This is a genomic window from Bacillus kwashiorkori (assembly GCF_001375515.1).
Taxonomy (GTDB): domain Bacteria; phylum Bacillota; class Bacilli; order Bacillales; family Caldibacillaceae; genus Bacillus_BK; species Bacillus_BK kwashiorkori.
In genome coordinates this window covers 57672-288357 of record NZ_CTDX01000015.1, presented here as the reverse complement: position 1 = coordinate 288357, position 230686 = coordinate 57672, and the positions used below count along the sequence as shown (strand labels likewise).

The following is a 230686-nucleotide window of genomic DNA, read 5'->3' as shown; positions in this document are numbered from 1 at the left end:
AGTACAAATGTTTGAAGCATTCCTATAATGGTAGTTTATTTCCTTATCGTTAACACTTGATTGCCGAAGTACTTTGACTGCGATTAAGCATTGTGGGGAATATAGCTACCAGTTACTGTTAGTTTATAGACTCCTTGCTACAACCGTTCACCTTGCTTTACATTCATCAAATCCATGCTTTTTAAGGAGTGGCTTATATGTTGTACAAAAAAAATATCAAATGGTTAACAGTTGGTGACATTATTGCCGAAGATATTTATGACGGGGAAACTTTGATATTAAAAGCTGGAACAATCTTAACAATGGGTTCAATTATCGATATCCAAACGACAGGAATGGAATATGTATTAGTAAAGCAAGTGCCTACAACAAATAAAGGCAATAAAATTATTGACAACTCTATTAAACAAGCATTTACTGTGGAATATTTAAATGAAGTATTTTATGAATTTTTATTAAAGGCCGGAAAAAGTGGGCGATATCATAGTATTTTATCGTCTGATGATAACTATCATTTTATTAACGATTTATTTACATCTATTATGGCAAAGGAAACTGTTGAAAATATTATGTCTGCCCTAAAAATTTGGGATATGTATAGTTATGAACATTCACTAGACGTATTTATTATCGGCTCCCTTTGGGGAAAGCAGTTAGAACTTTCCAACATACAAGAAATTGCTACTGGTTTTTTACTACACGATATTGGTAAAATTAAAATTCCACGGGATATATTACAGAAGAAAGGGAAATTAACCTTCGCAGAGTTTGAAAAAGTAAAAAAACATCCTATTTACGGTGCGCAATTACTCTGTAAGTTAGGATTTTCGGAGCAAATTTGTCACTTAGCTAAATTCCATCATTTAAGAGTGGATGGAACTGGTTATCCGAACAATCAACCAGAAAGGCTATCCAAAGAAGTTAAAATGTTAATGATTACCGATGTTTTTTCTGCATTAACTTTAGACCGACCGTATCGTAAAGCATTTAGTACGCAAGACGCATTGGAAATATTAATAAGTGATAAAATACTATTTGATAAAGAATTATTAACTAGCTTTACCGAGTTTGTTTATCCTGACTATAGTTATATCTTATAAAAAATGTTTTTGAGGTAAATAAGCTAATATCATAATAGCACCTTTAATATTTGATATAAGTAATTCTTTTGGGGCAAACGAGCCCTTTTTTTCGTGGATTAACATATACAATCTAGCAAAATTATATTATCTCGTGTATTATTTTATGTAAAGTTCATTGCAAATTAAATTACTAACTCGATATGACATTGTGAGGGAAGAATCATGAGAAGTGAAAAGAAAAAGATGAAAAAGTGGTTGAAAATTACTTTCATTATTTTTGGCGTGATTGTAATAGGTATTGGAGCCTATGTTTTTTCTATTTGGAATTCGTTAACAAATGCGGTCGAAACAATGCATCAACCAATTAGGCAAACATCGGAAAAACGACTCGAGGACGTTTCACTTGGAGAAAAACATCCATTTTCCGTCTTGTTACTCGGTGTAGATCAGCGTGCCGGTGACCGAGGGCGTTCCGACTCAATGATATTACTTACTGTCAATCCAAATGAGGAATCCATTCATATGGTTAGTATTCCTCGTGATACGAGGACGACCATTATTGGCAAAGGCATTGAAGATAAAATAAACCATGCCTATGCATTTGGCGGAGTAGAAATGTCCATCGATACTGTGGAACATTTCTTTGATATTCCTGTCGATTACTTCGTTCAAATTAATATGGAAGGTTTTAAAGACATTGTTGATGCAGTCGGCGGTATTACCGTTAACAATGATTTAGATTTCACTGTCGGTTCCCATCATTTTCCTACCGGTAATATTCGACTAAATGGAGAACAAGCGTTAAGTTTTGCACGAATGCGGTATGAGGATCCTCGAGGTGACTTCGGGCGTCAACTCCGACAAAGACAAATAATTGAACAAGTTGTCCGCGAAGGTGCTAGTTTAAGTACTTTAACAAACTATGACGATATATTTAAAGCGCTCGGAGCAAATGTACGAACAAATTTAACCTTTGATGAAATGTTAAAGATTCAAAAACATTATAAATCTGCTGCCAAAAAGATTGAGCAACATCAAATTAAAGGTCAAGGAACAAGAATAAATAATATCTACTATTATATTGTTTCCGATCAAGAAAAAGCTTCACTACAGCAAATGTTGAAAGAGCATTTGGAACTTTGACCAATCGGTTGCCACGTGTATCTTTTCTCTAATACTCATTTATACTTAGATGAAACAAATAAACCTGGGGCGAGTATTGGCCTCAGGTTTATTCAATATGTCACGGTTATTTTAGTTAGTTAAGATTGCTTCTATTCTCTCCAACTCTTCCCCACTAAGCTCAAGGTTTTCCACTGCTTTTACATTATCTTCAATTTGGCTTACGCGGCTTGCCCCTACTAATGCGGAAGTAACTCTCTCGCCACGCAATACCCACGCTAATGCCATTTGTGCTAAACTTTGACCACGTTCTTTCGCAATCTCGTTAAGTGCTTGTACTTTAGCAATAGCTGCGTCATTGACATCTTTCTCTTGTAAAAATCCATGTGGTTTTGCCGCCCTTGAATCACGAGGAACACCGTTCAAATATTTATTTGTTAACAAACCTTGTGCAAGCGGTGAAAAGACAATGGAGCCAACACCATTTTCCTCCAACACATCTTGTAAGCCGTCTTCTATCCAGCGATTAAACATGGAATAACTCGGCTGATGAATAAGTAATGGGGTTCCGAGTTCAGTTAAAATGCGAATTGCTGCGGCTGTTTGTTCCGCACTATAATTAGAGATGCCGACATATAAAGCTTTTCCTTGCCGAACAATCTGATCAAGAGCCAACATTGTTTCTTCTAAAGGTGTATTTGGGTCTGGACGATGATGGTAAAATATATCGACATAATCTATGCCGAGCCGTTTTAAACTTTGGTCTAGACTAGAGATTAAGTATTTCCTCGAACCCCAGTCACCATATGGGCCTGGCCACATATAATATCCAGCCTTCGTAGAAATAATCATTTCATCACGATATGGGGCAAAATCGGTCTTTAACATACGACCAAACATTTCTTCCGCAGAACCTGGAGGAGGTCCGTAATTGTTAGCTAAGTCAAAATGAGTAATTCCTAAATCGAAAGCTTTTCGCAATATTTCACGGCCATTTTCATATGAATCGACACTACCGAAATTATGCCAAAGACCTAACGAAATAGCGGATAATTTTAACCCTGACTTACCAACACGGTGATATTTCATTTTTTCATAACGATTTTCTGCTGCTAAATAAACCATCTATTATCTCCTGCTTTCTATCTATAATCCGTTAAAACACTTACATTTTCGAGAACATTGCAACTATATATTTCTCCATTCGGTAGGTGTAACCCCAACACTTTTCTTAAATTGTTTATAAAAGTACGTTGTGTCAGAATAGCCAACTTGTCTGCCAATTTCACCAGCACGGTAGTTTGTTGTTTTTAATAGTTCTTTTGCCCTTTCAAGCCGGTAGCGGTTAATATATTCAGAAAAAACGATGCCTACCTCTTTTTGGAAAAGCTGTCCTAAATATATTGCATTAATATGGAAGCGCTGTCCTAAAGTTTTTAACGATAACTCTTGGTGGTAGTGTGTATGAATATAGTCGAGAACGTTTTGAACGATAGGACTTCTTTGTTTGCTTTGATTTTGGATAGATAGTATTAAATCATTACAATAATCATCAAGAATTCCCTTCATTTCCTCCACACTCGATGCATAAACAATTTTTTCAATCGCGATTGCATGATTCGTAAATTCATCTGGTTGTAACGAGTGATGAATATAGGCAATTAGTTCAATCGTATAATTTTTTGCTATAGATGGTGATAAAAATTCTCTCCCATTCTTTGTTAAGATGTAATAAAAATCATTGATTAATGTTGGTATGTGATTCGTTAAATTAGCTAGCTGTTTAATCATTTTTTCCTTAAAATTTTGTTGTACTTTTAATAAATTTTGCTTATCAAAATTCACTGTTTCATAGATTAATGTGTTTTCATTAACATATACTTGGAGTAAATTTTTCTCCTTTGCATTTAAATAGCTTTCTTCCAATTCATCTGCTGATTCCACTGGCATACCCATTGCTACATAAAAGGCACCGTTACTAAAATTATTTGATATCATGGCCTCTTCTAGTTTACGATTCCATTTCAATAAAGACTGCTTATCGTCTTCATAAAACAAAATAATTAATTCCTTATCAGGACTATATAAACAAATAGCTGGATAATTTTGCTCGATGTAGCCTCTAATATGATTGCTAATTTCTTTATCAACCATGTTTTCATAAGTTAATATAGATACGTTGTAAAAAGGATGAACTAGTTCAATATCATATAAAGATAATCTTTCCGACCATTCACTTTTTTCAATTTCACCGTTTAGTAAGCGCCAAAGTGTATTGTCCTTCATTGTTGATGATTCAGTTACCAAATTTGTGTCCCGAAGCGCTGATAGTTTTTCACCAATTGTCTGAATTGTTTTTAATAGTTCTTCTTCGTCTACCGGTTTTACTAAATAGTTCTCTATACCTAGCATTAAACCTTGTTTTATATAGTCAAACTCTTGATAACCTGATAGAATGACACATTTCAGTTGCGGAAGAATTATTTTAACTTCTTTAATCAGTTCTAATCCGGTCATATTCGGCATTATAATATCGGTAATTAACAAGTCAACCGGATTAGTTTTTAAATAATTCAATGCTTCAAGACCGTCTTGAGCAATATAATTAATTTCAAAACCATAATCCTCCCAATCGATTAACGCTTTTAATCCTTGAGTAATTATCGGTTGATCATCGACTAATACTACTTTAAACATGATTAATCCCACCTTTTGGTAATAAAATAGAGACAATGGTACCTTCATTTTCTTTACTTTCAATTGTCAGTCCGTATGATTCTCCATGTTTTAGTTTCAACCGATGATGAATATTTTTTAATCCTATTGATTTTAGTTCTGATTCATCCGATGAGTTTAAATGAACAGAAATTTCCTTTAACCGATTAGCACTAATTCCTTTTCCGTTATCCTGTATTTTAATTATGACATTATCATTATTGTCTATCACATCAATGGAGAGACAGTTATTACTTATATCCACTTTAAAACCATGGACAATATAATTTTCAATGATAGGTTGAAGTGTCAGTTTTTGAATTTGTAATTGTTCTAACTGTTTTGGAGTATGGATTTCCACATGCAATTTATTTGGATAGTGTAATTGGATTAACTCTAAATACTGCTTAGCATTTTCTATTTCTAGATAAAGGGGAACCATTTCTTTCGATTCCAATGTGTATCTAAATAATTTGGAAAGAAGAAAAATCATTTTGCTCGATTGTTTGGAACCGTCTATTAGTGCCTGCATTCGAATCACTTCTAACGTGTTAAAGAGAAAATGTGGATTAATTTGTGCTTGCAGAGCCTTTAATTCTGCCTGTTGTTGTTTCATCGTTAATACATAAAAATGCTGAATATAATAATTGACTTGATCCAACATGCTATTAAAACTGTTAGCAATTGTTGTTAGTTCATCATCCCTTTTAGAAGTAGGAATGCGCACATCTAAATTTCCTGTTTCCACTTCTTTAATGGTAGTATCGATTAGTTGAATTCTTGCAGAATAGTTCTTCATCGTATAATACGTAATTATTAATGAGATAATGGTTAGAACACTTACTAGAACCCACATCGTTCCTCTGAAAAAGGATAATTTCATTAGTTCACTTTCTGGAATAACCGTCAATAGTTGATAGTTGTTATTTTTGAATTTATTTATAAAATATTTTTTACCATCTAATTCTAATTTGTCCTGATTGTTAGTAAGAGCTGTTATTACAACATTTTCTGGAAGATTGCCATAATATGAGTATATGAGCTGATCATTTTCAAAGATAAAATATGAAGAATGAACATCTGTATTTTTACTCTCAATCGTTTTATTTAATGTTTCCGTTGAATAATATACAGATAATTTACCGATTTTTTCTAAAGAAGATGGGTTGTTAATCTGAATAGTTTTCGTTATCGTATCTCTTAATTCCCGAATAATTGGTCTTAGCATTTCATTTCGGGGAAAAGGATTATCGCCTCGGACAGGATTAGTAATGACATTAACGATACTACTATTCCAACGCATATAGTTATAAATAAATAAGTACTCGATGGACGAATATTTTTCCGAGGATAATAAGACAGCATTAATATCTTGATCTTGTGAAAAATGACCATAAAAATACCGGTCAATATTTTTCGGCATAAAGGAAGGACTGTTAGTAAATTTATCAAGACGATATTCATTATACTCCTCATATCCATTATGAAGAGCAAACGAAATGTCTTCCATCATTTCTCCACTCGTATATAAATTTAGCGTAATTTCTTTTAGACTTTCATCTTTATGAACAAGATAATCACTCAATTGTTCCATTGTTCGCACATTTAAATTCAACTCTTTTTGAACAATGACATCGGAATAATAGTTCGTTAATAATACGAATAGAAAGATAACGGTTACAATTATTGTTAACGATGATGTTAGCAATATTTTATGAAAAATCTTGGATTTAAATCTTTTTATATATTTATTTATCAACATTGATCCCTCTTTCACCACAACATTGCGAGGAATTTCACACACTTTTTATTAAAACATAAAAAGAGCAAAAAGGAAATGGAAAAATCAAGCTGGTAAACTACGTCCAGCTTGATTCAATCGTCATTAATTTTGTTGGCTTTTCCATTCATCATATTGTTTTTGGATTTCCGCCAATACTTTATCTATACCTGCATCTTTTAATTTTTTATTAAACTTTGGAAGGTATTCTTCCGGATCCACTGAACCTACTGCGATAGCATCATAAAATTCATCGGATACGTTTTGAATACTTGCAACTTCTGAACGAACTGGGTCTGCGTTGAAATGGAAACCAAGTGTTGGTGCTTTTCTTGCAGATGCATTAAATTCTTCAAATGCTTCCCATTTATCAGCAGGATCATCTCCATATAGATATAAGATGAAGTGATTACCGAGAGAATAAGTTGGTAAATTGTATCTTTCAACACGAGCTGGTAAATCTGTAATTGTACCATCAGCATTCTTCTCATAGTGAACGCCTTCAATTCCTTTGTCTATTAGGTTACGTAAATAAGGATCTGAATTTAATAAGTTTAAGAACTCCATAGCTTTTCCAGGATTTTTCGATGTAACGGAAATGGCTTGGATTGCGCCTGTTACAGAAGTATTAAAGGTAGTTGGAACTTCTGCAGGAACGGAAACAACTTCATATTTAGCAGAGCGTGTCCATAAATTATCGGCATATGGTTGGGAATCGCCCATCCGTACAAACCAGTTTTCTACGTCCATTGGCCAGCTATCTTTACTTGTGGCCGCATCCGCTTTAATATAGCCTGCTTTGAAATATTGATGCATTGTTTTATATGTTTGCATTGCTATATCTGTTGCAAATGGATTAATTACTTTACTTTGATCACCCTCTAGCGGGAAAGCAAAAGGCATGTCTTGTTCAAAAACATAGTCAAATGGTAAATAAGCTTTGAAAGTAGCAATTGGTGTAATTTCTTGTTCATTTTCTTTGATTACTTTTAACATCGGTTCTAAATCTTCTAATGTTTTTACTTTAGAAAGATCAAAGTTGTATTTTTCTACTAATCGTTTATTAAAAGTATAAACTGATTGTCTTGCCGCTTCTTTATTAGATGGAATACCATATAATTTTCCATTTACTTTGGCACCTTCAAGGAGTACCGGATTTAATGCTTCTTTTAAGTCTTTTCCTTCTTTATTAAGCATATCATCAAGTGCGACGAATGCACCTTTTTGAGCATATTGAATATAGTTACTGCCGTTTGTAAAGGCGATATCAAAAGGTTCTCCAGAAGAGATTTTCACTTGCATTTTTTGATCGTAATCGCCCCAGTCAATTTGGGTCATTTTTACTGTTGCATTAATTTTGTCTTTAATATACTTATTTACTTCTTCAAAAACCTTTTCCGTATCTTTTTGTGGAGTTCCGATAGTATACCATTTAATTTCATACGGTTTGTCACCTTTACTACCACTTGATTCATTTTTAGAACCGCCACAGGCAGTTAATCCAAGAATGAGGCCAATTACTATAGTTACTAATAATAACTTTCTTTTCATTTCTTTTCCCTCTTTTCACTTTTTTATTTATTATTCTTTAACGCCACCGATTGTTAGTCCACTAATAAAATATTTTTGGAAGAACGGATAGGAGATTGCAATCGGTAAAGTGGCGATAACGACCATTGCCATTTTTGCTGCATCTTGTGGAATTGTCTTAAACAAGCTGAGCTGTTGTGCACTTATTTCCATATTATTTCTCATAAACTCAAGGTTAGCTTCAATTTTCATTAGTAGCGACTGTAACGGTACTAACCCTGGATCATCAATATATAGTAATGCATTGAACCAGTCATTCCAATACCCTAAAGTTGCAAACAAGGCAATTGTTGCAACCCCTGGTAATGATAATGGGAAGACAATTTGAAAGAAAATCCTCCACTCACTAGCACCATCAATTCTAGCAGATTCTAAAATTGCCTCTGGCACCGATTTCATAAAGAATGTCCTCATAATAATGATATAAAACGCATTCATTGCAAGTGGTAAAATCAGCGCCCAAATCGAATCTTTTAAATGTAAAAGTTGTGTTGCAACAATGTATGTTGGGACCATTCCGCCACCAAATAACATCGTAAAGAATGCTAGAAATGTGAAAAATCTCCGATGTTGGAATTGTTGCCTTGAGATTGCATAGGAATAAAAGGAAATCATTAGCACACTAATTAATGTTCCAACAATGGTGATAAAAATGGTGATTCCATAAGAGTGAAACAACTGTTCACGCATTGACCATAAATACTTGTATGCGTCCAAACTCCAAGCTTCTGGGATGATTTGGAAGCCATTTTTTACAATCGTCGTCTCATCTGTAAAAGAAATGATGACTACATAGATGAAGGGAAATAAACACATGATAGTAAAAATCCCAAGTATAATAGTGAAGATGGTGTTCGGTACTGGACCAAAATTATAATAGTTTCGCGCTTTCTTCTTCGTATTAAAGACACTCTTTCGTTCCATTTCTTTTATTTTAACAACAGCTGTATCAGCAGTTTGGGATGTAGCAGTGTTATTTGTTTTCATTTGGTTCTCCTCCTTTCAATTGAAGTAACCATTAGAATAATGCGCTTTCTTCATCAACTTTTCTAACTATATAGTTCGTAATCAACACTAGAACTAGACCTACAGTAGCTTGATAAAGACCTGCAGCAGTACTCATTCCGATATCACCTAGCGTCATCAATCCGCGATAAACGAATGTATCAATTACATTTGTCACTGGATATAACGCTCCAGAATCACGTGGAACTTGGAAGAATAGACCGAAGTCAGAGTTGAATATTCTACCAACGTTCATTATCGTTAAAATAATCATTAACGTTTTTAATTGAGGAAGTGTTACGTGACGAATCTGTTGCCATTTTGATGCACCATCTATCATTGCAGCCTCATAATACGTTCTATCGATTCCAGCAATCGCTGCCAAATAAACGATACTTCCATACCCAATGCCTTTCCATTGACTCATAAATACGATAATATATGGCCAAAACTTCGACTCGCTATACCAAGATATCGGATCTACTCCAAACATTTCTAATATATTATTGAATAATCCTCTGTCAGGACTTAGGAATGTAAATACGAAGTAACTAACGATAACCCAAGAAAGAAAATGTGGAAAAAGCATTCCTGTTTGATAGAATTTTGAAAGTTTTTTACTCGCTAATTCACTAAGTAAAATTGCAGTACCTACGGATAAAGCTAATCCTAAAAAGATAAAAACGAGGTTGTAAAGAATTGTGTTCTTAGTAATTAAAAATGCATCATTTGTACTGAATAAATATTTGAAGTTATCCCAACCAACCCATTCACTGTTTTTAATACTAGCAAAAAAGCCATCAGGATCTATGCGAAACTTTTTAAAAGCGATAATATTACCAAACATTGGTAAGTAGGAAAATAGCAAAAACCAAATTGTTCCTGGTAACACCATTAGAAACCATATATAATTTTTTTTAATATACTTGACTGTTTTTTGCATTTGTTGTACCTCCTTTCACAAACGGTGTAAGCACTTCCATGACTTTATTTTAATAGTATTGAAGCACCTTTTATAGTTAACTAATTTGAGATTAACTGTAAAAATTAAATATGCTTTTGCTGTTTAGGAATAATTTGTCCATCAAATGGGTATAAACTACGTTTACTAAGGAAGAATTTCCTTTCTATTTGGTAAAAAAAAGCTTCCAATGTTCGAACGGAAACATTTGGAAGCCTGCTATGGTGATTATTTATTTAGCCAAACACGCACTGTTTTTATTTCATATGGTTTCACCGATAAATTGATAGGTGAAGTCATTTTTTCACTTATTGCATCTTCCATTAAATCTGTTTCTTCCCATGCAACTACATCTTCATGGAAAGTGAAAGAGACATTACCCCTTCTGCCTTCATATTCATGGAAACGAACTACGATACCATCTTTATCGTATGCAGGCTTAATTGCATCTATCCACACATGATCAGAGTCAAACTCCACAAATGTATTTGCATGTTTCCATTCTCCTTGTAATGTAAGAACAGGATTATTTAACTCCCAAGCTCTTTCTTCTGTTTTTGCTTCTCTCCAATCGCCTTTATGTGGGTAAAGAGAATATACGAAAGAGTGTGAACCTTGGTCTGCCTGTGGATCTGGATGAATTGCAGATTTTAATAGAGTTAAGCGCATATTATTTTCTTTAATATCGTAGCCATATTTACAGTCATTCATTAAGCTAACCCCATAATTTGGTTCGGAAAGATCTGCCCATTTATGGCCCACTGATTCAAATCTTGCCATATCCCAACTAGTGTTCCAATGAGTTGGGCGTTTTACATTACCATATTGAATATCATATGTTGCCTCAGTAGCCCGGATATCTACTGGAAAAGCAACTTTTAATAGCCTGCGTTTTTCATGCCAGTCTACATCTGTTTGGAAATCAATTCGACGATTATTTGCATAAAAGACCACTTGTTGCGAGATTTCCGAATGATGATAGTTCCATTTTAATTTAACTACAAATGTTAGCGGTCCATTTTCTGTTACTTCAAATGCTGTAATATCGCGAATTTCTTCCATTTTCTCTTGATAGAAAATATCAATATCCCATGCATCATGTGCTAATGGTTTATCCTCAAAAATTTGTAAGACATTTCCTACACCGTTTTCAGCTAAGACATTACGATTATTTTCCTTATCAAAAACCCTCGTCATTTGACCGAATTCATTCCACTCTATTTCGTAAAATGGTGTTTCAAGTTGACGATGAGAATATTGGAAATGACCATTCGTGTTTATGCCGCTGTTACTTTCATCAAAATAAATAGTCGTTGCACCGAAAGATGGCAAACTGTCTACTTCAACAATCCAACGGTTACTTACTTTTTGGGCGTTAAGTACGCGACCTTCCGCTGTTTTCCACGTACCTGTTTCATGTTCTGTGAAATATGGAATTACTACATTTTGTTGTCCTTTTATATGAGAAGAATTAATTAACACGATAGCATTTTCCTGTTTATTTATTACCGTGCCGACTGCTTCCTTCTCAACTTCTGTAACAAGCTGGAATGCCTCACCGTATTCTTTTTTCGCATCTTCATACACTTCATGAATAGAAGAACCTAGAAGGATATCATGGAACTGATTTCTTAAAATGATTTTCCAGCCGTCTTTCAATGTTTGTTCACCAATCCAATTATCTTGATTAGATAACCACGCAGATAAATACTCTGCTCGGCGATAAAGAATTTCAAGTTTTCGATTCATCTTTTTCATAAACGCTTGGCTAGTATATGTTCCTCGGTGATACTCTAAATATAATTCGCCATCCCATTTATGCATATAACTATTCGAACTAGCAACATTTTCGTGAAGCTTATCAAAAAATTCACCTGCTGTAGAGGTTTTTACATTTGGCATTCCTGGCAGCTTGTCAAATCTTCTCCGCATCTCAAGCATATGCCGATTAACTCCACCGCCACCGTCACCATAGCCGTACGAAACGAGTAAATCTTTTGACAGCTCTTTATCACGGTAGCCATTCCATGCCCCTTTTACTGTTTTTGCAGTAATAAAACCGTTATAAGTATAGAACCAAGAATCAGGAGAGTTCCAAGGTTCTGGAGTAGTAATAAAATGAGTCAATATTTCTGATCCGTCAATACCTTTCCAATAAAATGTATCATGCGGCATCCGATTATATTGATTCCAACTAATTTTCGTCGTCATCATCGTTTTAATTCCTGATTTTCGTAAAATTTGTGGTAACGCCCAACTGTAACCAAATACATCGGGCAACCATAAATACGTATTGTCTACATTAAATTCTTCTTTAAAAAATTTCTTCCCGTGTAAAATTTGTCTAACTAACGACTCACCACTAGGAATATTACAATCCGACTCTAACCACATCGCGCCAGCTGCTTCCCATTTTCCTTCCGCAATCCGTTCTTTCATTTGATCATATATTTCAGGATAATCGGATTTTATATAATCATATAGTTGTGGTTGCGTTTGTAAAAATAAGTAATCTGGAAACCGTTTCATCAAATGTAATACCGTCGAAAATGAACGCGCTGCTTTTTCACGTGTATTTTTCAGTCTCCATAACCAAGCGACATCTATATGCGTATGACCTACCGCATGAATGGTAATATCTGAGGAGTGTTCTGCATTCTCTATCGCATCCATTAATACTTTTTCTGCTTCGTAACAAGACTCATAAAAGGAATCACTACCTGGTTCTGTCCAGTCAATATTAACGAGGCAATCGGAAATAATTTTTTTCAACGTAACGTAGGTTGAATCGGTTTCATTTGTTTCCATTAGCACCTCATAAGCGGCTAATAGCGTATAATATAGGTTGTCTACTTTCGCATCGAGCCAACCTACTTTTGCTACTTCTAATTTAAACTCATTTTCAACAGGAACTCCGCCACCTTCATATCCTGACCAAAGTCGAAAATCTAACCGAAGTGGTTCTTTTGCTACATCCTCATCGAATAGCACTTCTTCATGGTTAGAGTCTACTCCTTGATAAGGTTTCCCATTAACAAATAATAGCGATTCAAAACCCGAATTATTTCCTCCACCAGTCTTTCCGAAAGAGAATAACCCAACAATTTGTTTGTTTTGCAACTGTAAATGACTATCGACATTTGCATGTAACCATATATAACGGTCCCGACCCCGCCAATAGTCACCAATTCTCATTTTGCTATTTTGCTTATATTCCACTGGGGGATGGGCACCAATTTCACCATCATCTTCATTCATAAAAAATTCATTAATAGTCACACAGTCACGGTAGCGATAACTTTCTAGTTCCCTAATCCGGGCTTCAAATTTTCTTTCTGCTAAAAACAAAACTAGTCACTTCCTTTAAATGTATTGTTACTCTTTTATCGATTTTCTTCCTCTAACTTTTTAAATCTTGTTTTGCAAATAAATGAAATCCATAAACTTGGTATAACTCCACCCATAAATAAGAGTAAGCCAGGCCATTGCTTAAATATATAGGCAATGAATAATAAACCAAGAATAATTACTAGTGTATCTTTTATACTTACAATCGAATGAAAAAAGGATTGTTTAATATATTCCTTCATGGAAAAGGTGTATTGTACATAAAGAGGAAAAAAGAAAATTACGGTCATAAATAAAACGAAAAATAAAAACACGAAAAATATATAAAGAAAAACAGAAAATAGGCCTTGCATATAATTAGCAATTCTTAAATCAATAAATAAAAAAGTCGCAATTAAAGCAAATATTAACCCTGCCTTATTACTGTTCATCCATTCCTTTTTATACGTTTCTTTAAATACTTGCCAAACGGAAAATTCAGTATCTCCTTTTATCCATCGTCTAGTTACAGTAAATAAGGAAACTGTGGCAGGCATAAATCCAAAAACACCGATGCCAATTAATGTATAACCAATCCAAAGGAAATTTGTCAGCATTAAACGCCATATCCACTCACTTGCGATTTGAAAAGCCTTCATTACTTATCTCTCCTACAAATGACTTTAACTTTATTGTTAGCGTTTTATTTTTATTTCACTCTCCCTTTCATTTTCTATAGTTTTACAATAGTAACCGCTATATTAAATGTCAATAAAACTTCAAAACATCTATGATTATTTCAGTTTTTATAATAAAAATTCATAAAAATGGAGGAACCCCCTTTTCTATTTGTAATTTTGACATATGTGAATATTGCAGGGATTCCTCGACTAATTAATTTTTATGATAAGGAGCTAAGGTAAATTGAAATTGGAATGGGTCTAGCAATAACTCGTATTGTGGCAATACATCCGGGCCACAACTAGCGGTACCGAGACCATGTTGTTGATAATCTAAATGTAAATAAATCTCGTCCCGTTTAATTAGTTCATACGTATGCTGCGCCTTATCAAAATCGGCAACAGAATGATAGTGTGCACTAAAATTAAAATCCGTATTACTAGAAACAAGAAAGCCAATTCCTTGATTATTCGTAAGTGCTACCCACTTCACATCTGTTCGATTCCCATTTTCTTGAGGATAGACATAGTTTGTTTGTAATTCTTTTACTTGCTTTTCATATACACTAAAGCGATTGGCTTGTTTACTATCGGCATATGATTCTCCAGGTCCTCTTCCATACCATTTCACATGCTTCAAGCTTGTTGGTAATTGGAGTTGTATGCCAAGCCGTGGCACTGTCCTTGGAATCTGTCCTTCTGGGTTTCCTGTAACTGTTACTTCAATCTGACCTGTTCCATATACTACATAATGAAAGTGAATTTTTATTCCCCAGCCTAATATTGGTGGGGCAATTCGTTTATGAACGTCTATCTCCATGCTCGTATAATCGTCACTTACTTGCCAATCTACTTTCTCTATTCTTTCTTGTAACCAATGCAAACCATATTCCTTCCACACTTGGGCAGAACGATGGTCATTATCTATTAATGCACGCCAAAGTTGAAGTTGCAGGCTAGATTGAATGAATGGCATCCCATCAACTATCCATTTATCCATTTCCCCCGTTACTGTATGAAATTTCACTTCGAAATTATTTCCAGTAATGATTAATTGATGATTTTGACTAACAACATTGACGAGACGTTTATACTGTATAGCATTTTGTTTCACTTCTTTAAAAGGTAGCTGGAATTGTGCCCAACTAACTTCATACCCGACTGAAGCCCAATTAGTTTTTTTTATCAAAACAAATTGGATATTTAACCAATAGTCCGTATTTAACTGTAATTTTTCTGGAATTTCATAAGGAATAAATCGTTCTTTTGTTTCTCCTGCCCTAATATCGTTAGTAGATAATGCTCCTGATTGAATAACTTTTCCTGCTGCCTCGATACTCCAAATTAGTTGCAAATGATCTAATGGTATAAAGTCATAGCGATTGGTGATGTTGATTTTTCCACAACGTAAGTCAATTGCTTCCACGTGAACTGGTTCTAATACTTTTTTTAACTCATAATAGCCAGGAGATGGCGTTCGATCGGGCATTACTAAACCATCAATGACAAAATTATAATCATTCGGTTGGTCTCCAAAATCACCACCGTAAGCAAAGAATTCTTTTCCATCCTTTACTTGTCGTATTCCATGGTCTGCCCACTCCCAGACAAAACCACCTTGAAATCGATCATGTTGATAAAAAAACTGCCAATATTCTAGTAATCCACCTGGTCCATTGCCCATTGCGTGAGCATATTCACATAAAATATGTGGTTTACTATGTTGTTCTTTTGCAAAATCATCCAACTCCGTCATCGATGAGTACATAGTGGAATAAACATCTGAAGACTGCAATATAGGACTTAAGGAATTCCCCTTTCTCCTCTCCTTTGTTTCCCCTTCATTATGAATTAATCTTGTATTATCTCTAAGTTTTGTCCAACGATACATTTCATCGTGATTCACTCCATAGCCAGATTCATTTCCTAACGACCACATAATAACCGATGGGTGATTTTTATCACGTTCTACCATGCGCTCCATTCGATCTAAGTAAGCATGTTGCCATGCAGAATCCTCCGTTAATTGGCTAGCATTACGGTTACCGACATATTCAAATCCATGTGTCTCTATATCTGCTTCATCTATAACATACATCCCATATTCATCGCACAATTCATAAAAGCGAGGATCATTTGGATAATGGGCCGTTCTTACTGCATTAATATTTCCTTGTTTCATTAAAATAATATCTTTTTTCATGTCTAGAAGCGTAACAGCTCTCCCTAAGTCAGGATGCGTATCGTGCCGATTAACTCCTTTAAATTTGACTGGCTTTCCATTTATTTGAATCAGTCCATCTTTTAATTCAACGGTTCGAAATCCGACCTTTTGACCAATAGCTTCTATTACCTTACCTGCTTCATTTTGTAAACTAATAATTAAGTGGTAAAGATTAGGTGACTCTGCTGACCATTTTTTCGGATTTTCTACTAATACTTCCTCTTTAAGTAATTTACTGTTTATCGCCTTATTACCAAACGCAATTAGTTTCCAATTTTCATCAAATAATTTATACTGTAGCGAATAGTTTTGTCCGTCTCTTTTTAGGTTTTCAACTTCAACATCCATTTGCAATAATCCATCTTGATAGTGATTGATTAAGTTTCCGCGAACAAAAAAATCACGCAAAAATGTTTCTGGTCGTTCTAGCAAATATACGTCACGAAAAATTCCACTTAACCACCACATATCTTGATCTTCTAAATAAGTTGATTTCGACCATTTATAAACTTGAACGACAATCGTATTTTTCCCATTTTCAACAATTTCCGTAATATTAAATTCGGCAGGCAGCCTACTACCTTCACTATATCCGATTAATTGTCCATTCACCCATAGATGAAAGCTATTGTCTACGCCTTCGAATCGGAGAAAATACTCGTGATTATCGACTTTATTTATATAAAAGTTGCGTCTATAAGTGCCTGTAGGATTTTCTGAAGGAATGTTTGGCGGATCTACGGAAAAAGGATAGCAAACATTCGTATAATGGGGCCTATCAAAACCATTTAATTGAAAATGATGTGGAACAGGCATGTCACTCCACTCTGAATCATCCAATTCTTTTTTAAAAAACTCCTCTCGTACCTCAAGTGGACTAGTGGAATAGTTAAATTTCCACATTCCATTTAAAAGCTGTATTCGATTAGAATTTTTTTGTTGAAAAGTTTGGGCCGCTTCCTCACTATGATAAGGAATATAGTAGGCTCTACTTTTCAAGCGATTACGGGAAAAACAGTTCATATCCGTTAAATCATTCAAGTACATCGTAAAAACAACTCCTTTTCGCTAATACCAAAGTATATTTAGTTCAGGAACATTTTCTATTTGAATATTGTTTCGCGAACGTACAGTAAGCTTCAGCGATTACCACCATTTTATTTGTAAATAATATAGCCTCGAAATTTAGTTAACGTTTCCAATCATTTCCGCAAAACGAATACACTTCAATTTCCCTGGCAGTCTTCGTGTATTCGTTCTGCTCTGCAAATCTATCCACATTTCTCAAGGATTATAATGAAAAGTTTCCTGCTGTGACTATTCGGTGATATACGTTTCCGCCAACAATGCCCTCAAGAATTTCCCATGGCCCATCATGACGGAGTCGTTCTTCCTCTAACTCTTCCAATCTCTCTATTTCTCCATTTAACCATTTGTTAATCCTATAAATAACCGAATCAATTCTCGTAATAACTCCTCCGTAGCGAATATCTATCACTTCCCAACCAAATGGTTTACAAGTTGCAAACCAAAGATCCCGATGTTTTTTTCTTAAAATATCCACATTCACCCGAATACTTTCAATCGTTTTCAACATTTCTCTCATTGTTTCTCGATCATCTTTTTCATATACTGCTTGTAATTTCAAGCCGATTTCCGCCTTTTCTATTAAGACCATGGCTAATTGTTCATAAAATCCGAATAGTGCTTCCCACTCAGGATTATCGCGCTTTGCCTTCTCAATCTTTAGTACCAGGCTTTCATAGTGCTCCCCTAATCGAAGCCCCCGGGCGTTTTCATCATATAGACCAATTAATATATCTTGATATAATAACACTTTCGATGTCATTGAGGTGTTCATATTGTCTTCCATTACACCTGGTGTTTCATCGAGATATTTTAATGTCATAAAGTCGGCAAACCGACCATTACAAGAATAAGCAAAACGCTCTGCTACTTGCTCTAGGGTAACGTTCTCATGATACGTATGTTCTGCAAATAGCTGTAAGATAGGATAAGCAGTGGATAACGGTGTTTCTGCACCATTGTCTCCCCACATTGTTACGAAAATCTCCTTCACTCCTTCTTTTTTACAGGCAGCAATCGCCGCTTCGGTTGTGACAACCGCTTTTCCGTAGTTAGGGACAATCCCGTTCCACGTCCATGCCCCACCTGCAAAAATTGGATGAGAACCTAATAATTTATGATCTTGGATTACTTTTTCATAATGCTTTTGATCCTTACTGTAGTAATTCCAATATACTAGTTGGACATCAGGAATCGCATCTACTACTTCTTGACGAATTTTACCATCCTCATCCTTATAACCTTGTGACTCATCAAATAGTGGGTAATACATATCACTCCAAATCATTGGTTGTAAACCATGCTTTTCTGTTATTGATGTAACCGCTTGTAAATGTTTATTCATTAATTGAATATGATCTTCGTAACCATTTTTTTGCAAATATTGTCCAAGACCAAGTTGGAAAGCTTCATCCATTCCAATATGAATTCGCTTCGTTTTAAACGGTTTCGAAGCAGCAACAATGCAACTTTCAATAAATTCGTAAGTCTTTTCTTCTCCAACTAGTAAAATATCATCCGTATCACGGAAGTCACGAGCATAATTCCATTTAATCGCCTCACGTAAATGAGCTAGCGTTTGAATACATGGAATCATTTCGATACCGAGACTAGCTGCATATTCATCACAATTACGAAGCTCTTCTTCCGTATATTTCCCACGCATATAACCGAAATATGGATAATCCTTCACTTCATACGTATCTTCTGTATAAAGGAGCATCGTGTTTAAACCCATGATTGCCATTTTTCGTAAAAACTTTTTCACTTCAGCTACTGTTGGAACAGCATTTCTTGAGCAATCAATCATTACACCACTCATCGTGAATTGAGGTGTTTCCGTAACGTCAAACTCACTGTTTTGCCCAAAGTACTCTAGCCATAGACCAAGTGCACGGAAAAAGTGAATCGTTTCAGCGTAATATATTTCCCCTTTTCCAGCTATATTTCTTACTTGTATCGGTCCATCGTACTTTGTTACATGGATAGGAAATCCAGTCTCACACAATTCCACTTGAATTTCTGGGGCAATTTGATGTATCCCTGCAAGTAAATTTGCCACATCTCCTGTTAAATGAACTTTCATCTTGTTTTCCTCCAATTTATCAATATCATAATATCTATCAAGAAGTTTTATCGTTTTAATTTTGGACAAGTATCGCACAGATTGCTTTATAGCATCTGTTAACCTTAAAATAAACATCTTTTTCCGACATGAATAAAAAAAGGAAACTACAATTAAATATTTTTATATATTACTTAATTGTAGTTTCTTAACTTTTCTTGAAAAATTCTATTTTGCTAATGGGCTACCTTTCACAAGTAGGTTCATTTGACTTAGTAAAAATTCACTAAACATCGAGTTTGCCCAAGAAAACCACGGTCTTGTAAATTGATGTGGATCATCGACATGGAATCCTTCATGCATTAAATTCGTATCTGCATCCGTTTCTTTAAATAATTCTTGAATTCTCGCTTTTTCTGCATCCGTATTTGCTGTCATCCCTTGAATAGCTAATGAAATATGCCAAATATACTGATCTGGTGTATGTGGGGAACCAATACCTTTAGCAACAGCACCTTCATAATAATAAGGGTTTTCATTACTTAAAATAAAGTTTCTCGTATTTAAGTAGATTGGGTCATTAATATCACAATATCCTAAATAAGGAAGTGATAAAAGACTAGGTACGTTAGCATCATCCATTAAATTGTAATTTCCTAAACCATCTGTTTCGTAAGCATAAATCGTTCCATAAACTGGATGTTCAACTTTTCCATATTTTTGAATACCATTATCGATTTCAGTTGCTAATTGCAGAGCGGTTTCTTTTAAATCTTCATCGTTTAACACTGTTTCTGCAATTTCTACTAAATATTTGAGCACAACGACAGCGAACATATTGGCTGGAATTAAATATCCGTATTGACAAGCATCATCACTTGGTCGGAATCCAGACCAAGTCATGCCTGTATAACTAACGAGACTACCTTTTCCATCTCTTGTTAACGTATCGGATGGTGCGCAATTGTCCCGTTCAAAGTAATAATCAGAATCCGTTTCATGGTTTTGTTCCGTTTTCCAAACTTCAATAATTTTGTCTACTGCTCGTTTAAACGTATCGTTAAAATGACTTGTTTTTCCAGTAGCTTTCCACAATAAATAGGAAAGTTGGATTGGATAACATAAGGAGTCAATTTCATATTTTCTTTCCCACAGTAATGGCGTCATTTTCGTTCTATCTTGATGGTAACAATTACCATTAGGTTCTTCATTAAATGCATTAGCATATGGGTCATGTAAAATAAAATTCAATTGTGTTTTAATAACTCCTTCAATTAAACTGGCCATTTTTTCGTCGCTTTCTGCTAACAGTAAATATGGTCTTACTTGAGCAGCGGAGTCTCTTAACCACATCGCTGGGATATCACCGGTAATTACAAAAGTTGTCCCGTCTTCCTTTTCTTTTATCGTTGTTTCATACGTATTAGTAAAGCAATTTTCAAACATTTTTTGTAGTTTTATATCATCAGCAAAGTGAGCCTTGACTTTTTCAATTAACGTTACCATTGATTGCGGTATTTTCTTTTGTGACATGTTACAGCACTCCTTTTTCATCATTATTTCTCTGTCTTTTCCATTCCAATAGTAATGATTTCATGTTTTTGAACCGGAACTTCGACAATCGCTGATTCATTTGTTGATAAGTTTGTTACCTTTTCTTCGACCACATTACTTTTATAAAATTGGTTGTCGAAAGGAGATTGAACAACTAATAGCGCTTCTTCATTCGTCATATTAAATAGGCGCATCATAATATCCCCACTTGTTTCAGCAACCTTTAAGGAGGTGAAAGCAAGTTTGTCGCTCTCCCAGTTAATGAAAGGTTCGTTTTCGGACAGCTGACCGCTTTGTAAAGCCACTTGTTTTGTCATCCATGGTACTTGGAATTGATAGGCATCTTTGTATGCTCCAGATGTAATACCATTACCGTTACTTGGGTAAATCCGGAACTCAACTGTATGCTCACCTAAGCATTGGGCTTCTGGTGTTGGGAAATAGCCCCAATCTCCAAGTTCACCAACTGCTCGCAATAACGTTAAAGCAATGGTGTTGCGACCATCTCGTAAAATTTCATATTCATTTAAACCGAAGTTTGCAATCGTTAAGCCAACATGATTATCACTAACATGAACGAATGTTTGCTGATGTTGACAGTTACTTGGGTTTTCCCACTCTTTCGCTGGCACATTGTTTCGCTTCGCAATTTCAAAAATAGAATCGGCATAATGAACATTTGTTTTAATGTCTGTTGGGAAAAGAGCTCTTAAACGATGATCTTTCGCTTGGTTATTAAAAGTTGTTTTTACAGAAATCCCTTTACTATTCTTCTCCAAACTAACCAATGTTTTTATTACAAATGGAACTGTTTCCTTTACCCGTTGCGCTTTGCGCGTATGATAAACGGTCACTTCTTTTTGTTCTTGTTCTAATAAGGAATCAGCACCTTTTGGTAATTCCCATTCATGGGTTATTTCGAAAGTTGCTTTAAATGAAGTATTTTCCACAATAGCAACTTTTGCTTTTAGATTTTCCGTTGTTAATGTTGTTTCATCATCTGGTTGTTTGTACATATATTCGTTGCCGATATCACCAGTATCTTCAAAAATTAATAAATCATTAAAAGTTTTTCCAGTCGTTTTATCGACAACAGTTAAGGAACCGTTATCAGCAATTTTTACCGATACAAAGTCATTTTCCATCTCATGATCATTAACAATTATTTTCGGATGAACAACATTCAGTTTAGGAGAAGAAACAAATGCAAAAGTTCTAAATCCGAATGCCGGTACTTTTTCTGCCTCGAAAGTGATTCGAACACGTCTTGCCATATAGGCTTGACGGAAGCGGTCTTCTGGTAAGTCATAATCAAAGGCAAGTCCAAGATCTTCTAACGTATAATCAAGCATATTTCCTTGGCTGTCTACTAGAGCTCTGTCATCAAGTGGAATTGCTTTTAATGCTTCTTTATTCACCCCTTCTGAATAGTACTCCCGTTTCACATCCACCGTTACAGTAACGACACCCGTTCTTTCCCAACCTGTTGTATTTATTACAGTAAATGGAACTTGATCTTTCCCAAATTTTTCAAAAGTGGAAGTATCTATTTTTCCAGCAATCATTTTTAAACTTTCATCGATAATCATTTCGGCTACATGTTTGCTCTTTTCAAAGCGGGTTACCATTTCACGGTGAACTTCATCTACACTACATCCGCAAATACTATCATGAGGGTGGTTTTGCATTAATGTCTTCCAAGCATACGTAAATAAATGATGTGGGTACTGTTCTCCAGTCATATAGGCAAATGTTGCTAGCGGCTCTGCTACTTTTTCCAGTAACACTTGGCCTAGTTGGTTCATTTGTTTAAGATATATTCGCGCCGAAGCTGTGTTAACAAGTGTTCCCCACCCATCTGTTTTTTGACTGCGCAGTTCCCCGTCAATCGTTTTTAAACCTTTTGGTAGTTCAGCCATAATCGTCTGAACGTAATCGTTAAAGTTGGAATGAACGAAATCTAGTTCAGGATATAGTTTTTTCGCTTGTTCAATTGCTTTCGACAAATCAACTTGGATTGGTTGGTGATCACAGCCATTCATCATCAAGTAATGGTTTGTTGAGGCGTATTTTTCTAGTGAGGGGATTTTTTGCCCCCAATACGTTTTTGCCTCTCTCTCATCTACTGGAATTTCAATCCCGTTACAATACCAATTGGCAAATAATATCCCTAAAATGGAGCTTCCATCTGGTGATTGCCATAGCATTTCGGAATATGGGGACTCATAAATATCAGAATCACTTACTTCATTGTTGAATCCTGTTGGTTTTACACCGCGGCCAAACGCTGCTGCTTGAATACCAGCTTGCTTTAAAATTTGTGGTGCTTGTCCCATATTTCCGAATGAATCTGGGAAGTAACCAATTTTCGAGACGCCACCCCACTCTTTTGCATCTTTTAATCCGTATTGAAGATTGCGGATATTAGCCTCACTACTTGTCAAAAATTCATCTTGTAAAATATACCAAGGGCCAATATAAATGCGACCTTGTTCGACATATTTTTTTACTTTTTCTCTCATCTCTGGACGTACTTGTAAGTAATCTTCTAAAATAATTGTTTGTCCATCTAAGTGATAACTTTTAAACTCTGGATCATTATCTAATGTGTCTATCAATCTATCCATTAATTTCACTAAAAGTACATGATGTTTCTCATAAGGCAAATACCATTCACGGTCCCAATGGGTATGTGAAATGATATGAATTGTTTTCTTTTCAGTCATTAGAAAAACCTCCTACTTTTCTAAGTTGGCATTTATTTTTAAATTTTCCATTACGTATAAACTAATTCATTGCCACACCTATCTTGCACATTTCCACTAAACGGAATGCATCAAACAACGATTGTGTTACCCCTAAAAAAGTTAGCGCTACCATTTTCTAAAATAGTAGTTTGTGCATTTAATTACTTAGTTCATCTTAAAAATGTAAGCGGTGTTTGTCAATATAAATAAAGGTGTTTTACTATATTCCTATAATTATTCAACTAACCATTTAATTTTTCCATTGATATTCCTTGTGATAACCTTTACATTTATGGTGGAAAAGTATTTTTCAAGTTTTTTTAGGAGGTTAATACGATGCAATCGATTGTTGTTTTTTATGATCCACAATTTCCAATGGATAATGAACAGCCAAATACCATTTTTATAGATAGGCTTTTTTCTTCCGCCAAAATTGTAAACGCTAACGAATTAGCAAGTGTTCTCGAAGATGATAGTATCAACTGTTTAGTCAATTTACATGGAAGTTATTTTCCAAAAGCTGCTTGGGACTCGATTTATCAATTTTTATCACAAGGAAAGGGGCTTGTTCACGTTGGTGGAATACCCTTTCGCATTCCCTGTTATTTGGAAAATGGCAAATGGTTAAATGAACGGGAGCAAACTGCTTACCATATGCAATTAAATATTCATGAAGCCCTCCCAGTGAAATCTGCCCCTATCCAATATTATCAACACAATGAGGATATTCCAGTTTTTTCAAACAAGGAAGACTTATTTACGATTCAAGATACTTGTAACTTTATTTTACATGTTACAAAGAAAAGCACCATTCCCGCTGAAATGGGATCTGTAGGACCAATGGATGCGAAAATTTATCCGTTACTAAAAGGAGTAGCAAAATCAGGACGGGAAGTTGCAGCACCAGCTGTATTAATCGAAAACGCAAACGGGAAGTTCAAAGGTGGTCGCTGGTTATTTATTAATCAATTAGTAGACGCTCATTTTTGGACAAATAAGGGACTTAGTGCATTGATTGAGTTTAGTAACTTTGTTAGTAACGGTGTAACAGATATGACATTAAAAACTAATTACGCCACATTTGAAGAAGGCGAACGAGCTCGAATTAGTTTTCAACTTCAATCCACTAACGAACAAGTTTCTCATTGGGATTTACACTTTACTATTATGAAGAATGAGAAACTAATTTTTTCTAAGTCGATGAATGTATTAGCAAATAACCAACTTAACATTCACTCATTTGTAGTGCCAATTGATATTACGCCTGGTTTTTATCAAGTTACTTGTAAAGCAACTTCAGATTGCAATGAAACGAGAGTGCTACATCAAGGATTCTGGGGATTAGATAAAGAATTACTCCAATCGGGAGAGCCGATGACGTGTGATCGAGATTATTTTCAAAAAGACGGACAGCCTTTGCCAATCGTTGGAATGACCTATATGACTTCCGATGTCTCTAGATATTTTCTATTTTTACCGAATCCAGCTATTTGGGATAAAGATATGGAACAAATGAAAAAAGCTGGGATTAATTATTTACGTACCGGCATTTGGACAGCATGGCGCAATATGATGTTTGCTGATGGTCATGTAGAGGAAAATATTTTACGGGCGATTGACGCATTTATTTTATGTGCGAAAAAACATCATCTTGAAGTTACCTTTAATTTTTTCTCCTTTACTCCAGAGTTATGGGATGGAGAAAATCCTTATTTGGATCCGCGCAGTATCGAAGCACAAAAAAGATTTATCGCTTCTGTTGTTTCAAGACATAAAGAGACGTCTAATATTAATTGGGATTTAATTAATGAACCTTCCCTCTTTGACCCGGAACGTACTTTTAGCGGACCACGTTCTTTACATGATTCATTTGAAAGAAAGGCATTCCAAAAATGGTTGAAAAATAAATACTCCTCTATCCGCGAACTGCAAGAAAAGTGGAATATGACTGAACATGAGATTCTTGATTTTAATCGTATTGAACCACCAGAACAAGAGGACATTAATTTTAGCATTCGCGATATGCGTTCAGGTAAAAAAGGATTGCAATGGCTTGACTACACATTATTTACAATTGATATGTTCAATCAGTGGGCAAGAGAATTAACAGATACAATTAAACAAATTGCCCCAAATCAATTAGTAACTGTTGGTCAAGATGAGGCACTTGGCGATCAGCGCCCTACCCCATTTTTCTATGAAGAAGCGGTGGATTATACAACAAACCATTCATGGTGGTTGCTGGATCAATTAGTATGGGATGGTATTTTTACAAAAACGCCAAATAAGCCGAATCTCATTCAAGAAACAGGGATTATGTACGTAGAAAACCCAAATAATATCGCTAGAAGAAGTGAAGAAGAACTGCGCAACATTTTAGAGAGAAAATATGCTTATGCGTTTTCTACTGGTGGTGCCGGTGCGGTTCATTGGTTATGGAATACGAATTACTTTATGGATAATGCGAACGAATCAAGTATTGGTGCATTGCGTGCGGACGGGACAGAGAAACCAGAAACAGATGTTTCTTACAATTTCGGGGAATTTATCAAAAAAACGCGAAAATTATTTACAGGCCGTGAACTGGAAGAAGTCGTTGTCGTATTCCCATATTCAAATGATTTTTCCAACCGAAAAATGGCGTTTGATGCGACAACCAAACTTACCCGTGTACTTGCATACGAGATGAATGTACCTTTTAGAGCGGTTGGCGAATATCAACTAACCTCTTTAAAAACGAATCAACCGAAGTTAATTATCGTACCAAGTGCGCACAATTTTACAAAAACAGCGTTAGATGAGCTAATGCATTTTGTAGAAGAAAATGGGGCAACTTTATTATTTACGGGACCAATTAGTTTAGATGAATTTTGGGGTAAAACGGATAGAGTAGCACATTTTATCGGTGAAACGAAAATAGAAAATGTTCTCCGCGAAGAAATGCTTACAGTTGGTGACGGTTGTTATCCAGTATCGTTTGGTGGTGAAAGAGTCGCAGATGCAATGAAAGAATTCCCAGTGGATTCTTGTGCCTCTAGTTTGCATGAATACCGTCTTGGCAAAGGGAGATTGCTCTGGAGTTCCCTTCCTGTGGAATTAAATGAAAGAAATGAACCAATAATTGCTCTCTATCGTTATGCGTTAGAACAGGCTCGTATTTCAGATGAATTACATTGGCAATCTGGAAATGTACCTGGTATATATGGTCGCAAGCTTACATTTGCAAACGGGGACTTATTTGTCTTTGTGTCAGAATACGGACAAGATCTCGATGTGAAAGTAACAAATCCAGTTACTAGGAAAACTTATACATTTACATTGGAAAAAGAACGTTCAGTTCTCTTTTTTACAGACAAAAACGGGAAAATAACTGGTGTCTATAGACCAGATGAAGTTACAGTAGAAGTTGAGTGAGACTAGATTCTTTTAAAATCAAATAATTACTACATGGTGTTATCCTTCGTTCTTTTCTTGTAACAAAGGAAAAGGGCAGCTTGTTGGATAACACCATCTTATTGGAAAGGATGAACAAATTGCATCTTAAAGTGATGACCTTTAATGTTAGAGCCTATTTTCAAGAGGATAAAACGAACGCTTGGCCTAATCGTGTGGATCAAGTTGCTAAATTAATTTCAGAAGAGAAGCCCTTCATTATAGGGATGCAAGAAATTCGTTTAGAAATGATTCACGAGCTAGCCGCAAAAATTCCTTCCTATAAATGGATTGGGGAAGAACGTCTTGCAGGGGACGAAACAAATGCAATTTTTTATAACACTAATTTATTACACTTAAAGATATCTAATACTTTTTGGCTTTCTGAGACTCCGTATATAAAAGAAAGTATTTCCTGGAATTCTGCTTGCCACCGCATTTGTACATGGGGGGAATTCGTACATAAAGACAATCATGATACTAAGTTTCGATTCTTTAATACCCATCTGGATCATGAAAGTGAACTTGCTCGCAAAAATGGTATCCAAGTAATAGGGAATATCATGCAGGAATTGAATAAGCAAAATCTATTACCTAACGTATTGACGGGGGATTTTAATTGTTATCCAAGTAGTGATCCCGTCCAATATTGTGAGAAAGTTTTGGGGTTACAAAATGCTTATCATTTCTTAACAAATGAGGAACATAAACGAAAATCATTTCATGAATTTAACGGTGGAATAGACGGAGAACCAATCGATTATATTTTCACTTCATCGAAATGGAAAATAGTTAGAGCACAAATTTTACAAAGAAAAATTGGTGATGTTTACCCATCGGATCATTATCCTGTCGTTGCTCATATAGTACTTAATTAAAGGACTCATTTCTGGTTATCAACCTCACTCTCAAGAGAGAAACTGGCAAACCATATTGTACGAAGAAAAAGGTCATTCGCTTAAATCTGCTCGAGATATTAGCAAATGACCTATATTACACATTTAATTCCTACTATAAACTAACTTTAATCTTTTTTTGCTATTGTTCTTGCTGCTAACACAAATCCCCCAATAATTCCCGCATCACCATCTAGACCAACTGGAACAATATAATCATCGATTTGCTCGTTGAACTGTGGTTGTGTAAAGTACCCATTTAAAAGTTCTTTCACTTTTTGGCGAATTAACGGGAAAAGGTGAGCTTGTTTCGCAACTCCGCCACCAATAATGATTTTTTCTGGCATTATAATTGTAATGTATTGCACAAGTGCTTGGGCGATATAATATGCTTCCATTTCCCAAACCTTTTTGTCATCCGCTAACTCGAAACCCTTTTTCCCCCACCGCTTTTCGATTGCTGGGCCTGCTGCTAATCCTTCTAAACAATCATGATGAAATGGGCAAAATCCGTCAAAATGATCTTCTGGATGACGACGAACGATAATATGTCCCATTTCCGGATGGGAAATTCCTTGTAGCAATTGGCCATTCACAATCGCGCCTGCGCCAATTCCCGTTCCAATGGTAATATAAAGACAACTATTCAATCCTTTTGCAGCACCATAGGTGGACTCTGCAAGAGCAGCCGTATTAACATCGGTTGTAAAGCCTACAGGTATTTTTAATTCTTCCTCAATCACTTGTAAAAATGGATAGTTTTGCCATGCTAATTTAGGCGTGTTTAAAATCCGCCCATATGTTGGACTAGTTTGATTTACATCAATAGGGCCAAACGAGCCTATTCCAAGGGCATCAATTTTCTCTTTTTTAAAAAACTCAATTACTTCCGGAATTGTTTCCGCTGGTGTTCTTGTCGGCATTGTAATACTTTCAGTAATTTTTCCCGTTTCATCACCGATAGCACAAACAAATTTCGTTCCTCCAGCTTCGATTGAGCCAAACTTCACAAGCCTCACTCCTTTTATTCAAAATCAATGATATTTTCCTAAAATCATCTAAAATAGCTAAAATTTTCATTAAGATCCTCATAACCAAAATCTTATTGAAATGGATTACCACATACCAAATCTATCAAACCTACTATGGCTGGGAAACAATGAGTTCTAATTCCCCTTTGATAGAGTATTCCTCCACAGTGGCAGGAACAATAAAATGATCCCCTTTATTCAAAGGAAAGCTTTTTCCATCAACAACAAATGTTCCTTCTCCCTCGATTACACTTGCTAAAAGAAATCGTTTCGTATCGTTAAACACAGTTTCTCCATTTATATTCCATTTATAAACGGAAAAATAGTCAGATTCCACATATGTCGTAATTTCTGCATTTTCACGATGTTCTACTATAATATTTAACTGCGGATCTTTATGGGGAACGACCGTGACGTCAATGGACTTTTCAATATGTAATTCCCTTTTATTACCACTGCTGTCTACCCGGTCATAATCATACACTCTGTATGTTGTATCGGAACTTTGCTGCGTTTCTAAAACTAATGTCCCTTCACATAATGCGTGAATGGTCCCACTCGGAACGAAAAAAAAGTCACCAGGTTTTATTTTAACACGACGCAATAGTTCGTTCCAATTGCCTTCTTTAATTTGCTGTCTTAATTCCATCTTCGTTTGGGCGGTATGACCAAAAACTAACTCGGCATCTTCTTTACAATCAATTATATACCAACATTCTGTCTTTCCTAGTTCGCCATTTTCGTTTTTACTCGCATAGTCATCATTCGGATGAACTTGAACAGAAAGGTCTGCATTCGCATCTAATATTTTCGTTAACAGTGGAAATACATCGCTTTCATTATTACCGAAAAGTTCTTGATTTGTCTTCCAAACTTCACCTAATGTCTTTCCTGCCAATTCCCCGTTCAATACAACACTTTGTCCATTTGGATGAGCGGAGATTGCCCAGCATTCGCCTGTTTTATCAGAAGGGATTTCATAATGAAACTGCTCTCTTAAAGCGGTTCCCCCCCAAATTCGTTCTTGAAAAATTGGTTTTAAAAAAATTGGTTCTTTCATCCTAAACCCTCCAGTCCAACCTTATCCTACTGTAAATATATAGGAAAGGCAAGATTTTTTCTAATGGAATAATATTAGGATTGGTTTATTTATTTAAGAAAAATATGTATTTCTAGCTACTGTAAGTCATTTCAAAAAAATTAATGCATTTAGACCAAAAGAACGATTTTTATATTTCGTTTTCCTAAATAAAAAGTATTTCTTTAAAAGTCCGACAAATTTCCTTGAAATATAGTATGAAAGTACGGAATGTGATAAAAGTTGCAAAAAGTAAAGTCATACTTTACTATCATTTTTGAAAAATCGGACAAATTCACGACAATTTCCGACAGACAGGCATTTGAATGTTCTGATATCTTAAAAGAGCACCACGAACTACATAAAATTTTATGGGAAGGAGGACTAGTTTCATATTTAACTTTTAAACATTCGGGAGGGAGAAATTTGCGAAAAAGAAGTAAAAGAATATTATCCATCTTTCTAACTGGTTTATTGATTATTTCCATGCTTATTCCACCAGTCGGAACAACAAATGCAGCAACAAAAGGTGTGAACGTCTCAGCAAAATCAGCGAAAGCGAAAATTTCTAGCAAACTTACAAATGAATTTAAAAAAGATGATCAAGTTACATTCCTAGTTAAATTAAAAGACCAAGTAAATACAATGCAAGTGGCGAAGGAAACAGAAAAGAATGCAAATAAACAAAAATTATCTGCATACCAAACAAAACTTGCGAAAAGATCTGCCATTGTGACGGAATTAAAAGCAACTGCTCAAGAAACACAAGCTGAATTAATTGAATTTTTGGAAAAGGAACAACAAAAAGGGAATGTAAAAGATTTTCACTCTTATTATATTGTTAATGCATTAGCAATTACAGGAACAAAAGAAGTTGCAGAAAAAGTGGCCTCTTTTGCGGAAGTAGAAAAGGTTCTTCCAAATGAAACACGTCAATTGCATGCAGTAACAAAAACGAAGGAAAATACACCCAATTCCACACTACAAAATATTGAGTGGAACGTTGAACGTGTTAATGCACCACAAGCATGGGCGATGGGAATTGATGGAACGGGCACAGTTGTAGCAAGCCTTGACACAGGTGTCCAATGGGATCACCCAGCCTTAAAAGAAAAATACCGTGGTTATAACCCAGTGACGCAAGAAGTAGATCACCAATACAGCTTCTATGATGCTACGAATCCATCACAGCAAGTGCCGAGTGATGACCATGGACACGGAACCCATGTAACAGGAACAATGGTCGGCAGTGAACCAGATGGATCAAACCAAATTGGTGTTGCTCCTGGAGCAAAATGGATTGCCGTAAAAGTATTTAATGCGTCTGGCAGTACTACGGATGCAATTTTATTAGATGGTGCCGAGTGGATTCTAGCCCCTGGTGGACGGGTAGATTTAGCTCCAGATGTTGTCAACAACTCTTGGGGTGGCGGACCTGGCTTAGATGAGTGGTATCGTGATGCCGTTAGAAACTGGAGAGCCGCAAATATTTTTCCGGAGTTTTCAGCCGGAAATACCGACCTCTTTAACCCAGGCGGACCTGGTTCTATTGCAGTACCTGCAAACTATCCGGAATCTTTTGCAACAGGTGCTACCGATATAAATAATCGGGTTGCCAGTTTCTCGTTAAGAGGACCATCACCATACGGTGAAATTAAACCAGATATTTCAGCTCCAGGTGTTAATATTCGTTCATCTGTTCCAGGTGGCAGTTATGAAGGTGGCTGGAATGGCACATCGATGTCAGGCCCAGCAGTTTCCGGTGTTGCTGCTCTTTTACGACAAGTAAACCCTGATTTATCAGTCGATGATATGGAACAAATTTTACTAAACACAGCTACTCCGTTAACAGATTCCCAATATCCGGAATCACCAAATAACGGCTACGGCCACGGGCTAGTAAATGCATTCGATGCTGTCAGCTCCATATTAGATGGCTTAGGGAAAATTAAAGGTCAAGTGACAATTGAAGGAGATGATTCAGAAGCACCTACGTTTGAACACGTTGGGCCTTCGGAAGCCTTTGCCGGATTGGAACTTCCACTAACAGTAGACGTTAGGGACAATATTAGTATTACAGCTGTTCAATTACAATATAAAAATAATGATGGTAACTGGGTGACAGAAGAAGCAAAACGTAAATCCGGAAACCATCAACAAGGACAATATGAAGTCGTTATTTCTGGTGACGATATCGAAGTCGGCACCCTCACATATAAGTGGATTATTAGAGACTTTGCTAATAATGAAACGGTAAGTGAAGAGTATGTAGTACAAATAAATGCTGGTATTTCAGTCGGTTATTTCCAAGATTTTGAAGCTTTCCCTTCAGGATGGACTTCCTATGGTGATAACAACTCTTGGGATTGGGGCGCACCAACTTCTGGTCCTAATAACGCTGCATCCGGAGAAAAGGTTTATGCAACAAACTTATCTGGAACGTATGATTCTCGAATGGCTGCTTATTTAGAAATGCCGCCAATCGATTTGCCAGAAGGAAATACCTTTTTACAATTTAAACAATGGCATAACTTTGAACAGTCATCTTCAGGAACTGCTTGGGATTATGGCCATGTATATGTATCCACTGATAAAACTAATTGGACTTCTTTACTAAAAGTAGTAGGAGTTTCAAATGAATGGATTACAACAGAAGTTGATTTATCCGAGTATAGTGGTCAACGAGTTTATATTGCATTTTATGCTTATTCTGACAGTAGTGTCGTAAGGGATGGCTGGTATATTGATGACGTAGCCTTATCCGCGACATCGCTCGCCAAATCGAAAAACGCTTTAGGATTGCAGAAAACAAAAAGCCATGCTGTTTCCATAAGTAAGGAACAGTCAATTCAAAAAGATGCATTAACTTTATTACCGTTACATGCAGTCGTTAGTGTATTAGAATCTGGACGCTCTGTTACAACAAATCCTGCTGACGGAAGCTATTCCATGACTCATAGTGCTGGTGACTTTACAGTTGTTGCCGAAAGTTATGGTTTCCGTTCCCAAACGCAAACAGTGAACATTCCCGTTGATGGAGAAGCTACTGCGAATTTCACGTTAGAAGAACTGCCAAAAGGAACAATTTCTGGAACGGTTACGAACAAAGCTACTGGTAACCCAATTGAAGGTGCAACGGTGTATTTGGTAGAAGATGCAAATATTCAGCCGGTACAAACGGATGCAAATGGAGAGTACTCCATAACTGGGTACGAAGGAACCTATACATTAAAAGTTGTTGCCCCGCTATTTAATGGGCAAGAAGTCACTGTTGATTTACAAGGGAATATAGAACAAAACTTTGAATTAAAACCGTTTATCGGGTTTCCTGGAGAAATTGGCTATGATGACGGTACTGCAGAAAATGCTAGAGCATTTTACGATGCTGGAAACGGTTGGGCAGTAAAAATGTCACTAGCTGAAGGTCAAGACACTGCCATGGTAACTGGTGGCATCTTCCGCTTCTGGGATACAGAATGGCCAGTCCCTGGTGGAACAGAATTCCAAGTAGCGGTTTATGACGCTTCTGGTATAGATGGAGCACCTGGAAAATTACTTGCTGGACCATTTAACGCAACTGCAAAAAGAGATGGTACATGGACAAATGTTGACTTAAGCGGTGAAGGGATTATGGTAGAAGGTGACTTCTACATGGTCTATATTCAATCACAACCTAACCCATATGCTCCTGGTTTAGCAACCGACGAAGATGGACCAAATGCAGGAAGAAGTTGGCAATTAGTTGGTGGCGCCTGGTCACAAGCACCTACCGATGAAGGAAACTACATGATTCGCGCTACCGTCAACTATGAAGTGAAAGAACCAGTTATCACCTCTCCAGCAGACGGTTCATTTACAAATAATGATACTGTTACAGTAACAGGAACAACAGCACCAGGTGTTAATGTCCATATTTTTAACAATGGGGAAGAAATAGCAATTGTGGAGTCTAATGAAGATAAAACATTCACTGCTGAAGTTTCCTTAACGGAGGGTGAAAACATCTTAACAGCAAAAGCAGGTACTGATTTAGGTATGACAGATGAATCAAACGCTGTGAAAGTCGTACTAGATCAAACAAGTCCAACGTTAACCATTGATTCACCGAAAAATGGTAGTAAGCATAATAAAGAAGTTGTAACGGTAAACGGAAAAGTAACGGATGCTAATCTAGAGTCTGTAACAGTTAATGGAAAAAAAGCTACTGTAACAAATGGTTCATACTCTACACGAATTTTACTCGATGAAGGATTGAATGAGATCGAAGTAGTTGCACTAGATAAAGCAGGTAATGAAACAGTGAAGACTACTACCATTGATGTAGATTTCACCGCTCCTGAAATCGTGAATTTAAAACCTGATACAGATAAACATTTGAATGCTGGTCAGTCCGTGAAAATTGAGTTTGAAAGTGAACCAGGCTTACGCGCAACTTTCAGTATTAAAATGCCGTTAACAAACTTAGCTAGTACTAAACTTGCCAATGTAACAGAATTGCCGATGATGGAGGTCTCTCCAGGTAAATATGTTGGATACTATACAGCAACCTCTAACGTAGTTGCCCAAGGTGCTGAAATTGAAGTAAAAGTAGTTGACTCTCACAAAAATGAAACGAGAGCTACCGCTACTGGTAAACTGTATATTAATGCAAACGGCACTAGTACATCCAAAGGGATTGGCTTAGGGAAAAACTAATACTAAAAAACATGCCTAACTATACAAAAATAGTTAGGCATGTTTTATATTAACTTTATAAGCTATAGCTATAGTTACTTGTCATTCAACTGATTATTTACTGCACCAAAATAAAAAACCACTAACAAGATAAGCCTTATCAGTGGTTAAAGAATTGCATTATTTCCTTTTGCTCCCGGTCATTCCATCTCTTAAATAATTTATAGCCTCTCTAGTTTGATCTAAATGTTCGATAGATTCCTCATAAAGACTGGAGGCAACGCACATAAATAAAATATCAATCACATGTAACTGGGCAATACGTGAGGATGTTGCACCGCTTCGAAATGTTGCTTCTCTTGTGGCAGATGTAAAAAGTGCAATTTGGGCTAAATTGGAAACTAAAGAATTGCCATACTTCGTAATACTGATCGTTGTCACGCCACGTTGGTTAGCTAGTTCGATAATTTTTGCCACTTCTACTGTTTCGCCAGAAAAAGAAATGCCAACGACAACATCATCCTTTTGGGCATTTGCTACTAATGTGGCAGCCATATGAATATCCGAGAAAGCACTCGCATTTTTACTTATTCTTAAAAACTTTTGCTGTGCATCACTAGCTACAATACTCGAACCACCGACACCAAAAAAGTGAATCGTCCTCGCGTTAATTAATGCATCCGTTGCTTTTGACAGTTCTTCTAAACGGATTAATTCCGCTGTTTCACGAATAGTTCTTATACTATTCGTCGTCATTTTTTCAATTATCGAGTGTTTTGTCTCATTCGGTTCAATATCACGAAATTCTTCACTATTCCTTTTCAGTAAATCACCAGTAATTCGCATTTTCAATTCTTGTAATCCCGATAGCCCTAAAGACTTACATAGCCGAATAACAGCTGCTCCACTCGTGGAACTATTTTTTCCCAGTTCGTTTGCCGTTAAAGAAATTGATTCTTCCGGATGCTCAAGGATGTATTTTGCAATTTTTGCTTCTGAAGGAGGAAGTTGTGATGCCATCTCTTGTAACATTACTAATCCTCCTGTATGGAACGCCATAGATCCCATCCTTTCTTTATATAGCTTATAAAACCGTTACTTAAGAATCCATTAGATTCCAAATATAAGCTCCTATCCTAACTATAATTCCTACTTTTTATTTTATCAATGAATGTTTGACTCAAATTTTATAAAAAATGGTTAATAAATGTTCTTATCAAACATTTTTTCAAGTATCTTCAGGAAACTGGCCGTAGCAAATAATTCAGCAAGCGCTTTTTGATAAATTTCTCTTATAACGAGAATACTTACATGTCAAGTTGATTGGTAACAATAGCTATTTATACAAATAATAAGGACTACAAAACTTTTCAAACTTAGCAATATCGGTGGCACATTTTTGGAAATAGCCATCTAAATTACCAGTTAGTATGTCTTCCCGTAATTGTTTCGTTCCTGCGAGTAAATCAAAGAAATAACGTTTTTGGTCAGTCGAGATAAATTCAAAATCATCTGGATAAAGTTCTGCAATATTGGCTAACAGTGTAACCCCTACTTTTACTGGTTCAATTTTTTCTCGGTCGGAAACATGAAGCTGAACACCTTCACAGCGAACCCCATTGTGTTTTTGGTAAGTTGGTTGGAAGGATATCGGTCGAGCAATGACACCCGCTAACCGATTTTCATTAAATCTTTTTGCTAACGTAAATCCATCAACATAAGGAGCACCAATATATTCAAACGGTCTTGTCGTACCACGCCCCTCTGATAAATTCGTTCCTTCGACAAGACAAGTACCTGGATATAAAATGCACATGTCCATTCCCGTTGTATTAGGAGATGGCGGAACCCAAAATAAACTTGTTTCATCATAATACATCGAGCGCGACCAACCTTCCATTTGTACCACTGTTAACTCACAATTGATGTGAAATTCATGTTTATAAATATGTGCAAGTTCCCCTACTGTTAGTCCATGGCGATTGGGGATTGGATACAGACCGACAAATGAGCGAATGCCATCATCTAATAAGTTTCCTTCCTTTTTCTCACCAGATACAGGATTCGGCCTGTCCAACACGACAAACTCTTTCTGGTGTTCTTTGCAAGCTTCCATAACATATGCCATCGTATAAATAAAGGTATAGTAGCGAGCACCGATATCTTGTAAATCAAACACTAGCACATCGACAGGCTCTAACATTTCTGCCGTCGGTTTCCTCGTTTCACCATACAAACTATATACTGGTAATCCTGTACGTTCATCGACGGAAAAACCAACTTTTTCTCCTTCTTTTGCATCGCCGCGAATACCATGTTCTGGTGCATAGAGGGCAGTTAAATGAATTTCTGGATGTTCATAAAAAATATCAATGATAGGAACAAGTTTCTGATTGACACCAGTTAAATTAGTGATTAACCCTATTCTTTTTCCTTTGTACTTTTCTATATATTTTTCTAAAAAAATATCAAAACCAAGTTTCATAATATCCCTACTTTCATCCATCATTTGATAAAATTTTTGTCTGACAACGTTTAACCCAAATACAATTTTCAAGGGGTTACCTTTTTTCACTACAAATTAGTAAGCAAACGATAATTAGCACTGCCGTCTGCGACCTTGATTGTTCCAAAACCTATCAATCTACTCGCATACAACCACAATTATTCCCCTCATTACCAAGCAATCTTCCCCATCACAACTGGATTTTTAGCGCCTGTAGTAACTGGCAAATTATTTGTCTTTCGATTCATGCATTGATAGCCTAGTAATGCAAATATGATTGCTTCCTTCGCATCACTATTTAAACCTGCTTCATCAGTGGAATGTACTTTTACAAAATTGGGCAAATAGTTTTGAATAGTTTTTAGTAAATAGAGGTTTCTTACACCCCCTCCACTAATCAAAACTTCTTTAATATCATGGGACTGTATAAATCTATTTATTTCATTCGCTATCGTAATTGCCGTTAAATGAGTAATAGTGCAAATCCGATCATAAAAAGCGATTCCTCGTTCTTCCGCTTCCTCCCACCACTGTTTAGCAAGTTCTTTCCCGAATTCTTCTCGACCGGTACTTTTCGGGTATTTTTTTGCAAAATAGCGATGATTTAGGAGAGATAGGAACCAATCTTTGTTCAAGTTTCCTTGGGAAGCTAATTGACCGTCTTTATCATAAGTTGAATGACCGTTTGTTATCCAATTGGCAAACAAGTCCATTAGCATATTACCTGGACCAGTATCATACGCAATTACTTGAGCCTCATGACAATTAGGAGCTAGTACGGTAATATTAGCAATTCCTCCAATATTGACAGCAACCCGACCTATCTCTTCATCTCGTAACAAAAAGTAATCTGCATATGGCACTAGTGGAGCACCTTGTCCACCCGCAGCCATATCACGGGTTCGAAAATCACCTACAACTGGAACCCCAGTTCTTTCAGCGATAACGGCAATATCACCTATTTGTAACGTAGATTTAATAGGACGCTTGCCAATGTATATTTCTTCTGGCTGATGGAAAACGGTTTGCCCATGGGAACTAATTAAGTCAATTTCCTTTAACGGTATTCTTGCTGCTTTCGTTGCGTCTATTACTGCTTCTGCAAATATTTCACCAAGTAACATATTCATAACGGACAAGTCTCTTGTCATCGATACATTTGGATCACTTATTTCCATTAACCTATTTCGAATATCCGTGGAATATGGATAAGAGAAAAAATCTATTAGCTCCACTATATTTTCTCTTTCTTCATTAATGGAAACAATTGCTACATCGACACCGTCCAAAGAAGTACCTGACATAAGTCCGATTACTTTCCATTCGCGTTTTTCCATTTCATTTTTCCTCCAAGTAACATACAACTTAGGAAATTTTACTTATTTATTCATAAGCAAATTTGCTTTCATAATTCACAAAAGTTTTCTGGGCACCCCACATTAATATATAGGCATTCCCACTTCCGCCAAAAAAGAATAAAAGTCCTGGAATATACATGTACGTTACAGAATTTAACAAACCTAATACAATAAATAAAAATATCGTTAAAATCGGGTGAACAATCCCGATAACAAATGGCCATTTAATATAATCTGTATTCTTTAACGCAAAGTGGACATAAATTGGAAAAAAATACATTAAAATGATGAGATACAAAATAAAAAGCGCAATGATACTATAACTTGCCAATACGTATTGGAGACTTGCTTGTCCACGTAAAATCATAAACTGGATCGATAGTAGATAGCCGATAATTGCTAATACAAAACCGATTAAGTTAATCTGAATAAACTCTTTTTTATACGTCTGCCAAAAAACTTGAAAAATATTAATGTCATCGTGTTTTAAGACCCATTTTCTAACGACCGCAAACATTGCAGCCGTTGCTGGAAAAATTCCAAACAAAATCAAACCTAGTAAAGTAAACGCTACCCATAAAAAGTTCAAATAAGCGAACCGTAACAGCCACACAGAAAATTGATAATACCCATTAATAAACCCTTTCATTATTCACACTCCCAACGGCGTGTTTCTTCTTGCTATATCAGTATTACTAAATTGTCTATTTTTAAAGCAAGAATTACTCTTTTACCGAACCGATTAACACACCTTTAACAAAGAACCGTTGTAAAAATGGATAGACGATTAATAATGGTAAGGCAGAAACAATAATAACTGCATATTTAATCAATGAAGCAGTTTTAATTTGATCAACGAAAGATTGGGCTGTCGCTGCTCCGCCTCCAAAGCCTTCTATCCCAGTTTCATTTAAAACGAGAATCTGTCTTAATATCAGTTGTAGTGGGTATTTGTTTTGATCCGATAAATAAATTAATGCATTAAAATATTGATTCCATAAACCGACTGCTTGGAACAATGCCATAACTGCGATAATTGGCATCGATAGCGGTAAAACAATTTTCCAAAAAATATAGAAATCCGATGCTCCGTCTATTTCTGCTGCTTCTACTAATTGGTCGGGTATATTTTGTTCAAAAAAGGAGCGCGCTACTAGAATTGACCAAGCACCAACAACTCCAGGAATGACAATTGCCCACATCGTATCTAACATATTTAATGATTTTACTACTAAATAAGTCGGAATTAAGCCACCGCTAAACATCATCGTAAAAAGAATAATCCATAGAAAAAATTTCCTTGCTAGCAATTCTTTTCTCGATAGTGCATAAGCACAAGGTAAAAGTACAACAAGATGCAACAGTGTTCCAACTAATGTATAAATAATTGTATTTTTATAACCAATCCAAATCGCATCATTTTGAAAAACTCGCCTAAAACCATCTAATGATACATCAACAGGCCATAACCACATTTGTCCTGTGTTCACTGCGTCAGGGTCACTAATGGACGCACTAATGACGAAGATTAATGGATACACAATGATAATGGTTACGATCGTTACAAGTATTTTATTTGCTATGTCAAAAGATTTATCAGAAACAGTTTTTTTTGCCAATTGAACTCCCCCCTTACCACAAACTATTATCCGTTACTTTTCTTGCAATATAATTCGCAGTAATAAGTAATGTAATATTTATGATTGAATCAAATAGACCAACGGCAGCTGCAAAACTATATTGCCCTTCTAAAATACCTGTTTCATAAACAAAAGTTTGGATAATATCAGATGTTTCCGAGTTTAAATCATTTTGTAGTAGTAGTACTTTTTCAAAACCAACAGACATAAAGCTACCAATGTTTAAAATAAATAAAACAACGATTGTTGGAAATATTGCCGGTAAATTAACGTGAATAATTCTTTGAAACCGGCTAGCCCCGTCTACTTTCGCCGCTTCATGCAACTCCGGATTAACACCAGCTAAGGCAGCTAAATAAATAATCGTCCCCCAACCTAATGATTGCCATTGCCCAGACCAAACGTAAATGTGTCGAAACCAATTAGGACTTGTTAAGAAGTTAATCGTTTCCCCACCTAAAGCAGAGATGACATGATTGACTAAACCAGTAATTGGATCTAAAAATGCTACTAACATACCAACGACAACAACTACAGAGATAAAATGAGGCGCATAGGTTAATGTTTGCGTCCATTTTTTAAAGGCGCCATTTTTTAATTCGTTTAGTGAAAGAGCAAAAATGATTGGCAATGGGAATAAAGCTAAATTATAAGCACTTAATATTAAGGTGTTTTTTAATAATCTCCAAAAGTAATAGGAATTAAAAAACCGCTCGAAATGTTCCAAACCTACCCACGGGCTTCCCCAAATACCTAAGTTCGCATAAAATTCTTTAAAGGCAATTTGTACCCCGTACATCGGAATATAATGGAAGATAATAAAATAGGATAAAGCAGGGATTAAAAATACGTATAATTGCCAATGCTTAATAAAACGTTTTTTTGTATGATGGAATTTTTTCGGTTTCGCAATGTCTATTCGTATTGCATGATTATTATCACTCATGGAATAACCTCCAATCGAGAGAGTATATTATTGGGGATAATTTCCCTTTTTAAGTAAAGTTAAAAAGGGAATAAATTTGTTAAGACGATAGTATAATTATATAGGGGAGAAAGACTCTCCCCCGGCATTTTAATTTTTACGATAGCGATCATATGCGGCTTGTTGAATTTTTACATATTCATCTAAGCCCATTTTTTCTACTGTACTTACATATTTATCCCATTCGGAAAAGGATGTTTCACCAGAAATAAATTTCGCTGTCATTTCTGATACATATTTCGAAATATCTGCACCTGTAGAAGAAAGAAACTTATTTTCTTCTTCCGTATAAGTGAATCCAGGCCAAATTTCCTCTGAAACAAATGGTTCTATTTTTTTCGCAGCTTCTAGTGATGCTGGTGCACTTTCTGAACCTTGGAAGTACTCTTCTTTAATAATTCCTTGAATACCGCCTAACCATGTTAAATATTTCGCAATTTCTTGCTCCATCGTTAAGCCTTCTTTACTATTCATAATTTTATCTGTATAAACGTATTTTCCATCTTCTGTCTTTTCGTAAGTGTCACCTTCTATACCCATGTAGTAAAGTCTTGCACCTTCATCACTAAAGAAGTAATCCATCCATCTTACAGTTGCTGCTGGATTAGGGTTATTTTTCGTAATGATAAAGTTACCAATACTACTTACAGCAGGTGATACTTTAGAAAATTCTTGATACCCTTTCGGACCTTTTAATGCAGATAGGCTATCATATTTCTCACCAATATCTTTACCGAATAATTGAACAGGATCATAAAATACGGTACTTGCATATTTTCCTTGGGAAGCATTTGCAAGATATTGTCCCCAGTCAATCGAGAAGATGTTTTGCTCAATTAAACCTTCACTATATAGTTTATGAGTGTATTCAAGCATTTCTTTGTAATCGTCAGAAATTGTATAAAACCTAATCTTTTCTGGGTTTTCTGGATCGACATCGATATTCGCATTACGCACACCACGGTTAGCTACACCAAAGGCACCTTGAATCCAACCTGTAAATTCTCCAATGCTTGTCCCACCGTATGGAACGACATCTTTTCCACCTTTTTCTTTTACCGCTTTTAAAAACTGATAAAATTCTTCTGTCGTTTCAGGTGCTTTCATATTTAATCTATCAAGCCATGTTTGATCAATCCACGGTCTAGACGCTAACCGTACTGATAAGAAATCTGGTGATACAATCGATGGCAAAGAATAAATATTTCCATCTGGGAATGTTACCGCTTTTCTTATTTCTGGATTTTCATCCATTAACTTTTTCAAGTTCGGTGCATATTTATCAATTAAATCATTTAATTTGATAAACGTACCTTGTTTTCCGTATTTATATATATCTAGAGGTGGGAAGGCAGCTAAGAAGAATACATCTGGAAGGCTGCCACCTGCTAGGGCAAGATTTCGTTTTTCAGCTAATGAATCAGTTTGGACTTGTTCCCATTCCACATTCACATTTGTCATTTCTTTATACTTATTCCAAATTAAAATATCATTCCAGTCAGAGTTAATATTTTGGGCAGATTTACCTGTGAAAAATTTCAATGTTATCGGTTCTTTTACTATTGGGAAAGCTTCCTCATTTAAATTTTCTAATGCTTTCTTATCGACTTTTCCTTCATTTTCCTTTGAAGCATCGTTTCCTCCACATGCAGTTAACAATAATGTAAATGAAAGGACTAGTGCTAAAATTATTTTTTGTGGTTTCATGTTTAACCCTCCTCATTTTGAATACTTAACCGTAACAGTTCATATTGTTTTCTTTCTAATTTTGTGTATAGTCACCTCCCTTTTGGGAATACTCTTTTTCGATAGGAAAATATGAAAAGGATTACATTTTATAATATATTCAACCTAAAATATTTTTTTAGGGAATATAAATACGTTTGTTTATTTTATACAATTAAATTATATAACAATTTCCATTTAGATAAAATAAAAAATTAACAATTTATTGTTTAATTTGTAAAAAAATTTTACCTATACTACAGCCATTTTTGCACCATCATTCGAAACATGTTCCTTTTTTATGATTATTTTTTTCTATAATCCGTTTATCATTCAGTCAAATCGATATTAATTGCTTTTCGAACATTACCGTTTGCTTTTTTTACTAATAACTGTGCCTTTTCGTGAGAGACATTCGCCATTATCATGACAATTGCTAGTTTTACTTTTTGTTCCGTAATTTTTAATGTTTCGGTAGCAATATCATACGAACAACCGGTAATTTCCATAACAATCCGCTTCGCCCGTTCCATTAGCTTGCTATTGCTCGGATGTAAATCAACCATTAAATTTTTATAAACTTTACCGAGTTTTACCATGACGCCGGTAGAAATCATATTTAATACCATCTTTTGTGCAGTGGCAGCCTTTAATCGGGTTGAGCCTGTTAATATTTCAGGACCTACCACAACTTCAATGCTTTGATCAGCTAGTTTGCTTATTTCAGAATCTTTGTTGCACGAAATGGAAATCGTCTTTGCCCCCATACATTTTGCAAAGTCTAAAGCCCCCATGACATATGGTGTTCTGCCACTTGCAGTAATTCCGACAACCACATCATTTGCTTGAAGGTTTCTTTGCTGCAGATCTACTTTACCACCCTCATAATCATCCTCAGCACCTTCAATCGCTCTAAACATCGCACGCTCCCCACCAGCCATAATACCTTGCACTAACTCTGGGTCAGTAAAAAAAGTTGGCGGACATTCAGCAGCATCTAATACACCTAACCGACCACTTGTCCCTGCACCGATATAAATTAGTCTTCCCCCATTTTTTAAGTTGTTATAAGCAATTTCAATAGCATTTGCGATTTCTGGTAAAACTTTATTCACTGCAGCTGGAACAGAGTAATCTTCTTGATTCATATTTTTCACTAATTCAAGTGTTGTCATTTGATCAAGATTTTCGTACTGCGGATTCATTTTTTCGGTTGTTAGTTTGGAAAGATTCACTTCCATCTCCGTCACCTAACTTTCTTTTTCTCTATTTATTTTTAACCTTCCCCATATTTATGATTATTAAATTTTTTCATTCATTACATTAGCGGGAATTCAATATTTTATTATAAAAGGAATTTCAAACATGTTTCTCTATAAGTAGTATAAAATATTAATAACTATATTTCAATCTGTTTATTTACAAAATGAAATTTTATTTTATACATTCATTTAAAAAGATCTCCGTAAAGTTGTTTATTATTTGAAATTTTATTTCAGAGTAATTATTATTAGAGTGAAACACATAATTTTTTTCATTTGGATGTGATGACTGATGCTGAGTAACGAGATTAAACAAAAACTAATCACGATTGTCGGGAAAGAAAATGTCGAAGATTCACAAGCTGTTAGATTAGTATACTCCTATGATGCAACACCTCAATTTCAAGCAATGCCAGACTGTGTCATTTCACCAAGAAATACTAAGGAAGTTTCGGAAATTTTAAAATTATGTAATGAGAATCGCATTCCTATTGTGCCCCGTGGTTCTGGTACAAACCTTTCTGGCGGCACTTGTCCAACGAACGGAGGAATCGTACTACTTTTTAAGCATATGAATCAAATAGTACAATTAGACGAAGAAAATTTAACAATTACTGTTCAGCCGGGTGTTATTACAGGACAGCTAATTCAATTTGTCGAAGAAAAAGGGTTATTTTATCCTCCTGATCCTAGCTCTATGAAAATATCAACGATTGGTGGTAATATAAACGAAAATTCTGGAGGCTTAAGGGGCTTAAAATATGGAGTGACGAAAGATTATGTGATTGGATTAGAAATAGTGCTCGCTAATGGGGATATTCTTCACACTGGAGGCAAACTAGCGAAGGATGTTGCGGGGTATGATTTGACTAAATTAATTGTAGGCTCTGAAGGAACTTTAGCGGTTGTAACAGAAGCAACATTAAAATTAATTCCCAAACCGAAAACGAAGAAAACATTACTTGCTTTATATCAAAATATCGATGCAGCTGCCCGCTCCGTTTCGAAAATTATTGCCAAAAAGATTATTCCTGCTACGTTGGAATTTATTGATCAGCCAACATTAAAAGCAGTCGAGGACTTTGCGAAAATTGGCTTGCCAACCAATGTGGAAGCCGTTTTATTCATCGAACAGGATGGCGAAGAAAGCCAAGTCGACAAAGATATGCAATCAATTGAGGAAATTTGTCTATTAGAAGGGGCGGTATCAGTCCAAAAGGCAAAATCAGTAGAAGAAGCAGAAAATTTGAGTTCCGCTAGACGGGCGGCATTATCGGCACTTGCCAGATTACGTCCAACAACCATTTTAGAAGATGCAACAGTACCCCGTTCTGAAGTGGCCAATATGGTTAAAGCAATTAATGAAATAGCGAAAAAGTACGATGTAACAATTTGCACTTTTGGCCATGCAGGTGATGGGAATTTGCATCCAACTTGTACGACCGATATTCGAAATCAAGAGGAAATGGAACGAGTAGAACGGGCATTTGCCGAAATATTCGAGGCAGCAATTCAATTAGGTGGGACAATCACTGGTGAACATGGAGTAGGACAAATGAAAGCCCCTTATTTAGAGTGGCAATTAGGGGCTGAAGGTGTTGCTATAATGCGGTCCATTAAGCAAGCCTTTGACCCACACAATATATTAAACCCAGGAAAAATATTTGCAAAAAACACGAGAAAACGGCTCGTCGTTTCCCGTTAATCTTTCATTTAAAAGAAAGCGGTGACAAAAGTGGCTATCGAGATAACTTCAGCAATTCAAGCGGATTTTAAAGAAAAATTAAGTGAGGATGAATTATTAAATTGTATGCGATGTGGTTTTTGTTTGCCTTCCTGTCCAACATATATTGAAACTGGAATGGAACTATATTCTCCCCGAGGACGAATTGCTTTAATGAAGGCTGTGTCGGACGGAATGATAGATGCGTATGACGAAGTAGAAGATTCCTTAAACGTTTGTCTTGGTTGCCGTGCTTGTGAACCAGTTTGCCCTGCTGGAGTCAATTACGGGCATTTACTTGAAGACGCACGAGAAATCTTTCAAACACATAAACAACAATCTTTTAAAGAAAAAGCCATTCGTAAACTAATATTAGATGGTCTTTTTCCAAATCAAGAACGAATGCAGACGGTTGCTAGTCTAGCGCATTATTATCAAAAATCTGGATTACAAAAAGCGTTACGGAAGATTGGATTTTTAAAGCTATTTCCAGAAACAATGGCAGAAATGGAAAATATTTTACCAAAAGTACCTGCAAAAAAAAGGATGAAATCGAGAGAAAGGCACTTTGCAGCTACTGGTCAGAAAAAGGCTACTGTCGCATTTTTCACAGGCTGTTTAATGGATACACTGTTTCTAGAAACGAACGAAAAAACGATTCAACTTTTGCAATTAGCTGGCTGTGATGTCGTCCTTCCTGAAGAACAAGGATGTTGCGGTGCCTTGCATGCCCATAGTGGTGAAAAAGAAAAATCGAAACGGTTGGCGATACGAAATATTGAGACATTTGAAGCGTTTGATGTTGATTATATTATCGTTAATGCGGGTGGTTGTGGCGGATTTTTAATAGATTACGATAATTTGTTTAAAGATAATCTGATAATGTATGAACGTGCTAAAAAATTCGTTGCTAAACTAAAGGATGTTACGGAAGTTTTAGTAACGTTACAATTTCATAAAACACAAAAACTTCGATTGAAGGAGCAAATCGTCACTTATCAAGACTCATGTCATTTGCGAAATGTTATGGGGGTTTGGCGTGAACCACGAGAGCTATTAATGGCAATAGAAGGGGCAACATATATAGAACTACCTAACGCTGACAGCTGCTGTGGTTCTGCTGGCATTTATAATATTCTTCAACCAGAAATGGCTAATTCCATTTTAGAAAGAAAAATGAAAAAGGTAAAGCAAACAAATCCCCATACAATTGTGACAACAAACCCCGGCTGTTTAATGCAAATGAAGTTGGGAGTAGATAAGGAACAGTTAAGTGATCAAGTTAGAGTTGTGCATATAGTGGATTTATTGGCTGAGGCGGTCGTGTAATAATTTCATAGCGGTTTCCTAAGGACAACTATTAGATCCTCTGTTAATTGTCCTTATGTAGTTTTTTTCGTAAAGACCTTCCATTATTGTAGTAAAAAGGGCGACGAAGTCAAATTAGACTTGCCGCCCTTTTCATTTTACTTATTCTAACGGAAAGCCAGGAATAATATTTCCCCTTCTTACATTGCCTCCGACAGGATATTTTAATGTTTGTGCATATTTCACACGACTAACACAGCCACGAACGGTGCCTAAAGCTTTATAATAGTCGAAATAACGGAATGAGCTCGAATTCATAATGAACCAATATTGAGATAACGCCTCTAAATAGGTATCAAACTCTTCGGAAACATCTACAAAAATATCAGGAACATAACCTTCCATATCTTCCCAATTTTCACTGTGCAAAATTCCAAAATAATGTGGGGCAAGTCCATCTAAATCAAACCCTGGCAAGCCAGCTTTCATTTGTACCGCTTCCATAATTCTTGGACAAAGAGCGTGATCTGGGTGCATACTGTTAATCCAATGCGTAATTACTAAATTTGGTTTTAATTGACGAACAAGTTTCGCTACCCTTGTAACAATTTCATCATTCAATGTTAATTCCGCATCATTATAATCTAATGTAATACTCTCTGCCCCTAAAATTTTAGCCGCCTTTTCAGCTTCTGCCATTTTTTGCTTTCGGTAATCTTCAATTGAAATATGTGGTGGATTCCCTTTTTCACCTGCTGTTAAATGTAAAAAGGTCACTTTATGTCCCGCTTTTGCATATTTGTACGCAATGGCCCCTGCTTGAATTTCACCATCACCACAATGAGCACCAACAATCATAATATGTTTTTTATTTGTCATCGAAAATCACTCCTGTCATTATTAGTAGATTTCATCACAACTATTTTTTCATTTAGTTCCTTATAATAAGCTAGCTCGAATCAAATTATGGAGTTTCGGTCTAATACTTAATATTTCCTGTTTATTTTCTATATGAACACGGTTAGTCAAGAAGATAACGTGTAAGTTAATTTCTGGATCGAACCATATACTTGTACCAGTATATCCTGTATGACCGAATGCTTTTGGTGAGAATAGGTCTCCACATGGTGCATATTGTGGCCCTTTTAATTGCCAGCCAAGTCCACGATATTCGTTTGTATCAAAATACGTAAAATTATTTTTTGCCAATTGTAATACAGATTTGGACAAGATTCGTTTTCCAAAATATACACCATCATTTTCAATCATGGCAGCAAATTTTTCCAAATCTGCTAACGTAGCGAAGAGACCAGCATGACCACTAACTCCCCCCATCGCTTCTGCATTATCATCATGAACGGTTCCCGCTTTAAATTTATTGGTGAAGCGACTTTTCTCTGTTACAGCAAAGCGCTCTTTAGCAAAAGGTAAATTAAATCCTGTTTCCAACATTTCAAGTGGTTGGAAAATGTTATTTTGAACAAATTTTTCAAATTTCATGCCTGAAATGACTTCTATCACTTTAGAAAGTAAAATAAAACCTAAATCACTATAGATTACTTTTTCTCCTATTTTTTCGACAGGAGTTTCTTCATATATTTTTGCTAGTACTTCTTCTCGCGATTGACAGTCTAAATAGTATGGACGATGTGCTGTTAAACCGCTCGTATGGGTTAGGAGATGACGAATTTTAATTTCTTCCTTCCCATTTTTCGCAAACTCTGATAGATAGCGACTAACAGGGTCATGTAGCATTAATTCTCCTTCATCAATAAGCTTTAAGACGGCTGGATTTGTTGCTACTACTTTCGTTAATGATGCTAGATCAAATACAGTATCTATTGTCATTGGCTGTATTTTCGGTTCCAGCGACCGATAACCGATAGCTGCATGTAACAATGTTTCACCTTGATAAGAGATATGAATAGCAGCACCAGGCAGATTTTTTTGCTCCACTTGCCTTTTAATGTACTCGACTACCTTTTCCATATATTCACTTCCTTATAACTAGCATACAATAATAGACAAAGTTGTTTACGCTTACTTTAATGTCTAATATTGAAATTTATTCATCGATTGAAAAATAATGAATGGACTTTTTACACTTCCTATTATACTACTAGCCATTACATTTTAAAACATAAAATCATATATTGGATTATAATTTTGATTGTTTATTTTAAAAACAATGGACATTTAGCTACCCTATAAAGATAAGTGAATATAGGGTAGCCACTTAGTGTCCAATTCTTTTATAATTTTAAATTTGCCATGTTACGACAAGTTCCCTGCTGTGACAATACGATGATACACATTTCTTCCAATCGTACCGTCTGGCATTGGATACGGGCCTTCAAAGGGTAGTCTTTCTTCTGCTAATTCCTCTATTTGGCTAATTTCACCATTAACCCATTGGTTTAGTCGATCTGCTGTTGTTATTAGCCTAGTTAACACCCCTCCATAGCGAATATCCAAAATTTCCCACCCAAAAGGTTTATTATAACTGAACCAAATATTTTGATGACTTTTACGTAAAGACTCCACTTCACGTTTTAATTGTTCCACAGTCTCAACTAACTCGGACATTTTGTTTTTATCATTGTCATCATAAGCTGCTTTTATTTGTAAGCCTAGCTCGGCTTTCAAGCTTAACACATGAGCTAATTGTTCATAAAAACTAAATAATGGTTTCCATTCATTGTTTTTATGTTTCGCTTGTTGCAATTTTTCAGCGACAGCCTGGTAATGTTTGTTTAATGACAAACCACGAATATTTTCATCATAAAGGCCAATTAAGACGTCTTGCCATAGTAATAGTTTTGAAGGATTTGACTCATGTAAATTATTTTGTGAGACTCCAGGTGTTTCATCCAGCTTATTTAGTTCCATAAAGTCTGCCATGTCACTTTGATGACAAAAGGCGAAGCGCTCCACAATTTGCTCGTCACTAACCGTTTTATGATAAGTATGCTCAGCAAATTGTTGCAATACTGGTAGTGCGGTAAATAAAGGCGTTTCTGCCCCGTTATCTCCCCACATCGTTGCAAACACTTCTTGAACGCCTGTTTTTTTACAAGCAGTAAGGGCAGCTTCTGTCGTAGCCATTGCTTTGCCATAGTTAGGTGAAATACCGTTCCAAGTCCAAACACCACCAGCAAACACTGGTTTAGGGCCGATTTGTTTATGTTTTTCGATAAACGTTTCATAAAACTGTTCATCGGTATGGTAATAATCCCAGTATACGAGCTGTACATTTGGAATTTCTTGAATGACATTCTCAGGAATATGGGCATTTAAATCATAATATGCACCTGTTTTGGAGCCAAGTCGGAAGTACATATCACTCCAAATCATCGGTTTTAAACGATGTTTTTCGGTAATTTTTAAAACCGCTTGTAAATGCTTATTCATAATTTGGAAACGCTCTTCGAACCCATTTTTACGTAAATAATTTCCTAGGCCAAGGTTAAAAGCCTCATCCATCCCAATATGAATTCGCTTTGTTTTAAACGGTTTAGAAGCTGCTACAATCATATTCTCAATAAACTCATACGTCTTCGGTTCGCCAACTAATAAAATATCATCTGTATCGCGAATATTCATTGCGTAATTCCATTTCAGCGCTTCTTTTAAATGCGCCAATGTTTGAATACATGGAATCATTTCTATTCCAAGTTTATCTGCATAAAGATCAAGCTCTCTTAATTCCTTTTCCGTATAACGGCCACGCATATAGCCGAAATATGGATATTCTTTCACTTCATACGTATCTTCAGTATAAAGCATCAATACGTTGAGTCCCATTATCGCCATTTTCCGAAGCAATGTTTTCACACTATTCGTATGAAGTACAGCGTTGCGTGAAGCATCCAACATTACCCCACTCATCGTAAATTGGGGTGTTTCTGTTATATCAAATTCTCTCTTTATTTGATAGTTTTCTAGCCAAAGGCCTAAAGCACGAAAAAAATGGATTGGCTCTTCGAAATGAATTTCTCCCTTTTCACCGTTGTTACGAACAACAATCGGTCCAGCGTTTTTCGTCACTTCGATAGGATAGCCTTCTAAACAAACTTCTATTTGTAAATCATCCATGAGTAGTTCTATTCCATCAAAAATCGCTTCATCTTTTGTAATAATGTTTAACTTCAACATTAATCCTCCTCAGTAGGGAAATTTTTAACCCCACGCATATATTGTTTCCACGGTTTAAAACCTAGTTTTCCATAAAAATCAACAAGGCCTGTCCAATCTATTACCATATGTTTAATCCCGCGCTCCCGCAAGAAATAGATTCCTGCTTTCACTATCGCTAATCCGTACCCATTTTTTCGCTCTGATCGAGCTATTCCTAAAGGACCAACACCACCTAGTTCTTCTGAAAATAACGGGGACCAATAAACATTTTGAGCAATAAACGGTGATTTTGCGTCATTAATTCGACAAAACCCAATAATTCTTCCCTGTTTCTTTGCAATAACAAATTCTCTACCAACACCATTCCGCTTGAAATATTGAATTGCTTCATATTCCCATCTTCCTGGAAAATTTTCATGGAGAAAATCGATGAACAAATTTTGATCTCTTTCTGCTAAAATAGTATATTGAATGTCTGGAATACTAGGAAGATGGATATCTTCCCCATCAGAAAAAATCTTATAAAGATCTGTCTCCACAGTATTAAATTCATAACCGCGATTTTGCAACCAAGTGATAGTTGCTTTATATTCAAGCGGCACTCCAGGGAAGTAATGCCATGGGTCACTTCCAATTAAAATTTTCGTGACAGCGCTTTCCTTTAAGGCATTTTCTGCCCTTGTTAACAGCTCTGTACCAATTCCGCAATTTCGGTAATCTGAATCAACTAATAGCACTTGAATCCAACCTGTATGTGGGTGGAAGTTGTCAAAATTCTGTTCCTGCCAAAATTTACTAATGATAAAACCTACGAGCTTACCATTCTCATTTACCGCCAAAAATGAACCATTCTGAAGCACATTGACATCAGAAAAACTATTTTGATAGAACAATTCTTGACGCAGTGGAAAGTCATTGCCTATCTCTTTATTCCAAAGAGAAATCATTTCAATAAGCCAATTTTGATCTAATGGGAAAAATTCCAAACTGTTCACCTCATATGTTTGACTTATTAATAGTATAACGGATATTCTTATTAATTGAAACATAAAATCAGCATAATAATTATTAAATTACAATATTGTTTCATTTATTTTTATCAAAACACAATACTCCTTTTATTGATTGTATCAAACCTCACATAATAAATTAGAGAGCATGAACTTGTTTTGATTATTTTTACAATAGTGGAATAAAATTGGGTTGTCAGAAGTGGAGATTAGATGTACTAGTACGTCGAATTGTTTGAGCTATTGGAATGTAAAATCAGCTCGATTTTGTTTTTACACCGGTAAAAGGAACAGGTGAGCGGAGAAATCGAGCTGATTCAAATAGGAGTGCATGTTGCAGGAATACAACAATAAAAATCGTACTTCCTAATGGAAAAAGAAAATTTCATCCCGTTTTCAAGGTAGCCTACGGATGAAAAACTCTCTCCACTACACGTTTCGTAGCATTTCCATCTTCTAATGAACAAAACTTTTGATAAAACTTAGTAACTTTTTCAGAGGTAGTTCGGTCAAAACCTTCCTCCTCTTGTTTTTTAATTGTTTGAATTACCTCTATTGTCGTTTTTACTAGTGGACCTGGTGCTTCATTTGCAAAGTCAAAATAAAAGCCACGTAAACTATCACGATATTCCTCTAAATCATATACAAAAAAGATCATTGGTCGTTTCAAGTTGGCATAATCAAAAAATACCGATGAATAATCTGTAATTAATAAATCTGCTAATAAATATAGATCACGAATATCATCGTAGTTAGAAAAGTCATAGGCAAATCCTTTATACGGCGTCAAATTTAAATTTTCTGCGACTAAATAATGCATGCGTAATAAAATGATGTAATCGTTTCCTAATTCGCGTCGCATCTGTTGTAAATCTAACTCTAAGTCGAATCTATATGCACCTTTTTTATAAAAATGATTATCTCGCCACGTAGGTGCGTATAAAATAATTTTTTTATTCGTTGGAAGCCCTAGTTTTTCTTTTAACTGTTCCATTAAAACCCGTTTATCCGGGCTATATAAAATATCATTCCGTGGATACCCCGTTTCCAACATTTCTTTTTGAAAATGAAAGGCCCTTCTAAATATTTCACTAGAATATCGATTAGGTGAAATTAAGTAATCCCATTTACTCGCTTCCTTCACAAAATTTTGTTTATACTTAATAGTATTCGTTCCAGGCATGTGAACTTCTTCAATATCAATTCCTAATCGTTTTAACGGAGTACCGTGCCATGTTTGCAAATAAATCGTTTCTGATGATTTTGGTAACCATAGTGGCAAGCGTGCATTAATAACCCAATACTTAGCACGAGCCATGTAATATAACCAACGAATCGAACTTCGTTTAGCAATTTTTACATTTTTATCTTTAAACTTTTGAAGGAATTCTTTATCAACACTCCAAATCATTTGATACTTTTTATTTTCCGCTACCATATATTCATAAATCGCCCGCGGATTATCACTATATTGCCTGCCGTGAAAACTTTCAAAAACAATTAAGTTTTCCTTTTTCGGCAATTTTGATACGTATGCAAAAGTTTTCCGGTAAGCCTTTCGGGAAAATCGTCTCATTCGTGCTTTCACAGAACGTACTTTTCTTCCAATTTTCCCTTTTAACTCTTTAAATAAGGAGTACTCATATACTTTAACAGATAGATACTTATATCTTTTCGTTGGCTTTACAATCACACGGTATTTTTTATGTTCATGACGTAAAAAAACATCTTCCATTTCTATTTCTTTAGAAGTGTATTTCATTCTCTTGCTTCGGATTGTTTGTTGCTCTTTATCAACCATAAAATCCACATCAACAAAAAATCGATAATATATTAGATTTTTATAATCCACTTCATTACCTATTACCAATTCCGTTGAAAAACTACCTTTCGCAAATCGATTACTTCCATTATACAGCTCTAATATTTCTTCTTTAAAATTTTTTAAAGGAAGGATAATTTCTTCGTTATTTAGCTGATTAGTAATAACGAGGCGTGAAGCGGTTATTTCAATTTTACTGTCATCATAATTTGGATAAAGAAAAAACCCGGAGATTTTAATATTCCCATCGATAGAAACTTGAAGATCATGAACATAACTTCTTAACTGAATTTCATTGACTCGAAAGGATAAATTGCCTTTATTTGTTGTGTATGGTTCAAAAATCATGGAACTATTAGGTATAGCTAATTGAAAAAACTCCAACCTTACTTGGGGATTGCTTTTTATCCGGAACTGTTCCATAGAGTCATTATTTTCCACTCTTATAAATAAATCATAAATAATCTTTTCAGTTGATAGTTGCTCCAAATTATCTAAATCAATAGTAACTTCTATTACGGAATTAGAGGCATTACCCTTTAATTCACTCGGCAATTCATATTGTGCTTTTGTAATTCGTTCTTGTAATACAATTTCCCACCGCTTATATTCGGTTAACCATTCTATGTCTGTAGAAATGAAAAGTTTGTATTTAGTATGTAATGCTGTGATGTTCACTAATTCTCCAGTAATGAGATTCACCATTCAACTACCTCTCTTTATACATATAGCAACTTCAGTTTAGTCAATAGCTTTCAATTTATCATTTTTGTTTCCATCTATATTTCATAATGTAGTAAAAAAACGTAAAATTCCCGATAAATGTACGTTTCCATAATCGCTTTGGTTCACGCAATAAACGATACACCCATTCTAGCCTAACTTTTCTAATAAACTCTGGTGCTCTTGGTATTCGATTAGAAGCAAAGTCTAAAAAAGCACCCACTCCTGTCATTACTGTTGCATTTAACCTTTCAAAATTTTCCGTAACCCATTTTTCCTGAAGCGGAACACCTAATGCTACAATTAATAAATCAGGTTTTACAGCATTTATTTCGTCAATAACTTCATCCGTATTTTGAAAATAACCGTCTCTTACGCCGACAATTTGCAATTTCGGCATCACCTTTAAAAAGTTATTCGCTGCTGTTTCTGCAACTCCTGGATATCCCCCTAATAAAAAGACACGCTGATTGTTCTCTTCCGCCAACTTTAACAATAGTGGGGTGAAATCAGTGCCATTCAAATTTTCATCAAAGGATACGTTTAAAATCTTCCCTCCTAAATCAATACCTAAACCATCATTTAAAACATATTCTGCCTCATTTAAATACTTTTTATATGTTTTATCCTTTTGAGCAACATTATAACAATGGGCATTTATATAGAAAACCCTCGTTTTTTCTTTATTTATAAACTTAGACTGTAATTCTTGTAATACTTTTTCGGATGTTGATTTCGTTGTATAGATACCTCCATAATTCACTTTAACCATTGTTGTCTCCCTTTTCATAAAAGTATCTCTCGGTGTCTGTCAATTTCTAAAGCTTACTATTATATTACATATTGTTTGCATGTAAGTAAATATTCATTGCACCTCGTTGTTATGAAGCATATTTAGCAGGTATAATAGTAACGAGTGGTAAAGCTAGTTTAAGTAATGTAATCCTGCTAAAATATTCAATTGAATCAAAGTACAGTTAGTCTTATAATATCTCTGTTATCCTTGATCGAGAAAATAATGAAAAGCTTGTATTAGTTTGTTATAATGTAATGTATTGCCATGCAGAAAATCGATATAGAAAAAGTGAAGAAAGGATATTACGATGAAATCCTTAATTACTGTGTTAAAAGAACAATTCAGCAGTTTTTATTTAATTAATCGGCTAGCACTTTTTGAAATAAGAATTAAAAATAGCGATAATTATTTAGGTATGCTTTGGGAGATCATTAACCCTCTCATTCAAATCAGTGTATATTGGTTCGTATTTGGCTTCGGTATTCGCAGTAACCGTGGTATGGAAGTAGGAGATATAACTGTTCCTTTCATATTTTGGATGCTTGCTGGTATTACGATGTGGTTTTTTGTTAACCAAGCCACTATGGATGCGACAAAATCAATTTATCAACGAATTAATATTATCGCAAAGATGAATTTTCCAATGAGTGCCATTCCTAGTTATATTATTTTATCTAAGTTTTATCCAAATTTACTATTATTTATGATTATCGGGGTTATCTTTCAATTTGGAGGGTTTCCGATTTCTATTTATTACTTACAAATTCCTTACTATATGATTTGTGGGATTGCTTTAGTATTTAGTTTTACATTAATCACTTCCACATTAGCTACCATCGTTCGTGATGTAGTTATGATGGTCCAATCGTTAATGCGAATTTTATTTTATATATCTGGAATTTTATGGGCAATTGATGGTCTTCCTGAACCAATACAATCGATTATTAAACTAAATCCATTACTATATATTGCAGAAGGATACCGTTCAGCATTTTTATCAACTGGTTGGTATTTAGTTGACCATTTCACTTACACACTTTATTTTTGGGGACTAATTTTCGTATTTCTGTTAATCGGATCTATTCTCCATGTGAAATTCAGATCTCGCTTTGTTGATTTTCTATAAATTACGTGAAATGAAGGAGTATGAAAATGACTTATTCCGTTCGTGTCGAAAATGTATCGAAGAAATATAAAATGTATCGGAAAACTTCTGATAAACTATTAGACATTTTAATACCAAATGGTTATGGTGATGATTTTTATGCTTTAAAAAATATCTCCTTTGAAGCAAAACAAGGGGACGTTATCGGTTTTCTCGGTATTAACGGATCTGGTAAGTCTACATTATCCAATATAATTACTGGTGTTATCCCTCCAACTAGTGGCACTGTGGATGTGAAAGGGGAAGCATCTTTAATCTCCATTTCATCTGGTTTGAACAACCAATTAACTGGTCTAGAAAATATTGAGCTAAAAGGTTTATTGCTCGGCTTTTCTAGAAAGGAAATAAAAGAACTAACACCACAAATTATCGAATTTGCTGATATTGGTGATTTCATCTATCAGCCTGTAAAAAAATATTCGAGCGGGATGAAATCAAGGCTCGGTTTTGCCATTTCAGTTAATGTAGATCCGGATATATTAGTAATAGATGAAGCTTTATCAGTCGGGGACCAAACATTTGCTGATAAATGTTTAGATAAAATGAACGAGTTTAAAGAACGAGGTAAAACGATTTTCTTCATCAGTCACTCCCTCGGTCAAGTGAAGAAGTTTTGTGATAAGGCTGCCTGGTTAGAAGCAGGAGAGATTAAAGCTTTCGGATCAATTAAAGAAGTAATGCCACAATATGAAGCCTTTATTAAAAAATATAAAGCATTATCGAAGGAAGAACAGAAAAAATTTAAAGATGAAATGAATACGCGTAGGAAATCATTATCACCTGCTATAAATTAATTTGTTCAAAAGAAAAGGGGTCTAAGCTCTCTGATTGGTTGTAAAACCGTTCAATTAGGAGCTTGACCCCTTTTTAAAAATGCACTTTTTTTACAAATTAACCTCGACTTATTAAGGAAGAGTAACTACTTGACGTTGCAAAAATTCACCATGCCTCCAAAAAAATTGTGTTTTGTTAAATAAAAGGGCTACGAAAATATAACCTTAAATAAATAAAAGTACTACAAAATAAACTGCAAGTATCATTATTCCTAAAGGAATACCATATCTAGCCCATTCTCTACTAGTTATATACAATTTACCTGCTGAAATAATATTCGGGATATTCCCAGGAATCAACATACCACCACTTACTAGTAAACCTAGTAATATTGCTTTTATTGTTTCTGTCGGCATTGCTGGACTAATTTCGGCAGCTGCTAATGTCGCATTATCAAGAACAGCCGATAACATATTAATCCAGTATAATACATATTCATTCAAACCGATAATATATTTATTAATTAACGGTTCAAAACCAGCACCTAACATTGTTAAACCCATCACAAATAAATAGATTTTAATAGCACGAACGAGAATATCCTCGTAGGACTCTGCTTCATCTTTGTTAGACAATCCTCTTTTAGCAGTAACTGGTTTTATTTGAATTGCCGCCAAAATACCGAGTACAATAACTCCAGGGATAATATATGGACCAACTAATTTTAATAAATAGAAGAAGTCCCCATTTAATTTGCTTACTACGATGGTTGATAACGGTTCCCCAATCGGCGTTAATGCCGCACCTAAGCCGATAGAAAAGCACGATATGACAACAAACCGTATTTCTGAATGACGGTCTAATGGCAACACACTTACAATTAATACGAGTACGAGAGCTGCAATAATTGCCGTGATGACACTAGATAATAAACCTAAAACTATAACAACTAGTGCTAAAAATACCGAAAAAGGCATTCTTTGACTTATATTACGAATGCCATTCTCTAAAGGGGTTTTAAACCACTTAAATAGCAGTCCTGCTACTAGTACAGCTAAAGTAATATTTATCGGGTCTTCTAACGATTTTATTAGTAATTCTTTATTAAAAACTCCTCCAGCAAATGCAGCAGCTATTCCCATAATAAATAAAAATACTTCTAAATTATGTTCTACTTTTTTTACCGTAAATGGTAAAAAAAGCACTAATAATAAGATAATAAATAATCCTATCATTGATTAATCCTTCTCTCTAAGTTATTTCATTTTCATTGATTGTGATAAATAATAGTTTTCTAGTTTATTCATTGATTACTTTGTTTCGGAGGCACCAACATTATAGAAGGCAAGCATTTTGGATAATGAATAAACTAATCTATAGTTTAACATACATACTTCAATTTATGCTCGTCAATCAAAAATATAACAATTTAGACAAAACCTCTTTGCTTGTGCATATTTCAGACATACAGCCTTACAATGTAATCGTAGTTTGAATACAACCTATTTTAAATTCAAAGTCACAAATCTATTGTCCTTTTTTAATGTGTAGGTTAATTCCATATAAAAAAGGCAGTCCCATTCGTTATAAGTCTAATTAAACGGATAGAACCAATAGAGACAATCGTTCCTATTTATTCTCCCTAAATTAGACTTGTCCCGATAGGACAACCTCTTCTTTAAAAACTGCTTTTTCTTATTAATAATTCTGTTGCGAGATAGACTTTCTTTGCAATTTTCCTGCCATTTAGTCTTTCAAGTAAGGTATCAACAGCCGTTTCACCCATCAATTCAGTATGAACCTTTAATGTGGATAGAGCCGGATATACGTACTTTGATACACTAATATCATTTAACCCGATAATATTTACCCGTTCTGGAACAGCAAAATTTTCTTCATGTAAAGCCCTTAAACAGCCGATAGCAATTAAATCATTTCCGGCAAAAAATGCGGTTGGAAGTTCATCACCATGTTCTTGAATAGCCTTTTTCATCAATGAATAACCATCATTTACTGTGAAATTGCCAATATAAATGAAATCTTCATTAAATATTCCTTTATCTTTTGAATACCAACGAAAAGTTCTTTCTCTTAAATCGGTAATTGGCTCTGAATTATCCTTAAACATTTCTTTACCGCCGATAAAACCAATTTGTTTATGGCCTTTTTTTAACAAATAGTTAATGATTGTAATCGTTGCTTCTTCAAAATCAACAACAACAGAATCAAACCTTTTACTATTAGGATTACTATCGACAAAAATGAGATTTTCTGTAATTTGTGATAACGAGTGAATTTGAATTTTGCTAAATTTACCGATAGCGATAATTCCATCGATTTTTTCCAAATTAAATTGGTCTAATGTATTATAAAAATATTTTTCTACGTGTATATCTAACTGCTGACAACGCTTTTCAATTCCGAGTCGAATTGACATGTAATACAAATCATCTAGCTCTTCTTTTTCTGTGTACCAGCTAATTATCGCAATTTTTGTCGAGTTCGTTTTTTTAGCAGAACGCTTTTTGTAAGATAATTGTTCAGCAACTTCAAATATCTTTTTCCGTGTTTCATCTGTAACGGAAAGAGTAGCATCATAATTTAACACACGGGATACAGTTGCTATTGATACACCTGCTTTTTCAGCAATATCTTTAATTGTAGCCATCTATGCCACCCTTTCTTTTCCACTAATTTATTGAAAACTTATATTTCGTTTCAGAAACATATTCCTCTTCCGGCTTCAGTATAATAGACGGAAAGTGCGGATGGTGGATGGCATCTGGAAATTGTTGTGTTTCTAAACAAATACCTAAATACTGTTCCACTTGCCGATTTCTTATCAAAAAATGATTGGTTAATTGGTTGCCAGTATAAACGACAACGCATGGTTGATTTGTTTCGATCACAAGTTTTCTGCCACTAACTGGTTCATATAATTGAATCTCTTCATTAAAATTATCTGTCAATGCAAAAGGATGATCATAGCCGTTTCCGACGATGTTTATTTGTTTATCAGTTGTTTTTATCCCGTCTTTTAAGACCTTGCCGTTTCGAAAGTCAAAGACAGTGTTAGTTACATCAATCATTTCACCAGTAGGAATAAAATCTTCACGTAAAGGTAAATATTTCTCGCTTTTTAATGTTAATTGGTGATTTAAAATGGTCTCTTTTAGATTTCCAGTTAAGTTAAAATAAGAATGATTCGTCATATTTAATAAAGTTTCTTTATTTGTTTTCGCTTTACAAATTTGAACCCACTCATCATCATTTGTTAAATAATAACGTACCGTTATCTGTACTTCACCTGGATAGCCTTCTTCCCCATCTGTACTTGTATAAGTAAAGTCTACACCGACTTTATCTTCTGTCTTCCATGTCTTTGCATGCCAAATTTTTTTATCAAAGCCAGATTTTCCTCCATGTAAATGATTGTTTCCTTCATTTACATCTAAACGATATGTTTCTCCGTTCAATTCAAAGTGGCCATCGGCGATGCGACCAGCTACTCGGCCTATGATTGCCCCAAAGTATGGGCTTTTGTGTAAATAATCTTCTATATTATCAAAACCTAACAAAACATTCTCGAACTTACCATACCGATCCTTCGCGAAAATATCAGTAATAATACAACCGTAATTTAGGCAGGCTAACCGCATCCCATTATCATTTTCTAATACATACTGATATATTACATTATCTTCTAGTATTCCAAATTCTCTTTCAGTAATTTTCACCGTTGAATCCCCCTACTCATTAAGATGATTGAGAAATCTTTTAAAAGCTGCACTTCCAGTATCATCCCGTTTAAACACACTCGCATCATGCAATACACGCAAAAATTTCTTACCGACCTCTTCCCTAAGTATTTCTTGACAATTATCGTCACTTATTTGCGGATACTTTTGTTTTATTTCGTTCGCCCAAGGCAGATGATAATCAGCAATTTGGCTATCCCTTCCTAATAAATAGCTCTCAACTTCACTTAATTCATCCTTTAATCTCGCAGGTAAAACAGCTAACCCCATCACTTCAATTAAACCAATATTTTCTTTTTTGATATGGTGAACATCCTCATGTGGATGAAAAATACCTAATGGATGATCTTCATTTGTTCGATTATTTCGTAACACTAAATCTATCTCATAAAACTCATTCCGCTTCCGTGCAATTGGTGTAATTGTGTTATGTGGTGTAGTTTCTGTATAAGCATATATTTCAACTGAAGGATCACTATACTCCTTCCATTTGGTTAATATTTGTGTTGCAGCATTTACTAACTCTTGTTTCGATTGTGATTGAAGCCGAATTACCGACATCGGCCATTTTACAATAGAAGCACGAATTTGCGAATGTTGCTTTAATGTAAAATGATAATCAGCTGGCGCCTTTGCCATAGCGAATTCATAATTTCCTCCTTGATAATGGTCATGTGAGAGGATAGAGCCACCAACGATTGGTAAATCTGCATTGGAGCCGATGAAATAATGTGGAATTTTTTCGACAAAAGTTAACAATCTCTCGAAAGTTTCCCGGGAAATCAACATATTTCGATGCTTTTCCGACAATAAAATACAATGTTCATTATAATAAACGTATGGGGAATATTGTAAAAACCAATTCTCTCCTAACATTTCCATTCGAATCATTCGGTGATTAGCTCTTGCAGCATAGCCGAGCCGACCAGCATAGCCTTCATTTTCCACACAAAGGACACATTGCGGATAACCAGAAGATTTTTTATTTCTTTCTAAAGCGATTTGTTTCGGATCTTTTTCCGGTTTGGACAAATTGATTGTTATATCAATTTCTCCATATTCTGTTGCTACTTTATATTGAATGTTTTTTTCAATTCGTTTCATTTGTATATAATTACTGTTTTTACTTAATGTATAAAAATAGTTGGTCGCGTCTATTGGGTTTTGTGCGTATCTTTTGTAAAATTCCCAATTAATTTCAGAAGGCCGAGAAATAAAACAGTCCATCACCTGTGCCGAAAGTATTTCTTTAGCATCAAAGTAATCCTCGATTATTCCTTTTTTCACTGCATACTCCACTAATTCTTCTACTAAGTCTGCATTGGATTTTTCTTCGGAAACTTCTGTCTCTGAGAAATCATCGAGATTTAGCAACGCTAACATTCGGTTTCGTACATATATTTCATCCGTTTTCTCGAATAACCCTTGGCTCATTGCGTTATTTAATAATTGTTGTATTGTCTCATAAATAGTCAAACTTCATCACCTACGATCCTTATATCCATCTGGATAATTGGAATGCCATTGCCAAGCATCTTTAATAATTTGCTCAATGTTCGTTCTTGTTGGATTCCATCCTAAAATATTTCTTGCCTTTTCAGAAGAAGCGATTAATACACTTGGGTCTCCAGCTCTTCTTTCACCAATTTTCGCAGGAATTTCTTTTCCTGTAACAACCCTTGCCATTTCGATAATTTCTTGTACAGAAAAGCCTTGACTGCTACCAAGGTTAAAAATATTACTTTCATTTCCTGCTTGTAAATATTTTAAAGCGAGAATGTGAGCATCGATTAAATCCTCGACATGGATATAGTCACGGATGCAAGTTCCATCTTTTGTCGGATAATCGTTGCCGAAAATAGTTATATATTCCCTTTTTCCTAAAGCCGTTTGTAAAACTAATGGTATTAAATGCGTTTCTGGATGGTGATCTTCCCCAATTTCTCCACGAGCACCAGCTACGTTGAAATAGCGTAAGGAAACAAATTTAATTCCAAACGCTTTTTCACACCATTTCATCATTTTTTCCATTGCTAATTTTGTTTCACCATACGTATTTGTTGGCATCGTAGGCATGTCTTCAGTAATCGGAACAGCTTCAGGCTCACCGTATGTTGCAGCTGTAGAAGAAAAGACGATATATTTCACGTTAGCTTCCCGCATCGCTTCAAGTAAAACTTGAGTCCCATATACATTATTATCATAATACTTTAGCGGTTCAACCATTGATTCGCCAACTAAGGAATTGGCAGCAAAATGAATAACACCTTCTATATGTTCTTGTTCAAAGACATTTTTCAAAAAGTTACGGTCACGAATATCCCCTTCATAAAATTTTGCCCTCGGATGAATGGCATCTTTATGACCGGTTTGTAAATTATCAACCACTACTACATCATAACCGCTATCCATTAATTGATACACAGCATGTGATCCGATATAACCAGCTCCGCCTAATACTAAAACACTCATTTCTCTCACCTTTCCATTCCGAAATTTTAGTTAAATTTTACCTTCGCGATGTGGTTGTTACACTTTTTGTCAATCCGTACTATTTCTTTATAATTCTTTCGCACCATCTCCAATTGTAACACTATAAAAGTCCGCTTTATAGCCTATTTTTTCCTCATACATTTTTCCGACATTTTTAATAAAATCATTCACTTTATCCGTTTCTACAATCGCAATGGCACAGCCACCAAATCCTGCCCCAGTCATCCGTGCTCCAACTGTTCCTTCCTGTTGCCATGCTGCCTCTACAATCGTATCCAGCTCTTTTCCTGTCACTTCATAATCATCTCGTAAAGAAATATGAGATTCGTTCATTAATTTTCCGAATGTAGCTAAGTCATGATGTTCGAGCGCTGTTTTTGCCAGTTTTGTTCGTTCATTTTCATAAACGGCATGTTTTGCGCGCCTTCTGATCACTTCATTTGGAATTTGTCCTTGTAACTTTTCAAATTGAGCAACAGTTAGCTCGCCTAAGCTATTGATTTTCTTGAAGTTTTTTAGTTCTTTAACTGCTAGCTCGCATTCCGTTCTTCTTTCATTATATTTTGAATCAGCTAGTTCCCGGCGTTTATTTGTGTTCATAATAATGATTCGGTGATTTTCTAATTCAATTGGAGCGTACTCATATTCAAGCGTATTACAATCAAGTAAAATTGCCTTTCCTTCTTTCCCCATCCCAATGGCAAACTGATCCATAATTCCGCTATTAACACCGATAAATTCGTTTTCCACTTTTTGTCCGATTCTCACCATTTCTACTCGCTGAATTGTTAAGCCAAAGAGACCTTCTAACATAACACCCGTTACTAATTCAATAGACGCCGAAGAGGAAAGTCCTGCACCATTTGGAATATTTCCGTAAAACAATACATCCATTCCATTGTCAATCGGGTAACCCGCTTCTATCAAATAGCGAATCATGCCTTTCGGGTAATTAACCCAATCATCTTCCACTTTATAGTTCAAGTCATCCAAGCTAAAGGTAATAACCCCTTTATCTGGAAAATTCTCAGAATACATGTTAATTTGTTTATCTTCCCGTTTTGCTGCTAAAGCATAAGTTCCAAATGTAATTGCACATGGAAACACATAGCCCCCATTATAATCCGTGTGTTCACCAATTAGATTTATCCTTCCAGGAGCAAAAAACATTCGTACATTTGACTGATGAAATTTTTTAGTAAATATGCTTTTTAATTGTTCCATTTTAGTTACCTTCCTTTATCATTGTGTATATTCTCGTTTATGTCACAAAGGCACTTTCAACCAAGTTAAAATTTATAATTTATTTTACTAAAATTTTATCACACGCCACAACAAATGTAAATGTTTTCTTTTTGAACTAGTATGTGTTAAATCAAATAAAATAATAAAAAAAAGCACAACCCTTTTTGAGCAGTTGTGCTTTTATCAATGATTTTATTTTTATATAAGAACCTTATGCGATATAGAAATATGTTTCATCTCATCGACATCGAATAGTCCTTGGTCAGTTAACTTTAATGACGGAATTACTGGTAAGCTTAAAAAGGAAAGTGTAATAAACGTGTGAGCATTTTTCTGCATAGTAATTTGATCTAGTCCTCTATGCAACGAATCCAACTCGGCAATAATTTCCTCATACGGTTTTTCCGATAATAGCCCGGAAATCGGTAATTCTAATTTACTGATTACTTCCCCTCCTAACACGACAACAAGACCACCGTTCATCGTTGCAATAGTTTTTATTGCTGTCAGCATGTCATCGTCATTTGTACCTGCAACTACTAAATTATGAGAGTCATGGGCAACGGTTGAGGCAATTGCACCAGATAATAATTGCAGACCATGGACAATTCCTAACCCAACATTTCCTGTACTCTTATGTCTCTCAATCACCGCAAGTTTTACTAAATCCCGCTCAACAGAAGGAATAAATTCACCATTATTAACAGGCACTTGCATTAATTGTTTTTTAGTTACGACTTGATTCTTTATTAACCCTATTACATGGGCAGTTTGATCTTCTCCAATCATTATTTTTAAATCGGCTTTAGAAATATCCGCGATATGAACTGATTGGATTAAGTTCGATTTTAACTTTGATGTTACTGTACCTTGTTCTCTGCCAACATACTTACCCGATTGTGCAACAGTACGTCCTGCTTTCACGACTCTATTAATTACTAGCTTTGATAAATCCGATATAAAGACTAAATCTGCTTCAAAGCCAGGGGCAATTGCTCCTTTTGTTGTTAGCCCAAAACATTCTGCTGCATTCAAAGTCGCAATTTGGATTGCTTGAAGTGGATTCATCCCACTATTTATTGCCAAACGAATATTATGATCGATACTTCCCTCATCACGCAATTCATTTATATGTTTATCGTCCGTGCAAAACAAAAATCTCCTCGCATTGTATGGAGTAACCATCGGTAGTAATTCTTTTAAGTTTTTCGTAGTAGAACCTTCTCGTATCATGACATACATTCCACGCTGAATACGCATTTGTACTTCTTTCCTCGATACACATTCATGATCTGTTTTTATTTGTGCAGACCGATATATATTAATTCCATCTTCATCAAACCCTGAGCAATGCCCATCAATATGATGGCGATAATTTAACGCACATACCATTTTTTCAATCATGTTCGGCTCACTATTTTTTACACTTGGAAAATCCATTACTTCCGCCAAACCTAATACTCTTGAATGGTGATAAAAAGGTTTTAACTCATTGTTATTTAAAACTGCACCAGCATTTTCAAAAGTTGTAGCAGGAACGCATGACGGTAACATTATACGAACATCTAAATCTAATCCTTCCGATTCATCAATCATAAATTGAATTCCATCGGTGCCAGACACGTTGGCAATCTCATGGGGATCCGCGACGACTGTTGTAACCCCGTGTGGCAATACTACTTTAGAAAATTCTTTCGGTGTAGCCATCGTGGATTCAATATGCACATGTCCATCAATAAAGCCAGGAGCAATATATTGGCCAGCCGCATCTATCACATGCTTTCCTTGAAAATCCCCAATTCCGACAATCATCCCATCAGCAATCGCGATATCCCCAGTAATAACTTCCAAGTTAAATACATCGACAATTTTTCCACCTTTAATTACTACATCGGCCAATTCCCGTTTCGCCGCAACATTAATTACCCTTTTCATACTTCCTTCTGTCACTATACCCATACTCTTCTCCTCCATATTTAAAGATAGACCAACATAAAAATTTGATGGCAAAATAAAAAAACTCTAGATACCTAGAGTTCGACTAATTGGAGGAACAAAATGAACCGATATAATTCATTCAATACGCATAATACGCTATACCGCCACCGATATAAATGGACAGCACTACATGAATAAATGCTAACTTGATTCATTTTCGTTCTCCGTAGTCAAACTATTTACGGTAGTTTGGTAGAAACATTTGGACCATATTTCCAAACATATACGGAATTGATTAAATTGTTTAATACATTATTTTATAGATTAATAAATGATATTTCAAGTGAAAAGTTTCATTCCATTCGTAACAAAAAAATATTTTAACAGCAAGTTTATAACTCGTTCAAAAGAATCGTTACATTAAAACATAAGTCCTAATTAAATTGCAAAAAATATTAAATTTTAGGCAAAAAGACTTAATAATTATGGTATAATGCCGATAAAGACTAATGAATACTGACTTTTTTACTATTTTATTTTAAAGAGGTGATAGAACAATGAAAAAACTAGGAAAAATAGCACTCGTCTCTTCTAGTATTCTATTAACACCATATGTAACGACCCATTTACCAATGAGTACAGAACAAGTGCTGGCAGCGAGTACTGTATCTTATGAAACGACTGCCAACTTAAATTTACGTACTGGCGCCGGAACAAAACATTCCATTATCACCACGATTCCTAAAGGGAAAACTGTCTATTCATATGAAACTAAAGGAAACTGGCATAAAGTAACCTATTCATATACATCAAAAGGGAAAAAGCAGACAAAAACAGGTTGGGTCAGCAGCAGTTATTTAAAGAAAACAACCGCTAAGAAAACAACTAACTCTAGTTCATCAAGTGTTAAAAGTATTTCTGGGAACTATAAAACGACCGCAAACTTAAATATGCGATCTGGTGCAGGGACAAAGCATTCGATTTTATTAACAATTCCAAAAGGGAAAACTGTTACAGCACAACAATCAAACGGAAATTGGTATAAAGTATCTTATACCTATACATCTAAAGGAAAAAAATATACGAAATCTGGCTGGGTAAGTAATGCTTTTTTAAACAAAGTGACTTCCAGCTCCTCATCTTCCGATAATAAGAAGGAAGAGCAAGCAAAAGTTACTGGTTCCTATAAGACAACCGCAAACTTAAATATGAGAACTGGTAGTAGTACAAATAGTTCTATTATCTTAACAATTCCTAAAGGGAAAACCGTTTCCGCTACAGAAGCAAAAGGAACATGGTATAAAGTTTCCTATTCCTATACAAAAAACGGAAAAAAATACACGAAATCTGGTTGGGTTAGCAGTAGTTATTTAAGTAAAGTAAAAACATCCTCAAATTCAAATACAAATAAAGAACAAGAGAAACCGAAAACAGAAAATTATCCTTCTTCCTATAAAACTACTGCGAATTTAAATATGAGAACCGGTGCAGGAACGAACCATTCAATTATGTTAACTATTGGTAATGGAAAAACTGTTCAATTTATCGAAGCGAATGGAACATGGTATAAAATTAGCTATACTTATACTTCGAAAGGGAAATCCTACACGAAGACTGGCTGGGTTAGCAGTAAGTATTTAGAAGCAGTTCCAGACAAAAATAATGATAAAGAGGATAAAGACAACAATAGTTCAAACAATAACACGAACAACACAGGAAATAATTCCAACCAAGATAATTCGAATACAGAAAATAATTCCAGTGGAAATAATTCTAATTCGGAAGAGAACGCCAATAAAGAGAACAATTCAAATGAAGATAATTCTTCTAATGAAGAAAATAATACACAAGAAGAAAATCAAGCACCTAGTTTTTCAGAAACAAAATATCAAACTACTGAAAATTTAAATTTACGTACAGGTGCGGGAACGAATTACTCTATCATTGTAACGATACCAAAAAACACGATAATTACCGCCATTGATAAAAACAATAATTGGTACAAAGTCAATTATACAACAGGTAGTACTACGAAAACTGGCTGGGTAAGCGGTGATTATATTATAGAGGTAAAAGAAGAAAATAATGAACCAAGTGAGACACCACAAGTCGGGGAAAGTATTAATGGAGACTTATTTGTTACGACTGCGAACTTGCGCTTAAGAGAAAAAGCGGACATTTCCTCTAAAATATTGGCTACTTTACCGAATGGAGAAGTTATCGAACCAATAGAGAAATTAGCAAACGGATGGTATAAAGTTTCTATTAACAATACAACTGGTTATGTATCCGGTGAAGGTCTCGAGCAAGTTGTTAAACGTACAGACATTGTTAGTCGGGATTCCTATTTATTTATCGATTTAAGGTCACAATCTTCTGTTACAGCTGATCAAATAAATCAATATATTAATAGCTATGCAACTAGACATAATAAAGTGAGTGTCTTACAAAATAAAGGAGAAGTGTTTATTAACTCCGCCAAAAAATATGGCATCAACGCTTTATTTTTAGCTGCACATGCAATTCATGAAAGTGCCTATGGAACATCTAATTTAGCGTTAGGCAAATATAATTTTTTCGGTTTCGGTGCTTATGACGCCACTCCTTTCGTTGCAGCATATCGCTTCGATACTATTGATGGAGCTATCGATTATATCGCACAAAAACTTAAGGCAACATACTTAAACCCACAAGATTGGCGATATCGCGGAGCATATCTCGGATTCACTACAAAAACAGTGAAAGGCAGTCGAGTAGACAAATTAAGTGAGGGCATGAATTTCTATTATGCCAGTGATGAAAATTGGGGCAAGAAAATAGCAGCACATATGGAAAATATTCTTCCATTTAGCAAGGATCATTATATAAATCAAAAACCTAATTTAACTAATCATGTCGACCCAGGGGTACCAACTGGTTCAGATATTTTCCCAGAGGGCATAACCGCGGTTGCTAACAATAATTTAACTTTGTATAACAAACTTGGTGGGTCCGCAGTTAGCACATTGCCTAAAGGGGAAACATTTTCGATTATAGAAAAAACTAATAGTTATTGGGTAAAATTATCCTATAATGGCAATGAATATTGGACGAACTCTATTAAATTTACAAACTATAAGTCATACATTACTGTAAAAAATTTAGCGAGAATTACTGTTTCGACATTAAATGTTCGTAAAGAGCCTTCGACACATACTGCCGGTATTGGAACAGTCTCTTTAAATCAATATATCCATCTTGTTTTAGATAAAAACGGCAATCCTACAAAAGATAATACTGGGTACTGGTATCAAATTAAACTTCCTGATGGACAAATAGGCTGGATTAGTAACGGCAAACAGTATAACTCGACATACTTTCTTCAAGAACTCAATTAAAAAATATAACTTTCCATTTATGGGGTCAGACTTTTGTTACGGCAAAGTCTGATCCCTTCTTTATGTTATACAATTTCTATTAAACGTAGAGAATTACTAGTAGTTCTTTCTTCCTAGTTCCATATTTCACCCACCTATCCCTAATAGGTCTATTTACTTATTTTTCACAAAAAACCGCAAAATCTATGAAAATCCTACATTTTTCACTATCAATTTTTTAAATTCTTAAATATAATAAATTCAAATACATTCACTTAAAGTTATACACATCTCAGAAATATACGGGGGCATTATTATGCACTTTAAAGAACATGGTGTCATTTTAAAGAAAGCTGGGGAAGCAATCGAGAAAGTGTCCTATCGTGGTATGGATATTGAATTACTAGCCTCCTATGACGGAACGGAAATTATTAAACATTATTTACATAAAGGGGCGAGATGGTCTGTTGGGCCAACTCCTAATTGGGATGCATTAGAATTTATTTATATTTTGTCAGGAGAGCTACATTTGCTTATCGATGAGAATCAATATCAATTAAACTCTGGCGACTATGTTAAAATGCTTCCAATTAAAAGTACTTGTATTTTCCAAGCAGACGAAAATACAGAGTTCATTTACGCAACATCCAAGCCAGTATTTCATAGCTATAGTCAAACTATTGAACAATTGAAAGATCTAGGAATTGCGGTAGAGGAAAAAGACGGCTATACTGCGGACCATTGTTCAAGGATTATGCGAATCTCTATGTTGATTGGTGAGCGGTTAAAATTAAGGGCAACAGAATTATTATATTTAAATCTTGGTGCTTTTCTACATGATATTGGAAAAATACACATACCCGATTCTATTCTACAAAAGCCTGAAAAACTAACTAAAGAAGAATGGGATGAAATCAAAAAGCATCCGATTTACGGTCACGATATATTGACACAGACTAATTTACCATCCCTCATACAAGCAGCAAAAATTGTTGAGCAACATCACGAAAGATATGATGGCAAAGGCTATCCATATGGTTTAAAAGAAAACGAGATAACTATTGGAGCAAGTATCGTTTCTGTAGCTGATTCCTATGATGCAATGACGACAGACCGAGTTTATCGTAAAGCATTAACTGAAGAAGAGGCGTTAGCGCAATTAATTGAGGGTAGTGGAAGCATGTATAACCCTGAAGTTGTACAAGCTTTTCTATCAATATATGAAAACTTTAAAAAAAGGGGAGAAAAATTATGAAAAAATTAGTAGTTACTGCTTTTCTAGTTGTCATGCTTACTTTTGCATTTCCATTTGGAAATAATGATGCAAAAGCAGCTTACAATCCAGAGCACGACATTTATTTAGAGTTTACTTTACCATTTGACATTCCATTTTTAACAGAAGAATTAGCTTATAAGATGTTTAATATTCAAGAAGCGATTCACGCGTATTTAAGAGAACATCATAATATTGATTTAGAGTATAGCTATATTTGGATTGTCATTAATGGGAAAGTTGTGTTAGCTATTGACCCTCCACACCCAATGGTAAACTAAGTAACATAGTGAAAAAAGAGAGTACAAAACAAACCTTTTGTACTCTCTTTTCGTTTATTCCTCTATTAAAGCAGTGAATTAACTTTTTCCATTACGGCAGACTGTAATTGAGATAATAACTGCTCGCTATTTTGCAATGAAGTACCACGAACGGCAAAATAAAATTTACATTTCGGTTCTGTACCAGATGGGCGTACAGCAAACCACGACCCATCAGAAAGGAAGTATTTTAAAACATTCGATTTAGGTAAATTAATTTTTTCTGTAGCATTTGTTGCTAGTTTCATTCTGATACTAGCTTTATAATCCTCTACCGCAACAATTTCTACACCAGCCATCTCTTTCGGTGGATCGTTACGGAACTGTTCTAAAATATTGGCAATCTTTTCCGCACCATCTTTTCCTTTTAATGTAATCGATTGAAGGGATTCCCGGTAGTAACCGTATTTTTCAAAAAGTTGGAGCAAGCCATCGTATAAACTTTTTCCTTTAGATTTATAATAGGCGGCCACTTCTGCTGCAAAAACAGCGGCTTGTACCGCATCTTTGTCGCGAACAAATTCACCAATTAAATAGCCGTAGCTTTCTTCATAGCCAAACTGGAACGAATATTCCCCTGTTTGTTCATACTCTTTAATTTTTTCACCAATAAATTTAAATCCAGTTAATACGTCCATTGTTTTTAAGCCGAAGCCTTCAGCAATGGCTCTACCAATTTCAGAGGTAACGATTGTTTTTAATACTATCCCATTGTCTGGTAAAATACCTTTCGCTTGTTTTTGTTCTAGTAAATAATGTAATAATAGGGCTCCTGTTTGGTTACCTGTGAGAACAACATATTCACCTTCAGTATTTTTCACTGCCACTCCAAGGCGGTCGGAATCAGGATCTGTACCTAGCAAAATATCTGCATCTATTTCTTTTCCATAACGTATGGCTATTTCAAAAGCCGCATGTTCTTCTGGATTTGGAGATTGAACGGTTGGAAAATCCCCATCTGGCTGTTCTTGTTCTTTTACAACAGTGACATTTTGGAAACCAAATGCTTTCAAACCAGCTTGTACTGGTTTATTGGCAGTACCATGCAGTGGCGTAAAGACTATTTTTAAATCTTTACCGACTTGCTCCACTATATCCTTGTTTAATTGAATTGTTTTTAGTTGTTCCAAATAATCTGCGTCTATCTCTTCTCCAATATATGTTAAGAGACCTTGTGCAAGTAATGTATCTTCATCAGACACATGAATGGATAATTCGTCTTCTACTCGATAAACATATTCAATAAGTTCATCAGCCGCTTTGGGAGGAAGCTGACCTCCGTCTTCACCATATACTTTGTACCCATTATATTCTGGTGGATTATGGCTCGCAGTAACCATTACACCGGCAGCTGCTCCTAAATGACGAACAGCGAAGGATAATTCTGGTGTTGGTCGTAACTCTTTAAATAAATAAGCTTTTATTCCATGTTTCCCAACAGTTTTTGCAACTTCTAAAGAAAATTCAGGAGACATATGTCTTGAGTCGTAAGCGATCACAACGCCACGTTTTGCAAAGTCTTCGCCATTACTTAACAAAAATTGTGCTAATCCTTCAGATGCCTTGCGAACAGTGTAAATATTCATCCGATTAGTACCAGGGCCAATCTCTCCACGCATACCACCAGTTCCAAACTCTAAGTTTTTATAAAATAATTCTTCTAATTTTTTTTCATCATCTTTTACTTTCCATAATTCATTACGTAACTCTTCATCTAAATTAGGATAATTTAACCATCTGTCAGCATGTTCTTTCCAACTCATTACAGTAAATTCCTCCATATACAATTCTTATTATTTTCTTTTTTATTATACCAAAATCTATATTGAAAAAATATCGTTTTCACAAGACTGTAATTGCTACCTCTAACCTTTTTGTTTATCATTATGATATAGAAAAAACTTACATATATAATTGGGGAGTGATATTGTGGTACGATTCGGTATTATCGGAACGAATTGGATAACAGATAGTTTCATACAAGCAGCTTCTAAGCTAGAAGATTTTCATTTAACTGCCGTTTATTCACGGACTGCAAAACGGGCAGATGAATTTGCCAGTAAACATGGGGTAATATTAACATTTACTAATTTAGAAGAGATGGCAAAAAGTGATGCTATTGATGCAGTCTATATCGCTAGCCCGAATTCACTACATGCGGAGCAGTCTATTTTATTTTTAAGCAATAGAAAACATGTGCTGTGTGAAAAACCGTTAGCTTCCAATTTTCATGAGGCAGAAAAAATGATTGCTACTGCGCAAAAAAATAACGTACTACTAATGGAAGCGATGAAGTCCACTTTCATCCCTAGTTTCCAAAGTATAAAAGAAAACCTACCGAGAATAGGGAGAGTGCGCAAGTTTATCGCAAACTATTGCCAATATTCTTCCCGCTATGACAAATACAAACAAGGGATCATATTAAATGCTTTCAAACCAGAGTTTTCCAACGGAGCTTTAATGGATCTTGGAGTATATTGTATTTATCCAGTAGTCGTTTTATTTGGTAAGCCAAATTCGTTACAAGCAAATGTTTATATGTTACAATCTGGCGTTGATGGAGCTGGCAGTATTTTATTCTCCTATGCTGATATGGATGCTACTATCATCTACTCCAAAATTACTAATTCTGTACTTCCATCAGAAATTCAAGGAGAAAACGGGAGTATTGTTATAGATAAGATTTCTGAACCATCTAAGGTTGAAATTCATTATAACGACGGAACGATTGAAAATATTAGCCAGAAGCAATTCACAGAAACAATGTATTATGAAGCGAAGGCATTTATTCAATTAATTAATGAAGGCAAAACGGAGTCTGACATTAATACGTTTGAACATTCATTAGTAACTGCAAAACTAATGGAAGAGGCCCGCAAACAAATTAGTCTTACATACATAGCTGATAATAATTAACAATATAGCGCTAATAATAAATAGGCAAAATTATTCCATTGATAAAAGCTAGGTCAAATTTACAACCTAGCTTTTAATTTTTTTATTTAGCTGCTAGAAATTTTTCCTTCACTTTTGCTAGCGTTAGTTCTCCTGTACTATTTACAATATAATCCGCTTTTGCCATCGCTTCTTTCGTCCCAACACCAACAGCAAACATTCCTGCACGCTTAATTGCTTCTACCCCTGCTTCAGCATCTTCTACACCAACGCAGTTTTCATAGGCGACATTTAATTGATCTGCCGCTTTCAAAAAAACTTCCGGATCTGGTTTACTATTTTTTACTGTGGCTGCATCGACAATAGTGTCGAAATAATTGCCAACTTGCAAGCTTTCAATAACAGAAAAGGCATTTTTACTCGCAGAAGCAAGACCAATTTTAATATTTGCTGCTTTAATTTCTTGTAAAAATGCTTCTATTCCTGGAAGTAAATCATTTGGAGTAATTCGTTTAATTAAAGTTTTATAATGTTCATTTTTTTGTGTCGCCAGCTTTTCCTTTTCTTCATATGTAAACTCGTTTTCTTTTCCGCCTTTTATTAAAATTTTCTCTAATGATTCCATTCTGCTTATCCCTTTTAATTGCTCATTAAATTCGCGGTCAAAAGAGATACCAAGTTCTTCGGCTAAAGCTTTCCACGCTAAATAATGGTATTCCGCTGTATCTGTAATTACACCGTCTAAATCAAAAATTACTGCATGCAACTCTTTCATGTAAGTACATCCTTTCAATTGTAGTATCATTCACATTTTACCGATTATTAATCGATAAGTCTAATTAAAGTTGAACAAGCTAGTCAACTTAACCAAATTAATAATAGGTACATTCAAAAATTGTTTACAATGATAACATTAGTATCTTATGTAACATTTATTTTCCTTATTAAATATGATATAAATAATACAGTGCCCAGTTTCCAGTCATTTCGTGGAATATTTTCGCCGAAACGATAATATGATTCGTAATGGCTGTTACTGAGCAAAATTATGAAGCGTACTAAAAATAAAAATAATAAAACCGATAAATATATTTTTATAAAGGAATGACTTGCTTAATGAATAAAGAGGTCTATGAACAATTATTACAAATAATTCAAGAAGATAACATCGCAATTGATGAATGGTTAAAAAACCATACTTATACTAGATTAGGTGGGAAAGCCGACTTCTTTATTACGCCTACTACCTATGAAGAAGTCCAAAATTTAGTGAAATTTTGTAACGAAAAAGCTGTTCCGTTAACATTAATTGGCAATGGATCCAACTTAATCGTACGCGATGGCGGAATTCGTGGTATCGTATTATCCTTAAAAAAACTAACCACCATTCATGTGGAAGGAACAAGTGTAATCGCGCAAAGTGGAGCAGCCATAATTGATACTTCAAAGGTCGCCTTAGAAGCCAAACTCACTGGCTTAGAGTTTGCCTGTGGTATTCCAGGGACGGTTGGCGGTGCTTTGTTCATGAATGCAGGAGCTTACGGTGGAGAAATTAAAGATGTTCTTGAATATGCTTTAGTCGTAACAAAAAATGGTGAAATTACTAAAAAAATGGCAGCAGATTTACAATTAGCTTATCGTTATAGCAATATTAGTGAAAATGGTGATATCGTATTAGAAGCAGTTTTTCAACTAAAAAAGGGAAATTATAATGAAATTAAAGCAATAATGGACGATTTAACGTACCGTCGAGAATCGAAACAGCCTCTAGAATATCCATCTTGTGGCAGCGTATTTAAACGACCACCAGGTTACTTTGCTGGTAAGTTAATCCAAGATAGTCATTTGCAAGGGGTACGCATCGGCGGAGCAGAAGTTTCAAAAAAACATGCAGGATTTATTGTTAATGTCGATAATGCAACTGCAACTGAATATATTTCTCTAATTGAACATGTTCAAAAAACGGTGAAAGAAAAGTTTAATGTGGAGCTGGAACGAGAAGTACGCATTATAGGAGAAGATGAGAACAACTAATTTATAGATCCAAAATAAAAGGCTGACCAGAACATAAATCTGGATCAGCCTTTCTTATATCACATAGCTTTCTCTAGCTTTCCAATAACGTTTTTCGTAGCAAAGCTAATAGTGACAAAAGTTACTAATGATAATAGTACTGGAAAGACAACAGTGTGCATCCCTAACGCATTAGGCGCATACGTATGGATTAAAATATAAGATAAAATACCGACAAACATGGAAGTAAGTGCCCCATATTTATTCCCAGTTTTCCAATATAGTCCAAAAACAACCGGCCAGATAAACACTGCTTCTAGCCCCCCGAAAGCAAATAAATTAAGCCAAATTAGAAAGTCTGGCGGACTCAATGCCATCAAAAATACACCAATTCCGATAACTGTTGTTACAGCAAAACTAATCGTTTTTATTCTATTATTGCTAGCATTCGGATCAATATAACTTACATAAATATCTTTTACAACCGCAGAACTGACAAGTAGTAGAAAAGAGTCAACCGTAGACATAATTGCCGCCATCGGTGCTGCGAGTACGAGACCAGCTAAAAATGCTGGTAAAACTTTCATTGCAATTTGCGGCATAACAGTATCACCGACTTCAATTCCTGGAATAATCGGTCTTGCAAATACTCCAATTAAATGCATACCAAGCATAATCACACCAACAAAAACAGTGCTAATAATAATTGCTCGATGCATAGATTTCGCATTTTTATACGACATTGCTCGAATGGTGACTTGTGGTAAACCAATAACCCCAACACCTACTAATATCCAAAAGGTTGAAACGTAAAGTGGAGTTAAACTGCGATCCGCTCCATAAGGCGTAACGAGATTAGGATTCTCTGCAACTAAGTCTTGCATAATATTTGAAACGCCGCCGCCTGCAATAATAGTCGCTATTAATAATATTAATGTTCCAAAAAACATAATGGTCCCTTGAATCGCATCAGTTACTGCAACCGCTCGAAACCCACCAATAATTACATAAACTAATATCGAAATAGAAAAAATAAATAATGCCGTTGTGTAGGAAACTCCTGCTATCGATTCAATTAGTCTACCTGCACCAACCCATTGTGCTGCCATAGCAGAGAATAAAAAGATAATAATACTAATTGCAGATATAATTCCTACAGCATCACTTTTGTACCGTGCTTTCAAAAAGTCTATAAGGGTAACAGCTTGATATTTTCTTGCCATGATTGCGAACTTTTTCCCTAACACCATTAATGCGAAATACCCTGCAGGTAGTTGCGCCATCGAAAGCAATACCCAGCCTAAGCCAGTGGAATATGCTACCCCAGGTCCACCAATGAAACTGCTAGCACTACCATATGTAGCCATCATCGTCATTGCTAATATAAATCCACCTAATTGCCGACTACCTAAAAAATACTCCTGCAAAAATGAATCAGATTTCTTTACATATCTACTCGCCCAAAAACCGATCGCAAACATTGCCACAAAAACTAAAATTAACGGTAATAATATTTCCCAGTTCATTTGAACTCCTCTCTCTTTAAACAAATTTGGAATAGGACATCTATTTAACTAGAAAATTATGACTGCTCTTCCTCTGACACCTCTTCAAATGGTACTTCTTTAAAAAACTTCTTTATAGCAAAAATAACGAGAATGGACATGACTCCAAGACCACCTATACAACTATAAAAAAACCAATCCGGAAAACCAAGAATATATCGATATTGTTCAGGTGACCTTGAACCAAGTCCATATGCAAATCCATACCACCATAAGAAGTTAAAAATTGCTAAACCGACACCAATTAATGCTTCCTTCTTGGCAATTTTAAAACGGGGATCTTTTGAAAACATTGGATCTTCTTTCATTGTTTACACTCTCCTCCCAAGTCATTGTATTATTAACATGATGTCTGAATTTATTATGTATTACTATCTTTCTAATAAATATCTAGCTTTCGCAATCATCATATCAATATTCACTCTGTTTGAAAAGTGTTGTTTCACCTTTTTATAAAAAACCTGTCGACATTTTATATAACGGAGAGACAACTACAAATTTTGCACTATTCTACCTTACTAACCCCACACATATATTGCTGTGCTATTCCAACCATTTACATGTATTATTACAGTAGGAATGTTTCTTTCATTTACTACCAAAAAGAGTTGTATATAAACAAAACTCCTAAATATCTTTTAGGAGTTTTGTTATAGATTTTAGAAAATAATTTTCGTGTCTGTTTATAAAAAGAGTGGCTTAATTACCATCTTCTCGTTCTTTACATTGGCACCTTTTATTTTCGTGTCTTTTTGGGATGAACTGATTTTTTTCTAATAAGTGATAGTTTTTTTCCATTTTTTGTTGAATCTTCTTTGCCTTTTCAGCTGAAATTAGGCCAACTTCCTCATATTTTTTTATTAATTGAAGTTTGGAATCCAATAAATTCTTATGTAATTGTTGTAATTCCTCCCTTTGGCTGTCCGTTAAATTAGGCAAATTTTGCTCACCGTCGTTTTTACCAATGATTACGTGATCACCGAGCTGTTCTTCTCTTTCAAGTGTTTTCCATTCAACATTCTCGTTCTTACTATCGGTAGGTTGAATAGGATTTGTCTTTGCATATGAAAAAGAATGAAACATCGGATGATTCATCATAAGAAAAAATAGGGCAACAGTTAATAACATGAACACTGTTTGTTTCACTTGCATACTTATCACCTTTCTCGTTCTTTTTCATGTTATTTTTTGCCTAATTTTTAAAAATATACATATTTAAGCTTCTTTCGTTATTTTTTTAATGGAAAGGTAATATTTACACATGTCCCTTTTCCAAAAACACTATTAATATGAACACCTCCATTCAAGGTTTTTATAATCCGAAAGACAACCATCATACCGAGACCCGTTCCTTTACCTTCCTTTAAAGAATAAAAAGGTTCACCTAGTCGATTTAATTGTTCTGGCAACATACCAATTCCATTATCTTTTATAATGATAGTTATTTCATCATCATTAGATTCGGTAGATATACTTAAAACGCCACCTTTACTCATTGCCTCAATGCCATTTTTACATATATTTATTATCACTTGCCGAAACTTACTTGAATCTCCTTTAATAATTCCTTGCTGGATATTGTCTGTTCTAATAATTATTCCCGCTTGATTTGCTAGTGGACTAATAATTTCAATACATTTTTTTAATTCCGTTTGGACATTTAATGGGACGGTCTTTATTGTTTCTGGTTTGGCAAATGTTAAATAATCTTCAATAATCGCTACCGCTCGGGACGATTCCTCTAAAGCTATCACTGCATATTTTTTTGTTATATGTTCTTTCGTATTTTCTGCAATTAATTGTAAAAACCCGTTAACAGTCGTTAATGGATTTTTTACTTCGTGACTAATACTAGCGGCTAGCTGACCAACGAGTTCCATTTTTTCATAACGAATAAGTTCTTCTTGAAACGTTTGGTATTTCGTTAACAGTTCTAATAAATAAACGACAAAAAAAGTAGAAAAGGTTAATATGAGACTATATATCAAATAGGTCCGAACATGAAAAAAATCAAAGAGAATTGAAGGTATCAAAAAACCAGGAATGGTATATAAAAACGAAATTCCCGAGATAGTAATGAATTTATGCCATTTTCTTAAATGATTTATTTTTTGGTGAAAGACGAAGATGATTAATGCCATTATAAGAGTGGAGATAATAGAAATATATATCCCTGTTCCACCTAGTGGTATACGCAGTAATATGATAATAGCAGTTAAGCTTAACGTCACCCACCTGCCGCCATAAATACTGCCAATTAAAAAAGGTATAAATCTTAAATCGTAATAAAAGCCTTGCGCCACTTTTACGGAGAAAAATAAACAAAAGAGGATTTGTACACTAGAAAAAAGTAATACATCCACACTGCGAAAATGGTTTTTTACCGATTTATTTTTGCTAAAGAAAACGATATGAGCTAATAGCATAATTACAAGGATAAATAGTAGGTTTAATAGGAAACCTTTAACAATCTCCATATCCATTCCCTTTCCAAACAAAGTTTGTATATAGTATTTCGACAAACCTGTAAATTTCCCTTCACAAAATACAAAATTTTAAAATATGATCGTCTACTCTTTAAAAAAATCCCTAGCGTGAGAAATATTGCTAGGGATCGTCACATTTATTCAGTTATCATCAATCAATTGGTATTTATCCTCTGCTACATTTGCAAGGAGATGGGTGTAGTCACCTACACTATATAAATGAAGCTCATGCATTGCTCTCGTACAAGCTGTATAAAATAATTTTCGTTCATCTTCGTCTTTATACACATCATTAGCACAATTGTAAATAATGACACCATCAAACTCAATCCCTTTTGATAAGTAACTTGGTAATATGGAAATACCTTTTTCATATGTATAAGTTTCTTTGCGGATTAATTGAACAGGTATATTATTTTTCAATTCATTATATACTTCTAACGATTCTGCCCCAGTCTTGCAAATAATTGCTATCGTTTCATGGCCACGTTGTTGCATGGAGTGAACTTCGGAAATAATATGTTTATTAAGACTATCTTTTTGACGGATAATCGATAACGTTGGTTTGTTGCCATTCCGATTAAACGGTTCAATCGAATGTCCATCAGTTAAAATTTGCTCCGTGAACTCTACAATTTGTCTCGTCGAACGATAGCTCTTCGTTAAAACAATTTGTTCCAACTCATCTTTAGGAAAAAGTTCACTTGTTTTCGCTAGGCCATTTTGATTGCGAACGGAATGAGTAAAAATCGACTGGTTCACATCGCCTAAAATAGTCATTTTACTAAACGGAAAGATTTCTTGTAAAAAAGCAAATTGAAAAGGTGAATAGTCCTGGGCTTCATCAATAAATAACTGTCTAATGGATGTATAAGTATGTTTTCCTTCCAGTTTATCCTTTAAGTAAAGAAACGGCGTAGCATCCTCATAATATAATTGATTTTTCTTTAAACGACGGACGGTTGCAAGTGTGACTTTTTCCCAATTCTCCGGTATCGTAAAACTTGTTCCACTTTGTTCCATTACCCAAAGGAAAAATTGCTGATAAATTTGATTTAAGTTTAAGAAGCTTAATTGTTCGACTTTTCTTTTCAACGGTTTAATTCTTCTTCCAACAATCCATTGAGCCAGCAGCTTTTCTTCCCGCTCCATATCATTAAATGTATCCTCTGTAAATCGTTGCTCTCTTTGCAATACTTTATATGCTTTTAAATAATCCTCCCGTTCTAATAAATCCCGTTCATGTTCTACCCATTCCCGATCTAACTCAGCCTTTTCTTTTTCATCGAGACGAGCAAGTAGCCAATCCTTCGTTATGTCTAAACGGTTCGGAATCGATATTGTCTTCGCGAGGGAATAAAAATACTCGCTAATTTCCTCACTAGAAATAAATACTTCTTTTCGAAATAAAATGTTTTTAAATATTAATCCACCTTCACTTAAATCCTTTACATATAAATCGAGGAGATGTTTATAATCCAAGCTTGTTTTAAAACTAATACTCGCCATCCGAATAAAGTATTTATCGTCTTTATCAGTACTTAGCATATACTCCATTTGTGAAAATGGATTTTCTAATAAAAATGTATCCCCTAATCGGTGTTGTAAGTACTCAAAAAAAGTACTTTGTTGCATATTATCTTCACCAAGTTCTGGAAGAACATTTCCTACATAACTATTAAACATCGGATTAGGAGAAAACAATAAAATATTATCCGCAGTTAGTCTTTCTCGATATCGATACAAAAGATAGGCAACTCGTTGTAAAGCTGCTGACGTTTTCCCACTTCCAGCAGCACCTTGAACAATTAAATATTTCTTTCGGTCATGACGAATGATTTCATTCTGTTCCTTTTGAATGGTTGCAACAATATTTTTCATATTCGTATCCGCTTGATCGCTTAATACTTGTTGTAATATCTCATCGCCGATCGTAATACCAGTATCGAACATTCCTTTAATCTTTCCATCACGAATAATATATTGTCTCTTTAACGTAATTTCGCCTTTTATCGGTCCATCCATTGTTTCGTACTTAGCAGGACCAGGTACATAATCGTAATACATGCTAGAAATCGGTGCCCGCCAGTCATATACTAAAAACTCTTCATTATTTTCATCCATTAACGAAAATAATCCAATATAGACCACTTCCGCTTCGTTCTCCCCACTTTCCAAAAAGTCCATTCTGCCGAAATAAGGGGAAGACTTTAATCGCTGTAAGTTTTTTAATTGCTTATGAAAATGTCGGTGGCTCCTTTCCCGCTCCGATAACAATTCTGCTTGTTGGCGCAAACTAGTATGGGTTTCAATGACATCGTCTGGCTCATCGAGATTAACCGTAACATCATCCCAAAAAGTTTGTCTTAACGATACGATTTGTTCCTTTAAAGATCCTGACTTTTGTTTTATTACCGATATTTTTCGATCAATCTCAACAATGGTCTCTTTAAGTCTCTTTTGCTCATCTATTCGTTGATGATTACTCTCTGACATGATAACACTCCTTACTAGTAAAACATGAATAGTCCATAACTTCATATGGAAGTGAGTGATGGAAATTTTTCAGAAAAATTATATTTTTCCTTCTTTATTCTATCATAAAATTAGTTTATGTTACAATTGTCCGTTTCATAAGGGAAAAAAATCATTCATTTAATTAAAAAAGAAGCGAAAAATTTATCGCTCCCTTTTATTTCAAGTTATTCGAAAAATGCCTGTTACAACACATAACTAACAAATAATTCAACTCATTTTTTTAATAACATTTCAAACAGAAATTTCCACGCTAGTTTCTTCGCATAAAAATTAATGTTGTCCTAAAATTCCTTTTTCCATCGCTACTTTTTCACAACGGAAAAAAACGATAATCCCAATTGCAAAATAAACAAGGGAGTTTAAGCTTAATGTTATATACTCAAAAATAGAAAAATCAGTTAAAGCAACATTATTAATCATTATTTCTCTAACCATATCAACCCCTTGAACTACTGGCGCAAACACTAGGTAAGGTGCTACCGATAATGGCACGAATGTTAACCCCATAAATAAAAATTGAGAAATCTGTAAGAATGAAGCAATCTGCTTAAAAATAACTGCCATTCCTGCAATCATAAAACTGATACCAAACATACCGATGATAGTAATCATTAATATTGGAGCAATGGATAAGAAATCTAAATTCAGCCATGTACCAGCAGTTAGCATTGATATAAATAGCATTGCCGTAATAGTAATTAGTTCAATAAACGTTGTAGATATAATTCTTGCTAATAATATCCGCCATGCTCCGAGTGGTGACATATATAATTGTTCAAACGTCCCGAGCGTCACTTCATTTGTTACCGTCCAACCAATTCCGCTCATCGTAGCCATTGCCAAATACCAGAATATATAATTAACAATGACATACTGAGTACTTACCTCCGTACTACTAGGATCGCCTACGACTTGAATCCCGAAAAACATTCCTAGAAAGATTAAATAAAAGGTTAAAATCATACTAATCGTATTTGGTAAATAACGTTTTAACAAAATGGCTTCTCTAATCAAGTTCGCTTTAAGAAGAGTGAGCGACTTCATGTTTTTGTCCTCCCTTCACAATATTTAAAAATACTTGTTCAAAATTCACAATTGTTCGGTCAATTTTTTCTATCGGTGTTTGTTCTCTTGCTAATATTTCCATGATTTTATACAATTCATCGCTTTGCTGGATATTCACTTCCAGTATCGTTTGATTTTGTTCATTACTCTCAATTGAAACGACATAGTTGGTTTCTAATATTGTTCTCTGTTGTTTTGATAATGGCTTATTTAACGTAAATGCATATGCTTTACTTTCAAATAGTTGTAGTAGCTCGTCTACCCGATTATCTGCTACTATTTCTCCATGGTTAACAATCACAACACGCTCACATAATTCTTGTACAACTGGCATATCATGGGTGCTAATAATAATAGTTTTATTCTCTTCTCGGACAATGTCTTTCAATATTTTGCGAATTTCATAGCTCGTTTCAATATCCAACCCGAGTGTTGGCTCGTCAAGAAAAATCACTTCTGTGTTTGCCAATAGTGCAATCGCAATTGCGACCTTTTGCTGCATCCCTCTCGATAATGATTTAACCATTTCATTTTCCTTATCTTTTAAACGAAATTTTTCAATTAGATAATCCAATTCTTCCATAATGGATTTCTTAGCTAAACCACGATTACCTGCGAAGTATTCTAAATTTTCCCGAACAGTTAGTCGCCAATAAATATTCCGATTACCTTCCAAAACAACACTAATATGTTCCATTGCCTTGTTACGTTTTTTTAGGACATTAATTCCATTAATAAAAACATCACCAGTATTCGGGATAAGTAAGCCGCACATCATCTTGATTAATGTCGTCTTTCCCGCACCATTCGGGCCTAGCAAACCAACGATTTCACCTTTTTTCACTTGCAAACTAATTCCCTTTACGGCATCAATCATATCCTTTGAACCCCGTTTCCGGTAACTTTTCTTCACATTTTGAATATCAACTACATATTCCATCTCCATCCCCCATTTCATAAACATCTTTATCGATGTTGACTAATTCTAATTTCATTATAAATATACATATAATTCAGGCCATCATCCTTAAGTCTGATTCCCATTCCCATTTGCGATTGATTTTGTACTATACCGATAATATAACTACTGTACGGTTTTCAATAAACGAATGTTTCAAGAGATAAGAAAAAGGACTGTTAAATGTCTAACAGCCCATACCTCTTTTACCTAGCCAACCGAGAACGTGAAATCAATGTCCCCAACCCTAGTAAGATTATTAAAATACTTATCCACAAGACAGTGTAACTACGCCCACCATCTATATTAGCACTCTTTGCACTATTTGAAGTCTTAATCGGTTCATCGACAGGTATTAACGAGAAATTTACCAATTCCTTTCCAGTGCTTGAAATGATAGATAATTTTCCATTAGCGTCAATCTCTTGTTGAATTTCCTCCCCGTTTTTTACGGTATAATAAAGCTCCTTTGGTACAGTAAACTTTTTGCTATTAAATTCTAATGTAGTATTTTCATCGATTGATTTTGTTGAAAAAAATTCAAATCCATAGTCTAGTAACTGAATAGTGTCTGTATAAGGCCTATTTTGATTACGACTATTCATTGTCACCACTATTAATTGCAAATCATTATTTGTCGCAGTTGTTACGAGTGTATGTCCAGATTCATGTACGTAACCAGTCTTTCCACCTGTAATGCCTTCGTAGGGAAATTCACCTTTCAATAATCGATGGTGTGTTAATAACGTCGTATCCCAAGACTTGCCATCCCATTTATACGTCTTCATTCCAAAATAATTTCGGAAGTTCGCATTCCCCATTGCGTATTGTGTGATTTTTGCCATATCTGCTGCTGTTGTATAATGATTTTTACCAAATAAGCCGTGGGGATTTTCAAAATGGGTACTCATCACACCAATTTTAGTTTGTAAAAAATAATTTACACTTTCCGCGAATCGACTCACACTACCATCTATATGTTCAGCAATCGCGACTGCAGCATCGTTTCCCGAATTCATTAACATCCCTATTAATAGTTTTTCCAACGTAACGACTTCGTTAGGTTCTAAATAGACACGTGTCCCTTCTGTTTGGAAGGCATTTTCAGTAACGGTCACTTCATCGGATAGATTTCCATTTTCCAAAGCGTAAATGGCTGTTGCAATTTTCGTTATACTTGCTGGGTACATTTGTTTACGTCCATTTTTCTCATATAAGATTTGACCAGACTTCGCATCCATTAATACCGCAGCCTCACTATCAATATTTAAATCTAATTCCGCTGCAAACCCTTTCCCTGGGAACAATAAAGTCATGAAAACCATCAAACTAATAATTATATTTTTTCTTGAAATCATATGGACACCTTTCTTACATACAAGTAATATTAGCTCGTAACAGCACTTACATTGTTTTCCATAAAGTATCATCTAATTTTTTCTTCAATAATTATTGTCCTTATAGAACGAAACAATTATTAGGAAAAAACCTTTTCTTCATTGTACATTCTTTTCGTCTTTTACAATTTTTCATTTTAATAACAATTTCATAACGTTTATTACGTAAGTAGCTAGAAAAACTATACAAATAATCCATTTTCATCTACTATTATAAGTAAGCATATATTCTTCGGAGGTGATCACGTGAGACTTGTAATGGCAAAACAACATGGTGCGTGGGCTATGCTGCTTTTACCATTTTTCATGGGAGTCTTTCTTGGACAACCTACTATTATTCATATTCCGCTTTTTATTGCTTGGTTATTTTTATATTTAGCTACATATCCGCTATTAATGTGTTTGAAAAAAAGAAAAGTACCATTTTATTTAAAATGGTTTTCCATCTACTTTTCCCCTGCATTCATCATCCTAATTTATTTGATCATTGTTGATTATAAACTACTTTATTTTGGACTAGCAATGGTTCCTTTTTTTATGATTAATGGATATTTTTCCAAGAATAAACAAGAGCGCGCCTTACTAAATGATATCGCGGCCATCATCAGTTTTTGTATCGGTGGTTTGGCAAGTTACTACATGGGAACAGGTCAACTAGATACGGTCGCTTTCCTCCTATTTCTTGTGAACTTCCTATACTTTCTAGGTAGTACCTTTTATGTAAAGACAATGATTCGGGAAAAGAAAAATGTAAAATATAAATACGTTTCATGGGGTTATCACATTGGTTTAGTTGCTATTTTAGTCATTATCGGCTATTGGCAATTTGCCATCAGTTTTCTTCCAAGTGTATTACGTGCCATTCTTTTTTATGGTAAAAAAATCACCATTAAAACGATTGGAATTTATGAAATTGGTAACGCAATATTCTTCTTTATTGTGATGTTTATTGTATTATCTAATTAGTTGGGGGAAGTAATTTACGGTTTTCATGACACAGCAATTGTGATCGCTATTCGTGTTTCCTCCAAAGCACTGAAACAAAGACATGTAATAATTATGGTGGAAATAATGAACTTTGTCGGTACCATGACCTCTACTGGTGTGGCGAAAGCAATTACAAAAAATTTCGTCTCCCCATTTGCTTTAACTAATGGGACAACGGTGAACTATAACAATCTAACCATATTACGCACGGAACAAATGATGGACAAAAAAACGATTTTAATTTTTTTCTTAAAAAAATCATAAGGCAGATTATCTCGGTTGGAGAATGCCTTATGATTTTTGAATTTTTTTATGCTACATTCAAATACATTGCCCATTTCAATATCGGAGGAAAAATGCTTTATATTTATGTCTCTGTTTATTCATTATGAATTTCTAGAAAGAAAGATCGATATTTTATAGTTGAACTTAGTTAAAAAGTCCACGGAAAAAGTTGCCGATTGCCTCAAAAATACCTTTTAAAAAATCTAGAATTCCTTGAAAGAAACCTTTGTCTACCCCAGCTTCCTTTAATTTTTCCTTCACATCGTTTGCAATATCCTCAAGCTGGTTTTTCACTTTACTAAAATCAATATCTAAGTTGCGAAATTTATCGAATAAATTTACTAACATTTGTTTATATTCATCCGATAGTTCAATTTTCAACTTCTTCATCTGTTCTTCAACAATTTTTTCTACTTCTTCCTTCGTTGCAGGCCTTTGTTCGCCAATCGCTTGTTTTATTTCCGTAATTAATTGACTTACTTGTTCTTCACTAATCCCAGCGCTTTTTGCTAATTTTGTAGCGACATTTAATTCTTCATTAGCTACTTCTAACCGAACGGTATCTAATTCTTCGCCGCTGACTTCGTATGCTTTGAAAATTCCTGTTAATGCAGAATGGCCAGTTACTTTTACCGCTGAAGCAACTTCTACTTTTGCATCTTCAATTCCTGCTGTTAATAGAGCATTAGCATACATTTCATCCGTTACTTCCGTTATATTTTCAGGGGTAACTTGGATGACTTGAATCCCTTCCCCTTCATCTAACCGGGTAATTTTAGCAGAAGAAAACATTCTTGCAGACGGATCACCGTTAATATATTTTTTCAAGTCGTCTCCAGTAACGGTAATTTCTGTAATCTCCACTTCTTCGTTTACTTTCAATAATTGCTTCGTCTTTTCCTTTTGGTCGTGTGAAAGCGATCCACCATAAACGACAATTGGAGCGCCATATTTTTCGTTAATTGCCTTTTCCGTATCCTTTCCATCCGCCAATACAGCATGTCCATTATTTATGCTCAAAAAAATTACTACAGCCATAATTACCTTCGTTATATGCTTCCACATAATTATTTGCTCCTCCTAAAAAAACATTGTCAGATTATTTTATTGCAACTATCATAGCAAATAGAACTATTAATTGCGAGAATCTTTTTTCTCAACTATTATTAAAGGATAAATCTGTGTAGAGAGCAACAAATTATCACTTTAATGTGGGATATGTAAAAAGGATGCTTGTAAGAAGGGAACTAAGAATAGTTGAATTTGAATGGTAGCGACACTGTTTTACGAAATACCAACTAGTTACTTTCGAAGGGGGAATTTCCACCATTTTTTTGGATATATTTTTCCATTGGACAAATAACTTTAAGGATATAGAATAAAAGGTTGTATAGAATGATATTATATACGTATCTTTTCGTTTTTTCATAATAATGACAATATGGACTGAAACCTTTTTTCTGTTCATCCGTCATTATATAATAACAAGTATGATATGATTAATATTGAAAAAGGGGCTTGGATTCAAATTAGTTTTTTAATAAGTTGATCTAGGGAGAAGGAGATCATGGAAAACAAAGAGAAAGTTATTTATATTCTTTTAACAGATACTGGAACATTACTAAATCGCATAATCAAATGGTTTACTGATGCACCATATAATCATGTTTCTCTTGCCTTCGATGACAAATTGGAGGAAGTTTATAGTTTTGGCCGAAAACAACCGAGAAATCCATTAATTGCCGGGTTTGTCAAAGAAGACGTGTATACAGGAACATATCGTTATTTTCAAAATACCCGTTGTCTATTATTGAAAATAAATGTGACAGAGGACGAGTTTTATAATATTCGAGAAATAATTCGCTATTTTGATAGTAACAAAGACAGATATTCTTATAATTTAATTGGATTATTAGGTGTTTTATTTCATCATCCTGTTGGCAGAAAAAATGCATATTTTTGTTCTCAGTTTGTTGCAGAAGTTTTTCAGCGAAGTGGGCTCGATTTATGGAACTTGCCTCCAGGATTAGTAACTCCAAACGACTTTTTTATGCATCATTCCTTTGAGATTATTTATGAAGGGAAATTGTATGAGTACCCTTTATTATTAACAGAGATGCTAATTAATGTACCGAAGAGACGATTAACGAACACCCGTCCAGTTGCTGCATTAAAAAAATTACTGCCTTTATAGTTGGTTTGTTTTTAAGGGGCTATCCGATCGCAAAGTGCCAAATGCAATCGGATAGCATTTTTACTTTGTGGAGATGCGTATTGTGGGAGTAGAGGCGGATCAGGGGCATATAGAGGCGGAAATCAAAAAATAGCGACTAATAGGAGTCACGCACTAATAACCGAATTATACACAGGTAGGCTCCTATAGATGGCACTAGAATCGTTTTTGCAATAAGAAAACTTAGACACGGTCGTTCAAATCATTTTTTATTGTGTCGCCAAAAGCAAACAAAGTACTTATCAACAAGTCATCAATCAAGAACCATATTCGTATAGCTTTTAACTAAATTATAATTCTAAAAACAGCTATCCCGACAACGCCGGCAATCATTGTCCATAACGGACTTTTTGTCACAAAAGCTACTAGTGTTGCAAGTCCTGTTGCTAACCACATTTGCCAATCCACGTACCCATCATTTTTCGGTTGTAAAAAGATAGTCGGTCCTACTAAAGCTGCAAAAACCCCGATCGGTACAAAATCTAAGCCTCTTTTTAGCCTCGGGGTTAATTTTATATACCTTCCTAAAACAAGACCAGGTAATCTTGTTAAATAAGTTGCCACTGATGCAAGCAAAATTATCGTTAAATATGCGCTTGAAGTCATAGTTGTGTTCATCCTCATTATGTTATGTTGTTTTTCCAACCAAAAACTTTACTTCGAAGTAGCGGTATTCGTGTCTTCTTTCACAAAAACTCCTACTAGAAAAGCAACTATTCCGCCAGTAAATACAGCTGCAGAAAGACCTAAAATATGGTAAGTAAGGGATGATAGGAGTAAAGCTAAAATCGCGGCAAGAAAATGCCAACGATGTTTTAATTGAGCAATGAGCATACCTAAAAATGCAGCGGTAAATGCAAAATCCAACCCTACTTGTTTCGGATCACCAACCCATTCTCCTACGTAAAAACCTACAATAGATGCTAATATCCATGAAAAAAACACGACAAGCCCTGCACCTAGCAAAAATAACACATCTAATTTACCCTTTTGACCTTCCAAAGAAGAAATGCTGTAAGACTCATCGGATATTAAATGGGCTGGTATGACTAACTGGGATATAGAAACATTTTTTAAATCTTTACCGATTGAAAGACCATATAATATATGCCGAGAATTAATTAAAAACATACTTAATAAAATTGTTGAAATAGAAGCGGATTGTTGAAGAAAAGCTAATAAAGAAAACTGACCCGCACCAGAAAAAACAAAAAATGACATGAATACCGTTTCAAATAACGTTAAATGGTTCGTGTTATTTGCTAATGCACCATAAGGAAGCCCATAGGCAAACACACTAATGGATAATGGCAGGATGGAGATGGCGCCTTTAACAAAACTTATAGGCAACTGCCATGATTGTGGGAAGCGACTTGCTGAATCATTTGTTAGTCTCAATGTTAGTCCCTCTTTAAAATGAATTATAATTGATATTATGCCATTATTTTGCCCATCTAAAAAGGGGATTATCTAAAATTGTAATAACAACATTTTTAACAAAAGATTGAAATGGTCAAGTTGTACAACAATTACCTTATTTGTAATGAATTTCTTTGTATTCAAAAAACTCGAAATAGACACTTTAGCGCTTTAACGTAGTGGGGGACTGTCCCCAACAATTAAAGGTCTGCCACAATGCAGACCTTTGTTAATGGTGGTTTTCAGGATTTATTTTTTGTATGGTATTTCAAATTCAACTTTTCTGCCCTTTTGTAGATCTTTTCCATCAGAATCACGTAGTGGTCCAATCTCTAAATCAAACTTTTCAAAAATGCTAAACTCATCTTTTCTAAACAAAAATACGAATAGTTTTTCGTTACTCTCTCCAGGCTTTAACTCTCTTTGCGTATCTGGTTCTAGCTGGGAAGTCGATAATACCCGGTAGCGGTTTTCATCTACTATTAACGTTCCATTAGTAAAGAAGTAACCGATTGTATCTTGGGACTTATTATCAATCGTTAATTTAACCGTGAGTGCAACTACACCTTTATCGCCAAAGTTTCTAAAACTCGGCTTATTTGCTTCTGTTGGTTCAATATCAGTAAATTGAACACCGTCTAGTTTAATCGTCACATCACCTATTTTTTTGGATGTTCCAATATTCTTTTCTTCATAAATCATTGTTTTCTCTGCAATATTTTCTAATGATATACTATCTTGGAAAAACGCTTGGGCTTCCGCTGCTTTCTTAATCCCTTCTTCACTTAGAGGAAATTCAAATGTTCCATTTTCGCCGACTTTACCTTTGAATTGTTCATTATCAGAACCTGCTTGAATGACAAACTTCGGACTAATTTTTAGAATTTCTTCAAATTCTGCTACAGTATATTTAAAAGTAATAAACCCTGTAACTTGTTCACCATTTGCATACTGACCAGGTCTTTCCCCTTTTGCTCTTAGTTCCTCTCCCTGTTTCACAAATGAAGTAGAACCATACTTGCTATCGTACGGGTTTGTTCCTTGTATCCCCATACTCATCGTGTTAAAGAAATAATCTCCGCCTGATTGATTATTGATAGAAACTTTTGCCGTAACAATGTATCCCTCTCGATCACCATCGAACGAGATCGTACTTCTTTCATGAATATCCGTTACTTTTACCACTTGATATGCATCAATAGTGAGTTGAAAACCACCCATATCATGTTGAATATTTGGTTGATTATTGCTAAAAATTATTTCTACATCTCCCTCTGTATCTTCGGCTATGTAAGGATTTAATTCCTCCCCATTTGCTGGAGAAGTTCCTTCGTTCTGTTTATCATCGTCTGATTGATTCTCGTCTTTATCTTTATCATCATCTTTAGCTGATTCGTCCGTTTGTTCTACTTTTTTCTCGTTTTCTTGATTATCTTTCTTTGCAGTTTCTTCTTTTTTTCCACAACCCGCTATGACAAGCATAACAGCCAGTAAGAAGGAAACTAACAGTAAACTTTTCCTTTTTGAATCCCATCTTTTCATTTATTCCATCTCCTTTGAACTTTCCGTACAATAACTCATCATAGCGGAATTAATTTATGTTGGAAATATCCAAAGGACCTATTTTATTTTTGGAAATTAAGGTATAAAGTTCCATATTTATAATAAAATATAACTATATAGTAGCTTTTTTCTAGATTATGATTAAATATAGTAGAAATTAAATAGGAGAAACGATGGACTATTTATCATTGTTGTCTCCAAAAAAAGAGGGACTGACCCCACCTAAGAAGATGAAATCAGATCCCTCAAAAAAAATCATTATTTTTTATGCATTTTAAATTCTAAATATAAATCGTTATAATACGAGAGCATTTTCTTTCCAAGGTTTTCATAAACTTCAAGCCGGTCTGTTAATTCGGAAGATGGATAAAATCTTTCATCCTCGATTGTTTCTTCGTCTAACAGTGCCATTGCTGCCTTGTTAGGTGTGGAATAACCAACATAGTCAGTATTTTGAGCATTAATCTCTGCATCTAACATAAAATTGATAAATTTATGAGCACCTTCTACGTTTCTTGCCGTTTTTGGAATAACGAAATTGTCAAACCAAAGATTGGATCCTTCTTCAGGAACAACATAATCGAGGTCGTCATTTTCCCACATCATATCAGCTGCATCACCAGACCAAACAACGCCAATTGGAGCTTCTTCATTTACAATTAACATTTTAATTTCATCACCGACAATAGCTTTTATATTGGGTTGCAGCTCTTGTAGCTTTGCTTTCGCTTCTTGTAAGTGATCAACGTTCGTATCATTTAATGAATAATTTAAGCTGTTCAACGCAAAACCCATCGCTTCACGGGCACCATCGATTAGTAAAATTTGATTTTTCAAATCGTCCGCCCATAAATCATTCCAACTATGAAATTCCCGTTCTCCTAACAATTTCGGATTAAAAACAATTCCTACCGTTCCCCAAAAATATGGTACTGAATACTCATTTCCTGGATCAAATGGTAAATCTAAAAATCGCTCATCTATATTTTTTAAATTCGGGATTTTCGACTGATCAATTTTTTGTAATAAATCGTCTTCCTTCATTTTTTCAATCGCATATTCAGAAGGAACTGCCACGTCATAGGACGTACCGCCTTGCTGAATTTTTGTCATCATTGCTTCATTGGAATCAAATGTTTCATAAATCACCTTAATTCCTGTTTCTTCCTCAAATTGTGTGATTAGATCTGGATCAATATAATCACCCCAGTTATACACAGTGAGAGTATTTCCACCAGTATAACCTTGAGAGGCATTCAGGTGATTAACAAATAAAATGAGCGCTAACGACACGATAAAAATAACTAAAAAGGCTTGAACTAATTTTCTCATTTTCTAGCCCCCAATCCTGTTGCTCGGCCATTCTTTTTCGTAATAATAAAATAGTAGCCGATTACTAATAAAATAGTGAATAGGAACAATAATGTGGAAAGGGCATTAATATTCAGAGAAATACCACGTCTTGCTAATGAATATATTTCTACAGATAAAGTTGAAAATCCATTACCTGTTACAAAAAAAGTAACCGCAAAGTCATCTAGTGAATACGTTAAAGCCATAAAGAATCCCGCAAATACTCCTGGAGTAATATATGGCAAAATCACCTTCGATAAAATATCGAAACGACTCGCACCTAAATCGAGGGCGGCATCAATTAAAGAAGAACTCATCTCCTGTAATTTTGGCAAGACCATAATAACAACAATTGGTACACTAAAAGCAATATGTGATAGTAAAACAGATGTAAAACCTAATTTAATTCCTAGAATGGTAAATAAAATTAGGAAGGAAGCACCTATTATGACATCTGGACTAACAATTAATACGTTGTTAAGCGATAGTAACATATTTTGTGTATATTTTTTTCGTACGTAATAAATCGAGATAGCACCAAGTACTCCGAGAATGGTAGATATTCCTGCAGATAATAAAGCAATGATAATCGTATTTAACACGATAATTAATAATCTCGTATCTTGGAAAAGTTCCCGGTACCAGTCTAACGTAAAGCCCTCAAAACCATACATTTTGCCACCACTATTAAATGAATAAAACATTAAATAGAAAATCGGAGCGTACAAAATGATAAAAACGACAAAAAGATAAATGGAAGATAATTTAAATTTTCGCATCTTCTACAACCCCCGCTTCCGATTTCCTGTTAAAAACATAATGACAACCATAATAATAATGAGGAAGACAGCAATCGTTGCACCCATTCCCCAGTCTTGTGTTACTAAGAAATGTTGTTCCACAGCTGTTCCTAATGTGATCACTCGGTTACCAGCAATTAATCTTGTTAACATAAATAGGCTTAATGCTGGAATAAACACAACTTGACAACCTGATTTAACCCCATCAATAGTAAGTGGGAAAATTACCCGGCGAAAAGTTGTCCAGCTAGATGCACCAAGGTCACGTGATGCATCCACTAGTGATGGATTTAATTTATCAATTGCATTAAAAATCGGTAAAATCATAAATGGAATAAAGATATATACCGACACAAAAACAAAACTGAAGTCAGTGAACAGTAGTTGTTTCGGACCAATTCCGAATACTTCCAACATAGCGTTTGCGAAACCGTACGTACCAAAAATACCGATGAACGCATAGGCCTTTAATAAAAGGTTAATCCATGACGGAAGAATAATTAAAAGCAGCCATAATTGTTTGTACTTCGTTTTCGTTAACAAATACGCAGTCGGATATGCGACTAAAAGCGAAAAAGCTGTAATTAAAAACGCATACCAAAATGAACTTAATGTCATTTTTAAATAAACTGGAGTGAAAAACTTTTGGTAATTCGAAAAGGTGAAATTCCCTTCGATATCAAAAAATGAATAATAGACAACGAGTAAAATTGGCGTAACAACGAAAAGGGCGATCCATAAAACATAAGGAATTAAATATAAATTTCGACTTCTAGTTTCCATGGCTGACCTCGTCGTAGCTTTCTAACCGTTTGTCAAACTCCTCTTCAGTTTCCCCAATTCTCATAACGTGAATAGCTTCTGGATCGAAATATAATCCAATTTCTTCGCCAACTTTAACTTTTTTCGTTGTATGAACAATCCACTCATTTTCATTTTCATCGTAACAGCAAATTTCATAATGAACTCCTCTAAAGAGAACCGAGTCAACCCGAACTTTTAATTTTCCTTGATCTTCCACCGTTATTTCTAAGTCCTCTGGTCGAATAACAACCTCTACTGGTTCATTGTCATTGAATCCTTGGTCTACACAATCAAATTGTTTTCCATCAAACTCAACAAGGAAGTCCTTGATCATTTTTCCTTGAATAATGTTGGATTCACCAATAAAGTTCGCGACAAACCGGTTAATCGGCTCATCATAAATATCCGTCGGTGTTCCTCTTTGCTGAATTTTCCCATTATTAATGACAAAAATTTCATCAGACATTGCTAACGCTTCTTCTTGGTCATGGGTAACAAAGATAAAAGTAATACCAAGGCGACGTTGTAACTCACGTAATTCATATTGCATTTCTGTGCGCAATTTTAAGTCAAGTGCTGATAAAGGCTCATCTAATAATAGTACTTCTGGCTCATTAACAATCGCTCGAGCAATAGCTACCCGTTGTCTCTGTCCGCCAGACATTTCTTTAATTTCCCGATTCTCATAACCTACTAAGTTAACGAAGCGAAGTGCTTCCGATACTTTTTTGCTAACTTCTTCATTTTTCATTTTTTTAATGCGTAATCCAAAGGCAACATTCTCAAAAACGTTCAAATGAGGAAACAGTGCGTAATCTTGAAACACCGTATTTACTTGACGTTTGTTGGCGGGAACTTCATTGACCAACTTATTATTAATGACAATTTTTCCTTCTGAAGGTGCGATTAGCCCTGCGATTAGCCGTAAAATAGTCGTCTTTCCACATCCAGATGGACCTAATAAAGTATAAAATTTTCCTCTTTCCATTTCAAAGCTAACATTATCTAGGACAGGTTGATCATCGTCGTATTGTTTTGTAACATTTTCAAAGCGAATTATCGTGCGTTCTGTCACGTCTGTTTCCTCCTTTTATTCATTTGTTTAGTATTATTTAGCTAGTGCATCTACAAATATGAGTCAGTAGCAACGAGGAGCAGTTCAGAAACTCCGTCGAAATCATTAACTATTTGGTGGTCCTCGGAAGCATGGAAGTAAATGGACTCCCCTGCTCTTGCCGTATAGGTTTTTCTACCTAGTTTCACGATGACGCGACCTTTCAAAATATAAGCAAAAGTTTCGGATAACGAAGGCTCAAATTGTTTAAACTCCCCGCTTTTTTCAAGGGTTAAAATGATTGGCTCCATCTCATTTTCATTTGATTCTGGAACTAACCATTGAATTTTATACCCTAGTTCCTCATCCAAATAATCTGTTTGATCTTCTTCTTTATAAACTACCTTTTGGTCACTTTCTATATCATCAAAAAATTCCCGTGGTGGACAACCTAAAACTTCTAAAATATCAAAAAAGGTTTCAATCGATGGAGAACTTAAATCTCTTTCAATTTGAGAGATATATCCTTTACTTAAATCCGTTCTCTCTCCTAATTCTTCTTGTGTTAGTCCTTTTTTCAAGCGTAAATTTTTAATTTTTTTACCGATTCTCATTTTTTTAACCCCACTTTTTGTTTACTAAATATAAACCTCAAGTGAATAAAGTTTGTTATATGTAAACAATAAGTTTACTTTTATTTACTACCAAATCTATTATACATATTTTTGTCTCATATGCAATGAAAAAATGAAAAAAAAAAGAAAAAATTTGCTAGAAAAAAGCACTCCATGTCGATGTGTTAAAACGACGAATGGAGTGCTTGATTTTTGAGTAGCATGTTCCAGATACTTAGTATTTAAATTGACTTACAATGTTTTTTAGCTTATTAGCTTCTTCATCCACTTCTAACGCATGTTCATGGACCGATTCCATGGAGGCACTAGCTTCTTGAACTGTTGCAGTCGTCTCTTCTATACTTGCAGCAGATTCTTCCGATATCGAAACAATCGTATCTATTGACTCACTAATTGATTGTGAATTATCAATCACTTGATAAAGTGAGTTTGATACCACATCAATTCGACTACCTACCTGCTCAATGGATTCTAGCAATGTTAAAAAGGTTTTTCCTGTACTATCCATTTGCTGTGAACCATCATTCACTAGAGCGTATCCAGAATCGAGAGCCGTTAATACATTTTTCGATTCATTTTGAATATCTTTTAAAATAGTAGCTATTTCTTTTACGGAGGCAGTAACTTCTTCGGCGAGCTTTCTTACTTCATCAGCAACAACTGCAAATCCTCGGCCATGTTCTCCAGCCCTAGCCGCTTCTATGGATGCATTTAGTGCGAGTAAATTAGTTTGGTCTGCGATATTTTTTATAACAACGACTAATTTATTTATATTGGTAATTTTTTCATCCAAGCCTTGAACCATTAATAATGATTCATAAATTTTCTCATTTATTTGCGACATATTTGATAGGGAAGTTTCCATTTTGTTTCTACCATCATTCGTTAACTCTAACATTGAATGGGAGAGATTTTTCGTTTCTTCCGATTCTAAGGCGACATTCGCAATAGTAGCAAGAAAATTTTGCATTTCCTTATGCATGTTTGTAATGGCCGCTGTTTCTTGCTCCGCACCTTGGGAAAGTTGTTCCATCGTTGCAGCTATTTGCTCTCCACCAGTTTGCAACTCATTTGCCACTTGTGCTAAGTTAGTACTTTTATTTAATAACCGACTCGATACATAGGAAATATGAGTAATCATTGTATTTAAATTAGCTTTCATTGCGTTCACTGCACTACTCAACTGACCAATTTCATCTTTGCCTTTATGAGTAAGTTCCGGTACTTGCAAATTTCCGTTTGCAATTTCATTAGCAACATGGATGACATTTTGTAAGTGCCTTCTTACCCAGCGGTTAACAATGAATAACAGAAGCATTCCAACGATAGTGGCTAATAAAATTGATATAATTAAAATTGCAAAAGTTTTTGTTTGAGATGTATTAGACAATTTATAAAAATTTTCCACTTCACTGTTCAAGTCACGACTAAGACGTTCAATCATATCGATCGTTTCTAAACTAGCAGCTTGTGCACTAGTTCTTGCATTATTAATTTTCGTTTGATCATTACTATCCATTGCGGGAATAACTTGGTTAGCAAAAACTTGATTATGTTTTTCATAACTTTCTATAATTGATTGCAACATCTCTTTCTGTTCTTTAGTTGTTAATAGCGTTTCAAGCTCAACTACTTTTTCTTCTAATAGCGTTGATAAAGTATCATATTCACTACGATATTGCATCCAATTCGTAATAATAAAATCAGCCATCACCGTATCTTTTTTATGGAAAGTATTGGAGATATCCGTCGTTAGTCGGATCGCCTGCTCCTTTACTTCAATCTGATTAAGTAGTGAGCGGTTTTTATAAAATTCATTTCCAATAAGAACTGAAGCGATTAAAAACATAAAAATAGTACCTAAAAGAGCTAAGCGATATTTCCAGCTAATGTTTAAATGACTAAACCTTTTTCGCACGTGCTTCCCCCCCATACTCTGCTGTTTAGCAATCCCTATTTTACTATAATTTTATTGTACTTTGTTTTACAAACTGGCACAATAGAGTCTATAGGTCAAAGGTATGATTTTTTACTCATTATAGCGCCTTTTTAAACTCCAATACTTCTTGAACTAAATCTTGAATTCGCGTTACCACTTCTTCATCCTCCAGTTCTTCATCCAACTGATTCGTATGAATAAAAACATTCTTCGTCACAACAAATCCTTTTAGGAAAGTTATAATTGGACGAAGTTGATGTTCCATCACTAAGTAATGTTTTTCAGTCCCAGCAGTCATTACTAAACCAACGATTTTTCCGTCAAGGGAATTCATCGGTAAGTGATCAAATAAATTTTTTAACACCCCGGATATGGAGGCTTGGTACACTGGTGATCCGATTAACAATATATCTGCAGCGAGTATTTTCGCAACTGTTTCTTGAGTATCCGTATTATATTGTTCTCTCGGTCTACCGTCGACAAATTGTATCTGATAATCTCTTAAATCAATCATTTCCGTTTTGAGATTTGGATTTTTTCTTTCCGCTTCTTTAATACAAAGCCCCATTACTTTCGGTAATTTTTCTCCGATCAACGATCCTGAAATACAAACTAATCTCATCATAATTCGCTCCTTCTGTATGCAAATAGCTATGTTGTTATTGTAAGTAACGCATTGCTTTCCATTAACTTTATTGTGCTAGTTTTTTTTCAAATTCTCAACTTAAGCGACCCATTTATTATTATCTTTTTTCTATCATTTCAAATTTAATTATAATATAATCAATAGAGAAAATGAGAGGAACTATCCATGAGTAGACTTTCTGCCATTTCTCATCGGTGGATTTCGCACATTTTAATCTTAACGGCAAAAGCTCTCCACTATTTATGTAATAGAAATGCTATCGCTGTTAAGAATGTAAAAAAAGGAGCATATGTGAGAGTGAAACATTTAATTAAATTTTCGGAGCAAACAAAACAAATTTTACCACAATATTATGATTATGCAGCTGTTATTCATCGCATTCAGCAAGAACTAACTTCCCGGAGTGGCTATCCTTATAGATTATATTCTTTTAATCAAATAGAGGATGAAGTTTGGGATGCGGTTAGGGAAATATTAGCCAACGATCAAGAAGAAGTTGAAATTATTGCTAATATATTTGACACCGTAAGTAGTGCATCCATTAAATACACCCTTGATAGCAATACGATAAAAAAGGACTATCAAATTTCGCCAACGACATCTAATACTTTATTTTATTTTAAACGATTTGATGTTGTGCTCGCAAAGTTCCCAGTATTTCAAGCCCATGAAGATTACGATGAAGAATTTATTTTTGCGAAAAACGACGAATCTCTATTAACTTTTATCAAATACTTAAATGCAAAACAACGGGAGTTAATGAAAAATACATTAACGATTTTTACAGATACGGTTGACGGGTTTGAGAGAAGTAAAGAGAAAATAACGACACAAATTACTCGGGATGATGTTTTACTACCAGAACAATTTAAAAAGGAAATTTTCCGTTCTGTCGATGAATTTTTTGAAAATGATGGTGCGTTTTACAAAAAATATGCAATACCATTTCGCCGTGGTATTTTGCTTTACGGATCCCCTGGTAATGGGAAAACAACTTTAGTTAAATCTATTGCCGGAACCATTTCCGCACCAGTTGTTTATTGGCAAATAACAGAACATACTTCTAGTTATTCTGTGGATAGCATTTTTTCAACAGTATTAAAACTTGCACCAATTGTTTTAGTCATTGAAGACATCGATTCGATGCCAGAGGAAGCGCGTTCGGTCTTTTTAAATACGTTGGATGGCGCCATAGCGAAAGAAGGAATATTTTTAATAGGAACAACGAATTACCCTGAAAAAATTGATCCTGCATTAATTAACCGTGCAGGCCGATTTGATCGTGCTTATGAAATAAAAAACCCAACGTTTGAGTTACGGAAAAAATACCTAGTCAAAAAAGGGTTTCATCAATTTTTTGATGAAACACAAATTGACTATATTGCAAGAGAGACGGAAGGATTGTCTGTCTCTCAATTAAATGAATTATTTATTTCCTCTGCTCTTGAATGGCATTATGAAAATCGTATTGATGTTAAAAAAATCATTAAAGATTTACAAAAAAATAATAAACGAACAGTAAGTCAAAACTGGAATTCTGATATGGACCAGAAAGTTGGTTTTGGGTTTTAATAGAGTTGATATGCAAAAAGGGGCTAATTCGTGTTATGCCGAAATGCCCCTAATCAACTTATTTTCTTGGAATTTCACAACCGTCTGTCGAACAAGTAGTACCACTATTATCTGGTGTTAATGTTTGCAGTGGTGATTTCTTGTTTTCTTCTTCCCAAATTTTATTCAATGTATCTAAAAACACTTTAGGATGTTGTGCTCCAGATACAGCATATTTTCGATTAATAACGAAAAACGGTACCCCTTGAACTCCTAAGCTACTAGCTTCTCTTTCCTCTCCACGAACAATTTCGCTATATTGGTTACTACCCAATACATCCACCACTTCTTCTTTATCAAGACCTACCTCACTGGCAAGTTCTGCTAACGTATCGTGATCGCTTATTATCTTCCCTTCAATAAAATACGCTTGGAGCAATCTTTCTGTCATCTCTGCAAGTAAACCTTTTGTTTCCGCAAATTTAGCTAGCCGATGAGCTGAAAATGTATTCGTCGGTTTTAAATTCTCAAAATCATAATTTAAACCTACTTCTTTTGCTTGATCAATAATATTTTGATTAGCTTGTTGCGCTTCCTCTACACTCATCCCATACTTACCTGCAATAATTTCATGAATATTTTTATCAGTTGAAAGTGACGTATTTGGATCCAGTTCAAAACTTTTATAAATTATCTTAACGTTGTCCTTATGTGGAAAATTATTTAGAGCAATTTCTAAGCGACGCTTGCCAATATAACAAAAAGGACAAGCAAAATCTGACCATATTTCAATTTTCATACAAACACCTCATTTGAAGAAGATATATCTGTATTTAATCATACTGATGTTTGAAAAACAAATAATCAATCTACATCAGCAAAAGTAATGTGTGCTTTAGATTTCGTTACTTATTCGATCATATGAATCGAGAGTTTTTGCTACCAGTCTATCTACACATATTATATCAAGAACCTCTTCCTCGTCTTTCCAAAAGCCGTGCCATTTAACTTTCATTTACGTACTTTTTCGTATAACTACATTCATTCCATTTCCAGCTTGTTGTTAATTGGCAAGCGAATAATAAATGTCGTTCCTTTTCCTTTATTGCTCTCCACCTTTATTTGACCATGATGTAAAATAACTAATTGCTTCACAATAGAAAGACCAAGGCCAAATTCTCCGTATGGATTACTCCTGCGTGATATATCGGCTTTATAAAATCTGCGCCAAATATTTTCCACCTCACTAGGATCCATTCCAATTCCAGTATCACTAATTTCAATGATCGTTTCGTTTGCAGTCGTTTCTCCACGCAAGGTGATTATTCCATTTTCTGTAAATTGAATACTGTTTTTACATATATTTAATAAAATTTGTACAATCCGGTCATAATCCGCTGTAACAAACGGTTCACCAGCTAGCTCAATCATAATCTTATTATTTTTTTCTTCCGCTTGAACAATTAGTTGTTCCTTTACAATTTCAAATATATCTGCGAGTTCAATAACTTCTAATTGTAGCTTCACTTGATTGGAGCGAATTTTTTCATAATCTAAATTTTCATTTACTAGACGAATCAACCGTTTTGCCTCTTTACTAACTAAATCGAGGCCCTTTTCTTTCTCACTTTCCGGTATCATATCATTTTTCAAACCTTCAATAACCCCACTTATCGTCGTGAGTGGTGTCCTCATTTCATGGGAAACATCTGCTAAAAATTGTCTTCGCCTATTTTCCAGATTTTCAATTTCCTCTTTGGAACGTTGCAATTCATTCACCATCAAATTAAAGTCTCTTGCTAACTCTCCTATTTCATCAAAGTTTGATTCAGTCACTGTCACATGATAGTTTCCTTTTGCCACCATCGAGGTAGCTTTTTTTAACTGATTAATTCTACGAACATGAATAGTCGAAGATAACCAACTTAATAGAAAGGAAATAACGAAGGCGATTACAATGGTGTAAAATAAATAATGATTAAAATCGCTAAGCATTTCAGCAGTCCCGCTAATCGGCGAAGTTAACATAACTCCACCAATTAATGCATCACCCTTTATATATGGCAATATAACTAATGAAACCGCCTGGTCAAATCGCTTTAAATCTACTTTAACCGAGACAGTTTCTCCTCGCTTGATTTTTGAAAATTCCTCCTCTGTTAACTGTATTTTATATGTAAACTCTTCTAACGGATAACGAATTCGCCCTTCATAATCAAATACTCGAAAAATAATATTCCTCCCTGACAATACGGCACTATAATTATTAAGAAGCTGCTGATTAAATCCGAGCGATTGATCAATATCTTGCAAAATATTTTTCCCGTAACTAACTAATTCCTCTTCTTTATTTTTATAAACTAACGTTTCGACATATTGGGACACGATGAGACTTAATGTCAAAAAGGCAATTACAATAATTCCGATATGACTAAATAATTGTTGATACATGTATTTAATTTTCATATATGCCCACCGTTTCATCGAATTTATAGCCGACACCCCATACAGTGTGGAAAAACGGTTGGTTAACTTTGCCTATTTTTTTTCGTAGACGCTTTATATGGACATCGACAGTCCGCTCATCTCCATAAAACTGGTACCCCCAAACTCGATCTAACAACTGTTCCCGAGAAAAAACTTGACGTGGATGTTGTAGAAAAAAAGTAAGAAGATCGAATTCCTTCGGTGTTAAATTCGTAATGGGCCCCCCGTCTAGAAAAACCTCTCTCGTTTCTCGATTTAGTCGAAAATGCTTTGTTTCTATTACCTCGTTCGCTATCCCGCTTTTTTTGGAAAGCTTCGCACGTCTTGTAACCGCTTTTATCCGCGCCATTAATGCTAACGGGCTAAACGGCTTCGTGACGTAATCATCCGCACCCATTTCCAATCCAAGAACTTGATCGGATTCACTATCTTTCGCTGTTAACATAATAATCGGTATATCGTCTTTTTCTTCACGGATTTTGCGGCAAATTGTTACCCCGTCCATTCTTGGCAACATCCAATCAACAATGAGTAAATCCCACTCACCATTTTTATATCGCTCATACCCCTCCAACCCGTCGTGAACAAATTCTCCTTCCACACCTTCTTTTATAAAAAACATTTCAATCATTGAACAAACACTTTCATTATCTTCTATTACTAATACTTTCATTTCCGGTCACTCCTATATAAATTCCTGTAAATTTGTTTGTTCATTAAATAATACAAAATGGACATTTTCTTACTAATATTATACAGCATTCGTTTCGTTACGTTTGAATGCAAAAGCAATTAATCCTTAATCAAGAAATAGCAACCATAAGAAGTCGAGTCACAAATCGATATGAAACCTTTTTTCATGAATCATATTTCACGATGTTTAGCTTTTTCTATTCATAATCTCATGAATGAGTAAATCTATAATGAGAAAAAAGCCGATTCGAGATATACTATCATTCCTTTTTGTATCCGAAGTATTGGAATAACAATATAAATTATTTGTAACATAGTTAGTTAGTGCATTTGATTGAAAAGAGGTAATACTAATCATATTCGCATTTTTGATTTTTACCTTTTGAGCTGTTTCAACAATTTTTGCTGTGTTCCCTGATAGCGATATAAAAATGACTAAGTCGTTTTCAGTAACAAAATTAGTAAATAACTCCGATAAGTTATAGTCTTTAATAAAGATACATTGAACGCCAATCGACAAAAGTAAATGCTCTAAATAATACCCAACCGCTTTACTTGTCCCTCTTGCCATAATGAACACATTTTTTGCAGCTAAAATTTCCTCCGCACTTATTTTTAAATCATTTTCATTTATTAACGTGAACGTTTTATCGACCGTTTCCTTCAACATTTCTCGAAACGAAAAGTCTTCATTTTCTTTTGTTTTAATATCTTCTTTCACTAAGCTACTCATATAATATTTCAATTCCTTAAACCCGCTGAATCCAAGTTTCTGTGCCAAATTTATAATGACTGTTTTAGAAACAAAAGTCACATCTGCTAATTCATTAATTTTCAAATACGGAATAATTTTTGTATTTTCCATAATGTAACTTAGAACTTTTTTCTCGCTTGCAGTCATTTCATCATAATTTTCTAATAAATTCTTCATGTACATCTCCTCAATTTCTATAGTGAAAGCCATTTTATTACTTTATTTTACATGAAATTTAATAAACAACAAAAGGGTGGTTGTTAGTGATTGGATTCGATTGGTTCTATGCCCTTGAAAAGTAGAATTAACAAAAGCACGCCTTACAAACAAGATGGATCAAAGTGATGTTTTCCTTAATCTAAAAAACCCTGAGTTTGCTGTTATATCAACATTCTCAGGGTTTTATTCTTTGGAATCTATTCTATTAACTGCTTTAACTTTAGTTTTTATCAAATATCTTCCACTACTCATTACTTCCAATCGCTCGTTCCAGCGAACACTTGAATCCATCCAGGTATAGGAGGAAATTTCCTATCAATATTGTAGAAAGATTTTCTTTGCTATTTCTTTCGCGCGTTCAGCTTGTGTTTGTGCGATATTGACGGATAAGCCGATGTAGTTTCTCGGGTCAATCATTTCCCGTAATTCTTCATCCGTAAACTCACTAGCTATCCGTTCGTTTGCGCGGAGATTTGTGTAAAAATCCTCTCCTTCTGCGGCCGTTTTGATGGCAATTTCATACATTAATGAGTGAGCTTTATCTTTTCCAAGTTTTTTTGAAAGTTTCATCATTACATGTTCACTATTGTCCAGCCCTTTATTACGAAGAGCATTATGAAGCATTCTTTCTTTGTGAACAACAATGGTTCTCGTTAATTCCTCACAGCGCAACAAAATTTCCGTTGTTAACTCTAATGATTCTTCCAATATCCCGTCAAATAACATATAGGAACTACTATCACCTTCATAAGGGCGTACTGCAGAATACATTCCAACCCCAGGTAAAGAATATAGTTTTTGGGAATTAGCAATTATCCCTTTTGCCAATTTCGGATTAATTTTATGTGGCATCGTGCTACTGCCAACGGTACCTTTACTAAATCCTTCAGAGACTTCCGCAATTTCTTCTAATGTCGTACTATAAACTTCTTCGGCGATTTTATGGCAAATATTAGCAAGTAGAGCAAGATTCATCATGTACTCCAATTTATGAGTACTAATATTTCGAGACGGGACATCCATTGGGTACATACCTAATAATTCAGCCACTCTGTTTTGCACTTGTAATCCAACTTCTGGCATAGAACTAAATGTTCCGACTGCTCCACCCATCATAATTTGAAATACTCGTTTTTCTGCTTCCACCATTCTTTCATAAGCATTAATAAAATCACTAATCCATACCGACACTTTATAACCGTAAGTGATCGGAATAGCATGGCGGCCATGAGTTCGCCCTGGCATGACGGTATCTTTATGTTCTAGCGCTAATTTACTTAAATTGTTTAAAATTTGTCCAAGTAAATTCATAAATTTCTGGTGAACTTTTTTCACAATATAAAGTTGCGAACTTTGTTGTATATTTTGTGTGGTAATTCCATAATGCACATATTTTCCACTATCACCTGGGCAAGCTTTTACGAGTACTTTTAAAAACGGGACGAACCCGTGACCGATTTGTCGATAAATTCGGTCCATTTCTTCAAAATCGATATTTTCCACCTTTGCCGCTTCATTAATCTGCTTTGCTGCCTCCATTGGGATAAGTCCAGCTTTGGCTTGTGCTTGTGCCAATGCCGCTTCAAATAATAACCACGTTTTATATTTTTCTTCTTGCGTGAAGAGTCGTTTTATTCCTTGATCATCAATTGTTTTACTTTTTGAATCATAAAAAGCTCTCATCTTTATCCTCCTAAGTAGGTTCTGTTTCTTTCTTCACTTTGTAACGAACCTATCATTGTCTTAACTTGTCATCCACTGCATTCCGAACAAATTCCACTTGAGGTCCATATACGACGTAAATATGTTTTGCGGAAGGAAAGAAAAATCCAGAACAACCTGATTTTTTCAGTAACTCTTTATCGATGCTATTTACGTCGGCCAAGTCAATTCGTAGGCGAGTAATACAGTTGTCCACATTGACAATATTTTGACGACCGCCTAAAGCATCTACTACTATATCAGCAATTTCTCCGTAGCGTTTTTCTTTAATTAATGTGTTATCAAGGTTTTGTTCTTCTTCCCGTCCTGGCGTTTTAATATCGTATTTAACAATTGCCCACCGGAAGATGAAATATTTTACAACAGCTAAACTTGTCCCAATGAGAACGAAAAATATCCAATTAGTGTTCTCATATAACAATCCAAAAATCGCAAAGTCAAAAATTGTTCCACGAATATAACCAATTGCAACACCAGCAAATGATAATAACACGGCCCCTGCTATTTTTAGATTTTCCCCTTATTGTAGGGGTCTTACCGTGATTAAGAAGGTTATATGTTCTCCTTTTAAGAACAAAATATAGTAAAAATGCGGCAGATACTTTGTTCCTAATTATTCATAATCCTAATACATTTTCTTCTTCTCTTTGTCTTTCTAGATCAATTTGTTTAGTTAATCCTTCGATATGAGCATGAGCCCAAACCCTAACATTTTCTAATTTGTGATTTTTAAATGATTTAAATATGGAGAGTTGTTCCGTATAAAAGGGTATTAAGGATCCAGACCAACTAAAAGTACCAAGTCGCCTACTAATATTAGACAACACCCGATCACTGTAACCATGCTCAAATACTAAATACTTTGACAACGGATGTATGTTAACTCTTTGTTCGTCTCTATCCGCCATCACAGGTACAATTGCTGAAAGTATCTCTGGACCATTTTCATGTACTTTGCACCATTTTTCTAAGATTTCTTTTGGAATTTTTTCTAGTAACCAAGTTTCTTCGGTTATCATACTTGGTTCTAATATCTCAATTACATTATAAACAACAGTCTTATCGCTAGACAACAATGCTCCGCTTAACACCGGCCAACTATGCTCCCAACTAGAATCTAATAATATACTTACATAGCTCCTTAAGTCTCTAATCTGGTCCAGACTCAACCTACCATCAAATGAATTTGTTATCTCACTAGTTAAAGAGGTAACAAGGTGCTCTCTATCATCATTAAAATATATAAGCTTTTTTATAACTACTTGAATTTCATAGCAATCAATTTTACCGTTAGTTAATAAACCCGGTAAATGAAGTATTTTCCTGAAAGTACTTAGTAATGTTTTAAACTTTTCGTCATCATCATGAACGTACATAAAGAGAATCCGCCAACCAACCGAAATCCCTTCTTCATCACTCTCAATTATCTCTGAAGTAAAATCCAAAACCACATTTGGGGTTAGGTGGTCTAAAACACTACCATACGAAAAAGCGTGTAGAGTATTAACATTAACTTTCCCTTCCCTTAATAACCTCAGGATTCTCAATAAATCCTGGTTAGAAAGTAAGCCCGAAATAAGAAAATGCGCACCTTCAAGGGTACGCATGCCAAATAACCGTAAAATCCTGATTTTTCAATTCGGATTCACGGTTATTTCATTTTATATGCTACATTCTTTTCGGATCATCTTCGACCAAGGCAAGTACAAATTTATAACATCTGGATTTCTATGAATATCTAAATTTGGTAAATCCTTCAGTAATTTTACAAGATACCGATAAAAATCCACACCATTTGCTTTAGCTGTCTCTGCGATACTTAAACAAATTGCATTTGCTTTTGCTCCAGCTTCGCTAACAGAAAACAGCCAATTTTTGCGTCCAATAACATTAGGACGGATGGCGTTTTCAGCGGGATTATTATGCATTTCAATTCTGCCATCATTTAGAAATGCCTTTAGTTCCTTCGCTCGTTTGAGCGTGTACTCAGCTGCTTTAGCGATTGCATTTTTCCCAAAGAATGGTGAGTTTTCTACCCAGTTAAAGAACTTATCAACAATCGGTTTCGAATATTTTTTGCGTTTCTTTTTACGTTTGCCTGGAGACAAATGTTTAAATTCCCTTTCAAGTTGAAATAAATCATCGCAATATTTTACACCGATTCGTCCATTTTTACTTTCGGCCTTTAACCAATAACGGCGAACATGAGCCCAACAATTTGCGAAGTTGACCCCTTTAATATTGTCATAAGCGGAATAACCATCGCAGATAATCGTTCCAGAATAATCACCAATGAAGCCCTCAAGAACAGATCGAGCTCGTGATAAAGAGCTTTGAAAAAGTACGATGGTTGGACCTTGATTAGGCACACTTCGGTAAACCCAATTATAAGCATTAGACTGACCAGGTTTTCCATCTGACCGATTGATAATTTGCCCATAAGTCTCATCAACGTGTAATATTGATTTAGCCAACAATATACACTTCATTCGGTCATAAATAGGCAAGAGCCAATCATGTGATGCTCGAATAACCCAATTCGAGAGGTTTTTATCATTCGTAGTTAAACCGAAACGTTCCCATTCCTTTACCTGTCGGTAAAGAGGTAAGTATTGTGAAAATTTATCGTAAATTACTTTGGCGAGTACACTAGGACCTGCGATGCTCCGTTGAATGGGAGGCTGTGGTGCTTTGCCGCGCTTTATTTGCGATTTTTGATATAAGTCACTTTTGCATTTTTTACATTCATAGGCATGCTCAATATGCTGAACTTTCTCCATTCTTGCTGGAATAAATTTAGCTTCCTCACGTATGACTTTGCTACCTATTTCTGTCATTTGGCCTTGGCAACAGTCACAAATTGTATTCTCTGGATGATGATGAATAGCCTTCACTTCAACATTGTCATGTAATGAATCATTTCGTTTTTTATTTTGAGCTTTACGTACAACAGTATAAGATACCATCTGTTGGCTTTGTTCTTCTGTGTGCTCAGATTCATTAAAAGACGGATCATTATCAAATAATGATGTTTGTCCATTGGGCGCATTATATTTAGATTTCTCTGTTTTTGATCCATATAAAAGTTTCGTTAAATAGCGAACTTGCTCGGTTAATGATTCAATCTGTTTGGATAATGCTTCATTCTGTTGATTAGAATGAGCCAATTGTTCTTCGAGAAGCTGAATTAATTTCTTATATTGATTCTGATTATTAGTAGAAGCATTAGCCATTAGATTCACCACTTTTCGTTCAAATAAGATAGTTCAAGTATATCATTCGAACATCAGTGGGAAAATAGTAAAAGTTAAATTTTAATAGAAATCAAAAGATTCCTTTTGATGATTGCTGAATAGCTTTTGGCTGTTGAATTGATAACCCTTCAAGAAGCCAGCGAAGCTCTTGCTGCGTTAAGTTTTGCACTTCGTTTTCGTTTTTTGGCCATTGGAGCTTTCCTTTATCTAAACGCTTATAAAGCATGGCGAAGCCATCTCCGTCAAAATATAAACACTTATAGCGATCTTTGCTCCATCCGGAAAATAAGAAAATCGAATCTCCGTATGGATCAAGTTCGAAGGAATCTTGAATGAGAGTAGCTAACCCATCGATTCCTTTTCTCATATCTGTTTTACCACAGATAATGTAGATGTTTTTGACACTCGTATAATCGTGCCTCATAGATTTTTCATCTCCCTCATTACGGTTTGGATGATGTGCTCATCAACGCCGTTAGAGAGGAAAATTTCAACGTTGCCCGATTTGATCGTACAAGTTGAATTGAAAAAAGTTTTTGTTGGTATTGAAGATGTAACTTTTTCGGTTTCGGGATGCAATGTAACGGGGATGATAGTAAGTTTTTGTTCAGGCATATGAAAAGCACCTCCTTTAATCGATATCTAAATTTTATCAAGAGGTGCTGCTCAATTATATGCGTTGTTTGAATGGGGGCTTACGTTAGAAATGTTGATAAACCGGGTTAATTCAATAGTGAATTGATTAATGTTAGGATCTTCTGATACCCCTTCCAAAAAGTTAGTTACAAGTTCTCGATTATTACTCTGAATAGCTGCTAAAACACCACCGACAAAAGACAAGTTAACGTCTAACTTAGCTTTGATAGCCATTTCTTGTAAAGAACTAATTATCTTAGATAATAATGAATATGAATCTTTTACTAAACGTCCTATTTCATGGCCAAAAATATAACCTTTTCTTTGCTCTCCAGTTAAAACTAATTGTAAATTATCAAGTAACTTATCGTAGTTGTTTTCAATCGTGTGTAATGCGAACTCTTTTGCTTTTTCAGCCGAAATGTCAATATAGTGGCCGTCTTCTTCTTTTTCGTGATCCCATTTTGGAATGCTTACGTACAATTTAATTTGATCTACAAAATTATCTGGCTGTAACCATCCAGCCCATTTACGGAGACGTTCTAGTCCTTCCTCAGGTATTTTAGAGCCATCAAACTTAATAGTATCTTTTATACTTCCTAGTGCACTCGGCCAGAACGGGCCATTTTCATCAGTTATAGTCCTAAGGGATTTTTCAATTTCTTCTACTCTACCATAAGAAACTAATCCTCTTATATTTTGAGCTATTAACTCCAATGCCTTCTCAGACATTTCTTCACAATTCTCTACAGCTATTTGAGTTAACCTTTCAAGTGTGCATCTCCAGTACATGAACACCTCATCCCAAGTTTTTGGCCTCCATTCCTGTTGAATTGGTCTACTCCCTTGTCTTTCAACTCCAATCATACGATTAAAATGATGAGTCTGTAAGGCGTGTCCTAATGCTTCTACTCCTAATAGACGTAATTCTGGGAATTGTGATTCTAAGCAATAATCTAGTATCCTTATTCTTAATTCTGGAGGTGCTTGTGTACCCGATAATACAAAATGAAACAGTTGTAAGAATTGCCCAGTTGCATTATTACCCCAACTTTCATTCTCTGCTGCAGCAAATAATGCCAATGTTTTTGAAGCAGTTTCAAATGTTTCCTCCCAGAAACACAACTTTTCTAATGCCCATATTAAATTCCTTCTCCCTGGTCCAACTTGTAATAATTCTTCAATACTCATAGAACCAAAGACCCTATATAGAGCTCTAGCTGTTGCTCTAGGGTTCACCTCTACTAAAGAACGGAAGAGACGGGAACCCTTTTCAGAATTTAGAACTTCCGCTTGGCCAAAAGGGGCCTGTTCTCCACATAAGCTATTTGTTAATTCTTGTGCTTTAGGTAGAAAATGCAGTTTTGCCATTTGATCACAGAGTGCCTCCGACATCCCATTTCGCATATCAGATGTTACAATTTGATACGCCCTTTCAGGTGGGCAATTTTTCCACCATTCTGCAGTCAGGCGTATTGCTAAAGGTTGAGGTGTAACTCTGATGAACCTGCCTCTTACATCCAATATTCCCCTATCTATAAAGTACTGACAAGCTTCATAAAAATCTTCATTATTGATCTTACATATATTCTCAGTAACATACTGACGTTGTTCTGAGACCTCGCTATCAAAACCAAGATGTTCAAATAAAGCACATGCTGAAATAACTTTACGTTTGATTACATCTTGTTCATTTCTTCCCCACAAAAGTTTATCTATTAACACATCTGGATAGGTTACACTTAGTTGGACAGATTCGTTAAGGTCATATAAGCTTAATTCATAAAAGTCAGGAGCGAATTAATTATGACCAAAAGAGCAAGAAGAACATTCACAAAAGAATTTAAAGAACAAATCGTTCAGCTACACCTATCAGGTAAACCTAGAAGCGAAATTATCAAAGAATATGAACTAACGGCATCCTCCTTTGATAAATGGGTTCGCCAGCATAAAACAAGTGGTTCCTTTGAAGAAAAGGACAATAGAACACCAGAACAGGAAGAGTTAATTAGGCTCCGCAAAGAAAATCAAAGATTGATGATGGAGAATGATATTTTAAAGCAAGCCGCGCTGATAATGGGACGAAAGTAGATGTGATCCGGAATAACCGTCATAAATACTCGATATCAGCAGTTTTTCTGTGACGAAAGCAAAGCGTCAGTCACAATGTGCGCCGTCCTACAACTTCCGAGAAGCACGTACTATTATGAGGCGGAAATTCGAGATAATCAAGATGATGAATTAACAGATTTAATCGTAAAAATCTTTAAAGATAGTCGGAACATTTATGGTCAAAGAAAAATCAAAAAAGAGCTTCAAAAGCAAGGCTGGACAGTGTCACGCCGCCGTATTGGGCGAATAATGAAAGAACAAGGACTTGTCTCTAAATATACAGTCGCTCAATTTAAACCTAGAAAATCAACAGTAAATGAGTCTGAAATTGGAAACGTGCTAAATCGTGAATTTAATCAGGACCAAGAATTAAAAGTTATTGTGAGTGATTTAACATACGTTCGAGTCAAACAAAACTGGTATTATATTTGTGTTTTAGTAGATTTATATAATCGTGAAATTATTGGTTATAGTGCTGGTCCTAATAAAAATGCCGAGCTAGTTCAACGTGCTTTTTCAACAGTAAAATACAACTTGAATCGCCTAGAATTATTTCATACGGATCGAGGCAGTGAGTTTAAAAACAAACTCATAGACCAGGCATTAGAGACGTTTGGAATCGCAAGATCCTTAAGTGAAAAAGGAACACCTTATGACAATGCAGTTGCCGAAGCAACGTTCAAAACGATTAAAACAGAATTCGTTAGTGGTAGAGTTTTTGATAGTCAACAAGAGCTTGATCTTGAGCTATTTGATTATGTTAATTGGTTTAATAACATCCGAATTCATGGATCTCTAGATTACTTAACGCCAAAGGAATTCAAAGAAAAGCAGCTGGTTGGAACGAATACCACTGTTTAGGAAAGAACTTATCGGGCGAAAGAAAAAGAAAGGTGATCCTCAGAGCCACAGCGATAGCTGCTTGCCATTTACTGTAGCGCCCGATTCTTAGTAGGCGATGGAAGGGGGCGGGGCCCCACCAGCGAATACTTAGAATCGATTTGTCAGTGTTACAATTTATCTGCAGGTGAGCTCTAAGGGCTTTTCTTTTGCCGACCTGCGTTAATTCCACTACACTGACAAAAGCAAAGTCAATGGTGGCGGACGAGCAGATGTATGCCTTTTTAACTGTCATTATTTATCAATCATATAAAATAATAAGTTTAAGCTAAGTACCTTAAAAAATTGTCCAACTTAGTGTTGACATACCATTGTCTTTTTTCGAGAACCTCAGGTGTCCATTTGTCCTCTTGGATGACTTGCGTAGTTAATGCAAAGGTCGTAACTCCATTTTTAGGTTGAAAATATGATGTTTTCTTTTTATTAAAATCATAGTTTCTAGCTTGGGAATTCTTTGATCGTGTCAATAGAACCAAATTACCAAGTTTATGTACGTAATCAGATGGATCATGGAAATTTTGTAACCACTCACTACCTTCTTTTGGTGTTTGCGGTAGGACGTGCTCAACAGTAATAACAGAATGATCATAGAATGGTTGTCCCTTAGTTAGCAATGAATCTATACGAAGTAATACGTACCTTCTTACAGTATCTTTTAACTCTGTGTACACATCACCATTTAATTTTTCTAGAACCGCTCTTTTATCATCATCTGATACTCTTAATAAAGAATCTCTAGAAAACACGTCAACACCTTTTTCCATTTGCCTTAGTATCTGTGAATACTTAGACATTCGCCAATTAAAGTTTTTTCGTAACACCATGGCAATACTTGCGAACTGTTCAAGTAAACCTAAAAACTCTCCTAGTTTTTCATTATATTCTTGAATATAATACATTGCGACTGGAATCCAGTCATTATTATCAATGCGATTAAGTAAACTTAATATTTTTATTATCTTAGGTTGATCGCCATAATAGGATCTGTAATCAATGAGTTCCAAATAAATCTCACTATATGGAATCAATACATCATTAATAAACTGCTTTCCTGTTATTCTAGAAAAGATATCCTCGTACTCATCCTTATAATTTGCACTCCCCTTTCTTTTTTGGATTATCATTCGTATATGATCAAATAACTTATTAAATCTATCTCGTCCTAACGATACTTCAATTGAGGATATTGAAAATCAAGAGGACGAAGTAAAGTTCTTAGAAAAAGAGGAACTTGCACATTTTTTACAATTAGCTAAATCAGATGGATTAGAAATGGATTATTTACTTTTCACAACAATAGCCTATACTGGTTTACGTATTGGAGAACTACTTGCCCTTAAGTGGAGTGATTTTAATAAAGATATAAACTCTTTACGTGTTACGAAAACCTTATATAACCCACGCAACAATATAAAGGAATATGAACTTCTTACACCTAAAACAGTTGGATCGATTTGTACGATTCGAATTGATGCAATGCTTGTAAAAATGTTAAAGAGACATGAGATAAAACAAAAAGAATTAAAACTACAACAGGGAGATTTTTATCATGATAATCAGTTTATCTTTGCTAGAAATGATGGTCATCCACAATAAAGAAAAGTAGTAGAAATTAGACTAAAACGTCTGTTAAAATGGCGGGTATTAAAAAAAAATTACACCTCATTCATTCAGACATATCCATACATCACTTCTAATTGAAGCGGGGGTTGGAGTTAAGGAAATACAACAACGATTAGGACATACAAATATTAATACGACAATGAATATCTATGCTCATATAATCTCCAATAAGGAAGAAAAGGTCTCTCAACAGTTTAGTAAACCGATGAAAGACCTTCTTTAATCATTATAATATGAGCAACTTTTGCTTCCTACGAGCAAAATTATGAGCATTTAGCTTTTATCCACTTAAAAACCCCTATATATCAAGGTTTTCATGAACTTATTACACATCATGCCTCCCATTAGGTGAAGGGGTGTCATACCTTTCACCTAATGTCTTAAAAGTGCGGTAAATCAACGTTTTTCAATATTTTACATTTTTTTATATGTTTTTTCTTCATTGCGTTAGCAAATGTTAGCATTTGTTAGCTTTTGCCCCTATACTCCACAAATTCTTCACTAACCATTTTTAGTTCAAGTCAGATCTAAATAAATTTATTTATTATTCCCTGTCTGTTTACCCCTATCGATTATTAAATCTAATACCTAAAAATATATCAAAGATGGATTAATGGGATTTGCACATTAATTTACCGATGAATTAGGTTAATTGATTTATCCCAAACTATTTTTCTGATTTTATCCACCCCTAGTTTTACATTTAAACTAATTTGCCTCGTTTGATAACTTGCTATTGATAACATGAAATGACGGTAGTATTGAAATTCCATACAATTTTAAATAACATGATAGACTTAGCAGGGTCAAATTGTAACAGAGGTTTTCCAACTACACTCCTATTCCAAAACCCTAACTCTCACCTTTTTTTCAAATGCGTCTCCTTGTTTATCCTTGACAATTACATTCGTTACACCAGGTGAAATCGCCTGAATTAACACACTATAATTATCGATTGAGTTAAGACTCAAAATACCATCGTTCTCAGCTATCCAAGAAAATGTTCCATCCCCTATCCAATCAGGTTTTAAAATTGCCTTAATAGTTTTTGTGTCACCTGCTTTTAATGTAACATACTCTTCGTTTATCATTATTCTTTCAATCTCATCATCCAAAGGTCGTTCTCTCCAAGTCGAATAAAGGTGGTGAAATTCGAGATTAGTAATATTTATCATTCCACCCTTTGAATACAATTCAATTTCATTACTTGTTGGTTCTGAGTAAATTAAATTAGTAAAACTGTATTCACCATCATTAATAAATAGTTCAACAGAGGATTCGTCGACAAAGCCCCGTATTTTCATATGGCCATTTTTAGAATTGTAATCAGTATCATATTTTCTACCAAACTGAAATGAATCCCCACTTCGTGAGATAATACTATCTAATCCGTTATGGGAGCGATCCAGGAAAATTTTGTTCTCACTGGCACTATAACCAAAAACTGTTTCCTCTGTATCTGATTTTCGAAGGCGTATACCAAATTCCTCCAGGTCTTCCCATTCAACTGTTGCTTCAAACTCGTAATTGACTCCAGTGAATTCACTAATTTTCCATTCCCCTTCCATTTCAAAAGGTTCAATTGTTATATTGTCTACCCTTAATGTTTTTAGCTCCTCAATAGGCTCTTGAAACAAAATAATACTTCCGTCTTCAGTTGTTTTTAAAGATAATTGGCGTGGGATTGACATGGAACCCATCCAAGGTTCAGTTGGTGACTGATAAGGATAACGCCAATTTGCCATCCAACCTAACCAAATTCGTCGACCGCCTTTCTTTGGTATATCTGAAAATGTTTGTGCAGCATAAAAGTCCTGGCCAAAATCTGTTATTAGAACTGTTTCTGACGAGTTATCATTTATAAAAGTTTTCCCGTCAAATTCACCAATAAAGTATTGGGCAGTCGAACCATTAGTTATATTATTATCACCAACGCTAACATGTAGAACCCATTTTTGATTTTTCTTATCTCCATCTACAGGTAACTGAAATAAATCTGGACACTCCCAAACAGCAACATGGGATCCTTCATTATCACCAAATTGGCTTTGAAACTGCCAGTCAATGAGATTATTAGAATTATAAAAGGTGACACTCTGATTAGTCGAAACAGCCATAACCCATTTTTTTGATTCCTCATGCCAAAACACTTTAGGATCACGAAAGTCCTTTAAACCTGGGTTTGGTATCACTGGATTATTTTCATACCGTTCCCAAGTCCTTCCATTATCCTTACTATAGGCAATACTTTGGGCTTGTCCGCCTTCTGTACTTGTATAAATAGCAACAAGACCTGCTTTACCTCCAAAAAATCCTGTCATATCTTTTCTATCAACAACTACACTTCCTGATAAAGCCTGACCAAGTTTGTCATGTTCTAACGCAACAGGAAAATGCTGCCAATGAAGTAAGTCCTTACTGATAGCATGGGCCCAATTCCCATTTTTCTGATGGAATAAATGGTATTCACCTTCAAAATAAACAAGACCATTTGGATCAGCTAAATTACCTGAAGGAGTTGAAAAGTGATATTGGGGCCGATAAATCTCTGTGTAATAATCAGAAGTAGCAGGTTTCATATTTTCTGGTCTCGATTCTTTCAATTTTTTCTCTACCTCTCCCTCATAAAAAAGATTACATCCCATAAGTAAAAAGATAGCAGCAATAATAGCAATGAACAATTTCTTTTCCAAGTTTTTTTGTTCCTTCCTAATTAGAATCATTAACTAAACTCTCTCTATAGGCTTCCAATTCAGATAATGTTGGCATTGCTGGAATACCACCATTTTTTAAAGCTACATAGGAACCGATTATATTCCCAAACTCTAATAGTTGTTCCAAGTCTCGATTCTCTAGCTCTCTTTCTAATAAGTGGTTTGTTAATATATGAAAAAGAACTCCTGCAAAAAACGCATCCCCACATCCAGTCGTATCCACTGCTTTTACTTTAATACCAGCACTATTAAGCCATTTAGATTTGTAAAGTAAACAACTCCCCTTTTCTCCCATAGTAACAAAGAGAATAGTAAGGTTATATCGATTATACAACTCTAAGGCTCCTGCCTCTAAATCCTTATGGCCAGTCAAAAATTCTAGTTCTTCCTCAGATACCTTTACAATATCCGCATATTCCATAACGTTTAGAATTTGAGCTTTTGCTTCCTCTAAATCCTCCCATAGTGGTGGACGCAAATTGGGATCATAAGAAACCACTACATTATTTTTCTTTGCATATTTTAATGCCGCTAAAGTTGCTTCCCTGGATGGTTCATTTGTCATAGATATCGATCCTACATGAAAAACATTCGAGTTTTTAATAAGTTCTACATTCACATTTTCCTTTGTTAACATCATATCAGCACCCGGATTTCGATAAAAGCTAAAGCTGCGATCACCTTTGTCATCAACGTGAACAAACGCTAGGGTCGTGTTAATATCAGAATATACAATTCCCTCTACACCAACATTCTTTTCCTTTAAAGTTGAAACTAACTGATTACCAAATTGATCTCTACCCACACTGCCGATAAAATTAGTCTTAAAACCTAAATTAGAAAGAGCAACTAATACATTACCCGGCGCACCGCCAGGATTTGCGACTAGAATTGGATTTCCATGTTCATCTTTACCCTCTGGGGTAAAATCAATTAAAATTTCCCCCAGTGCTGTTACTTTCATCACATTCATTCACCTACCATTAAAAATTCACATTACCAAAAACAAAAATTATAATACTAAAATTGATTATAGAAACCTTTTTATTAAAGAAGCCAGAGATGTGTTAATCAACACTCTCTCTGGCCAATTTATCTAGTGCCTATTTTGATGGAACTGAAAACTTACCATTTTTTAATTGAACTTCTCCATCTGCGCTAAATAGAGAAATCCTCTCACATGCAAAATTCGGAAAAATTAAACTTGTTAAAGAATACTCACCCTCATTAACAAATAATTCTATCGATGCTGAATCAACTATTAAACGTAATTTCAGCTCTGAAGTATCCATTAATACTATACTTTGTGATAATGAGAAGTTATCGGAAAAATCTACTTCTCCACTGTTCTCACGAGTAACTGTTAAAGTATTATTATTTGTATCAATGTGTATACCAGTATAATGTGATTTTGTATGATGGACTGTTACCCCGTAAAGAGATGAATTACTATTTTTAAAGGATAAGTCCACATCTACAAACCGTTCACTAATATTAACACTTAATGGACTTGCATCATTAATCATAATGTCCGTTATTTCCTCTTTAACCTGGAAGTACGAATCCAATTCTTTTACAACTCGCTGTACAACATTGATATCTCCATCTACTTTTTTCAACGACAACTCCCTAGGCAGTGTCATTTGCCCTCTCCAGCCTTCAGTTGGTACTTGATTGGCATATCGCCAGTTGCTCATCCAGGCAAGATAAATTCTTCTTCCATCTTCTTCTGGAATATCTGAAAAGCTAACACCAGCATAGTTATCCTTACCATAATCAAGCCATTTGATTTCTTCATGTTCAGGTTTGAAAGTGTTACCATCAAATGAACCAATAAAGTATTGGCTTCTTGAACCTTCATCTAACTTAGAGTTATCCCCTACACTTACTATTAGCATCCATTTTTTTTCACCAGAATTTTCAACTGGAAGCTCGAACAAGTCGGGACATTCCCAAACTCCTTCATGAAAGCCAATATTCTCACCAAATTCACTTTCAAACTTCCAAACAATTAAATTACGGGAGGAATAAAATGATATAGTTTGACCTGTTGCAAGTGACATAATCCACTTATTCTCTTGTTCATACCAAAATACTTTTGGATCTCTAAAGTCAACTTTTGTCGGATGAGTAAGAACTGGATTTCCATTATACTTTATCCAACTTCTTCCATGATCATGACTATAGGCTATGCTTTGTACTTGCTTAGGTCCTGTTTCGTCACTAGAATCCAAATGTTGTGTATAAATAGCTACAATTCCAGGATCGTTTGGGAAGAATCCAGTTGTATTATTCCAGTCAATAACAGCACTTCCTGAAAATATTGTACCCAATTCATCAGGATATATTGCGATATCTAATTGCTCCCACTCTATTAAATCTTTACTAACGGCATGGCCCCAGTGCATCGGTCCCCAAACACTATCATTCGGATTATGCTGGTAGAATAAATGATATTCACCCTTAAAAAATACTAAACCATTTGGATCATTCAGCCATTTTTCCTTTGGTGAAAAATGTAATGATGGCCTGTATTTTTGGTTCTGATCAATTTTCAAATAATTGCCCTCCTAGTTAACTGTTCTCTCATATACTTCTTGTTTTAATTGTAACCAAGTATCAATTTTTAACTTATCTAGTTGCTGTAGATATTCATCCCATTCTTCATCAATCTTGCCATTCCGAATCCATTCAGCACGTTTTCTATTAACAAAATCGTATAAATCTGTTTCAATCCTTGTTAATTCCTCTATTTCTTCTAATGAATAATACACATGAGGATAATAGTTTTCATTCTTGATGTAAGGAACAATATATTCTTTTAATAAATCAAGTCTCCAAGCAGCATCATCGGGTTTTGTAGTAACAGTACCATAGTATTCTTCAAGTATTGCAAGCGGTCCGGCAACATTTGTTTTTTCTCTTAATTCTACTGGTGCAGTACCTTCTAATGGCATGTGCTTTAACATACCTTTTTCTTCATCTAGTTCAAAGATATTTTGTTGCGTTGTATCACCATAGGTACCCCAGTTATTTTGTACTGACTGAATTGGCTCATATAATTGGTCAATCCATTTTGCAGTTAGCTCCAAGTTTTTATTAGCACTTGTAATAACCATTCGACCTCTATCAAAACCAACGCCACCGTTTTGTTGAACAATGATTCTTTCTCCCGTTGGACCTTCTAAAGGAGGCAATACATCAAATTTATCATTCATTCCAGAAACGTTTGCCTTATCCCATGTAAAGTATAGGCCGTATCTGTCACCTTTAGAAATAAACGTATTCCAATCTTGTTCAAAGGCCTCTTCATCTATTAAACCAAGTTCATATAATTCATTAAGATACTTTATTTGTTCTTTATAACCCTCTTGCATTGCAGTAAATAACACTTTGCCTTCTTCTGTTACAATTGTATGATCACCATTGTCACCTAATCCAATTGAACCTAGAATAATTGCCGGGTCCTGGTCCCATCCATTAATAATTGTACCCATTGGAATTTCATCAGGTTGACCGTTACCATTAGGGTCTTGTGTTTTAAAAGCCATCAAAACTTCTTTTAATTCTTCGTAATCAGTAGGCATTTCCAATCCTAAATTATTCAACCATTCAACATTAATCCAAGGAAGTCCACCAATTACTTGAATACGTTCAATCCCATGACCTAATTCTTCAATCCAAGGGAAACTGTAAATATGTCCATCTGGAGCTGTAATATAGCTTCTGTACTCTGGTCTTTGTTCTAAGACTTTTTTGAAGTTTGGCATATAATTATCGATTAAATCCTCTACCGGAATAATTGAGCCATCCTTTGAGTATTTCAACAAATCATAGTTACTAAATCCCGCATCAAAAATTGCATCTGGTAGCTCTCCACTGGCAAGTGCTAAGTTTCTTTTTTCCCCAAATGCTTCACGAGTATAGTTTTGCCATTCGATGTGCACACCCGTTTGCTCTTCTAGTCGTTTGAAAATAAGTTTTTCGTTAGGATCACTTGGAGCTAAAGGAGAACTTTGTGTCATAAATTTAAGTGTCACTTTTTCTTCCAATGGAAAAGTAATATCTTTTAATTCATAATTCTCCGAAGAAGAACTTTCCTTCTTATTACTACAGCCAACTAATATAGTTCCAAATAGAACTAAAATAGCTAAAAACTTTAGTGATTTCTTCAAGTTAATGCCCCCTTAATTGTTTTTTGGTTATAGTAAGAATTAGATACACAGCCTTAACATTTTCATCTCTAGTTAAACCGATAATTATCTAGTATGACTGGTATACTCACCTCCTCAAAGTACTCAATAGCTGCTAAACTTCTTATTTTAATGAACCAACCATTACACCCTTTTCAAAATACTTCTGGAAGAATGGGTACATAATGATTAATGGTAAGCTTGAAATAACGATAGAAGCGTATTTAATTTTTTCTGCAATCTTACTTAATTCAGCTGCTGCTTGCATATCATTAATCATTCCTGGTTTCACTTCATTTTGAATAAGAATAGATCTTAATACGAGTTGCAGTGGATATAAATCTTGGTCCTCTAAATATATCATTGCGTCGAAGTATGAATTCCATTGCCCTACAAAAGCATATAAAGCAATAACGAAAATAACTGGTTTTGAAAGTGGGAATATGATTTTGAAAAATATTTGTAGTTCTGAAGCTCCATCAATCTTCGCTGCTTCCTTCAGTTCCTTTGGCAATCCTTTAAAAAAGGTACGAACAAGGATAATGTTCCAAACCCCAATAGAACCTGGTAAAATAATAGCCCATACTGTATTTAATAAATTCAAATCCTTAATTAATAAATAAGTGGGAATTAGTCCTCCATTAAAAAACATCGTAATTAAGAAGAATACCATAAATACTTTCTTTCCTCTAAATTCATCTATTGATAAAGGATAAGCGGCAAATACAGTTAATACTACAGTGATTATCGTAAAACTTCCTGCATAGATAATTGAATTTATAAATCCCTTAACAATCGATCCCTCTTGGAAAACTCTCCTATAGCCATCAAGTGTCCAATCAGACGGATTGAAGGATATGCCTTCGCTGACCAATACTTTTGGGTCTAAAAATGAACCTAACAAAACATAAACTAAAGGGAATAGTATAATTAAGACAATGAGACCCAATAAAATTTTATTGATAAAGAGGATGACTCTATCATTCTTTGATACATTATGCAATTAAGTTCCCTCCTTTTAATATAAACTTTCACCTTCTGATAACCTTTTCACAACACTATTTGCAAAAATTAGCAAGAGAACATTTATGACTGAATTGAATAACCCAACAGCTGTTGAATAAGCATAATCTCCCATCTGCAAACCTCTTTTATATACATATGTTGGAAGTATTTCTGAAGTTGGTAAGTTCAAATCAGTTTGTAATAAATAAGCTTTTTCGAACCCTATCGACATAATCCCGCCTACTGCTAAAATTAACAATACGGATATAACCGGTTTTAAAGTAGGTAAATCGATATGAATAATTCTCTGTAATAGAGAAGCCCCGTCAATTGTTGCTGCATCATGCAACTGAGGATCAACATTAGCTAGTGCAGCTACATAGATAATAGATGACCAGCCAGCTCCTTGCCATATTCCTGATGCAATATAGATACTTCTAAACATGTCCGGGTCTGTCATAAATGATATCGGTTTATCAGTAAAAATTTGTAGAATGGCATTAATTGGACCTGTTGGAGAAAGTAATATAAAAATCATACCCGTTACAATCACTACTGAAATAAAGTTAGGTGCATATAAGAATAATTGAATATTCTTCTTTATAGCCGCTCTTCGAATTTGATTTAGCATGAGTGCTAAAATGATTGGTACTGGAAAACCAATTAATAATTCGAAAAAGCTTAATTTAAGAGTATTTGAGAAGATACTTAAGAAATTTGGCGATGTTAGAAAATCCTGAAAATGTTTGAATCCCACCCATTCACTTCCTAATATCCCTCTCACTGGACTAAAATCTTTAAATGCAATTGTCGCCCCATACATTGGTATATATTTAAAAATAAATACAATGGCTAACGCGGGGACTAAAAATAGATATAAAATATAATTTTTTTTAAAATATTGTAAAAAACTCTCCTTTTTATTACTTACTCCTGTCTCAGAAGTTGGTGAAAACTTGCTATTTTTTATAGCAATTTCATTCCGGTTTGTTTTTTCCATCCTTACTAAACCTCCCAATCGCAAGACTAACAATGATAATAGTATGCCCCGATAATAATATGTCATCCGCTTGACACATTATTATTTTAAACGCTTTCATCCTGTGTGTCAACCGGTTGACTTAAAATTTTATAAAAAAAACTAATCTCTTTATTAGGAGATTAGACTAGGTTGTGCTATTAACTAATAGTTTCACAGGTAAAGTTATTTCTTCTTTTTTAACAGTACTTGGGTCATTAATTAAATCTATAAGTTTTAATACAGCCGCTTTTGCTATTTTTTCAATAGGCTGTCGGACAGTTGTTAGCTGCGGAAGTAAGACTTGTACTAATTGAGTTCCATCATAACCTACCACTTTTAACTGCTCAGGTACTTTGATTTTTAATTCGTTTGCTACCTTTAGACAAACAGAAGCTATTAAATCATCACTAGCAAAAATTCCATCTGTTTCTGGATGTTCTGATAATATCTTTTTAATTGTTGCTGCTGTAGCTTCATCATCAAATGTGTCTTCAAGTTCATAAGTAATAGGGTTTTCCACCAAGTCTTCATATGCCTTTCTTCTAAGCTGTGTTGGAGTTTCCAAATCAGCAGGACCGTTCATATGAATAATAGATTTGCAACCCCTTTCAATCAAGTGTTGGACAGCTAAACGACCTCCCTCATAGTTATCTGAGCCTATGACTGGTATATTAGGAGAAAGGTAATGATCGATTGCAACAAATGGTAACTGGGGATGATTGTATGCTTCAATGCCACGATTATAAGAACATACAATAATCCCATCTACTTGTTGTCTTATTAGCATTTCTGCATATGAACTTTCCTTTTCATAATGCCCGGAGCTATTGCAAAGAATTATCTTAAAACCCAGATCAGAAAACAAATTTTCAATATTTAGCGCTAATTCACTGAAAAAGGGATTGTTAATTGTTGGCAAGATTAAACCTATAAAATTAGTTCTTTTTTTAAACAATGAACGGGCAAGATCATTGGGATAATAGTTTAATTCTTTTATTGCATCCTCAACTTTCTGCCTAGTCTTTTCACTAATATAGCCACGGTTATTCAGAACCCGTGAAACTGTTGTAGGTGAAACACCAGCTGTTTTCGCTACGTCTTCTAATTTAACTTTCAATTGTATCACCCTAGTTATAATAATATAAAATGAAATTTATTCAAAATATGTCAACCGCCTTCATATAACTTAACATAAAATATTCTTAATTTCACCTTATAATGAATTAAAACTGATTAAGGTAACTAGCCATTAATTCGCTAGTGTAACCGATAAAATAAAGTTAACAGTTTCTGATCAATAATATTGAACACATTTAAACCAAAATAACCGTCAAATCGACTATGATAGTTTTTAATAATACTAGGTTGATTTGGAGGATAGAAAGGTGGAAAAGTGGTTATTGTATTCAGAAATTCATCGACTAAAACAAAAGGGATTTTCAATAAGCAACATATCCAAGAAAGTGGGGTTAAGCAGAAATACGATCTATAAGTATTTGGAAATGAATCCAATGGAGGTCGCAGATTGGATGGCAGCAACAAAAGTTAGGAATAAAAAGTTAGATCCTTATCAAGATATTATTCTAAATTGGTTGAGGGAATATCCAGATATGTCCTCGGCCCAGGTGGAGGATTGGCTAAAGGAACGATTTGGAAAAGAAAAAATACAAGTAGGTGAAGCGACTGTTCGTCGATTTGTTAGAGATCTTAGAGAAAAATATCATATACCTAAAGTGACGACTCCTCGTGTATATGAAGCTATTCCAGATCCACCAATGGGAAAACAATTACAAGTGGATTTTGGAGAATACAAAGCTAAGGATCAGAATAATCAAGAGAAGCATTTATGGTTTATATGCCTTGTCTTATCAAATTCGAGATATAAATATGTGGAATGGTTAGATCGGCCTTTCACTACTAGGGATGCTTTACGGTGCCACGAACATGCATTTCAGATGTTCGGAGGCATTACAGAAGAAATTGTTTATGATCAAGATCATCTGATCAGTAAAGATGAAAACGCTGGTGATTTAATCCTCACTGTAGAATTTCAAAGTTATGTAAAAGAGCGCAGCTTTCGGGTTCAGCTATGTAGGAAAAGCGATCCTGAAAGTAAAGGTCGAATAGAAAATGTAGTTGGTTATGTTAAAAAGAATTTCGCTAAAAATAGAGTGTTTACAAATTTAGAAAAATGGAATGAGCAGTGTTTACATTGGTTGGAACGAACCGGAAATTATAATGTTCATAACACAACAAAAAAGAGACCAGTTGAAGTGTTTGCCCTCGAAAAGCCACACTTACGACCAATCTCTTCAACGATCAACTTCTCTAATGTTGATACTGCTAGTATAACAAGGTCTGTCAGGAAGGACAATACTGTACGATATTTATCCAATCGGTACTCGGTACCACTAGGAACCTATAAGCAGCATAGAGATAATACAGTTTATTTAGAGATTAAAAATGATCGATTAATTATCAGATATAGTCCTGACGGACAAGTACTGGCAGAACATAAAATTGACTCTGGCAAAGGACAGCTTATTCAAGACAGACAACATACAAGAGATCGAACACAAGGTATTAATGCTTATATAGAAACGATTTCAAAGCGATTTAATCAACAAGAAATGGCCTTAGAATTCTTAGAGAAGATAAGAGAAAAATATCCACGATATATACGTGACCAGTTACAAGTTATATCTAAAGCGATCAATAAAAATGAACAAATTGCAAATCAAGCTCTTGAATATTGTGTATCTCAAAAACTATATAGCGCCAATGACTTTTTTGATATTGTGAGCTTTTTGATCCGTGAAAAGGATAATAAGGATGAATCAATGGATTCCATTCTCAAAATAAAGCTTACTAATCAAGTGGATGAGGCCGTTTTAAAAGCTAGGCCAGAGGAACGGAAAATGGATATTTACATGAATATTTTAAGAGGAGAAGTTATTAGATGAGTATAGCGATAGAATCATTGCAGGATCAATTGAAACATTTAAGGTTATCAGAAACCGCACAAGAGTTGCCTACTTTTTTAAGGGAAGCAGAAAGTACAGATATTTCCTACAAAGAGTTTCTTTATAAAATTCTAAGTTATGAACAAAAACGCAGAGAAGAAAAACAAGTTGAAAGGAGAATTAAATGGGCGCAGTTCCCTTTTCATAAAACGTTAGAAGATTTTAAATTGGACGAACAACAATCGTTAAGTAAAAAACAATTGAATCAATTAAGTCAATTAACATGGTTAGAGCAACAATATAATTTAATATTATTAGGGCCGCCAGGTGTGGGGAAAACACTCCTGGCGACTGGGTTAGGTATGACAGCTATTCAAAAAGGATTTAAAGTAGCATTTGTGACAATGGGGGAGTTAGTACATCTGTTAAAGACACGAGAAATGATCCGCAAATCTCAGGTTAGAATGAATAGAATAATTGATTCTGATTTAGTGATAATTGATGATTTAATGTTCATGGCAATGGATAAAAGAGAAGCAAACCTCTTCTTCCATTTGATCAACCAATTATACGATCGTTCGTCTATTATACTAACTTCTAATAAAGGTCCAGAAGAATGGGGAGATTTACTAGGAGATCCTGCCATTACAACAGCCATATTAGATCGTATTATTCATAAAGCTGAAGTCATTCATTTAAATGGGGACAGTTATCGTATGAGACATCGATCTACCATTTTTGAAGGGGAAACTGTTCAAAAATAATGATCGGAAATTGTTCAATTCTACTTGACGGTCACAGCTAGTCCCAACTCGACCTAATTAATGGTTAAAATGTATATGAATTGATATGGAATTGTATCATGAATTAAATTATTGTACTACAAAACTGAACGCGTTATTATGGTGATATGCACATGTTCTTTTAAATAGATTGTATATCAAGCAAAATTTTATAGCTTATAACTAACTTCCACCATCTCAATTTCTAATTGTTTTGGTTCTCTAAACTCCTTAGCCTCTGCCAACCTTGTGAATTCAATGACAGCATTATTAAAAGGCACAGAAGCTCCACCTACCCCTCTTACCATTATTTTTTATCATATTTACTTTCGTCCTAGTATCAGCGCAGCTTGCTTTAAAATATCATTCTCCATTAAAAGCCGCTGGTTTTCTTTTCGTAGTTTGAATAATTCATTTTCCTCAGGTGTACGATTATCCTTCTCTTCAAAAGAACCGGAGGTTTGGCTTTGTTTAACCCATTTGTCTAATGCTGAAGGAGTTAAATCATATTCACTAATGATATCTTTTCTAGGCTTACCACTTTCATATAACTTGACCATTTGGGCTTTAAACTCAGGCGTAAATGTTCGTCTTTCTTTTTTCATTTTATGCGTCACTCTCCTTAACTGAATAAGATGATAGTAGACCAGCTAAACAGTGGAAACATGCCGAAACTTGACACAGGGCCCCTACGGGCATGACTCTCCTGCCGAGAAGCCAGATGTCACAAACATCGGCATCGCCAACCAAGGCTATCATGCCCGCCACCCCGTATAAAGTTTCTTGATTCGATCCTTTATGCCTGTTTAGCATTATATCCAAGCTTGGCTCTTAGTCTACTTTCGCCTTAATTTTTCTGTCCAGTTAAGTGTAGCCTATCCAGAATAGTGCTTTTCAAGATATGTATAAGATAGTAACCCTTCTTCATGTATGTCACTCAGAACTTCTTTAATCTTATCTTTTGACCAGAACATAACATTCACCAAAATATAATCTTTTTTATTATATTGTGAATGGTAAGGTTAGTTCATTCATAAGTTTTATTAACTACTATAAATTATTATTTAAAATCTGGCATATGCTTATTAGTGAATATAATATTCCCATATCTTCCGTATTCCAAGTCTTTCACTGTGAGCTAAAAAGCTCAACATAGAAATGAATAAAGTTAATATATCAAAAAACATGAAAAAACTTATAAAACAAAAAGGGTAGATAATTGTATATCTGCCTTTTTCTCCAATATTAATTTATTTTGCTACTTATATCGCTACATTCTGTTTGCTAATTAATTCTTTTTCTATAACTTTTCTTCTATTTCTTCTTGGTATACATAGGTCTGTCCCATCATTTTTCTGCAGCAGTGGTTTTAACTTTTTAATCCATAACAACTCATTCTCTTTACGCAAGTTTTCTCGAGGAAGATCTTCCTTCAATATTTTTACCTGAATCTTGACTTTACTCGAATTAATTTCTTCTTCTTCAACACCAAAATAATCAAGCGGTTTCCTATATAGATTGTGGGCATGAACTTTTAATCTATCATATAATTTTAGCGCCTCACCTACATAAACTGGAACATCATTTAACAGGATGCAGTACACGCCTGAATGTAACTTACCATACCCCTTTTCTAATAATTCATGTAGCGTTGGTATATTTCTCTCAATCCATTCTCTAGAATTAGGTTTTTTATACCAATCTTGTGCTGGTTGATACTCTTCTATTAAGTATCGCCCATATTTTTTATTATTGTTCAACATAAAAGTTCCTCCTCCAAAATTTAGTTTTTCTTTGGCCACTCCAAAAGTGTAGACGAAAATTATATGATTTCAGCAAATCTTCTTACCTATTATTAAGGGTCTTTATGTTCCTTTTCAGGAAGTCGAACTCTAGAAAGGTCACTCTGTTGGCTATTATAACACCATTTTCTAGTCTTTCAGCTATACGAAAGAATGCTATAAATTCTCCAGGGACATAAATGTCAAATCCATCTCATCAATCTTTTCGAAAACAGTTGAATAACGTCCAGAATAATTATTCCAAACAAGTTCGGAAGATTGTTCATTTAACCACAAAATCGCTATATGTGGCTCTTTAGTAAATGCCTTTGTGGTTGTCATACGTGCTTTACTACTCATAAGGAACCTCCGTTTTTACCCGCTGTTTTCTATGTAAGATCACATAAAAATTATTTATTCTCGATTTTTATAAGATATAAAAGCTTTAAAAGTATCTTTACTGAATATGCCCTGTATAATCTCATATTCCAATTTTCTGAAAGATACTGAGTTACTTGATCAATCTTAATACTCGCGTCTTCACTTAACTTAAATTTTATTGTCCCTCCTTTTAATTTTTCTTCATTCTCTAATAAATACAACTTAATTTCCTTTGGGAAAACAATTTTACGCTCTACCAATTCTTTATAATCAACTTTTTCAATTTCACCAATAGCTTTGGTGGCTTCATTTAAAATATAACCGTACTCCACCCCTCTAGTCTCAAAACTTTCAAAACGCTTCTTGTTTTCTTCATCATAAAATTTTTTAAGAGCAAGTAAATATGTTTTTGCTTCATACCCTGTTCGAAATTGTTTTACTAACATTTTAACACTTCCTCCTAATTATTCTACTAGGCATATCATAGGGTATTTTGTCAGATATCCTTGTAGGCATTTTTGTAGGCTAACCTATAATTTATATTATACAAAGTCATTCTAAAAAGCAAGTTTTTTTGGACTATTACATCTTTTATTATTTCTATTAAAAATACCCCTTTAGACAATCAAATCCAAAGGGGTTAAACGGTCCAACTTTTATTATAAAACTACATAAACGAATCTTTTTCTTATAAGGTTGTTATCTTTAGATAGAGTAATAAAAAAGTTATCTCAACTCGTCACTCAAAGGTACAATAACCTCATCTAATGTTTTTCTCCACTGACGCTTCATTTCGGGCCCATACTTGAATGGTTTTGCATTTGGGTGCTTTGCTTTAAACTTATCAAATTGTTTACTATTTTGAATGCCTCCGATATTCGGTATGGGCTCTGCTCCGATAACATATTGGATAGCAGATGAATGCAGCTCTCCTGCATCGACAAACCATGTATTCGCAAATTCTTCTATTGCCTTATCATAAGATACCGTAAAATAACGTCGTTTCACTACAAAAATATCTTCCTCTGAATCAATTTCCTTGGTGTCAATTGCATTTAAAATGGTACGGTATACGTTTTTCACGATTTCCAGTTTTTTTTTATTTTTGGAGTGCCTTTTCAATCTCGTCACGGATATTCTGATTATTGGCTGAGTAGGTTCCTAATAGTCGGTCTATGTAGGTCGAGTCAATATCATACATTTTAATGGCATTTTCCCCATAAAACTCGATTTCTGATAAATCTGGTAAAGGCCCATCTTCCCCGCTGCTATCAACTAATGAACCCTTAATCGTATTGTACTGTTTATTGCAAAATAAAAGTACAGAGGTTTGCAGGGAATTTATGCAGAACTTAACTGCATAAAAAATAGGCTTGCCAGCCCCTAAAATATCTTCTACTGTATTGATTGAGAGGATCACAACAGTAGGAGGACATGAAAGGATGCTAGCAATGCCTAAAGTAGATTATATCAAACACTTAAGAGAAGAAGAAGACTTATCAATAAATGAAATCGCAAGAAAAACTGGTTGTAATTGGAGGACGGTCAAGAAATACGCTGATGGAGAAAGTTTTGAAGAAACACTAAAGTTCACTAAAAGAGGAATGATGTACGAGGAAGGGTTCGGGGAAATTGTTGATGATTGGCTTGAGGAGGACATGAAACTCAAGAGAAAAGAACGGAGAACTAACAAGAAAATCTTTGAAAATCTTAGAGATAATAGGAACATATTTCGAAGAAACAGATCAAACGTTTTGTGAATTCGCCAATGAGTGGCTTCCTATTTATAGTGAAGCAAAGGACGTTAAACCCCGGAACCATTCGAGTTCGTCGCCATGAAATCAATAAGCTCTTGATGTACTTTTCCCAACTCAAAATGAAAGACATTACTGGAAAGAAATATCAGGATGCATTAAATGATTTAAAAGATCGAGGTTTTTCTGATAGCACAAGGGAAGGCATTCACCGAACAGGAAGAATGATCTTCCGAAAAGCATTAGAAATGGAGCTTATCAAGAAAGATCCAACCGAATTTGCCAATGCTGTATTTACCGTTCTCTTTAAATAGTATAAAACAGAAGAAAAAAATTGTATGAGCAAATATATGAGCATTTTTAAGGTAAAAGAAATTTATCCCTTTTCAGCTTGAAAGTTTATGTTCTTTTATTTATCTATTAGAAGTAAAACGAATTACGAAAAGGGGGCTGTCCAATAAGTCCCTAAAATAAAGCAAGTGGAGAAAATTAGTTTTGTTTTCCTCCACTTGCTTTTTCTATTATCTGGATTATTTTCTGAAAGTAGCTGGCGGATGCCAGCCACTTTCAGTATGTTGTGGGCTAATGCCACGATTCCGAACTCGACATGAACTTTGTCGAGTCCCCGCAACGAAAACCTGCGGAACGACCGATTGCCCTTGATGTGACCGAACACACTTTCTACTTCAACTTTCCGTTGAGAATAGATAGCGGCCTTTTCTTCACATTCAAGGGCTGCTTTGGCCTTAGCTTTCATTTCTTCAAAAATGGTATTCCAATGAACTTGCCGATTGCCGATTGCCTTTGTACATTGTGGTTTTAGTGGGCAATCCGTACAATCCTCACATTCGTATATTTTGAAGCTCTGCTCATAGCCGGATTGATTCCTTTTATTTTGATATTTTTTAAATGTCACTTTCCGTTCGTTCGGACATATAAAATAATCATCTTCCTCCACGTATGTCCAATTTTTCGCATTTTTTATATCATTTCTATATTTTCGCGTTTGTTCCTTTAAGTACGAACCATAAGGAATAAGGAACTCGAATTGCTGCTCTTTTCATCGCCTACGGCATAGACATAATTTTCTTCACTCCCATAACCTGCGTCGGCAATAACTGTTTTCGGCATTGGTAAAGAAGTGGCTGCCAATTTCTCCATATGGGGGATGAAGCAACGTGTATCCGTCGGGCGTTGATGGATGGTGTAAAACAAAATAAATTGATTCTCAGTAGCCATTTGTACATTATATCCAGGTTTCAGCTGACCGTTCTTCATATGGTCTTCTTTCATGCGCATAAAGGTGGCGTCTTTATCTGTTTTCGAGTAGCTGTTACGATCACCAAAAATCTCGTTTTGTTCTTTGTATTTTGCCAATCGCGGAATAGAGTCTTCTTGTATTTGTTTTACACACTTCTTTATCTGACTACGCTCTTTCCGTTTCTCTTTGCGAACGGACGGATCCTTCTCTTTTTTAATTTCCTCCGTTAGTTGTTTTACTTTTTCTTCAAGCACAATGGCCGTTTCCGTTAAGTCCTGTTCGTCTATTTCTTTATTTTGATCCATTTCTTTTCGATTTTCTTCAGTCTCTAATTCGGTGATTTCATGGATGTGCTTTATGGTTTCATGGATTTTTTCTTTTAATTTAGCCTCAAACTTGGAAGTAGCCTTTTTCCAAACAAAGGAATACTTATTGGCATCAGCCTCGATCTTTGTCCCATCTAAAAAGTAGTTTTCAAATGTTATGTAATTTTCCTCAATCAATTTTTGAATCATGGTTTCAAATAATTCATCAATTAAATATTGCATCCGATTCCCACGGAATTCATTAATCGTTCGGAAATCTGGCTGTTGCATCGCAGCTAACCACATCGTAGGAATATTTTCTTTTGTTAATTTTGCAATTCCACGACAAGAATAAACTTTTTGAGTGTATCCGTACAATATAATTTTAAGCATCATTTTCGGATGGTAAGGAGCTCTGCCACCACCTTCATAATGAGAGAAAAGTTGTTCGTCAGGCACAGCTTCAACCATTTCATCTACTACCCGTGCCTCATGATCTATGGGTATGAGAGCTTCAAGATCAAAAATGGCTTGGATTTGACGATTGTTATAAGGTTTAAATGTAGGAGCCAGCTTTCTTTTTTGGGGAGTCTTTTCTTCCTGTACCTCTGGAAAAAGTGTCATTTGAATGGTATCATTATGAGTAGTAATCATTTGATTGCTCATAAAAAATCGCCCTTTCTTTAATGTTTGTTTGGTCACTTACATTTTACTAGAAAAGGCGATTTTTTTGTGCTCTTTTTTGAAAAAATAAAAAATTATGGGCCTCGAAAAAGTCAAAAGCTATGACTTTTTGGACAGCCCCATCTTTCTCATTTAGTAAATTTACTTAAATAAAACGAAACCTAAGATTTTCTTATAATGTTCCATCTTAGGCTTTTAACACTATTTTTAATTGACTGTTTCAATACTCCCAACGGCAATTAGCTCATTTTGGTTGACAATTGTACCAGCTTTATCCGCCTTTGCTTGTCCTGTTAGCCAAACTTCAATGTGGTATTTTCCATCAGGGAGTTTCTGACCTTGGTTATCGGTAAAATTCCAATCCGTTTGATAAGATAACCGATCTCCTTTATCTAAAGTAATCTCTTTAATCGCTTGAGTAAAATATCTTCCTTTTGACCAATGATAGACTAACTCATTATTTTCATTATAAATGTAATAATCAAATTGCTGTCCAGTATTAAAAACTACCGTAATACTGTCATCAGAAATATTCTCAAAGAAAAAATCTAAATGCAAAGAGGCATTTGGTTTTGATATAAGGAGATTTGCCTTCATAAATTTCGGTTCAATTGCTGATTCTTTTTTGCCAATTTTTTTTATGGGCTGGAGCTCCTTTAATTTTTGCTTTTTTAATTCACGTATTTTTTCTTCTAACATTTTTTCCTTATCCAATGTTACATCATTCCCCTCGTTTTGTTCCCGAGCACTTGCTTGACCGCCATTAGTAAGTTTCTCCCCCGTCGTACCACATGCAGTTAGCAAAAGACTACCTATAATAATGCATACCCCGATTTTTGCCTTATTCCACATCAACCATCACCTCGAAAATTAGACGGAATTACTTCAATTATTGTTACATCTTTACAGCATTCCATTCCTTTTCGAAAATCATACACTTAATAGAAAAAACTACCTCAAAAAATTCGGTAATACCTTCTAACGCCACGGGGCTTGGCTAGCTACGACTCCATGTCATTAATATTTTCCTCTTCGAAAAGGAAAGTCGTCATAACATACTATGATTGGTTTTTGTCATATTACAAATCAACACCAATCTTTAACAAGACAGCCATGAAACCAATTTTCACCATAGTGAATGAGAATAGCTGTGTTTTCCAGGGTTGCCTAAAGAAAAAGGTAAAAAGATAGATTCATAGCTAATAACTAGTGCCTGACAAAAAAAAGAACCTATCCTTTGATAGGCCTATCACAACATATTAAAAATAAATGATATAAACAAGAATTGCCAATAATATTCGATACACCGCAAACGGAACTAGTTTTACCTTATTCACTAATTTTAAGAAGAAACGAATGGAAATTAGGGCAAAAACAAATGCACTAATAAAGCCGACAATAAAAAACGGAATAACGTCGATCGTGAAATACTGCCAATTTTTTAATAAAGACAGAAAACTTGCTCCCGCCATAATCGGAACCGCCATAATAAAAGTAAAATCAGCAGCAGCCCGATGAGAGAGCCCCATAATTACCCCTCCTGAAATTGTTGCACCTGAACGAGAAAAACCAGGCCATAAAGATAGACATTGAAACAATCCGATATATATAGCTTGTTTATAAGTTATATCATCAACCGTTGCTGCTTTCGGTCTTTTACTACTATATTTATCAGCAAAAATCATTAAAATGGCACCTGCTACTAAAGCCAATAAAACGTATTGGGCAAAAAACAGTTTTTCATCAATAATATCTTCGAATAACACACCCAAAATTCCTGCCGGGATTAAACCAACAATAATATGGGTTAACTTTAAGCGATTTTTCGGAACTTCTCCTAATTTAAACGATTTTCTCCTTAAACCTAATAAATCTAAAAATCGATCTTTAAAAATAACGACGGTCGCTAAAATGCTACCAAGCTGTATAACAACTTTAAAGGTGTTTGCGACAAATTGACCATTTCCAACATACTGTTCTAATGCTTCAGGCGATTTTAACCACACATCGTCAACAATAATCATATGTCCTGTTGATGAAACTGGGATAAACTCTGTTAAACCTTCAACGATACCTAGTAGTAATGCTTTTAAATACAAAATAAATTCCATACTTACGAAAAACTCCTTCACAAAAATCTCTGTATGTAACTATTAACGTGTGACTAACTTTTAACTTGATTTCTTTTTCAACCGAATAATAAAGAAAGAAAAAATAACGATTAAAATAATTATAATACCAATATAAACAATACGAGAATAGATGTCCATAAATATTAAGATATCTTGCCAAGATTCACCTAAAAACGCTCCTGTTGCAACCAATAGCATATTCCAAATGACCGTACCAAGACTTGTTAAAAAAATAAACGTCGATAAGGGCATTTTCGCCATGCCAGCGGGAATAGATATAATACTTCTCAATAAAGGTACAAGGCGACAAATGAACACCGTCCAAAAACCGTATTTAGTAAACCATCGATTTGCCTTTTCGATATCTTTCTTCGTAAGACGGATAATATGACCCCACTGATCTACCACCTTTTCCAATTTCTCTAAACTCAACCATCGACCGAGCCAAAATAACATGATTGCACCTGAAATAGAACCGATTGTAGCTGCTGTAACAACTCCTATTACTGTTAAATTTGTCTTCGTCGTCATAAAACCGCCGAATGTTAAAATAATTTCAGATGGAATTGGCGGGAATATATTTTCTAAACAAATTAATAAAAAAACACCAATATAGCCGAATTGTTCCATAAAATCCGTAATCCATTCTTGCATTTAGCTTCCTCCATAAACATAATTCCTATCAATCTAAACTCGAGAAATGAGACTTGTCCTTTTAATCATATTTAGTAATTACGAAAAAAATGCAAAAGAATGAGGAGATTTGATTTTATTCAAAGGTAACTCCTACCCTTTAGATGAAAAAAGAAGCAAAAGGAATACTTTCCCCTCTGCTTCTTTATTAATTCCTACCAATGATGAGCCTTTGCATTACTACGAAGAATGATATTATTTTGTGACATCTTCGTATGACCATTCACTTGTGACTTTTGTCGTTTTGGCCTAGTCCAGTTATGGGCAAATAAGGCAGCTGTGGGATCCATTTCGTTTTTAAAACGCATATGATCACCTCGAGGTAGGATTTTTTTAGTATTTCATGAACGAAATACTTATGTTTAATATATCCAATTACCTGTTGATTTATAGATAAAATAATCATTACTAAATTATAGTAAAAACAATTTTAATATAATTTTAAATATAATTAGCTTGTATTTGTATTTTTTAAGTATATTTCTGAGTTTTTCCTTTGTAATTCCTTTATTATTATCGTAAAATAGCATTACAAAGATAATTATTAAATTTACATTTCTTTTAAATTTATAGTTTTAATATTGTTTATGATAGTTACATTTATATCCTTCATTAAATTGTAACATTTACCTATTAATAATTATGTTAATATAGTTTACACTATGAGTGTAGTGTAAAATTATTTTTTTTGAAACTCCTTACTCTTTTTTATACTTACTTTTCTAGTATAATATTTGTCTATTTTGTGAAATTCCGAACAAATTTTGACAAATTTGTGAACAATTATGTACAGATTTGTGAATGAAAGCGCTCTAATATTTATTGTTGTTGATTTCAGCAAAAGCCGGACACTTTTAGCGAGCGTGGCTTGAGCTACCTTTTCGCTCCACCCCAGTTGGATCTCAAAACTTACGATTATCCCGCTGGACACGGAAGAAGCTTCCTCAAGAAACACCAGAACAAAGAAAATACTGGTCTTTCCTCAAGGAGTTGCCGACTTTTGTTTCAATCAACAAATTATTAAAAGTTTTACACTATAGCTTAATAATACTTACTTATTAGTAAAACAAAATGTTATAAAGGGGAGAAAATTATGAAGAAGAAACACCTGTTTGTTTCCGCCATTACTTTGTTTTTGTTAACTATTTTGAGCGGCTGTGAAACAAAATTGGTAGTTTTTGATCCGAAAGGGCCTCAAGCAAGAAAAATTCTAGATTTAATTAACTGGTCCCTCATTTGGATTGGACTTATCGTACTTGTCGTAGTTGCACTATTTATTTATGTCGTTTGGAAGTATCGCTCAAAACCTGGCGATGAAAATTATGAGCCACCTCAAGAACACGGTAATAAGTGGATTGAAATTATTTGGACAGCAATACCCGTTGTCATTGTTGCTTTACTCATTGTTCCAACAGTTAAAACTCTCTATGAGTTAGAGGAAATTCCTGAAGGGTATGAAGATCAAGACATATTAGTCATTCATGTTACTTCAGCTGATTGGAAGTGGATCTTTAGTTATCCAGAAGAAAATATTGAAACAGTGAACTATGTAAATATCCCTGTCAATCGTCCAGTGTTATTCAAGTTAACATCGGCAGGAACGATGCAATCATTTTGGATTCCATCATTAGCTGGGCAAAAATATACGATGGCGAAAATGGAAACAGAATTATATGTCGTTAGTGACCATGAAGGATCATTCATGGGACGAAATACAAACTTTAATGGTCAACATTATGCAGAAATGGAATTTGAAGTGTTAGCACAATCACCGAAAGATTTTGAGGAATGGGTGAAAGACGTTCAAGAAAAAGCTCCGAAATTAACGGAAGATGAGTATATTGAGCTATTAAAACCAACGCATCTTGGTCGAAAATCTTATTCAAACACACATTTAGAATGGATTAATCATGCAGACCATCATGCAAAAGAATATTTAAACCCAGAATTATATCGTAAACACGGTTACCCAGGTAAGACATTCTTTGACACTGAGAACAACGCAAGTAAAAATGAGGAAAATTACGGAGGTGATCACAGTGGACATTAAATGGGATAAAATTTTACTGACAGAGGATCCATTACTAGTAGCATCCCAAATCGCAATCGTCTTAACGATGATTGGTGTAATCGCTGGTATCACGTATTTTAAAAAGTGGAAATATTTATGGACCGAATGGCTAACGACGGTTGATCATAAACGCATTGGTATTATGTACATTCTTTCTGGCGTTTTAATGTTCTTCCGTGGTGGTGTGGATGGCCTAATGATGAAAGCTCAAACAGCCATCCCTGAAAATACTTTCTTAGATGCACAACATTATAATGAAGTTTTTACAACTCACGGCGTTATTATGATTATCTTTATGGCAATGCCGATGTTAATGGGAATTATGAACATTGCGATGCCATTACAAATCGGTGCCCGTGATGTAGCCTTCCCACAATTAAATGCACTAAGCTTCTGGTTATTCTTTAGTGGTGCGATGTTATTTAACATTTCATTCGTTGTTGGTGGGTCACCTGATGCTGGTTGGACTTCCTATTTCCCGCTTGCTGGGAAAGAGTTTAGTCCAGGTATTGGAAATAACTATTATATGATAGCTATCCAAATAGCTGGTATCGGGACATTAATGACAGGAATTAACTTTATCGTCACGATATTAAAGATGCGGACGAAAGGCATGACATTAATGAAAATGCCTATGTTCACATGGACAACATTAATTACGTCACTAATTATCGTTATTGCGTTCCCAATATTCACTGTAACCTTATTATTAGGTATGATGGACCGCCTATACGGTACTCACTTCTTTACAGTAGAAGCTGGCGGTTTAGATATGCTTTGGGCGAACCTTTTCTGGTTATGGGGTCATCCGGAAGTATATATCGTTATTCTTCCTGCTTTCGGGATATTCTCGGATGTAATTGCAACATTTACGAGAAAAAGATTATACGGATATACATCAATGGTACTTGCCATTGTCGTTATTTCCGCTTTAAGTATGCTTGTTTGGGTTCACCATTTCTATACAATGGGTGTCGGACCAGCAGTTAACTCAGTTTTCTCAATTACTACGATGTTGATTGCGATACCAACAGGAATTAAAATGTTTAACTGGCTCTTTACGATGCGAAAAGGTCGAATTGAATTTTCTAACGCAATGCTTTGGTCCCTCGCCTTTATTCCAACTTTCTTAATTGGTGGGGTTACTGGAGTTATGCTAGCTATGGCAGCTGCAGACTTCCAATATCATAATACATTGTTCCTAGTCGCACACTTCCATTACACATTAATTCCTGGGACAGTATATGCAGTGTTCGCAGCCCTTTACTACTGGTGGCCAAAAATGTTCGGCTTTAAGCTTAGCGAAAAAATTGGGAAATGGCATTTCTGGTTATTTAATATCGGCTTTAACTTAACATTTTTCCCAATGTTCTTCTTAGGCTTAAACGGTGCAGTTCGTCGTGCTTATACGTACTCAACTGAATCTGGCTTTGCACCATTATTCTTAGTTTCTGCAATCGGTTCAGTAATATTAGCAGCCGGTTTTGCAGCACTTGTTTATAACATTTATTGGAGTTTCCGTCATGCAAAACGTGAAACTGCTGGTGACTCTTGGAAACATGGACGTACTTTAGAGTGGGCAACTGGTTCACCAGTTCCATTTTATAATTTTGCAGTTTTACCAGAAGTAAGTGAAATTGATGAGTTTTGGCATATGAAAAAGAAAAATAAAGGTTTAACACTGAAAAAGAGTGACATTAAACCGATCCATATGCCAAGTAATTCTGGTATTCCAGTATATATGGGTGCTGCATTCTTCGTCTTTGGTTTCTTACTAGTCTTTGAATGGCATATATTAGCGATATTTGGTGGTATCGCTGTATTAGCTGGAATGATTATGCGCTCCTTTGATTATGATGATGGGTATTACGTACCTGTTGAGAAAATCGTCGAAACGGAGCGTGCCTGGAGAGGTGATTTGAAATGAGTGAAAAAACAACAAATCCGTCTTTACCAATAGAATATCAATCAGAACAGGCTCGAATGAATATATTAGGTTTTTGGATATTTTTAGCAGCAGAAATCATTTTATTCGCCACACTGTTTGCGGTCTTTGGAGTGTTAAAAGACCGCACAGCAGGCGGACCTGTTGGCGAAGAAATTTTCGTTATGAAAGATGTCGTTATTCAAACACTACTACTTTTAACAAGTAGCTTTACAGCTGGCTTAGTTATTTTCGAAATGCGCCGAAATAATAAAAAAGGATTATTACTATGGACTGTCATTACATTACTTCTCGGCGGCGGATTCCTATTTATGGAAATTAATGAATTTATTCATTACGTCAGTGTTGGTGCAACAATGCAAACTAGTGCCTTCTTATCTAGCCTATTTGTCTTACTTGGCACTCACGGAGCCCACGTTACCCTTGGAATTGGTTGGGCAATATTGTTAATTATGCAAGTTTTAAAACGGGGAATTACCCCTACAACAGCAGGAAAGGTGCATATTTGGACATTATATTGGCACTTCCTAGATGTTGTATGGATTTTCATCTTTACATTCGTTTATATTGCGGGGGTGTTATAATCAATGAGTAAACAAAAGACTAGCTTCCCGTACTTTCATGTAGTCGGATTTTTACTATCCATAGCATTCACTGTTTTAGCTTTAATGGTTGCATTTCAAACGAACTTGCCTGTTAAGACAGTTATGATTATCATCGGTGGTTTTGCAGTATTACAAGCAGGTTTACAATTATTTATGTTTATGCATATGACGGAAGGTAAAGACAAATATTCCAAAGTCATTCATACTGTCTATGCTATCTTTATGGCAGTCGTCATCGTCATCGGTTCAATTTGGGTTATGACTGCAGGGCATTCGATACACTAAAGTTTTCCTTCATCGATCATTACGGCTTAGGATTGGGGTAAATTTATTCATAGCAAACCCGTATCAAACAGGTTATCACTGTTTGGTACGGGTTTTTTGTTTGTGAGGTACTCAAAACAAATAGTTGCTTTCCAAAAATAAAAACGGAGAAATAGGCACGATCATATTTTAAAGCGCGCTAAATACAATAAATGTACTTCTATACTTTTTATAAGAAAAGAGTTCACAACTTCTACACAATCAACTATACTTATAATGAAAACGTTTACAAATGTAAGGAAGGGGATTTATGATGGGGAAAGAAAAACATGTTGATACATTGCTCATTCATGCAGGTTATGATTCACACGATTTTCACGATAGCTTAACACCACCGCTTTTTCAAAGTTCCACTTACACATTTCAAACAGCAGAACAAGGCGAAAAACGATTTGCAGGTGAAGATAGTGGCAATATTTATTCACGGTTAGGAAATCCAACTGTAAAAGTATTAGAAGAACGAATGGCTCTACTAGAAAAGGGTACAGACGCACTTGCCTTTGGTTCAGGAATGGCAGCTGTATCTGCTGTGCTGTTTCATTTAACTAAATCTGGTGACCATATTCTTTGTTCACGAGGTATATACGGTTGTACATTCGGTTTATTAGAGATGCTTCAAGAGAAATACAATATTACTCACACACTGAGTGCGCTGAACACATCCGAGGAAATAGAAGCCCACATCCAAGACAATACTGCATGCATTTATATTGAAACACCAATTAATCCTACGATGGAAATGATTGACCTGGAACTTGTTAGCACAATAGCAAAAAAATATCACATTCCAATCATTGTAGACAATACTTTTTCATCGCCATATTTACAAAACCCGCTTGAACTAGGTGCTACTTATGTCCTTCATAGTGCTACAAAATATATTAGTGGCCATGGCGATGTGATTGCTGGAATTGTTGTCGGAAAAAACAAAGAAGATATGGAAAAAATGCGCATGTCAGCAAGAAAAGATATAGGTGGAATCATCTCACCATTTGATGCGTGGTTATTGTTAAGAGGATTAAAAACACTTCATGTTCGCATGGAACGTCATGTAGAAAATACAAGGAAAATCGCTGGCTTTTTAAAGGCTCATCCTCTAGTTGAACAAATGATTTATCCTGGAGACCCAGACTCCCCACAATATGAAATAATGAAAAAGCAGATGAAAGCACCAGGGGGATTAATATCATTTACCATTCGCGGTGGAAAAAAAGAAGCACAATTATTCATGAATCAACTAAAACTAATAAAAATTGCCGTGAGTCTCGGCGATGCAGAAACACTTATTCAACATCCAGCTACGATGACCCACGCCGTAGTACCTGCACAATCTAGAGAGAAAATGGGAATCACCGAAAATATGTTACGAATGTCAGTTGGACTTGAAAATGCAGATGATCTTATTAATGATTTACAATATGCTTTCCACGCATTGGAGAAGATGACGATTACAAACTAATTTCCATACATGTCCTTTTAGACCATACAATAGATTGTTATATAAATTAAGCTTGTTAAAGACTAGTTGATATTTAGAGCTTTTTGATCCTCGTTGCAGACTGGAGACGCCCGCGGGAAAAGGAGTAAGGGTGAGACCTCGCCGAGGAGAAACAACTACCCCCCGCGAGGATTGTGAAGTTCCTGAGCGAAAATCAACAACGAAGTTTAACAGCGCCAAATTAACAAAATGAGGTCTTGAGTCTCTACTATACACTCAGGCCTCCATCATATTTTCAATCACCATATCTCAAGCATATTTAATAAAATCAACAAAATGGCTGCCGGTACAATGAAACGAATAATAAAAAACCAACTTTTAAATAAGCCTCTCGGAAATGCCCCTCCACTTTGTAACTCCGCTATTAAAATATCTTTCCTCATTTTAAACGGAACAAAGACACTAATGAATAACGCACCTATTGGCATAATCATATTACTTACCAAATAATCGACTAAGTCGAAAAATGTTTTCCCAAATAGTTTCCAATCTTCTATTACACCGAAAGACAGCGCTGAAGGAATACCAGCGATAAATATCACGATCCCAATAATCCAAGACCATTTTTTCCGCAATATAATACTTCCCTTTGCAAGGTTGGAAACAATCATTTCTAACATGCTTAGCGCTGATGTAAGCGCCGCAAATAAAAATAAAATAAGAAAAGCAAAGAAGAAAAACATTCCGAGTGGAAGTTGACTAAAAACATTTGGTAAAACTTCAAATAACAGAACTGGTCCTGCATCAGGAGTTAACCCAAAGGAAAAAACCGCTGGAAAGATCGCTAACCCAGCCAAAATAACAATCAATATGTTCATACTTACAATCGAAAGTGCTGAGCGAGGTAAGCTTTCTGATTTTGGTACATATGAGCTATAAGTTAACATCGTCGAAACACCTAAACTTAAAGTAAAGAGCGCTTGGCCTAAAGCAGCTAATATTGTTTCAGCAGTAACCTTTGTAAAATCAGGCAAAAACAGAAATCTTAACCCTTCGGATATGTTTGTTAATGTTAAAGAGCGCACAATTAATAATAAAAAAAGAATAAACAATGCTGGCATCATTATTTTATTTGCTCGTTCAATCCCATTTTGGATGCCTCTAGCAACAATTACAATAGTTAAAAGCATAAACAGTAAATGTGCTATAAGACTTATGAAAGGGTCAGCAATCGTATCAGCGAATATAGTTTGATATTGCTCAACTGTTAAACCACTCAGTTGCCCAGCAACCGTTTTATAAATATAAAGGATGATCCAGCCACCGATTACGCTATAAAAAGAAAGAATAATAAAATTTGCAATCAATCCTAAATATCCGAGCAAATGCCACTTCGTTTGTGGCGCAATCACTTTGTACGATTGAATTGCATTTTTTTGAGTATGACGCCCAATGACGAACTCCGCTAGCAAAAGCGGTAAGCCAAACAAAATCGTAAAAACTAAAAAAAGAAAAAAGAAAGCTCCTCCCCCGTTGACCCCAGCGACGTACGGGAACTTCCAAATAGCCCCTAATCCGACTGCAGAACCTGCTGCTGACAAAATAAATCCAAGTCTTGAAGACCATTGTTCGGTTTGCTTCATAACTGTACTCCTTAATTTTATGAAAGTTAGTAATATCATAACATATGCTTTTTCAATTGACATTCTAATTTTTGTGGTAAGGAAATTACGAGTTACGAGGTTGTTTTATTAAAATGCGAAGCGAAAAGCAATGACTGAAAATAAGGCTTACTTGAAAGCAAAAGAAGTTTCTGAGGATCGATATTCAAAAATTTGAAAATGCATTATTATTTAATGAAAGTGGGAATTTTATACAATCAAGTCTTTCCCATTTTTTCTAATTTCATATTAACCAAGACACCAATGAAAAGGAAGTTAAACATAAAAAAAGCCTAGCCACTTTGACTAAGCTTTACTTTCATTTATCCCAACAGGAGTAGTTCTTCGCTTTTTTTCTTCATTCCAAATTAATTGTAATAAAAGAAAATTACCAAGGGCCGCAACAATTAGCCATGTCCCTAATACGTGATGGCCATTATAAAAAGAGACAACTACACTTACACTGCAAAATATACCGACAAACAAATAAAACAAACTTAATAATTTACCCATCTTAATCCCCCATTCACTTCACCTTTGTTCATAAATCAGACAAATAATGTTCACAAAATATTCATATTTAAATTATAGCGAATATGTCTGGAAAATGAAAGGGCTTTCCTCATATTTTTTTAATTTTTCTTACTAGATAGTAAATATTGGGATTTCGCTTTGGTTTCATGAATTTATATACAAATTATAATCTCAAAAGTATGGCTTCCATAAAGCAACACTTTCCTCATATGTGACAACTGTTATAATAAAAATATATTTAGTAAGCGAGGGTCCTTTATGAATAAAACAATAGGAATATTAGCCCATGTAGATGCTGGAAAAACAACATTTTCTGAACAGCTTCTCTATCATACAAAAAGTATTAAGCAAAGGGGGCGTGTGGATCACCAAAATGCCTTTTTAGATTCCCATAATATTGAGAAACAACGAGGAATTACTGTCTTTGCTGATCAAGCTGTCTTTCACTATTTAAATTCGACTTATTATTTAATCGACACACCAGGGCATGTTGATTTTTCACCAGAAATGGAAAGAGCTATTCAAGTGATGGACTATGCCATAATTATTATTAGTGCAGTAGAGGGTATTGAGGGGCATACAGAAACCGTTTATCGACTATTAAGGAAACATCGTATTCCGGTTTTTTTCTTTATTAACAAAATTGATCGCTCAGGAGCAAATGTGGACAGTGTCATTCATGACATAAAAGAAAATCTAACATCAGATGTAATGGATGTTACTAATTCCTTTCACTTCGGTCACTTTTCCAACGACTTAGTCGAGTGGTTAGCAGAACGGGATGAAGAACTTCTGGATGCCTATATTAACAATATTATTAGCGAAGAGTTTTTGCTAAGTAAAACGCAATGGATGATTCAAAATGGGGTAATTTTTCCGTTGTTCAGTGGGTCAGCCCTTCAAGATATCGGCATTAAAAGTTTTCTGGATAATTTTCATTTTCTAACTAAGACAAATGATGATAGTAATCATGACGAGCCTTTTGCAGGAAGAGTTTATAAAATCCGTCATGAAGAATCAGGTACAAGATTATCTTTTATAAAAGCGATTAAAGGCAAACTCGCTGTACGTGATGAACTTACGTATTTAAACGAAAATGGAATAGAAAAGCACGAAAAAATTACGCAAATAAGGGTTTATAATGGCAATCAATTTCAAACCGTTAACGAAGTATTTGCTGGACAGTTATTTGCAGTGACGGGATTAACAGATGCTTCGATTGGATGTGGATTAGGTACATTAAAGGAAAAGGAACAGTTTGAATTAATACCAACATTAAAATCGAAAGTTGTATTCGCTCCATCGGTCAATCCGAAAGAAGTACTAAAATATTTTAAAGTGCTGGAAGCGGAAGATCCTTCATTAAGTGTTAAATGGGACGAATATCAACAGGAAATTCATTTACATGTCATGGGAAAAATCCAATTAGAAGTGTTAGAACAAATAATCCCTGAAAGATTTCACTTGAATGTTCAGTTTGCCAAACCAGAAATTTTATATAAAGAAACGATTGAAAAGGAAGTAGTTGGATACGGTCATTTTGAGCCATTGCGTCATTATGCAGAAGTTCATTTAAAAATCGAACCTGGAGAACGTAACAGTGGAATTAGTTTTGTCAGTGAATGTCATACTGATGATCTTTCTTACGGGTTACAAAATTTAATTAAGCAACATATTTACGAACGGGAACATCACGGTTTATTAACAGGTTCAGCATTAACCGATGTAAAAATCACCCTTTTAACAGGTAGAGACCATAATAAACATACGCACGGTGGTGATTTTCGTGAAGCTACTTTCCGCGCTATCCGCCAAGGGTTAGAAAAAGCCAACAATATTCTGCTTGAACCGTATTATAAATTTAAAATTACGGTTTCCATTGAGCAAATGGGACGAGTATTGTCAGACATTCAAGCAGCTCATGGACAATTTGATACTCCCCTTACAGCAGGAGATAAAGCGTTGATTACAGGAATGGCCCCAGTTGCGACTTTCATGGAATATAGTGCCAAATTAGCTGCATTGACACAAGGTAAAGGAAGTATCTGGATGGAATTAGCGGGTTATTTCAGATGTCATAACGAACAAGAGATCATAGCAAAGATAAACTATAATAAAAATGCCGATCCTGACTACACATCTTCCTCTGTTTTTTGTGCAAAAGGACAAAGCTTTTCTGTAAAGTGGGATGAGGCGGAAAAAATGATGCATTGTTTAAAATAAATAGGACGGATGTTTTAGGATTGTTGAAAAGGGTTTTGGTTTTCTAAATGTATGGGCTATTTAGGTTTGGCAATTAATGATGGTCCAGTCGGGAGAAACTGACTGATTTTCAGCAATTCTCCCGTTCTAGAATACTATATTCAGTTATCCTACCATTTTCAAGAAAATCCACGATTGTCCCGGAAACTTAAATCCGAGGTAACTCCCCCCCTCCCCCATTTTTTACCACTTTATCCATTTTATTTAATAGCATAAGTTTTTTTTACAGTGGAGACAGTAATGCTGAGGAGGAGGTGACATATGAGAAAATTAGCTTTCTGTTGCATTATATTTATGCTGCTATTTCCTGCAGCTGCATTCGGTCAATCAAGTGCGATCCACACCGTCAAACCTGGTGACAGTATGTGGAAAATTGCCGTTCGTTATCAAGTCGGTTTAAGTGAATTAATAAAAGCAAACCCACATATTAAAAATCCGGCGCTCATCTATCCAAATCAAAAAATTACCATCCCTGCTATTTCTGAAAAAAACTTCGAAGCACAAGTTGTTCAGCTCGTTAACCAAAAGCGTCGTGAAGCAGGATTGAAACCGTTAACCCATAATTGGGAACTGTCCAGAGTTGCGCGGTATAAAAGTATGGATATGCGAGATCGAAACTATTTTAGCCATGACTCGCCTACATATGGCAGTCCTTTTACTATGATCAAAAACTTTGGCATTTATTACCGAAATGCTGCCGAAAACATTGCCCAAGGTCAGGCAACACCTGCAGCAGTTATGCAATCATGGATGAATAGTCCTGGACACCGTAAAAATATATTAAGTGCTCAATATACTCAAATTGGGGTTGGTTATATTTCTGGGGGAACAGGGCGTCACTATTGGACGCAAATGTTTATCAGTCAATAGTTTCCAAAAAATTGCAGCAAAAAAACTCCTACAAAACAGTCCAGTAGGAGTTTTTCATTTTTATCGTTTCCACTTTTTTAGACAATTAAACCGGAATAAGCGCGTAACTAGACGTTTCACTGCGCAAATCCTACATTAGTACATCCTTTTACACCTAAATAAAAAACACATGTTTCTTTTTAAGGGAACTAGTCCACTCTTTACCAAAAATCACATTGTTAGAAGATTCACTTGATCAAGAACGGATTTTGCACCTATAATCGGTGACTTTATTCAGCAACTACTCTTGGCTAAATTCTCCATTTGGACGCAGTTGTGCGACCTTTTCCTGCACTTCATGAATATTATTCATCTTGTTATCCCAACATGCTTGGGAAAGATCGACAGGATATGGAGTAGGATTTAATATCCGTTTATATTCATCCCAGAAAAGTGTGAGATTTTGTTTTACACTACTTTGTATTTCTTGAATGGATGGCGATTCATAAACGAGCTCTCCATTAACAAAAATATCATGATGCAATTCTCGAGCTTCAAAATTAGTCACATATTTTTTCAAAAATGTGTGGACAGGGTGAAACATTTTTAATCGTTTTTCTTCCCAAGGTTTTTCCCATTCGAGAGTAATATAATCCCCTTCTGATTTCCCCGTTTTTCGATTAATAATTCGATATACTCTTTTTAAGCCTGGGGTCGTAACTTTTTCTGGATTTCCACTTATTTTTATCGTATCAACCATTTCACCTTGTTCATCTTCAATCGAAACAAGCTTATATACTGCGCCTAATGCTGGCTGATCGTAAGCAGTAATTAACTTCGTACCAATTCCCCAAATGTCAATTTTCGCTCCTTGAGCTTTTAAGTTCATAATCGTATGTTCATCCAGATCATTAGAAGCTACAATTTTCGCGTCTGGGAAGCCAGCTTCATCTAACATTCGCCTCGCTTCTTTCGATAAGTAAGCTAAGTCCCCACTATCCAAACGAATACCGATAAAATTAATTTGATCACCAAGTTCTTTTGCAACTCGAATGGCATTTGGTACTCCTGAATTTAGCGTATCGTATGTATCAACGAGAAATACACAATTTTTATGTCGGCGAGCATATTTATGAAAAGCAGTATACTCATCCCGGTATGTTTGAATCATTGAATGCGCATGTGTTCCTGAAGCTGGTATGCCAAATATTTTTCCTGCTCTAACATTGGATGTGGATTCAAACCCACCGATGTATGCCGCTCTTGTACCCCAAATAGCTGCATCCAGTTCATGTGCCCTTCTAGAGCCAAATTCCATTGCTACTTCATTGCCAACTACTTGTTTAATTCTTGATGCCTTTGTTGCGATTAATGTTTGGTAATTAATGATATTGAGTATAGCAGTTTCCACTATTTGCGCCTCTGCCAATGGGGCTTCCACCCGAAGTAACGGTTCATTAGCAAAAACAATTTCTCCTTCTTTTACCGATCGAACAGTACCTGTAAAGCGCATATCTTTTAAATAGTTTAAAAAGTCTTCGCGGTAACCAAGTTCATTTTTCAAATAAGCAATATCTGTTTCTGTAAATCGGAAACTTTGCAAGAAATCCATTACTTTTTCTAAACCAGCAAAAACTGCGTAGCCATGACTAAATGGCATTTTACGGAAATATACTTCAAATACGGCTTTTTTATGATGAATTCCATCTTCCCAATATGTTTCTGCCATATTAATTTGGTATAGATCGGTATGTAAAGCCCATGAATCATCACTGTATTTTGTACCCACGAAATTTACCTCCATCTAAACTTTTATTAAAAGCATTATGATTAATGTCGATTCCCTACCTTATTATAGCATTTTACTAAAAATTTTCTAATAAACCTTTTTCTGTACTAATTTCGTAAAATTATGTAAGTAAGATAAGCAACGTAAGAGACAGCCAATATTAATCCCTCTGTTTTCCCAATGCGGTATTTCGTTCTTGAAAAAATTAGTAAAACGAATGTAAAGAAAATCATAATTATGACATCAACAAAAACTTTACCATTCACTGCTAGTGGAGTAATAGAGGAAGATATACCTAAGACGAGCAAAATATTAAAAATATTACTACCTACAATATTACCGATAGCAATTTCGCTTTTCTTTTTCAAGGCAGCAGTTACTGATGTCACTAACTCTGGTAAGGAAGTTCCGACAGCAACAATGGTTAAGCCCACTAACGTTTCACTCATTCCGAGTGCATAGGCAATTTTTTTACTATTACTAACAACTAATTCGCCTCCTAAAATAATCGCTCCGAGCCCAATGACAGTTAGAAAAATATTTTTCCCCCATGCTAAATTCGTTTTTTCTCCTTCTTCTACCGTTTGACGGCGATTTCTAGCCACTTCTAGTACATAATACATGAAAATTGCGAAAAATAGTAATAAGGTCAAACCATCACTTCTTGTAATAAAATTATTCATGAACCCTTGTAACGTAACATCTGACATAAAGATCAATAATGCGACACTCGCTAATAATGTAAAGGGGATTTCCTTTCGAATTGTTTCATTTTCAACTTTTAATGGATATAAAAATGCTGCTAATCCAACAACTAATGTTAAATTAAATATATTACTACCGACAACATTCCCTAATGAAATATCGGCATTTCCATTAATTGCTGCTATTATACTTACGGTTGCTTCTGGAGAACTTGTTCCAAATGCGACTATTGTCAGACCAATGATCATTGGCGATACCCGCATTAACGTTGCTAAATTAGAAGAACCTTCAACAAAATAATCAGCACCTTTAATTAATAAACCAAATCCTAATAATAGTAAAAAGTATTCCATCGCGATCATCCTTTTTGTCAAAGTTTTACTGTCGGTTTACGAAATACGGGTGCGTTTCGTTTCAACATCTTTTAAAAATTTACTAATTAAAATGAGATAAGTTGTTGTGATTATTTTTAAGTTACCCTAAAATTGAACATATTAACTTGTTTCGTTAGTGCTGCTTTTTCAACGAGACACGGTTATTTGGGGGTTATTTTTTTGCGACGAATAGTAATAACTGGGTATAAAGCATATGAATTAGGGATCTTTAACGAAAACCATCCTGGGATACATTATATTAAAAAAGCATTAGCAAAGGAATTGGTGACACTTCTTGATGATGGATTGGAGTGGGTATTATTAAGTGGACAGTTAGGCGTTGAAACATGGGCTGCACAGGTGATTATGGACTTAAAGGATATGTATCCACAGTTAAAATATGCAGTCATTCCTCCGTTCCTCGACCAAGAAGCTACGTGGAATGAAAACAACCAGCACATATATCAAGAAATTATAGAGTTTGCTGATTATTATCGAGCCCTTACGGAAAAACCGTATGAAGGGCCATGGCAATTCATGGAAAAAAACAAATTTTTCATTAGAAATTCAGATGGTCTACTTATTATTTATGATGAGGAAATGGAAGGTTCCCCAAAGTATATTAAAAAATTGGCGGAACAATATGCAAAAAATAACGATTATCGTATTATTTCTATCACTCAATATGATTTGCAGGCGATTGTAGAGACTGAACAAATGGACCAAATGGATCAATGGTAAAGCGAATGCTTCACAGCAGCCATGAATGTTTGGAAAACTAATGGGCACTTATTGCATGTTGTTTGCAACAAGTGCCCTGTATCTCTTTTATTACTTATCCTTATATATAGATTTTGGTTTTCCGTACCACCATCGTCCTAATTTTTGTTGTATATAAGGAATTACCCAGTAATCTAATCCTAATGTTCTACCTGCACCATTCAATAGCGCAATTGATGCTGGCAATGCCCATAACTTATCCCAACCAAGCATCGCCGTTAACGTGAACATCACTAAAAAGCCAGCACTTGCTACACTACAAATCCACGTAAACAATCCAGCCACTAAAGCTAAACCAATCGCTAATTCTACAAACACCATGAACTTTTGCATAAACACAGCTACCTCGGGAGTTGGCAACATAATACGCATCATCCATTCAAACCAACCAGGCATTTCATTTAAGATTGGATCAGCCCAATCCCCTCCAGTTTCTGCAGGCGTCGCACCAGTTGTTGGGGATTGTAACCATTCAAATGGCATTCTAACTGTGTCACTACCTAGCCACGAGTCCTCCCCAATTCCTTTAAATAAAGTCGGTACATTCCTCCAGCTCTCTATTGCATATGTCCATGTATTATGTCCCCAAATTTTTGCAAAAGCTTCTTCTAACCAAAAACCACCGACATAAATACGTAACGGAACCGACCAGAGGACATTTCCATATCGGTTAGTGAAGTTACGGAAAATATTTCGCCTATCTTTCGTATGCAAAAATTCATGGGTAAAGTATTGCCACATGTAGTATCCGCTTCTTATCGTAAATAAATAATATAAGTTCACGATATGTTTCATAAAATTGGCAAACCAACCACTTAAGCGAATTCCATTTAAATTTGCAACACCATATCTTGCTCCAATGGATACCATAAATCCGTGGTATTTCCCTTTATATGGTACTTTTTCCCCACCGGTAACACTTGCAAAAATATTTTTAGCAGCTGTCGCACCAGTTTGCTCTGCTGCCTCTACAATTTGCGGTGTTGCTTTTCCAGGTTCCTCTTCGAAATATGCTAAATCGCCAACAACATAAACATGATCAAATCCTTCTGCTTCCATATACTGATTAACTTTAATGCGACCTGCTCGGGCGGTTTCCATTCCATATGATTGGGTATCACTATTTGCTTTTATCCCAGCAGTCCAAATTAATGTAAAGGTCGGAATTTCTTGTCCAGACTTCAATGTTATACGGTCTTCTTCTACTTTTACAACGGGGGAATTGGTTAATATATTGATCCCGTTTTTCACCATATACCTTTCTGCTTTTGCAGCATCTTTTCTATCCAATAAATTTAATATCGTTGGGGCTGCTTCAATTAAGTATAATGAAATTTCATCGGCATCGAGCTTATTTTCCTTTGCTAATCGCCCTTTCCACTCGAGTAATTCCCCTACCATTTCCACACCTGTAAAACCAGAACCGCAAACAGCAAAAGTCAACATCGCTCGTCGTTTTGCCTCGTCATGTTCTAAAGAAGCCCGGCGAACAATTTTTTCGATATGTTCTCTTAAAACCATTGCATCTTCCCAAGACCATAACGTAAAACCGTGTTCTTTCACCCCTGGTGTACCAAAATCATTTGGCTCGGCACCCATACCTAATACTAAATAATCGAATGGATACGAACCGTACTCCGTTTCTACAACCTTTTTCTCGTAATCAACAGTCGTAACATTATCTGTTACCAATTTCACTTTAGTCCTTTTAAAAAGACGCAATAAATCAAATTGCACTGCATCTGGCTCCACTCGGTGTGCCGCAACTTCATGTAGTTCTGTCATCATTGTATGGTAGGAATGTCGATCTATTAAAGTAATGGTTATATCATCATTACCTTTAAAATGTTTCGCTAACTTTTTTGCAGCATGTACTCCTGCATAGCCAGCGCCGATTATTACGATATTTTGCTTAGCCATTGCAATTACCTCACATTCCACATGATAAAGAATTCATTTTCCATTTAAAGTAGTATCCCTCTCTTTTTGAGTTTTTCCGAAACAAGCGATATTATGCAGATTTTAATCGCTCTTCATTACGGTAACAATTGATATAAAAACAAATGCATAGATTTTATCAAGGCGCACAATCTAGAATTAAGTTCTTATCACCTGCTTGTGTTCTGTATTGAAACATACTTTACGAAAAGGTTAGGAAAATGGAAAGGAAGGGATTTTTATGAAGAGTAAATGGTTATCAATAATGGTCATTTTTTTCGTACTCCTACTCGCCGCTTGTGGTGGTAACGATGACAAAGGAAAAGATAATAATACCGACAAGAAAGATCCTGACAATGCTGCAAAAACGGAGCAAACAGACAAGAAAATTGTTGCCGGAGCACCATTACAAGACGGAGTATATACTTTAACTGAAAATGACTTTGATGAAAATGGTTGGAAGGTTAATTTTCGAATTACCGTTGATAAAGGAAAAATAACAAAATCTGAATATGATTACGTTAATGCAGACGGAAAACTTAAGTCTGAAGACGAAAATTATGATAAAGCAATGCGTGAAAAAACAGGAACAGGGCCAAAGGATTATATTCCAGATTTAAATAAACAATTAGAAGAAAAACAAGATGCAAAACAAGTAGATGTAGTTACAGGTGCAACTCACTCTTCAGAGAACTTCATTAACTATGCGCAACAGTTAATGCAAGCAGCGCAAAAAGGCAATACAACTCCAATTGAAATTGCAAACACCTCACCTTTAAAAGACGGAGTATATAAACTAACGGAGAAAAACTTAGATGCTAATGGCTGGAAAACATACTTAAACATTACCGTAGAGGGTGGAAAAATAACACAAGTTGATTACAACAATTTAAATGCAGAAGGTAAGCTAAAAACGGACGATGAAGGGTATCAAAAAGCGATGAGTGAAAAAGTGAATATAGGTCCAAAGGAATATATACCTCGTTTAAGTGAAGCGTTGGTAGAAAAGCAAGATCCATTAGCAATTAGTGTAATCAGCGGCGCAACCCATTCTACTCATACATTTAAATTATATGCCCAACAGTTAATCAATGCCGCACAAAAAGGCGATCAAACTCCTATTGAAGTTGATAACATCGTTTTTGAAAAATAATAATATAAGTGTGGGTGTTAGTTGATACTTGTGTTTAGATTAACTTATAAAAAAACTTAATATAGGCTCTCTTATATAGGTCTGTTTCAAGACAGGCCTTTTTTTGTTGACAAACAAAAATGTCCGCTACCTATATTGATAACGGACATTTTCAACATTCATAAAAAAATGTTTTTACATTTTTCGCTCTAATAAAAAGTTCGTCAAAGCAAGTAATGTTTCTTTATATTGCCCCTCGGGTAATTTCCCAATTTCTTTTATTGCCTTTTTTGTGTATCTTTCAGCAAGTTTTTCTGCTTTTTTAACACCGTCGTATTTATTAATTAAATTTAACAGATTGTCAATATCTTCTTCTGTTAAGTCGTCCCTTTTTTCTAACAGCGGTTCAAATACAACAGGGTTTTCTCGTAAGGCATAAATGAGTGGTAACGTATAAATTCCTTGACGAAAGTCACTTAACACTGGTTTTCCAACTTTTTGGCTATCTCCTTTGTAATCGAGCACATCGTCCATAATTTGAAAAGCCATACCGATGTAATGCCCCATATTCCATGCTATCATTGTTAACTTGCGATTTGCATTACTTTCTACCGCTCCAGCATAACAGCTAATGGCAAAAAGTTGTGCCGTTTTTCCAGAAATTCGTGATAAGTAATTTTTCACAGATTCCGGACGCTCATATCTAGAATGGAGTTGATCCAGTTCTCCAGTTAGGATTTTTTCCATGCCACGGGTATTGAACTCTAAATTAGAAACAGAGGATGCGTGTTTTGCAAGGATTTGAAAACAGAGACAGAATAAATAATCACCAGCATAAATGGCAAACTTATTACCATATTCTGTATGGATCGCAGGTATATTGTGTCTCGTTTCAGCCTCATCGATAACATCGTCATGAACAAGTGTTGCCATGTGCAAACATTCCAATGCTGCTGCAACAGCAATTGCTCTTTCTTTATTTGTTTCCTTGCCAATTTTCGAACTGAGTAAAGCATAAGCAGGACGTAATAATTTCCCGCCGGAATGTATTTGTTCACTAATTATTTTCTCTATTCTTTTATTACGAATGTGAATGCTTTTATCAATTAAACGAACAACTTCGAGTAAGTCTTGTTGTAAATCTGGGTAGGTATTCCACATTGGGTGAACATGCATCGTCGTACCTCCTCCATGCTATTCATGGACCTCTTGCAAATAACGATAGTAATGTAATTTTTCCACATGGGTTAATAAATAATTCGCTACTACACCGATAGCAATTCCTGCTAATATCCCGATAAAAGATAATACAGGTAAATATAAAAGTACCGTCCAAGTTTGTGCTATCCAGCTAGCAACGGTTAGCTGACCGACATTATGTAAGACAGCTCCTGCAGTGCTAACGCCAATTAAGCTAACTCGTGTGGGACCTAGTTTTTTCACTAACCACATTCCAAAAAAACTAAGCATTGCTCCAGCTGCACTATACATAAATGTGGAAATCGTTCCCCCTAGAAGAGTTGCTAACGTTAAGCGAATGATAATAACTTTTAATACATCTTTTGTTGATAATGTATACAAAGCCATACATGTGATTATGTTTGCTAAACCTAATTTCGCACCAGGTGCTACTGCAAATGGGAATGGAATGGCTCGTTCGACAAGGCTAATAATTACTGCTTGTGCAGATAGTAAAGCAATATATACTAATCGTTGATTTTTAGTCATTTGCCATTCCCCCTTATAAAATCAGCCATTAAAATGTGCGCTAGTGAAATAAAAATCAAATAATACAATTACTTGCCATCAAATTGGTATTATCGAATCATTTTTCCGCTGGGGAATGAATAATCGACAATAGGAATTAAGAACTAATAATTAAATCTTCCGTTTCTCCATCAACCGTTTGGATTTCAATAATTAATTTATGTGGCAAGCAAACAATTGTTTTTCCAGGTTTTGTAATATAACCTGTTCTTACACAAACTTGATCCGAACAGTTTGCACTTTTAATTCGAATTTTTTCATCTATTATTTCAATGGTATTTACATCATCACCGTGACCGTGAACGTCAAAAATTTCTGTTCCTTGGTGCCCAGTAAGTGTAACCCTTTTTATTTCCTTATTATTCAACGAAATAACGGCAACTTTAATTGCATCTTCCGTAGACTTTTCTGTTTGTGCATAAGTAAAAATAACAACTGGGAGGAAAGATAGTATTACGAGCAATGTAACGACAATTATATCCCATCGTTTAATCATTCGATAATAAGATCTCATTGAAAAAATCCTCCCTTCCAATACTGTTTCTATTCATAGTATGTACTACAGAAGCTAATCCTATTTTTTTGCGAAGCTGATCATGAGAAAAGGTTCTTAAAACATAAGAAGAGGGAGGAATCTCTCCCTCTCTCTTAACAAACAACTTATTTATCGTCTTTATATATTGATTCCTCTTTACCGTACCATGCTTTACCTAATTTATTTTGTAAAAATGGAACAACCCAATAATCTAATCCTAATGTTCGACCAGAACCATTTAATAATGCGATTGAAGCAGGTAATGCCCAAACTTTATCCCAACCAAGCATTGCACTTAGAGTGAACATTACTAGGAATCCAGCACTTGCTGCACTTGCAATCCAAGTGAATAAGCCACCGATTAACGCTAAACCGATACCTAACTCAATAAAGACGACTACTTTTTGCATGAATACTGCCATATCAGCATTTGGTAATACAATTTGCATAAACCATTCGAACCAACCTGGCATTTTACTTAAAATAGGTGTTGCCCATTCGACAGCTGATTCCGAAGCACTTGCACCACTAGTTGCTCCACTAGTTGTAGTTTGTAACCACTCAAATGGCATGCGTACAGTGGAACCAACTAACCAAGAATCTTCACCTAAGCCTTTAAATAATAATTTGACATTAGACCAGCTGGATGTTGCTTCTTTCCAAGTAGATGCTCCCCAAATTTTGGAACCAGCTTCTATTAACCAGAAACCACCGACAAACAAGCGGAGTGGGAAACTCCAAAGTACGTTTCCATAACGGTTGGTGAAATTACGGAAAATATTACGTTTATCTTTCGTATGGAAAAATTCGTGCATCACGTATTGGAACATATAGTAACCACTACGAATACCGAAGAAATAGTATAGGTTAACCATATGTTTCATGAAAATTGCTAACCAACCACTCAAGCGAATTCCACTTAAATTTGCTACACCGTAGCGCGCACCGATAGAAACCATGAAACCATGATATTTTCCTTTATACGGTACTTTTTCACCACCGCTAATTTCAGCAATAATACTTTTCGCTGCAGTCATCGCTGTTTGTTCTGCTGCTTCAACAATTTGTGGTGTTGGTTTTCCTGGCTCTTCTTCAAAATAAGCTAAGTCTCCAACGACATATACATTTTCACGGCCTTCTGCTTCCATATATTCATTTACTTTCAAGCGTCCAGCTCTTGCTGTTTCCATGCCATAATCTTTCGTATCAGAGTTTGCTTTTACTCCTGCTGTCCAGATAAGTGTATATGTTGGTAATTCCTGACCAGATTTTAATAATACCCGGTCCTCTTTTACTTCCACGATTGGAGAGCTCTTTAATATTTGAATACCTTTTTTCACCATATATTTTTCAGCTTTATCCGCATCTTTACGATCTAACATATTTAAAATCGTTGGAGCAGCTTCAACTAAATAAAGGCTGATTTCATCTTCATCAATCTTATTATCTTTTGCTAGACGTACTTTCCATTCATATAGTTCACCGATCATTTCTACTCCAGTAAAACCTGATCCGCAAACGGTGAATGTTAACATTGCACGGCGAACTTTTTCATCGCGAATAGTTGCTGCTTTTTGAACCGTTTTTTCAATATGTTCACGTAAAATAACTGCATCTTCCCATGACCAAAGGGTAAAACCGTGTTCTTTCACACCAGGAGTTCCAAAGTCATTTGGTTCTCCACCCATACCTAAAATTAAATAGGTAAATGGATATGTTCCATGTTCTGTAGTCACTACTTTTTTGTCATAATCAACATGGGTTACGTTATCTGTGACAAGATTCACTTTTGTACGATTAAATAATCGACGCAAATCAAATTGAATGGCGTCTGGTTCCACACGATGAGCGGCTACTTCATGTAATTCCGTCATCATCGTATGATATGAATGACGATCAATTAATGTAATAGAAACTGAATCATCTTTTTTATATTTCTTAGCAAGTTTTTTTGCGGCATGAACACCTGCATAACCTGCACCGATGATAACAATGTTTTTCTCTGCCATTAACATTGCACTCCTTATATATTATTTATACTGTAAATATGATTGTGAAATTATTAACAATGACCTGTATATTTTACCTTGTCTTTCTCTATTTGTCTATAACTTTTATAAAATAATCACAACTTTTTCACTGGAATTTTTTCTTAGTGTTTAAATTATCACGTAGTCTATTGATTTATTCAAGCATACGAGTAATATATTCATATTCTCATAAAATAAGTGTAAAATACATATTTACATTTTCTCAAACATGATGTAATATAGTTTCGTACCCAATGTGAATATTTTCACAAGAAAAAACGTAGGAAAGGTGATAAATATGAAATTAAGAAAAATTTCTGCAATTGCGGCATTAACACTCTCTGCTGGTCTTTTCTTAGGCGCATGCGGCAGTGACGATAGCGCGAGTGGCGATAAAGTCAAAAAAGATGAGGCTAAAGTAGAAAATACTACTACTAACAAAGAAGAGACTACTAAAAAATTACTAGCAGGTGCTCCTCTTCAAGACGGTACTTATACTTTATCAGAAAAAGAATTAGACAAAAATGGTTGGAAAGTGAATTTCTCCATCACTGTAAAAGATGGTAAAATTACTGAGTCAAACTATGATTATGTCAATGCAGATGGTGCAAAAAAATCAGAAGATGAAAACTATCAAAAAATGATGTCTGATAAAACAGGTGTAGGACCTAAAGAATTCGTTCCTGCATTAAATAACGCATTAATTGAGAAACAAGATGCAAGCCAAGTAGAAGTAGTAACTGGTGCTACTCATTCTGCGGAAAGCTTCATTAACTATGCACAACAATTAATTCAGGCAGCACAAAAAGGCGACACAACTCCAATCGAAATTGATGCACAAGCTGCATTAAAAGATGGTGAGTACAAATTAGCGGAGAAAAACATCGGTTCCACTGGTTGGAAAACATACATTAATATGACTGTTAAAGATGGTAAAATCTCCGAAGTTGACTATAACTACGTAAATGCAGAAGGCCAATTAAAAACAGATGATGAAGATTATCAAAAAACGATGACTGAAAAATCTGGTGTTGGTCCACAAGACTTCGTTCCAGCATTAAGCAATGATTTAGTTGAAAAACAAAGTGCTGGAGATGTGGCAGTTGTTACAGGTGCAACTCATTCCTCACATTCGTTCAAAATGTATGCTGCTCAATTAATAAATGCAGCACAAAAAGGAAATACTACTCCTATTGAAGTAGATAATTTCGTATTTGAAAAATAATCTCTAAAATATTATTTTCCTTAAATAAATTTAAAACAACTTAGAAAAGACTTTGGAGACTATCTCTAAAGTCTTTTTTAAAAATTTTCTTTTATTACTAAGTATGGGGCGAACCGTCCAATCTATTTAAGAACAGACTGAATACTAGAAAGGACTGGGAGAAATTTGGTGAAAAAAAAATTAGCTTTTGTCATTATCATACTTCTCTTCATTAACTTAGCTGGGTGCAATCAAGGACAAAATAAAAATACAAACGAAAACTTGTTAACTAATCCATATAAAAGAACGGAATTTATGATGGGAACAATCGTAAATTTAAAAATTTATGACAAAGATAAAGAAACTGTCCTAGACGCTGCTTTTAAACGAATGGAAACATTAGCAAATTCCATTACCGTTAATGAAGCGAGTTCGGAAGTTGATAAAATTAATGATCAAGCTGGAAAGCAACCGGTGAAAGTATCAAAGGACATCTTTGAACTTATTGAAACAGGATTAGACTACAGTGAAAAATCAGCTGGATCTTTTGATATTTCTATCGGACCGTTAACAAATTTATGGCGTATTGGTTTTCCGGATGCTCGGAAACCATCCCAATCGGAAATAAATGACGTATTGCCACTAATTGACTATAAACAAGTGAAGATGAATAAAGAAGAACAAACTGTTTTCCTAAATAAGGAAAATATGCAATTAGACCTCGGTGCTATTGCGAAAGGATTTATCACGGACGAAGTAGTAGAATTATTAAAGAAAAACGGTGTTACTACGGCGATTATTGATCTCGGTGGGAATATTTTCGTAATGGGAAAAAGTCCATCTAGTGGAGAAGAATGGGGTGTAGGAATTCAAGACCCCTTCTTATCAAGAGGAGAAGTGATCGGAGTAATCCGCGAATCAAATAAATCCATCGTTACATCAGGAATTTATGAACGTTATTTAAAAGTCGATGAGGAAACATATCACCATTTACTTAACCCAGAAGATGGATATCCATTTAATAATGATATTGCCGGTGTTTCAGTAATCACGAAAAAATCAATGGATGGGGACGCCTTATCAACAGCGATTTTTTCAAAAGGAATTGATGGTGGATTGAAATTTGTCGAAACGATGGACGATGTCGAAGCAATATTCGTCAGTAAAGATAAAAAAATTTACTTAACATCTGGATTAAAAGAAACATTCGAAGTAACAAACAGCGAATTCGAAGTAGTCAACTATTAGCGGGGGACTGTCCCCAACAATTCAAATTTTTCAGAAAGGAACCGGATTATGTCCTTACAAACTTTTTTGAAGTTGGTGGAAATTCAAACGAAATTGGCTAGCTTTTTTCCATTTTTAGTTGGGCTTTTATTTACAGTTTATCGGTTTGAAACTTTCCATCCTCTTAATACACTTATATTTTTTGCTGCGATGCTGATTTTTGATATGACAACTACAGCGATCAATAACTACATGGATTATCGAAAAGCGAAATCCGTCGAATATAAAAAAGAAAGAAATATTATCGGGCAAAAGAATGTTCCCGAGGGGATTGTTATTTTTACGATTATTAGTTTATTAACCATTGCAACGGCACTCGGAATTTGGTTAGTATTTCGTACAGATTTGCTCGTACTGCTTATTGGAATGGTTTGTTTCGCCATTGGAATTTTATATACATTCGGACCCATTCCACTGTCCAGAATGCCACTCGGGGAAATTTTCTCTGGGGTAACAATGGGCTTTGGAATTGTATTTCTGACCATTTATGTCAATGCATACGATCAAGGCATTGCCAATATCATTTGGGAAGGACGATTCTTAAGTCTACAAATGGACTTAATATTACTGTTACAAATTCTTTGGATTTCTCTACCATGCGTCTTTACGATTGCAAACATTATGCTTGCCAATAATATTTGTGATTTAGAGGATGATATTAAAAACAACCGTTTTACATTACCTTTTTATATCGGTAAAAAATATGCCATTTGGCTTTTTAATATACTATATACTTTATCGTTTGTTGCAATTATAACCGCTGTTATTTTTGATATTTTACCACCAATTATCCTTTTATCTTTATTGGCGGCAATTCCTGTCTATCAACATGTTTATAAATTCAACTTAAAACAAGCGAAAGCTGAGACTTTCCCACTCGCTGTGAAAAATTTAGTTTTAGTTAATGGTGCATTCATCGCCATGCTTGTTGTGTCGATCATTGCTTAAATTTCAAAGGAAAGCCTTTATCCGTATTGCTAAGTAGTTTTATTTACGATATGATATTTTTTGTGTTTGACGAACAGTGATTTTTTAAAGGTGGAGTTAGTATGAGTACCCCGATTATTCAAGTAGAAAATGTGACATTTCAATATGATAAACGTACAGAGACCGATATTTTATCATCGGTTTCTTTTAACATATATAAAGGTGAATGGGTGGCTATTGTTGGCAAAAACGGGTCCGGAAAGTCCACTTTAGCCCAAATCTTAGTCGGCTTATTAACAGCTCAACAAGGCGAGATTACCATTGATGGGTTGAAACTATCCCAGCAAACTATTTGGGAAATTAGACGAAAAATTGGGATCGTATTTCAAAATCCTGACAATCAATTTATTGGTACAACGGTTCAAGACGATGTTGCATTCGGATTAGAAAATTTAAACTTACCGTATGATGAGATGCGTGCAAAAGTAGATGAAGCACTAAAGCTAGTCGGTATGGATGATTTTCGCCTGCATGATCCTTCTCAACTTTCTGGGGGACAAAAACAACGGGTTGCCATCGCAAGTGCCCTAGCATTAGATCCAAATATATTGTTGCTTGATGAAGCATTTGTTATGTTAGATCCAGCTAGCAGACAAGATCTACTCATTGCTCTAAAACAATTAAAGCAAAAGAAACAAATAACGATTGTTTCCATTACACATGATAAAAATGAAATGGTCGCAGCGGATCGATTAATTGTCTTAAATAATGGCAGAGTAGTCAATAGCGGTCTTCCAAAAGAAATATTTATGACACAAGCAGAACTAGAACCCCCCTTTTCTGAACGGTTGCGGCGGAAATTACGAGAACTTGGAAAAAACGTCCCTAATGAATATATGACAGAAGATGAAATGGTGCGATGGCTATGCAAATAAATTTTAACAACGTTTCTGCTGACTACCAAGTAGGTCCGATTCGAAGCCCGCTCATCTTACAAGCTGTCGATTTATCTATCCAATCAAAATCATTTACTGCTGTCGTAGGTCATACTGGCGCGGGGAAATCTAGTCTTTTAAAAGTAATAAATGGATTACTTCTTCCGAAACAAGGCGAAGTTTACGTAGGAACAACGACTATTTCAGCAGCTAGTAGTAAAAAAGAGCTAAAAGAAGTGCGTCAACGGGTGGGAATGGTATTTCAATTTCCCGAAGCACAATTATTTGCCGAGACAGTTGAAAAAGATATTTGTTTTGGTCCGCTTAATTTCGGTATTCCATTAAATGAAGCAAAAAAAATCGCTAGACAAGTAATCCAACAAGTCGGCTTAGAAGAAGAGATACTACATAAATCACCCTTTTCCTTATCTGGTGGTCAAAAACGTCGTGTTGCCATTGCGGGAATTTTAGCAATGAAACCAAATATTCTCGTTTTAGATGAACCAGGTGCTGGTTTAGATCCGAATGGAAAAAGAGAAATTATGCATCTCATTAAATCATGGCATATGGAACGCGGACTCACAACGATCTTAGTGACGCACGATATGGAAGATGTGGCAGAGTATGCGGAGCAAGTAGTTATTATGGATAAAGGACAAGTCGTTGCTCACGATGTGCCGAACAAAATTTTTGCTAATCTAGCGCTATTGGAAAAATATCATTTATCATTACCCGATGCCCGTAAACTTCAAATCCGTATCGAAAAGGAGACCGGTGTTCGGCTGCCAAAAATTTGTTTAACCGTTGATGATTTAGCTAATGGGTTAATGATGGCGGGGCTTGTTTAATAAGACGCATGACCCCAGTCAAATTATTGTAACTCAAATAGAGAGTGGTGTGTTTATGAATAAATTAATTCTTGGCAGATATTTTCCTGGTCAATCTATTATGCATCAATTAGATCCACGGGCGAAATTAGTCGCTGGTTTTTATTTTATTTTTATTTTATTTATTGCAAACAACTGGTTAACATATCTTTTACTAATTTTATTTACCTTTACAGTGATGTATCTTAGCGGGATCTCATTCAAGACGTATGTCCGCGGGGTAAAACCATTAATTTGGTTAATACTATTTACTGTATGTTTACAAATCTTATTTACTGCTGGCGGAAAAATATATATTGATTGGGGACCAATTACCATCTCACAATTCGGAATTATTAATGGTATTTTCATTTTCTTTCGTTTTGTTATGATTATCTTCCTATCCACGGTGATTACATTAACGACAAAACCAATTGACTTGACCGATGGAATTAATTCATTATTAAAACCACTGCGTCTTTTCAAGTTACCTGTAGACGATATCGCGTTAATGCTTTCGATTTCTTTACGATTTATACCGAATTTAATGGATGAAACACAAAAAGTGATGGATGCACAACGGGCGCGAGGGGCATCATTCGGGGAAGGCGGACTGTTTCAACAAATGAAAGCATTAGTTCCTGTTTTTCTACCATTATTTGTCGGTTCATTAAATCGTGCGGAGGAATTAGCTAATGTAATGGAAGTTAGAGGCTATCAGTCTGGAATAAGGCGCTCCTCATTCCGAAAACTACATTGGCAGTTACGGGACACAATCAGTTTGTGCATTATGGTCTTATTAACCGTCAGCTTGTTGTTTTTGCGATTCAATAGCCCACTTTAACAAAACTTTACTGTAGAGGATTTTTCAAACACTAGTACAAGCGGCGTATAGATAATTACGCCGCTTACTGCTGATTTTCAGCTTTCTTTCCTTTATCTCTAACTTTGAATATCTCGCTTTCGATACCCAATGATACTAATGAATGTTATCATACAGGCGGTAATAACTAATAAAAATTGCAACCAATAATTTACTTCTTCAATCGGAAGTTCTGGAACGTAACCGAATGGAGTCAATCGTTCGACCCAATCTGGTAATTGAAGCAACCCACCTAAATATACAACGATAAAGGTGTAAATAACGATTAACCAAATTAACTGGCTATATTTTGGCAACCAGCCGATTAATAAACTAGTAATGGCAACAAGTACTACTATTGCAGGAAAATATATAATTGTTGCACCATATACAGTCGAAAAACTCCATCCTCCCGCGATAGATAAGGCACCTAATGACCATAATCCAATTGCCGAAAGGGATAACATAATATATGCATTTATAATAGCAGCGATAAAATACGTGAGAAACAACCTTTGTCTAGAGACTGCACGCCCTAATAGGTGTTCCATTCTGTTCTTTTTCTCTTCCCCCAATAATCGGAGCATCATTTGTATCGGCGGGATAGCAGCAATAATGGCAAGAACAAAAGCTAACATTGGTAAAAACTGCTCTACTAACGAATAATTTTCATTATTTATTAGGAACTGTTGTAAAATATCACTACCTTCAAAGAAACTTTCTAAATCTCCTAAAACAGATCCATAAGACGCCCCTAAAATGAGCATACCGATAGCCCACGAAATAATTGCCGTTCTTTGTAACCTTACTACTAATCCGACAGGTGTTCGTAAAAATTTACTAGCGTGTCGTTTTCCAGATTTTACTTTTAAAAGACCTGACTGGTGATCCCTTCTCACATTTAAATAAGACGCGAATAGAAAAACTATCGTAGCTGAAAGAAATAGTAAAATAACTGGCCACCAATTGTTTTCCCCATAAACTTCTGTTTTTGTGAGCCAACCTAATGGGGATATTGCAGAAACAGTTTCATTGCTTACATCGCCAATTGCTCTAATTAAATAGGAGAATAAAAGTACTGCAATTCCATAACTATTAGCTCCTCTTGATGTTACAGTAATTTGGGCAAATAGGGCTGCAATACTGGCGAAAAAAATTCCTGTTGCAGCTAGTGAAGTTCCGTATAATAAAGACCCAGGAAAGTCAACTGTTGCTATTTTTAAACTGGATAAACTTACTGATATTACTATTGCCAAAATAAAATTGACAGCAATAACGGCTAGGCTAGTAGCATGAAGGTTTGCTAGCCTTCCAACAGGTAAAGAACTTATTAATTCTAAGCGACCGTCTTCTTCTGAACCTCGTGTATTTCTTGTAACGAGAAAAATACTCATAATCCCTACTAAAATAGCAGTAAAAAGTAGCATTTGATGAGCTGTCATTATTCCAATCGTATAATTACTTAAATCTGCTTTACCAGCCATTGCAATCATTGCAGGATTTTCCATTGTTTCAGCAAAGGCATCCCGGTCTTGTTGCGTAGGGTAAAGTTCATTTAGTGCGACTGGAACAATGACAGTAAAAAAGGTGAACCCTATTAACCAAAAAACACTTTGGATTTTTTCCCTTTTTACTATCGATAAAAATAACAGTCTACTATTTTTGAACATCCCCTTAGTCATGAAAATGACCTCCAGACAGTTCGTGTTCTTTTTCATAATGACGCATAAACAAATCCTCTAATGTTGGAGGGCGATTTTCCAGTTTTACTATCCCATACGGAGCAATATATTTCATAATATTACTCAACTCTTCTGCATCTACTTGAAATGAAAGTCTGTTTGCTATTTGTTTCACTTCATGAACACCTTTCATTTCGTAAATAGCAGTAATTGGTTCTTCTGTTTCGACGGAAATGTGTGTACGTGTTAAGTGACGCAGTTGTGCTAAACTCCCTGTTTCAATTATTTCTCCTTCCTTTATAATACCGACCCGATCACATAACTTTTCCACTTCCGATAAAATGTGACTCGAAAGGAGAACACTTTTCCCTTCATTTTTCGCATCCTTTACACAGTCTTGAAAAATTTGTTCCATCAATGGATCTAAACCAGATGTCGGTTCATCTAAAATATATAAATCAGCATCTGCTGCAAAAGCTGCTACTAAAGCTACTTTTTGTCTATTCCCTTTTGAATACGTCCGGCATTTTTTTGACGGATCTAAATCAAACTTTTCCAACAAATCGTTTCGACGATGTTTATTTATGTTCCCACCACGCAATTTTATAAATAAATCAATTACTTCTCCTCCTGTTAAATTTGGCCATAAATTCACATCTCCTGGTACGTATGCAATTCTCTCATGAATTTTCACTGCCTGCTGCCATACATCCATTCCAAATATTGTTGCCTCTCCTGAAGTAGCCCTTAATAACCCGAGTAAAATACGAATAGTAGTGGACTTTCCAGCACCATTCGGTCCAATAAAACCAAAAATCTCCCCTTCTTTCACTTCCATGTTTACCCCATTTAAGGCATAAAAATTGCCAAACCTTTTTGTTAAGTTATCGATTTTCACTACAGTCATACACAGTCACCTCTTATTCAAGGAATTTAAGTTTTGAAATATATATATCCTTATAGTTCATAATATATAAAAACGGATGTAAGCGCAACCCGTTTTGAAATATTTTATTTGTTTTATTTCATAAATTTTATTAAACTATAGTTGAGGTGAAAGATATGGACGGTTTTGCGCGTAGGAGAGAGATGAAAAAACAAAATATTCTAGATGCGGCATTACAGCTTTTTATGGAATATGGTGTGCAAAAAGTCTCCATCGCTGAAATAGCAAAAAATGCAACTGTTTCTCAAGTTACTATTTATAATTATTTTGAAAGTAAAGATAATCTAGTGCAGGAAGTTTTTAAATATTATGTTGATCAAATTTGGCAGGAACAAAAGCGGTTATTACAAAGCGACTTGCCATTTTCAAAGAAGTTGAAACGAATCATGTTTGGAAAAACACAAATTTCTTACGGGTTAAATGAAAAGTTTTTTCAAGACTTGATGAAGGATTATGCCAGCGGTCAAAGCTATATCAGTGAAATATATGAGAATGAAGCACTACCAATGTTGGTTGCCTTTTTTAATGAGGGAAAACAACAAGGAATTGTCGATTCAACTATTTCTGTTGAGGCGATTCTAATTTTTATGCAAATGTTTACAGAGTTTATGCAAAAAGAAGAAGTAGCAAGTCAATTGCTACCTTATACAGAGGAGTTAACTAAATTGTTTTTTTATGGGATTGTTGGTAGAAGTCAAGATGAACCTGGAGATGATTGATAGCGAGTAGTTGTACCGTGTTAATGCGGCTGGATAGTGTTCGTATTGGGTCCTCGGCAGTATTAGTAACATGCTTTCGTTTTCGCAATTCGTCGGATGTATTTTCCAGTATGTGTGATTTTATACTATTATACTAATTGTTTTGACGTTTAGCTCCATGGACACTTCAAGGGATGATTGTTTTTCTTATACCGCACATGAATTCCGCAGTTTATTTGTAATTTTAATGAGATTAATCAGCCCTAATGATATCAGCAAATTGTGCGCGAACTACTTTTGCTAACATTTGTGGCTGAATTTCGACTTGATATCCTATTTTTCCTGCACTAATAACAATTAGTGGTAATGTTTCTGCGCTTTCGTCGATATATGTCGGAAACAATTTTTTCATCCCGATAGGCGAGCAACCACCACGAATATATCCAGTCCATTTTTGTAACTCCTTCATCGGTAGCATTTCTAATTTTTTTGTCCCACTAACACGCGCTGCCTTTTTTAAATCGAGTTCCTCTTCCACAGGAATAATAAATACGTACAAGTCCTGTAGATGGTGGGTTACTAACGTTTTATATACTGTTTCAATCGGACGATTTATTTTGTTTGCTACCGCTATTCCGTCAATTTTTCCATCGACTGTCGAATAGGTTAGCACTTGATAATCAATTTTTTGGCGTTCTAATATTCGCATGGCATTTGTTTTTACTGACATATTTGGAACCCTCCTCCTTTTAAAAAGCATTGTGAACACTATATAATGATACGTCTATATCTAGTAGCTGATTGCTAGCTAGTTTTGCTAGTTGTTCCCCAAAATAAGGACCTATTGTTAATCCAGAGGCACCTAGCCCATTAGCAAAATAAATATTTGGATAATGTGGCAATTGACCAATAACAGGCAGATATTGCGGGGTATGTGGCCTAAAACCAACACGCGCTTCCAAAAATGTTGCATGCAATAGTTTTGGCGCAACTTGGATAGCTTTATGTAAGATTTCATAAATCCCTGCCACAGTAACTTCTATGTTGAAATGTTGATTATCCTCGTTGGTTGATCCTATTACTAGCTCACTATTGGCAAACGTTAAAATATATTGATTATTCGCAGGCAATAAAACTGGAAACTCTCCAGTTAGTTGGTTTTTCATTTGGAGATGAAGTATTTGCCCTTTTTGTGAGCTGATTTTTACGTCTATTCCTAGTGGTTGTAAAATTTCTTTTGCCCAAGCTCCGGCAGTAACAATTAGTTTTTCTACTTCATAATACGTTTCATCCGCTTTTATCGTATGTTGATCAATCATTTTAGCCCAACCATAGACAACGGTAGCCCCAAACTTTTTTGCCCCTTGTAGTAATGATTCTCGTAAATTTCTTCCATTCACTTGCGCAGCTCCACTTACATAAAGGGCAGGCATTTTAGCTTCCACTAGTGGGTGATAATCGGTTGTTTCTGTAGCTGATAATATTTTAACTTCTCCAATTTCAGGAGCATCCATTTTTCTAGATAGTGCAAGTGTCTTTAGTTGTTCGACTTTTTCCATTGTTGGTTGCAAATAGATGGCACCAACCTTTTTATAACCGGTATTTTCTACACCAATCAATTTTAGCTCATTAATCAGCGACGGGTAATAGGCTGCACCAGTTTTTGCTAACATATACCACGCTTTGTTCCTCCGTTTATTGATCCAGGGAGCAATTACTCCTGCAGCCGCATCCGTGGCCTGTCCAAGTTTTGGTTGATCAATGACTATAACATTTTTTCCGGTTTTTGCTAAGTGGTAAGCTGTTGCAGCACCTAATACCCCTGCACCAATCACAGCATAACGACTCATCAGACAGCCTCCCTTCACTAAAATTTATTTTAACACACTGAATCTGTCTCCAACAATTGGATGGGTCTTTCCCCCTGAGAGATTTTTTTAGGTATGAACCCAATTGGTGGTTGCTACATATTTTAGGTTAGTAACTGTATTTTTGTTGTTGACCGATCAAGTAGTTGATTCTTTATAGGGGAGTGTTTCGTTTTGAAGAAGCTCATTGTTCTCGCTTTTATCGGACTTGTGGCACAACTTGTTGATGGAGCTTTAGGGATGGCGTATGGGGTCACTTCCACATCCTTACTGCTACTGTTCGGAATTGCACCTGCCGTCGCTTCCGCCTCCGTTCATTTGGCAGAGGTCGTTACTACAGCTGCATCTGGCATATCCCATATTCGGTTTGGAAATGTTGACAAACAAGTTGTCCGCAGACTAATTATTCCTGGTTCGGTTGGAGCATTTCTCGGTGCATGTTTTTTAAGTAGCATTCCTGGCGACGTGATAAAGCCGTTCATATCTGGCTTTTTACTATTACTAGGAGTGTATGTCCTTTACCGATTTCTCTTTAAATTTAATCCGGCAGAAAAAATGGTCAATAAAAAATGGTCAAAGAAACAATACTTATCTCTAGGTTTTTTTGCCGGTTTTTTAGATGCTACCGGAGGCGGTGGCTGGGGGCCAATTGCTACTCCAGTTTTACTAACAAGTAAAAAAATGGAACCAAGAAAAGTTATTGGTTCCGTTGATACGAGTGAATTCGCTATTGCTGTTGCCTCAACATTAGGCTTTTTACTTACTTTAGGGTGGTCGCAAATTCATTGGCAGTGGGTCATAGCGTTAATGATTGGAGGGCTAATAGCTGCCCCGATTGCTGCATGGCTCGTAAAAATCATTCCTACAAATCTATTAGGTACACTAGTCGGTGGTGTAATTATCATTACTAATATTCGCACTCTACTTATTGCGTTAGATGCCACCTTTTCTATCTCCATCTTTGTCTATTCTATCCTCATAATTCTATGGGCCCTTGCTGTCACTTACACAATCATGCAAGTAAAAAAAAGCCGTAAAAGAAACGGGTTCAGCTCCCACAATTAGAACTGTGGGGACTGAACCCTTTTATTAAACGTCCATCCATCCTGTACTACCTATTAAAACCAGTCAATCGCAGTAATGTCTCTGCAATATACGGAAACTACGGAATTACCGTTCCAAAAATACGCTAAGCCAGTTGAACGATCATAGTTAATAAAACGAGTTACAGCAAAAGAAGTACCATCCAAATAAACACGATTCACCACATAATCCGGTGGAGTATTTGCTAATATTCTACAATACTGACCCACATCCATTTCCTCCTTTCTTTTTGATACAGTATTACTCTATTCAAGTGGAGAGAGCTTGGCTTAGGTCTTTATATGAATCTTGTAAAAATGTTCTAATCTATTAAGTAATAAAACTAGTAATAGAGGATTGCTTAATAATTATAGTAGTTTCCACCTATAGGAAACATCTAAAAACGATAGTTACATTATGAGAGATATGCTATAAGTAAAACTAACTAAGGGCAGTCCTCTTTATTTCTCTTATTAGCTAGACTATAATAATCCTTGAGGTGAATACTACATGGCACGCGAAAAAAAATTTACAACGAAAGAATTATTTCAGGAAACTAAGCAAATTCTGCTTGAAAATGGTTATGACGGGTTCACTTTTGGTATATTAGCTGAAAGATTGGAAGTTTCTCGAGGAGCTATTTATAAATACTTTGATAATAAGGATGAATTAATTGTTGAATTTATGCTCCAAGAAATGAAAAACTTCTTAGTAGACTTGAATGAAATCACTCAGTGCAAAAACTTCCATGAAAAATTTAACTATCTTATTGACCTCATTTTTCAAAATGCTAATATTCATCAAATAATTGCAATTGGTCAGCGAATCTCTAATACTAGAGACAAGCGAATTACCACGAAGAAAAAGGAACTAGATCAACTGCATATTAAAATGTATCATCAACTAGATGAGTTTATTCAACTTGGCAAGAAAACGAGTAAAGTAAAGCCCTCCATACCAAACGCATTAATCTTAGGTTTTATCTTTCAAACGATTGCCATCCCTAATCATTTTCACATTTCTCGTGATTTATGGATTAATTCCATTAAAGAAATTATTTTAGATGGAATTTCTAATAACAATTAATTGACATGTGTGTTACTTTTCAAGATAATAATAGTGACATAACTGTCAATAATTTTTTACCGAAAGTTACAAATGTGTCACTTTCAATTAGCATAGTTTTTTATTGAGGATGTTTGTAAAACCAACTATTTCTGTTACTTGTAAATGTTCACTTTTCCACGGCTGCGTGTAAAAAAATAACCAATGTGAGGGGAAATTATGAAAAGATTACTTCAAAAAATTACTGATGTGGTTACGACAAAAAAAGGAATGAAAATAACACTATCTGTTTGGCTTATCCTGACAATAAGTTTAGCAATCTTTGCTCCTAGTGCAAAGGATTATGAAGTATCAAGTATTGACTCTTTACCTGATGATGTCCAGTCTGTTATCGCCCAAAAGAAAATCAATGAATACTTTACAGATAATAATGGAATTCCCGCAATTTTTGTTTTTCAAGCTAAAGATGGAGAACTAGACCTGCAAAATTTGCAGACGATTTATCAACAAATTGTCGATAGTAACATTAACGGAGCAGAACCGTTAATCCCATTTGCCCAATTGCCTGCTCCAGCTGCTAGTAGTTTCTTTTCTGAAGATCAAACGACGGCCATTATACCGTTTCAATTTTCTGATAAACTTGAGACGAAAGAGTTAAAAGCATCGCAACAAGAAGTTGCTAAAATTACTGGCCAATATAAGGACATATCTCTCTATATTACTGGTCCAGCAGGGATAGCAACTGATACATTGGATCTTTTTTCACGAGCGGATTTGGTGTTACTTTTTTCAACAGTAGGTTTAATTTTGATCTTATTAGTTATTATTTATCGCTCACCGTTACTAGCATTAATTCCGCTTATTGCTGCTGCTTTCGTCTATGAAGTAGTTATGCAAGTACTCGGAATAATGGGTAAAGCTGGTTTAGTTATAAGTAATCAAACTTTGTCCATCATGACCATTTTACTTTTTGCAGCTGTCATTGATTATTCCTTATTTGTCTTTTCCCGGTACCGGGAAGAATTGAAGCGACAGGAAAGTAAATTTGAAGCAATGAAATTAGCGATGCAAGAAACTGGAATGCCTGTGTTCTTTTCTGGTGGAACAGTACTAGCTGCCATGCTCGTTTTATTTTTCGCCCAATTTGGTGATTACCGCAATTTCGCACCTACCTTTGGGACTACAATGGTTGTTATTATGATTGCTTCGATAACATTAGTTCCTGCCTTATTTACTTTATTTGGTAGAAAATCTTTTTGGCCAAAAATTCCTAAGGTCGGAGATATTCATGAGGAGTCGCACGGTTTTTGGAGTAAAATTGGTAAATTTGTTACTCGAAAGCCTGGGGTTGCAGTTACTGTTATTAGCTTATTTTTAATCTTATCTGCTAGCAATTTAGTCAATCTTCAATATGAGTTTGATACGATGAAGTCTTTTCCAAAAGATATGCCTTCACGAGTAGGTTATGAAATATTAGAGGAGAAATTTGAAAAGGGAGATTTAGCACCAACAACGGTATTATATGAAGCAAATGGTACGGTTACGAAGGCTGACATCGATCAAATCCAATCTGTTCTATTAAAACAACCAAAAGTAAATGAAGTCCGAGTGAATGGAATTTCCGACGATCAAAAGGCCGTCCAATTTAGTCTTACATTCACTGAAAACCCTTATGAAAAAACGACAATCGATACGTTACAGTCTATCATCGACAAAAAAGAGCAATTAGTCTCAGAAACGCAATTGAACGGAAAGTTATTTTTCGCAGGTGAAACTGCTACTAAACTAGATGAACGAACCATTAATAACCGGGATATTATCGTTATCGTTTTATTGGAAACCATTTTGATTTTCTTGATGTTAATTGTATTAACCCGTTCAGTTAAAATGCCGATTTACATGATGGGAACCATATTAGTTTCCTATTTGGCAGCATTAGGTTTAGGAACATTTTTAAGTCAAATTTTCTTCGGAATCGGATCAATCAGTGACCGAGTACCGCTATATGCCTTCGTTTTTCTTGTTGCCTTAGGGATCGACTATAACATTATGTTAATTTCGAGGTTCCAAGAGGAAAGGTTAAAACATCCGGTAAAAAAAGCGGTTGAAATTGCAGTTGCCCATACTGGTGGAGTTATTTCTTCTGCTGGAATAATTTTGGCTGCTACGTTCGCTGTATTAATGACCCAACCTATCCAGTTATTATTTGTATTTGGCTTTATTGTAGCGGTTGGGATTTTACTAGATACATTTCTGATAAGGGGAATTCTTTTACCAGGAATTATCGTATTTCTTGAAAAAGACAAGACGAGGAAAGAACTAAAATCATAATAGTAGGGTCAGACCCCGACGTAGGAGTCTGACCCTATTTTTTTAGCGAATTGTTTTTAATGCTTTGCTCCACTTTAATAGCTGATCTAACATATCGTTAGCATTGTTTGCATGATAGTCAGCTGGCTTAAATACACTCATATTTTCAAAGTCTGTCATTAGAGAGAACGTAACTGCTGTACGAACATCTGCTACTTGCAGCTCCCCTAAAATTAAACGAAGATTTTCATGGGCACGAGTACCACCTAAGCTACCATAGCCAACAAATCCTGCAGCCTTATTGTTTAGTTCAGGGTTCAAATAGTCAAGAGCATTCTTCAGTGCACCACCAACTGCATGGTTATATTCTGGCGCAACGAAAATATAGCCGTCGAATTCAGCCATTTTTTCTGACCAAGCCTTCATTGTTGCTTCTGCTTCTTTTTGCTGTGCTTCAGGAATTGCAGCTCCTAATAACGGAAGTGGGTATTTTGCAAGATCGACTAGTTCATATTCAGCATCATTTCTTTTAGTTGCAAAATCATACATCCAATTAGCAACAGCCTCTGCATTTCTTCCTTGACGAACACTACCAATAACAATACCAATTTTTAACATATATTTTCCTCCTACATTCTCTAATGTTTTTAAATTATATTATCCGAATTCGAGATAATTGTAAACCATAATTAAACAGATTGCAAACGATTTGATTTCGTTTAGGATATTACGAATCCGAACTATATACGTAAAAAAATTATAGATTTTGCGCATACAGTCCCAATTTTTTTAATTGAGGAATCATTGTTGCCTTTTCCTCCGTTGATAACCCGGCCATTATTTGACTGATTGCCTTTTTATGTTTCGGAAAAATACCATCCATGAAGTTTTTGCCCTCATCTGTTATCACCGCATAAGTTACCCGGCGATCTTTCGGACATGCTTTTCTCTTGATGTATTTTTTTTCTTCTAATTTATCAATGACATATGTGATGCTACTACTTGCTAATAGTACCTTCTGACCAATTTTTTGGATTGGTTGATCCCCTTTATGATATAATAGTTCCAATACAGAGAATTCACTTAAATTAAGATTATAATTTTTTATATCTTTAATAATTTGCTTCTGAATCGCTTCTAATGCACGGGTTAATACGATAAAAAGCTTTAAAGATAGTTGTTGATCTTTGTCTACCAAATTTTCTTGTTCCATAAAAATCATCCTTTTATTTATCTCGAATTCGAGACAATTATATTATAGGTGATTTCATCTGTCAACCATTATAATTTAAATTGAACATATTTCTTTTATATACTTTAAGCACACCCACCTATACAAGTGGGGCAACTATTGGTGTTTTTTCTTCTTAAGTTCGGGTGTTAACTTTTGCTGTTTATTAATCATATTATTTCTTTCTCCACCATCAGAAAGTTCCTCTGAGAATTCTTCGTTTTGGACGAGCTTCGAAAATTTAATGTCTGCTGCGGATAAGTTGTTGTTTGGTGCACTTTCATTGTTTAGTTTGCTCAATTTTTTCCCTCCTCACTTAGTTCGGTAAAAAGAAAGTAACCTAGACATTATCTTATTTATGTACCACTAAAATCCCATTCCTTTTACGATTCGCGTTTAGAACCATTTTTCTAGACAAGCAGCTATAGTTCTTTTCTTACAGTATTATTAATCGAGTACGAAACGGTAATAGTAGAATCGAGCGAATGTGACACAGAACAATATTTATTTTTTGAAAGCTCGATTGCACGTACGACTTTGTCTTCCGGTAGTTCACCTTCTAGCGCGTAATGGATATGGATTTTGGTAAACTTTTTCGGATGATTTTCCGCTCGTTCACCTTTTACATCCATAAGAAAGGATGTTGGTTCTAGCCGCATTTTATGTAAAATAGAAATGATATCTATTCCGGTACAGCCGGCAACTGCATTTAACAGCATCTCTGTTGGTCTTGGACCGCTATTTTCCCCACCTACTTCTTCAGAGGCATCCATCTTCAATTCGTGGCCTGAAGGGGTGGTACTTGCAAAAGCCATTTTTCCTATCCACTTGATGGTTGTTTCCAATCTTTCTCCTTCCTTTCACTTGAAAACTAAAAAAACTATCATGGTATTTCTCCACAATAGTATGAGTCGTTTCATTATTTTTATCATGACAATATTTTCCTATTCGGACAATATCCGATTTAATTCTATTACTCTATTATAGTTCTTTCTATATGGCTCTCAATAAAATCTTCAAAATCACCGACATGAATTTTTCCCATTTTTTAATTAATAAAGACTTTGTACCATAATACAAACATATCATTGCATTATATTAATAACCAAAAAATATGTCCTTTTTTATATTCGATTTGGAAATATTATTCGCTTTTAAATGGTTTTGTACAGATTTTACCATCTTTTGCGGACCAGCTACGTAATATATGCTATCGTTTTTCTGTTTAGTTATATATTCATCGAGTTTGTCATAAAGGCTATCTTTTTTGCTCATATAATTTACTGTAATTAACGGATGCTTTATTTCATCGAGTTCCTCTTTATAAAGATAATTCTCTCTGCTATCCAAATAGTAAAGTGTAATCGGTTGGTTGATAGATGGATTATTTTCTGCTGCTTTCATCATCGCTCGAAATGGAGTAATGCCAATCCCACCCGCAATTAGGACTGCGGGTTTTTCTTCATTTAAATAAAGTGGCCCAAACGGACCGCGCATTTGTATTTTCATCCCCGGTTTTAATTGTAACAACGCTTGTTTAAACTCACTGCATTTTTCAGGAATTTCCATAGAGATTTTTACATGTTCTTCAAAAGCAGCGGTTGCGACACTAAATGGTCGACTCGGTTTTTTTATTTTTTTATGAATAATTGTAAAAACACCATGTTGTCCTGCTTTATAATCAAGATTTACCGGTTTTTCAAATAAAAATGTGTATAGTTGATTACCTTCTTGGTTGCATTTTAGAAAAGTTATTTCACTCTTTTTAAATATTGGTGCGATATCTTTAATAAAACCCATGTCCCATTCCCCCTATTTTTTTCAATTATTTGTTATGAAAAACTTTGAATGTTTTCTTTGACAAATTGTTCAAAGGTGCGCGGCTGTTTACCTGTTAATTGGTAAAAATCATCTGTCACCATTTTTGCCGTTCCCATTCTTGTCATAAAGTACAGCGCCACTGTTACATTGACATAATCTTTATTCAGACCGCGAGTGTTTATATAATATTTTCGGTACTGCAAATAACTTGGTTTTGCATAACGTATCTTTCTTCCAGTAATATTTGTTAAAATTTCCGCTACTTCGTAATAATCAAGTGCTTTACTACCAGTAATTGTGTGTGCGGTATTTTCGTATTTGTTATACTCATGTAAAACAATCGCAGTAGCAAACCCAATATCCTTTGCATCGATAAAACTTGTTTTGCTCTTTCTTGCCGGTACGAAAACTTCATTTTTCTCTCGTATTTCAACGGCATGAATGCCCGAAATATTTTGCATAAAAAATCCAGGACGAATATGTGCAAACGGAATGCCGCTTACCTCAATATATTTTTCAATTTTATGATGGGGTGGAATCGGATTCTTTTCGACCCCCATTAACGATAGAAAGGAAACTAATTTAATTTGGGCCTTTTTCATCGCATCAATAAAAGGATACAAATCTTCTGGCTTCCCTAAATGGGGCGGTCGCATGAGAAACACTCGGTCAACATTTGCTAAAGCTTTTTCAAAAGTGTCGGGATTAGTAAAATCAAAATAAACTACCTCTGCATTTTCTTGAAAAAGCTCCGTTAATTTTTGCGTATTCATGCCCGCAACGACTATTTGTTCACCCATATTGATTAATTCTTCTGAGACGTAGCGCCCGACATTTCCTGATGCACCTGTAACTAAAACTTTCATCATGTTGCTCCTTTATCGTTTGTATTAGACCAGTCTAGATAATTTTGAAGTAAAGAAGGATCACTTCAAGAAGTGTTTCCTTTTCCTTTAGTCCTCCATACGTAAAACATGAGGAATTTCCTCTGCAACTAATCGTAACGGTCTGCTGTCTCCATAAGTGAATGATAAAAGAAAGGCACCTTCAATCATTGAATTTATGACTACTGCCAGTTGTTCCGCTCTTTCTTCAACAAACCCACCACTAACTAGCTTTTGGGCAAATAAATTTTGAAACTTTCGATATGCTTCCTGGCAACCTTTCCGTAACTCGTCACTAATTAAAGATGTTTCTAATGCTACTGCCGCAATTGGAACTCCTTGTTGATGTCCTTCTTTTTGGAAACGATCTGCAATCATTGATATAAAATGTTGTATGGCAATGACAGGATTATCTGATTGTTTTAACCCTTCTTCAATTTGCCTTGCAACAAACTCAGTTGTTAGTTGGATAGATTCCAAAGCTAGTTGTTCTTTCCCATCTGGAAAATGATAGTAAAGTGAACCTTTTGGTGCTCCGCTCTCTTTTGTTATTTGATTCAACCCTGTTGCGTGGTATCCTTGCTGTTGAAAGAGTTTAGAGGCAGTGATGATTAATTTTTCCTTGGAAGATACTTTCTCGTTCATGTATATAACCTCTTTTTTATAAAAATTATACCGATTGGTCTATATATATAACAGTATAGTTTCTCCTCGAATTTGTCAATCCATAGTCAAAAAAATAATTATCCAAATACTTTTGTATTTCTCTGTCTAAGTTGAATATTAGGAATGTTAAATATGTAATAAACTACAGTTTACAAACTTGTAGTAAATAATATATTCTAAATTTATTCTTGCAGAAGTTTTGCACTTGAGATTAATGCGGTATTTTACCTCTTTCATTCACTAAAATTTTAGGGGAAACTAGCATAATAGCCAGCTGAATTTCCCCAACCGAAATTGTCTTTGTATTTGCCCCAACACTACTTTTAGTGTGATTTTTTCTTCTCACGTTCAACCTAACAATAAGTCAACAATACAAGAGGCTGTTGACGTATCCTTGCTATATAGCTCGCAATAACCGCAATTTTTACAAAAGACGACGAGAAACTTATTACGCTGAATATCGAACATTTTTTATAATAGTTTGACTATTTATCCACTCCTGTATAAATCATAATTGCATCATGTAGAAATTTTGCTGCACCTTTATGTTCCCTTTCATAATAGGCGGAAAACCGCTCGTCAGCCACATACATTTGAGCAACGCCAGCGTGAGCCTCCTTTGTATATTGACTCCAATAAAAACTAAGCCATTGCCTATGCAGGTCCGCTGCTTTTTGAGCAATTTCACTTGCAGGATCTCCAGTTACAAATGCTTCGTTTAGCGTTTCAAGAACTTGTTCCTCTAGCTTTTTCGCCACAAGATACTGTTCCTCTGTCATTCCCATTAGTTTTTCATTCGATTTATCAACAGTTTTATTTCCATATTTTGATCTAATTTCTTTCCCAAATTTCTTCTCATTTTCCTCAATCATTTGTTTTGTGAATCCTGAAAACTTCTCTTGATTACTCATCGTTACCTTTCCCCCCTTCATAGCAATTGTTTTTTCCACATTTTCTATTAATAAATCGATCTGCCTGCGTTTTGTCAGGAGCTCTTCCCGATGACTCTTCAATGCAGTTATCATATCGAATTCAGGTGACTGCATTATTTTTTTTATTGTATCGAGATCCACCTCTAATGCTCGGAAAAATAATATTTGTTGCAGCTGATCGATTTCTTTTTCCCCATAAATTCGATAGCCCGATGAATTAACTCTCGCCGGCTTAAGAAGGCCAATTTCATCATAATACCTTAATGTTCGGCCTGTTATTCCCGCTAATTTTGCTAACTGTTGAACAGTGTATTCCATTTGTTTCACCTCCTGACAACACTACTTTACACCTTTACGTTACGTTAATGTAAATAGTGTTTTTATAAAAGTAATGGAATATACACTGCTCAAAAATAGAAACTATGCTTAAGTTTCCTTGATATATACCACTTACAAAGTGAGAATGACAAAATCCACCATCTATTTTTGTTAATCAAACAAAATGATGGTGGATTAAATTTGTTTATATAACCATTTTTTAATTCGCTCTAATCTCTTGTCGGGTAAAGGTTACATAAGCGATTGTAAAACAGATGAAAGTTGCTGCTATTAATCCAGTAATTTGTGGCCAGATGAGCGATAGACTTGCTTGCAACTTCAACGGACTCGCAATGGAACCAACTACTTGCTCCATCGTCATTAAGCCAGTCGTTCTCGTTGTTGGCGATAACAATACGGTTGTCATCTCTTGGAATAAATAGTTTGGTGAAAACCGGTAAACATTTAATATCGCATTCACTCTATTCACATATTCTCCTTCACTCGCTACATTCGTTAAATACGATTTCGTAAATAGATTGACAATAATAGAGAAAAACACATTGTAAAATAGCCAAATAGCAATCGTTGACAAGGCAGATGTTGCTTGTTGTTTGAAAATAACAGAAAACAAGATAGCTAAATTTAGCCAGAAAGCGATATAAACGATGATTAACCCAATAAAACTCATCACTCGTAAAAACTCATCCAAACTTGGGGTAATCCCTAACATAAGGATTCCAAATGCCATAACTAATAAGCCTAAAGCAAAAAATAGTATGACATTAATAATTAATGCTGCAACAAACTTCGCATTAATAACATAATCTCTCGGGATCGGTTGGGCTAATAACCGACTTAACGTTCCCCGGCCTCTTTCTCCGTTTATCGCATCAAAACCGAGGGCAATTCCGAGCAGCGGCCCTAAAAAGCTAACGAAAGAAACAAACGACGGTAAACTACCATCAGAAATTGTAAATATTTGTAAAAACAAATACGAGTTTCGTCCAATTTGACTAGCATCTTTATAAGCATCAAGCGCATCCGAAATTGTTGTTACTGCAGTGTATAGAGAGCCAATACATGTTAGTAAAAGGATGGCTAGTAAAATAATAATTCGCCAACTAGATAAATAGTCGGTAATCTCCTTACTAACAAACACCCAAAACACATTGCGCTTTTTCGTATCCTTTTCTCGGACTACTTCTGAACGCTCGATGTCTTTTTGCTTAAACCATTTATTTTGAATATTAGCGAGCTTCATTTACTTCACGCCCTTCAAAATAACGATGATAAATTTCGTCCAATCCGAAGTTTTTCCGATATAACTGATAAAGTTCACTACCAGATTGGATAATTAGGCGACTAACTTGTCCGGAAATATCTTCCTCACTATGAATTATTACTTGATCATCACTTACCATTTCAATCCGCTGAACTCCAGTCATGTTTTGCAGACTTTTTACCAACTCTTCACTTAAAGGTTTCGCGATTACCTCTGTTACGATTGATTCTGAGGCGAATAATTCTTTACTCAACTGTTGAATATTTCCTTGTGCTAACAATTTCCCGTTAACAAAAATTCCTACTCGATCACATATTTGTTGCACTTGATGGAGATGGTGTGAACTTAATAGTACCGTAATATCATCCTTTTCATTTAACTCACGGATCAGTTGCAAAAAATCCCTTACACCTTCTGGGTCAATCCCTAGTGTCGGTTCGTCTAATATAATTATCTCTGGATTTTTCATTAACACATCCGCTAGGCCAAGTCGCTGTTTCATCCCTCGCGAATAAGTTCCCGTTTTTTTATGTGCGGCATAAGTTAAACCGACTTTCTCTAATAACAATTTCGCCCGTTCTTCTGCCAGTTTTTTTGAAATGCCGTTAAGCCCCGCGGTAAAGAGTAAGTTTTCTAAGCCAGTCATATTTGTATAAAATCCAACATTATCAGGCAAATAACCAACTTTCTTTTTTACTTCAATAGGGTTTGTTGTCGAGTTAATACTGGAAACTAAAACAGTGCCAGATGTTGGTTCACTTAATCCGAGCATCATTAAAATGGTCGTTGTCTTTCCGGCCCCATTCGGACCGAGTAAACCAAATATTTCACCTTTATTTATGGAAAGAGATAAGTCGTTGACAGCAAGGTGGTTATCATATTGCTTCGTCACCTCTTTTAGCTCAATAATTGCTTCATTCACGTTTATCTCCTCCCAAATTTTCTCGTAATCAAGTAAAGACCTACCACAACAGCTATGATGATGAAAACGGCAATTAAGCCCCAAACAGTAGACGTTTCAACGGACATTCGAAACGTTGCATCTGCTGAAACTTCTGCGGTTGTCGCTTTAAAAGTAACAACATAATCCCCAGTAATTGCCTCATCGGGAGCTGTGATCGTTGCTTTTACTTTTTTGGTTTTACCTGCCGCCAGTTCCGCTATTTCTTCACTATTAAATGTTACCTCCCAACTGGAAGGAGTATTGGCAGAGAGGGTAATATCTTTTAACGGAGCAGTTCCCGTATTTTTTACTTCTAATTCAATTGTTTTCTCCTTTCCTGCTGTTATTTCATCACTTAATACTCCAGATGGTGTGCCAATTTCGATACCAAAGGAACCTGTCACAACTGCTTCTAACGTTAAATCTGAATTAGAATTAGCTGTTGCAGCTGTTATAGGAATATTATAAGTTCCCTCTTTCACGTTTTGTGGTGGCTTTACCTCTACAGTTAACTCCTTTGAAGTATTAGGTTCTAATGATATAGATGTGACGGAATTCCCTTCAGATAAGAAGCGGACACTCCAACCATCTTCCACTTTACTACTTAACGCATAATTTTGTGTTTCGGTAGTTTTATTATTTAGGCTAACAGTATAAGTAAAAGTAGAATCAGCATGACCTTCTAAGTTTGTTTGATTACTCGTCAATTCTGTTTCAATGGATCCTTGTTTTGTAACTGATACAGACAATGTTACGGAAGATGAATTGCCATCTCCTTTAGCAACCATTTTAAATGAGTAGTCTCCTTTTTTTGCATCCAACGGGACGGTAATATCTGCTGAAATCGATGCTTCACTGTTTCCTTTTACAGATAGCTGACGAATTTCTGATCCATCAGATGTAATTTTGTATTTCCATCCTTTTGGCAAATCCTCCATCATAAAGGACATACTTTGAATCGCTGAACCTTCATTAATAATATCAACATTGTAATGGATCGTCTCCCCAGGACTTGCCGTGACACCGGTGTGAGGAGTGAATAATGTAATACCTTCCAGTGCATAAACGTAGTGAACCGGAACGAAGGCAGCTAATAAAATGGTACTTACAAAGATAGTGAAAAGTTTTCTTTTTAGCATGATTTGTTCCTCCTTCATTTTTTGTTCTCATTTTTGATACGGAGGCTGCTTTGTTTTGGATTTGTTTTTTTAGAAAAATGTAATAAAATTTATAGTGAAAAGGGTGATTAGGAGGAATTGTGATGGATGACAATCAGGAAAGTATTCGTCTTTTAGATGAAATTGCCCACGGTTCACGGCAAGCTTTCGATACTTTTTACGAAAAACACATTTCATTCGTATATCAAATTGCCCTTCATATCGTTCAAAATGAAACTGAGGCGGAGGATATTGCCCAAGATGTATTTTTGGAGGTTTTCCAAAAATATAAACAATATGATTCGAAAAAAGGTAGTGTCAAAGCATGGCTTGCCGTGAAAACAAAAAGCCGCTCCATTGATCGACTGCGAAAAAAGAAACCACTATTAGTGAATCGCTTAGAATTACTATTAAAACAAAAAGAAAAAGGTGCCGATGTGCAATTTTTCTCTGAACTACAAAACTACATATTGATAGATGCATTAAATGCTATTCCCTTTGACCAGCGAGAAGCAATTATTCGAGCCTATTTCAACGGGGAGACACATAAAGAAATTGCTGGTAGGATGCATAGACCGCTCGGCTCGGTAAAATCACTCATCCGTTACGGGTTAAATAATTTACGCAAACAAAAAACGTTACTTCATTGGGTAAAGGCGGATAGGAGTGAAAGCAAATGACAACATTTCGGCACTTAACAGATGAACAGTTGATTGATTATTCATTAGGGAACTTACCAAAGTTTGACTCTCATAAAGTACAAGAACATTTACAAGACTGTAAGACATGTCAAGAAAAATGGCGAGAATGGCAGCAGGTGTTAAATGTCGAAGGGAAGGGCGATGGGTATCTTAATGACGAATTAAGAGAACAAATTTGGCAATCGGTTGAAAAGAGGCAGAATCGTAAGTGGCAATTCTCAATTAGGGGAGTTTGGCAATTAAGTGTGGCAGTCGTAGTTTGTTTTTTTATTATCGCCTTTGTTTTCCTCAATGATTTGAAAGATTCCGACCGAAAATTATTGATTACACATAATGACGAAATTCAAGCTACTAATTTTCTAAAAAAACCGAACACGGAACAGTTGCACATTATTCCAGTCCAACATTCTATGCAATCTGATCCGCCGTTACAAGGGAATATTTGGATTAACGATGCAACAAGAGAGCTGTTGCTTGAAGTGGATGGCTTAGTTGAGATGAATAATTACGACTACCAATTATGGATTATTTTTCAAGACAATGAAGTCCTTGGGGCAATTATTCCAACCATTAACGGCTCATCAAGAATGTTCATTCAAGGTATGGATGTTCAAAACTTTATCGAAATAAAAGCCAGCCTCGAACCAAAAGGTGGCAGCATTGTACCAACTGGGCCGGATACGTTTTTCGTTGAGATTAGACGATAGAGATAACTATTTAAATGTTAGGATAAGTGAAGTTTCCTAAATAATGGTGAATCAAACTCCCCCTTCAAACGTATAGTTGATGCAAAGGGATAAGGGGGAGTTTTGTTTGGGTGAGCTATTTATTAATTATGGCATATTTTTTATCGTATTCATTATCTTTGCAGTGATTGCAACCATTATAAGCCGTTCAAAAATACTAACAACAATATTCCGAATTACAGGAGTATTGTTTATCCATGTTTTGAAGATACTACTATTCTTACTATTTATTGTTTTTAATAGTGTGCTAGCAGGCATTGCAATTTATACCCATCCCTTCTTTTTAGGTAAATCTCACTTCTATGTTGCTGGAAAACCATTAAACCCTTTCGACTTTGAGGATTCGGCTCTACTAATATTCGCTTGTTCTTACGGAGTAATTTATGTAATCATGTTTTATATTACTATTATTTATTTCAGAAGAACTAGACTGCCGGATTTACTTAACAAGTTTTCACTCAAGCTCGTAGTACTTTACCGATACCGTAGTCGAAGATATAGTTTAGATGAAAGGGTAGATCAAATTACGAATCATTTAATAGCGTCAATTGGTGCATTTCTTTTATATCCTTTTTTCATTCCGATTATTTTTCCTGGGTTTCGTGTATCGCTCATTGGTAACCTTGCTGTTTTTATTATTTTACTTTTATTTGCTCTAAAACCTACCGAACCGCATCTAAGGGACAATGATTATAATCAATGATGAAAGATCGAGAAAACGATAAAATAGTCGCTGAATATGGCGACTTTTTTATCGTTTTCTATCTGGTGATTTTCTGCTGAATAAAAATCAATAAATCATATGGATGTCTCAAGTAAATATGGTTTCAAAGACTCCGAATAATAAAGCTCTCCAGTTGTCGTGACAACAATTCCGGCGATGTCTTCTAGTTGGTTTAATGTATCAATGATCATCCGTGGTTGTTGGCCAAATAGACGGGTCGTCCATATCTCACCGTCTACCGATTTTTTTGATACGATCGTTAATCCAGCAATTTCCGATTTCACTGGATATCCAGTAGCAGGGTCTAAAATATGATGATAAGTTTCATTGTTATACGTAAATTTTCTTTCATAAATTCCTGATGTAACAATAGACTGGTGGAGTGCCCGCAAAATCGCTATATTTTTACCACGGGGTCGGAATGGGTGTTGAATTCCAATTCGCCAATATCCATCTTTATGATTGGGAGACTTCCCATATGTCATCACATTTCCGCCCAAATTTATAAGTCCCGCTTCGGCACCCATTGATTGTGAGTCATCAATTAGAAGATCCGCAATAAATCCTTTTGCGAGCGCCCCTAAATCGATAAACATTCCACGATGTTTTAAAAAAACGGTTTGATTTTTATCATCTAGAATGATATCATTGGCATTTGTTTTACTCAATAACGATTGAATCTGTTGGGATGTTGGAACTTGGGCATCATGAAACCCAATCCGCCATGCTTTTACTAAAGGACCGATCGTAATATTTAACATACTACTTGATGCAGTGCTATGTATTTTACCAAGTTTAATTAATTCGTATAATTGAGGATGTACCGCTATCGGTTGAATCCCTGCATTACGATTCACTTGCATTAATTCTGATTGAGGATCATGGGCACTAAACCGTTGTTCGTATTCCTTCAAGCGTAAAATAAGTTCTTCTAAAACAAAACGGGCATATTTATGTTGAACCGATAATTGAATAATCGTTCCCATCATATGAACTTCACGACTTTGCATTGTGAATGTATCACCCTTTCGTCCAGAGCCAGATAACTTTTGAAAATTGATCAATGGTATCAGACTGTTCTATGAAAAAGTAGTTGTTATACATAGTTGCAAGCGAAAACAATTGACTGTTTGCTAAAAAAATTCTCAACCATAGTTACTTGTGGATCATCATTTTTTGTCATTTATCGTTTTGATGAATAATTTGGATATAGAACTTTTTCAAGCAATATCGTACCAAATGAGCAAAACCTATTGCAAAGACGAAAAAGAGGCCAGGCCGACCTCTTTTCATAATTCCTTAATTATCTTTTACCGTGGCCCCAGATACGGTGTCCACCTTAGATGTTGCACCAGAGACGGCATCGACGCCACCACCAACTAATTGTTGACCTGTCTGTTCTAAGTACCAGTCAATAATTGGTTTAATATCTTGTACATATTCATTTATTCCGAGATAATTTCCCTCTTTATCACGAATTGCTTGATAACTGTGAACAACGAACTTATCTGGTCCGTGCGTAGGCACATGAGTTCGTACTACCTCTTGTTTGCCAGTACGTAATTGCTGAATAACCCAAGCTACACCACTATACACTCTTTCTGGGTGGCAGTTTGCGAGCGGACTCCCTACTTGTTCTGGTCGCCGCGATGCTAACATTTCTTCCGCATCATATTTATGATTATAGTATAGGAATTGGTTATTGCTATCCGCATAAGTTAATTCCGCTGGCATGGAATTGAGAAAATAATTAAGTTGATCTACGGTTAAAATACCTCGGTCCAGTTTGACATATGTTTTCCCTTCGACTGCACCTGTTTTTTCTGCTGCTTGCTCTACCCAGTCATCGGCTAACATGTCGACACCTTCAATAGTGGTATCAATTTTGCCAGTAGCGTGTAAATCTTCCGTGCTTGATAAATCCTTCATGCCCTCTGGTGCGTTCAAGACATTCACAACATTGATGAAACGGATGAATTTTTTCAAACAAACTTCTAAAAATTGCACCGTTTGTCCATCTTTTAAATTGCCTTCCTCATCAAAAGCTTTATGGACTTCACCTAATAAAAATTCGTTACCCGGCATAACAACTGCGTTAACTCCAGGTGCATCTAAAATTTGGCGTAAATGTAATTGGGAGCGAGAAGAACCTTGCACATCATAGGAAGCCCCGACAATCATAACCGGTTTCCCATCTAGTGGATGAATTTTAAATGATAACCATTCAATTACGCTTTGTAAAGCAGATGGAATAGTATGATTGTATTCTGGTGTCGCAATAATGACCCCGTCAGCTCCTAAAATCTTTTTATTTAAATATTGGATAGGTTCACTATTTGTTTGGTCATTTGACTGGTTAAACAGTGGTACATCTTTAATGTCTAGCACTTCGATTTCCACTAGTTTTTTAAACTTTTTCGCAATGTACTCTAATAAAAGACGGTTATAGGAAAAATCAGCATTTGATCCAACGATTCCAACGATTTTCATCGAAATATCCTCCTAACGATTTAATTTTCCTCCCATGAAAACTTGCTTCGGTTTGTATGTTGGGGATTGTTGTTAACTAATTGATTAGTAATCTCCACAAAGCGGAGGAATTCATTAAAAATTCCTTCTAGTTCTGCTACCTTTTCTTTATTCGTTAAATTGCCACTTTCATCAAAAGCTTGTAAAGAAAAACCTAATAAAAACTCCGAACCTGGCATAATTCGTGCTTTTAGTTCTGGAACATCGAGCATTTGTCGCAAATGAGTTTGCGCCCGTGATGAACCTAGTCTGCCGTAAGAAGCACCAGTAATCATGACTGGTTTGTCAATAAGTGGTTGCGTAGTATAAGAAAACCATTCTAATGTGCTTTTCAATGCAGCTGGTACGGAATGATTATATTCTGGGGTACTAATAATCACACCATCCGCTTCTACAATTTTATCTGAAAGTTGCTGTACTTCCGCTGGAGCTACCCGATTTTCAGGCTTATTAAATGGAGGTAAATCTTTTATTTCACAAAGTTCAATATTTGCTTTATCTGCAAAATGCTTTTGAATAAATTGTAGCAACATCCGATTCGTTGATTTATCGGAATTCGTTCCAACAATACCAATTAATTTCTTCATTTTTTATTGCTCCTTTCCAATAATATGTATAAGGTAAATTCATGCTTTGGGAACAGGGAAAGAGACGAACGTTAATTTCTGTTATGTAGTGTTGAAAATTCTGTGATCCCAAGTTCACACGATGTTTTTGATACATGTGACCTTCATTTTTTAGGCTACCCTAAAGATTTCTTGTAAAACATTTTTGATTTTAAATAAGTTTGTGATGTTTATCACATAATTTATTATATACCATTAACAACATTAACACAAGGTGAATATTAAAAATTATTTAAAATAAAGATGTAAATAGGTTAACTAAATAGTTTGGCATTCGTTTTTTTTGTAAATGTTTTGAATAGTAATGAAAATTCATGCGGATTATGCCGAAAGCGATAACGAATGACATTGTGCTTTTTTCGAGTATTCACTTAAACTTAAGTGTAATCTAGATTTAATAATTAGAATGCGATTTAGTTCACATTAGATGAGCTAATTTTTCTGTGGTCTTATAAATGCGGGGGGTGAATACGTTAATATTCATTGTTTGAATAGTAGTCTTTGACTAAATGAACTAATCTTTTTTAAAAGTAAGTGGATATTTAAGAACAATGATATTGTGGTAATGAAGTGTTTTTGTTAAAAAAAATACAAAAAAGGGCTTAATATGCCCAGTCTTCCAATTATTTATTTTTTAGCAAGTATAGCTCTTTTTCCAGTTTCGTAATTTTTTCTGAAAGAAAGTCAATATCCTGCATTCTTAATCGATTGGTGTATTCGAATTGGTTACCTATACCTTTAATTAGTTTTTCCATATTCTTGTAATTTCCATTGACTTCATCGAATCTTTCATCAACTTCCACGAATTTTGCATCAATCTTATCGAATCTTTCATCGACTTCCACGAATTTTGCATCAATCTTATCGAATCTTTCATCGATTTCAACGAATTTGCCAAGTACTGCTTCCTTAAACTCTTGTTGTTCCTTCTGCATATGCAGTAGTAATTCATAAATTTTATCCAATTCGTTCACCACCCCTCACAATTATAAGTTGTTTAATTGTAAATGGAAACTAGCGCATAAAATTTGGATATTTTTACATATCGCCTTTATACAACTTGTTAATGTCCACCTCTTTCTTCCAGAAATAAATTAATCAAAAAAATTATACCATATAAGAACATACGTTTCAATCCAAAAACTAAATAACAGCTAATTACCAAAAAAGTCAACTAACGGACATTTTTTATAGCAAAAATATTCCCACTGAAAACTTAGAGTCTTCGGCCTATCAATGGAGACAACCAGCTTAAATTCATTATGAGAAAAGTTTTCGTGCCTGTTTATTTTTTGCACAAATTGACACACTCATTCCAAACAATCTTTAGATAAGAATTCAATTCACCTTATTTTCCTCTGCTGTAAAATACCATTCACGATAACAACGACTAACACAATTATCGTAATCGGGAGAAACCACGGTCCAAAGCCATTCCACCATTGTAGAGCAATAAATACTGATTCATAAAAAGTGAGTGACAGCAATACTAGACTTAAGTTTTTGAGTAAATTTAGAAACTTCCTACTGTGTAAATAAAACTCTTTTACGTTTGAATCATTTAGTCGCGCTGGATAATTGTGGGTTTCTGGGAATCTCTCTAATATTTGTAAAAAAACAAGCATGAAAAGACTGATGCTTGGTGAAAGAATCAATTCCCATTTCGACCCCCAACGATCGATTTCTCCTATAAAATTGTAATGTGCTGGAACTTTATCTGGTAGCTGATTCCATACGAAAATTAAGAAGATGACGGAGCTTAGAAAAATACTAAGTCCAACAATGTCCCAAAGTTTTTCACTCGTTGTTTTCGGAATTTTTAGTTTCGGCCTCTGATAGTTGTTGGACATAAACACCCCTCCAAAAAAAAGATTCGAATACTTCTTTAGAAAATTTAGTCCCTATTTTTTCCTACGCATCCATTTCGGAACTGCTTCACTTGCTTTAAAATTATAGACTGGTTTGATAAATTCTTGTATCTCCACTGTTTCCTCTACCGTTTCCATGATTTCTGCCATTGGCTTATAGGCCATGGGTGCTTCGTCTAGCGTATCTTTCATTACCGAAGTAGTGTAAATTCCTTCCATTGCTTGGTGAAACTCTTCCATGCTGAGCGTTTGCATCGCTTTTGTTCGACTCAATACGCGCCCCGCCCCATGAGGAGCAGAATAATTCCACTCTGGATTGCCTTTTCCTTTAGCAAGGATTGAGCCATCGCGCATATTAATAGGAATAATCAGCCTTTCACCTTTTTTCGCAGAAACGGCTCCTTTTCTTAAGATCATTGCATCTGTATCGATATAATTATGGATCGTGTCAAACCGATCCAATTCTGTAAGTTGCATCTTCTCCAAAATTTTTCTAGCTATTTCTGTACGATTTGCCACTGCATAACTTTGTGCAAGTTTCATATCGTAAATATAGTTCTCAAAACCATCACCCTCTAAATATGCGAGGTCATCAGGAATAACTGGATGTTGTCCTTTATAAGATTCAATAAATGCTTGGATTTCATTATGACGGTTCTCTCTCTTTAATCGATCAATATGTTCCGTTAAATCTTGCCTGCGATGATTAGCAATAGCCAACTTTTGGTAGTAGTTGGCGATTTTTGAGCCAACGTAGCGACTTCCAGTATGAATCGTCAAATAATGATATCCATATGAATCTTCGGATACTTCAATAAAATGATTGCCACCACCAAGAGTCCCTAAGCTTAATAGACTCTTGTTTTCACTTAAAATACTTGCTTTAAAAAGTTCTGGAACGGGGTATTCTGTTTTAATTTGATTAGCACTTTCCTCAGTATGAATATCGATACCACTTGGAACGAATTGACGGATAACTTGGTCAAGTGTATGAAAGTCAATTTTTTTATCTTTTAGTTTCACTGTTAACACACCACAACCAACATCGACCCCGACGAGGTTTGGCACAACTTTATCTTTTAATTTTATCGTTGTGCCAATTACACAGCCTTTTCCAGCATGGTAATCCGGCATAATTCGTATTTTCGTATCTTTTAAAAAGTCTTGATGACATAATTCCTCAATTTGTTTGATCGCAGCTTCTTGTGGGTTGTTAGAATGAATAACTGCTTCAGTTGCCTTCCCCTGTATAGTAATCACAATACATCTCTCCCTGTTATGTCCTAAATAACGTTTTGCAAAAACTTTCTTCATGTATCTTCTCTTACATCCGTACGATTATTTTTAAGAAAAGTTTCATAATAATAAGTTTATCTACTACTAGTTCGTACGGGATATAATTCACTTAGTTTCGCCCATTTCATAATTAACGCGATGTTTCCACTTTTTATTCATTATTAACATTTTAATTTCGTCAAAGTTAAAGATATGTGCTGTGATAAAAAAAATAGTGTGATCTGTTACCTTCAGACGACACTATTTTCTCAGTAATTTACCCTATTATATTTTAAAATCCAATTTAATTAATCCGGCCTCTTTAGCTGAATAGATTGCAATAATCGTAAGCGGCCCAATAATCAAACCGATAATACCTAAAAAATACAGTCCTATCCATAGCCCTGCTAGTGTAGGTAATGTTGGTAATCCAATTTGATCCCCCATCACTTTAGGCTCAACGGTTCTTCTAATGATAAGAAGAATACCCGCTAAAATAAATAAGCCAACGGCAAGTTCCATATCTCCGCTGATTAAATGAAATAAACCCCATGGCGCTAGTACTGCGATAGAACCGATGAATGGAATAAAATCAATTATCCAAATTACTAACGACATAATTAGCGCATTTTTAGGGGTGATAATCATTAGTCCGATATAACTGACAATAAAAATGATTACACTAACTAAAAATTGTGCTTTAAAAAATCCTGTAAAGAAACGTGTCGATCTTTGTAACATATATCGTACTTTTTTCGCGTTTTCTTCATGGAAAAGGTTAAAGAAACTGTCTTTATATTTCGGTAAATCGAGACTAAATAAAAACAACGCAATTAAATAAATAATCGTTACAACTACAGCATTTGGAATTGCTTGGGCCCAACCAGCCAACATGGCCAATGCATCCTGTGCCATATTGGTAGCCCAAGTAATTAACGAAGTATTGAGCTCTTCAATTTCATCAATTACGACTGCTGGTAAGTTAGCAACCGTTTCATTGAAACGAATGATTATTTCCTCTGAATAATCCGTTATTTCAACAAAATAGCCAGGAATTCGTTCAACAAACCGAATTGTTTCATTAATTAAGCGTGTAATGGTTAAATATAGCAGTATTGCTAAAAACAAAATAAACATAATAAAAACTATTACTACGGCTGGAAACCTCTTTTTTAGCTTAAATATGCGAATGACTAAATTGATTAACGGTTCTAGCACAAAGGCAGTGAACAATGCTAAAATAAAGGGCATAAATGCAGCGGAGTGAAAATATAAGAGCGCAATGATTGCAATGAATACTAATCCAATGATAATCCGTTTCGGTGTGAAAAATTTCTTCAACAGAGGGCCCCTTTCCAAACGTTTTATATAATTAAAGTAATTTTATCATATAACCTAAAGGAAGGATAGAAACAATATGACCAAAAACTTTTTTCTATAAAAGATATTTTTCTCTCTTTATTTTCGTTTTAAGATAAACATTTTTCCTATATGTTTTGTTCGATAGGGATTGTTAGTTTTTATCTAAAAATTTCTGTTTGTTTCAGATTTCCTCTAGCAAAATGGCAAAATTCCCTTTTATCTGTCTATAATGTTATTTCCACCTTAGTTGCCTAAATAGAGACTTCATTATATCCCCTTGCTTTTTATATTGAATTTTCAAAGGATAAGCGCTTTAATAAGGATCATATTAAATAGCTAAAACAAATAAACTAATCGGAATTTTTTACATAATAGCGCAATTTTTGGATTTATTTAAATTGAATGCTATCTTAATCGGGGTCTGACAATATTGTGAAGGTGAAGGTGGATAAATTAAACGAGCACAGCCCTGGGTGAGTTGGGAAATTACTATTTCCGGAAATGGCAAAAGAGAAAAAGCCAGTAATAAGTTTTTTGCGGTGCATTAAGGATGGATTTTTTACCCTTTTTGCATAAAAAAGAGAGAATCTGTATCGTAATCATTACATTTTGGATGTATTGACTTATTTTTGAGATTTTTTGTTCTATTACTTTTATACAACTGTAATTGTGTGAATTGTTTTGAAAGTAAGTTCAACTGTTACATTATTAATCTTGATTAAATTACCGTTTTTTTTGAATTAAGTGGGATAGACAAAGTTTTTATCTTGAATAATTCCCACTATTTATAATATTTTTTTACAAAGTGATAAAAGATTAATGTTAAAAGCTGAACAATCAAATACACATTAAATGAATAAAACGATTTCCACTCCTTGAATGTAAATACTTTAAAAATAACTGTCAAATATTCAAAAGCGGTACCAATTGTCGAGAAAACTAAGATGTAAATAAATGTTTTTATTCCAGTTAAGTTGAATTTTTCATAAATATATATAAAAACAATGGCAAATGGACCATATAAAAGGTAGGTTAATAAATCCGTTAAATCAAAGTACTTCGTATCCATTAAATCATACATGTCAAGGCCTGGACCTGCTAATATAAAATCAGCGATTCGGGCGATGCAAGCGGAAAACACAATAAGTAATAAAAATATGGATGAGTGAAATTTACGTTTTAAAAATAATATACTAACATAACTAATTATTAATGAAATAACTAAAAACCATTCATTTTTATCGAAATTATCCGGTAATGGTAAGAGTTTCATTTTATAATCCCTTCTCTAAATAACAGTTTTCGAAATAATTTCTTTGCAATGACGGATATTATAAATAAAGCAATCCAAACTAATAGTAAATGGTGTAACGGAAAATTATTATGTTGGAAAACCTTTGTATGTTTGAGTATCTGTTCACCGATAAAGAGGAAAAATAATGTTAATATAGAATAGCCAATTAGTCGAGTGAGTTTCCACTTTTGTTTTTCCAGTAAATTTACAAATGTTATAATGGTTAACGGAACATATAAAATACTATTTAATTCAAAAGCAACTCTTGCATAATTGTCTTTTCGGATTTCCCATAAATCTAGGTTCACATACAGAATGGACATTAAACTTGTATAACTTAACACTAGTAATAACAAGAGGAACGATATTTCCAATGGATGAATGTATTTTTTGGTGAAAATAAAACTATATAATATTAGAAGTGTTAAACATAATGTTAAAGCGAAAGGCATTAGTCACAGCTCCTTTCTTACAATACATAAATGAAATAAAATGCAATGATTCCTACACTCCCAGTTGTAGACTATTGAACAAACACTTCTATCTCTAGACAATTAAAATATAATAAACAGCACCGTCATTATTAATATGCACACAAAAGAAAAAACCATTCATGGGGGACTGTCCCCAACAATTCGAAAATTTTGGAATTGTTGGGGACAGTCCCCGCCTTTTTTATATATAAGAAACAAATTCATTTACTGGTTTTCGATAACCACGTGGTTTTCTACTAGCTATTTTTTCTTTTCCTAGCGTAATCATCATTACAATTTCATATTTTGGATCAATGGATAATATTTTTCTAACCTCATCCTGATCAAATCCAATCATTGGGCAAGAATCCCATCCGTATTCTTTGGCAGCTAACATAAACATCATTGCTGAAATAGAACCATTACGAATAGCTTCTTCTTTATGAAAAACGTCCCCCCTAGATTCATAAAACGAAACCGTATCATTGACCATATATTCATATTCTTGTTCATCTACAATCCCAAGGAGCTTTAAACCACTATAAATAGTTGCAGCATCATAAAATGCCTTTTTATCGCCTAAAACAATTATAACTGCTGAGGAACTCAACACTTTATATTGTTTATTAGCTGCAACATATAATTTTTCTTTTACATCAGGATTTCGGATTGCGATATAATGTGCATGTTGCAAATTATATGCTGATGGGCTCAATTTTACTATCTCAAAAATTTCTTGCAATTGCTCCTCACTAATTGGATTGTTAGGTAAAAAATTGGACGCTGATCTTCTATCTCTTACTAATTCAAGAAAACTACTCATTTTTACACCCTGCCTTATTTTTGTATGTTTTTTTATGTATGTTTGTGAACATAATCACTATTACTTTATGGGGGACTGTCCCCAACAATTCAAAAGATTCGTAATTAACAAGAACATCCCGCTTCACTCTAAATTTGTTTGGAATAGTTTACCATTTTTCGCGTTGCATACATTGCTGGGATTTTTTTGTTAACATAAATCTTCATGATAATTTGATCAATTTCAAGTGAACGATTGAAATACAAGCAAGCATTAATTAACTTTGACCATTGTTCACCAGTTAATGTAGTAGTATCCACTACAATCGTGTTATTTTTTCCTTTTATTTGAATCGAATGTTTGAAGTTTTTTCTGCCCCCCATTGAACTGACAATCCGACGAATACTAATCATTTCGTTATAGGAGATAAAAACATCATGAAAATAATTATCTACACTCTCACCATCTTTTAAGCCCTTAAACATACTAATTATACCTTTAACAGACTTAATCTCTTGATTCGGTTGTTTCATCATGACTCCAGTTTCGTTCCACTCTGCTCTTACATAACCATTGTCTGAAATTACTTGTGGCAACGAGGGAATCTTAATATAACCAGAGTAATCTTGAAATTTTTGAACCGCCATTTCTTTCATTCCCTTTTTATTTGCTCTAAATGAAAGAAGGTAAAAAAAACAACCAAACTAGTATAATTAAAATTACTCCCGTTTTTTCCCATCCGACTGAGTTAAAAAGATTCTCCATCCAATTCCCCCTCGTATAATATTATTTAGGACATCAATAATTGGCTAGAAAATTAAAAACCTCGCATTCCTAGTATAATCGCTCGGGAGACCAGTTATATTTTTAAAATCACTACAGATTCATCTGAGGTAATTTTTGATCCCCACTCCCATTAATTTGGCATTATAAGATATCCTTCCATAATTATACATACAAAGGCATTAGAAGGTTTCAATATCTTCTCAATCTTTTAAATTGTTGGGGACAGTCCCCCTAAGTTGTTATTTATTCATTAAAATTTCTTTTATTTTATTTGAGTACATGCTATCGAGATTTTTTTGTACATAATGGAAGTTGTCAAGACTAGTTTGCTTTGGGATTCCCATATTCACCCACCTTTTGTCTAACTCTGCAAGTACAAAACGATAATCTTCCTTATCACCTGGATCTCCTACTTCGTTTAAATCTAGCTTCGTCCCATCCTTTAACTCTATGACATAAAAGAAGTCACCCTTTGAATGTGTAAAAGGAAGGTATAATTTTTTACCATATACTCCTGTATCTATGTTAATAATTTCTTCAAAACTATACTGTTTTCCCATTGGATGTAATGGAGAATAATTAATTATTCGATCATCTTTCACTATTGCTACAGAAATAATCATTGTATAAGTAGCCGTTAGCAGAAAAATAAGCAAAAAAGATGCAACTAGTTTTTTCTTCCTTCTAGAGCTCTTATTATCTTTTGGTTTTATATTTAGCAACCTTTTATTCAAATAATATAGTAATAGAAAAACTAGTAGGAACTCGTAGACAAAAATGAATCTGGAATACGGATACTTAAATATCCATAGTAAATAATCATCAGGGACAAATATTGCTTCTTGAGTAAAACCAATAAGAAAAAATAGTCCAATCGTGAAAAAAATAATCCCAACAATTGCAAGTAAGTAAATAAAAATTGATTTAACTATCGTCAAGAGTGCATCTCTCCTAGCCACAGAAATTTTATCGTTATAATATTTTTATATAACAATATTATAAATAGTTACTGAATATCTTATTAAAGAAGAACAAGGATACCTCGAAAATACAGCTATTTTTATTCACTATACTGAAAAATCGGTTTCATGGGTGACTATGTTAAAGATTGGTGTTGATTATCGTTCCACATTTTTTTGTGACGAATGCGAAGCGACAGGAGCAGGCAGACCTTTTAAATAATTCCTATCCCTCACTATTATTTCAACTAATCTGTTGTAACAGATTGTCCAATAACCGCTCTTTCTAAAGAAAAAAATTTACATTACTTATTAGAAATCCAGTAAATCCCCCCGCAATAGGAAATTTGATTATAGTTAACTATAACCCTATCTACTAAATCTGATTTAATTTCCTTTGCAACAAAGTAAAACTCATCTGGATCCCAACTATCCACGTTTTCCAATCGGCAATTCTCAAGAGCTTCTCTACTATCAAATGAGATATCACCAATGAGAATGATCCCTTTTTCTGCTAAAAGGGGTAGCAATTCCAAAATAAAGGAAACTTTATCTTCATCTGACAAATGATGCAATGCATAAGTACTAACGATGTAGTCAAATTTCTCTTCCTTAAGCTCAAGTGGTATGCCATCGTTTATATCCGATTGAATTAACCGAGCATTGGGCATTTTTGCTTTTGCTATTTCTAACATTCGAGCGGAAAAGTCAATTCCAGTTATGATATGCCCTTTTTTATACAACTCAGTAGTTAATACACCTGTTCCAAAGCCAATATCCAATACTTTACTATTTTTGTTTTGCATAATCTCGTTATAGATTACATTAAGAATTTGTTTATAACCTGCGAATGGGAATTTGTTATTTTCCTCAATTATTTGAACCGTCTGATCATAATTGTCTGCCCATAAATCGAACCCATCTTTCTGTAACATAACTTCCCTCCAAAAAATGTAAATAAACTAGGAGCTAAATTGCCGAATTTTTTAACTTTTTATTTGAATTAATCTTAACTAACGGATAAATTCCCGTCAACCTTTTACTTGCACAAAAGAGAATTCAATTAAATAGAAAAACCTAAGAATGCAAGTACCATTATTGACATTCTTAGGTTTTACTTCCACTACCTTGAGTTTGAACAATTAATTTTTCAGACAGCGGTTTTATTAAATTATATTCAAATATTATTTAAGAATATTTTATTGATGATCTTCCGCTGCCATTGCTTCTGCTTTCGTTCGATGGACTGTTCCAAAAGGATGTTCAGGTGGAGCATAAATAGAGTACAATTTAAGTGGTCTTCTCCCCGTATTTACTAAATTGTGCCACATCCCTGCTGGTACCATGATGGCAAAATCATCCGAAACCCTTCGTTCAAAGGTTAAGTTTTCCTTTGTTCTTCCCATTCTTACAATTCCTTCTCCATCCTCTATTCGCAAAAACTGATCTACATCTGGATGCATTTCTAAACCAATGTCATCTCCTGCATTAATACTCATTAAAGTTACTTGCAAATGTTTACCTGTCCATAAAGCAGTACGAAAATTACGGTTGCGCTTCGTAGCGTGTTCAATATTTACAACGTACGGCTCATTACCATAATCCCTCAACTTAATATTCGGATTACTTTGTTGATGACTTTCCCCTTGATATTGATTTTCTCCACGATAATAATTGCTTACTGGTTGAAAATAACCCCAACTCGACAAGGATCTATCTGTTGCCTGCGTTGGAAAATAAACAATACTTGGATATGGTTGTGAACAATAGTAAGGAATATAATACAATTTACCCACTCCCTATTAATTTTTTCACCATATCGTATGCAAAATTAAGGAGATAGGTACATATATCCAACGGGGAAATACAGTAAAATTATGGATTGTTAATACATGCATAAGAATGTTGTCCACATCTTATATTAAGTCCGAGGTGAATATTATGAAAAAAAGAACGTTTGAATATGCTTTTCTTATTTTTACTTCGGTTGTTGGTATATTTTTATTACCGTTTTTAATCGTGAAACGCTCATTCAAAGACTGGTTAATCGTATATTTAGTGAGTGTTATTGGTAACTCATTGTTTGACCGTTACTTTGTGTCCAAAGGATTTTTACAATATAAAATTCGCCCATTTAAGAAAAAGCTTGCCATTCACGCGCCATTTAATTATATTCATTATCCAGTAATGCTGCTTTATTACAACCAGGTAACTTTAAATAGCAAGCTACCCGCTATGTTATTAAAACTACTTCCTTTCGTGATCCCACAAGTAATACTCGAAACAATTGCGGCGAAAAAAACGAAATTAATCACTTGGAGAAAAGGTTGGTCATGGTACCATTCTTTTGTTAGTATGTCCTTGAAGCTATTTTTGTGCAGACTTATTATTGGATTTGTGAGGATTATTAACAATCGGGCAGTTGCCACAAAGGATAGTTAGTTTAAAATAGTATTTTAAAATACTTTTATAAATATGAAAAAACAGTTAAAAAATTGGCTTCCCCATCCAATATAGATGCACCAAAACGTGTTGTACGAAAAACATGAAAATTTAGTTCCCACACGACTTTCGCCCACAACCGATTCACCAAAAAGGGACATGACCAAAATAATTCACCAATCCATCAACTTGCATGAAAATAATTCTCCTTATAAAAGGGCTAGCCATCACGCTTGGCTAGCTCCACTATTATTTAACCACTCCTCTTTTCTACAATTCTTCTAACAAAAGTACTTTACCATCCGTTGCATTCACACCATAATCGCTATCCAATTTGCCACATAAAACGAATTGGTTTTCAGCTTTATCATAGACGTAGTGCGGTTTTAATTGTACACTTGCTTTCAACTTTTCATATGCTTCCTGTTTCGAAACGACAACCTCACCTGTACGTGCAAATTTATTTATTGAGGAAATCCACTCACTACTGTCTAGATAATTTTCAACGGTGTAAGTTTCACTATGAATAAACACTTTCATTTTTCGTTTAAAAACTATTTCCTTTTCCTTCATTGCCAATAAAGTGGCGAGAAGGTAATTTTTATCCCGTTGCAATGATTTTAATTTCCAAACTCCACTGTCATGAGGGAATTTTTTTCGTAAAAAGTCCAAGACCGCTTGCATACAGTACTCTATATCGCGTTCAGAAATTGGAAACGATTCTCGTGCTTGTTCGCCCTTATATGCCATTTCTTCCGTAATTTCTTCAGTGATATTAACTTCTTTCCTCTCAAAAGGTTCATCAAGTGGCTTATCCCATTCCATCAACTTATTCATTTCTACCTTTGCGCTGTAATTATCTATTTCTAACGGGATTGTTTGAGTTCCATTATTGCGCACATAAATTTCTTCAATGGCATAAAGCGGAACAAGCTTTTGCTGTTCATACAGTGGAAACTCGATCAATTTCGTTTGTTCCATTGTGATTGGCTCAATTTTATCCAATGTTAGTGAAAATGGTTCTTCTCTAATTAGTTCATAAGCAGGGAAATGAGCATTTGCTGAAAAGAAAAGGAGTTGCCCCTTTTGATTAACTTTTATTTCAATAAGTCCTGTAGGAGAAATCGGAATGCCATCCACACATTCTGCAAATTGGTATTCCCCACCTTTATAACGGTGTAAAACAAACTGTTTATGATAAACTAATCCAGTTTCCAATTCCACCCATTCTATAATAGCTTCTTCACTTAAAAGTTCGATACTTTGTTTAGCATAAGTTTTTCCTTTAACAAAAATAATGCTTAAGAATTTGTTTGTAGTCAAATCCACCTCCACAACGGCAGTGCCCTTTGGATTTAAATCTTCCTCTATTTTCGTAATTTGTGTTGGATACCATTCCATCGTTATTGTGTAGAAAGTCTTTTTTTCAAAGTTAAGTTTCCTATTAAAACTATAATTATGTAAATAGTAATCATGAAGTCCTAACCTTGTTTTCGTATGATTGATTATTTTTTCTGTTGCTTTATTCATCGTTTCCCCCCAGTAACCCTTTGGTATTATTCGAAGTTATTTTACTTCGTATAAAATTATCCATCCAATAGTTAAAGTTGTTTTTAGCAAATTCACGAATCATTCTCTGAAAAAAAGCCACCTCGAAAGGCGGCTATGCTCGTTCATTTTGTTCCGTTTATTAATAGGCTGTCCAACCGCCATCAGCAGCTATGACGACTCCGTTCACATAGCTAGAATCTTCCGTTGCTAGGAATAATGCTATTGTTGCAATTTCAGAAGATTCCCCCATTCTTGGGTTCGCATTTATTCCTGCTGTTGCCCTTTCCATTCCGAACGGATCTGGATTACTCATTGTTGTACCAATATTCGTGTTGACTCCACCTGGAGCAATTGCATTACAACGAATACCTTTCGTGGCATATTGAAATGCAACATTTTTTGTCATTCCGATAACAGCATGTTTTGCGGAAGTATAAGTTAGACCAGCACGAGAACCATATAACCCAGCAACAGATGCCGTATTAATAATTACACCCTTTCCTTTTTCTAAGAAAATCGGTAATGCCTTTCGAATTGCGCGCATGACACCTTTGACATTAATAGAAAATACTCGATCCCATATTTCATCGGTGACTTTTTCAGCAGGGAGGAAGTTATCCATAATACCGGCATTGTTAACTAAAATATCCAAAGTTCCATAAGTACTTACAGCAGTATTAATCATACTTTCGATATCTTCTTCCTTAGCGACATTAGTAACAACAGCAATGGCTGTTTGTCCTTTTTCAACAATGTGAGAAACTGTCTCTTTTAATGCCGTTTCATTTATATCCGCGGCAACAACTTTTGCACCTTCTTTTGCAAAAAGATATGCAATTTCTCTTCCCATTCCAGATCCAGCACCAGTCACAACTGCAACTTTGTCTTTTAACCTCATACTACTTAACGCCTCCTTTGTTTTATGCGCTTACAAAACTATTTAAGTACTTAGTTAATAGTTTCACAATAACATTATACCAAAATCGCTGAATAATATCTATAATATTAAAAATATATTTTTAAATAACATAATTATTATATGAAACTAGTTTAAGTTTAATAGTTCTTTGTAATAATGTAATATTTTGTAAAATCGTGATCCCTAACGCAATATATTATAAATCCCCCTAGCAAAACACTTTAACGCTTTAAAGCGGTGGGGGACTGTCCCCCAGTTTTTACGCTTTATTATGTTACATAATTTCTGTTATAATGATTTTATGTAACATTGTATGGAGGCGGCTTCTTTGAAATTTGTTGATCCCATTCGTGATATTGAGAAAATTAATGCGATGCGGGAAGTTTTGCAAAATTCTTCAGATAGAGACTTGTTATTATTTGTTATCGGAATTAATACCGGGATAAAAATAAATGATTTGCTTTATTTAACTGTTAAAGATGTTTCAGATGGAAAGAAGGCAAAAGAATTCATTTATTTAAAAGAATCTAGTACAGATCAGTGGAAGGCTTATTATTTAAATAATCGAGTAAAATTGGCCCTAAAGTGTTATTTAGCAAATCATTGCTTACTACTAGATGATTATTTATTTCAATCAAAAAAGGATAAACAACCAATTTCGCGACAACAGGCATACAGAATTATTAACCATGCCGCTAAAGAAGTAGGGGTTCCAGGAAATATCGGGATGCATACGTTGAGGAAAACATTCGGTTATCATGCTTATAAAAAAGGGGTTGCCATATCGATTATTATGTCCATTTTTAATCACCATTCGCCAAAAGAAACTTACCGTTATTTAGGAATAGATAAAAATGAAGAAAGATTTATAAAAGTAGATGTGAATTTATAATTTCATTGTCACATTATTTCATTAGCATGCAAAGATTTGGATGATAACAGCAGAAAAACAGCTCAACTCCGGTCGAAAATAGAGACATTGTAGTTTCGCACCTGAAAAAGCGACAATAAAAAGGGAAGCTACTCCTAGCTCCCCCATTAAATTATTCTATTTCGTTATTATCTTGATTTGTGTCCTCTATAAAAAATGGACCTTTAATTTCGATATGTTTTAATTCAGAAACGATTCCATCTGCAACTTTCACATGGAGTACTTCTTTGTCTTTCATAAATTTAAAAACCCCATTATCAAAATCAGTACCTACTTCCTTAAAGAAAATTCCTTCATAAATGGAGTTGTTAGAATGTTTGAATTCTAGTCGATACTTGTTTCCATCTTGTTCTAAGTAGGCACGAACACCTTTAACAAACTGTCCTTCTTCATCTGGGATATAACGTGATACAGAAACGATATGCAAATCAACAAAAGGAATTTCATGAAGCAATGTATTAATTAATGAGCCTTTCGTTATTTGCTCCCAACGACTTTGAGCTGTTTGACCAAGTATAATTTGTGTGATGTTTTTTTCTCGTGCAACTTCAGTAATTACTTTAGAAACTGGTCTTTTTTCATTGTCTTTTAAAATAAAATGGGCAACGTCATGCTCTTTAGCCAATTGTTTCCATCTGTCAATATAAAAGATTCTCTCGGCATCCATTTCATCTAACGGGTTTGGATCAACCGTTAAAATAAAAATGGGACATTCGAGCATCTTTGCAATTTGACAACCGCGTCGGATAAGTCGTTCACCGTTTGGTCCGTAATAAACGCAAACAAGAATACTTTCATCCATCCGACTCTTCCAGTTTTTCATAAGAGATTTCACCTCAGTGTAATTTTAAATGCACCAATATCTTATAAACTATGTATGACTATAGCCTATGCTACAAAAACAGTCAATCATAAATTTTATCCAACGAGCATTCATGCAAAGAAACATTTTACGACAATAATAAAGATAGAGTGGGAAAATTACCAATTGACAAATACTATTTTTAAGGAAATAAGTTACCCCCCTTATACATAATTCTAAAAAAGTTATACATTATTTAACAAGGTTTCAAAGAAAATTTTAAACATTAACAATTAAACAAAGAGGACATACTTCATAAGAGGGATTTTGATGTAAGGAGGAGATGTGATGTCTTGGATATTAATAAGTATCTTTTTACCAATGGCCTTTTGCTTAGTCATTCCATTTTTATATAAATATTTTAATAAACGACTACATACTGGTTGGTTCGTGTTGTTCATACCTGCTATTATATTTGTTAGTTTTTTACAGTATATCCCGATTGTCGCTAGCGGAGAAACGGTAAGTTATACAATAGCTTGGATTCCGTCGTTAGGAATAAATTTTACTATGTATTTGGACGGATTGGCTTTGCTTTTTGGACTTCTTATATCTGGAATGGGTGCATTAGTAATACTTTACTCCATTTTTTACATGTCTAAAACACGGGATGCGCTTCATAATTTTTACATTTACTTGTTGCTCTTTATGAGTGCGATGCTAGGCTTAGTTTTTTCCGACAACATCCTTATTCTTTATGGATTTTGGGAGTTAACGAGTATCTCTTCGTTTTTACTAATTGCATATTGGTTTGAAAGAAAAAGCTCACGGAGTAGTGCATTAAAAGCACTGCTAATCACTGTTTTTGGTGGACTCGCCATGTTTGCCGGATTCATCATGCTAATAATTATTACAGATACATATAGTCTTCGAGAAATGATCGATCAAGTTGGAAATATTCAACATCATCCTTTATTTATTCCGGCTATGTTATTGATTTTACTTGGGGCTTTTACAAAATCAGCCCAGTTTCCATTTAGCATTTGGTTACCGGATGCAATGGAAGCTCCAACCCCGGTCAGTGCCTACCTCCATTCAGCAACAATGGTGAAGGCCGGACTGTATCTCGTTGCACGTTTTACTCCGATTTTTGGTGGGAGTGGTGTTTGGTTTTGGCTCGTTTCCGGTATCGGTCTTGTTACATTACTTTACGGATCTTTACGTGCGGTTCGACAAACAGATTTAAAAGCGCTGTTAGCCTACTCGACTATTAGCCAACTTGGACTAATTATGTCGCTATTAGGAATTGGTTCGTTAGCGTTAAGCTCTAGTTCAGGTGAGAACTCTATTCTTTATGTAACTGCGATGTTAGCCGCCGTTTTCCACCTATTTAATCATTCAACCTTTAAAGGTAGCTTATTTATGATTGTTGGTATTATTGACCATGAAACAGGTACTAGGGATATTCGTCGGTTAGGCGGTTTAATGAATCTCATGCCAATATCCTTTACGATTATGACTATTGCTAGCTTCTCAATGGCTGGGTTACCTCCATTTAATGGATTTTTAAGTAAGGAAATGTTTTTTAAAGGGGTTTTAGATGCGGCTGAAGTAGGAATATTGGGGATGGATTTCTTAGGAATTCTATTCCCCATAATAGCTTGGATAGCTAGTGTCTTTACATTTATCTATAGCATGATATTAGTATTTAAAACATTTACTGGGAAGCACCATGCTGAAAGACTACCGAAAAAAATTAGTCGTGAAGCTCCGATTGGAATGTTAATTTCGCCAATTATCTTATCATCTTTAATAGTGATTATATTCTTTTTCCCTAATGTATTAGCGGCGTATATTTTAAAACCTGCTATATGGGCAGTGTTTCCGACGATAACAGGGGACTTGAATATTTATATTCGTGCTTGGCATGGTCCAACGATAGAATTGTATATGACTTTAGGGGTTATTGTAGTTGGAACGGCCCTTTATTTAGCAACAAAACGATGGAACCAAGTTTTTAAAGTGTATCCAGAAAAATTATCATTGAACTATTTGTATAATTTATCGATTGAAAAATGGGAAAAATTTGCTATTCAATTTACTAATCGATATATGACAGGATCATTACGAAGTTACCTTATTTATATTTTAGGGTTTATTACGATTATTTTAGCTGGAATGATGTGGATTACTGGTGATATCCGTTTTGATTTTTCCAATAATGCCAACATTTCCGTTTATGATGTCGGCTTAGTTATTGCAACCATTATGGCTGCTTTTGCTGTGATGTTTACAAATAATCGGATTACAGCCATTGTCGCATTAGGTACGGTAGGCTATCTCGTAGTGATGTTCTTTGTTGTGTTTCGCGCTCCAGATTTAGCGCTCACACAAACGGTTGTAGAAACTGTAACTACTGCATTGTTTTTACTCTGTTTTTACCATTTACCGAAACTTGGTAAGAGAATGGAAAAAATCACATTCAAACTCACTAATTTTCTTATTGCACTAGGGGTAGGAATTACTTTTACTATTCTTACTCTCGCAATTAATGGGCATAAGTTATTCCCATCTATTGCCGATTTTTTTGAGGACGCCTATACTTTAGCCGGTGCAAAAAATATCGTTAATGCCATCTTAGTAGACTTCCGTGGTTTTGATACGATGTTAGAAATTTCTGTATTGACGATTGCCGGCCTAGGGGTTTATACACTTATACGACTTCGTGTAAAAGGAAGTGAAAGTAAATGAAGCCAAATGATGTAATGCTACATACTGTGGCAAAGTTTTCGTCCGTCATCATCCTCACCTTTTCTATCCATTTATTTATGGCGGGGCACCACGAGCCTGGCGGTGGGTTTATTGGCGGACTAACAACCGCTTCCGGTATCGTATTATTGTTTCTTTCCTTTGATATCGAGACAGTTAGAAAGAATATTCGCCTTGATTTCACGAAAGTTGCTGCAACCGGAGTAATAATCGCGATTATAACGGGAATGAGTGGCCTTCTTTTTGGTGATAACTTTTTAACTCAAACATTTGGCTACTTAAATTTACCTATATTCGGAAAAACTGAGGTAGCAACAGCGGTTCTTTTTGATACAGGAGTGGCACTTGCAGTTATTGGGACAGCAGTTAGTATCATTTTATCGATAAGTGAGGATTTTTCATAATGGAATCTTTATTAGCTTTTCTTATTGGTATTTTATTTTTCATAGGAACTTACTTATTGTTGTCCAAACAGATGCTGAGAATTATTTTAGGCTTATCTTTAATTACCCACGGTGTTAATTTGCTTATCTTAATGTCTGGTGGTCTAAAAAAAGGTGCGCCACCGCTACTTAGTGAGGTTGGGGCATTTACAGATTCAATACCACAGGCATTAATATTAACCGCTATTGTCATAAATTTTGCTGTAACTGCTCTATTATTAGTGTTGAGCTATCGTACGTATAAACAATATCGTACAGATGATATGGAACAGCTGAGGAGAAATGATGATGAATAATTTATTAATTATCCCAATTATCCTTCCGCTTCTAGCTGGAATGATATTAATATTGTTTAAAAATAAAATTGCTTTTCAACGCATTGTAAGTACTCTTGTCTTATTCGTCACGGGAGGAACAGCAGCTTATTTCATTCGTACTGTTGAATTGAACGGCATACAAACATTGCAATTAGGAGGGTGGCAAGCACCATACGGGATTGGATTAGTACTCGATATGTTCAGTGCTTTACTACTTTTAACAACAAGTATCGTTGCTTTATGCTGCCTTATTTTTGCTTTTAAGACGATGGAGCATGCGCGACAAATCCATTACTTTTATCCGCTATTCTTATTTTTAATTACTGGTGTCAATGGATCTTTTTTAACCGGTGACTTATTTAACTTATATGTCTTTTTTGAAGTACTATTAGTAGCATCTTATGTACTAATATCTCTTGGCGGAGAAAAACTTCAATTACGTGAATCGATGAAATATGTTATTACGAACGTTGTGTCATCCTCCCTCTTTTTAATTGGCATTGCTTACTTATACTCTGTAACAGGAACATTGAATTTAGCTCATCTTTCTGTCCGAATAGCTGAAGCAGGCCAAGATAGTTTAATTACTATCATCGCCATATTATTCCTACTTGTTTTTGCTATTAAGGCAGGATTATTATTATTTTATTGGTTACCAGGTTCGTACAGTGTTCCACCGACAGCCATTGCCGCAGTATTTGCTGCATTATTAACAAAAGTAGGCATTTATTCGATTTTTCGTATGTTCACACTAATTTTTTATCACGAACTAGCAATCACCCATATTCTTATCGGGGCATTAGCGATAGCTACAATGGTACTTGGCGCTATTGGGGCAACTGGTTATTGGGATATAAAAAAAATACTTACTTACAATGTTGTTATTGCTGTAGGATTTATTTTTGCAGGCTTAGCATCTTTTACAGTAAATGGTTTGATGGGTGCTATTTATTATTTGATTCACGATATGATTATAAAGGCACTATTATTTTTAATCGGTGGGGTCGTTATTTACCTTACGGGTACTAGTGATTTAAAACAAATGAGTGGACTCATTCGAACACATCCTTATTTAGGTTGGATGTTCTTTATTTCTGCATTATCGTTAGCAGGGATTCCTCCACTAAGTGGTTTTCTCGGAAAGGTATTTATTACGCGTGGTTCCTTTGAAGCTTCATACTTTCTCTTAGGTGCAATCGGACTAGTCGTTAGCTTAATGACTTTATATTCGATGATGAAAATTTTTATGAATGCCTTTTGGGGGGAGACTATTTTAAGCGAAGAGGAAGAATATGGTACAACTAAAGGTACAGTAATTCCAATTGCTGTTTTAACCTTTTTGACGCTTTTCCTCGGGATCGGTGCCGAATTGGTTATGCCATATGTAAAAATTTCTGCCGAATCACTTTTACAACCAAATCTGTATATAGAAGCAGTATTTAACGAAAACCCAATTCCTTAAAATTAATTAGGAACACTAGAAATGGGGTGGTTCAAATCGCAATCCAAATTTTAATTAATTTATTCGTTGCATTTATATGGATGTTTTTTCAAGATGATTGGAGTTCTTTATCTTTTGTAAGTGGGTATTTTGTCGGTCTTGTTGTTACTTTTTCCATCAGGCGGTTTTTCAAGCGTCCATATTATGTTTTTATGATTATTGCGCTAGGGAAATTGTTTATTATTTTTATTAAGGAAACGATTAGTTCTAGTATTCTTGTATTAAAGCAAGTGTTACGGCCGAAAATAAATGTAACTCCTGGAATTTTTAAATTAGAGACTTCCCTGGAAGGCGATTTAGAAGTAACTTTACTTGCCATGTTAATCACTTTAACACCTGGTTCCGTCGTAATGGAAATTACACCAGATTCAAAGGTTTTTTATATACATGCAATGGATATTCCTGAATCTAGAGATGCTGTATTTAAATCGCAAAAGGTATTTGAAAAGGCAATTAAGGATGTGACAAGAAAGTAATGTTTAAGATTATTATGATCACTTCACTTTGTATTTTAACTGTATCGGTGTTACTAAATGTATATCGGGTAGTGCGAGGTCCATCTTCATCCGACCGAGTACAAGCGTTAGATATTATCGGGATCAATTTAATAGCCGGAATTGCAATCTTCTCTGTTATATTAAAAACCCATGCGTTTTTTGATTTAATTTTACTTATCGGTATTTTGTCCTTCGTTGGAACGATTGCTTTTTCCAGATATATTGAAAGAGGTGTTGTCATTGAGCGAAAGCGCTGAAGTCATCGCTGCCATTTTTATCTTTTTAGGAACGGTCGTAAGTTTAATTAGTTCTGTTGGGAATTTACGGTTACCTGATGTATATACTCGTGCCCACGCTGCATCGAAGAGTACGACATTAGGTGTAATGGGTGTTCTTATTGGCACATTACTATATTTTTTAATATCTGAAAGCTTTTTTAGTATCCGGCTAATCCTCGGAATGCTGTTTGTGTTTTTAACAGCACCGGTTTCTAGCCATATGGTGATTCGCTCTGCTTACCGTGCTCAAGTCCCTCTAGCGGAAATTAGTGTTCAAGATGAGCTGAAAAATTACTTTGGCAATGGGAAAAAAGAAGTTGGTAAAAATTGACATTATTTGAGATTCTTCTTGAAGAGCCTCTCCTTCATTTGGACTATTCATCATCCCACTGATGGATATACACAACTTTATATTAGCGTACTTGCCTTTTAAAAGTATTGAAGTGGGATTTTTCCCCAGATTGAGTGGAGGGCCTTCCATCCTTAACGAAAATGGTCTTTAGCGACGGAGAAAAATATTATTCTCTTTGCTCCAGTATTCTGCAGTAAAGTTTTTGTAAAATAGTAAATTATGGTAAGTGTTATTATGAAATTCAGCCAATTAATGTTGGCTCCTTTTTATAGTGACTATAAAAGGTAGCAATAGATATGAAATACAATTTCTTTGCTCACTATTTAACATTTAGTTTTCGACATATAATGTTCAAAAAAATGTTAGTGTTGCAAGATTATTATTGTAGTATAATTTTTTGTTAATAAGTTATTTTTCAGTTACTAATTCTTACTAATTCTAAAAGTGAAAAAGGAGACTTCATCGTGCTTTCAGTAAAACATATAAAAAAAAGTTACACGACAGGTGACTTTACGCAAACCGCTTTAAATGATATAAATTTAAATTTCCGAAAAAGGGAATTTGTAGCGATTCTCGGAACAAGCGGCTCAGGAAAAACCACTTTCTTAAATGTTATTGGCGGATTAGATCAATACGATAGTGGAGATTTAATTATTAACGGGAAATCAACAAAAGATTTTAAAGATGTTGACTGGGATGCATACCGTAATAATAGTGTTGGTTTTGTTTTTCAAAGTTATAATTTAATCTCCCATTTAAATATTATTAGCAATGTTGAAATGGGAATGACGCTAAGCGGTGTTTCTGCAAAGGAGAAGAGAAGGCGTGCCATCGAGGTTCTTGAAAAGGTTGGCCTAAAAGATCATCTCCACAAAAAACCGAACCAACTTTCCGGCGGACAAATGCAACGGGTTGCAATCGCTAGAGCTTTAGCTAATGATCCAGACATCATTTTAGCAGACGAACCGACAGGAGCACTTGATTCTCAAACTAGTGTGCAAATTATGGAACTCATTAAAGAAATTGCCCAAGATAAATTAGTTATTATGGTTACCCATAACCCAGAATTGGCCAAGCAATATGCGAACCGAATAGTGCAATTTAAAGATGGACAGGTCGTTTCGGATTCTAATCCATTAGTCGTAGAAGACGAAAATAAAGAATACGAACTAAAAAAGACGGGGATGAATTTCTTTACCGCACTAAAACTATCCGCAAATAATATTAAAACAAAAAAGGGAAGAACGTTTTTAACATCTTTCGCTTCAAGTATTGGAATAATTGGCATTGCCCTCGTTTTATCGCTTTCTAACGGTTTTAATAAAAAAATTGATGAATTTGAAGTTGAATCTCTTTCAGCTCTCCCTATTACGATTTCCCAATCAACGGTAGAAATTGATCCGGAAATGTTACAGGAAAACTCGATGCTCGGAAAAAATAGGGATGAGACAACTTTTCCCGACGAAAAGGCCGTCTACCCTGTTGAGCCAATACAAGATAAAATCACCCACGAGAACAAATTAACGGAGGAATACGTTGAACATATTGAACAGCTTAATCCATCGTTAGTAAATGGGATTTCCTATACGAGACTAATTAATATTAATCTATTAAAAAAATCAGGAAATACCGCAACGATGGTAAAAACAAATACAAATCCGTTTGGTAATGGTGGATTTATATCTTATCCGAAATCTCTTAATAAAGACCAAGCTGACTACTTAAAAATAAATTATGACTTGTTAGCCGGAGATTATCCGAAAGAAATGAATGAAATTATATTAGTCGTTGACAACAAAAATCAGGTAAGTAAAGATATCTTACAAGCATTTGGCCTAAACTACGAGGCAAATTCCATAGACTTTGATCAAATTATCGGAACAGAGTACAAAGTAATCTTGAACAATGATTTTTATCAATCGATAGGTGGCCTATTTACTATAAATGGGAATCCACAAAATTTAATCGAGCTTTGGAATAATAAAAATGCTGTTGACTTACGAGTAATAGGTGTATTAAGACAAAAGGAAGAAATTGATATATCCGTTATTCCACCGGGCTTTATTTATTCGGATGAATTGGCAAAATTTTTATTAAAGGATGCAAAAGAATCTAATATTGTTGTTCAACAAAAAAAGGCTGATTACAACGTACTAACTGGAGAAGGCTTTGACTTAAATAATAATGATGACTTGAAGAATAAAGAAATGCTACTAGCAAGTTTAGGGGCAACAGATATACCATATATGATTGCTGTCTATCCGAAAGACTTCGATGCGAAAGATGATATAGTCTCCTATTTAGATAAATTTAATGAAGGAAAAGCAGAAGAAGATAAAGTTGCTTACAGTGATTTAGCAAGTAATATCACCAAATCAACAGGAGGAATAATGAGTGCTATAACTGCTGTATTAATTGGCTTCTCAGCTATTTCACTAATTGTCTCTTTAATTATGGTTGGTATAATTACGTATATTTCTGTATTAGAAAGAACAAAAGAAATTGGGATTTTAAGATCTTTAGGAGCTCGTAAAAAAGACATTACACGCGTCTTTAATGCGGAAACATTTATTATTGGCGTGAGCTCAGGTCTCCTTGGAATCATGATCGCAGTAGTATTAATTTTTCCAATCAATATTATTATTGAAAACTTTAGTGGCTTAGAAACTGTGGCAAAACTAAATCCGCTACATGCTATTTTACTAGTTGTCATTAGCTTACTCCTAACAATTCTTGGGGGTAGTATTCCAGCTAAAATGGCTGCTAAAAAAGACCCTGTAGAAGCATTAAGGACGGAATAACTTCGGTGCATTATGAGAGATAATATATGAAACATGGAAATGGATGGAACCTTTTATCCAAGTAATTATAGTTTTATTGAAGTAGTTAAAAACCGGGCGCTTATACATCTAGTAGGGCGCCCGTTAAAAGTTAAGTTGCAAAAAATCACAAATCGATTATGACACAGTCTGCACTTCTTCATCATTTCGATAATAAAAAGGCTGAATAAACTACCCTCAACCTCACTACCTAGTTAATTTTAAACTTGATCCTTTTTTAGCAACTTCTGAAAAAAACGATAATGAAGAATAACTAAACAAATAAGAAATGGATAAGCAATAATTGAGTACCAAATATTCCACTGATAATATTTTATAAATCCAAACTTATACGACAGCAATTCAAACGCTACAGTGACGAAAGTAAACAATAGTATATATAGAAATTTCTGTTTTACTGACTTATTAAAAGGAAATAGGTTTAATAAGATGATATTAGTTGCAGAGTATAATAATATTTGTCCAATTAAAGCATTTATTTGTATCCCTGGTTTATCCAAGACGTATATTTTGAATCTTTCTGCTACGATATCAATAATGAGCCCTAATAGTATTGCAAACAGAGACGTCGCATACATTTCCTGCCGCTTTATTTTTTTGGGGATGATAAAAGCCACTAATCCTATTACGATACATGAAATATACATAAAAATGATTTGTGGTTCCAATGGTAATCCCCCTTCATAAGTTATTCTCCTATATTGTTCAAACTATTATTTCATTCTATTCGTCTTCACTCGTAAAAAAATTTTTCATCTCTAATTTCCAGAAGAAAAATTGGTATGTTGCACTACGAAATCCTTTCAATTTTGAGGTTGCTTTGTTCACAAATGATGTTCTTATAATACTGCGAACGAATAGAAAATTGAGCAAATTGTTCATGAGTTGTACTAGTAAACCAAGGGAAATTATTTTTAATAAAAGTTAAGTCTTCCGGTAAATGAGGACTGACCCAATCATATAGTGTATTAGCCAATTGTTGTAATAATTGACAAGTCGCTTCATTCGCAGAAACCATATATACATTCGCTGGAGGACCTAACGTTTTCGTATTCGCCCACTCTTTTGTTTGAAAAACTTCCAGTATATAGGGCACAAATAGTTGGATAATATTTTTGTTATAGTTTAATTCTTTTCTAGTTATAAAATAGAATTTGTCTGAATGATCACAAAGGATTTTTATCAATTGTCTGTATGTTTCCCCAGTTGGATTTTCTTTTAGTTCCCAATTTTCTATTTCCTTCATCTTCCTCATCCCCTTTATATCAACATTCGCTTAACCAATCAAAAAGTTGTTTTTTAACTCCACTTTTTTAATCACTCTTGCTGGGTTACCGCCGACCACTACATTATCCAGCACGCCTTTCGTAACACTGCACCAGATAGATTGTACAATTCCCCTGCTATCATTTTTTCTTTTTCTGTTTTCATAGGTTCCACCTACTTTCTATTTTGTGAAAAAAGTACTTTCTATTATAGTTGTGATACGAAACATGCCATATCTTTTACGAAACTTGCTTTCTTTTTAAAAAATTATTCAGTGTTTCAGTGCTTAGTAGCATTACCGCTGTGATTAACACAACAATAGACGGGAAAATACCGATTGTTGTATGTGTAGCAATTAAACCTAATAGGGGTGGCAAAAAAGTACTACCAGTATAAGAAATTGCCATTTGATAGCCCATAATTGTTTGTGAATGCTCTCGTCCAAATCGTGCCGGGGTTTCATGGAGCATCCCTGGAAATATCGGTGCTAATCCTAAGCCAACTAACATAAAACCAATTAATGAAAAAACTGCTGAAAATGGTAAAATGAGAAGCGCTGTGCCTAATAATGCTATTATTTGTCCTATCCGAATAAGTATGCGGTTACTTACTCGGAAAGTAACAAAGCCAGTTATTAATCTGCCAACAGTGATGCCTCCATAATATAATGAAACCCAATGAGCTGCTATATCTGCAGACAAGTCTTTTATATTTACTAAATAACTGCTTCCCCATAGACCAACGATTGCTTCAACTCCACAATAAAGCAGAAAAGAAACGAGAGCTAATTTCACTCCTTTTATTTGCAACGGTTTAATCTTTATCGTTTCCTGTATATTACCCTCTTTACGAAGATGATCTTCCTTGATTGTCGATAAATTATGTTCTTTTCTAATTTTATTCCATATTGGTAGTGTAAAAAAAAGAATAATTACTAGTGCAAATTGAATTCCTGAAATAGCATAATAACCGTCTCTCCATGAGTGGTGCTCTTTAATAAAAGTAGCCATAATGATTGGCCCGAGTGTCGCGCCTACTCCCCAAAAGCTATGTAACCAACTCATATGGTGAGCCTGATAATGTGTAGCAACATAATCATTTAATCCAGTATCCACAGCCCCTGCACCTAATCCTAAAGGAATTGCACAGAAAAATAACCAGATGACTGACGTAGAATAATAAAATCCTAGTAATGCACCCGCTGTCATTAACACACTAACAAAGGTAACTTTCCCAGTCCCAAACCGCTTTAACAGTCTTCCACTAACTAAGCTGGAGACAATCGTACCTCCTGCAATCGCCATAAAAAGATACCCAGCAGTATCTAATGAGGCACCAAGTTCTGGCTGCATTACTGGCCATGCAGCTCCTAATAAAGAATCAGGCAACCCTAAGCTAATAAAAGCTAAATAAATAATGATTAAAAGAAAAATAGTCATATGTCATACCTCGTCTTAATTTTCGTGTTTTCAAATTATATATTTTTCGATTTCTAGTATAAATTACTTGTTAATTTTTCTTTCATAAAACATACCCCGACAAGGCCAATTATACAAAAAATAACTGGTGTAAAAAATCCGTAATAATAACCGAGAGTAATACTCTCCGATAAAGGCTGGAAGTAATCTAATATATTACCAAATATGCTTGGCAGCAAAACAGCACTTAGAAACCCTCCAGTATTAGCAAAGCCAGTAACAATACCTGCTTCTTTCATGGAAAAAGTTTGACGAACAGTAGCAAAAGTTAAAGAGTTGGAGCCAAAGCTAAAACCAATCATAAAAAAGAGGAAATACAAAATCGGTAATGAGGGCTGCCCATCAAAAATAAGTATTGCAATCCAACAACATAGGTTGGAAAGATAAAAAATGAGATACAATCTTTTTATCATACCTAACTGGCTAGATATCCAGCCAATAATTGGTGCACCCATTAAAGCTCCGACAAGACTTAATAAAATAAGTTGACTTGCTGCCAATCTTGTCATTCCATATACATTCATCGCAAAGGGTACGGCAAATGAACTAATAAAACCGATAAAACCACCAACTATTCCGAAATGGCAAAGAAACAACATCCAAGCTTGCCTATTCGTAAATAGCTTTTTAAAGATGAAAAGTAATTTTTCCTGGTTCATTTTGTTTTGTATATATAAAGGCTTTCGTGATTTTTTAATAAGGAAAAAATAGAGGAGAAAACTACATACACATAAAATGACACCTAAATGAAAAAATGTCTTTCTCCATCCTAGTAACTCGATTACGGTAGAAAAAGGTACAGTAGCTATTAAAAACCCCAAACTACCTGTCATTCCAACCACACCAATTAAGCGGCTAAATTCGCCTTTAGTAAACCAAATTCCTAATATGAGCACTAAGTTCACCCAAATGGTTGCATCTCCAACTCCTGTTAAAATACGAGCAATAAATATAATTAATTCATTGTTAGCTAAACTGTACATAATATTACCGACTCCTGTAAGCAGTGCACCAACAATAAGAAAAAAATTAGGCCCATACCGATCAGCTAACAATCCCATTGGAACTTGCAAACCTGTATACACAAAAAACTGGATACTTGTGATCAGACCAACTGTTGCAGCCGACACTTGAAATTCGGCCATTAATTGTTCAGTTATTAATCCTGGGGCTGTTCTTTGGGCCGACATCATTAAATAAGTAAATAAAACAGCAAAAAAAATTACCCACCGATACTTCTCTTGTAAATTCCTCAATGACACCGACTCCTGTAATAGTTTATGTTATGTATATGTTTTTTCAGTTCGGTAGGTAATGCAAAGAAAATTTTTCTTTAGATTTTTTCGGACGTTGGGTAGTTGTGACTAATTTTGATGGTGACGAGCTTATCAGGCGCATACAACCGGATTGAGTGACCCATTTTATTGGTGTTCAGAATGTTAGTGGCTCCCTCTAATCCTCCCAGTAAAAAAAGGCATCCATGAATAAATATTGTCCTGGTTCTCGATAAAGTGTTAGTATGTTTGCTTGAAAAGGTAATGGTTTATTTAAATCCTCCGCTAATAAGAGTGTGTAATCAAACTCTTTTAATGCTTGCTCTATTTTGTCTCCCATTACTTGTTGCTTTTCGCTTAAACTTAATCTTTGTGAACCATCTAACAATATACTACTCGCTCCACACTTGCGGAATAATTTACTTTTTTTTACACATAATTAATTGGAAATACAAAAAATGAATGCGTCCACCAATTTTTTTAATAACGTAAAGTAATCCAATGTTTATTTCCACCAAATATGAGGAGAGTAACAAATGAAAAGGCGAGAAAAGTTAAAATATAAACATTTATATTTAATACTAGGTATCATCTTTTTTAGTCGTAAATCGTGGAGTGATATTCCTAAATATTATAAGAATATGCTTTATGTTGGTACTTTTAATTCCCTTTACTACTTGCTATGCAGAAGACATCTCGTTTGGGAGTTCACTCCATTTGGTTTCAAGTGGGCAATTGTAAGGATAATCCACATTGTTATAGTCACCCCTTTAATTATACTTACATATTTATCGAATGCACCTAATTCTTTATTTAAACAAATAATTTATACGATTAAATGGGTTGTCGGTGCGTCATTTGTTGAATTTGTAGCACATAAGCAAAAACTAATTATGTATGCTCATCGTTGGAATGTATTTTGGTCTAGCCTATTATTCACTTTAATGTTCATATTCAGTAAATTGTTTTCCAAAAATGCGATATTGACGATCATTCTTTCATGTCTTTCTACTTGTTTTTTCATCATAAAATTTGATGTTCCAATAAATCGAAAAAAGCATTATTCTAAATTCATAGAACCGCTCGTTGATTTGTATTATCATTCATCCTTAAAGAACTTCTTTGGACATTTGAAATCCCGATAAAATGTGCTATTCAATTAATGGCTTGCTTTCAAATAAAAAAAACCTAAGAACACCAGAATGGGCATTCTTAGGTAAAAGTAGGAAACTGATTTCCGTTAATTAGTTAAATTTTTCAGCCTTACTTTAAAACGGTAATGAGTTTGTAGCCAGATATTGATTAAAGCTGGTCAAAGGATTTCAAGCTCCGATTAAGCAGGTTTTACTTTTGATTTCAGAACAGAATAGCCAAGATCTTCAATTGCTTTTTCAATTTCATTAATTGCAATAACATCTGAATGAAAATCTACTTTTACTTTACTCGCATTAAACAATACTTTAACACTATCTTGATTAATTCCGTTTAAGCTCTTTACTGCATTTTCAATTTTTTGCATACAAGATGGACATGATAATGTTTCTAACTGAATGGTTGCTTTTTCCATGTTTTTTCTCCTTTCGAATTTTTCAAGCCAATGAAATTTACTCTAAGCTTGATATACTTTATCTAGCTCCTCTAGCATATGGAAAGTAGCTGCGTATGTTTCACAAACGTTATTTGGGATCGTATAGTTGTCTGTGATTTTGCGTAATTGGGTAAATTCGTTCTCCAAGTCTATTTTTGTGACATCTTCTTTGACCTTCTTACTAATTGCTTCAAATAATTCTCTTACTTCAAACGCTTCTGGGTGATTTTTACCGTGGGCACGAGTGATTGCCTTTGAGAATAATTCCAATTTTTCATAGTAGTTATTAAAGACTTCTGTAAAGGTTTTATTTTGTTCTATCATTGTTCATTCCTTCCTTCCTAATATTGGGTTTAAGCAGATTGTTTAAGCAGATTTTACTTTTGATTTGAGGACTTCATAACCTAAATCTTGAATTACTTTTTCAATTTCATTTATTACTACTGTTTCCGAATCAAAATCTAGTTTTACTTTACTTGCATTGAAAAGTACTTTGACACTATCTTGATTAACACCGTTCACTCCCTTAACTGCATTTTCAATCTTCTGCATACAGGATGGACAAGCTAATGTTTCTAATTGAATGACCGCTTTTTGCATAATCGAATGCCCCTTTCATCTTATTCATTTATTTAGTTATTTTTTTTACAATTTAAGTTTAGCTTAAATTTCGTTAAATAAAATTGATAGAAATCAAGTTTTAAAAAATTTTCGGGGAAAATTCGTAGTGAACGATGGAACATTTCCCCTGATTTTTTTCTCATTTATCGCAAACGGTATCTTAACAACCTCATCCCATTTAAAATAACCACTAAAATACTTGCTTCATGAACTAACATTCCGATCGACATGTTCATCCATTCGCTAAATAATAGACTGGCAAGCAACACTAATACGACGCCTACTGCAATGAGGATATTTTGCTTCATGTTTCTTGCAGTTGATTTCGTTAACCCTAATGCGTGTGGTAAGCGACTGAAGTCAGAGTTCATTAAAACGACATCCGATGTCTCAATCGCAACATCCGTTCCACTTCCCATAGCAATACCGATATTCGCTAATGCCAATGAAGGACTATCATTCACACCGTCACCAACAAAGGCAACAATTTGACCTTTTGCTTGCATCTTTCCAATATAGGCTGATTTATCTTCTGGAAGCATGTGCCCGTGTGCCTCGGTTAACCCTAGTTCACGCGCCACTAAGTCAACGGTTCCTTGATTGTCCCCAGACAGAACGACGAGGTTTTTTACACCAAGTTTTTTTAGTTTTTGTAAATCTTCTTTCACACCGGGACGTATTTTATCTCGAATACCCATGAGCACTTTTAATTCCCCATCAACAGCAGTTAAGACAAGTGAATTCCCATTTCGCTCGAACCGTTCTACATCTTTTTGTACCGTACCGTTTAAAGGGATATTTTCCTTTTTCATTAAAGCGACATTCCCTACTGCTACTCGGTGACCATTTACTTGCGCGATAATCCCTCCACCTTTAACAACTTCTGTTTTTTCAACAGTGGAGATTGTCGTATCACCAATATGTTGAAGTACTGCTTTTGCTAGTGGATGATCTGATTCGCGCTCCACACTTGCTAAAAAGCCAAGAGCTTCTTCTATATTTGCTCCGTAAAATTCTTGTTCTGCCACTTCAGGATTCCCTACTGTTAATGTTCCTGTTTTATCAAAAACGACCGTGTCTACTCTGCTAAAATCGTTTATCACTTCACTTCCTTTTAACAATACACCATTACGGGCACCGTTTCCGATACCGGCAACGTTAGAAACTGGGACGCCGATAACTAATGCGCCGGGGCATCCTAATACGAGAATGGTAATAGCGAGTTCAATATCTTTAGAGAATAACCACACGATAAATCCAAGAATTAGAACGGCTGGTGTATAATATTTTGAGAAACGGTCAATAAATCGTTCTGCCTCTGATTTGGAATCTTGTGCCTCTTCCACTAATTCAATTATTCTACCGAATGTTGTGTCTTCGCCAACACGGTCAGCACGAATTTGTATGGTGCCATTTTCCAATATCGTCCCCGCAAAAACTTCCGAACCTTTTGATTTGCTAACTGGTACCGACTCTCCTGTGATACTGGCTTCATTAATATGACCGTCACCAGATAGAACTGTTCCGTCTACCGGGACTTTTGCACCAGTTTTTACTAGTAAAATATCATCTTCTTCGACATCATCGACTTCTACTTCTTCAAATTCCCCGTTATCCATCTGTTTTAATGCGGTTTCTGGAGCCATTTCCGTCAACTCTTTTATAGCGGAACGAGTTTTGTTCAAGGTGCGCTGTTCTAAAAATGAACCGAATAAAAAAAGAAACGTAACAATGGCCGATTCCTCATAGTTTTGAATGATTAATGCGCCTGTAACAGCAATGGTAACTAATACATCAATACTAACGACTTTTACTTTCAATGCTTGATATGCTTGAATCGCAATCGGTGCCACACCAAAAATGGATGCAATAATGAGTGACCCATTGAAAATTGTGCTGTTGTCTAAAACAAACCGCGCAAAAAACCCAAAGGCAATTAAAATCGCACTGATTAGCGTAATTTGATTTTTCCTGCTTAAAATAAATCTTTGCATCTTGTTCTCCTCCATTTTTCTATTTCCTTGTTGTTGATAATTCTAGTATAGAGGCGTTACTCGAAAAAAAAATTGATGCAAATCAAGTTCTAACTTTTTATGATATTTTAAACAAAAAAGTTAGGAGCAAATATTTCAAAAAAAAGGAAAAACCAAACTATCATACGAAAATCTAGCTTAGGACTTTGTAATAGTTTGGCTTTTTATTTATTATTTTTGTTTTTTAGGATTAAGAATATATGGAAGGCGAATAGCTAACCCTTTTTCTAATAATAAATCTATTTTAAATTAGCGGTTAAATGCCCATCTACTCCTTCAAACATGAAGATTCACTCTCGCCACACCGATAGCAAAATGATTCCAAAGGATATTTTCTACTAATTCTGCTTGCGATTCCTCACAATCAATAATTAAGATTATTTCAGAATGCTTGCCTTTTAACCGTCGCTTTTTTTTCTTTAAAACTAGTTCCATGAAAAGTCGTATTGCGAAACCTAGTACAAAACCAGCAATTGCCCCTATCAAACCCCAATAAATTGGACCCCACGCTAACTTAAACCCAATACTTGCTCCTATAACAGAAAAAGCAGTAGCAAGTGCCATTCCAATGTCAATGAGAGTCGTACCGTCTGATCGATGCAATGTATCAAAAACTTTTCGATCTTCCTTTCGTTTATCTAAAGGGACAACAAAGATATTTTCCTTTCTAATTCCTTTTTTCTCCAATGTGGACATTGCCATTTCTAAATAACTTGTCGTTTCGAATGATGAGAAGACTCGCAATTGGTTCACTTCACCTTTTAATTTGTTTGTTAATGGAAATTCTCTCGATTGATAGCGTTCGGTTAAATATTGTCGCATTTCTTTTTCAAAAAGTTTATTGTTTTCAACAGTATTAATATAGGAATCATATGTAGCAAATCCATATTGGGATGGTAAAAAAAGGAGCCATTCTGCATTTAGAACAGTTGTAGCTTCTTTCACCTTTCCAAGAAATAACAGTACGACCGCTTCTTGAACATGCGAGAAATAAAAAAAAACAACTAACCACGATATTACAAATACAGCAGTTAAAAGTCTATGAATATAAAGTTGTCCTAATCCAGGGATAAACAACGACCAAACAACCGCGAGAATTGGATTACGCTTATCTAAGTAATTCAGTTCCACTGCTCCTAATGAAAATGAATTAAAACGGTGATCTTCGCGTTCAGCTAAAATATAGACACGGTTCATGTCTACGGTTGTGCGGTAGCTATCCCAAATACCAAATAGATAAACGGGTATATACATAATTAGCCATCTCGTATCCAAAACTTCTTTAGCCATGTCTATGTTCCCTTGAAAGGAATAGATCATGGCAGAATTTACATGAGCTTGAATATTAACGAAAACTTCCCAAATAAATAGAGCATAGCCCCTTAAATACTTGGATAAAAGTAAATGGCCAAAGCCTGGAAAAGCCGCGGACCACCAAGCAACAATATACGGATTGCGTAGATGCAGTTGAGTTGTTCCTAAAGGACTGACATGTGCTTTATATCGTCTAGCTGTATTATCATTTGTGTAATTATTCATATTATCCACCTTTAGTGACGTTCAAAATAAGGGCTTTACTCTATGGAAGAAAATTATCCTAATAATATTAGTATGATTATCTTTTTGCTTCAAACTAATTCGTTAGTGCCGCCCGTGTAGGCAAGTGGAAGTAAGAAAAACTATTTTTAAATTTTAAGATAAATATTATTTATCCATATTATTTGCAACTGGACAATATATATAACCATTTTTTGTAACATGTTCTGTTTAGGAAAATGGATTAGAAGGAAATAATACTGATGGTAATTCTTTGAGTGAAACAGGAGAGGCAGAGATGGATACGGTAGGGGGCGTATTTGCTTTAAGTAAAGGCCCATCATCACCAAAAAACACCCATATGAAAAGAAGCTGGCTCAAAAAGATCATTTTATCGACCTTTTGAGTCAGCTTTTTATTTAATTAGAATTCTACATCATAGCCTTGGTCCTCAATAGCTTCTTTCATTGCAGCAACGTTTACTTTTGATTCATCGTAAGTAACCTCTACTGTACCAGCCTCCAAATTAACTTTAGCATCTGATATGCCAGCCAATTTTTTTAATGCACCCTCAACTGACATTTTACAATGATTGCAGGACATCCCTTTTACAGTTAACGTTGTTTCCATGATTTATTCACCTCCTTTAAATCGGATATTTGCGCAATATAGCTTGACATGACGCCTAACTCAACAATTAAAATGGTAAGAAGAGTCGGGTAGTAATTGTCAGGATACGTACGAGTTTTATTGGCAAAAAATTGTTCGTAAAAGAATCATTGCCATAAGGCTCTTACATTTTGACGTAATAGCAAACTAAAAACACAACACTCAGCACTAATACGACCTATACGATTGAAAACCGACAGTAACGGAAGTTTCCTTTTAAAGTTTTACTCGTTTTAGGCGAAGTGAGTTCGTTACAACACTAACAGAACTCAGAGCCATGGCAGCTCCGGCAATCCATGGGGCAAGAAGACCAAAGGCTGCAATTGGGATTCCTGCAGTATTGTAGCCGAAAGCCCAGAATAGATTTTGGCGGATGTTTCGAATCGTTGCATGACTAATTTTAATCGCTTTTGGAATTAGTAATAACTCTCCACCAAGAATGGTTACGTCTGCCGCTTCAATAGCAACTTCTGTACCGGTCCCAATGGCAATTCCTATATCTGCCGTCACTAATGCTGGGGCGTCATTTATTCCATCTCCAACCATTGCTACCTTTTTCCCTTGTGCTTGCAGTTCTTTTACCTTTTCTGCTTTTTGTTCAGGTAATACTTGGGCGATTACACGATCAATACCCACTTGTTTTGCGATCGCATCTGCCGTTCTTTCGTTGTCACCTGTTAACATAACAACTTCAATACCCATTTCTTTTAATTGTAGAATCGCTTCTGGTGCTGTTTCTTTAATCGTATCTGCCACCGCAACGATTCCACGATAGCTTCCATCAATCGCAATCAACATGGCAGTTTTTCCATTCATTTCAAATTCCACTAATTTTTCTTCGTTATTACCAATATTAATTTGATGATCATTCATTAATTTTCGATTTCCGACGAGAACTTGTTTTCCAGCAATTGTCACTTCAATACCATGACCAGGTATGGCGTGAAACTCTTCCACATCGAGAAAATCAATATCGTTCTCTGTTGCGTAGGCAACGATTGCTCCAGCAAGTGGATGTTCTGAACCTTTTTCCGCACTTGCTAACAACTGTAGTGTTTCATCATCCCCAATAAAATCAGTGACTTCTGGTTTTCCTTTCGTGATGGTACCTGTTTTATCAAGAACGATAGTTTCTAACTGATGGGTTCTTTCTAAGTGTTCTCCCCCTTTAAATAAAATACCACTTTCAGCCGCTCTTCCTGTTCCAACCATAATCGAAGTTGGTGTTGCCAAACCTAACGCACATGGACAAGCAATGACAAGTACCGCGATAGCTGCGACTAGCGCGGGTTCGATTTGACCAGGTTCGACAAAGATAATCCAAATTGTAAAGGTGACTATCGCTATACCGATAACTATTGGAACGAAATAACCAGAAATAATATCAGCTAACCGCTGGATCGGTGCTTTGGATCCTTGTGCTTCTTCGACAACTTTAATAATCGAAGCTAGAGCAGTGTCTTTTCCAACTTTTGTCGCTTCCATTTCAATGGATCCATTTTTATTTATTGTTGCTCCAATTAATTTTTCCCCAGGATTTTTTTCAATTGGAATAGATTCACCTGTGAGCATCGATTCATCGACAGAAGTTCTTCCCTTTACAACTACACCGTCTACAGGTATTTTTTCACCTGGCTTGACGATTAAACGGTCGCCAACGATTACATCCTCAACCGGAATCATTACTTCTTTCCCATTTCGAATTACACGGGCCTCTTTTGCTTGTAAATTGAGTAGTTCTGAGATCGCATTGGTCGTTTGACTTTTCGCTCTGGACTCCAAATACTTACCAAATAAAATTAATGTGATTAAAACTGCACTCGTTTCAAAATATAAATGTGGCATGTAACTTGGGTTTCCTATCGTTTTCACTGCTTCATATAAACTATAGAAATAAGCAGCACTCGTACCTAAGGCAACGAGCACATCCATGTTTGCTCCACCATTTTTCAAATTCTTATATGCACCAACATAAAATTGCCAGCCGATAATAAATTGAACAGGAGTTGCTAGTAAAAATTGAAACCACGGATTCATGAATATATGAGGGATATTCATATTAAATAAATGGTCTAGCATCGTTACTAATAGTGGTACAGAAAGAATGACGGAAACGATTAGCTTCATTTTCTTTCCTTGTAACTCTTTTTCTTTATATGTTTGTTTGTCAATTGCTTCTGCCTTCCGTTTTGCATCATATCCAGTGTTCTTAATTTTCTCAATCAAAGATTCTATGTCGATTATTCCAGGATTATATTCAATCATGGCACTTTCTGTCGTTAAATTGACAGTTGCTTGTGCTACGCCTTCTTGTTTGTTTAACACCTTTTCTATCCGATTAGAACATGCCGCACAGGTCATACCAAATACATCTAGTTCGACTTTTTCTTTTAAGACACCATAACCGATATTTTCTATTTTCTTGGAAATCTCATCAAGAGATGTTTTTTCTGGATCGTAGTGAACGGATGCCTTTTCTGTCGTTAAATTAACTTGGGCTTCTACTCCATCCATTTTATTTAACGTCTTCTCTACACGGTTAGAACATGCTGCACAAGTCATTCCAGTTATATTAAGCGTTGCATGCTTCGTTTCGCTCATCTATGTTTCCCTCCTTTAGTAGTCTAGAAAATGCTATAGAAATTACGGCTGATACTAGGCATTTGCATTTCTGCCTTTTGACTATCTAGCCTCCACCTATTGTTCATTTATTGAGACTTGACCTGTATCGCTTACGGAATGGCACCCGGAATTACAATTGCTTCCTTCGTGCTCATGGCATTTACATTGTCCAGGTACACAGTTACATGGTACTTCCTCAACCGCATCCTTTTTCTTTCTCTCGAGAATTTTTTCCAATTTATCTATGTCTTTAAAGCTCAGTGTGGCATTGGAAAGCAAGTACGCAATTGTATTACCAACATCCCTACTACAAATATTGGCAAATAATTCATTCAAAGAACTTCTGATAATGTCTGCTTCTTTAACTTTTGCTGAGTATATATATTTTCTTCCCTCTGTTTCGGTTTCCAACATCCCTTTATGAACTAGGCGGCCAATAAAAGTTTTAGTAGTTGCAGGTTTCCAATCCTTCTTTTGTTGCAACACTTCGATAATTTCCTTGCTTGTCACTTTATTTTGTGCCCAAACGACTCGCATTATCTCCCATTCAGCTTCTGTAACTTTTGAGTCCATCTCTGTATTCATAACATGTCTCCACCTTTGTTTACATTTGTAATCATTAGCTTATGGTTTAAGTTTACATTTGTAATCATTAATTGTCAAGTTTATTTTTTCCCTTTTTTACTGAAAAACTCGTCGTCTTTCCAAAATTTTTTTAACGTAGTTTTTGTATATCACTAGGAAAGATGAAGATAGGTCCAAATATATTGGTTTTTTATTGTGAAGATTTTGATCATCGGGGGTATTCGTTGAGTAAAGAAGATATTCTATTGTATGGAAACAGGGGGAAGAAAAAATAACGAGTTATCTCGAGGAAGTTTTAGGCAAAAAAAGACTGAATCGTAAATTGATTCAGCCTAAATATATATATAAATACCCTCTGCCATATATGTCTTTATCTTATATTTATCTATTTATTTTATTTTTTTAAATGCCTCTGTCTGTTCTTTAATACCCTTTTCAGCAGCAAATCTTTCAATACTGGATGCCCCAAAGAATCCTACAATTCCATCTACTCGATCAATTACATATTTCGCATCTTCTGGTTCAGCAATAGGACCTCCATGACAAATAACTAAAATATCAGGATTAACCGCACGTCCTGCATTTACTATTTTTTGAATGCGTTCAACGCAATCATCGAGCGTTAATGCAGTTTTTGCACCTATAGTACCTTTTGTAGTTAAACCCATATGGGCAACGAGGACATCTGCACCCGCTTCAGCCATTTTTGTTGCTTGCTCTTCATCAAATACATAAGGGGTTGTTAGTAGGTCTAAATCATGAGCTTTCCGAATCATTTCCACTTCCAAATCGTATCCCATACCAGTCTCTTCTAAGTTCTGACGGAAAACACCGTCTATTAGGCCAACAGTAGGAAAGTTTTGAACCCCGCTGAATCCTTGATCTTTCAATTGTTTT

The 230686-nt window shown here is 35.1% G+C and carries 194 protein-coding genes, 7 pseudogenes and 1 riboswitch (1 of these 202 running past the window's edge); of the genes and pseudogenes, 58 read left to right on the top strand and 143 right to left on the bottom strand.

Features of this window, described 5'->3' with window-relative positions:
* Nucleotides 1-197 precede the first annotated feature (197 nt).
* Both BN1242_RS08130 and tagU read left to right on the top strand, forming a co-directional pair.
* Complete coding sequence (locus tag BN1242_RS08130) at nucleotides 198-1100, top strand: HD-GYP domain-containing protein (protein ID WP_062354068.1); 903 nt, start codon at nucleotides 198-200, stop codon at nucleotides 1098-1100.
* 204 nt (nucleotides 1101-1304) lie between these two features.
* The gene (gene tagU / locus BN1242_RS08125; protein WP_062354063.1) at nucleotides 1305-2225 is read left to right on the top strand and encodes a polyisoprenyl-teichoic acid--peptidoglycan teichoic acid transferase TagU; all 921 of its coding nucleotides are present in this window, start codon (nucleotides 1305-1307) and stop codon (nucleotides 2223-2225) included.
* Nucleotides 2226-2336: 111 nt separating this feature from the next.
* Here the strand turns inward: tagU and mgrA are convergent, their stop codons facing one another.
* The 12 genes from mgrA to BN1242_RS08065 form a co-directional block, all read right to left on the bottom strand.
* Nucleotides 2337-3329, bottom strand: a complete 993-nt coding sequence (mgrA, locus tag BN1242_RS08120) for an L-glyceraldehyde 3-phosphate reductase (protein ID WP_062354058.1) — start codon at nucleotides 3327-3329, stop codon at nucleotides 2337-2339.
* A gap of 63 nt (nucleotides 3330-3392) precedes the next feature.
* Nucleotides 3393-4901, bottom strand: coding sequence for a response regulator transcription factor (locus BN1242_RS08115; RefSeq protein ID WP_062354054.1), 1509 nt, complete (start codon nucleotides 4899-4901; stop codon nucleotides 3393-3395).
* Nucleotides 4894-6678, bottom strand: a complete 1785-nt coding sequence (locus BN1242_RS08110; protein WP_158661059.1) for a sensor histidine kinase — start codon at nucleotides 6676-6678, stop codon at nucleotides 4894-4896. The genes BN1242_RS08115 and BN1242_RS08110 overlap by 8 nt, the downstream gene beginning before the upstream one ends.
* Nucleotides 6679-6804: 126 nt before the next feature.
* The gene (locus BN1242_RS08105; protein WP_062354047.1) at nucleotides 6805-8250 is read right to left on the bottom strand and encodes an ABC transporter substrate-binding protein; all 1446 of its coding nucleotides are present in this window, start codon (nucleotides 8248-8250) and stop codon (nucleotides 6805-6807) included.
* A 30-nt stretch (nucleotides 8251-8280) separates the two neighbouring features.
* The gene (locus tag BN1242_RS08100; protein ID WP_062354737.1) at nucleotides 8281-9213 is read right to left on the bottom strand and encodes a carbohydrate ABC transporter permease; all 933 of its coding nucleotides are present in this window, start codon (nucleotides 9211-9213) and stop codon (nucleotides 8281-8283) included.
* Nucleotides 9214-9307: 94 nt separating this feature from the next.
* Nucleotides 9308-10237, bottom strand: coding sequence for an ABC transporter permease (locus BN1242_RS08095; protein ID WP_062354043.1), 930 nt, complete (start codon nucleotides 10235-10237; stop codon nucleotides 9308-9310).
* Between the two features lie 246 nt (nucleotides 10238-10483).
* A complete protein-coding gene (locus BN1242_RS08090; RefSeq protein ID WP_062354040.1) occupies nucleotides 10484-13603 on the bottom strand; it encodes an alpha-mannosidase in 3120 nt (1039 codons plus the stop codon).
* A 35-nt stretch (nucleotides 13604-13638) separates the two neighbouring features.
* Nucleotides 13639-14241, bottom strand: a complete 603-nt coding sequence (locus tag BN1242_RS08085; RefSeq protein WP_062354037.1) for a YesL family protein — start codon at nucleotides 14239-14241, stop codon at nucleotides 13639-13641.
* 235 nt (nucleotides 14242-14476) lie between these two features.
* Nucleotides 14477-17533: a beta-galactosidase, LacZ type gene (gene lacZ / locus BN1242_RS08080; RefSeq protein WP_062354025.1), complete on the bottom strand. Its 3057-nt coding sequence runs from the start codon at nucleotides 17531-17533 to the stop codon at nucleotides 14477-14479.
* Nucleotides 17534-17777: 244 nt separating this feature from the next.
* A complete protein-coding gene (locus tag BN1242_RS08075) occupies nucleotides 17778-19658 on the bottom strand; it encodes a beta-N-acetylhexosaminidase (RefSeq protein ID WP_062354022.1) in 1881 nt (626 codons plus the stop codon).
* A 207-nt stretch (nucleotides 19659-19865) separates the two neighbouring features.
* Entirely contained in the window at nucleotides 19866-21170 is a 1305-nt protein-coding gene (locus tag BN1242_RS08070) for a glycoside hydrolase family 125 protein (protein WP_062354019.1), read from the bottom strand.
* Nucleotides 21171-21193: 23 nt separating this feature from the next.
* Entirely contained in the window at nucleotides 21194-23917 is a 2724-nt protein-coding gene (locus tag BN1242_RS08065) for an alpha-mannosidase (protein WP_062354016.1), read from the bottom strand.
* Between the two features lie 357 nt (nucleotides 23918-24274).
* On the opposite strand from BN1242_RS08065, the gene BN1242_RS08060 reads away from it, so the two are divergent.
* On the top strand, nucleotides 24275-27352 hold the full coding sequence (locus BN1242_RS08060; protein ID WP_062354013.1) for a beta-galactosidase: 3078 nt from the start codon (nucleotides 24275-24277) through the stop codon (nucleotides 27350-27352).
* Nucleotides 27353-27471: 119 nt separating this feature from the next.
* The gene (locus BN1242_RS08055; protein WP_062354010.1) at nucleotides 27472-28248 is read left to right on the top strand and encodes an endonuclease/exonuclease/phosphatase family protein; all 777 of its coding nucleotides are present in this window, start codon (nucleotides 27472-27474) and stop codon (nucleotides 28246-28248) included.
* Nucleotides 28249-28394: 146 nt separating this feature from the next.
* Here the strand turns inward: BN1242_RS08055 and BN1242_RS08050 are convergent, their stop codons facing one another.
* Both BN1242_RS08050 and manA read right to left on the bottom strand, forming a co-directional pair.
* Nucleotides 28395-29276: an ROK family protein gene (locus BN1242_RS08050; protein WP_062354007.1), complete on the bottom strand. Its 882-nt coding sequence runs from the start codon at nucleotides 29274-29276 to the stop codon at nucleotides 28395-28397.
* Between the two features lie 133 nt (nucleotides 29277-29409).
* Nucleotides 29410-30357 (bottom strand): mannose-6-phosphate isomerase, class I, encoded by a 948-nt coding sequence (gene manA, locus BN1242_RS08045; RefSeq protein WP_062354003.1) that lies wholly within the window; start codon nucleotides 30355-30357, stop codon nucleotides 29410-29412.
* 504 nt (nucleotides 30358-30861) lie between these two features.
* Between manA and BN1242_RS08040 the strand changes: the two genes are divergently transcribed.
* Entirely contained in the window at nucleotides 30862-35070 is a 4209-nt protein-coding gene (locus BN1242_RS08040) for a S8 family peptidase (protein ID WP_077216172.1), read from the top strand.
* Between the two features lie 159 nt (nucleotides 35071-35229).
* Here BN1242_RS08040 and BN1242_RS08035 read toward each other — a convergent pair whose 3' ends face one another.
* The 8 genes from BN1242_RS08035 to murQ all read right to left on the bottom strand — a co-directional run bounded on the left by BN1242_RS08035 (nucleotide 35230) and on the right by murQ (nucleotide 44504).
* Nucleotides 35230-36081: a MurR/RpiR family transcriptional regulator gene (locus tag BN1242_RS08035; RefSeq protein ID WP_077216152.1), complete on the bottom strand. Its 852-nt coding sequence runs from the start codon at nucleotides 36079-36081 to the stop codon at nucleotides 35230-35232.
* A 304-nt stretch (nucleotides 36082-36385) separates the two neighbouring features.
* A complete protein-coding gene (locus BN1242_RS08030) occupies nucleotides 36386-37606 on the bottom strand; it encodes an exo-beta-N-acetylmuramidase NamZ family protein (RefSeq protein WP_238985113.1) in 1221 nt (406 codons plus the stop codon).
* Nucleotides 37607-37725: 119 nt separating this feature from the next.
* On the bottom strand, nucleotides 37726-38892 hold the full coding sequence (locus BN1242_RS08025; protein ID WP_062353994.1) for an anhydro-N-acetylmuramic acid kinase: 1167 nt from the start codon (nucleotides 38890-38892) through the stop codon (nucleotides 37726-37728).
* Nucleotides 38893-38938: 46 nt separating this feature from the next.
* The gene (locus BN1242_RS08020; RefSeq protein WP_062353991.1) at nucleotides 38939-39562 is read right to left on the bottom strand and encodes a YesL family protein; all 624 of its coding nucleotides are present in this window, start codon (nucleotides 39560-39562) and stop codon (nucleotides 38939-38941) included.
* A 73-nt stretch (nucleotides 39563-39635) separates the two neighbouring features.
* A complete protein-coding gene (locus BN1242_RS08015; RefSeq protein ID WP_062353988.1) occupies nucleotides 39636-40532 on the bottom strand; it encodes a carbohydrate ABC transporter permease in 897 nt (298 codons plus the stop codon).
* A gap of 13 nt (nucleotides 40533-40545) precedes the next feature.
* Entirely contained in the window at nucleotides 40546-41499 is a 954-nt protein-coding gene (locus BN1242_RS08010; RefSeq protein WP_077216151.1) for an ABC transporter permease, read from the bottom strand.
* A 129-nt stretch (nucleotides 41500-41628) separates the two neighbouring features.
* Entirely contained in the window at nucleotides 41629-43245 is a 1617-nt protein-coding gene (locus BN1242_RS08005; RefSeq protein ID WP_062353985.1) for an extracellular solute-binding protein, read from the bottom strand.
* 347 nt (nucleotides 43246-43592) lie between these two features.
* Nucleotides 43593-44504 carry an N-acetylmuramic acid 6-phosphate etherase gene (murQ, locus tag BN1242_RS08000; protein WP_062353982.1) on the bottom strand — a complete coding sequence of 304 codons (912 nt, stop codon included), beginning with the start codon at nucleotides 44502-44504 and terminating at the stop codon, nucleotides 43593-43595.
* Between the two features lie 313 nt (nucleotides 44505-44817).
* Between murQ and glcD the strand changes: the two genes are divergently transcribed.
* Together glcD and BN1242_RS07990 are read left to right on the top strand one after the other, a co-directional pair.
* Entirely contained in the window at nucleotides 44818-46230 is a 1413-nt protein-coding gene (gene glcD / locus BN1242_RS07995; protein ID WP_062353979.1) for a glycolate oxidase subunit GlcD, read from the top strand.
* A 30-nt stretch (nucleotides 46231-46260) separates the two neighbouring features.
* Nucleotides 46261-47577 carry a (Fe-S)-binding protein gene (locus tag BN1242_RS07990; protein WP_062353976.1) on the top strand — a complete coding sequence of 439 codons (1317 nt, stop codon included), beginning with the start codon at nucleotides 46261-46263 and terminating at the stop codon, nucleotides 47575-47577.
* A gap of 141 nt (nucleotides 47578-47718) precedes the next feature.
* Here BN1242_RS07990 and BN1242_RS07985 read toward each other — a convergent pair whose 3' ends face one another.
* The 6 genes from BN1242_RS07985 to BN1242_RS07960 all read right to left on the bottom strand — a co-directional run bounded on the left by BN1242_RS07985 (nucleotide 47719) and on the right by BN1242_RS07960 (nucleotide 56020).
* Entirely contained in the window at nucleotides 47719-48435 is a 717-nt protein-coding gene (locus BN1242_RS07985) for a PIG-L deacetylase family protein (protein ID WP_062353973.1), read from the bottom strand.
* Between the two features lie 60 nt (nucleotides 48436-48495).
* A complete protein-coding gene (locus BN1242_RS07980) occupies nucleotides 48496-49545 on the bottom strand; it encodes a serine hydrolase domain-containing protein (RefSeq protein ID WP_062353969.1) in 1050 nt (349 codons plus the stop codon).
* A 285-nt stretch (nucleotides 49546-49830) separates the two neighbouring features.
* A complete protein-coding gene (locus tag BN1242_RS07975) occupies nucleotides 49831-51708 on the bottom strand; it encodes a beta-N-acetylhexosaminidase (RefSeq protein ID WP_062354721.1) in 1878 nt (625 codons plus the stop codon).
* A 2-nt stretch (nucleotides 51709-51710) separates the two neighbouring features.
* The gene (locus BN1242_RS07970) at nucleotides 51711-52679 is read right to left on the bottom strand and encodes a GNAT family N-acetyltransferase (protein ID WP_062353966.1); all 969 of its coding nucleotides are present in this window, start codon (nucleotides 52677-52679) and stop codon (nucleotides 51711-51713) included.
* A 430-nt stretch (nucleotides 52680-53109) separates the two neighbouring features.
* Nucleotides 53110-55230 (bottom strand): CDP-glycerol glycerophosphotransferase family protein, encoded by a 2121-nt coding sequence (locus tag BN1242_RS07965; protein WP_062353962.1) that lies wholly within the window; start codon nucleotides 55228-55230, stop codon nucleotides 53110-53112.
* 58 nt (nucleotides 55231-55288) lie between these two features.
* Nucleotides 55289-56020, bottom strand: a complete 732-nt coding sequence (locus BN1242_RS07960; RefSeq protein ID WP_062353959.1) for a WecB/TagA/CpsF family glycosyltransferase — start codon at nucleotides 56018-56020, stop codon at nucleotides 55289-55291.
* 331 nt (nucleotides 56021-56351) lie between these two features.
* On the opposite strand from BN1242_RS07960, the gene BN1242_RS07955 reads away from it, so the two are divergent.
* Complete coding sequence (locus BN1242_RS07955; RefSeq protein WP_062353956.1) at nucleotides 56352-57170, top strand: ABC transporter permease; 819 nt, start codon at nucleotides 56352-56354, stop codon at nucleotides 57168-57170.
* A 20-nt stretch (nucleotides 57171-57190) separates the two neighbouring features.
* Nucleotides 57191-58003 (top strand): teichoic acids export ABC transporter ATP-binding subunit TagH, encoded by an 813-nt coding sequence (gene tagH / locus BN1242_RS07950; RefSeq protein WP_238985112.1) that lies wholly within the window; start codon nucleotides 57191-57193, stop codon nucleotides 58001-58003.
* Between the two features lie 204 nt (nucleotides 58004-58207).
* Here tagH and BN1242_RS07945 read toward each other — a convergent pair whose 3' ends face one another.
* The 7 genes from BN1242_RS07945 to ade form a co-directional block, all read right to left on the bottom strand.
* A complete protein-coding gene (locus BN1242_RS07945) occupies nucleotides 58208-59218 on the bottom strand; it encodes a DUF1646 family protein (protein ID WP_062353949.1) in 1011 nt (336 codons plus the stop codon).
* A 443-nt stretch (nucleotides 59219-59661) separates the two neighbouring features.
* Nucleotides 59662-60651 carry a LacI family DNA-binding transcriptional regulator gene (locus BN1242_RS07940; RefSeq protein WP_062353946.1) on the bottom strand — a complete coding sequence of 330 codons (990 nt, stop codon included), beginning with the start codon at nucleotides 60649-60651 and terminating at the stop codon, nucleotides 59662-59664.
* 22 nt (nucleotides 60652-60673) lie between these two features.
* Entirely contained in the window at nucleotides 60674-61720 is a 1047-nt protein-coding gene (locus tag BN1242_RS07935) for an aldose epimerase family protein (protein WP_062353943.1), read from the bottom strand.
* A gap of 12 nt (nucleotides 61721-61732) precedes the next feature.
* Entirely contained in the window at nucleotides 61733-63217 is a 1485-nt protein-coding gene (gene galT, locus BN1242_RS07930; protein WP_062353940.1) for a UDP-glucose--hexose-1-phosphate uridylyltransferase, read from the bottom strand.
* A 6-nt stretch (nucleotides 63218-63223) separates the two neighbouring features.
* Nucleotides 63224-64213 carry a UDP-glucose 4-epimerase GalE gene (galE, locus tag BN1242_RS07925; RefSeq protein ID WP_062353936.1) on the bottom strand — a complete coding sequence of 330 codons (990 nt, stop codon included), beginning with the start codon at nucleotides 64211-64213 and terminating at the stop codon, nucleotides 63224-63226.
* Between the two features lie 87 nt (nucleotides 64214-64300).
* Nucleotides 64301-65458 (bottom strand): galactokinase, encoded by a 1158-nt coding sequence (locus BN1242_RS07920; RefSeq protein ID WP_062353933.1) that lies wholly within the window; start codon nucleotides 65456-65458, stop codon nucleotides 64301-64303.
* 219 nt (nucleotides 65459-65677) lie between these two features.
* Entirely contained in the window at nucleotides 65678-67438 is a 1761-nt protein-coding gene (gene ade, locus BN1242_RS07915; RefSeq protein WP_238985111.1) for an adenine deaminase, read from the bottom strand.
* 186 nt (nucleotides 67439-67624) lie between these two features.
* Nucleotides 67625-67726: riboswitch (purine riboswitch) on the bottom strand.
* Nucleotides 67727-67974: 248 nt separating this feature from the next.
* Between ade and BN1242_RS07910 the strand changes: the two genes are divergently transcribed.
* From BN1242_RS07910 to BN1242_RS07900, 3 genes are all read left to right on the top strand, one after another.
* The gene (locus BN1242_RS07910) at nucleotides 67975-70794 is read left to right on the top strand and encodes an SH3 domain-containing protein (protein ID WP_062353930.1); all 2820 of its coding nucleotides are present in this window, start codon (nucleotides 67975-67977) and stop codon (nucleotides 70792-70794) included.
* A 295-nt stretch (nucleotides 70795-71089) separates the two neighbouring features.
* The gene (locus tag BN1242_RS07905) at nucleotides 71090-72028 is read left to right on the top strand and encodes an HD-GYP domain-containing protein (RefSeq protein WP_062353927.1); all 939 of its coding nucleotides are present in this window, start codon (nucleotides 71090-71092) and stop codon (nucleotides 72026-72028) included.
* Nucleotides 72025-72327, top strand: coding sequence for a hypothetical protein (locus BN1242_RS07900; RefSeq protein WP_062353924.1), 303 nt, complete (start codon nucleotides 72025-72027; stop codon nucleotides 72325-72327). The genes BN1242_RS07905 and BN1242_RS07900 overlap by 4 nt, the downstream gene beginning before the upstream one ends.
* Before the next feature lie 65 nt (nucleotides 72328-72392).
* Here BN1242_RS07900 and BN1242_RS07895 read toward each other — a convergent pair whose 3' ends face one another.
* Nucleotides 72393-74129, bottom strand: a complete 1737-nt coding sequence (locus BN1242_RS07895; RefSeq protein ID WP_062353921.1) for a phospho-sugar mutase — start codon at nucleotides 74127-74129, stop codon at nucleotides 72393-72395.
* 166 nt (nucleotides 74130-74295) lie between these two features.
* Here BN1242_RS07895 and BN1242_RS07890 point away from each other — a divergent pair, with 166 nt between their 5' ends.
* Nucleotides 74296-75282: a Gfo/Idh/MocA family protein gene (locus BN1242_RS07890; protein ID WP_062353918.1), complete on the top strand. Its 987-nt coding sequence runs from the start codon at nucleotides 74296-74298 to the stop codon at nucleotides 75280-75282.
* Nucleotides 75283-75364: 82 nt separating this feature from the next.
* Here BN1242_RS07890 and pgmB read toward each other — a convergent pair whose 3' ends face one another.
* Nucleotides 75365-76036 carry a beta-phosphoglucomutase gene (gene pgmB, locus BN1242_RS07885; RefSeq protein WP_062353915.1) on the bottom strand — a complete coding sequence of 224 codons (672 nt, stop codon included), beginning with the start codon at nucleotides 76034-76036 and terminating at the stop codon, nucleotides 75365-75367.
* Between the two features lie 341 nt (nucleotides 76037-76377).
* On the opposite strand from pgmB, the gene murB reads away from it, so the two are divergent.
* Nucleotides 76378-77295 carry a UDP-N-acetylmuramate dehydrogenase gene (gene murB, locus BN1242_RS07880; protein ID WP_062353912.1) on the top strand — a complete coding sequence of 306 codons (918 nt, stop codon included), beginning with the start codon at nucleotides 76378-76380 and terminating at the stop codon, nucleotides 77293-77295.
* Between the two features lie 59 nt (nucleotides 77296-77354).
* On the opposite strand, the gene panF is transcribed toward murB, so the two are convergent.
* From panF to BN1242_RS07840, 8 genes are all read right to left on the bottom strand, one after another.
* Complete coding sequence (gene panF, locus BN1242_RS07875) at nucleotides 77355-78800, bottom strand: sodium/pantothenate symporter (protein ID WP_062353908.1); 1446 nt, start codon at nucleotides 78798-78800, stop codon at nucleotides 77355-77357.
* Between the two features lie 56 nt (nucleotides 78801-78856).
* Entirely contained in the window at nucleotides 78857-79147 is a 291-nt protein-coding gene (locus tag BN1242_RS07870) for a YhdT family protein (protein WP_062353906.1), read from the bottom strand.
* Nucleotides 79148-79538: 391 nt separating this feature from the next.
* The gene (locus BN1242_RS13395) at nucleotides 79539-79991 is read right to left on the bottom strand and encodes a DUF2680 domain-containing protein (protein WP_062353904.1); all 453 of its coding nucleotides are present in this window, start codon (nucleotides 79989-79991) and stop codon (nucleotides 79539-79541) included.
* A 77-nt stretch (nucleotides 79992-80068) separates the two neighbouring features.
* Complete coding sequence (locus BN1242_RS07860; RefSeq protein ID WP_062353892.1) at nucleotides 80069-81316, bottom strand: sensor histidine kinase; 1248 nt, start codon at nucleotides 81314-81316, stop codon at nucleotides 80069-80071.
* A 150-nt stretch (nucleotides 81317-81466) separates the two neighbouring features.
* Complete coding sequence (helD, locus tag BN1242_RS07855) at nucleotides 81467-83821, bottom strand: RNA polymerase recycling motor HelD (protein WP_062353890.1); 2355 nt, start codon at nucleotides 83819-83821, stop codon at nucleotides 81467-81469.
* A 312-nt stretch (nucleotides 83822-84133) separates the two neighbouring features.
* Entirely contained in the window at nucleotides 84134-84907 is a 774-nt protein-coding gene (locus BN1242_RS07850) for a hypothetical protein (RefSeq protein ID WP_062353887.1), read from the bottom strand.
* Nucleotides 84885-85868, bottom strand: coding sequence for an ABC transporter ATP-binding protein (locus tag BN1242_RS07845; protein WP_062353885.1), 984 nt, complete (start codon nucleotides 85866-85868; stop codon nucleotides 84885-84887). Before BN1242_RS07845 ends, BN1242_RS07850 begins: the two co-directional genes overlap by 23 nt.
* A gap of 224 nt (nucleotides 85869-86092) precedes the next feature.
* Complete coding sequence (locus BN1242_RS07840) at nucleotides 86093-87244, bottom strand: D-alanyl-D-alanine carboxypeptidase family protein (protein ID WP_062353881.1); 1152 nt, start codon at nucleotides 87242-87244, stop codon at nucleotides 86093-86095.
* 285 nt (nucleotides 87245-87529) lie between these two features.
* Here BN1242_RS07840 and BN1242_RS07835 point away from each other — a divergent pair, with 285 nt between their 5' ends.
* Together BN1242_RS07835 and BN1242_RS07830 are read left to right on the top strand one after the other, a co-directional pair.
* On the top strand, nucleotides 87530-88249 hold the full coding sequence (locus BN1242_RS07835; protein WP_062353878.1) for a YwiC-like family protein: 720 nt from the start codon (nucleotides 87530-87532) through the stop codon (nucleotides 88247-88249).
* Nucleotides 88250-88450: pseudogene (locus tag BN1242_RS07830) on the top strand (inorganic phosphate transporter); the annotation flags it as partial.
* Between the two features lie 249 nt (nucleotides 88451-88699).
* On the opposite strand, the gene BN1242_RS07825 reads toward BN1242_RS07830, so the two are convergent.
* Nucleotides 88700-89620 carry a DUF1002 domain-containing protein gene (locus BN1242_RS07825; protein ID WP_062353872.1) on the bottom strand — a complete coding sequence of 307 codons (921 nt, stop codon included), beginning with the start codon at nucleotides 89618-89620 and terminating at the stop codon, nucleotides 88700-88702.
* 502 nt (nucleotides 89621-90122) lie between these two features.
* Between BN1242_RS07825 and BN1242_RS07820 the strand changes: the two genes are divergently transcribed.
* Nucleotides 90123-90749, top strand: coding sequence for a hypothetical protein (locus tag BN1242_RS07820; RefSeq protein ID WP_062353868.1), 627 nt, complete (start codon nucleotides 90123-90125; stop codon nucleotides 90747-90749).
* Nucleotides 90750-91073: 324 nt separating this feature from the next.
* On the opposite strand, the gene BN1242_RS07815 is transcribed toward BN1242_RS07820, so the two are convergent.
* The 10 genes from BN1242_RS07815 to BN1242_RS07770 all read right to left on the bottom strand — a co-directional run bounded on the left by BN1242_RS07815 (nucleotide 91074) and on the right by BN1242_RS07770 (nucleotide 100980).
* Entirely contained in the window at nucleotides 91074-91394 is a 321-nt protein-coding gene (locus BN1242_RS07815) for an AzlD domain-containing protein (RefSeq protein ID WP_062353865.1), read from the bottom strand.
* 48 nt (nucleotides 91395-91442) lie between these two features.
* The gene (locus BN1242_RS07810) at nucleotides 91443-92186 is read right to left on the bottom strand and encodes an AzlC family ABC transporter permease (RefSeq protein ID WP_062353862.1); all 744 of its coding nucleotides are present in this window, start codon (nucleotides 92184-92186) and stop codon (nucleotides 91443-91445) included.
* Nucleotides 92187-92456: 270 nt separating this feature from the next.
* Nucleotides 92457-93749: a DUF5068 domain-containing protein gene (locus tag BN1242_RS07805; RefSeq protein WP_062353859.1), complete on the bottom strand. Its 1293-nt coding sequence runs from the start codon at nucleotides 93747-93749 to the stop codon at nucleotides 92457-92459.
* A gap of 279 nt (nucleotides 93750-94028) precedes the next feature.
* On the bottom strand, nucleotides 94029-95102 hold the full coding sequence (locus BN1242_RS07800) for an ABC transporter substrate-binding protein (protein WP_062353854.1): 1074 nt from the start codon (nucleotides 95100-95102) through the stop codon (nucleotides 94029-94031).
* Nucleotides 95099-95902: an ABC transporter permease gene (locus tag BN1242_RS07795; RefSeq protein ID WP_062353851.1), complete on the bottom strand. Its 804-nt coding sequence runs from the start codon at nucleotides 95900-95902 to the stop codon at nucleotides 95099-95101. Before BN1242_RS07795 ends, BN1242_RS07800 begins: the two co-directional genes overlap by 4 nt.
* Before the next feature lie 3 nt (nucleotides 95903-95905).
* Nucleotides 95906-96706, bottom strand: a complete 801-nt coding sequence (locus BN1242_RS07790; protein ID WP_062353848.1) for an ABC transporter permease — start codon at nucleotides 96704-96706, stop codon at nucleotides 95906-95908.
* Nucleotides 96696-97802, bottom strand: coding sequence for an ABC transporter ATP-binding protein (locus tag BN1242_RS07785; RefSeq protein WP_062353844.1), 1107 nt, complete (start codon nucleotides 97800-97802; stop codon nucleotides 96696-96698). Before BN1242_RS07785 ends, BN1242_RS07790 begins: the two co-directional genes overlap by 11 nt.
* Nucleotides 97803-97852: 50 nt before the next feature.
* The gene (locus tag BN1242_RS07780; protein ID WP_062353841.1) at nucleotides 97853-98395 is read right to left on the bottom strand and encodes a helix-turn-helix domain-containing protein; all 543 of its coding nucleotides are present in this window, start codon (nucleotides 98393-98395) and stop codon (nucleotides 97853-97855) included.
* A 235-nt stretch (nucleotides 98396-98630) separates the two neighbouring features.
* On the bottom strand, nucleotides 98631-99734 hold the full coding sequence (locus tag BN1242_RS13945; RefSeq protein ID WP_420806020.1) for a methyl-accepting chemotaxis protein: 1104 nt from the start codon (nucleotides 99732-99734) through the stop codon (nucleotides 98631-98633).
* A 718-nt stretch (nucleotides 99735-100452) separates the two neighbouring features.
* The gene (locus BN1242_RS07770) at nucleotides 100453-100980 is read right to left on the bottom strand and encodes an NADPH-dependent FMN reductase (RefSeq protein WP_238985110.1); all 528 of its coding nucleotides are present in this window, start codon (nucleotides 100978-100980) and stop codon (nucleotides 100453-100455) included.
* A gap of 186 nt (nucleotides 100981-101166) precedes the next feature.
* On the opposite strand from BN1242_RS07770, the gene BN1242_RS07765 reads away from it, so the two are divergent.
* A complete protein-coding gene (locus BN1242_RS07765) occupies nucleotides 101167-102573 on the top strand; it encodes an AAA family ATPase (protein ID WP_077216145.1) in 1407 nt (468 codons plus the stop codon).
* 58 nt (nucleotides 102574-102631) lie between these two features.
* Here BN1242_RS07765 and BN1242_RS07760 read toward each other — a convergent pair whose 3' ends face one another.
* The 11 genes from BN1242_RS07760 to BN1242_RS07710 form a co-directional block, all read right to left on the bottom strand.
* Nucleotides 102632-103351, bottom strand: coding sequence for a DsbA family oxidoreductase (locus BN1242_RS07760; RefSeq protein WP_062353832.1), 720 nt, complete (start codon nucleotides 103349-103351; stop codon nucleotides 102632-102634).
* Between the two features lie 242 nt (nucleotides 103352-103593).
* Nucleotides 103594-105018 carry a sensor histidine kinase gene (locus tag BN1242_RS07755; RefSeq protein WP_062353829.1) on the bottom strand — a complete coding sequence of 475 codons (1425 nt, stop codon included), beginning with the start codon at nucleotides 105016-105018 and terminating at the stop codon, nucleotides 103594-103596.
* Nucleotides 105008-105712, bottom strand: coding sequence for a response regulator transcription factor (locus tag BN1242_RS07750; protein ID WP_062353825.1), 705 nt, complete (start codon nucleotides 105710-105712; stop codon nucleotides 105008-105010). The genes BN1242_RS07755 and BN1242_RS07750 overlap by 11 nt, the downstream gene beginning before the upstream one ends.
* Nucleotides 105713-105919: 207 nt before the next feature.
* Entirely contained in the window at nucleotides 105920-106663 is a 744-nt protein-coding gene (locus BN1242_RS07745) for a MurR/RpiR family transcriptional regulator (protein ID WP_062353822.1), read from the bottom strand.
* A 357-nt stretch (nucleotides 106664-107020) separates the two neighbouring features.
* Nucleotides 107021-108388 carry a class-II fumarase/aspartase family protein gene (locus BN1242_RS07740; RefSeq protein ID WP_062353819.1) on the bottom strand — a complete coding sequence of 456 codons (1368 nt, stop codon included), beginning with the start codon at nucleotides 108386-108388 and terminating at the stop codon, nucleotides 107021-107023.
* A 52-nt stretch (nucleotides 108389-108440) separates the two neighbouring features.
* Complete coding sequence (locus BN1242_RS07735; RefSeq protein ID WP_062353815.1) at nucleotides 108441-108920, bottom strand: glucose PTS transporter subunit EIIB; 480 nt, start codon at nucleotides 108918-108920, stop codon at nucleotides 108441-108443.
* Nucleotides 108921-109044: 124 nt separating this feature from the next.
* The gene (locus BN1242_RS07730) at nucleotides 109045-110034 is read right to left on the bottom strand and encodes a hypothetical protein (protein ID WP_062353811.1); all 990 of its coding nucleotides are present in this window, start codon (nucleotides 110032-110034) and stop codon (nucleotides 109045-109047) included.
* Nucleotides 110035-110088: 54 nt separating this feature from the next.
* Nucleotides 110089-111660: an IS66 family transposase gene (gene tnpC / locus BN1242_RS07725; protein WP_062352944.1), complete on the bottom strand. Its 1572-nt coding sequence runs from the start codon at nucleotides 111658-111660 to the stop codon at nucleotides 110089-110091.
* Nucleotides 111661-111751: 91 nt separating this feature from the next.
* A complete protein-coding gene (tnpB, locus tag BN1242_RS07720; RefSeq protein ID WP_062351739.1) occupies nucleotides 111752-112105 on the bottom strand; it encodes an IS66 family insertion sequence element accessory protein TnpB in 354 nt (117 codons plus the stop codon).
* Nucleotides 112102-112296, bottom strand: coding sequence for a hypothetical protein (locus BN1242_RS07715; protein WP_062351737.1), 195 nt, complete (start codon nucleotides 112294-112296; stop codon nucleotides 112102-112104). Before BN1242_RS07715 ends, tnpB begins: the two co-directional genes overlap by 4 nt.
* A gap of 51 nt (nucleotides 112297-112347) precedes the next feature.
* Nucleotides 112348-114042 carry a hypothetical protein gene (locus BN1242_RS07710; RefSeq protein WP_062353808.1) on the bottom strand — a complete coding sequence of 565 codons (1695 nt, stop codon included), beginning with the start codon at nucleotides 114040-114042 and terminating at the stop codon, nucleotides 112348-112350.
* Between the two features lie 81 nt (nucleotides 114043-114123).
* On the opposite strand from BN1242_RS07710, the pseudogene BN1242_RS07700 reads away from it, so the two are divergent.
* A pseudogene (locus tag BN1242_RS07700) lies at nucleotides 114124-115290 on the top strand (IS3 family transposase).
* Between the two features lie 302 nt (nucleotides 115291-115592).
* On the opposite strand, the gene BN1242_RS07695 reads toward BN1242_RS07700, so the two are convergent.
* The gene (locus BN1242_RS07695) at nucleotides 115593-116453 is read right to left on the bottom strand and encodes an HNH endonuclease family protein (RefSeq protein ID WP_077216143.1); all 861 of its coding nucleotides are present in this window, start codon (nucleotides 116451-116453) and stop codon (nucleotides 115593-115595) included.
* A gap of 52 nt (nucleotides 116454-116505) precedes the next feature.
* Here BN1242_RS07695 and BN1242_RS07690 point away from each other — a divergent pair, with 52 nt between their 5' ends.
* Both BN1242_RS07690 and BN1242_RS13940 read left to right on the top strand, forming a co-directional pair.
* Nucleotides 116506-116925, top strand: coding sequence for a tyrosine-type recombinase/integrase (locus tag BN1242_RS07690; protein WP_077216142.1), 420 nt, complete (start codon nucleotides 116506-116508; stop codon nucleotides 116923-116925).
* 58 nt (nucleotides 116926-116983) lie between these two features.
* Nucleotides 116984-117175, top strand: a complete 192-nt coding sequence (locus BN1242_RS13940) for a tyrosine-type recombinase/integrase (protein WP_072136178.1) — start codon at nucleotides 116984-116986, stop codon at nucleotides 117173-117175.
* Nucleotides 117176-117791: 616 nt separating this feature from the next.
* On the opposite strand, the gene BN1242_RS07685 is transcribed toward BN1242_RS13940, so the two are convergent.
* The 7 genes from BN1242_RS07685 to BN1242_RS07655 form a co-directional block, all read right to left on the bottom strand.
* Complete coding sequence (locus tag BN1242_RS07685; protein ID WP_077216141.1) at nucleotides 117792-119675, bottom strand: glycoside hydrolase family 32 protein; 1884 nt, start codon at nucleotides 119673-119675, stop codon at nucleotides 117792-117794.
* Nucleotides 119662-120630 (bottom strand): carbohydrate kinase family protein, encoded by a 969-nt coding sequence (locus BN1242_RS07680; protein ID WP_238985109.1) that lies wholly within the window; start codon nucleotides 120628-120630, stop codon nucleotides 119662-119664. The genes BN1242_RS07685 and BN1242_RS07680 overlap by 14 nt, the downstream gene beginning before the upstream one ends.
* A 139-nt stretch (nucleotides 120631-120769) precedes the next feature.
* The gene (locus BN1242_RS07675; protein WP_062353792.1) at nucleotides 120770-122224 is read right to left on the bottom strand and encodes a glycoside hydrolase family 32 protein; all 1455 of its coding nucleotides are present in this window, start codon (nucleotides 122222-122224) and stop codon (nucleotides 120770-120772) included.
* A gap of 12 nt (nucleotides 122225-122236) precedes the next feature.
* The gene (locus BN1242_RS07670) at nucleotides 122237-123841 is read right to left on the bottom strand and encodes an ABC transporter substrate-binding protein (protein ID WP_062353789.1); all 1605 of its coding nucleotides are present in this window, start codon (nucleotides 123839-123841) and stop codon (nucleotides 122237-122239) included.
* Between the two features lie 142 nt (nucleotides 123842-123983).
* Entirely contained in the window at nucleotides 123984-124862 is an 879-nt protein-coding gene (locus BN1242_RS07665) for a carbohydrate ABC transporter permease (RefSeq protein WP_062353785.1), read from the bottom strand.
* 15 nt (nucleotides 124863-124877) lie between these two features.
* On the bottom strand, nucleotides 124878-125864 hold the full coding sequence (locus BN1242_RS07660) for an ABC transporter permease (protein WP_077216140.1): 987 nt from the start codon (nucleotides 125862-125864) through the stop codon (nucleotides 124878-124880).
* A gap of 166 nt (nucleotides 125865-126030) precedes the next feature.
* Entirely contained in the window at nucleotides 126031-127002 is a 972-nt protein-coding gene (locus tag BN1242_RS07655; protein WP_062353782.1) for a LacI family DNA-binding transcriptional regulator, read from the bottom strand.
* 268 nt (nucleotides 127003-127270) lie between these two features.
* Between BN1242_RS07655 and istA the strand changes: the two genes are divergently transcribed.
* Complete coding sequence (istA, locus tag BN1242_RS07650) at nucleotides 127271-128848, top strand: IS21 family transposase (RefSeq protein WP_062353779.1); 1578 nt, start codon at nucleotides 127271-127273, stop codon at nucleotides 128846-128848.
* On the top strand, nucleotides 128845-129612 hold the full coding sequence (gene istB / locus BN1242_RS07645) for an IS21-like element helper ATPase IstB (RefSeq protein WP_062350390.1): 768 nt from the start codon (nucleotides 128845-128847) through the stop codon (nucleotides 129610-129612). The genes istA and istB overlap by 4 nt, the downstream gene beginning before the upstream one ends.
* 344 nt (nucleotides 129613-129956) lie before the next feature.
* On the opposite strand, the pseudogene BN1242_RS13775 reads toward istB, so the two are convergent.
* The 5 genes and pseudogenes from BN1242_RS13775 to BN1242_RS13200 all read right to left on the bottom strand — a co-directional run.
* Nucleotides 129957-130235: pseudogene (locus BN1242_RS13775) on the bottom strand (transposase); the annotation flags it as partial.
* Nucleotides 130236-130892: 657 nt separating this feature from the next.
* Nucleotides 130893-131393 carry a hypothetical protein gene (locus BN1242_RS07635; protein WP_062353772.1) on the bottom strand — a complete coding sequence of 167 codons (501 nt, stop codon included), beginning with the start codon at nucleotides 131391-131393 and terminating at the stop codon, nucleotides 130893-130895.
* Between the two features lie 195 nt (nucleotides 131394-131588).
* Nucleotides 131589-131771 (bottom strand): hypothetical protein, encoded by a 183-nt coding sequence (locus BN1242_RS07630; RefSeq protein WP_062353769.1) that lies wholly within the window; start codon nucleotides 131769-131771, stop codon nucleotides 131589-131591.
* A 50-nt stretch (nucleotides 131772-131821) separates the two neighbouring features.
* A complete protein-coding gene (locus tag BN1242_RS07625) occupies nucleotides 131822-132238 on the bottom strand; it encodes a hypothetical protein (protein WP_062353766.1) in 417 nt (138 codons plus the stop codon).
* A 280-nt stretch (nucleotides 132239-132518) separates the two neighbouring features.
* Nucleotides 132519-133092: pseudogene (locus BN1242_RS13200) on the bottom strand (type I restriction endonuclease subunit R, EcoR124 family); the annotation flags it as partial.
* A gap of 142 nt (nucleotides 133093-133234) precedes the next feature.
* Between BN1242_RS13200 and BN1242_RS07615 the strand changes: the two are divergent.
* Nucleotides 133235-133510 (top strand): annotated as a pseudogene (locus BN1242_RS07615) (IS21 family transposase); the annotation flags it as partial.
* Nucleotides 133511-133581: 71 nt separating this feature from the next.
* Entirely contained in the window at nucleotides 133582-133860 is a 279-nt protein-coding gene (locus BN1242_RS07610; RefSeq protein WP_238985107.1) for a tyrosine-type recombinase/integrase, read from the top strand.
* Nucleotides 133861-133982: 122 nt separating this feature from the next.
* Here the strand turns inward: BN1242_RS07610 and BN1242_RS13835 are convergent, their stop codons facing one another.
* From BN1242_RS13835 to BN1242_RS13010, 6 genes are all read right to left on the bottom strand, one after another.
* On the bottom strand, nucleotides 133983-134582 hold the full coding sequence (locus tag BN1242_RS13835; protein WP_082412273.1) for a transposase: 600 nt from the start codon (nucleotides 134580-134582) through the stop codon (nucleotides 133983-133985).
* Nucleotides 134561-135778 (bottom strand): IS1182 family transposase, encoded by a 1218-nt coding sequence (locus tag BN1242_RS13480; RefSeq protein WP_062353753.1) that lies wholly within the window; start codon nucleotides 135776-135778, stop codon nucleotides 134561-134563. The genes BN1242_RS13835 and BN1242_RS13480 overlap by 22 nt, the downstream gene beginning before the upstream one ends.
* A gap of 225 nt (nucleotides 135779-136003) precedes the next feature.
* Entirely contained in the window at nucleotides 136004-136648 is a 645-nt protein-coding gene (locus BN1242_RS07595; protein WP_062353751.1) for a BsuPI-related putative proteinase inhibitor, read from the bottom strand.
* A gap of 407 nt (nucleotides 136649-137055) precedes the next feature.
* On the bottom strand, nucleotides 137056-137907 hold the full coding sequence (locus BN1242_RS07590; RefSeq protein ID WP_062353748.1) for an undecaprenyl-diphosphate phosphatase: 852 nt from the start codon (nucleotides 137905-137907) through the stop codon (nucleotides 137056-137058).
* Nucleotides 137908-137967: 60 nt separating this feature from the next.
* Entirely contained in the window at nucleotides 137968-138582 is a 615-nt protein-coding gene (locus BN1242_RS07585; protein ID WP_062353745.1) for a DedA family protein, read from the bottom strand.
* Nucleotides 138583-138776: 194 nt separating this feature from the next.
* Nucleotides 138777-138929 carry a YpzG family protein gene (locus BN1242_RS13010; protein WP_071435483.1) on the bottom strand — a complete coding sequence of 51 codons (153 nt, stop codon included), beginning with the start codon at nucleotides 138927-138929 and terminating at the stop codon, nucleotides 138777-138779.
* Between the two features lie 785 nt (nucleotides 138930-139714).
* Here BN1242_RS13010 and qoxA point away from each other — a divergent pair.
* The 5 genes from qoxA to megL all read left to right on the top strand — a co-directional run bounded on the left by qoxA (nucleotide 139715) and on the right by megL (nucleotide 145025).
* A complete protein-coding gene (gene qoxA, locus BN1242_RS07575; RefSeq protein WP_062353739.1) occupies nucleotides 139715-140671 on the top strand; it encodes a cytochrome aa3 quinol oxidase subunit II in 957 nt (318 codons plus the stop codon).
* Nucleotides 140661-142619 (top strand): cytochrome aa3 quinol oxidase subunit I, encoded by a 1959-nt coding sequence (gene qoxB / locus BN1242_RS07570; RefSeq protein ID WP_062353736.1) that lies wholly within the window; start codon nucleotides 140661-140663, stop codon nucleotides 142617-142619. Before qoxA ends, qoxB begins: the two co-directional genes overlap by 11 nt.
* The gene (qoxC, locus tag BN1242_RS07565) at nucleotides 142616-143221 is read left to right on the top strand and encodes a cytochrome aa3 quinol oxidase subunit III (protein ID WP_062353732.1); all 606 of its coding nucleotides are present in this window, start codon (nucleotides 142616-142618) and stop codon (nucleotides 143219-143221) included. Before qoxB ends, qoxC begins: the two co-directional genes overlap by 4 nt.
* 3 nt (nucleotides 143222-143224) lie before the next feature.
* The gene (gene qoxD / locus BN1242_RS07560; protein WP_062353728.1) at nucleotides 143225-143527 is read left to right on the top strand and encodes a cytochrome aa3 quinol oxidase subunit IV; all 303 of its coding nucleotides are present in this window, start codon (nucleotides 143225-143227) and stop codon (nucleotides 143525-143527) included.
* Nucleotides 143528-143816: 289 nt separating this feature from the next.
* Nucleotides 143817-145025: a methionine gamma-lyase gene (gene megL, locus BN1242_RS07555; protein ID WP_062353725.1), complete on the top strand. Its 1209-nt coding sequence runs from the start codon at nucleotides 143817-143819 to the stop codon at nucleotides 145023-145025.
* Between the two features lie 278 nt (nucleotides 145026-145303).
* Here megL and BN1242_RS07550 read toward each other — a convergent pair whose 3' ends face one another.
* Both BN1242_RS07550 and BN1242_RS07545 read right to left on the bottom strand, forming a co-directional pair.
* Complete coding sequence (locus tag BN1242_RS07550) at nucleotides 145304-146647, bottom strand: sodium-dependent transporter (protein ID WP_062353722.1); 1344 nt, start codon at nucleotides 146645-146647, stop codon at nucleotides 145304-145306.
* A gap of 324 nt (nucleotides 146648-146971) precedes the next feature.
* Nucleotides 146972-147178, bottom strand: a complete 207-nt coding sequence (locus tag BN1242_RS07545; RefSeq protein ID WP_062353719.1) for a hypothetical protein — start codon at nucleotides 147176-147178, stop codon at nucleotides 146972-146974.
* A gap of 279 nt (nucleotides 147179-147457) precedes the next feature.
* On the opposite strand from BN1242_RS07545, the gene BN1242_RS07540 reads away from it, so the two are divergent.
* Together BN1242_RS07540 and safA are read left to right on the top strand one after the other, a co-directional pair.
* A complete protein-coding gene (locus BN1242_RS07540; RefSeq protein ID WP_062353716.1) occupies nucleotides 147458-149422 on the top strand; it encodes a GTP-binding protein in 1965 nt (654 codons plus the stop codon).
* A gap of 300 nt (nucleotides 149423-149722) precedes the next feature.
* Nucleotides 149723-150331, top strand: coding sequence for a SafA/ExsA family spore coat assembly protein (gene safA, locus BN1242_RS07535; protein ID WP_062353713.1), 609 nt, complete (start codon nucleotides 149723-149725; stop codon nucleotides 150329-150331).
* 280 nt (nucleotides 150332-150611) lie between these two features.
* Here safA and BN1242_RS07530 read toward each other — a convergent pair whose 3' ends face one another.
* Together BN1242_RS07530 and BN1242_RS07525 are read right to left on the bottom strand one after the other, a co-directional pair.
* The gene (locus tag BN1242_RS07530) at nucleotides 150612-152099 is read right to left on the bottom strand and encodes a nicotinate phosphoribosyltransferase (protein WP_087941736.1); all 1488 of its coding nucleotides are present in this window, start codon (nucleotides 152097-152099) and stop codon (nucleotides 150612-150614) included.
* Between the two features lie 107 nt (nucleotides 152100-152206).
* Nucleotides 152207-153157, bottom strand: coding sequence for a calcium/sodium antiporter (locus BN1242_RS07525; RefSeq protein ID WP_062353707.1), 951 nt, complete (start codon nucleotides 153155-153157; stop codon nucleotides 152207-152209).
* Between the two features lie 195 nt (nucleotides 153158-153352).
* Between BN1242_RS07525 and BN1242_RS07520 the strand changes: the two genes are divergently transcribed.
* A complete protein-coding gene (locus tag BN1242_RS07520; RefSeq protein WP_071435488.1) occupies nucleotides 153353-153919 on the top strand; it encodes an SLOG family protein in 567 nt (188 codons plus the stop codon).
* A gap of 90 nt (nucleotides 153920-154009) precedes the next feature.
* Here the strand turns inward: BN1242_RS07520 and BN1242_RS07515 are convergent, their stop codons facing one another.
* Nucleotides 154010-155878, bottom strand: coding sequence for an FAD-dependent oxidoreductase (locus BN1242_RS07515; RefSeq protein WP_062353698.1), 1869 nt, complete (start codon nucleotides 155876-155878; stop codon nucleotides 154010-154012).
* A 259-nt stretch (nucleotides 155879-156137) separates the two neighbouring features.
* Here BN1242_RS07515 and pplA (BN1242_RS07510) point away from each other — a divergent pair, with 259 nt between their 5' ends.
* Nucleotides 156138-157049 carry an extracellular electron transfer flavoprotein PplA gene (gene pplA, locus BN1242_RS07510; RefSeq protein ID WP_062353695.1) on the top strand — a complete coding sequence of 304 codons (912 nt, stop codon included), beginning with the start codon at nucleotides 156138-156140 and terminating at the stop codon, nucleotides 157047-157049.
* A 174-nt stretch (nucleotides 157050-157223) separates the two neighbouring features.
* Here the strand turns inward: pplA (BN1242_RS07510) and BN1242_RS07505 are convergent, their stop codons facing one another.
* The 4 genes from BN1242_RS07505 to BN1242_RS07490 all read right to left on the bottom strand — a co-directional run bounded on the left by BN1242_RS07505 (nucleotide 157224) and on the right by BN1242_RS07490 (nucleotide 161339).
* Nucleotides 157224-158204 (bottom strand): polyprenyl synthetase family protein, encoded by a 981-nt coding sequence (locus BN1242_RS07505; RefSeq protein WP_062353692.1) that lies wholly within the window; start codon nucleotides 158202-158204, stop codon nucleotides 157224-157226.
* An 18-nt stretch (nucleotides 158205-158222) separates the two neighbouring features.
* Nucleotides 158223-158756 (bottom strand): Gx transporter family protein, encoded by a 534-nt coding sequence (locus BN1242_RS07500; RefSeq protein ID WP_062353689.1) that lies wholly within the window; start codon nucleotides 158754-158756, stop codon nucleotides 158223-158225.
* Nucleotides 158757-158892: 136 nt separating this feature from the next.
* Nucleotides 158893-159309: a NusG domain II-containing protein gene (locus BN1242_RS07495; RefSeq protein ID WP_062353685.1), complete on the bottom strand. Its 417-nt coding sequence runs from the start codon at nucleotides 159307-159309 to the stop codon at nucleotides 158893-158895.
* Between the two features lie 146 nt (nucleotides 159310-159455).
* Nucleotides 159456-161339, bottom strand: a complete 1884-nt coding sequence (locus BN1242_RS07490; protein ID WP_062353683.1) for an FAD-dependent oxidoreductase — start codon at nucleotides 161337-161339, stop codon at nucleotides 159456-159458.
* Between the two features lie 319 nt (nucleotides 161340-161658).
* Between BN1242_RS07490 and pplA (BN1242_RS07485) the strand changes: the two genes are divergently transcribed.
* From pplA (BN1242_RS07485) to BN1242_RS07460, 6 genes are all read left to right on the top strand, one after another.
* Complete coding sequence (gene pplA, locus BN1242_RS07485) at nucleotides 161659-162585, top strand: extracellular electron transfer flavoprotein PplA (protein WP_062353681.1); 927 nt, start codon at nucleotides 161659-161661, stop codon at nucleotides 162583-162585.
* 168 nt (nucleotides 162586-162753) lie between these two features.
* Nucleotides 162754-163812: an FAD:protein FMN transferase gene (locus BN1242_RS07480; RefSeq protein ID WP_062353677.1), complete on the top strand. Its 1059-nt coding sequence runs from the start codon at nucleotides 162754-162756 to the stop codon at nucleotides 163810-163812.
* 48 nt (nucleotides 163813-163860) lie between these two features.
* Nucleotides 163861-164799: a 1,4-dihydroxy-2-naphthoate polyprenyltransferase gene (gene menA / locus BN1242_RS07475; RefSeq protein ID WP_062353675.1), complete on the top strand. Its 939-nt coding sequence runs from the start codon at nucleotides 163861-163863 to the stop codon at nucleotides 164797-164799.
* 101 nt (nucleotides 164800-164900) lie between these two features.
* Nucleotides 164901-165713, top strand: coding sequence for an energy-coupling factor transporter ATPase (locus BN1242_RS07470; protein ID WP_062353672.1), 813 nt, complete (start codon nucleotides 164901-164903; stop codon nucleotides 165711-165713).
* Nucleotides 165704-166561, top strand: coding sequence for an energy-coupling factor transporter ATPase (locus BN1242_RS07465; RefSeq protein ID WP_062353669.1), 858 nt, complete (start codon nucleotides 165704-165706; stop codon nucleotides 166559-166561). The genes BN1242_RS07470 and BN1242_RS07465 overlap by 10 nt, the downstream gene beginning before the upstream one ends.
* Nucleotides 166562-166616: 55 nt before the next feature.
* A complete protein-coding gene (locus BN1242_RS07460) occupies nucleotides 166617-167423 on the top strand; it encodes an energy-coupling factor transporter transmembrane component T family protein (RefSeq protein ID WP_062353666.1) in 807 nt (268 codons plus the stop codon).
* 98 nt (nucleotides 167424-167521) lie between these two features.
* Here BN1242_RS07460 and BN1242_RS07455 read toward each other — a convergent pair whose 3' ends face one another.
* On the bottom strand, nucleotides 167522-169123 hold the full coding sequence (locus tag BN1242_RS07455) for an ABC transporter permease (protein ID WP_062353663.1): 1602 nt from the start codon (nucleotides 169121-169123) through the stop codon (nucleotides 167522-167524).
* Nucleotides 169116-170030: an ABC transporter ATP-binding protein gene (locus tag BN1242_RS07450; RefSeq protein ID WP_062353660.1), complete on the bottom strand. Its 915-nt coding sequence runs from the start codon at nucleotides 170028-170030 to the stop codon at nucleotides 169116-169118. The genes BN1242_RS07455 and BN1242_RS07450 overlap by 8 nt, the downstream gene beginning before the upstream one ends.
* 155 nt (nucleotides 170031-170185) lie before the next feature.
* Between BN1242_RS07450 and BN1242_RS07445 the strand changes: the two genes are divergently transcribed.
* Nucleotides 170186-170788 carry a TetR/AcrR family transcriptional regulator gene (locus BN1242_RS07445; protein WP_062353655.1) on the top strand — a complete coding sequence of 201 codons (603 nt, stop codon included), beginning with the start codon at nucleotides 170186-170188 and terminating at the stop codon, nucleotides 170786-170788.
* Nucleotides 170789-171020: 232 nt separating this feature from the next.
* On the opposite strand, the gene ybaK is transcribed toward BN1242_RS07445, so the two are convergent.
* Together ybaK and BN1242_RS07435 are read right to left on the bottom strand one after the other, a co-directional pair.
* Nucleotides 171021-171497 (bottom strand): Cys-tRNA(Pro) deacylase, encoded by a 477-nt coding sequence (gene ybaK / locus BN1242_RS07440; RefSeq protein ID WP_062353652.1) that lies wholly within the window; start codon nucleotides 171495-171497, stop codon nucleotides 171021-171023.
* Between the two features lie 19 nt (nucleotides 171498-171516).
* Nucleotides 171517-172617: an NAD(P)/FAD-dependent oxidoreductase gene (locus tag BN1242_RS07435; protein WP_062353649.1), complete on the bottom strand. Its 1101-nt coding sequence runs from the start codon at nucleotides 172615-172617 to the stop codon at nucleotides 171517-171519.
* A 192-nt stretch (nucleotides 172618-172809) separates the two neighbouring features.
* Between BN1242_RS07435 and BN1242_RS07430 the strand changes: the two genes are divergently transcribed.
* Nucleotides 172810-173700 carry a sulfite exporter TauE/SafE family protein gene (locus BN1242_RS07430; RefSeq protein ID WP_062353645.1) on the top strand — a complete coding sequence of 297 codons (891 nt, stop codon included), beginning with the start codon at nucleotides 172810-172812 and terminating at the stop codon, nucleotides 173698-173700.
* A 53-nt stretch (nucleotides 173701-173753) separates the two neighbouring features.
* Here the strand turns inward: BN1242_RS07430 and BN1242_RS07425 are convergent, their stop codons facing one another.
* Nucleotides 173754-173948: a hypothetical protein gene (locus BN1242_RS07425; protein ID WP_062353641.1), complete on the bottom strand. Its 195-nt coding sequence runs from the start codon at nucleotides 173946-173948 to the stop codon at nucleotides 173754-173756.
* 280 nt (nucleotides 173949-174228) lie between these two features.
* Between BN1242_RS07425 and BN1242_RS07420 the strand changes: the two genes are divergently transcribed.
* Both BN1242_RS07420 and BN1242_RS07415 read left to right on the top strand, forming a co-directional pair.
* A complete protein-coding gene (locus BN1242_RS07420; protein ID WP_062353637.1) occupies nucleotides 174229-174804 on the top strand; it encodes a TetR/AcrR family transcriptional regulator in 576 nt (191 codons plus the stop codon).
* Nucleotides 174805-175002: 198 nt separating this feature from the next.
* Complete coding sequence (locus BN1242_RS07415; protein ID WP_062353634.1) at nucleotides 175003-177114, top strand: MMPL family transporter; 2112 nt, start codon at nucleotides 175003-175005, stop codon at nucleotides 177112-177114.
* Nucleotides 177115-177156: 42 nt separating this feature from the next.
* Here BN1242_RS07415 and BN1242_RS07410 read toward each other — a convergent pair whose 3' ends face one another.
* The 12 genes and pseudogenes from BN1242_RS07410 to BN1242_RS07360 all read right to left on the bottom strand — a co-directional run bounded on the left by BN1242_RS07410 (nucleotide 177157) and on the right by BN1242_RS07360 (nucleotide 186312).
* Nucleotides 177157-177711, bottom strand: a complete 555-nt coding sequence (locus BN1242_RS07410) for an NADPH-dependent FMN reductase (protein WP_062353630.1) — start codon at nucleotides 177709-177711, stop codon at nucleotides 177157-177159.
* Between the two features lie 139 nt (nucleotides 177712-177850).
* Complete coding sequence (locus BN1242_RS07405) at nucleotides 177851-178306, bottom strand: MarR family winged helix-turn-helix transcriptional regulator (protein WP_062353627.1); 456 nt, start codon at nucleotides 178304-178306, stop codon at nucleotides 177851-177853.
* A gap of 135 nt (nucleotides 178307-178441) precedes the next feature.
* Nucleotides 178442-178624 (bottom strand): hypothetical protein, encoded by a 183-nt coding sequence (locus BN1242_RS07400; RefSeq protein WP_062353623.1) that lies wholly within the window; start codon nucleotides 178622-178624, stop codon nucleotides 178442-178444.
* A 122-nt stretch (nucleotides 178625-178746) separates the two neighbouring features.
* Nucleotides 178747-179169 (bottom strand): OsmC family protein, encoded by a 423-nt coding sequence (locus BN1242_RS07395; RefSeq protein ID WP_062353619.1) that lies wholly within the window; start codon nucleotides 179167-179169, stop codon nucleotides 178747-178749.
* 253 nt (nucleotides 179170-179422) lie between these two features.
* Entirely contained in the window at nucleotides 179423-180124 is a 702-nt protein-coding gene (locus BN1242_RS07390; RefSeq protein WP_062353616.1) for an FAD-dependent oxidoreductase, read from the bottom strand.
* Nucleotides 180125-180156: 32 nt separating this feature from the next.
* On the bottom strand, nucleotides 180157-181011 hold the full coding sequence (locus BN1242_RS07385) for an SDR family oxidoreductase (RefSeq protein WP_203226046.1): 855 nt from the start codon (nucleotides 181009-181011) through the stop codon (nucleotides 180157-180159).
* An 87-nt stretch (nucleotides 181012-181098) separates the two neighbouring features.
* Nucleotides 181099-181674: a TetR/AcrR family transcriptional regulator gene (locus tag BN1242_RS07380; RefSeq protein ID WP_062353608.1), complete on the bottom strand. Its 576-nt coding sequence runs from the start codon at nucleotides 181672-181674 to the stop codon at nucleotides 181099-181101.
* Between the two features lie 369 nt (nucleotides 181675-182043).
* Nucleotides 182044-182166: pseudogene (locus BN1242_RS13195) on the bottom strand (zinc ribbon domain-containing protein); the annotation flags it as partial.
* A 14-nt stretch (nucleotides 182167-182180) separates the two neighbouring features.
* The gene (locus BN1242_RS07375; protein WP_062353605.1) at nucleotides 182181-182945 is read right to left on the bottom strand and encodes a MerR family transcriptional regulator; all 765 of its coding nucleotides are present in this window, start codon (nucleotides 182943-182945) and stop codon (nucleotides 182181-182183) included.
* A 220-nt stretch (nucleotides 182946-183165) separates the two neighbouring features.
* The gene (locus BN1242_RS07370; RefSeq protein ID WP_077216139.1) at nucleotides 183166-184209 is read right to left on the bottom strand and encodes an ABC transporter permease; all 1044 of its coding nucleotides are present in this window, start codon (nucleotides 184207-184209) and stop codon (nucleotides 183166-183168) included.
* Nucleotides 184196-185152 carry an ABC transporter ATP-binding protein gene (locus BN1242_RS07365; protein ID WP_062353602.1) on the bottom strand — a complete coding sequence of 319 codons (957 nt, stop codon included), beginning with the start codon at nucleotides 185150-185152 and terminating at the stop codon, nucleotides 184196-184198. Before BN1242_RS07365 ends, BN1242_RS07370 begins: the two co-directional genes overlap by 14 nt.
* Before the next feature lie 2 nt (nucleotides 185153-185154).
* Nucleotides 185155-186312 carry a COG1470 family protein gene (locus tag BN1242_RS07360; RefSeq protein ID WP_062353598.1) on the bottom strand — a complete coding sequence of 386 codons (1158 nt, stop codon included), beginning with the start codon at nucleotides 186310-186312 and terminating at the stop codon, nucleotides 185155-185157.
* 122 nt (nucleotides 186313-186434) lie between these two features.
* Here BN1242_RS07360 and BN1242_RS07355 point away from each other — a divergent pair, with 122 nt between their 5' ends.
* From BN1242_RS07355 to BN1242_RS07345, 3 genes are all read left to right on the top strand, one after another.
* Nucleotides 186435-187010, top strand: coding sequence for an RNA polymerase sigma factor (locus BN1242_RS07355; RefSeq protein ID WP_062353595.1), 576 nt, complete (start codon nucleotides 186435-186437; stop codon nucleotides 187008-187010).
* Complete coding sequence (locus BN1242_RS07350) at nucleotides 187007-187738, top strand: hypothetical protein (RefSeq protein WP_062353592.1); 732 nt, start codon at nucleotides 187007-187009, stop codon at nucleotides 187736-187738. The genes BN1242_RS07355 and BN1242_RS07350 overlap by 4 nt, the downstream gene beginning before the upstream one ends.
* 106 nt (nucleotides 187739-187844) lie before the next feature.
* The gene (locus BN1242_RS07345) at nucleotides 187845-188480 is read left to right on the top strand and encodes a hypothetical protein (protein WP_062353588.1); all 636 of its coding nucleotides are present in this window, start codon (nucleotides 187845-187847) and stop codon (nucleotides 188478-188480) included.
* A 95-nt stretch (nucleotides 188481-188575) separates the two neighbouring features.
* Here the strand turns inward: BN1242_RS07345 and BN1242_RS07340 are convergent, their stop codons facing one another.
* The 14 genes from BN1242_RS07340 to BN1242_RS07275 all read right to left on the bottom strand — a co-directional run bounded on the left by BN1242_RS07340 (nucleotide 188576) and on the right by BN1242_RS07275 (nucleotide 202262).
* The gene (locus BN1242_RS07340; RefSeq protein ID WP_062353585.1) at nucleotides 188576-189511 is read right to left on the bottom strand and encodes an FAD:protein FMN transferase; all 936 of its coding nucleotides are present in this window, start codon (nucleotides 189509-189511) and stop codon (nucleotides 188576-188578) included.
* A 289-nt stretch (nucleotides 189512-189800) separates the two neighbouring features.
* Nucleotides 189801-190991 (bottom strand): NAD(P)H-dependent oxidoreductase, encoded by a 1191-nt coding sequence (locus BN1242_RS07335; RefSeq protein WP_062353582.1) that lies wholly within the window; start codon nucleotides 190989-190991, stop codon nucleotides 189801-189803.
* 20 nt (nucleotides 190992-191011) lie between these two features.
* Nucleotides 191012-191617 (bottom strand): NADPH-dependent FMN reductase, encoded by a 606-nt coding sequence (locus BN1242_RS07330; RefSeq protein WP_062353566.1) that lies wholly within the window; start codon nucleotides 191615-191617, stop codon nucleotides 191012-191014.
* Nucleotides 191618-192279: 662 nt separating this feature from the next.
* The gene (locus tag BN1242_RS07325; RefSeq protein WP_062353562.1) at nucleotides 192280-192621 is read right to left on the bottom strand and encodes a hypothetical protein; all 342 of its coding nucleotides are present in this window, start codon (nucleotides 192619-192621) and stop codon (nucleotides 192280-192282) included.
* Between the two features lie 378 nt (nucleotides 192622-192999).
* Nucleotides 193000-193506 (bottom strand): DUF1648 domain-containing protein, encoded by a 507-nt coding sequence (locus tag BN1242_RS07320; protein ID WP_062353559.1) that lies wholly within the window; start codon nucleotides 193504-193506, stop codon nucleotides 193000-193002.
* Between the two features lie 51 nt (nucleotides 193507-193557).
* Nucleotides 193558-194784, bottom strand: a complete 1227-nt coding sequence (locus tag BN1242_RS07315) for an RtcB family protein (RefSeq protein WP_062353556.1) — start codon at nucleotides 194782-194784, stop codon at nucleotides 193558-193560.
* Between the two features lie 300 nt (nucleotides 194785-195084).
* On the bottom strand, nucleotides 195085-196140 hold the full coding sequence (gene ytvI, locus BN1242_RS07310; RefSeq protein WP_062353551.1) for a sporulation integral membrane protein YtvI: 1056 nt from the start codon (nucleotides 196138-196140) through the stop codon (nucleotides 195085-195087).
* Nucleotides 196141-196942: 802 nt separating this feature from the next.
* On the bottom strand, nucleotides 196943-197434 hold the full coding sequence (locus BN1242_RS07305) for a hypothetical protein (protein WP_062353548.1): 492 nt from the start codon (nucleotides 197432-197434) through the stop codon (nucleotides 196943-196945).
* The gene (locus BN1242_RS07300; RefSeq protein ID WP_062353546.1) at nucleotides 197431-197907 is read right to left on the bottom strand and encodes a hypothetical protein; all 477 of its coding nucleotides are present in this window, start codon (nucleotides 197905-197907) and stop codon (nucleotides 197431-197433) included. Before BN1242_RS07300 ends, BN1242_RS07305 begins: the two co-directional genes overlap by 4 nt.
* Nucleotides 197908-198130: 223 nt before the next feature.
* Nucleotides 198131-198751, bottom strand: a complete 621-nt coding sequence (locus tag BN1242_RS07295; RefSeq protein WP_062353543.1) for a nitroreductase family protein — start codon at nucleotides 198749-198751, stop codon at nucleotides 198131-198133.
* A gap of 128 nt (nucleotides 198752-198879) precedes the next feature.
* Entirely contained in the window at nucleotides 198880-199377 is a 498-nt protein-coding gene (locus BN1242_RS07290; RefSeq protein WP_062353540.1) for a hypothetical protein, read from the bottom strand.
* Between the two features lie 378 nt (nucleotides 199378-199755).
* Nucleotides 199756-200454: a 7 transmembrane receptor gene (locus tag BN1242_RS07285; RefSeq protein ID WP_062353537.1), complete on the bottom strand. Its 699-nt coding sequence runs from the start codon at nucleotides 200452-200454 to the stop codon at nucleotides 199756-199758.
* 326 nt (nucleotides 200455-200780) lie between these two features.
* The gene (locus tag BN1242_RS07280; protein WP_062353534.1) at nucleotides 200781-201410 is read right to left on the bottom strand and encodes a class I SAM-dependent methyltransferase; all 630 of its coding nucleotides are present in this window, start codon (nucleotides 201408-201410) and stop codon (nucleotides 200781-200783) included.
* A gap of 264 nt (nucleotides 201411-201674) precedes the next feature.
* Nucleotides 201675-202262 carry a cupin domain-containing protein gene (locus tag BN1242_RS07275; protein WP_238985106.1) on the bottom strand — a complete coding sequence of 196 codons (588 nt, stop codon included), beginning with the start codon at nucleotides 202260-202262 and terminating at the stop codon, nucleotides 201675-201677.
* A 154-nt stretch (nucleotides 202263-202416) separates the two neighbouring features.
* Between BN1242_RS07275 and BN1242_RS07270 the strand changes: the two genes are divergently transcribed.
* A complete protein-coding gene (locus tag BN1242_RS07270; RefSeq protein ID WP_062353531.1) occupies nucleotides 202417-202917 on the top strand; it encodes a CBO0543 family protein in 501 nt (166 codons plus the stop codon).
* 270 nt (nucleotides 202918-203187) lie between these two features.
* On the opposite strand, the gene BN1242_RS07265 is transcribed toward BN1242_RS07270, so the two are convergent.
* Complete coding sequence (locus BN1242_RS07265; RefSeq protein ID WP_062353528.1) at nucleotides 203188-204447, bottom strand: hypothetical protein; 1260 nt, start codon at nucleotides 204445-204447, stop codon at nucleotides 203188-203190.
* 160 nt (nucleotides 204448-204607) lie between these two features.
* Nucleotides 204608-205366 (bottom strand): SDR family oxidoreductase, encoded by a 759-nt coding sequence (locus BN1242_RS07260; protein WP_062353524.1) that lies wholly within the window; start codon nucleotides 205364-205366, stop codon nucleotides 204608-204610.
* A 349-nt stretch (nucleotides 205367-205715) separates the two neighbouring features.
* On the opposite strand from BN1242_RS07260, the gene BN1242_RS07255 reads away from it, so the two are divergent.
* A complete protein-coding gene (locus tag BN1242_RS07255; protein ID WP_062353521.1) occupies nucleotides 205716-206279 on the top strand; it encodes a tyrosine-type recombinase/integrase in 564 nt (187 codons plus the stop codon).
* A gap of 151 nt (nucleotides 206280-206430) precedes the next feature.
* Here BN1242_RS07255 and BN1242_RS07250 read toward each other — a convergent pair whose 3' ends face one another.
* Nucleotides 206431-207141 carry a universal stress protein gene (locus BN1242_RS07250; protein ID WP_062353516.1) on the bottom strand — a complete coding sequence of 237 codons (711 nt, stop codon included), beginning with the start codon at nucleotides 207139-207141 and terminating at the stop codon, nucleotides 206431-206433.
* Between the two features lie 327 nt (nucleotides 207142-207468).
* Here BN1242_RS07250 and BN1242_RS07245 point away from each other — a divergent pair, with 327 nt between their 5' ends.
* From BN1242_RS07245 to BN1242_RS07210, 8 genes are all read left to right on the top strand, one after another.
* Entirely contained in the window at nucleotides 207469-209871 is a 2403-nt protein-coding gene (locus BN1242_RS07245; protein WP_062353513.1) for a Na+/H+ antiporter subunit A, read from the top strand.
* Nucleotides 209868-210293 (top strand): Na(+)/H(+) antiporter subunit B, encoded by a 426-nt coding sequence (locus BN1242_RS07240; protein WP_062353509.1) that lies wholly within the window; start codon nucleotides 209868-209870, stop codon nucleotides 210291-210293. Before BN1242_RS07245 ends, BN1242_RS07240 begins: the two co-directional genes overlap by 4 nt.
* A complete protein-coding gene (locus BN1242_RS07235; protein ID WP_062353505.1) occupies nucleotides 210293-210628 on the top strand; it encodes a Na(+)/H(+) antiporter subunit C in 336 nt (111 codons plus the stop codon). The genes BN1242_RS07240 and BN1242_RS07235 overlap by 1 nt, the downstream gene beginning before the upstream one ends.
* The gene (locus tag BN1242_RS07230; protein WP_062353502.1) at nucleotides 210621-212111 is read left to right on the top strand and encodes a Na+/H+ antiporter subunit D; all 1491 of its coding nucleotides are present in this window, start codon (nucleotides 210621-210623) and stop codon (nucleotides 212109-212111) included. The genes BN1242_RS07235 and BN1242_RS07230 overlap by 8 nt, the downstream gene beginning before the upstream one ends.
* 35 nt (nucleotides 212112-212146) lie before the next feature.
* Nucleotides 212147-212626, top strand: a complete 480-nt coding sequence (locus BN1242_RS07225; protein ID WP_062354702.1) for a Na+/H+ antiporter subunit E — start codon at nucleotides 212147-212149, stop codon at nucleotides 212624-212626.
* Nucleotides 212626-212904, top strand: coding sequence for a Na(+)/H(+) antiporter subunit F1 (locus BN1242_RS07220; RefSeq protein WP_062353500.1), 279 nt, complete (start codon nucleotides 212626-212628; stop codon nucleotides 212902-212904). The genes BN1242_RS07225 and BN1242_RS07220 overlap by 1 nt, the downstream gene beginning before the upstream one ends.
* On the top strand, nucleotides 212879-213256 hold the full coding sequence (gene mnhG, locus BN1242_RS07215; protein ID WP_338022895.1) for a monovalent cation/H(+) antiporter subunit G: 378 nt from the start codon (nucleotides 212879-212881) through the stop codon (nucleotides 213254-213256). Before BN1242_RS07220 ends, mnhG begins: the two co-directional genes overlap by 26 nt.
* 485 nt (nucleotides 213257-213741) lie before the next feature.
* A complete protein-coding gene (locus BN1242_RS07210) occupies nucleotides 213742-216078 on the top strand; it encodes an ABC transporter ATP-binding protein/permease (RefSeq protein WP_062353494.1) in 2337 nt (778 codons plus the stop codon).
* A gap of 239 nt (nucleotides 216079-216317) precedes the next feature.
* On the opposite strand, the gene BN1242_RS07205 is transcribed toward BN1242_RS07210, so the two are convergent.
* The 5 genes from BN1242_RS07205 to BN1242_RS07185 form a co-directional block, all read right to left on the bottom strand.
* Nucleotides 216318-216785 (bottom strand): CBO0543 family protein, encoded by a 468-nt coding sequence (locus BN1242_RS07205; protein ID WP_062353490.1) that lies wholly within the window; start codon nucleotides 216783-216785, stop codon nucleotides 216318-216320.
* 122 nt (nucleotides 216786-216907) lie between these two features.
* Nucleotides 216908-217363 carry a hypothetical protein gene (locus tag BN1242_RS07200; protein ID WP_062353487.1) on the bottom strand — a complete coding sequence of 152 codons (456 nt, stop codon included), beginning with the start codon at nucleotides 217361-217363 and terminating at the stop codon, nucleotides 216908-216910.
* A 259-nt stretch (nucleotides 217364-217622) separates the two neighbouring features.
* Nucleotides 217623-218822 (bottom strand): MFS transporter, encoded by a 1200-nt coding sequence (locus tag BN1242_RS07195; protein WP_062353484.1) that lies wholly within the window; start codon nucleotides 218820-218822, stop codon nucleotides 217623-217625.
* A 53-nt stretch (nucleotides 218823-218875) separates the two neighbouring features.
* The gene (locus tag BN1242_RS07190) at nucleotides 218876-220117 is read right to left on the bottom strand and encodes an MFS transporter (protein WP_062353481.1); all 1242 of its coding nucleotides are present in this window, start codon (nucleotides 220115-220117) and stop codon (nucleotides 218876-218878) included.
* A 196-nt stretch (nucleotides 220118-220313) separates the two neighbouring features.
* Nucleotides 220314-220523 carry a hypothetical protein gene (locus BN1242_RS07185; protein ID WP_062353479.1) on the bottom strand — a complete coding sequence of 70 codons (210 nt, stop codon included), beginning with the start codon at nucleotides 220521-220523 and terminating at the stop codon, nucleotides 220314-220316.
* Nucleotides 220524-220671: 148 nt separating this feature from the next.
* Between BN1242_RS07185 and BN1242_RS07180 the strand changes: the two genes are divergently transcribed.
* Complete coding sequence (locus tag BN1242_RS07180) at nucleotides 220672-221280, top strand: CBO0543 family protein (RefSeq protein ID WP_062353476.1); 609 nt, start codon at nucleotides 220672-220674, stop codon at nucleotides 221278-221280.
* Between the two features lie 188 nt (nucleotides 221281-221468).
* Here BN1242_RS07180 and BN1242_RS07175 read toward each other — a convergent pair whose 3' ends face one another.
* The 9 genes and pseudogenes from BN1242_RS07175 to BN1242_RS07135 all read right to left on the bottom strand — a co-directional run.
* Complete coding sequence (locus BN1242_RS07175; protein ID WP_062353473.1) at nucleotides 221469-221702, bottom strand: heavy-metal-associated domain-containing protein; 234 nt, start codon at nucleotides 221700-221702, stop codon at nucleotides 221469-221471.
* A gap of 42 nt (nucleotides 221703-221744) precedes the next feature.
* Nucleotides 221745-222047, bottom strand: a complete 303-nt coding sequence (locus BN1242_RS07170; protein ID WP_062353468.1) for a hypothetical protein — start codon at nucleotides 222045-222047, stop codon at nucleotides 221745-221747.
* Between the two features lie 42 nt (nucleotides 222048-222089).
* Nucleotides 222090-222323 (bottom strand): heavy-metal-associated domain-containing protein, encoded by a 234-nt coding sequence (locus tag BN1242_RS07165; RefSeq protein WP_062353464.1) that lies wholly within the window; start codon nucleotides 222321-222323, stop codon nucleotides 222090-222092.
* A 164-nt stretch (nucleotides 222324-222487) separates the two neighbouring features.
* The gene (locus BN1242_RS07160; protein WP_062353461.1) at nucleotides 222488-224338 is read right to left on the bottom strand and encodes a heavy metal translocating P-type ATPase; all 1851 of its coding nucleotides are present in this window, start codon (nucleotides 224336-224338) and stop codon (nucleotides 222488-222490) included.
* 798 nt (nucleotides 224339-225136) lie between these two features.
* Nucleotides 225137-225916, bottom strand: a pseudogene (locus BN1242_RS13710) (hypothetical protein); the annotation flags it as partial.
* 420 nt (nucleotides 225917-226336) lie between these two features.
* Nucleotides 226337-226543 (bottom strand): copper chaperone CopZ, encoded by a 207-nt coding sequence (copZ, locus tag BN1242_RS07150; protein WP_062353455.1) that lies wholly within the window; start codon nucleotides 226541-226543, stop codon nucleotides 226337-226339.
* 255 nt (nucleotides 226544-226798) lie between these two features.
* The gene (locus tag BN1242_RS07145) at nucleotides 226799-229183 is read right to left on the bottom strand and encodes a heavy metal translocating P-type ATPase (protein WP_062353452.1); all 2385 of its coding nucleotides are present in this window, start codon (nucleotides 229181-229183) and stop codon (nucleotides 226799-226801) included.
* Between the two features lie 96 nt (nucleotides 229184-229279).
* A complete protein-coding gene (locus BN1242_RS07140; RefSeq protein ID WP_062353449.1) occupies nucleotides 229280-229789 on the bottom strand; it encodes a CopY/TcrY family copper transport repressor in 510 nt (169 codons plus the stop codon).
* A gap of 389 nt (nucleotides 229790-230178) precedes the next feature.
* Nucleotides 230179-230686: the 3' portion of a phosphoenolpyruvate hydrolase family protein gene (locus BN1242_RS07135; RefSeq protein WP_203226049.1), read on the bottom strand. 317 nt of this gene lie beyond the right edge of the window; 508 of the gene's 825 nt are visible here — the last part of the coding sequence; its start codon lies beyond the right edge, outside the window; it ends in the stop codon at nucleotides 230179-230181.

Coding starts and splice junctions, on each gene's coding strand:
- BN1242_RS07910 (WP_062353930.1), top strand. CDS start 67,975: ATGAAAAAACTAGGAAAAATAGCACTCGTCTCTTCTAGTATTCTATTA.
- BN1242_RS07280 (WP_062353534.1), bottom strand. CDS start 201,410: ATGTTACAGAAAGATGGGTTCGATTTATGGGCAGACAATTATGATCAG.
- BN1242_RS07470 (WP_062353672.1), top strand. CDS start 164,901: ATGAGTACCCCGATTATTCAAGTAGAAAATGTGACATTTCAATATGAT.
- BN1242_RS07355 (WP_062353595.1), top strand. CDS start 186,435: ATGGATGACAATCAGGAAAGTATTCGTCTTTTAGATGAAATTGCCCAC.
- BN1242_RS07490 (WP_062353683.1), bottom strand. CDS start 161,339: ATGGCAGAGAAAAACATTGTTATCATCGGTGCAGGTTATGCAGGTGTT.
- BN1242_RS07265 (WP_062353528.1), bottom strand. CDS start 204,447: ATGAATAAAGCAACAGAAAAAATAATCAATCATACGAAAACAAGGTTA.
- BN1242_RS08085 (WP_062354037.1), bottom strand. CDS start 14,241: ATGAAGGCTTTTCAAATCGCAAGTGAGTGGATATGGCGTTTAATGCTG.
- tagU (WP_062354063.1), top strand. CDS start 1,305: ATGAGAAGTGAAAAGAAAAAGATGAAAAAGTGGTTGAAAATTACTTTC.
- BN1242_RS07420 (WP_062353637.1), top strand. CDS start 174,229: ATGGCACGCGAAAAAAAATTTACAACGAAAGAATTATTTCAGGAAACT.
- BN1242_RS07980 (WP_062353969.1), bottom strand. CDS start 49,545: ATGGAAAAGGTAGTCGAGTACATTAAAAGGCAAGTGGAGCAAAAAAAT.
- BN1242_RS07175 (WP_062353473.1), bottom strand. CDS start 221,702: ATGGAAAAAGCAACCATTCAGTTAGAAACATTATCATGTCCATCTTGT.
- BN1242_RS07160 (WP_062353461.1), bottom strand. CDS start 224,338: ATGCAAAGATTTATTTTAAGCAGGAAAAATCAAATTACGCTAATCAGT.
- BN1242_RS08005 (WP_062353985.1), bottom strand. CDS start 43,245: ATGAAACCACAAAAAATAATTTTAGCACTAGTCCTTTCATTTACATTA.
- BN1242_RS07755 (WP_062353829.1), bottom strand. CDS start 105,018: ATGAAAATTAAATACATGTATCAACAATTATTTAGTCATATCGGAATT.
- BN1242_RS07840 (WP_062353881.1), bottom strand. CDS start 87,244: ATGATTTCAAGAAAAAATATAATTATTAGTTTGATGGTTTTCATGACT.
- BN1242_RS08095 (WP_062354043.1), bottom strand. CDS start 10,237: ATGCAAAAAACAGTCAAGTATATTAAAAAAAATTATATATGGTTTCTA.
- BN1242_RS07330 (WP_062353566.1), bottom strand. CDS start 191,617: ATGAAGAAATTAATTGGTATTGTTGGAACGAATTCCGATAAATCAACG.
- BN1242_RS07465 (WP_062353669.1), top strand. CDS start 165,704: ATGCAAATAAATTTTAACAACGTTTCTGCTGACTACCAAGTAGGTCCG.
- BN1242_RS08025 (WP_062353994.1), bottom strand. CDS start 38,892: ATGGAAAAACGCGAATGGAAAGTAATCGGACTTATGTCAGGTACTTCT.
- BN1242_RS07750 (WP_062353825.1), bottom strand. CDS start 105,712: ATGAAAGTATTAGTAATAGAAGATAATGAAAGTGTTTGTTCAATGATT.
- BN1242_RS07460 (WP_062353666.1), top strand. CDS start 166,617: ATGAATAAATTAATTCTTGGCAGATATTTTCCTGGTCAATCTATTATG.
- galE (WP_062353936.1), bottom strand. CDS start 64,213: ATGAGTGTTTTAGTATTAGGCGGAGCTGGTTATATCGGATCACATGCT.
- BN1242_RS07435 (WP_062353649.1), bottom strand. CDS start 172,617: ATGAGTCGTTATGCTGTGATTGGTGCAGGGGTATTAGGTGCTGCAACA.
- BN1242_RS07550 (WP_062353722.1), bottom strand. CDS start 146,647: ATGAAGCAAACCGAACAATGGTCTTCAAGACTTGGATTTATTTTGTCA.
- BN1242_RS07660 (WP_077216140.1), bottom strand. CDS start 125,864: ATGGAAAAAACAAACCGGAATGAAATTGCTATAAAAAATAGCAAGTTT.
- BN1242_RS08020 (WP_062353991.1), bottom strand. CDS start 39,562: ATGAAAGGGTTTATTAATGGGTATTATCAATTTTCTGTGTGGCTGTTA.
- BN1242_RS07180 (WP_062353476.1), top strand. CDS start 220,672: ATGAAAAGGCGAGAAAAGTTAAAATATAAACATTTATATTTAATACTA.
- BN1242_RS07955 (WP_062353956.1), top strand. CDS start 56,352: ATGAAATCCTTAATTACTGTGTTAAAAGAACAATTCAGCAGTTTTTAT.
- pplA (WP_062353695.1), top strand. CDS start 156,138: ATGAAGAGTAAATGGTTATCAATAATGGTCATTTTTTTCGTACTCCTA.
- ybaK (WP_062353652.1), bottom strand. CDS start 171,497: ATGTCAGTAAAAACAAATGCCATGCGAATATTAGAACGCCAAAAAATT.
- BN1242_RS07360 (WP_062353598.1), bottom strand. CDS start 186,312: ATGCTAAAAAGAAAACTTTTCACTATCTTTGTAAGTACCATTTTATTA.
- panF (WP_062353908.1), bottom strand. CDS start 78,800: ATGAACTGGGAAATATTATTACCGTTAATTTTAGTTTTTGTGGCAATG.
- BN1242_RS07590 (WP_062353748.1), bottom strand. CDS start 137,907: ATGGAATTTATTTTGTATTTAAAAGCATTACTACTAGGTATCGTTGAA.
- BN1242_RS07965 (WP_062353962.1), bottom strand. CDS start 55,230: ATGGTGAATCTCATTACTGGAGAATTAGTGAACATCACAGCATTACAT.
- BN1242_RS07960 (WP_062353959.1), bottom strand. CDS start 56,020: ATGGTTAAAGTGAATTATGGAGGTATCTATACAACGAAATCAACATCC.
- pgmB (WP_062353915.1), bottom strand. CDS start 76,036: ATGAAAGAGTTGCATGCAGTAATTTTTGATTTAGACGGTGTAATTACA.
- BN1242_RS07895 (WP_062353921.1), bottom strand. CDS start 74,129: ATGAGTTGGAAAGAACATGCTGACAGATGGTTAAATTATCCTAATTTA.
- manA (WP_062354003.1), bottom strand. CDS start 30,357: ATGAAAGAACCAATTTTTTTAAAACCAATTTTTCAAGAACGAATTTGG.
- BN1242_RS07625 (WP_062353766.1), bottom strand. CDS start 132,238: ATGTTAGTAAAACAATTTCGAACAGGGTATGAAGCAAAAACATATTTA.
- BN1242_RS07680 (WP_238985109.1), bottom strand. CDS start 120,630: ATGAAAGTAACAGCACTGGGGGAAATTTTAATTGATTTTACCCCAGAG.
- BN1242_RS07540 (WP_062353716.1), top strand. CDS start 147,458: ATGAATAAAACAATAGGAATATTAGCCCATGTAGATGCTGGAAAAACA.
- lacZ (WP_062354025.1), bottom strand. CDS start 17,533: ATGTACTTGAATGATTTAACGGATATGAACTGTTTTTCCCGTAATCGC.
- BN1242_RS08075 (WP_062354022.1), bottom strand. CDS start 19,658: ATGAAAGTTCATTTAACAGGAGATGTGGCAAATTTACTTGCAGGGATA.
- pplA (WP_062353681.1), top strand. CDS start 161,659: ATGAAATTAAGAAAAATTTCTGCAATTGCGGCATTAACACTCTCTGCT.
- BN1242_RS07525 (WP_062353707.1), bottom strand. CDS start 153,157: ATGGAATACTTTTTACTATTATTAGGATTTGGTTTATTAATTAAAGGT.
- BN1242_RS08035 (WP_077216152.1), bottom strand. CDS start 36,081: ATGTTACAAGAGATGGCATCACAACTTCCTCCTTCAGAAGCAAAAATT.
- BN1242_RS07585 (WP_062353745.1), bottom strand. CDS start 138,582: ATGCAAGAATGGATTACGGATTTTATGGAACAATTCGGCTATATTGGT.
- BN1242_RS07145 (WP_062353452.1), bottom strand. CDS start 229,183: ATGAGCGAAACGAAGCATGCAACGCTTAATATAACTGGAATGACTTGT.
- BN1242_RS07200 (WP_062353487.1), bottom strand. CDS start 217,363: ATGAAGGAAATAGAAAATTGGGAACTAAAAGAAAATCCAACTGGGGAA.
- copZ (WP_062353455.1), bottom strand. CDS start 226,543: ATGGAAACAACGTTAACTGTAAAAGGGATGTCCTGCAATCATTGTAAA.
- BN1242_RS07245 (WP_062353513.1), top strand. CDS start 207,469: ATGTCTTGGATATTAATAAGTATCTTTTTACCAATGGCCTTTTGCTTA.
- BN1242_RS07515 (WP_062353698.1), bottom strand. CDS start 155,878: ATGGCTAAGCAAAATATCGTAATAATCGGCGCTGGCTATGCAGGAGTA.
- safA (WP_062353713.1), top strand. CDS start 149,723: ATGAGAAAATTAGCTTTCTGTTGCATTATATTTATGCTGCTATTTCCT.
- BN1242_RS07335 (WP_062353582.1), bottom strand. CDS start 190,991: ATGAAAATCGTTGGAATCGTTGGATCAAATGCTGATTTTTCCTATAAC.
- BN1242_RS07695 (WP_077216143.1), bottom strand. CDS start 116,453: ATGATAATCCAAAAAAGAAAGGGGAGTGCAAATTATAAGGATGAGTAC.
- BN1242_RS07405 (WP_062353627.1), bottom strand. CDS start 178,306: ATGGAACAAGAAAATTTGGTAGACAAAGATCAACAACTATCTTTAAAG.
- BN1242_RS07825 (WP_062353872.1), bottom strand. CDS start 89,620: ATGTGGAAGCATATAACGAAGGTAATTATGGCTGTAGTAATTTTTTTG.
- BN1242_RS07235 (WP_062353505.1), top strand. CDS start 210,293: ATGGAATCTTTATTAGCTTTTCTTATTGGTATTTTATTTTTCATAGGA.
- BN1242_RS07380 (WP_062353608.1), bottom strand. CDS start 181,674: ATGAACGAGAAAGTATCTTCCAAGGAAAAATTAATCATCACTGCCTCT.
- BN1242_RS07545 (WP_062353719.1), bottom strand. CDS start 147,178: ATGGGTAAATTATTAAGTTTGTTTTATTTGTTTGTCGGTATATTTTGC.
- BN1242_RS08010 (WP_077216151.1), bottom strand. CDS start 41,499: ATGAGTGATAATAATCATGCAATACGAATAGACATTGCGAAACCGAAA.
- BN1242_RS07795 (WP_062353851.1), bottom strand. CDS start 95,902: ATGCGAAAATTTAAATTATCTTCCATTTATCTTTTTGTCGTTTTTATC.
- BN1242_RS07320 (WP_062353559.1), bottom strand. CDS start 193,506: ATGTCCAACAACTATCAGAGGCCGAAACTAAAAATTCCGAAAACAACG.
- murQ (WP_062353982.1), bottom strand. CDS start 44,504: ATGGAAGTGAATCTTTCCAAACTAACAACCGAAAAAATGAATCCGCAG.
- BN1242_RS07165 (WP_062353464.1), bottom strand. CDS start 222,323: ATGCAAAAAGCGGTCATTCAATTAGAAACATTAGCTTGTCCATCCTGT.
- BN1242_RS07900 (WP_062353924.1), top strand. CDS start 72,025: ATGAAAAAATTAGTAGTTACTGCTTTTCTAGTTGTCATGCTTACTTTT.
- BN1242_RS07260 (WP_062353524.1), bottom strand. CDS start 205,366: ATGAGGTTAAAAGACAAAGTTGCAGTTGTGACTGGTGCTGGATCTGGA.
- BN1242_RS07505 (WP_062353692.1), bottom strand. CDS start 158,204: ATGCATGTTCACCCAATGTGGAATACCTACCCAGATTTACAACAAGAC.
- murB (WP_062353912.1), top strand. CDS start 76,378: ATGAATAAAGAGGTCTATGAACAATTATTACAAATAATTCAAGAAGAT.
- BN1242_RS13480 (WP_062353753.1), bottom strand. CDS start 135,778: ATGAGCAATCAAATGATTACTACTCATAATGATACCATTCAAATGACA.
- BN1242_RS07455 (WP_062353663.1), bottom strand. CDS start 169,123: ATGACTAAGGGGATGTTCAAAAATAGTAGACTGTTATTTTTATCGATA.
- BN1242_RS07635 (WP_062353772.1), bottom strand. CDS start 131,393: ATGTTGAACAATAATAAAAAATATGGGCGATACTTAATAGAAGAGTAT.
- tnpB (WP_062351739.1), bottom strand. CDS start 112,105: ATGAGGCACGATTATACGAGTGTCAAAAACATCTACATTATCTGTGGT.
- BN1242_RS07805 (WP_062353859.1), bottom strand. CDS start 93,749: ATGAAAAGATGGGATTCAAAAAGGAAAAGTTTACTGTTAGTTTCCTTC.
- qoxA (WP_062353739.1), top strand. CDS start 139,715: ATGAAGAAGAAACACCTGTTTGTTTCCGCCATTACTTTGTTTTTGTTA.
- ade (WP_238985111.1), bottom strand. CDS start 67,438: ATGGGTATAGTGACAGAAGGAAGTATGAAAAGGGTAATTAATGTTGCG.
- qoxC (WP_062353732.1), top strand. CDS start 142,616: ATGAGTGAAAAAACAACAAATCCGTCTTTACCAATAGAATATCAATCA.
- BN1242_RS07595 (WP_062353751.1), bottom strand. CDS start 136,648: ATGTGGAATAAGGCAAAAATCGGGGTATGCATTATTATAGGTAGTCTT.
- menA (WP_062353675.1), top strand. CDS start 163,861: ATGTCCTTACAAACTTTTTTGAAGTTGGTGGAAATTCAAACGAAATTG.
- BN1242_RS07740 (WP_062353819.1), bottom strand. CDS start 108,388: ATGAGAGCTTTTTATGATTCAAAAAGTAAAACAATTGATGATCAAGGA.
- BN1242_RS07410 (WP_062353630.1), bottom strand. CDS start 177,711: ATGTTAAAAATTGGTATTGTTATTGGTAGTGTTCGTCAAGGAAGAAAT.
- BN1242_RS07765 (WP_077216145.1), top strand. CDS start 101,167: ATGAGTAGACTTTCTGCCATTTCTCATCGGTGGATTTCGCACATTTTA.
- helD (WP_062353890.1), bottom strand. CDS start 83,821: ATGTCAGAGAGTAATCATCAACGAATAGATGAGCAAAAGAGACTTAAA.
- BN1242_RS07495 (WP_062353685.1), bottom strand. CDS start 159,309: ATGAGATCTTATTATCGAATGATTAAACGATGGGATATAATTGTCGTT.
- BN1242_RS07500 (WP_062353689.1), bottom strand. CDS start 158,756: ATGACTAAAAATCAACGATTAGTATATATTGCTTTACTATCTGCACAA.
- BN1242_RS08070 (WP_062354019.1), bottom strand. CDS start 21,170: ATGTCACAAAAGAAAATACCGCAATCAATGGTAACGTTAATTGAAAAA.
- BN1242_RS07850 (WP_062353887.1), bottom strand. CDS start 84,907: ATGAAGTCGCTCACTCTTCTTAAAGCGAACTTGATTAGAGAAGCCATT.
- tagH (WP_238985112.1), top strand. CDS start 57,191: ATGAAAATGACTTATTCCGTTCGTGTCGAAAATGTATCGAAGAAATAT.
- BN1242_RS07790 (WP_062353848.1), bottom strand. CDS start 96,706: ATGGAAACTAGAAGTCGAAATTTATATTTAATTCCTTATGTTTTATGG.
- BN1242_RS07370 (WP_077216139.1), bottom strand. CDS start 184,209: ATGAAGCTCGCTAATATTCAAAATAAATGGTTTAAGCAAAAAGACATC.
- BN1242_RS07630 (WP_062353769.1), bottom strand. CDS start 131,771: ATGAGTAGTAAAGCACGTATGACAACCACAAAGGCATTTACTAAAGAG.
- BN1242_RS08060 (WP_062354013.1), top strand. CDS start 24,275: ATGCAATCGATTGTTGTTTTTTATGATCCACAATTTCCAATGGATAAT.
- tnpC (WP_062352944.1), bottom strand. CDS start 111,660: ATGGCTAATGCTTCTACTAATAATCAGAATCAATATAAGAAATTAATT.
- BN1242_RS07290 (WP_062353540.1), bottom strand. CDS start 199,377: ATGGCGGTTCAAAAATTTCAAGATTACTCTGGTTATATTAAGATTCCC.
- BN1242_RS07820 (WP_062353868.1), top strand. CDS start 90,123: ATGGAAAACAAAGAGAAAGTTATTTATATTCTTTTAACAGATACTGGA.
- BN1242_RS07385 (WP_203226046.1), bottom strand. CDS start 181,011: ATGAAAGTTTTAGTTACAGGTGCATCAGGAAATGTCGGGCGCTACGTC.
- BN1242_RS07985 (WP_062353973.1), bottom strand. CDS start 48,435: ATGACAAATAAAAAACATATTATGATTGTTGGTGCTCATTGTGGTGAT.
- BN1242_RS13945 (WP_420806020.1), bottom strand. CDS start 99,734: ATGCTTCTGTTATTCATTGTTAACCGCTGGGTAAGAAGGCACTTACAA.
- BN1242_RS07300 (WP_062353546.1), bottom strand. CDS start 197,907: ATGCCTTTCGCTTTAACATTATGTTTAACACTTCTAATATTATATAGT.
- BN1242_RS07945 (WP_062353949.1), bottom strand. CDS start 59,218: ATGATAGGATTATTTATTATCTTATTATTAGTGCTTTTTTTACCATTT.
- megL (WP_062353725.1), top strand. CDS start 143,817: ATGATGGGGAAAGAAAAACATGTTGATACATTGCTCATTCATGCAGGT.
- BN1242_RS07295 (WP_062353543.1), bottom strand. CDS start 198,751: ATGAGTAGTTTTCTTGAATTAGTAAGAGATAGAAGATCAGCGTCCAAT.
- BN1242_RS07780 (WP_062353841.1), bottom strand. CDS start 98,395: ATGAGAATCGGTAAAAAAATTAAAAATTTACGCTTGAAAAAAGGACTA.
- BN1242_RS08040 (WP_077216172.1), top strand. CDS start 30,862: ATGCTTATTCCACCAGTCGGAACAACAAATGCAGCAACAAAAGGTGTG.
- BN1242_RS07415 (WP_062353634.1), top strand. CDS start 175,003: ATGAAAAGATTACTTCAAAAAATTACTGATGTGGTTACGACAAAAAAA.
- BN1242_RS07195 (WP_062353484.1), bottom strand. CDS start 218,822: ATGACTATTTTTCTTTTAATCATTATTTATTTAGCTTTTATTAGCTTA.
- BN1242_RS07815 (WP_062353865.1), bottom strand. CDS start 91,394: ATGACTTCAAGCGCATATTTAACGATAATTTTGCTTGCATCAGTGGCA.
- BN1242_RS07340 (WP_062353585.1), bottom strand. CDS start 189,511: ATGCAAAGTCGTGAAGTTCATATGATGGGAACGATTATTCAATTATCG.
- BN1242_RS07375 (WP_062353605.1), bottom strand. CDS start 182,945: ATGGAATACACTGTTCAACAGTTAGCAAAATTAGCGGGAATAACAGGC.
- BN1242_RS07730 (WP_062353811.1), bottom strand. CDS start 110,034: ATGCGTACCCTTGAAGGTGCGCATTTTCTTATTTCGGGCTTACTTTCT.
- BN1242_RS08105 (WP_062354047.1), bottom strand. CDS start 8,250: ATGAAAAGAAAGTTATTATTAGTAACTATAGTAATTGGCCTCATTCTT.
- BN1242_RS08100 (WP_062354737.1), bottom strand. CDS start 9,213: ATGGAACGAAAGAGTGTCTTTAATACGAAGAAGAAAGCGCGAAACTAT.
- BN1242_RS13395 (WP_062353904.1), bottom strand. CDS start 79,991: ATGCAAGTGAAACAAACAGTGTTCATGTTATTAACTGTTGCCCTATTT.
- BN1242_RS07250 (WP_062353516.1), bottom strand. CDS start 207,141: ATGAAAAACTGGAAGAGTCGGATGGATGAAAGTATTCTTGTTTGCGTT.
- BN1242_RS07140 (WP_062353449.1), bottom strand. CDS start 229,789: ATGAATACAGAGATGGACTCAAAAGTTACAGAAGCTGAATGGGAGATA.
- BN1242_RS07445 (WP_062353655.1), top strand. CDS start 170,186: ATGGACGGTTTTGCGCGTAGGAGAGAGATGAAAAAACAAAATATTCTA.
- BN1242_RS07450 (WP_062353660.1), bottom strand. CDS start 170,030: ATGACTGTAGTGAAAATCGATAACTTAACAAAAAGGTTTGGCAATTTT.
- BN1242_RS07685 (WP_077216141.1), bottom strand. CDS start 119,675: ATGATTCTAATTAGGAAGGAACAAAAAAACTTGGAAAAGAAATTGTTC.
- BN1242_RS07220 (WP_062353500.1), top strand. CDS start 212,626: ATGTTTAAGATTATTATGATCACTTCACTTTGTATTTTAACTGTATCG.
- BN1242_RS07760 (WP_062353832.1), bottom strand. CDS start 103,351: ATGAAAATTGAAATATGGTCAGATTTTGCTTGTCCTTTTTGTTATATT.
- BN1242_RS07350 (WP_062353592.1), top strand. CDS start 187,007: ATGACAACATTTCGGCACTTAACAGATGAACAGTTGATTGATTATTCA.
- glcD (WP_062353979.1), top strand. CDS start 44,818: ATGCTGAGTAACGAGATTAAACAAAAACTAATCACGATTGTCGGGAAA.
- BN1242_RS07230 (WP_062353502.1), top strand. CDS start 210,621: ATGAATAATTTATTAATTATCCCAATTATCCTTCCGCTTCTAGCTGGA.
- BN1242_RS07870 (WP_062353906.1), bottom strand. CDS start 79,147: ATGAAAGAAGATCCAATGTTTTCAAAAGATCCCCGTTTTAAAATTGCC.
- BN1242_RS07845 (WP_062353885.1), bottom strand. CDS start 85,868: ATGGAATATGTAGTTGATATTCAAAATGTGAAGAAAAGTTACCGGAAA.
- BN1242_RS07390 (WP_062353616.1), bottom strand. CDS start 180,124: ATGGGTTTTATTAAAGATATCGCACCAATATTTAAAAAGAGTGAAATA.
- mgrA (WP_062354058.1), bottom strand. CDS start 3,329: ATGGTTTATTTAGCAGCAGAAAATCGTTATGAAAAAATGAAATATCAC.
- BN1242_RS07240 (WP_062353509.1), top strand. CDS start 209,868: ATGAAGCCAAATGATGTAATGCTACATACTGTGGCAAAGTTTTCGTCC.
- BN1242_RS07745 (WP_062353822.1), bottom strand. CDS start 106,663: ATGAAGAATTTATTAGAAAATTATGATGAAATGACTGCAAGCGAGAAA.
- BN1242_RS07305 (WP_062353548.1), bottom strand. CDS start 197,434: ATGAAACTCTTACCATTACCGGATAATTTCGATAAAAATGAATGGTTT.
- istB (WP_062350390.1), top strand. CDS start 128,845: ATGAGTATAGCGATAGAATCATTGCAGGATCAATTGAAACATTTAAGG.
- BN1242_RS07905 (WP_062353927.1), top strand. CDS start 71,090: ATGCACTTTAAAGAACATGGTGTCATTTTAAAGAAAGCTGGGGAAGCA.
- BN1242_RS08115 (WP_062354054.1), bottom strand. CDS start 4,901: ATGTTTAAAGTAGTATTAGTCGATGATCAACCGATAATTACTCAAGGA.
- BN1242_RS08065 (WP_062354016.1), bottom strand. CDS start 23,917: ATGACTGAAAAGAAAACAATTCATATCATTTCACATACCCATTGGGAC.
- BN1242_RS07170 (WP_062353468.1), bottom strand. CDS start 222,047: ATGATAGAACAAAATAAAACCTTTACAGAAGTCTTTAATAACTACTAT.
- BN1242_RS07270 (WP_062353531.1), top strand. CDS start 202,417: ATGAAAAAAAGAACGTTTGAATATGCTTTTCTTATTTTTACTTCGGTT.
- BN1242_RS07860 (WP_062353892.1), bottom strand. CDS start 81,316: ATGGAGATTGTTAAAGGTTTCCTATTAAACCTACTATTTATCCTTGTA.
- BN1242_RS07715 (WP_062351737.1), bottom strand. CDS start 112,296: ATGCCTGAACAAAAACTTACTATCATCCCCGTTACATTGCATCCCGAA.
- BN1242_RS07770 (WP_238985110.1), bottom strand. CDS start 100,980: ATGATGAGATTAGTTTGTATTTCAGGATCGTTGATCGGAGAAAAATTA.
- BN1242_RS07940 (WP_062353946.1), bottom strand. CDS start 60,651: ATGGCTACAATTAAAGATATTGCTGAAAAAGCAGGTGTATCAATAGCA.
- BN1242_RS08130 (WP_062354068.1), top strand. CDS start 198: ATGTTGTACAAAAAAAATATCAAATGGTTAACAGTTGGTGACATTATT.
- BN1242_RS07920 (WP_062353933.1), bottom strand. CDS start 65,458: ATGGAACAATTAAAAAGCATATTTACTAAAAAATTTCATCAGTCAAAT.
- BN1242_RS07800 (WP_062353854.1), bottom strand. CDS start 95,102: ATGAGAAAATTAGTTCAAGCCTTTTTAGTTATTTTTATCGTGTCGTTA.
- BN1242_RS13010 (WP_071435483.1), bottom strand. CDS start 138,929: ATGCGTTTTAAAAACGAAATGGATCCCACAGCTGCCTTATTTGCCCAT.
- qoxD (WP_062353728.1), top strand. CDS start 143,225: ATGAGTAAACAAAAGACTAGCTTCCCGTACTTTCATGTAGTCGGATTT.